Annotated in this window: 224 protein-coding genes, 2 tRNA genes and 3 pseudogenes (2 of these 229 only partly in view); 151 read left to right on the plus strand and 78 right to left on the minus strand. The window is 70.0% G+C overall.

All coding sequences use genetic code 11. From position 1 onward, the window contains the following. The 3 genes from HNR15_RS05400 to HNR15_RS05410 form a co-directional block, all read left to right on the plus strand. Positions 1–611, plus strand: the 3' portion of a protein-coding gene (locus HNR15_RS05400) for an amidohydrolase family protein (RefSeq protein WP_179479763.1). It extends 484 nt beyond the left edge of the window; the window shows 611 of its 1,095 coding nt (coding positions 485–1,095); its start codon lies off the left edge, out of view; its stop codon occupies positions 609–611. Continuing rightward, positions 608–1,588 (plus strand): GNAT family N-acetyltransferase, encoded by a 981-nt coding sequence (locus tag HNR15_RS17910; RefSeq protein WP_218883561.1) that lies wholly within the window; start codon positions 608–610, stop codon positions 1,586–1,588. Before HNR15_RS05400 ends, HNR15_RS17910 begins: the two co-directional genes overlap by 4 nt. A gap of 90 nt (positions 1,589–1,678) precedes the next feature. Further along, a complete protein-coding gene (locus HNR15_RS05410) occupies positions 1,679–5,017 on the plus strand; it encodes a glucodextranase DOMON-like domain-containing protein (protein ID WP_179479765.1) in 3,339 nt (1,112 codons plus the stop codon). A gap of 127 nt (positions 5,018–5,144) precedes the next feature. On the opposite strand, the gene aceB (HNR15_RS05415) is transcribed toward HNR15_RS05410, so the two are convergent. Together aceB (HNR15_RS05415) and aceA are read right to left on the minus strand one after the other, a co-directional pair. After that, positions 5,145–6,818 carry a malate synthase A gene (gene aceB / locus HNR15_RS05415; RefSeq protein WP_179479767.1) on the minus strand — a complete coding sequence of 558 codons (1,674 nt, stop codon included), beginning with the start codon at positions 6,816–6,818 and terminating at the stop codon, positions 5,145–5,147. A 249-nt stretch (positions 6,819–7,067) separates the two neighbouring features. Continuing rightward, positions 7,068–8,402: an isocitrate lyase gene (gene aceA / locus HNR15_RS05420; protein ID WP_179479769.1), complete on the minus strand. Its 1,335-nt coding sequence runs from the start codon at positions 8,400–8,402 to the stop codon at positions 7,068–7,070. 197 nt (positions 8,403–8,599) lie between these two features. Here aceA and HNR15_RS05425 point away from each other — a divergent pair, with 197 nt between their 5' ends. The 7 genes from HNR15_RS05425 (at position 8,600) to HNR15_RS05455 (ending at position 15,053) form a co-directional block, all read left to right on the plus strand. Continuing rightward, a complete protein-coding gene (locus HNR15_RS05425; RefSeq protein WP_179483602.1) occupies positions 8,600–10,138 on the plus strand; it encodes a helix-turn-helix domain-containing protein in 1,539 nt (512 codons plus the stop codon). A gap of 176 nt (positions 10,139–10,314) precedes the next feature. Next, on the plus strand, positions 10,315–11,379 hold the full coding sequence (locus HNR15_RS05430) for a CapA family protein (RefSeq protein WP_179479771.1): 1,065 nt from the start codon (positions 10,315–10,317) through the stop codon (positions 11,377–11,379). After that, a complete protein-coding gene (locus HNR15_RS05435) occupies positions 11,376–12,362 on the plus strand; it encodes a 2-dehydropantoate 2-reductase (RefSeq protein WP_179479773.1) in 987 nt (328 codons plus the stop codon). Before HNR15_RS05430 ends, HNR15_RS05435 begins: the two co-directional genes overlap by 4 nt. Positions 12,363–12,521: 159 nt before the next feature. Next, complete coding sequence (gene rpsP / locus HNR15_RS05440; RefSeq protein WP_179479775.1) at positions 12,522–13,022, plus strand: 30S ribosomal protein S16; 501 nt, start codon at positions 12,522–12,524, stop codon at positions 13,020–13,022. A gap of 5 nt (positions 13,023–13,027) precedes the next feature. Then, a complete protein-coding gene (locus HNR15_RS05445; RefSeq protein ID WP_179479777.1) occupies positions 13,028–13,270 on the plus strand; it encodes an RNA-binding protein in 243 nt (80 codons plus the stop codon). Positions 13,271–13,361: 91 nt separating this feature from the next. Beyond that, entirely contained in the window at positions 13,362–14,567 is a 1,206-nt protein-coding gene (locus tag HNR15_RS05450) for an MFS transporter (protein ID WP_179479779.1), read from the plus strand. Between the two features lie 12 nt (positions 14,568–14,579). Continuing rightward, the gene (locus HNR15_RS05455; protein ID WP_179479781.1) at positions 14,580–15,053 is read left to right on the plus strand and encodes a DUF2752 domain-containing protein; all 474 of its coding nucleotides are present in this window, start codon (positions 14,580–14,582) and stop codon (positions 15,051–15,053) included. Between the two features lie 84 nt (positions 15,054–15,137). Here the strand turns inward: HNR15_RS05455 and HNR15_RS05460 are convergent, their stop codons facing one another. After that, a complete protein-coding gene (locus tag HNR15_RS05460) occupies positions 15,138–15,464 on the minus strand; it encodes a DUF4190 domain-containing protein (protein WP_179479783.1) in 327 nt (108 codons plus the stop codon). A gap of 133 nt (positions 15,465–15,597) precedes the next feature. Here HNR15_RS05460 and rimM point away from each other — a divergent pair, with 133 nt between their 5' ends. From rimM to HNR15_RS05495, 7 genes are all read left to right on the plus strand, one after another. Beyond that, on the plus strand, positions 15,598–16,104 hold the full coding sequence (rimM, locus tag HNR15_RS05465) for a ribosome maturation factor RimM (protein WP_179479785.1): 507 nt from the start codon (positions 15,598–15,600) through the stop codon (positions 16,102–16,104). Positions 16,105–16,107: 3 nt separating this feature from the next. Next, a complete protein-coding gene (gene trmD, locus HNR15_RS05470) occupies positions 16,108–17,268 on the plus strand; it encodes a tRNA (guanosine(37)-N1)-methyltransferase TrmD (protein ID WP_179479787.1) in 1,161 nt (386 codons plus the stop codon). A gap of 201 nt (positions 17,269–17,469) precedes the next feature. Beyond that, positions 17,470–17,841, plus strand: a complete 372-nt coding sequence (rplS, locus tag HNR15_RS05475; RefSeq protein WP_179479789.1) for a 50S ribosomal protein L19 — start codon at positions 17,470–17,472, stop codon at positions 17,839–17,841. A 146-nt stretch (positions 17,842–17,987) separates the two neighbouring features. After that, entirely contained in the window at positions 17,988–19,082 is a 1,095-nt protein-coding gene (lepB, locus tag HNR15_RS05480) for a signal peptidase I (RefSeq protein ID WP_343048430.1), read from the plus strand. 7 nt (positions 19,083–19,089) lie between these two features. Continuing rightward, entirely contained in the window at positions 19,090–19,905 is an 816-nt protein-coding gene (gene lepB, locus HNR15_RS05485) for a signal peptidase I (protein ID WP_179479791.1), read from the plus strand. A 4-nt stretch (positions 19,906–19,909) separates the two neighbouring features. Continuing rightward, the gene (locus HNR15_RS05490; RefSeq protein WP_179479792.1) at positions 19,910–20,716 is read left to right on the plus strand and encodes a ribonuclease HII; all 807 of its coding nucleotides are present in this window, start codon (positions 19,910–19,912) and stop codon (positions 20,714–20,716) included. Continuing rightward, a complete protein-coding gene (locus HNR15_RS05495; RefSeq protein ID WP_179479794.1) occupies positions 20,713–21,018 on the plus strand; it encodes a DUF2469 domain-containing protein in 306 nt (101 codons plus the stop codon). The genes HNR15_RS05490 and HNR15_RS05495 overlap by 4 nt, the downstream gene beginning before the upstream one ends. 144 nt (positions 21,019–21,162) lie before the next feature. Here the strand turns inward: HNR15_RS05495 and HNR15_RS17915 are convergent, their stop codons facing one another. Together HNR15_RS17915 and HNR15_RS18970 are read right to left on the minus strand one after the other, a co-directional pair. Continuing rightward, positions 21,163–21,783: an esterase-like activity of phytase family protein gene (locus HNR15_RS17915; protein WP_218883563.1), complete on the minus strand. Its 621-nt coding sequence runs from the start codon at positions 21,781–21,783 to the stop codon at positions 21,163–21,165. A 23-nt stretch (positions 21,784–21,806) separates the two neighbouring features. Beyond that, positions 21,807–22,013, minus strand: a pseudogene (locus HNR15_RS18970) (esterase-like activity of phytase family protein); the annotation flags it as partial. On the opposite strand from HNR15_RS18970, the gene HNR15_RS17920 reads away from it, so the two are divergent. The 6 genes and pseudogenes from HNR15_RS17920 (at position 21,937) to HNR15_RS05520 (ending at position 26,421) form a co-directional block, all read left to right on the plus strand. Beyond that, the gene (locus HNR15_RS17920; RefSeq protein WP_218884445.1) at positions 21,937–22,110 is read left to right on the plus strand and encodes a hypothetical protein; all 174 of its coding nucleotides are present in this window, start codon (positions 21,937–21,939) and stop codon (positions 22,108–22,110) included. The pseudogene HNR15_RS18970 and the gene HNR15_RS17920 overlap by 77 nt on opposite strands. A gap of 357 nt (positions 22,111–22,467) precedes the next feature. After that, a complete protein-coding gene (locus HNR15_RS05505; RefSeq protein WP_179479796.1) occupies positions 22,468–22,857 on the plus strand; it encodes a YraN family protein in 390 nt (129 codons plus the stop codon). Then, positions 22,854–24,373: pseudogene (locus tag HNR15_RS05510) on the plus strand (YifB family Mg chelatase-like AAA ATPase). The gene HNR15_RS05505 and the pseudogene HNR15_RS05510 overlap by 4 nt, the downstream one beginning before the upstream one ends. 65 nt (positions 24,374–24,438) lie before the next feature. Next, positions 24,439–25,221, plus strand: a pseudogene (gene dprA / locus HNR15_RS05515) (DNA-processing protein DprA); the annotation flags it as partial. Positions 25,222–25,335: 114 nt separating this feature from the next. After that, the gene (locus tag HNR15_RS18975; RefSeq protein WP_370639713.1) at positions 25,336–25,473 is read left to right on the plus strand and encodes a DprA-like winged helix domain-containing protein; all 138 of its coding nucleotides are present in this window, start codon (positions 25,336–25,338) and stop codon (positions 25,471–25,473) included. A gap of 9 nt (positions 25,474–25,482) precedes the next feature. Then, positions 25,483–26,421 (plus strand): tyrosine recombinase, encoded by a 939-nt coding sequence (locus tag HNR15_RS05520; protein WP_179479798.1) that lies wholly within the window; start codon positions 25,483–25,485, stop codon positions 26,419–26,421. Between the two features lie 4 nt (positions 26,422–26,425). On the opposite strand, the gene HNR15_RS18780 is transcribed toward HNR15_RS05520, so the two are convergent. Then, the gene (locus tag HNR15_RS18780) at positions 26,426–27,403 is read right to left on the minus strand and encodes an NBR1-Ig-like domain-containing protein (protein WP_179479800.1); all 978 of its coding nucleotides are present in this window, start codon (positions 27,401–27,403) and stop codon (positions 26,426–26,428) included. 194 nt (positions 27,404–27,597) lie between these two features. Between HNR15_RS18780 and HNR15_RS05530 the strand changes: the two genes are divergently transcribed. Together HNR15_RS05530 and HNR15_RS05535 are read left to right on the plus strand one after the other, a co-directional pair. Beyond that, a complete protein-coding gene (locus HNR15_RS05530; protein WP_179479802.1) occupies positions 27,598–28,455 on the plus strand; it encodes a C40 family peptidase in 858 nt (285 codons plus the stop codon). A 74-nt stretch (positions 28,456–28,529) separates the two neighbouring features. Beyond that, positions 28,530–29,315: an SH3 domain-containing protein gene (locus HNR15_RS05535; protein WP_179479804.1), complete on the plus strand. Its 786-nt coding sequence runs from the start codon at positions 28,530–28,532 to the stop codon at positions 29,313–29,315. 72 nt (positions 29,316–29,387) lie between these two features. Here the strand turns inward: HNR15_RS05535 and HNR15_RS05540 are convergent, their stop codons facing one another. The 3 genes from HNR15_RS05540 to HNR15_RS05550 all read right to left on the minus strand — a co-directional run bounded on the left by HNR15_RS05540 (position 29,388) and on the right by HNR15_RS05550 (position 32,068). Beyond that, entirely contained in the window at positions 29,388–29,876 is a 489-nt protein-coding gene (locus HNR15_RS05540; protein ID WP_179479806.1) for a M23 family metallopeptidase, read from the minus strand. Positions 29,877–29,961: 85 nt separating this feature from the next. Beyond that, positions 29,962–30,858: an SMP-30/gluconolactonase/LRE family protein gene (locus HNR15_RS05545; RefSeq protein WP_179479808.1), complete on the minus strand. Its 897-nt coding sequence runs from the start codon at positions 30,856–30,858 to the stop codon at positions 29,962–29,964. Positions 30,859–30,877: 19 nt separating this feature from the next. After that, entirely contained in the window at positions 30,878–32,068 is a 1,191-nt protein-coding gene (locus tag HNR15_RS05550) for a pyridoxal phosphate-dependent aminotransferase (RefSeq protein ID WP_246305888.1), read from the minus strand. A 281-nt stretch (positions 32,069–32,349) separates the two neighbouring features. Here HNR15_RS05550 and rpsB point away from each other — a divergent pair, with 281 nt between their 5' ends. From rpsB to rlmN, 6 genes are all read left to right on the plus strand, one after another. Beyond that, on the plus strand, positions 32,350–33,330 hold the full coding sequence (gene rpsB / locus HNR15_RS05555) for a 30S ribosomal protein S2 (protein ID WP_179479810.1): 981 nt from the start codon (positions 32,350–32,352) through the stop codon (positions 33,328–33,330). Between the two features lie 57 nt (positions 33,331–33,387). Then, positions 33,388–34,215 (plus strand): translation elongation factor Ts, encoded by an 828-nt coding sequence (gene tsf / locus HNR15_RS05560; protein ID WP_179479811.1) that lies wholly within the window; start codon positions 33,388–33,390, stop codon positions 34,213–34,215. Between the two features lie 458 nt (positions 34,216–34,673). Continuing rightward, positions 34,674–35,405, plus strand: coding sequence for a UMP kinase (gene pyrH / locus HNR15_RS05565; protein ID WP_343048433.1), 732 nt, complete (start codon positions 34,674–34,676; stop codon positions 35,403–35,405). Between the two features lie 57 nt (positions 35,406–35,462). After that, positions 35,463–36,029 carry a ribosome recycling factor gene (frr, locus tag HNR15_RS05570; RefSeq protein WP_179479812.1) on the plus strand — a complete coding sequence of 189 codons (567 nt, stop codon included), beginning with the start codon at positions 35,463–35,465 and terminating at the stop codon, positions 36,027–36,029. Positions 36,030–36,052: 23 nt separating this feature from the next. Next, the gene (locus tag HNR15_RS05575) at positions 36,053–36,964 is read left to right on the plus strand and encodes a phosphatidate cytidylyltransferase (protein ID WP_179479813.1); all 912 of its coding nucleotides are present in this window, start codon (positions 36,053–36,055) and stop codon (positions 36,962–36,964) included. A 54-nt stretch (positions 36,965–37,018) separates the two neighbouring features. Beyond that, on the plus strand, positions 37,019–38,185 hold the full coding sequence (gene rlmN, locus HNR15_RS05580) for a 23S rRNA (adenine(2503)-C(2))-methyltransferase RlmN (protein ID WP_179479814.1): 1,167 nt from the start codon (positions 37,019–37,021) through the stop codon (positions 38,183–38,185). Positions 38,186–38,194: 9 nt separating this feature from the next. On the opposite strand, the gene HNR15_RS05585 is transcribed toward rlmN, so the two are convergent. Then, positions 38,195–39,313 (minus strand): LOG family protein, encoded by a 1,119-nt coding sequence (locus HNR15_RS05585; protein ID WP_343048434.1) that lies wholly within the window; start codon positions 39,311–39,313, stop codon positions 38,195–38,197. 268 nt (positions 39,314–39,581) lie between these two features. Here HNR15_RS05585 and HNR15_RS05590 point away from each other — a divergent pair, with 268 nt between their 5' ends. Then, complete coding sequence (locus HNR15_RS05590) at positions 39,582–39,932, plus strand: hypothetical protein (RefSeq protein WP_179479816.1); 351 nt, start codon at positions 39,582–39,584, stop codon at positions 39,930–39,932. Positions 39,933–39,987: 55 nt separating this feature from the next. Continuing rightward, complete coding sequence (locus HNR15_RS05595; protein ID WP_179479818.1) at positions 39,988–41,886, plus strand: acetate--CoA ligase; 1,899 nt, start codon at positions 39,988–39,990, stop codon at positions 41,884–41,886. An 84-nt stretch (positions 41,887–41,970) separates the two neighbouring features. Here HNR15_RS05595 and HNR15_RS05600 read toward each other — a convergent pair whose 3' ends face one another. The 4 genes from HNR15_RS05600 to HNR15_RS05615 form a co-directional block, all read right to left on the minus strand. Then, positions 41,971–43,218: a saccharopine dehydrogenase family protein gene (locus tag HNR15_RS05600; RefSeq protein ID WP_179479820.1), complete on the minus strand. Its 1,248-nt coding sequence runs from the start codon at positions 43,216–43,218 to the stop codon at positions 41,971–41,973. 46 nt (positions 43,219–43,264) lie between these two features. Next, positions 43,265–44,317, minus strand: coding sequence for a winged helix DNA-binding domain-containing protein (locus HNR15_RS05605; RefSeq protein ID WP_179479822.1), 1,053 nt, complete (start codon positions 44,315–44,317; stop codon positions 43,265–43,267). Positions 44,318–44,410: 93 nt separating this feature from the next. Next, positions 44,411–45,862, minus strand: a complete 1,452-nt coding sequence (locus tag HNR15_RS05610) for an aspartate aminotransferase family protein (RefSeq protein ID WP_425484517.1) — start codon at positions 45,860–45,862, stop codon at positions 44,411–44,413. After that, on the minus strand, positions 45,859–46,302 hold the full coding sequence (locus HNR15_RS05615; RefSeq protein ID WP_179483608.1) for an Lrp/AsnC family transcriptional regulator: 444 nt from the start codon (positions 46,300–46,302) through the stop codon (positions 45,859–45,861). The genes HNR15_RS05610 and HNR15_RS05615 overlap by 4 nt, the downstream gene beginning before the upstream one ends. Before the next feature lie 177 nt (positions 46,303–46,479). Here HNR15_RS05615 and HNR15_RS05620 point away from each other — a divergent pair, with 177 nt between their 5' ends. From HNR15_RS05620 to HNR15_RS05630, 3 genes are read left to right on the plus strand one after another with little or no spacing between them, the layout of a single operon-like run. Further along, a complete protein-coding gene (locus HNR15_RS05620) occupies positions 46,480–47,850 on the plus strand; it encodes an L-serine ammonia-lyase (protein WP_179479824.1) in 1,371 nt (456 codons plus the stop codon). Between the two features lie 46 nt (positions 47,851–47,896). Next, entirely contained in the window at positions 47,897–49,345 is a 1,449-nt protein-coding gene (locus HNR15_RS05625) for a gamma-aminobutyraldehyde dehydrogenase (RefSeq protein ID WP_179479826.1), read from the plus strand. A 33-nt stretch (positions 49,346–49,378) separates the two neighbouring features. Then, positions 49,379–50,827: an NAD-dependent succinate-semialdehyde dehydrogenase gene (locus HNR15_RS05630; RefSeq protein WP_179479828.1), complete on the plus strand. Its 1,449-nt coding sequence runs from the start codon at positions 49,379–49,381 to the stop codon at positions 50,825–50,827. Positions 50,828–50,924: 97 nt separating this feature from the next. Here the strand turns inward: HNR15_RS05630 and HNR15_RS05635 are convergent, their stop codons facing one another. Beyond that, positions 50,925–52,322: an HNH endonuclease signature motif containing protein gene (locus HNR15_RS05635; protein ID WP_179479830.1), complete on the minus strand. Its 1,398-nt coding sequence runs from the start codon at positions 52,320–52,322 to the stop codon at positions 50,925–50,927. Positions 52,323–52,640: 318 nt separating this feature from the next. On the opposite strand from HNR15_RS05635, the gene HNR15_RS05640 reads away from it, so the two are divergent. Genes HNR15_RS05640 through ispG form a run of 6 tightly spaced genes read left to right on the plus strand, consistent with a single transcriptional unit; the run spans position 52,641 to position 57,998 of the window. Continuing rightward, on the plus strand, positions 52,641–52,940 hold the full coding sequence (locus HNR15_RS05640) for a hypothetical protein (RefSeq protein ID WP_179479832.1): 300 nt from the start codon (positions 52,641–52,643) through the stop codon (positions 52,938–52,940). Continuing rightward, on the plus strand, positions 52,937–53,551 hold the full coding sequence (locus HNR15_RS05645; RefSeq protein ID WP_179479834.1) for a WXG100 family type VII secretion target: 615 nt from the start codon (positions 52,937–52,939) through the stop codon (positions 53,549–53,551). Before HNR15_RS05640 ends, HNR15_RS05645 begins: the two co-directional genes overlap by 4 nt. Next, positions 53,548–54,213 (plus strand): hypothetical protein, encoded by a 666-nt coding sequence (locus HNR15_RS18160; protein WP_246305889.1) that lies wholly within the window; start codon positions 53,548–53,550, stop codon positions 54,211–54,213. The genes HNR15_RS05645 and HNR15_RS18160 overlap by 4 nt, the downstream gene beginning before the upstream one ends. A 41-nt stretch (positions 54,214–54,254) precedes the next feature. Next, positions 54,255–55,448 carry a 1-deoxy-D-xylulose-5-phosphate reductoisomerase gene (gene dxr, locus HNR15_RS05650; protein WP_343048435.1) on the plus strand — a complete coding sequence of 398 codons (1,194 nt, stop codon included), beginning with the start codon at positions 54,255–54,257 and terminating at the stop codon, positions 55,446–55,448. 40 nt (positions 55,449–55,488) lie between these two features. After that, the gene (locus tag HNR15_RS05655) at positions 55,489–56,811 is read left to right on the plus strand and encodes a M50 family metallopeptidase (RefSeq protein WP_179483609.1); all 1,323 of its coding nucleotides are present in this window, start codon (positions 55,489–55,491) and stop codon (positions 56,809–56,811) included. A gap of 29 nt (positions 56,812–56,840) precedes the next feature. After that, positions 56,841–57,998 carry a flavodoxin-dependent (E)-4-hydroxy-3-methylbut-2-enyl-diphosphate synthase gene (ispG, locus tag HNR15_RS05660; protein WP_179479838.1) on the plus strand — a complete coding sequence of 386 codons (1,158 nt, stop codon included), beginning with the start codon at positions 56,841–56,843 and terminating at the stop codon, positions 57,996–57,998. A gap of 16 nt (positions 57,999–58,014) precedes the next feature. Here ispG and HNR15_RS05665 read toward each other — a convergent pair whose 3' ends face one another. Then, the gene (locus HNR15_RS05665; protein WP_179479840.1) at positions 58,015–58,554 is read right to left on the minus strand and encodes a DUF402 domain-containing protein; all 540 of its coding nucleotides are present in this window, start codon (positions 58,552–58,554) and stop codon (positions 58,015–58,017) included. A gap of 76 nt (positions 58,555–58,630) precedes the next feature. Between HNR15_RS05665 and HNR15_RS05670 the strand changes: the two genes are divergently transcribed. Then, complete coding sequence (locus tag HNR15_RS05670) at positions 58,631–59,470, plus strand: GNAT family N-acetyltransferase (RefSeq protein ID WP_233762839.1); 840 nt, start codon at positions 58,631–58,633, stop codon at positions 59,468–59,470. Between the two features lie 35 nt (positions 59,471–59,505). Continuing rightward, a complete protein-coding gene (locus HNR15_RS05675; RefSeq protein WP_179479842.1) occupies positions 59,506–59,898 on the plus strand; it encodes a DoxX family protein in 393 nt (130 codons plus the stop codon). 19 nt (positions 59,899–59,917) lie between these two features. Here the strand turns inward: HNR15_RS05675 and folP are convergent, their stop codons facing one another. Both folP and HNR15_RS05685 read right to left on the minus strand, forming a co-directional pair. Beyond that, complete coding sequence (folP, locus tag HNR15_RS05680) at positions 59,918–60,877, minus strand: dihydropteroate synthase (protein WP_246306090.1); 960 nt, start codon at positions 60,875–60,877, stop codon at positions 59,918–59,920. Further along, the gene (locus tag HNR15_RS05685) at positions 60,874–61,641 is read right to left on the minus strand and encodes a maleylpyruvate isomerase family mycothiol-dependent enzyme (protein WP_179479844.1); all 768 of its coding nucleotides are present in this window, start codon (positions 61,639–61,641) and stop codon (positions 60,874–60,876) included. The genes folP and HNR15_RS05685 overlap by 4 nt, the downstream gene beginning before the upstream one ends. A gap of 40 nt (positions 61,642–61,681) precedes the next feature. Here HNR15_RS05685 and HNR15_RS05690 point away from each other — a divergent pair, with 40 nt between their 5' ends. The 3 genes from HNR15_RS05690 to HNR15_RS05700 all read left to right on the plus strand — a co-directional run bounded on the left by HNR15_RS05690 (position 61,682) and on the right by HNR15_RS05700 (position 65,940). Further along, positions 61,682–63,349 (plus strand): acyl-CoA dehydrogenase family protein, encoded by a 1,668-nt coding sequence (locus HNR15_RS05690; protein WP_179479845.1) that lies wholly within the window; start codon positions 61,682–61,684, stop codon positions 63,347–63,349. Positions 63,350–63,460: 111 nt separating this feature from the next. Then, a complete protein-coding gene (locus tag HNR15_RS05695; protein WP_343048437.1) occupies positions 63,461–65,227 on the plus strand; it encodes a proline--tRNA ligase in 1,767 nt (588 codons plus the stop codon). Continuing rightward, complete coding sequence (locus HNR15_RS05700; RefSeq protein ID WP_179479846.1) at positions 65,224–65,940, plus strand: HAD-IA family hydrolase; 717 nt, start codon at positions 65,224–65,226, stop codon at positions 65,938–65,940. Before HNR15_RS05695 ends, HNR15_RS05700 begins: the two co-directional genes overlap by 4 nt. 3 nt (positions 65,941–65,943) lie before the next feature. Here HNR15_RS05700 and HNR15_RS05705 read toward each other — a convergent pair whose 3' ends face one another. The 4 genes from HNR15_RS05705 to HNR15_RS05720 form a co-directional block, all read right to left on the minus strand. Then, on the minus strand, positions 65,944–66,465 hold the full coding sequence (locus HNR15_RS05705) for a vitamin K epoxide reductase family protein (protein WP_179479847.1): 522 nt from the start codon (positions 66,463–66,465) through the stop codon (positions 65,944–65,946). A gap of 3 nt (positions 66,466–66,468) precedes the next feature. Beyond that, on the minus strand, positions 66,469–67,335 hold the full coding sequence (locus HNR15_RS05710) for a DUF929 family protein (RefSeq protein WP_179479848.1): 867 nt from the start codon (positions 67,333–67,335) through the stop codon (positions 66,469–66,471). Between the two features lie 64 nt (positions 67,336–67,399). After that, complete coding sequence (locus tag HNR15_RS05715; RefSeq protein ID WP_179479849.1) at positions 67,400–68,323, minus strand: aminoglycoside phosphotransferase family protein; 924 nt, start codon at positions 68,321–68,323, stop codon at positions 67,400–67,402. Further along, the gene (locus HNR15_RS05720) at positions 68,320–69,234 is read right to left on the minus strand and encodes a hypothetical protein (protein WP_179479850.1); all 915 of its coding nucleotides are present in this window, start codon (positions 69,232–69,234) and stop codon (positions 68,320–68,322) included. The genes HNR15_RS05715 and HNR15_RS05720 overlap by 4 nt, the downstream gene beginning before the upstream one ends. Before the next feature lie 92 nt (positions 69,235–69,326). Between HNR15_RS05720 and HNR15_RS05725 the strand changes: the two genes are divergently transcribed. The 31 genes from HNR15_RS05725 (at position 69,327) to HNR15_RS05870 (ending at position 103,396) form a co-directional block, all read left to right on the plus strand. Further along, entirely contained in the window at positions 69,327–70,976 is a 1,650-nt protein-coding gene (locus HNR15_RS05725) for a nitrite/sulfite reductase (RefSeq protein WP_246305890.1), read from the plus strand. Then, on the plus strand, positions 70,973–71,131 hold the full coding sequence (locus HNR15_RS05730) for an Insertion element protein (protein ID WP_179479853.1): 159 nt from the start codon (positions 70,973–70,975) through the stop codon (positions 71,129–71,131). Before HNR15_RS05725 ends, HNR15_RS05730 begins: the two co-directional genes overlap by 4 nt. Beyond that, positions 71,128–71,820 carry a phosphoadenylyl-sulfate reductase gene (locus HNR15_RS17925; protein WP_343048438.1) on the plus strand — a complete coding sequence of 231 codons (693 nt, stop codon included), beginning with the start codon at positions 71,128–71,130 and terminating at the stop codon, positions 71,818–71,820. The genes HNR15_RS05730 and HNR15_RS17925 overlap by 4 nt, the downstream gene beginning before the upstream one ends. Beyond that, positions 71,817–72,353, plus strand: a complete 537-nt coding sequence (gene cysC / locus HNR15_RS05735) for an adenylyl-sulfate kinase (RefSeq protein WP_343048439.1) — start codon at positions 71,817–71,819, stop codon at positions 72,351–72,353. The genes HNR15_RS17925 and cysC overlap by 4 nt, the downstream gene beginning before the upstream one ends. After that, positions 72,350–73,273, plus strand: a complete 924-nt coding sequence (gene cysD, locus HNR15_RS05740; protein ID WP_179479855.1) for a sulfate adenylyltransferase subunit CysD — start codon at positions 72,350–72,352, stop codon at positions 73,271–73,273. Before cysC ends, cysD begins: the two co-directional genes overlap by 4 nt. Further along, positions 73,273–74,562 carry a sulfate adenylyltransferase subunit 1 gene (locus HNR15_RS05745; protein ID WP_179479856.1) on the plus strand — a complete coding sequence of 430 codons (1,290 nt, stop codon included), beginning with the start codon at positions 73,273–73,275 and terminating at the stop codon, positions 74,560–74,562. Before cysD ends, HNR15_RS05745 begins: the two co-directional genes overlap by 1 nt. Positions 74,563–74,611: 49 nt before the next feature. Beyond that, on the plus strand, positions 74,612–75,718 hold the full coding sequence (locus HNR15_RS05750; RefSeq protein ID WP_179479857.1) for an ABC transporter substrate-binding protein: 1,107 nt from the start codon (positions 74,612–74,614) through the stop codon (positions 75,716–75,718). Beyond that, positions 75,718–76,497: an ABC transporter ATP-binding protein gene (locus HNR15_RS05755; RefSeq protein WP_179479858.1), complete on the plus strand. Its 780-nt coding sequence runs from the start codon at positions 75,718–75,720 to the stop codon at positions 76,495–76,497. Before HNR15_RS05750 ends, HNR15_RS05755 begins: the two co-directional genes overlap by 1 nt. Then, positions 76,484–77,392, plus strand: a complete 909-nt coding sequence (locus HNR15_RS05760) for an ABC transporter permease (protein WP_179479859.1) — start codon at positions 76,484–76,486, stop codon at positions 77,390–77,392. The genes HNR15_RS05755 and HNR15_RS05760 overlap by 14 nt, the downstream gene beginning before the upstream one ends. A 123-nt stretch (positions 77,393–77,515) precedes the next feature. Continuing rightward, positions 77,516–78,058, plus strand: a complete 543-nt coding sequence (rimP, locus tag HNR15_RS05765) for a ribosome maturation factor RimP (protein ID WP_179479860.1) — start codon at positions 77,516–77,518, stop codon at positions 78,056–78,058. Then, on the plus strand, positions 78,058–79,131 hold the full coding sequence (gene nusA, locus HNR15_RS05770; RefSeq protein ID WP_179479862.1) for a transcription termination factor NusA: 1,074 nt from the start codon (positions 78,058–78,060) through the stop codon (positions 79,129–79,131). The genes rimP and nusA overlap by 1 nt, the downstream gene beginning before the upstream one ends. Before the next feature lie 8 nt (positions 79,132–79,139). Then, positions 79,140–79,457: a YlxR family protein gene (locus HNR15_RS05775; RefSeq protein WP_179483613.1), complete on the plus strand. Its 318-nt coding sequence runs from the start codon at positions 79,140–79,142 to the stop codon at positions 79,455–79,457. Between the two features lie 180 nt (positions 79,458–79,637). After that, a complete protein-coding gene (gene infB / locus HNR15_RS05780) occupies positions 79,638–82,517 on the plus strand; it encodes a translation initiation factor IF-2 (protein ID WP_179479864.1) in 2,880 nt (959 codons plus the stop codon). A gap of 339 nt (positions 82,518–82,856) precedes the next feature. Then, the gene (locus HNR15_RS05785) at positions 82,857–83,882 is read left to right on the plus strand and encodes a TRM11 family methyltransferase (protein ID WP_218883567.1); all 1,026 of its coding nucleotides are present in this window, start codon (positions 82,857–82,859) and stop codon (positions 83,880–83,882) included. A 43-nt stretch (positions 83,883–83,925) separates the two neighbouring features. Continuing rightward, the gene (rbfA, locus tag HNR15_RS05790; protein WP_179479866.1) at positions 83,926–84,345 is read left to right on the plus strand and encodes a 30S ribosome-binding factor RbfA; all 420 of its coding nucleotides are present in this window, start codon (positions 83,926–83,928) and stop codon (positions 84,343–84,345) included. A 4-nt stretch (positions 84,346–84,349) separates the two neighbouring features. Beyond that, positions 84,350–85,258, plus strand: coding sequence for a tRNA pseudouridine(55) synthase TruB (gene truB, locus HNR15_RS05795; protein ID WP_179483615.1), 909 nt, complete (start codon positions 84,350–84,352; stop codon positions 85,256–85,258). Positions 85,259–85,332: 74 nt separating this feature from the next. Further along, on the plus strand, positions 85,333–86,454 hold the full coding sequence (gene nicT, locus HNR15_RS05800; RefSeq protein WP_343048440.1) for a Nickel transporter NicT: 1,122 nt from the start codon (positions 85,333–85,335) through the stop codon (positions 86,452–86,454). A 9-nt stretch (positions 86,455–86,463) separates the two neighbouring features. Next, a complete protein-coding gene (locus tag HNR15_RS05805; RefSeq protein WP_179479868.1) occupies positions 86,464–87,402 on the plus strand; it encodes a bifunctional riboflavin kinase/FAD synthetase in 939 nt (312 codons plus the stop codon). Positions 87,403–87,456: 54 nt separating this feature from the next. Further along, positions 87,457–89,286, plus strand: a complete 1,830-nt coding sequence (locus HNR15_RS05810) for an AMP-dependent synthetase/ligase (protein WP_179479870.1) — start codon at positions 87,457–87,459, stop codon at positions 89,284–89,286. Positions 89,287–89,335: 49 nt separating this feature from the next. Next, a complete protein-coding gene (locus HNR15_RS05815; RefSeq protein ID WP_179479872.1) occupies positions 89,336–91,291 on the plus strand; it encodes a TIGR03960 family B12-binding radical SAM protein in 1,956 nt (651 codons plus the stop codon). An 89-nt stretch (positions 91,292–91,380) separates the two neighbouring features. After that, the gene (locus tag HNR15_RS05820) at positions 91,381–91,665 is read left to right on the plus strand and encodes an excalibur calcium-binding domain-containing protein (protein WP_179479874.1); all 285 of its coding nucleotides are present in this window, start codon (positions 91,381–91,383) and stop codon (positions 91,663–91,665) included. 140 nt (positions 91,666–91,805) lie between these two features. Beyond that, positions 91,806–92,567, plus strand: a complete 762-nt coding sequence (locus tag HNR15_RS05825) for a TIGR03936 family radical SAM-associated protein (RefSeq protein WP_179479876.1) — start codon at positions 91,806–91,808, stop codon at positions 92,565–92,567. Positions 92,568–92,631: 64 nt separating this feature from the next. Further along, positions 92,632–93,600 (plus strand): glycosyltransferase, encoded by a 969-nt coding sequence (locus HNR15_RS05830; protein WP_179479878.1) that lies wholly within the window; start codon positions 92,632–92,634, stop codon positions 93,598–93,600. Positions 93,601–93,701: 101 nt separating this feature from the next. Beyond that, positions 93,702–94,964 carry a glycosyltransferase family 2 protein gene (locus HNR15_RS05835; RefSeq protein WP_179479880.1) on the plus strand — a complete coding sequence of 421 codons (1,263 nt, stop codon included), beginning with the start codon at positions 93,702–93,704 and terminating at the stop codon, positions 94,962–94,964. 327 nt (positions 94,965–95,291) lie between these two features. Then, positions 95,292–97,748: an Rne/Rng family ribonuclease gene (locus HNR15_RS05840; RefSeq protein WP_179479882.1), complete on the plus strand. Its 2,457-nt coding sequence runs from the start codon at positions 95,292–95,294 to the stop codon at positions 97,746–97,748. Between the two features lie 103 nt (positions 97,749–97,851). Continuing rightward, positions 97,852–98,160 (plus strand): 50S ribosomal protein L21, encoded by a 309-nt coding sequence (gene rplU, locus HNR15_RS05845; RefSeq protein ID WP_179479884.1) that lies wholly within the window; start codon positions 97,852–97,854, stop codon positions 98,158–98,160. 52 nt (positions 98,161–98,212) lie between these two features. Beyond that, on the plus strand, positions 98,213–98,485 hold the full coding sequence (rpmA, locus tag HNR15_RS05850; RefSeq protein WP_179479886.1) for a 50S ribosomal protein L27: 273 nt from the start codon (positions 98,213–98,215) through the stop codon (positions 98,483–98,485). 75 nt (positions 98,486–98,560) lie between these two features. Then, complete coding sequence (gene obgE, locus HNR15_RS05855; RefSeq protein WP_179479887.1) at positions 98,561–100,111, plus strand: GTPase ObgE; 1,551 nt, start codon at positions 98,561–98,563, stop codon at positions 100,109–100,111. Continuing rightward, positions 100,101–101,246 (plus strand): glutamate 5-kinase, encoded by a 1,146-nt coding sequence (proB, locus tag HNR15_RS05860; protein ID WP_179479888.1) that lies wholly within the window; start codon positions 100,101–100,103, stop codon positions 101,244–101,246. Before obgE ends, proB begins: the two co-directional genes overlap by 11 nt. Next, complete coding sequence (locus tag HNR15_RS05865) at positions 101,243–102,070, plus strand: DedA family protein (protein WP_179479889.1); 828 nt, start codon at positions 101,243–101,245, stop codon at positions 102,068–102,070. Before proB ends, HNR15_RS05865 begins: the two co-directional genes overlap by 4 nt. 42 nt (positions 102,071–102,112) lie before the next feature. Next, a complete protein-coding gene (locus HNR15_RS05870; RefSeq protein WP_179479890.1) occupies positions 102,113–103,396 on the plus strand; it encodes a glutamate-5-semialdehyde dehydrogenase in 1,284 nt (427 codons plus the stop codon). Here the strand turns inward: HNR15_RS05870 and HNR15_RS05875 are convergent. Continuing rightward, on the minus strand, positions 103,393–104,409 hold the full coding sequence (locus HNR15_RS05875; protein ID WP_179479891.1) for a glycosyltransferase family 2 protein: 1,017 nt from the start codon (positions 104,407–104,409) through the stop codon (positions 103,393–103,395). The two genes, HNR15_RS05870 and HNR15_RS05875, sit on opposite strands and share 4 nt — an antisense overlap. 62 nt (positions 104,410–104,471) lie before the next feature. Between HNR15_RS05875 and HNR15_RS05880 the strand changes: the two genes are divergently transcribed. The 6 genes from HNR15_RS05880 (at position 104,472) to HNR15_RS05905 (ending at position 106,944) form a co-directional block, all read left to right on the plus strand. After that, a complete protein-coding gene (locus HNR15_RS05880) occupies positions 104,472–104,666 on the plus strand; it encodes a hypothetical protein (protein ID WP_179479892.1) in 195 nt (64 codons plus the stop codon). A gap of 2 nt (positions 104,667–104,668) precedes the next feature. Beyond that, positions 104,669–105,271 carry a nicotinate-nucleotide adenylyltransferase gene (gene nadD, locus HNR15_RS05885; protein ID WP_343048601.1) on the plus strand — a complete coding sequence of 201 codons (603 nt, stop codon included), beginning with the start codon at positions 104,669–104,671 and terminating at the stop codon, positions 105,269–105,271. Continuing rightward, entirely contained in the window at positions 105,272–105,628 is a 357-nt protein-coding gene (gene rsfS / locus HNR15_RS05890; RefSeq protein WP_179479895.1) for a ribosome silencing factor, read from the plus strand. Then, positions 105,625–106,287, plus strand: a complete 663-nt coding sequence (locus HNR15_RS05895) for a histidine phosphatase family protein (RefSeq protein WP_179479897.1) — start codon at positions 105,625–105,627, stop codon at positions 106,285–106,287. Before rsfS ends, HNR15_RS05895 begins: the two co-directional genes overlap by 4 nt. Continuing rightward, complete coding sequence (locus tag HNR15_RS05900) at positions 106,284–106,802, plus strand: DUF4442 domain-containing protein (protein ID WP_179479899.1); 519 nt, start codon at positions 106,284–106,286, stop codon at positions 106,800–106,802. Before HNR15_RS05895 ends, HNR15_RS05900 begins: the two co-directional genes overlap by 4 nt. Before the next feature lie 69 nt (positions 106,803–106,871). Beyond that, positions 106,872–106,944, plus strand: a tRNA-Ala gene (locus HNR15_RS05905). A 56-nt stretch (positions 106,945–107,000) separates the two neighbouring features. Here the strand turns inward: HNR15_RS05905 and HNR15_RS05910 are convergent. Together HNR15_RS05910 and HNR15_RS05915 are read right to left on the minus strand one after the other, a co-directional pair. Then, the gene (locus tag HNR15_RS05910) at positions 107,001–107,252 is read right to left on the minus strand and encodes a DUF4242 domain-containing protein (protein WP_179479901.1); all 252 of its coding nucleotides are present in this window, start codon (positions 107,250–107,252) and stop codon (positions 107,001–107,003) included. A gap of 108 nt (positions 107,253–107,360) precedes the next feature. Then, positions 107,361–108,392, minus strand: coding sequence for an aldo/keto reductase (locus HNR15_RS05915; protein ID WP_179479903.1), 1,032 nt, complete (start codon positions 108,390–108,392; stop codon positions 107,361–107,363). A gap of 112 nt (positions 108,393–108,504) precedes the next feature. Here HNR15_RS05915 and HNR15_RS05920 point away from each other — a divergent pair, with 112 nt between their 5' ends. Beyond that, the gene (locus tag HNR15_RS05920) at positions 108,505–109,086 is read left to right on the plus strand and encodes an SbtR family transcriptional regulator (protein WP_179479905.1); all 582 of its coding nucleotides are present in this window, start codon (positions 108,505–108,507) and stop codon (positions 109,084–109,086) included. Between the two features lie 15 nt (positions 109,087–109,101). Here the strand turns inward: HNR15_RS05920 and HNR15_RS05925 are convergent, their stop codons facing one another. After that, positions 109,102–109,836 carry an NADPH-dependent F420 reductase gene (locus tag HNR15_RS05925; RefSeq protein WP_179479907.1) on the minus strand — a complete coding sequence of 245 codons (735 nt, stop codon included), beginning with the start codon at positions 109,834–109,836 and terminating at the stop codon, positions 109,102–109,104. A gap of 53 nt (positions 109,837–109,889) precedes the next feature. Here HNR15_RS05925 and HNR15_RS05930 point away from each other — a divergent pair, with 53 nt between their 5' ends. Then, a complete protein-coding gene (locus HNR15_RS05930; RefSeq protein WP_179479910.1) occupies positions 109,890–110,231 on the plus strand; it encodes an ArsR/SmtB family transcription factor in 342 nt (113 codons plus the stop codon). 63 nt (positions 110,232–110,294) lie between these two features. Here HNR15_RS05930 and HNR15_RS05935 read toward each other — a convergent pair whose 3' ends face one another. After that, the gene (locus HNR15_RS05935) at positions 110,295–111,437 is read right to left on the minus strand and encodes an acyl-CoA dehydrogenase family protein (RefSeq protein ID WP_179479912.1); all 1,143 of its coding nucleotides are present in this window, start codon (positions 111,435–111,437) and stop codon (positions 110,295–110,297) included. 49 nt (positions 111,438–111,486) lie between these two features. Next, positions 111,487–112,680 carry an acyl-CoA dehydrogenase family protein gene (locus HNR15_RS05940; protein ID WP_179479914.1) on the minus strand — a complete coding sequence of 398 codons (1,194 nt, stop codon included), beginning with the start codon at positions 112,678–112,680 and terminating at the stop codon, positions 111,487–111,489. A gap of 101 nt (positions 112,681–112,781) precedes the next feature. On the opposite strand from HNR15_RS05940, the gene HNR15_RS05945 reads away from it, so the two are divergent. Then, positions 112,782–113,279 (plus strand): DUF427 domain-containing protein, encoded by a 498-nt coding sequence (locus tag HNR15_RS05945; RefSeq protein WP_179479916.1) that lies wholly within the window; start codon positions 112,782–112,784, stop codon positions 113,277–113,279. After that, positions 113,276–113,650, plus strand: a complete 375-nt coding sequence (locus tag HNR15_RS05950) for a GntR family transcriptional regulator (RefSeq protein WP_343048441.1) — start codon at positions 113,276–113,278, stop codon at positions 113,648–113,650. The genes HNR15_RS05945 and HNR15_RS05950 overlap by 4 nt, the downstream gene beginning before the upstream one ends. Positions 113,651–113,655: 5 nt before the next feature. Here the strand turns inward: HNR15_RS05950 and HNR15_RS05955 are convergent, their stop codons facing one another. From HNR15_RS05955 to HNR15_RS05995, 9 genes are all read right to left on the minus strand, one after another. Continuing rightward, positions 113,656–114,909, minus strand: a complete 1,254-nt coding sequence (locus HNR15_RS05955; protein ID WP_179479919.1) for an acyl-CoA dehydrogenase family protein — start codon at positions 114,907–114,909, stop codon at positions 113,656–113,658. Between the two features lie 29 nt (positions 114,910–114,938). Beyond that, complete coding sequence (locus tag HNR15_RS05960) at positions 114,939–116,267, minus strand: acyl-CoA dehydrogenase family protein (protein WP_343048442.1); 1,329 nt, start codon at positions 116,265–116,267, stop codon at positions 114,939–114,941. Between the two features lie 180 nt (positions 116,268–116,447). Then, a complete protein-coding gene (gene aceB / locus HNR15_RS05965; protein ID WP_179479922.1) occupies positions 116,448–118,052 on the minus strand; it encodes a malate synthase A in 1,605 nt (534 codons plus the stop codon). Between the two features lie 176 nt (positions 118,053–118,228). Beyond that, positions 118,229–119,176, minus strand: coding sequence for a glycine betaine ABC transporter substrate-binding protein (locus HNR15_RS18585; RefSeq protein WP_179479924.1), 948 nt, complete (start codon positions 119,174–119,176; stop codon positions 118,229–118,231). A 2-nt stretch (positions 119,177–119,178) separates the two neighbouring features. After that, positions 119,179–120,123: a glycine betaine ABC transporter substrate-binding protein gene (locus HNR15_RS18590; protein WP_179479926.1), complete on the minus strand. Its 945-nt coding sequence runs from the start codon at positions 120,121–120,123 to the stop codon at positions 119,179–119,181. Positions 120,124–120,191: 68 nt separating this feature from the next. Further along, a complete protein-coding gene (locus HNR15_RS05980) occupies positions 120,192–120,971 on the minus strand; it encodes an ABC transporter permease (RefSeq protein ID WP_179479927.1) in 780 nt (259 codons plus the stop codon). Then, entirely contained in the window at positions 120,968–121,669 is a 702-nt protein-coding gene (locus tag HNR15_RS05985) for an ABC transporter permease (RefSeq protein ID WP_233762757.1), read from the minus strand. The genes HNR15_RS05980 and HNR15_RS05985 overlap by 4 nt, the downstream gene beginning before the upstream one ends. Then, the gene (locus HNR15_RS05990) at positions 121,666–122,856 is read right to left on the minus strand and encodes an ABC transporter ATP-binding protein (protein ID WP_179479929.1); all 1,191 of its coding nucleotides are present in this window, start codon (positions 122,854–122,856) and stop codon (positions 121,666–121,668) included. The genes HNR15_RS05985 and HNR15_RS05990 overlap by 4 nt, the downstream gene beginning before the upstream one ends. Positions 122,857–122,868: 12 nt before the next feature. Next, the gene (locus tag HNR15_RS05995; protein WP_255696412.1) at positions 122,869–123,561 is read right to left on the minus strand and encodes an IclR family transcriptional regulator; all 693 of its coding nucleotides are present in this window, start codon (positions 123,559–123,561) and stop codon (positions 122,869–122,871) included. Between the two features lie 103 nt (positions 123,562–123,664). Between HNR15_RS05995 and HNR15_RS06000 the strand changes: the two genes are divergently transcribed. Next, positions 123,665–125,065 (plus strand): aromatic amino acid lyase, encoded by a 1,401-nt coding sequence (locus HNR15_RS06000; RefSeq protein ID WP_179479933.1) that lies wholly within the window; start codon positions 123,665–123,667, stop codon positions 125,063–125,065. 1 nt (position 125,066) lies between these two features. On the opposite strand, the gene HNR15_RS06005 is transcribed toward HNR15_RS06000, so the two are convergent. Then, positions 125,067–125,981, minus strand: a complete 915-nt coding sequence (locus HNR15_RS06005; RefSeq protein WP_179479935.1) for an amidohydrolase family protein — start codon at positions 125,979–125,981, stop codon at positions 125,067–125,069. Positions 125,982–126,040: 59 nt separating this feature from the next. Between HNR15_RS06005 and HNR15_RS06010 the strand changes: the two genes are divergently transcribed. Next, positions 126,041–127,324, plus strand: a complete 1,284-nt coding sequence (locus HNR15_RS06010; RefSeq protein WP_179479937.1) for an MFS transporter — start codon at positions 126,041–126,043, stop codon at positions 127,322–127,324. Positions 127,325–127,328: 4 nt separating this feature from the next. Here HNR15_RS06010 and HNR15_RS06015 read toward each other — a convergent pair whose 3' ends face one another. After that, positions 127,329–127,931 carry a hypothetical protein gene (locus HNR15_RS06015; protein WP_179479939.1) on the minus strand — a complete coding sequence of 201 codons (603 nt, stop codon included), beginning with the start codon at positions 127,929–127,931 and terminating at the stop codon, positions 127,329–127,331. Positions 127,932–128,104: 173 nt separating this feature from the next. Between HNR15_RS06015 and lepA the strand changes: the two genes are divergently transcribed. The 4 genes from lepA to hemW all read left to right on the plus strand — a co-directional run bounded on the left by lepA (position 128,105) and on the right by hemW (position 132,497). Next, positions 128,105–129,952 carry a translation elongation factor 4 gene (lepA, locus tag HNR15_RS06020; protein WP_179479941.1) on the plus strand — a complete coding sequence of 616 codons (1,848 nt, stop codon included), beginning with the start codon at positions 128,105–128,107 and terminating at the stop codon, positions 129,950–129,952. Continuing rightward, positions 129,953–130,702, plus strand: a complete 750-nt coding sequence (trmB, locus tag HNR15_RS06025) for a tRNA (guanosine(46)-N7)-methyltransferase TrmB (RefSeq protein WP_179479943.1) — start codon at positions 129,953–129,955, stop codon at positions 130,700–130,702. It begins immediately after the preceding gene. Positions 130,703–130,711: 9 nt separating this feature from the next. Continuing rightward, a complete protein-coding gene (locus tag HNR15_RS06030) occupies positions 130,712–131,191 on the plus strand; it encodes a hotdog fold domain-containing protein (protein ID WP_179479945.1) in 480 nt (159 codons plus the stop codon). A 61-nt stretch (positions 131,192–131,252) separates the two neighbouring features. Continuing rightward, positions 131,253–132,497: a radical SAM family heme chaperone HemW gene (gene hemW / locus HNR15_RS06035; protein WP_179479947.1), complete on the plus strand. Its 1,245-nt coding sequence runs from the start codon at positions 131,253–131,255 to the stop codon at positions 132,495–132,497. A 66-nt stretch (positions 132,498–132,563) separates the two neighbouring features. Here the strand turns inward: hemW and nadC are convergent, their stop codons facing one another. The 5 genes from nadC to HNR15_RS06060 form a co-directional block, all read right to left on the minus strand. Beyond that, positions 132,564–133,448: a carboxylating nicotinate-nucleotide diphosphorylase gene (nadC, locus tag HNR15_RS06040; RefSeq protein WP_179479949.1), complete on the minus strand. Its 885-nt coding sequence runs from the start codon at positions 133,446–133,448 to the stop codon at positions 132,564–132,566. Beyond that, on the minus strand, positions 133,445–134,887 hold the full coding sequence (locus HNR15_RS06045; RefSeq protein ID WP_179479950.1) for an L-aspartate oxidase: 1,443 nt from the start codon (positions 134,885–134,887) through the stop codon (positions 133,445–133,447). Before HNR15_RS06045 ends, nadC begins: the two co-directional genes overlap by 4 nt. Next, positions 134,887–135,867 (minus strand): quinolinate synthase NadA, encoded by a 981-nt coding sequence (nadA, locus tag HNR15_RS06050; RefSeq protein WP_343048443.1) that lies wholly within the window; start codon positions 135,865–135,867, stop codon positions 134,887–134,889. The genes HNR15_RS06045 and nadA overlap by 1 nt, the downstream gene beginning before the upstream one ends. Before the next feature lie 81 nt (positions 135,868–135,948). Continuing rightward, a complete protein-coding gene (locus tag HNR15_RS06055; protein ID WP_179479952.1) occupies positions 135,949–136,857 on the minus strand; it encodes an NUDIX hydrolase in 909 nt (302 codons plus the stop codon). Beyond that, on the minus strand, positions 136,854–137,729 hold the full coding sequence (locus HNR15_RS06060; protein WP_179479954.1) for a DUF3097 family protein: 876 nt from the start codon (positions 137,727–137,729) through the stop codon (positions 136,854–136,856). The genes HNR15_RS06055 and HNR15_RS06060 overlap by 4 nt, the downstream gene beginning before the upstream one ends. 120 nt (positions 137,730–137,849) lie before the next feature. Between HNR15_RS06060 and hrcA the strand changes: the two genes are divergently transcribed. The 8 genes from hrcA to HNR15_RS06100 are packed head-to-tail and all read left to right on the plus strand — an operon-like array spanning position 137,850 to position 145,403. Beyond that, complete coding sequence (gene hrcA, locus HNR15_RS06065; protein ID WP_179479956.1) at positions 137,850–138,890, plus strand: heat-inducible transcriptional repressor HrcA; 1,041 nt, start codon at positions 137,850–137,852, stop codon at positions 138,888–138,890. 58 nt (positions 138,891–138,948) lie between these two features. After that, on the plus strand, positions 138,949–140,073 hold the full coding sequence (dnaJ, locus tag HNR15_RS06070; RefSeq protein ID WP_179479958.1) for a molecular chaperone DnaJ: 1,125 nt from the start codon (positions 138,949–138,951) through the stop codon (positions 140,071–140,073). Between the two features lie 4 nt (positions 140,074–140,077). Next, positions 140,078–140,824 carry a 16S rRNA (uracil(1498)-N(3))-methyltransferase gene (locus HNR15_RS06075; RefSeq protein ID WP_179479960.1) on the plus strand — a complete coding sequence of 249 codons (747 nt, stop codon included), beginning with the start codon at positions 140,078–140,080 and terminating at the stop codon, positions 140,822–140,824. A gap of 49 nt (positions 140,825–140,873) precedes the next feature. Further along, positions 140,874–141,917, plus strand: coding sequence for a PhoH family protein (locus HNR15_RS06080; protein WP_179479962.1), 1,044 nt, complete (start codon positions 140,874–140,876; stop codon positions 141,915–141,917). Beyond that, positions 141,914–142,405, plus strand: a complete 492-nt coding sequence (ybeY, locus tag HNR15_RS06085) for an rRNA maturation RNase YbeY (protein WP_179479964.1) — start codon at positions 141,914–141,916, stop codon at positions 142,403–142,405. The genes HNR15_RS06080 and ybeY overlap by 4 nt, the downstream gene beginning before the upstream one ends. A gap of 7 nt (positions 142,406–142,412) precedes the next feature. Continuing rightward, positions 142,413–143,738: a CNNM domain-containing protein gene (locus HNR15_RS06090; protein ID WP_179479966.1), complete on the plus strand. Its 1,326-nt coding sequence runs from the start codon at positions 142,413–142,415 to the stop codon at positions 143,736–143,738. After that, a complete protein-coding gene (gene era, locus HNR15_RS06095) occupies positions 143,735–144,646 on the plus strand; it encodes a GTPase Era (RefSeq protein WP_179479968.1) in 912 nt (303 codons plus the stop codon). Before HNR15_RS06090 ends, era begins: the two co-directional genes overlap by 4 nt. 4 nt (positions 144,647–144,650) lie before the next feature. Further along, positions 144,651–145,403 carry a class I SAM-dependent methyltransferase gene (locus HNR15_RS06100; RefSeq protein WP_179479970.1) on the plus strand — a complete coding sequence of 251 codons (753 nt, stop codon included), beginning with the start codon at positions 144,651–144,653 and terminating at the stop codon, positions 145,401–145,403. Here the strand turns inward: HNR15_RS06100 and HNR15_RS06105 are convergent. After that, a complete protein-coding gene (locus tag HNR15_RS06105; protein ID WP_179479972.1) occupies positions 145,393–146,292 on the minus strand; it encodes an SDR family oxidoreductase in 900 nt (299 codons plus the stop codon). The two genes, HNR15_RS06100 and HNR15_RS06105, sit on opposite strands and share 11 nt — an antisense overlap. A gap of 110 nt (positions 146,293–146,402) precedes the next feature. Here HNR15_RS06105 and HNR15_RS06110 point away from each other — a divergent pair, with 110 nt between their 5' ends. Continuing rightward, on the plus strand, positions 146,403–146,969 hold the full coding sequence (locus HNR15_RS06110; RefSeq protein WP_179479974.1) for a TetR/AcrR family transcriptional regulator: 567 nt from the start codon (positions 146,403–146,405) through the stop codon (positions 146,967–146,969). 266 nt (positions 146,970–147,235) lie between these two features. After that, positions 147,236–148,459 carry an outer membrane protein assembly factor BamB family protein gene (locus HNR15_RS06115; RefSeq protein WP_179479976.1) on the plus strand — a complete coding sequence of 408 codons (1,224 nt, stop codon included), beginning with the start codon at positions 147,236–147,238 and terminating at the stop codon, positions 148,457–148,459. Positions 148,460–148,543: 84 nt separating this feature from the next. Here HNR15_RS06115 and HNR15_RS06120 read toward each other — a convergent pair whose 3' ends face one another. The 3 genes from HNR15_RS06120 to HNR15_RS06125 form a co-directional block, all read right to left on the minus strand. Then, positions 148,544–149,449: an alpha/beta fold hydrolase gene (locus HNR15_RS06120; RefSeq protein WP_218884446.1), complete on the minus strand. Its 906-nt coding sequence runs from the start codon at positions 149,447–149,449 to the stop codon at positions 148,544–148,546. A gap of 23 nt (positions 149,450–149,472) precedes the next feature. Further along, entirely contained in the window at positions 149,473–150,831 is a 1,359-nt protein-coding gene (locus HNR15_RS17930; protein WP_246305895.1) for an HNH endonuclease signature motif containing protein, read from the minus strand. 68 nt (positions 150,832–150,899) lie between these two features. Beyond that, the gene (locus HNR15_RS06125) at positions 150,900–152,405 is read right to left on the minus strand and encodes a sulfatase family protein (protein WP_218883572.1); all 1,506 of its coding nucleotides are present in this window, start codon (positions 152,403–152,405) and stop codon (positions 150,900–150,902) included. 344 nt (positions 152,406–152,749) lie between these two features. Between HNR15_RS06125 and leuA the strand changes: the two genes are divergently transcribed. The 3 genes from leuA (at position 152,750) to HNR15_RS06140 (ending at position 157,110) form a co-directional block, all read left to right on the plus strand. Continuing rightward, positions 152,750–154,492 carry a 2-isopropylmalate synthase gene (gene leuA / locus HNR15_RS06130; protein ID WP_179479980.1) on the plus strand — a complete coding sequence of 581 codons (1,743 nt, stop codon included), beginning with the start codon at positions 152,750–152,752 and terminating at the stop codon, positions 154,490–154,492. Positions 154,493–154,576: 84 nt separating this feature from the next. Further along, positions 154,577–155,809, plus strand: coding sequence for an aminotransferase family protein (locus tag HNR15_RS06135; RefSeq protein WP_179479982.1), 1,233 nt, complete (start codon positions 154,577–154,579; stop codon positions 155,807–155,809). Positions 155,810–155,850: 41 nt separating this feature from the next. Beyond that, the gene (locus HNR15_RS06140) at positions 155,851–157,110 is read left to right on the plus strand and encodes a cytochrome P450 (protein ID WP_179479984.1); all 1,260 of its coding nucleotides are present in this window, start codon (positions 155,851–155,853) and stop codon (positions 157,108–157,110) included. A 10-nt stretch (positions 157,111–157,120) separates the two neighbouring features. Here the strand turns inward: HNR15_RS06140 and HNR15_RS06145 are convergent, their stop codons facing one another. Further along, positions 157,121–157,768 carry an alpha-ketoglutarate-dependent dioxygenase AlkB gene (locus HNR15_RS06145; RefSeq protein ID WP_179479986.1) on the minus strand — a complete coding sequence of 216 codons (648 nt, stop codon included), beginning with the start codon at positions 157,766–157,768 and terminating at the stop codon, positions 157,121–157,123. A gap of 99 nt (positions 157,769–157,867) precedes the next feature. Here HNR15_RS06145 and HNR15_RS06150 point away from each other — a divergent pair, with 99 nt between their 5' ends. Both HNR15_RS06150 and HNR15_RS06155 read left to right on the plus strand, forming a co-directional pair. Then, on the plus strand, positions 157,868–159,079 hold the full coding sequence (locus HNR15_RS06150; RefSeq protein ID WP_179479988.1) for a CaiB/BaiF CoA transferase family protein: 1,212 nt from the start codon (positions 157,868–157,870) through the stop codon (positions 159,077–159,079). Further along, positions 159,076–160,287, plus strand: coding sequence for an acyl-CoA dehydrogenase family protein (locus tag HNR15_RS06155; RefSeq protein WP_179479990.1), 1,212 nt, complete (start codon positions 159,076–159,078; stop codon positions 160,285–160,287). Before HNR15_RS06150 ends, HNR15_RS06155 begins: the two co-directional genes overlap by 4 nt. 1 nt (position 160,288) lies before the next feature. Here the strand turns inward: HNR15_RS06155 and HNR15_RS06160 are convergent, their stop codons facing one another. Further along, complete coding sequence (locus HNR15_RS06160) at positions 160,289–161,860, minus strand: phytoene desaturase family protein (protein ID WP_179479993.1); 1,572 nt, start codon at positions 161,858–161,860, stop codon at positions 160,289–160,291. Positions 161,861–161,923: 63 nt separating this feature from the next. On the opposite strand from HNR15_RS06160, the gene recO reads away from it, so the two are divergent. Genes recO through HNR15_RS06175 form a run of 3 tightly spaced genes read left to right on the plus strand, consistent with a single transcriptional unit; the run spans position 161,924 to position 164,017 of the window. After that, complete coding sequence (recO, locus tag HNR15_RS06165; RefSeq protein WP_179479995.1) at positions 161,924–162,697, plus strand: DNA repair protein RecO; 774 nt, start codon at positions 161,924–161,926, stop codon at positions 162,695–162,697. After that, entirely contained in the window at positions 162,694–163,470 is a 777-nt protein-coding gene (locus tag HNR15_RS06170) for an isoprenyl transferase (RefSeq protein ID WP_179479997.1), read from the plus strand. Before recO ends, HNR15_RS06170 begins: the two co-directional genes overlap by 4 nt. A 19-nt stretch (positions 163,471–163,489) precedes the next feature. Beyond that, positions 163,490–164,017: a GNAT family N-acetyltransferase gene (locus HNR15_RS06175; protein WP_343048444.1), complete on the plus strand. Its 528-nt coding sequence runs from the start codon at positions 163,490–163,492 to the stop codon at positions 164,015–164,017. Positions 164,018–164,035: 18 nt separating this feature from the next. Here HNR15_RS06175 and HNR15_RS06180 read toward each other — a convergent pair whose 3' ends face one another. Then, positions 164,036–164,434 carry a Fur family transcriptional regulator gene (locus tag HNR15_RS06180; RefSeq protein ID WP_179480001.1) on the minus strand — a complete coding sequence of 133 codons (399 nt, stop codon included), beginning with the start codon at positions 164,432–164,434 and terminating at the stop codon, positions 164,036–164,038. A gap of 61 nt (positions 164,435–164,495) precedes the next feature. Further along, a complete protein-coding gene (locus HNR15_RS06185) occupies positions 164,496–164,825 on the minus strand; it encodes a DUF6703 family protein (protein ID WP_179480003.1) in 330 nt (109 codons plus the stop codon). Between the two features lie 101 nt (positions 164,826–164,926). On the opposite strand from HNR15_RS06185, the gene HNR15_RS06190 reads away from it, so the two are divergent. The 7 genes from HNR15_RS06190 (at position 164,927) to dusB (ending at position 171,773) form a co-directional block, all read left to right on the plus strand. Beyond that, positions 164,927–165,868, plus strand: a complete 942-nt coding sequence (locus tag HNR15_RS06190; RefSeq protein WP_179483622.1) for an ABC transporter ATP-binding protein — start codon at positions 164,927–164,929, stop codon at positions 165,866–165,868. Continuing rightward, entirely contained in the window at positions 165,865–166,659 is a 795-nt protein-coding gene (locus HNR15_RS06195; protein ID WP_179480005.1) for an ABC transporter permease, read from the plus strand. The genes HNR15_RS06190 and HNR15_RS06195 overlap by 4 nt, the downstream gene beginning before the upstream one ends. Before the next feature lie 12 nt (positions 166,660–166,671). Next, complete coding sequence (locus HNR15_RS06200) at positions 166,672–167,871, plus strand: sensor histidine kinase (protein ID WP_343048445.1); 1,200 nt, start codon at positions 166,672–166,674, stop codon at positions 167,869–167,871. Continuing rightward, positions 167,868–168,476 carry a response regulator transcription factor gene (locus tag HNR15_RS06205; protein ID WP_179480007.1) on the plus strand — a complete coding sequence of 203 codons (609 nt, stop codon included), beginning with the start codon at positions 167,868–167,870 and terminating at the stop codon, positions 168,474–168,476. Before HNR15_RS06200 ends, HNR15_RS06205 begins: the two co-directional genes overlap by 4 nt. Positions 168,477–168,709: 233 nt before the next feature. Beyond that, on the plus strand, positions 168,710–169,870 hold the full coding sequence (locus HNR15_RS06210) for an LLM class flavin-dependent oxidoreductase (RefSeq protein WP_179480009.1): 1,161 nt from the start codon (positions 168,710–168,712) through the stop codon (positions 169,868–169,870). 1 nt (position 169,871) lies between these two features. Beyond that, positions 169,872–170,531 (plus strand): CE1759 family FMN reductase, encoded by a 660-nt coding sequence (locus HNR15_RS06215; RefSeq protein ID WP_179480012.1) that lies wholly within the window; start codon positions 169,872–169,874, stop codon positions 170,529–170,531. Between the two features lie 63 nt (positions 170,532–170,594). Then, a complete protein-coding gene (dusB, locus tag HNR15_RS06220) occupies positions 170,595–171,773 on the plus strand; it encodes a tRNA dihydrouridine synthase DusB (protein ID WP_179480014.1) in 1,179 nt (392 codons plus the stop codon). A gap of 117 nt (positions 171,774–171,890) precedes the next feature. On the opposite strand, the gene HNR15_RS06225 is transcribed toward dusB, so the two are convergent. Further along, positions 171,891–172,763 carry a sulfurtransferase gene (locus HNR15_RS06225; protein WP_179480016.1) on the minus strand — a complete coding sequence of 291 codons (873 nt, stop codon included), beginning with the start codon at positions 172,761–172,763 and terminating at the stop codon, positions 171,891–171,893. A gap of 54 nt (positions 172,764–172,817) precedes the next feature. On the opposite strand from HNR15_RS06225, the gene HNR15_RS06230 reads away from it, so the two are divergent. The 11 genes from HNR15_RS06230 (at position 172,818) to HNR15_RS06280 (ending at position 181,359) form a co-directional block, all read left to right on the plus strand. Beyond that, positions 172,818–173,099 (plus strand): DUF2277 domain-containing protein, encoded by a 282-nt coding sequence (locus tag HNR15_RS06230; protein ID WP_179480018.1) that lies wholly within the window; start codon positions 172,818–172,820, stop codon positions 173,097–173,099. Then, positions 173,096–173,518 (plus strand): DUF3806 domain-containing protein, encoded by a 423-nt coding sequence (locus tag HNR15_RS06235; RefSeq protein WP_179480020.1) that lies wholly within the window; start codon positions 173,096–173,098, stop codon positions 173,516–173,518. The genes HNR15_RS06230 and HNR15_RS06235 overlap by 4 nt, the downstream gene beginning before the upstream one ends. After that, positions 173,515–174,783 (plus strand): deoxyguanosinetriphosphate triphosphohydrolase, encoded by a 1,269-nt coding sequence (locus HNR15_RS06240; protein ID WP_179480022.1) that lies wholly within the window; start codon positions 173,515–173,517, stop codon positions 174,781–174,783. The genes HNR15_RS06235 and HNR15_RS06240 overlap by 4 nt, the downstream gene beginning before the upstream one ends. Next, positions 174,780–175,811 (plus strand): NAD(P)H-dependent flavin oxidoreductase, encoded by a 1,032-nt coding sequence (locus HNR15_RS06245; RefSeq protein WP_179480024.1) that lies wholly within the window; start codon positions 174,780–174,782, stop codon positions 175,809–175,811. The genes HNR15_RS06240 and HNR15_RS06245 overlap by 4 nt, the downstream gene beginning before the upstream one ends. A 113-nt stretch (positions 175,812–175,924) precedes the next feature. Beyond that, positions 175,925–177,829: a DNA primase gene (gene dnaG, locus HNR15_RS06250; protein WP_179480027.1), complete on the plus strand. Its 1,905-nt coding sequence runs from the start codon at positions 175,925–175,927 to the stop codon at positions 177,827–177,829. 115 nt (positions 177,830–177,944) lie between these two features. After that, positions 177,945–178,217, plus strand: a complete 273-nt coding sequence (locus tag HNR15_RS06255) for a GlsB/YeaQ/YmgE family stress response membrane protein (protein ID WP_179480029.1) — start codon at positions 177,945–177,947, stop codon at positions 178,215–178,217. A gap of 3 nt (positions 178,218–178,220) precedes the next feature. Further along, positions 178,221–178,754: a hypothetical protein gene (locus HNR15_RS06260; protein WP_179480031.1), complete on the plus strand. Its 534-nt coding sequence runs from the start codon at positions 178,221–178,223 to the stop codon at positions 178,752–178,754. A gap of 97 nt (positions 178,755–178,851) precedes the next feature. Then, positions 178,852–178,924: transfer RNA gene (locus HNR15_RS06265), tRNA-Asn, on the plus strand. 518 nt (positions 178,925–179,442) lie between these two features. Next, positions 179,443–179,952 (plus strand): S8/S53 family peptidase, encoded by a 510-nt coding sequence (locus HNR15_RS06270; RefSeq protein ID WP_179480033.1) that lies wholly within the window; start codon positions 179,443–179,445, stop codon positions 179,950–179,952. Next, positions 179,952–180,119, plus strand: coding sequence for a sigma factor-like helix-turn-helix DNA-binding protein (locus tag HNR15_RS06275; protein WP_179480035.1), 168 nt, complete (start codon positions 179,952–179,954; stop codon positions 180,117–180,119). The genes HNR15_RS06270 and HNR15_RS06275 overlap by 1 nt, the downstream gene beginning before the upstream one ends. 505 nt (positions 180,120–180,624) lie before the next feature. Then, a complete protein-coding gene (locus tag HNR15_RS06280) occupies positions 180,625–181,359 on the plus strand; it encodes an SDR family oxidoreductase (RefSeq protein ID WP_179480037.1) in 735 nt (244 codons plus the stop codon). Between the two features lie 168 nt (positions 181,360–181,527). On the opposite strand, the gene HNR15_RS06285 is transcribed toward HNR15_RS06280, so the two are convergent. Both HNR15_RS06285 and HNR15_RS06290 read right to left on the minus strand, forming a co-directional pair. After that, the gene (locus HNR15_RS06285; protein WP_179480039.1) at positions 181,528–181,938 is read right to left on the minus strand and encodes an ester cyclase; all 411 of its coding nucleotides are present in this window, start codon (positions 181,936–181,938) and stop codon (positions 181,528–181,530) included. A 123-nt stretch (positions 181,939–182,061) separates the two neighbouring features. Further along, entirely contained in the window at positions 182,062–182,670 is a 609-nt protein-coding gene (locus HNR15_RS06290) for a flavodoxin family protein (protein ID WP_179480042.1), read from the minus strand. Between the two features lie 84 nt (positions 182,671–182,754). Between HNR15_RS06290 and HNR15_RS06295 the strand changes: the two genes are divergently transcribed. The 3 genes from HNR15_RS06295 to HNR15_RS06305 all read left to right on the plus strand — a co-directional run bounded on the left by HNR15_RS06295 (position 182,755) and on the right by HNR15_RS06305 (position 184,914). Next, positions 182,755–183,204, plus strand: coding sequence for a MarR family winged helix-turn-helix transcriptional regulator (locus tag HNR15_RS06295; RefSeq protein ID WP_179480044.1), 450 nt, complete (start codon positions 182,755–182,757; stop codon positions 183,202–183,204). A gap of 116 nt (positions 183,205–183,320) precedes the next feature. Further along, the gene (locus tag HNR15_RS06300) at positions 183,321–183,665 is read left to right on the plus strand and encodes an RNA polymerase sigma factor (RefSeq protein ID WP_179480046.1); all 345 of its coding nucleotides are present in this window, start codon (positions 183,321–183,323) and stop codon (positions 183,663–183,665) included. Between the two features lie 466 nt (positions 183,666–184,131). Further along, on the plus strand, positions 184,132–184,914 hold the full coding sequence (locus tag HNR15_RS06305) for an alpha/beta hydrolase family protein (RefSeq protein ID WP_179480048.1): 783 nt from the start codon (positions 184,132–184,134) through the stop codon (positions 184,912–184,914). Positions 184,915–185,542: 628 nt separating this feature from the next. Here HNR15_RS06305 and HNR15_RS06310 read toward each other — a convergent pair. Both HNR15_RS06310 and HNR15_RS06315 read right to left on the minus strand, forming a co-directional pair. Beyond that, positions 185,543–186,439: a trypsin-like peptidase domain-containing protein gene (locus HNR15_RS06310; RefSeq protein ID WP_179480050.1), complete on the minus strand. Its 897-nt coding sequence runs from the start codon at positions 186,437–186,439 to the stop codon at positions 185,543–185,545. A 637-nt stretch (positions 186,440–187,076) separates the two neighbouring features. Continuing rightward, positions 187,077–187,706 carry a TetR/AcrR family transcriptional regulator gene (locus HNR15_RS06315; RefSeq protein ID WP_179480052.1) on the minus strand — a complete coding sequence of 210 codons (630 nt, stop codon included), beginning with the start codon at positions 187,704–187,706 and terminating at the stop codon, positions 187,077–187,079. A 437-nt stretch (positions 187,707–188,143) separates the two neighbouring features. Between HNR15_RS06315 and HNR15_RS06320 the strand changes: the two genes are divergently transcribed. From HNR15_RS06320 to HNR15_RS06360, 9 genes are all read left to right on the plus strand, one after another. Continuing rightward, positions 188,144–188,350 carry a Flp family type IVb pilin gene (locus tag HNR15_RS06320; protein ID WP_179480054.1) on the plus strand — a complete coding sequence of 69 codons (207 nt, stop codon included), beginning with the start codon at positions 188,144–188,146 and terminating at the stop codon, positions 188,348–188,350. A gap of 92 nt (positions 188,351–188,442) precedes the next feature. After that, positions 188,443–188,847 carry a TadE/TadG family type IV pilus assembly protein gene (locus tag HNR15_RS06325; RefSeq protein ID WP_179480056.1) on the plus strand — a complete coding sequence of 135 codons (405 nt, stop codon included), beginning with the start codon at positions 188,443–188,445 and terminating at the stop codon, positions 188,845–188,847. After that, entirely contained in the window at positions 188,835–189,779 is a 945-nt protein-coding gene (locus HNR15_RS06330) for a pilus assembly protein TadG-related protein (protein ID WP_179480058.1), read from the plus strand. The genes HNR15_RS06325 and HNR15_RS06330 overlap by 13 nt, the downstream gene beginning before the upstream one ends. A 14-nt stretch (positions 189,780–189,793) precedes the next feature. Continuing rightward, the gene (gene cpaB / locus HNR15_RS06335) at positions 189,794–190,531 is read left to right on the plus strand and encodes a Flp pilus assembly protein CpaB (protein WP_179480061.1); all 738 of its coding nucleotides are present in this window, start codon (positions 189,794–189,796) and stop codon (positions 190,529–190,531) included. After that, a complete protein-coding gene (locus tag HNR15_RS06340) occupies positions 190,528–191,904 on the plus strand; it encodes an AAA family ATPase (RefSeq protein WP_179480063.1) in 1,377 nt (458 codons plus the stop codon). The genes cpaB and HNR15_RS06340 overlap by 4 nt, the downstream gene beginning before the upstream one ends. Beyond that, a complete protein-coding gene (locus tag HNR15_RS06345; RefSeq protein WP_179480065.1) occupies positions 191,901–193,430 on the plus strand; it encodes a TadA family conjugal transfer-associated ATPase in 1,530 nt (509 codons plus the stop codon). Before HNR15_RS06340 ends, HNR15_RS06345 begins: the two co-directional genes overlap by 4 nt. Continuing rightward, positions 193,427–194,380 (plus strand): type II secretion system F family protein, encoded by a 954-nt coding sequence (locus tag HNR15_RS06350; RefSeq protein ID WP_179480067.1) that lies wholly within the window; start codon positions 193,427–193,429, stop codon positions 194,378–194,380. Before HNR15_RS06345 ends, HNR15_RS06350 begins: the two co-directional genes overlap by 4 nt. Before the next feature lie 47 nt (positions 194,381–194,427). Beyond that, positions 194,428–195,318: a type II secretion system F family protein gene (locus tag HNR15_RS06355; RefSeq protein ID WP_246306107.1), complete on the plus strand. Its 891-nt coding sequence runs from the start codon at positions 194,428–194,430 to the stop codon at positions 195,316–195,318. A 52-nt stretch (positions 195,319–195,370) separates the two neighbouring features. Next, positions 195,371–196,012, plus strand: coding sequence for a prepilin peptidase (locus HNR15_RS06360; protein ID WP_179480072.1), 642 nt, complete (start codon positions 195,371–195,373; stop codon positions 196,010–196,012). A gap of 25 nt (positions 196,013–196,037) precedes the next feature. Here the strand turns inward: HNR15_RS06360 and HNR15_RS06365 are convergent, their stop codons facing one another. From HNR15_RS06365 to pcaH, 5 genes are read right to left on the minus strand one after another with little or no spacing between them, the layout of a single operon-like run. Next, positions 196,038–197,222 carry a 4-hydroxybenzoate 3-monooxygenase gene (locus HNR15_RS06365; RefSeq protein ID WP_179480074.1) on the minus strand — a complete coding sequence of 395 codons (1,185 nt, stop codon included), beginning with the start codon at positions 197,220–197,222 and terminating at the stop codon, positions 196,038–196,040. Between the two features lie 13 nt (positions 197,223–197,235). Next, complete coding sequence (gene pcaC / locus HNR15_RS06370; RefSeq protein WP_179480076.1) at positions 197,236–197,613, minus strand: 4-carboxymuconolactone decarboxylase; 378 nt, start codon at positions 197,611–197,613, stop codon at positions 197,236–197,238. Between the two features lie 24 nt (positions 197,614–197,637). Continuing rightward, positions 197,638–198,849 (minus strand): lyase family protein, encoded by a 1,212-nt coding sequence (locus HNR15_RS06375; protein ID WP_179480078.1) that lies wholly within the window; start codon positions 198,847–198,849, stop codon positions 197,638–197,640. Beyond that, positions 198,846–199,394 carry a protocatechuate 3,4-dioxygenase subunit alpha gene (gene pcaG / locus HNR15_RS06380; protein WP_179480080.1) on the minus strand — a complete coding sequence of 183 codons (549 nt, stop codon included), beginning with the start codon at positions 199,392–199,394 and terminating at the stop codon, positions 198,846–198,848. The genes HNR15_RS06375 and pcaG overlap by 4 nt, the downstream gene beginning before the upstream one ends. Further along, positions 199,387–200,169, minus strand: a complete 783-nt coding sequence (gene pcaH / locus HNR15_RS06385; RefSeq protein WP_179480082.1) for a protocatechuate 3,4-dioxygenase subunit beta — start codon at positions 200,167–200,169, stop codon at positions 199,387–199,389. The genes pcaG and pcaH overlap by 8 nt, the downstream gene beginning before the upstream one ends. A 70-nt stretch (positions 200,170–200,239) precedes the next feature. On the opposite strand from pcaH, the gene HNR15_RS06390 reads away from it, so the two are divergent. After that, positions 200,240–201,022 carry an IclR family transcriptional regulator gene (locus HNR15_RS06390; RefSeq protein ID WP_179480084.1) on the plus strand — a complete coding sequence of 261 codons (783 nt, stop codon included), beginning with the start codon at positions 200,240–200,242 and terminating at the stop codon, positions 201,020–201,022. Positions 201,023–201,025: 3 nt separating this feature from the next. On the opposite strand, the gene HNR15_RS06395 is transcribed toward HNR15_RS06390, so the two are convergent. Next, positions 201,026–201,802 carry an IclR family transcriptional regulator gene (locus HNR15_RS06395; protein ID WP_179480086.1) on the minus strand — a complete coding sequence of 259 codons (777 nt, stop codon included), beginning with the start codon at positions 201,800–201,802 and terminating at the stop codon, positions 201,026–201,028. A gap of 108 nt (positions 201,803–201,910) precedes the next feature. Here HNR15_RS06395 and HNR15_RS06400 point away from each other — a divergent pair, with 108 nt between their 5' ends. From HNR15_RS06400 to HNR15_RS06410, 3 genes are read left to right on the plus strand one after another with little or no spacing between them, the layout of a single operon-like run. Continuing rightward, complete coding sequence (locus HNR15_RS06400; RefSeq protein ID WP_179480088.1) at positions 201,911–202,957, plus strand: aromatic ring-hydroxylating oxygenase subunit alpha; 1,047 nt, start codon at positions 201,911–201,913, stop codon at positions 202,955–202,957. After that, a complete protein-coding gene (locus HNR15_RS06405) occupies positions 202,954–203,193 on the plus strand; it encodes a hypothetical protein (RefSeq protein WP_218883575.1) in 240 nt (79 codons plus the stop codon). Before HNR15_RS06400 ends, HNR15_RS06405 begins: the two co-directional genes overlap by 4 nt. After that, positions 203,190–204,152 (plus strand): PDR/VanB family oxidoreductase, encoded by a 963-nt coding sequence (locus HNR15_RS06410; protein ID WP_179480090.1) that lies wholly within the window; start codon positions 203,190–203,192, stop codon positions 204,150–204,152. Before HNR15_RS06405 ends, HNR15_RS06410 begins: the two co-directional genes overlap by 4 nt. Positions 204,153–204,158: 6 nt before the next feature. On the opposite strand, the gene HNR15_RS06415 is transcribed toward HNR15_RS06410, so the two are convergent. The 7 genes from HNR15_RS06415 to HNR15_RS06445 form a co-directional block, all read right to left on the minus strand. Next, entirely contained in the window at positions 204,159–205,793 is a 1,635-nt protein-coding gene (locus HNR15_RS06415) for an MFS transporter (protein ID WP_179480092.1), read from the minus strand. A gap of 83 nt (positions 205,794–205,876) precedes the next feature. Further along, on the minus strand, positions 205,877–206,362 hold the full coding sequence (locus HNR15_RS06420; RefSeq protein ID WP_179480094.1) for a MarR family winged helix-turn-helix transcriptional regulator: 486 nt from the start codon (positions 206,360–206,362) through the stop codon (positions 205,877–205,879). Between the two features lie 20 nt (positions 206,363–206,382). Further along, on the minus strand, positions 206,383–207,270 hold the full coding sequence (locus HNR15_RS06425; RefSeq protein WP_179480096.1) for an amidohydrolase family protein: 888 nt from the start codon (positions 207,268–207,270) through the stop codon (positions 206,383–206,385). Further along, entirely contained in the window at positions 207,267–208,769 is a 1,503-nt protein-coding gene (locus HNR15_RS06430) for an acyl-CoA synthetase (protein ID WP_179480098.1), read from the minus strand. The genes HNR15_RS06425 and HNR15_RS06430 overlap by 4 nt, the downstream gene beginning before the upstream one ends. Further along, complete coding sequence (locus HNR15_RS06435) at positions 208,766–209,710, minus strand: 3-hydroxyacyl-CoA dehydrogenase NAD-binding domain-containing protein (RefSeq protein WP_179480100.1); 945 nt, start codon at positions 209,708–209,710, stop codon at positions 208,766–208,768. Before HNR15_RS06435 ends, HNR15_RS06430 begins: the two co-directional genes overlap by 4 nt. Next, the gene (locus HNR15_RS06440) at positions 209,707–211,671 is read right to left on the minus strand and encodes an acetoacetate--CoA ligase (RefSeq protein WP_179480102.1); all 1,965 of its coding nucleotides are present in this window, start codon (positions 211,669–211,671) and stop codon (positions 209,707–209,709) included. The genes HNR15_RS06435 and HNR15_RS06440 overlap by 4 nt, the downstream gene beginning before the upstream one ends. Continuing rightward, positions 211,668–212,462, minus strand: coding sequence for a crotonase/enoyl-CoA hydratase family protein (locus HNR15_RS06445; protein WP_218883577.1), 795 nt, complete (start codon positions 212,460–212,462; stop codon positions 211,668–211,670). Before HNR15_RS06445 ends, HNR15_RS06440 begins: the two co-directional genes overlap by 4 nt. Before the next feature lie 211 nt (positions 212,463–212,673). Between HNR15_RS06445 and HNR15_RS06450 the strand changes: the two genes are divergently transcribed. Next, positions 212,674–213,969, plus strand: a complete 1,296-nt coding sequence (locus HNR15_RS06450; protein WP_218883579.1) for a chloride channel protein — start codon at positions 212,674–212,676, stop codon at positions 213,967–213,969. 261 nt (positions 213,970–214,230) lie between these two features. On the opposite strand, the gene HNR15_RS06455 is transcribed toward HNR15_RS06450, so the two are convergent. Next, the gene (locus tag HNR15_RS06455) at positions 214,231–214,608 is read right to left on the minus strand and encodes a large conductance mechanosensitive channel protein MscL (RefSeq protein ID WP_179480107.1); all 378 of its coding nucleotides are present in this window, start codon (positions 214,606–214,608) and stop codon (positions 214,231–214,233) included. A 240-nt stretch (positions 214,609–214,848) separates the two neighbouring features. Here HNR15_RS06455 and HNR15_RS06460 point away from each other — a divergent pair, with 240 nt between their 5' ends. Then, entirely contained in the window at positions 214,849–216,684 is a 1,836-nt protein-coding gene (locus HNR15_RS06460; RefSeq protein ID WP_179480109.1) for an exo-alpha-sialidase, read from the plus strand. A 134-nt stretch (positions 216,685–216,818) separates the two neighbouring features. Here the strand turns inward: HNR15_RS06460 and HNR15_RS06465 are convergent, their stop codons facing one another. Genes HNR15_RS06465 through HNR15_RS06495 form a run of 7 tightly spaced genes read right to left on the minus strand, consistent with a single transcriptional unit; the run spans position 216,819 to position 225,112 of the window. After that, positions 216,819–217,517 (minus strand): N-acetylmannosamine-6-phosphate 2-epimerase, encoded by a 699-nt coding sequence (locus HNR15_RS06465; protein WP_179480111.1) that lies wholly within the window; start codon positions 217,515–217,517, stop codon positions 216,819–216,821. Then, on the minus strand, positions 217,510–218,445 hold the full coding sequence (locus HNR15_RS06470; protein WP_179480113.1) for an ROK family protein: 936 nt from the start codon (positions 218,443–218,445) through the stop codon (positions 217,510–217,512). Before HNR15_RS06470 ends, HNR15_RS06465 begins: the two co-directional genes overlap by 8 nt. After that, complete coding sequence (locus tag HNR15_RS06475) at positions 218,442–219,383, minus strand: dihydrodipicolinate synthase family protein (protein WP_179480115.1); 942 nt, start codon at positions 219,381–219,383, stop codon at positions 218,442–218,444. The genes HNR15_RS06470 and HNR15_RS06475 overlap by 4 nt, the downstream gene beginning before the upstream one ends. A 6-nt stretch (positions 219,384–219,389) precedes the next feature. Continuing rightward, positions 219,390–220,475, minus strand: coding sequence for an oligopeptide/dipeptide ABC transporter ATP-binding protein (locus tag HNR15_RS06480; RefSeq protein WP_179480117.1), 1,086 nt, complete (start codon positions 220,473–220,475; stop codon positions 219,390–219,392). Continuing rightward, positions 220,472–222,478, minus strand: a complete 2,007-nt coding sequence (locus tag HNR15_RS06485; protein WP_179480119.1) for a dipeptide/oligopeptide/nickel ABC transporter permease/ATP-binding protein — start codon at positions 222,476–222,478, stop codon at positions 220,472–220,474. Before HNR15_RS06485 ends, HNR15_RS06480 begins: the two co-directional genes overlap by 4 nt. Further along, a complete protein-coding gene (locus HNR15_RS06490; protein WP_179480121.1) occupies positions 222,478–223,434 on the minus strand; it encodes an ABC transporter permease in 957 nt (318 codons plus the stop codon). Before HNR15_RS06490 ends, HNR15_RS06485 begins: the two co-directional genes overlap by 1 nt. A 43-nt stretch (positions 223,435–223,477) precedes the next feature. Then, entirely contained in the window at positions 223,478–225,112 is a 1,635-nt protein-coding gene (locus tag HNR15_RS06495; RefSeq protein ID WP_179480123.1) for an ABC transporter substrate-binding protein, read from the minus strand. A 116-nt stretch (positions 225,113–225,228) separates the two neighbouring features. Between HNR15_RS06495 and HNR15_RS06500 the strand changes: the two genes are divergently transcribed. The 3 genes in view from HNR15_RS06500 to nagA are tightly spaced (each overlapping or abutting the next) and all read left to right on the plus strand, a layout consistent with a single transcriptional unit that may run on beyond the window. After that, a complete protein-coding gene (locus HNR15_RS06500) occupies positions 225,229–225,936 on the plus strand; it encodes a FadR/GntR family transcriptional regulator (RefSeq protein ID WP_179480125.1) in 708 nt (235 codons plus the stop codon). Next, a complete protein-coding gene (locus tag HNR15_RS06505) occupies positions 225,933–226,994 on the plus strand; it encodes an SIS domain-containing protein (RefSeq protein ID WP_179480127.1) in 1,062 nt (353 codons plus the stop codon). Before HNR15_RS06500 ends, HNR15_RS06505 begins: the two co-directional genes overlap by 4 nt. Further along, on the plus strand, positions 226,994–227,294 hold the start of the coding sequence (gene nagA / locus HNR15_RS06510; RefSeq protein WP_179480130.1) for an N-acetylglucosamine-6-phosphate deacetylase. Its footprint extends 869 nt past the window's final position; only the first 301 of its 1,170 coding nucleotides appear in the window; it begins with the start codon at positions 226,994–226,996; its stop codon lies beyond the right edge, outside the window. The genes HNR15_RS06505 and nagA overlap by 1 nt, the downstream gene beginning before the upstream one ends.

The following is a 227,294-nucleotide window of genomic DNA, read 5'->3' on the forward strand; positions in this document are numbered from 1 at the left end:
GCGGCGACCTCGCGCCGTGCTGGCCGCGTGAGGCTCTCGCCGCCGCGATCGCGGCCGCTCACGAGGAGGATGCGCGGGTGACCGCTCACTGCTTCGGTGAGGAGTCGTTGCTCGACTTCGCGGCCGCCGGCACCGACTGCATCGAGCACGCGTCCGGGCTGCAGCCGGACAGCATCGACCTCTTCGCCCGGCAGGGCATCGCGATCGTGCCGACGCTCATCAACATCGAGAACTTCCCGAAGTTCGCCGAGGCGGGTGAAGCCAAGTTCCCGGCGTACGGCACGCACATGCGCGACCTCTACGCTCGCCGGCACGCCACGATCGCCGCGGCGCACGAGGCGGGCATCGCGGTCTACGTCGGCACCGACGCCGGCGGGCAGCTGCCGCACGGGCTCGTGGCGCGCGAGGTGGCCGAGCTGGTCACGGTGGGGATGACCGAGCTGGAGGCACTGGACGCGGCGACGTGGGGTGCCCGCGCCTGGCTCGGTCGCCCGGGTCTCGACGAGGGTGAGAGCGCGGACTTCGTTGTCTACCAGGAGGATCCACGAATCGATGTGCGAGTGCTGAGCGCGCCCCAGCACGTCGTCCTGCGCGGAAGGGCGATGCTGTGAGCCGCGAACGTCCCCCGGGCCCGCTGCTCGCACGGGGGGAACGGGTGTGGGTCCGCACCGTCGTGCACGACGACCTCGCCCCCTACCAGCAGGCCGTGCGCAGTTCGTGGGACCGCATCGGGGCCTGGAACCCGGTCTCCGCAGGTGATCTGGAGTGGCACCTGGGTCGTCAGAGCACCGAGCACCGCACCTTCCTCATCCACGCCACCGAACCGACGGGTGAGCACGACATCGTCGGAAAGGTCAACGTCAGCAACGTCGTTCGTGGCAGGTTCCAGAACGGCACCATGGGGTACGACGCCTACGACCCCTACGCCGGGCGAGGCATGTTCGCCGAAGGGTTGCGCCTGGTGGTGGGTCTGGCGTTCGCCGGAGCGGGACAGGGGATGGATCTGCACCGCGTCGAGGCCAACGTGCGCCCCGGCAACACCCGGTCGGCGGGGGTGCTGCGGTCGCTCGGTTTCCGCCGGGAGGGCCATATCCGCTCGATGCTCCTGCTGGAGTCCGGTGGTGAACCCGCGCAGTGGCGTGATCACGACGCGTACGCCGTGCACCGCGGGGAGTGGCCCGCGACGCCGTACGCCGCTCACCGACCTGCCCGAATGGCGTTGCTCGTCAGTGACTTCGGCGCACCCGACCGCTCCGGGTCGTCCGGGCTGGCTCCCGCCCTGGCCGCAGAACTGGGCCTGCCGCTCTTCCCGCGTGCCGTGGTGCCCGACGATGCTCTCTGGGAGCTGCTCGCCGCATCGCCGGTGGGGGGAGTCGTCGAGGGCGTCTGGCCACGGGAGGCGGAGGCGTTCGTGCGCGAAGGTCTGCAGCGCGCGGGGTTCGATCCCGCGGTCGTGCCCCGACTGCGGGGCGACGGACGGTTCGCGGACGACCCGCCCGACGGTCCGGCGCCCATCGGGGTGTCCGCAGCGCTGCGTCCCTCCGACGTGAGCCGGGTGGCCCTGCGCGTGCGCGCGGCGTTCGCCTGAGGCGTGTCGCGGCGGTCTGTCGCCGGCAGGGTCTACCTTGGGCGTCGTACGTGATCCACGTCACACACGTCCCATCACATGGAGTCAGCCATGTCCGCACTGCCTTCCGCACGCACTCGTCTCTCCCGCCGCGTCGCCGTCGCCCTCACCTCCAGCGCCCTCGCGCTCGGCACCGGCTACGTGAGCGCCCCGGCGCGCGCCGCCACACCGGGTGCGGCGACCGACGGTCCGGGCGCCGCGAGCTACCAGGCGCAGTCGCGCAAGGACTGTGTCGGCACGGCACGCAACCGGACCTCGAAGGTCTGGTACACCGTCGCGAACGGCGTGCTGTCCGACGTCTTCGCGCCCACGGTCGACGCCACCAACGTCAAGACGATGCAGTACATCGTGAGCGACGGCAGCTCCTTCACCGACCTGCAGACGCGCGACATGACCTACACGGTGCGCGCCGACGCGAGCGGGATGGCGTGCACCGTCACGTCGACCGCGAAGAGCGGCCGGTATCGGCTGGTGACGACGTACATCACCGACCCTGAACGTGATTCGGTCGTGACGCACACCCAGTACCAACCGCTCACCACTGCGGCCGCGGCCTACAAGATCTACGTCCGTCTCGACGCGAACGCCGGCGGCAACGGCGGCGGCGGCACCTCGAACGCCGGCGCCGACACCGCGGTGGTCGACACCTCCGGCGGACACCCGGTGCCGGTCAGCTACGACACGAGCACCAAGAGCCAGGCGACGGGCCGCTCGTACGCCGTGCCGTCCTTCCTCGCCCTCACCGGCGACCGGCCGTTCACGCAGGTGAGCAGTGGGTTCGTCGGCGCGGGCAGCGACGGGCTGACCCAGCTCGACGCCACCCACACGCTCAGCCCGACGTACGCCACCGCGGCCGACGGCAACGTCGAGCAGACCGCCCAGGTCGCGCCGGACGCGCAGCGGTCCTTCACCCTGGCGCTCGGGTTCGGCACCACGCAGGCGTCCGCGGTCTCCACGGCGTCGGCATCGGCGCGCGGGTCCTTCGCGGCGACCGCCGCGAGCTACACCGCCGGGTGGACCGCATACGACCGCGGTCTGCGCAGGGTCGACCGGCTGCGTGGCGGGTGGCACAGCGACCCGACCGCCGTCCGGGACTACTACCAGTCGGCCAATGTGGTGAAGGCCTCGGAGGACAAGACCTACCCCGGCGCGATCGTCGCCGGCATCGACAAGCCGTGGGGCCAGTCGACGCCCGCCAACGACCCGGACAACCTCTTCACCACCAGCTACTGGGAGGTCTTCCCGCGCGACCTCTACGAGGCGTTCACGGCGCTGTTGGTCGACGGTGACCGCGCGACCGCCCAGGACACCGCGCGTTTCCTGCTCACCAAGAGCCAGCTGGCCGACGGGTCGCAGCCGCGCAACTCACTGCTCAACGGTGTCAAGGCCCCCGACTCGTTCAACACCCAGCCGGACGAGACCGCGTACCCGCTGCTGATGGCCTGGCAGTCCGGCCTCGCGGGTGACAAGACGCTCTACCCGCACGTGCGCGCCGAAGCGAACTATCTGGTGGCCAACGGACCGAGCTACGGCGTCGAGCGCTGGGAGGAGCAGACCGGCTACTCACCCTCGACGATCGCCGCCGAGATCGCAGGTCTGGTCGCCGCCGCGTCCATCGCTCGCACCCAGGGCGACGCGGCCGACGCGCGGATCTGGCTCGCGACCGCCGACTCCTGGCAGCGCAGCATCAAGAAGTGGGGCGTGACGACGACCGGGGCACTCTCGTCGTCCCCCTACTTCATCCGACTGTCCAAGACCGGCGACCCCAACGCCGCGATCAGCTACAACGTGGGCAATGGCGGCCCGACGCTGGACCAGCGCAGTGTGATGGACCTGGGGTTCCTGGAGTATGTGCGGCTCGGCATGCTGCCCGCGAACGACCCCACCATCGCCAACAGCCTCACCGTCGCGGACAAGGCGCTGCGCAAGGACACCGCATCGGGTCCGGGCTGGCTGCGGTACAACGGCGACGGGTACGGCGACTGCGCCGTCCCGTCGTCCAGCAGCTGCACGGTCGCGGGGGCGCCCTGGACCAACGGCAACATCGGCACGGGGCACCCGTGGCCGGTCCTCGGCGTCGAACGCGCTCAGCAGGATCTCGCCACCGGTGACCGTTCCGGTGCTCTCAAACTGCTATCGACCGTCAACGCGATGAACTCCGGACCGGGGCTGGTGCCCGAACAGGTCTGGGACTACCCGTCACTCGCGGCCTCGCCGTACGGCAGCAACCCAGCGACCGCGTCCATCGGCTTCGTCAACGGCAAGCCCGACGGGTCGGCCTCGCCGCTGACCTGGGGCGCCGGCGCCCAAGTGCGGCTGACCGCCGATCTGGCCGCGGGCAGGAGCCTGGAGCAGCCGAGCATCACGGTCGACCGCTACGTCACCCACCACCAGCAGACGACGCCGTTGACGGTCACCGCCCCGGCGGACGGCTCGTCGGTGGGCAAGACCGTCACCGTGAGCGGCCGGGCGGCGCCCGGGGCGACCGTCGACATCTCGGTGTCGGCGACGGACGCCTCCAACGCGACGACCGTGCGCACGCTGCGGGTGAGCGCGTGGGGCGGGTTCACGACGACCGTCCCCGTGAGCGGCGGCACCGACGTGATCGCGGTGAGCAGCACCGCGCGGGGTGGCGGCACCGCCCAGGTCGTGCGCCGGGTGGTCAGCGACGTGGTCGACGGGAAACTTCTGTACTCCGTGACCGACCCCACCGGCGACGACAACGGGCCGGGCCACTACGCCTACCCGACCGATCCGGCGTTCCATGCCGGTGCGTTCGACCTCACCCGGTTCGAGGTCTACGACACCGGGTCGACCATCACCTTCCGGGTGCAGACGCGCGACCTGACCGCCACCTTCGGTCAGCCCAACGGCGCCCAGCTCGTCGACGTCTACGTTCACAACCCCACCGCCTCCGGGACATCGACGAGTTCGTCGTACCCCGGCATGAACTACCGGATCGCCGATTCCGCCAGGTGGAGCCGCCTAATCGAGGTGCAAGGGTTCGCCGGCAGCAAGTTCGTCGATCCCGACGGCACGTCCGCGGGTCCCCTGACCACCTCCGCGAACTCCGTCTCGCGGTACATCACCTTCTCGGTCCAGAAGGACTCGCTGGCTGGGACGCCCTCCGCCGGTTGGGGATTCACGGTCGCGCTGACCGGTCAGGACGGCACACACGGCACCGACCAGACACGCGCGTTCGCTGCGACACCGCAGCCGTACGCGTTCGGGGTGTGCGCGACCGCGTCCACCTCACCGGCGTGCAGCGCCGACCCGGCGTCGGTGCCGAAGGTGCTCGACACCATCACCCCCGCCGGCACCACGCAGGCGGACGAGCTGGACTACACGGTCCACAACCCGGTCACCCTCACCGACGTCGTCATCCCGTAGGGCGCGCTCCGGTCTAGCCGCGCCGCCGGCCGCCTCCGTCCAGTGGCATGGAAATGTTTCGAGTGGCGCACCGACAGGTGCGCCACTCGAAACATAGGTCTGCCACTCGGCGGTGGGAGGGACCAGGTCAGGCGGGGGCGTGCACCCGCTCGGACTGGTGCAGATCCGCCTCGTCGACACCGGGCTGCATCCGCAGCGACGTCTCGGTGAGGAAGCGCACGTAGCCGTAGTTGGTGAAGAAGCCCGGCAGGTGCGGCTGCAGCGCCACCCGCTCGAGGATCTCGCGGGCGCCGTCGTAACGGGCCACGATCTCCTCGTCCTGGCCGCGGGTGAGGATGGCGAGTTCCTCCTCGACCACGCGGTCGAGCAGCTCACGGGTCACCTGCGGTCCCTCGGCCAGCTGGGAGTTGTGGAAGAGCCACTGCCACAACTGGACCCGCGCCATCTCGACGGTGGCCGCGTCCTCCATCAGGTTGTCGATCGCGACAGCACCCCGTCCGCCGATCCACGACGCGAGGTACTGCAGCGCGACCGAGACGTTGGTGCGCACGCCCTGCAGGCTGATCGTCTGCTGGATCCCGACGAGCGAGACCAGGTCACGCGCGGTGGTGCGGCTCGGCCGCTGGATGTCGCGCTGGTCGTGCTTGGTGCCGAGCACGGCGGCGTACGCCGAGCGGCACACCTCCACCAGCGCGGGGTGGGCCACCCAGGAGCCGTCGAAGCCCTCGGCGGCCTCGCGCTCCTTCTCCGAACGCACCTGGGCGAGAGCGCGCACCCGCGCGTCCTCGTCCTGGCGGGTCGGGTTGACCGCGGCCGGGCCGGCGATGGCGAACGCCCCACGTCGGTGACACGTGGACACCAACAGCTCGACGTACGCGCGCAGGAACGGCGTGGCCATCGTGATGTGGTCGCGGTCGGGCAGCACGAACTCGACGCCGCGGTGGGCGAAGGTGCGCACGTAGCTGAAGAGGTAGTCCCAGCGGCCGTCGGCCAGACCCGCGCAGTGCTCGCGCAGTTCGTAGAGGATCTCGTCCATCTCGAACGCCGCGGTGAGGGTCTCGATCAGGACGGTCGCCCGCACCGTGCCCTGCGGGATGCCGAGCGCGTCCTGGGCGAAGCGGAAGACGTCGTTCCAGAGCCGCGCCTCTTCGTGCGACTCGATCTTCGGCAGGTAGAAGTACGGGCCGGCACCGCGTTCGATGAGCGCCTGGGCGTTGTGGAAGAAGTACAGGCCGAAGTCCACCAGGGTCGCGGAGACCGGGCGGCCGTCGATGCTGATGTGCTTCTCGCACAGGTGCCAGCCGCGCGGGCGGAGCACGATCGTCGGGGTGTGCTCGGGCTGGCGGCGCACCTGCCCGTCCTCCCGGCGCAGGTTGAGCTCGCCGCGTGCCGCGTCGTACAAGGTGACCTGGCCCTGGATGAGGTTGGACCAGCTCGGGGCCATCGCGTCCTCGAGGTCGGCGACCCAGACGGCGGCACCGGACTCCAGCGCGTGCATGGCCGTGTTGCGGTAGACCGGCGCGATCAGCTCGCAGCGTCGGTCCTCGAGCCCGGGGCCGGGGGTCGCGACCTGCCAGCTGCTGTCGGCGCGCACCGGCGCCGTGTCGGCCTGGAACTCCAGGTCCTCGCCGGCGTTGATGGCGCGGGCGCGCTCCCGGCGGCGGGCGAGCAGCTCGGCGCGACGCCCGGCGAACTCCCCGTCGAGTGCGGAGACGAACGCCAACGCGTCCTGGGTGAGGATCTCGTCGTAGCGATCGCCGAACGCGCCGCGGATCTTCGGTGAGCCGTAGGTGTCGCGCATGATCTGACCTTCCCTGCTGCGGGTGCTGATGTGGTGGGCGGGAGATGGAGGGGGAGACTCAGGGCCCCCACGGCCGGAGCCAGGTGGCCGTGGGGGCCCTGAGCGGTACTAGGTGGAGACGGAGAACGTCGCCGGATGACGTGTCGGGGTCCCCGCGAAGTATCGGAGCGAAGCGGAGAACTTCGTGGGGTGACTTGTCGGGGTCCCCGCGAAGTATCGGAGCGAAGCGGAGAACTTCGTGGGGTGAACTCAGTGGAACTGGGCGTTCTCCGTGCTGTCCTTCAGGGCGGTGGTGGAGCTGTCGGGGTTCAGCGCGGTGGAGACCGCGTCGAAGTAGCCGGTGCCGACCTCGCGCTGGTGCTTGGTCGCGGTGTAGCCGCGGGCCTCGGAGGCGAACTCCTTCTCCTGCAGCTCGACGTACGCCTTCATCTGCTCGCGGGCGTAGCCGTGGGCGAGGTCGAACATCGAGTAGTTCAGGGCGTGGAAGCCGGCGAGGGTGATGAACTGGAACTTGAAGCCCATCGCGCCGAGTTCACGCTGGAACTTGGCGATCGTCTCGTCGTCCAGGTGCTTCTTCCAGTTGAACGACGGGCTGCAGTTGTAGGCCAGCATCTGGTCGGGGAACTTGGACTTGATGCCCTCGGCGAACTTCTTGGCGTGCTCCAGATCCGGGGTGCCGGTCTCCATCCAGAGCAGGTCGGCGTACTCAGCGTAGGCGAGGCCGCGCGCGATGCACGGCTCGATGCCGTTGGTGACCTTGTAGAAGCCCTCCGCGGTGCGCTCACCGGTGATGAACGGCTGGTCGCGCTCGTCCACGTCGGTGGTGAGCAGCGTCGCGGCCTCCGCGTCGGTGCGGGCGATGACGATCGACGGCACGTTGCTCACGTCGGCGGCCAGGCGCGCGGCGTTCAGGGTGCGCACGTGCTGCTGGGTCGGGATGAGCACCTTGCCACCGAGGTGGCCGCACTTCTTCTCCGAGGCCAGCTGGTCCTCCCAGTGCACACCGGCGGCGCCGGAGGCGATCATCGACTTCATCAGCTCGAACGCGTTCAGCGGGCCACCGAAACCGGCCTCGGCGTCGGCGACGATCGGCACGATCCACTCGTCGACGGTCTTGATGCCCTCGGCGTACTCGATCTGGTCCGAGCGCATCAGCGCGTTGTTGATGCGACGCACCACCTGCGGCACCGAGTTGGCGGGGTAGAGCGACTGGTCGGGGTAGGTCTGGCCGGCCGCGTTGGCGTCACCGGCGACCTGCCAACCGGACAGGTAGATGGCCTTCAGTCCGGCCTTGACCTGCTGGACGGCCTGGTTGCCCGTGAGCGCGCCGAGCGCGTTCACGTAGTCCTCGGTGTGCAGCTTCTCCCACAGCTGCTCCGAGCCACGGCGGGCCAGGGTGAACTCCTCCTGCACCGAGCCTTGGAGCGTGACGACGTCGGCGGCCGTGTAGTCGCGAGCGACGCCGGTCCAGCGGGGGTTGGCATCCCACTCCTGCTGCAGGGCGGCTGCAGCCTCGGCCTTGCGGTCGGCGGCAGCGGTGCTGGGGGCCTGGTTGATCTCATTGTCGGGAATCGTGGAGGTCATGGCTCCGGGCAGTCCTTTCGGGGTGCTCAGTGGGCCGCTTCGGATACGGCGTTGTGTCGATCCTGCGGGACGTAACCGGCAAGTACGAAGAAATTTGCAGTCAAAAAATGCGCAAATTGCGCTAAGGTGCGCTGATGCCAGGTCTTGACCGCCGCAACGCCCCTCGCACGGGCGTCAAGAAGCGCAACTCTGTCCAGATGACCACCACCGGTCCCATCCCTCCCGAGGTCGACGGCGTCCCCGATGCGCCGACGGGTCGCCTGACCTCACCGCACCCCGCCCCGAGCACCAGCGTCGGCGGCGGTGACGTCCCCGATCCGCTCACGGTGGGCCGGCGTGTGCGCCACGTGCGCCAGGAGAGCGGTCGCACCCTCGGCGACGTCGCCGCGGAGATCGGGATGTCGGCGTCGGCGTTGTCGCTCATCGAGAACGGCAAGCGCGAACCGCGACTGTCCGTGCTCAACGCGCTCGCCCAGGCACTCGGCACCCAGCTGTCGGAGTTGCTGACGACGGCCCCGCCCTCGCGGCGCGCGGCTCTGGAGATCCGCCTCGAACGCGCCCAGCGCGGGGAGGGGTACGACGCGCTCGGTCTGCCCCGGGTCAAGATCGGTCCTCGTCTGCCGACCGAGGCGCTGGAGGCACTGGTCGGCCTGCACGAGGCGATGGCGGCCTCGTCGGCCGAACGCGCGGCGACGCCGGAGCACGCGCGACGCGCCAACCTGGGGTTGCGCGAGCGGATGCGGGCCGCGGACAACTACTTCGGCGAGATCGAGGACGAGGCGGCCCAGCTGCTGGGTGCCATCAACTACACCGGCGGTCCGGTGGGTCGGGTCTCGGTGGACCGGATGGCCGCGCACCTCGGCTTCTCCCTGGTGCACACCGGAGACCTGCCCGGCTCCACGCGCACCGTCACCGACCTGCAGCACAAGCGCATCTACCTGCCGCAACCCGAGGCGGGACAACACGATTCGCGCTCGCTCGCGCTCCAGGCATTGGGACATCTGGTGCTCGGGCACGACGTGCCGGTCGACTACGCCGAGTTCCTCACCCAGCGGGTGGAGATCAACTACTTCGCGGCGTCCGTGCTGATGCCGCAGGAGGGCGCGGTCCAGCTGCTGCGGCAGGCCATGGACGCCAAGGACATCGCGATCGAGGACCTGCGCGACGCGTTCGCCGTCTCGTACGAGACTGCCGCCCACCGCTTCACCAACCTCGCCACCCGTCACCTCGGCATCCCGGTGCACTTCATGCGCATCGGGCAGGACGGCGTCATCTACAAGGCGTACGAGAACGACGGGGTGATCTTCCCCAGCGACGCGACGGGCGCGATCGAGGGCCAGCGGGTCTGTCGCGCGTGGACGGCACGCCGGGTCTTCGAGCAGCCGGATCTGTCGCAGGCGTTCTGCGCGTACACCGACACCCGGTCCGGCACCTACTGGTGCACCGCAGCGATCGACCGGACGCCGGCGGGGGTGTTCTCGGTCAACGTCGGGGTGCGCTACCAGGACGTGAAGTGGATGCGCGGCCGCGAGACCACCCACCGGGCGACGTCCCGCTGCCCGGACCCGACCTGCTGCAACCTGCCGCCCGCCGACCTGGCCGACCGGTGGAGCGGCAATGCATGGCCGAGCGCCCGGGCGCACTCCCACCTGCTGGCGGCCATGCCGCCGGGTGTGTTCCCCGGAGTGGATGACACCGAGGTCTACCGCTTCCTCGACCGACACGCTCCGGCGTGACCGGGAAGATCGCGCGGCCGATGCAATAGCGTGCCGGGATGGGACGAGGCCGGGGGACCTGGGGCAGCGCGGTGGTCGCCGCGACGGCGATGGTCGCTCTGTGCGGCTGCAGCCCATCGCCCCACGCGCGTCCGTCATCGACCCCGTCCTCCGGTACGAGCGCCGGCGGTTCGAGCGTGAGCGCCTCGAGCGCCCGCTCTCGCACGCCGAGCGTCACGGTGAGCGGGAGCGGCGACATCCTGCTGCACTCGCCGCTGTGGCGGGAGGCCGCGGCGTACGCGAATGCCGCGGGTCGCACCGGCTACGACTTCGATCCCATGTTCGCGCAGGTCAAGAGCGCCATCAGCGCCGCGGACATCGCGATCTGCCATCAGGAGACCCCGATCTCCTCCACCGATGCGGATCTGAGCGCCCCGGGTTCGACGTCCTTCAACGTGCCGCGGGAGATCGCCGGCACCTTGAAGCGGGCCGGGTACGACGGGTGTGACGCGGCGTCCAACCACACCATGGACAGGGGAGTGGCGGGTATCGTGTCGACCCGTCGGCAACTGCAGGCGGCGGGGCTGAAGGTCGCGGGGCCGACGGGCGCGCCGGGGCCGCTGGGCATTCCGGCGATGTACGAGGCGAAGGGCGTCAAGGTCGCCGATCTGGCGTTCACCTACACGCTGCCCAACTCCGCGACGCCCACCACGCACGTGCCGTCCGACGCGCCCTGGCTGAAGGCCTATCTGTGGCCGGCCATCGGAGCCTCCGCGATCATCGCCGACGCCCGGGCCGCCAAGAAGGCGGGCGCCGACATCGTGATCGTCAACATCCACTGGGGCAAGGAGGGGGTGCAGCACCCCACGCCGGCCCAGACCACGCTGGCGGGCCAGCTGCTCGCGTCGCCGTACGTGGACGCGATCTTCGGCACCCATGCGCACGTCGTGCAGCCGTGCACCACGATCCACGGCAAGTACGTCTTCTACGGTCTCGGCAATTTCATCTCCAACCAGGGTCCGACCCGCGGCGGGGGCCAGACGGACTCCAACCAGGACGGCGTGCTCGCGCAGATCACCTTCACCGAGACCGCCTCGGGCACCTGGAGCCAGCGGGCGCGCTACCAGCCGACCCATGTCGACGACGCGGACAAGCACACCGTCCGGCTGTCGACGCCGCAGTCGGACCCCGCGTCGTGGGGCCGCACCAGGCAGGCGATGAACGCGCTGGGCTCCTGCCCCGCGGTCGCGGCGGGCTCATGAGGGTGTGCGTCGTCGGTGCCGGCGCCATCGGCGGCACCCTCGCTGCGGCGTTCGCCCGCGGCGGCGCGCAGGTCTCCCTGCTCGCGCGTGGCGTCACGCTCGCTGCCCTCGCCCGTGACGGTCTGGTGCTCGATCACGACGGCGCCACCGAACGCCATCCCCTCCCGGTGAGTTCGGACCCGGCCGACCTCGGCCCCCAGGATCTGGTGGTCCTGGCGGTCAAGGCGCCCTCCCTGCCGGCCGTCGCCACCTCGGTCGCCGCCCTGCTCGGCGACCACACCAGGGTGCTGACCGCGATGAACGGACTGCCCTGGTGGTTCCTGGACGGGGGATTCGGCGGCCCGGTCTCCGGCCGCACCCTGCGCAGTGTGGACCCCGAAGGTGCGCTCACCCGCGCGTTCCCGAGCGAGCGCGTCATCGGCTCCGTCGTGCACCTCGGCGCCAGTACGCCGGCGCCGGGGGTGGTGCGGTGGGAGACCGGTGACGGCCTCGTGCTGGGCGATCCTGCGGGCGGCGCCGATGAAGTGACGCAGAGCGTGGCGGGCGTGCTGGGCAGCGGTGGCCTGTCGGTGACGACGTCACAGCAGATCCAACGCGACGTCTGGTGGAAGCTGTGGGGCAACATGACCATGAACCCGGTCAGCCTGCTCACGACCGGCACGATGGACACGATCCTCGACGACGATCTGGTGATGGAGCTGGTCGACGCCGTCATGTTCGAGGCCAAGGCCCTCGGTGCGACGCTCGGGATCCCGATGGACCAGGACCCTGCTGACCGGCACCGGATCACCCGGCGGCTCGGAGCGTTCCGCACCTCGATGCTGCAGGACCTGGACGCCGGACGACCGGTGGAGCTCGATGCGCTGCTCGGCGCCGTCGTCGAGCTGGGGGAGCTGACCGGTGCGCCGCTGCCGACCGCCCGCATGCTCTTCGGGCTGGCGCGCAGCAGAGCGCGCGTGTCGGGGCTCTATCCGGCGTCGTGACGATTTCGGCGCGGCGCGGCGTTCTGGCAGACTGATCGGCGTACCCGCGTGCGGCCGGCCCTCCCTGTGCCCGCGCGCCTACCCCGAGCATCGGCTCCCCGTGTGTTCCCCACCCGGTCTCGCCGCGCTCACCAATGAGATACAGGAGACACCACCAACGTGGCCGTCAAGATTCGTTTGAAGCGACTCGGCAAGATTCGCACCCCCCAGTACCGCGTCGTCGTCATGGACTCGCGCACCAAGCGCGATGGCCGGGCGATCGAGGAGATCGGGAAGTACCACCCCAAGGAAGACCCCAGCCTGATCGAGATCGACTCCGAGCGCGCGCAGTACTGGCTCGGAGTCGGCGCGCAGCCCACCGAGCAAGTGCGTGCGCTCCTCGGCGTGACCGGTGACTGGCAGAAGTTCAAGGGCGAGCCGGGTGCCGAGGGCACGCTGCGCGTCAAGGAAGCCCCGCGCGACAAGAAGGCCGCGTACGAGGCCGCCTTGGCCGCCGCCCAGAACGCGTCCGACGACGCGGGCAAGGGCAGCGCGACCACCACCCGTAAGAAGGCCGCCGCGGCTCCCGCCGACGACGCGCCCGCCGCGGAGAAGTCGGACAAGGCGGAGAAGGCTGACGCCAAGGCCGCGGACGACACCGCCGCCCCCTCGGAGAGCTGAGCACCTTGCTCGAAGAGGCGCTGGAACACCTGGTCAAGGGCATCGTCGACCACGATGACGACGTCGTGGTCCAGCACAAGGACGGCCGCCGGGGCGAGATGCTCGAGGTGCGCGTGCACCCCGACGATCTCGGCCGGGTGATCGGACGCTCCGGTCGCACCGCGTCCGCGCTGCGCACCGTCGTGGGCGCTCTCGCGAGCGGCCGCAACATCCGCGTGGACATCGTCGACACCGACCAGGTGCGCTGACCGGCTCGACAGCACTCCAGCGACGCCAGGTGGCCCGGGAACATCCCGGACACCTGGCGTCGTCGTTTTCCCACCTCGAAGGAACCCGCTCATGCACTCCGTACGCCGCCCGGCTCTCGGGAGCTCCTCCGCTCTGGCAGGAGTGCTCGTGGCCTTCGTCGCCAACGGATTCGGGTACGGCGCCGTCGGCGCGCTGACCCCGGCGCTGCGCGAGCAGCTGCACACCGACGCGCTCAGCATCGGCGTGCTGCTGATGGTGCTGGGGCTCGCCGCGATCGTCGGTATCAACCTGGGCGGGCGTCTGTCCGACGCGCACGGCGCGCTGCGCCCGATGCAGGCCGGCACCCTGGCGATGGCCCTCGGCCTGCTGCTGCTCCCGTGGGCGGGATCGGTGTGGACCGCCTGCGTGGCCGGGGTCCTGCTCGGCGTGGGCAACGGAGCGCTCGACGTGTCGATGAACGCGCTCGCGGTGCAGGTCGAGCAGCACCGCGAGCGTCCCGTCATGAGCCGGTTGCACGCCTTCTTCTCCGTCGGCACGCTCGCGGTGTCACTGCTCGTACTGCTGCTCGGTCGCGCGCACTTGTCGGGTGGCCACCTGGTGCTGGCCGCGATGACGGTCGTGGGCATCACGTTGCTGGTCAGCCTGGTCTTCCAGGAGCGACTCTCCGCGCAGTCCCAGATCGTCGGACACGCCGACGCGCACGGTGCGCGCTCCGCCATCCCGCGCGCCGCCTGGCTGCTTGGCCTCATGGCGATCTGCTTCGCGGTCGCTGAGGGCACGGCCATGGACTGGTCGGCGTACGACGTGAAATCGATTGCCAGCGTGTCTGATTCAACCGCAGCACTCGGCGTGGTCGCGGTCTCGGCGACCATGGTCACCATCCGGCTGTGCGGTGACGCGGCCGTGCACCTGATCGGACGACGTGCCGTCGTGCGGTTCGGCGCCGCCGTCGCCGCGGCGGGATACCTGATCGCCGTCATCGCGTCGCCGCTGTGGCTGCTGCTGCTCGGGTGGGCCGTGGTCGGCCTGGGCATGGGTCTGGTCGCCCCGCAGGTCTACGGATCCGCGGGCAACCTGGCGGGCGGTCGCGGGCTGTCCGTCGTGGTGTCGATGGGATACGCCGCGGGGCTGCTCGGCCCCGGGGTCATCGGCAGCCTGGTGCACGCGTTCGGCATCGCCGACGCGTTGATCGTCCCGCTCGTGCTCGCGGCCGCGCTGTCCGCGCTGAGTGTCGTGATGCCCGACGTGCGCCGAGATGCCGAGCCCGAACCGGCTCCGGTGGCGAGCGGCACCTGAGACACTGACGGCATGACCCAGCTCGGAGCAGCGCCCGCGCAGTCGTCGACGACCTACGACGCCGCATCGCGCGATGCCACGTCGCCATGGCGTCGGGTGCGTCCGCTCGCGGTCGGCGGACTGCTCGTGGGCGTCGCCACCGTGGCACTGCACTTCCGGGATCCGCACCAGCACGGGTCGTGGGGGATGTGCCCGCTCTATGCGCTCACGGGCATCTACTGCCCGGGGTGCGGGGGTCTGCGCGCCGTCAACGACCTCACCAACGGCAACCTGCGGGCCGCGCTCTCCAGCAATGTCTTCGTGGTGCTGCTCATGCCCGTCGTCGTGGGGTGGTGGCTCACCGCGCTGCGCAACCGCTGGCGCGGTGTGCCCGGCGCGCCGTTCGCACGGCAGCACGCCACGGTCCTGACCTACGTGATCGGCGCCGTCGCGGTGATCTTCATGATCGTGCGCAACACGCCCTGGGGCTCGGCACTGGCTCCCTGACAACCGCACCGGGTTTCGCATGAAGCACAGGAACGGCGGGCACCGGGAGAACCCGGTGCCCGCCGTTCGGGAAAGATCGTGTGCTCAGTGCGCGAATCGCACGATGGCGATGACGACGCCGAGAATCAGGGAGATGATGCCGACGATGATGGCGGCGGTTGCCATCCCCTCGCCCTCCTGGCGGCCGCCGGAGGCCCTGATCTCGTTCCGAGCCAGGACCCCAAGCACGATGCCTACGATGGAGAGAACGCCGCAGCAGAGGAAGCCGACGATGCTGCAGATCAGGCCGATCAGGGCCTTCTGATTACGCTGAGGCTGCACCGGGCCGCCGCCGAGGTCGCCCTGCTGGAAACCGCCGCCCTGGCCGTAGTCGCCGGGCGGGGGCGGTGGCGCTGACTGGTCGTAACTCATGCTTCCTCCGAAAGAAGTGACGGTTGCCGGATGGCCGATCGTGCGCCGATCCAACCATGTACCAGACCGCTTGGGGCCGATAGCGGCAGACGGGTCGAGGCGGCGTCGAGCGGTAGCTGGGAGACTTCCCGGCATGGACGAGGTGATGGTGGCCCGCATCGGCCGCGCGAACGGGCTGAAGGGCGAGGTGACGGTCCAGCTGCACACCGACCGGCCGCAGGAGCGGTTCACCCCCGGTGCACGCTTTCGCACCGAGCCGTCGATCGGGGAGCTGACGGTGCGCTCGGCGCGCGTGCAGGGCACGACGTGGGTCCTCGGTTTCGAGCAGGTGCGTGATCGCACGGGCGCCGAAGGACTGCGTGACACCCGGCTCATGGCCGCGCCGGACGAGGACGAGGACGACGGCTGGTACGAGGACGATCTGGTCGACCTGATCGTCTACGACGTCGACGGCACTCTCGTGGGGGCGGTCGTCGCGCTGCTGCAGCGCCCGGCACAGGACCTGCTGCAGATCGCGTTGGAGGGCGGCGGCATTGCGTACGTGCCGTTCGTCGAGCAGATCGTGCCCGTCGTCGACATCGAGGCCGGTCGGATCGAGATCGACCCGCCGCCCGGCCTGCTCGACCTCGGGCGGGACTGACCGGTGCGCATCGACGTCGTCTCGATCTTCCCCGACTATCTCGCCCCGCTGGACCTGTCGCTGATCGGCAAGGCGCGGCGCGACGGCCTGCTCGACATCCGGGTGCACGACCTGCGCGTTTTCACCCACGACCGGCACCGCACCGTCGACGACACGCCGTACGGCGGCGGCGCCGGCATGGTGATGAAGCCCGAGCCGTGGGGTGAGGCGTTGGACGCGCTGGCGACACAGGGTGATCCTCGGCCCGTCCTGATCGTGCCGGGGCCGGGTGGCGAGCCCCTCACCCAGCGCACCGCCCGTGAGCTCGCGGACCGGGAGTGGCTGGTCTTCGCGTGTGGTCGCTACGAGGGCATCGACGAGCGGGTCTACGAGCACGCCGCCGACCGGATGGACGTGCGCGTCGTCTCGCTCGGCGACTACGTGCTGAACGGCGGCGAGGTCGCCGCGCTCGCCATCATCGAAGCGGTCGCGCGGCTGCTGCCGGGCGTGATCGGCAACGCCGCGTCGCTCGATGAGGAGTCGCACGAGGACGGATTGCTCGAATACCCCGTCTACACCAAGCCCGCGCAGTGGCAGGGCCGTGCCGTGCCGGACGTCCTGCTCTCCGGCGACCACGGCGCGATCGCACGCTGGCGCCGCGAACAGCAGCTGCATCGCACCGCCCGTCGGCGCCCCGACCTGCTGCACGCCTCCGCTGCGGCGGATCCCGACGACCTGGCACTCGTGCCGGCCGGCCCGGGCGACGTGGGGGAGCTGCTCACCCTGACGCACGCCTGCTGGCTCACGACCGGCATCGAGAACGACACCCTGCAGATCCCCGCCCAGCACGAGACCTACGAGTCGCTGGCCGCCTCGCTGCAGATCACGTCGACCTACGTCGTGCGCTCCCACGGCCGGCTCGTCGCGTCGGCGAGGGGCAGGCTCGACGGTGACGCGTGGGAGATCGAGCGGGTCATGGTGGCGCCCGACCTGCGCGGACGGGGCCTCGGGCAATGGCTGCTGGAGCAGATCGAGGCGCAGGCGCCCGCCGAGGCGACGGCGTACAGCCTCTTCACCGGCGAACGCAGCCTCGGTCCGCTGCGGATGTACCGCAGGGCGGGATACCGGCGCGCCGGCCAGGGTCCGTTCGGGCGGACCGTGCGGCTGCGTAAGCCGCGCGCCTGATCCGCGCCGGTCCGGTGTGCTCGATTTCAGCCCTGGCGCCCCGGTCTGGCAGACTGTGCAGTCGCGTCGTGCACGCAAGCGGACCCCCGCCACAGGGGGACGTGACCCCGAGAACCTTCGGGGCATGTGGTCCGAGCAGCTCGACGCACTCCCCGTTCATCAACGGTGGCGACCTGTGGCGCCACGAGGAAGTAGCTCGTCATGCATAAGTTCGACGCGATCGACGCCCCCAGCCTCCGCAGCGACATCCCCGACTTCCGCGCCGGTGACAACGTCAAGGTGCACGTGAAGGTCATCGAGGGCACGCGCAGCCGCGTGCAGATCTTCCAGGGTGTCGTCATCGGCCGTCACGGCGGCGGCATCGGCGAGACCTTCACCGTCCGCAAGGTCAGCTTCGGCGTCGGCGTGGAGCGCAAGTTCCCGCTGCACACCCCGGTGATCGACCACATCGAGGTCGCTTCCCGCGGTGACGTGCGCCGCGCGAAGCTGTACTACCTGCGCGACCTGCGCGGCAAGGCCGCCAAGATCAAGGAGAAGCGCGACGTTCCTTCGGTCAAGCCCGTCAAGGCCTGAACCGCCCGAGTCATCGACTCAGCACGCACCGATGATGGCGCGATCCCCGCGGGGGTCGCGCCATCGTCGCGTTCGCCGCGACGCGCCGCCCCGCTGAGGTCGTCCCTGCACGGCCCCGTCCCATCTTCGTGGGGCACACTCTCGTGGTGACATCCGATCCCGGGGGCAGAGGACGCGGACCCAGACGGTGGTTGCGTCCGGGTACCCACGCCTGGAAGCTGCCGGCCGGCGCCACCCGCCCACAGAAGGTGCTGGGCCCGTTGCCGAGCCCCGCGCAGCGCTCCACCGACGGCTCCGACACGACGGACGCGACGCGGGTCGGTCCCGCCCAGGACCCCGCCGACAGCCCCACCCTTCCCCAGCGCAGGCTCGGGCCGCTCCCGAAGTCTGCGTCTCCCGTCGCCGCCGACCCGGCCGACGAGCCCACCATCGGTCTGCGGCTGCACCGGCCTCCCCAGCCCGGCCCGGAACCGACCGCTGACGCCACCGCGACGCAGGCTCCGCGAAGGGACGTCCCGGTCCCAGCGGCGACGGAGGAGCCGGTGCAGGAACCGGCCCCCGCCGCGCCGCCGCGTCGTACGCAGCGCTGGCTCGTCGCGATCCGCGAACTCGTGCTGGTCGTGGTCATCGCCATGCTGCTGTCGTTCGTCATCAAGACCTTCCTGCTGCAGCCCTTCTGGATCCCTTCGGAGTCGATGGAGCCGGCGCTGGTGCCCGGGGACCGTGTCGTGGTCAGCAAGCTCACACCGGGACCGTTCGACCTGCACCGCGGAGACGTCGTGGTCTTCGACGATCCCGACAACTGGCTCGGCGACGAGGGGAGCGCTCCCAATCCCGGCCCGGTGCAGAAGCTGCTCGAATTCGTCGGTCTCTACCCCGCGGGGGACAACCACCTCATCAAGCGGGTGATCGGGATGCCCGGTGACCATGTGACGTGCTGCGACAGCGCCGGCAAGATCACCATCAACGGCGTCGCGATCACCGAGCCGTACCTGGCGGCGGGCACCAAGCCCAGCCTCACCCGATTCGACATCACCGTCCCGGCGGGCAGGATCTGGGTGATGGGTGACAACCGCGGCGACTCGGGGGACTCGCGCTATCACGACGACGGGTCGGGCGCGACCGGGTCGGTGCCGATCAAAGACGTCACCGGGCGGGCCGATGCAGTGGTCTGGCCCCTCGACCGCATAACCTGGCTCGGCAACTACTCCGCGACCTTCGCGAAGGTTCCTTCCCATTGACGGACGTATGACTGACGACTCCCGCAACCGCCCCCCATCGGGCGCCTCCTCCGACGCATCGGCGCACCGCGCCGCATCGGACACCCCCGACGACCGCCCGGCACCGGGCGAGGTACCAGCCACCGCCGAGCACCCCCGACCTCATCACCGGTGGGTGTTCCTGCGCGAACTGGCCATCGTCGTCGTCATCGCGCTCGCCCTGTCCTTCCTGGTGAAGACCTTCCTGGTGCAGCCGTTCTCGATCCCGTCGCCCTCGATGGAGAACACCCTCATCACCGGCGACCGGATCCTGGTCAGCAAGTTCACCCCGCAGCACTCGGCGCTGCACCGCGGCGACGTGGTGGTCTTCTCCAAACCGAACACCTGGGGTCCGGACGAGTCGAATCCCGGCCCGGTCAAGCGGATCGTCAAGGACGCCCTGATCGGCGTCGGGGTGCTGCCCGGGGGGCCGGACCACCTGGTCAAGCGGGTCATCGGACTGCCCGGGGACCACATCGTGTGCTGCAACTCCAAGGACCAGATCACCATCAACGGGTACGCGATCACCGAGAAGTACCTGCCGCCGGGTGAGAAGTCCGACGACGGGCCCGACGCCCGGTTCGACATCACGGTGCCCGCCGGGAAGGTGTGGGTGCTCGGCGACAACCGGGCCGACTCCGCCGACTCGCGTGTGCACAATCTGGACGGCAAGGGCGTCGACGGGACGGTGCCGGTCTCCGACATCACCGGTCAGGTCGTCGCCATCGCCTGGCCGATCAGCCGTATCGGCGGATTGCCGACGTACGGCTCGGTCTTCGCCGATGTGCCCAAGCCGAGACCATGACGCCATGACACCCGCTCGACCGAGCCTGCGCGTGGAACGTGCGTTGCAGCGCGAGGGCCACCGGTTGCTCTGCGGCATGGATGAGGTCGGTCGCGGTGCCCTCGCCGGGCCGGTCTCGGTGGGCGCGGTCGTCATCGACGAGCACTGCCCGACCGCGCCCCAAGGGGTGCGCGACTCAAAGCTGCTCACTCCCGCTGCGCGCGAACGGCTGGTGCCCCGGCTGCGTCGGTGGGCGGTGGCGTACGCCGTCGGCCACGCCAGTGCCGCCGAGATCGACCGCATCGGCATCATGGCCGCGCTGCGCCTCGCCGGCCGACGTGCCCTGGCGATGCTCGACGTGCAGCCCGACCTGGTGATCCTGGACGGCAACCACGACTGGCTGTCGGACCGCGAGGCGGCACCGGTGCTGCTGTCCGTCGAGCAGGTGGCCGGGGCCCAGCCGGATCTGACGGCGGCCGGAGCGGACGGTGTCGGCCGCCCGATCCCGCCGGTCACCACGATGATCAAGGCCGATATGAAGTGCTCGTCGGTGGCTGCGGCCAGCGTGCTGGCGAAGGTCGAGCGTGATGCGATGCTGCGCGACTTCCACGAGGCGTATCCGCATTTCAACTGGGCCGGCAACAAGGGATATTCGGCGCCCGACCATCTGGCAGCCATCGAGTTGCACGGGCCGTGCGAGCTGCATCGGCGCAGCTGGCGACCGTTCGGCGGTATGGGCGAGGGCGCCGATGGCGCAATCGTCCGCGCGTCCGCCGGCGCCGCGGATACGGTCGAAGAGGGTGCACCGGACGCGATGAAGGAGTGGGCGTGAGCGCGGAGGACCTGGAGAAGTACGAGACGGAGCAGGAGCTCGCGCTCTACCGCGAATACCGTGACGTGGTGGGCTTGTTCAGCCATGTCGTGGAGACCGAGCGCCGGTTCTACCTGTGCAACGAGGTCGACGTCCTCGTCCGCGGTGAGGGCGCCGAGGTGTTCTTCGACGTGCGGATGAGCGACGCCTGGGTCTGGGACGTCTACCGCCCCGCCCGGTTCGTCAAACAGGTGCGCGTCATCACCTTCAAGGACGTGAACGTGGAAGAGCTGCCGGCCCGCGAGATGGAGCTGCCCGACTGAGCGAAGCGAGGTCGGGCAGGTTCGGCTCGCCGGAGAGCGATACCGAGATGGAGCTGCCCGACTGAGCGAAGCGAGGTCGGGCAGGTTCGGCTCGCCGGAGAGCGATACCGAGATGGAGCTGCCCGACTGAGCTGCCGAACTGCGTCAGTGTGGGGGAAGGGCGGCCTGCAGGCGCAGCAGCCGGGTGGTCTGGGTGGCGCTGAAGTTGTCGTCGGAGATGAGCAGCACCTGCGCATCGCGACCGTGCCGCGCCTCGATCGTCATGCCCTCGTAGTTGTCCATCAGCGGGTTGGTCTGGGGCTCCTTCGCGGTGGCCCCGAGGCTCGGGCACGCGGTCACGTTCGACACCAGTGTCTTGGGCAGCACCGCGTGCGGAGAGTTCCCGAGGTCGCCGATCGCGCTGACGTCGCGGGCGTGGCGGGTGTGCACGGCGTACAGCTCGATCGCGTTGCCGGTCGCGGGCTCGTACGCGGCCTCCATCACCAGCAGCCCGTCGCGACCGTAGGCGGCGACCTCGGAGATCCGCATTCCCGGATCGACGTGGTAACCGAGCTGCCGCGTGAGTGCGTAGCCGTGACGGCCCTTCGTGTAGACCAGGATCCGGCGGTAACCGGCATCGCCTGTGGATGAGACGTCGCCGCTGAGGGTGCCTTCCATCGCGGCGTAGATCGTGGCCCCGTCGGGGGAGATCGACAGGCCTTCGAGGGTGGCGTTCGGCGTCGCCTCGCCGATCGGCGGCACGTGCAGGCGCGCGGGGACGGGCAATTGCGCACCTCGCGGCCCGAACGGTCGAAGACGCGGATCGACGGCTCCACCTCGGAGCTGACGAGGTAGTCGCCGTTCGGCAGCACCGCGAGCCCCTCGGCGTCGAAGTCGGCACCGGTGTACGGCGTCCCGTCGGCCTGCGTCAGGGTGAGGGTGCCGGTCACCTGGGGGTGCGCGGCATCGCGGAAGAACCACATCCGGGACGCCTGGTCACCGGAGTGGTCCTCGATCGCGGCGTACGCGTGGCGGCGGGCGTCGTACGTCAGCGCCGACAGCCCGCCCACCTCGGCGCCCAGGGTGTTCAACTTGTCGAGGGCGTCGCTGTAGCCGACCGCGCGGGCGCGCGGCGGGCAGTCGTAGACCGGCCGGTGCCCGTGGCCGTGTCGCTCCGCGCTCGCGGCCTGTGCGGTGGACGCGAGGGGGCCGGTGACGAAGGCGGCGGCCAGGGTGGCGGTGCAGATGGTGGCGGCATGAGTGATGCGACGAGCGTTCATCGGGGGTCCTCGCGACTCGGGAACGGTCCGGTCCAGTCCGTCCGACGGTAGCGGCGCGACGGCATGTCGTCACGGGAGCCCGTGCTCGTCCACATCCCCCTCCGCTGTCGCAGCCCGTCCACAGCCGCGATGACGGCGGCTGCCGACCCTGGCGCTCCCACGCCAGGGTCGGTGGCGGAGGTGATGAGGGATGAAGAGTTCGGGACCAGCACATCGGGTCGATCCGCGTCATGCGCTCGGGCGCGCGGGTGAGGACTACGCCGTGGACTATCTGCGGTCGCAGGGCATGGTGGTGGTCGAGCGCAACTGGCGGTGCCGCGAAGGTGAGTTGGATGTGATCGCCTTCGACGAGGCGCACGACACTCTCGTCATCGTCGAGGTGAAGACCCGCCGCACCACGACGTTCGGATCACCGGTCGAGGCGGTCACCCGGCTGAAGGCCGCGCGACTGCGGCATCTCGCGCACGCCTGGTTGCGCGAGCACCCGGTCGGTGTGGCAGCGGTGCGCATCGACGTCGTCGGCATTCTGGTCCGGCCGCACAGTGCACCGGTCGTCGAGCACGTCCGGGACGTCTGGTGAGCCTCGGGCGGACCCGCAGCGTCACGCTGCGAGGGATCGACGGGACGGTGGTCGACGTGGAGGCCAACGCGTCGCAGGGCCTGCCCGCGTTCACGATCACCGGGATGCCGGACGCCGCCTGCCGGCAGTCGCCGGAGCGCATTCGCGCGGCCTGCGGCAACAGCGAGCTGGAGCTGCCCTCGGGCCGCATCACGGTCAACCTCTCGCCGGCCGCCCTGCCGAAACACGGATCCGGCTTCGACCTGGCGATCGCCGTGGCCGCGCTCGCGGCCACCGGCGCCGTCGACGGCGAGGTCGTGCGCGACATCGTCCACCTGGGCGAGCTCGCGCTCGACGGGTCGATCCGCCCGGTGCACGGTGTCCTGCCCGCGGTGCTCGCCGCGGTGGCGGCAGGGGTGACGCACGTCGTCGTCCCTGCGGCGAACGCCGCGGAGGCCGCCCTCGTGCCGGGTGTGCTCGTGACGCCGATGCGCACGCTTCCGGAGCTGGTCGCCCGCTACGACCTGGTCCGGAAGCGACGCCCGCTGCCCGACCTGCCGATCCACCTGCCGGCGGCCGCGGCCGCCCGAGCGCTTCCCGACCTGTGCGACGTCTCCGGGCAGGAGGAGGCGCGGCATGCGTTGGAGGTCGCGGCCGCCGGTGGGCACCACATGGCGATGATCGGCCCGCCCGGTGCGGGTAAGACGATGATCGCCGAGCGGCTGCCGGGCATCCTGCCGCCCCTCGAGCGTGCCGAGGCTCTGGAGGTCACCGCCATCCATTCGGTGCTCGGGGCGCTCGGCGCAGAGGTGCTGATCGAGCGGGCGCCGTTCGTCGCACCGCACCACGGTGCGTCGATGGCCGCGGTGATCGGCGGCGGGAGCGGCCCGATCAGGCCGGGCGCGGTCAGCCGCGCCCACCGCGGGGTGCTCTTCCTCGACGAGTCGCCCGAGTTCCGGCGCGACGTCCTCGACGCACTGCGGCAGCCGCTGGAAGCCGGGCGGGTGACGATCGCCCGCGCCGACCGGGTCGCCACCTACCCGGCACGGTTCCAACTCGTGCTGGCCGCGAACCCGTGCCCGTGCGGCAAGAACTTCGGCAAGGGCGGTGCGTGCAGCTGCTCGGTGCTGATGCGTCGCGGTTACCTGAACAAGCTGTCCGGTCCGTTGATGGACCGCGTCGACGTGCATCTGCAGGTCGCGCCGGTGACCCGCGCGAGCCTCGCCGGACCAGGTGGCGAGCCGAGCGCCGCCGCGTCGTACGTGCTCGCCAGCGGCAGGCACGTCGCTGGCACGGCTGCGGGTGGCTCATCAACGGAACGGCACCGGGGCCGGCGCTGCGGGGTCGTTGGCGCCTGCCGCGGGAGACCACCGCGGTGCTCGACCGCGCCCTGGAGAGCGGCACGCTGACCATGCGCGGCTACGACAGGTGCCTGCGTGTCGGGTGGACCCTGGCAGACCTGCAGGAGTCGGACGCGCCCGGCCCGGAGCATCTGCTGCGGGCCCTGGCCCTGCGCACCAGTGCGGCGGCGGCGTGAAGACCGCGAAGACACAGCCGGACGACCGGGCGGCCCGGGTGGCCCTGTGCAAGGTGGGGGAGCCGATGGACCCGACGATCGCCACCCTGGTCCAGGAGAGGGGGACGGTCGGCGCCTGGCGGGCGATCGCCACCAACGCCGACGGGGCCTACGACCGATTCGCCGCCCGCGTGTCCGACCTCGATCTGGCCCGGGTCCTGCACGCGGCCGACCGCCTCGGCATCAGGGTGCTGGTGCCCGGCGACCCGGGGTGGCCGCGCGGGCTGGATGATCTGGAGTTGGCGCCGCTGTGCCTGTGGGTGCGCGGCTGCGTCGATCTGGCCGCCGTCCTCGCGCGCAGCGTCTCGGTGGTCGGTGCGCGGCTCGCGACGGCATACGGCGAGTCGGTCGCCGGCGAGATCGCTCACGATCTGGCCGTGCGCCGCTTCGCCGTCGTGTCCGGCGGCGCGTACGGCATCGACACCGCCGCCCACCGCGGCGCACTGGCCGGTGACGGCGTGACGATCGCGGCCATGGCGGGCGGCGTGGACCGGCTCTATCCGGCCGGCAATCACGATCTCCTCGAGGAGATCGCCCGCACCGGTGCCGTGGTGTCCGAGTGCCCGCCGGGCGCGTCACCGCAGCGTCACCGCTTCCTGGCACGCAACCGCCTGATCGCGGCGATGACGCCGGGCACCGTGGTGGTCGAGGCGGGCATCCGGTCCGGCTCGCTCAACACGGCGCGGAACGCCGAGCGGCTGCACCGGGTCGTGGCCGCGGTGCCGGGACCGGTGACCTCGACGGCGAGCGTCGGCACGAACGAACTCATCCGGCAGGGGATCGCGTCGCTGGTGACCGACGCGGCCGAGTGTGCGGAACTCTTCGGAGAGCTCGGCGCGGACCTCGCGCCACGGGTCGAGGGGGCGCCGGCGGTCGGAGACGACCTGCCCGAGGTGCCACGTCGCGTGCTGGAGGCGTTGCCGGTGCGCAGATCCTCGACGGTCGACCAGTTGACGCGATCCGCCGGGTTGTCCGTGGGTGACGTGCTCGGCGGACTGGGGGCACTGGAGATGCGCGGGCTGGCGGCGCGCTCCCCGGACGGGTGGCGACGCGCGGGCTAGCGTGGCCGGGTGACGAGCGACGCATCGGACGTGAGCACGGCACCCAGCGAGGTGCTGGAATCCCTGCCGGCCTTCGAGCGCCACCTGCGGTTCGAGAAGGGCCGCTCGGAACACACCGTCCGCGCCTACCTGACCGATCTGCACGGCCTGGCCGACTTCCTCTCGAACGCCGGCGTCACGGCGCTCGCCGACATCGGGTTGGCGGATCTGCGGTCCTGGCTCGCCGAGCAGGACCGGGCGGGCGCGGCGCGCACGAGCATCGCCCGCCGCGCCGCCGCGGCGCGGGGCTTCTTCCGCTGGGCCCGGCGCACGGGCCGGATCGAGGTGGATCCGGCGCTGCGCCTCGTCTCACCCGCCCGCGGCCATCATCTACCGGCCGTCCTGCGTCGCCAGGAGGCGGACGAGCTCCTGACGCTGGCCGGTACGGCGGCCGATGACAGCGACCCGGTGCGGGTGCGTGACCACGCGATGCTCGAGTTGCTCTACGCCAGCGGGATCCGGGTCGGCGAGCTGGTCGGGCTCGACGTCGACGACGTCGACCTGTCGACGGGGGTGGTCCGCGTGATTGGTAAGGGAGACAAGGAGCGCACGGTCCCGTTCGGGGTGCCGGCGGCCGACGCGATGCACCGGTGGATCTCCCACCGGCCCACGCTGGTGACCCCGGCTTCCGGGGCCGCGATGTTCCTCGGCCGCCGCGGCGGTCGGGTCGACCCGCGCACCGTGCGCACCAGCCTCACCGCCCTGGTGCGGGAGATGCCGCAGGCCCCGGCGCTCGGACCGCACGGCCTGCGGCACAGCGCCGCCACACACCTGCTCGAAGGCGGCGCCGACCTGAGGATGGTGCAGGAGCTGCTGGGTCACGCCAGCCTGTCGACCACCCAGATCTACACCCACGTGTCCGTGGAACGGTTGCGGGCGTCGTACACCCAGGCCCACCCGAGGGCCTGAGAGGTCAGTTCACGACGTACACGTAGAAGTAGACGGGACGATTGCCCGGGAACGTACGTCGTCCCTGAGCGTCCAGCATCTCGAACTTCACGTAACAGGTCCGAGCCGTCGACGGTGCGGTCACCGCGATGGAGACGACGGCGGAGTGTCCGGGTGCGGTGGAGGGGACCACGGCGCGCTTCGGTGTCCGACAGTCCGTGGCGCCCTGGGGCGGACCCATCCGCGAGAGCGAGCGACCGGTCCACGTGACCGACCCGACGTTGTCCAGGCGCCACTCCTTGGTGAACTTCTGCCCCACCTTCACCGTTGCGCAGTCCGGATAGGAGATGTCCGCACCGAACGTCGAGGAGTCCCCGGGGGTGACCGGCGACATCGGCGACGCTGCTGCCTTCGAGACCACGCATCCGGACGAGCTCCCGCCCGACTGGCCGGGGCCCGTCTGCCCCGCGGCCACCTGCGGAGCGGCCGTGAACGACGTTGTGGACGGGCTCGCGGAAGAGGAGCGCCTGCTCAGGGCGAGGAAGAGGCCGGCGACGGCGATCGCCGCCACCAGCACGATCGCGACGGGCACCCAGGTCGGCTCCCACCAGCGGTGGCGGGGGCGGTCCCCCGAGACCGCGGTGCCGGTCGTGTCGTCAGCCGGGGGTGCGCCCGCGGAGGCCGCAGACGTGGCGACGGGCTCGGAGGCGACGGGGGAGGTGCTCGGTGTGGCGGGCTCCGTCGACGGGTCGACCTGGCGCGCGGCCGCGTGCCAGCGTTCCTGCCACGGCGCGGGGTCGGCACCACACGCGAGAACGAACTGCTTGGTGGTGTCCCACGACGGGAATCGGTTGCCCGAGGCCGCCTCGTGCAACGTCGTATGCGAGATGCACCCGGAGGTCTCGGCCATCTTGCGGAACGAGGGACTGCCGACGGACTCCCGCAGCGCGGACAGCTCGTCGGCGAATCGTTGCACCGTCTGCTGACGGTCGTTGGTCGGCACGCTCGTGCTCCTCGGTCGTCGCGTCGTCCAACCGTCCCCCAACGGTTGCTCCCGCCGCAATGTAACGGCAGAACGTGTCTGTAAGACGGTGTCAGGTGTCGTCAGGTTCCGTCCACGGGTGCCGAACAGCCCGTCCTGCCTGCGAACTTCGTTGCCATGCCGCGCATCCGGCGCAGCGACGAAGGAGGCATCGCATGTCCATCCGCACCAGCACCAGAACACCGCTTCGGATCCTCACGGTGGCCGGCCTGACCGCCGCCATCGGGGTCACCACAGTCGGCCACGGGATGAGCGCCGACGCGGCCACCCGATCGTTCCCGGCGAAGGTGACGCTCAACGGGCGCCAGCACATCGGGGACAGCGCCAACGCCAAGGGCGCCGTCGTCGACAAGTACAAGGCCGGCCGCCAGGTGCCCGTCACCTGTCAGGCCGCTCACAAGGGAACGCTGTGGGACAGGACGACCGACAAGCTCTGGGTGCCGGACAAGTACCTCACCACCGGCACCGACGGCTACGTGTCCGGGATGTCCAAGTGCGCCCAGGACGACGGTTCGCTGGCGTCCAAGCGCTACGGCCGGATCGACGGCCCGCGCGGGCCGCAGGGCGGCACCCACGCACAGAAGGTCGACCGGGTCATCGCGGCCGCCACGTCCCAGACCGGCAAGGGCCTCACCTACTCCTGGGGTGCGGGCGGCAAGGGCGGCCCCGCGTACGGCGTCGGCACCTCCCCGAGCGGTTACCACGACTCGAACCGGTTCGGTTTCGACTGCTCCGGCTTCACCCTCTACGCGTTCTGGAAGGGCGCGGGCGTGGACGTCGGCTCCAACACCACGGCGCAGTACGCGCACGCGCACCGGGTCAAGCGATCCCAGATGCAGCGGGGCGACCTCGTCTTCTGGGGCAGCGGATCGAGCACCCACCACGTCGCCATCTACCTCGGCAAGGGACGGATTCTCGAGGCCGATGTGCCTCGCGACAGCCACAGCGTCCGCGAGGCCTCGCTGAGCGCACCGGGCTCGGACCTCATGCCGTACGTCGTCCGACCTGTGTGAAACCTGAACGCGACTCGCTGCGTCACATCACAACGTCAACCCCGAGAACCCAACCGTCACGAAGGAGCACGATCATGAGCACCACCATCACGAAGTACGCCACCCGAGCCGGAGCCGTCGCGGGCATCGGCGCCGCCGGCCTGCTGGCCCTCAGCGGAGCTGCCTCCGCCGCGGGTCACGCGGGGACCGTCCACACCCACGGGTCTGCGTTGACGGCACGCGCGTCGGCGTCGACCTCGGCGCGCAGCACCGGCAGCTACGCCAACGGTGCCAAGGTGACGATCTCCTGCCAGACCAACGGATCGAAGGTCACGGGGATCTACGGCACCAGCACGCTGTGGGACAAGGTCGGCAAGGGCTATGTCTCCGACACGTACGTCAAGACCGGTAGCGACGGCCGGGTCGCGCCGCAGTGCGGCAAGACCCCCGCCCCGCCGACGTCCACCAAGGGCTGCTCGACCAAGGGTCTCAACGACCCGCACTCGTGTGGTGCCGCGGTGGCGTGGGCCAAGGCCCACCTCGGCCGGAGCAGCTCGGACTACGCCCACCGGTGCGACCACGTCGTGGCCCTCGCCTACGGATTCGGCGCGAGCGGCTCGCAGTCCGCCAACTCGCACTGGGCGGCCATCCCGGGCAAGTACAAGCACAGCGGTGACACCACGGTCCCCGCGGGCGGCCTGGCGTTCTTCCACAGCAGCAGCTTCGGGCACGTGATGATCTCGCTCGGCGGCGGCAAGTTCGCCTCGAACGACATCCACGGCAACGGCACCTACACCACGACGACGATCGCCGAGATCAAGAGCAAGTGGGGCGAGCACTACGTCGGGTGGGCGCAGCCCTGGTTCCAGGCGAACCACTGACAGATCGAACGGCAGCAGCGGGCCGGCACTCGTCCGACGACGGGTGCCGGTCCCGCGCGTGCGCGGGAATCGTCACGGTGTCAGCGGGACCAGGATCGGGACGAGAGCCCGCAGCAGGGTGAGCGGATCTCGGTAGACGTCCGGCGCGACGAGCAGCCCCCAGTGCAGACAGGCCCGCGGCGCGCAGTGGCTCTGCACCGCGGTGAGGGTGGCGATCTGCTGACCGGCACGCACCTGCGTCCCGACCGCGAGACCGCCGGTGACCGGCTCGTACGTCGTGTGCCACCCGTTCGGGTGCGCGACCGTGAGGACCCCGCGTCCGGCGACCGCCCCGCGGAAGAGCACCACTCCGTCACCGGCGGCGAGCACCGGCTGACCGGGGCGACCCAGCAGATCCACCCCGCGGTGCCCGGCCGCCCAGGGCTGCGGTGGCGCGTCGTACCCGCGCACGAGGCTCGGTCGCGGGTCGAGCGGCCAGACGTAGCCGGTGGTGGGAGCGGGCACCGCGGCGGGGCCGGCCAACAGTGACCACACGGTGGCGAGCACCAGCATCAGATCCATGGGCAGCAGCGTGGATGCGGAGCGCCTGAACGGTCATGGGCGACGCGGGCGCCTGTGGATCGCCAAGGGGATGTGGACGAGCCGACTAGGGGCGGCCGGCACGCGGCACCGACACGGTGACCGACTTGATCTGTGCCTCGCGGGCCGCGCTTCGGGCGTGTTCGTCGAAGTCCGGTGCGCACGACATGAAGAGCGTGGTGCCGTCGGACCCGCCCAGCATGCACGCGAACACCCCCGTGCCCGGGCGCACCTCGTCGAGGATCTCGCCGCCCTCGCGCACCCGGACGACGCGTCCGTGGCTGGCGTCCGCGATCCAGAGGCAGCCCTCGGCGTCGAGCCCGCACCCGTCGGGGACCACGACGCCCTGGGGTACGGCGGTCGCCAGGTCGCGCGCCGTCGGCAGTTCGCCGAACTTCGCCCAGTCCATGCGGGGCCCGAGCGACCCGTCGGCGGCGATGTCGAAGGCGGACACCCGGTTGCCGAAGGTCTCATCCACCAGCAGGAGGCCGTCGTCGGTGATGACGCTGCCGTTGGGAAACCACAGATCGTCGGCGACCTTCGTCACGGAGCCGTCCGGGTCGACCCGCAGCAGGGGAGCCGTCTCGATGTCGTCGCCGGACATCAGGTCGAAGCCGAAGTTGCCGACGTACGCCCGGCCCTGCCCGTCGACGACCATGTCGTTGGGGAGCCCGGCCACATGGCGCGCCAGGTCGGCGTGCTCCACGAGCGACCCGTCCCCGGTCCGGCGCAGGATCTTGGCGTCCTTCATCGAGACCACCAGCAGATCGCCGCCCGGCAGCCAGCCGAGCCCCGAGGGCTGGGCCGGCACGTCCGCCTCGACCCGCAGGTCGGAACCGTCCTCGGCGACCGAATACACCTGGTGCAGATAGAAGTCCACGAACCACAGCCGACCCTGGTGCCACCGCGGGCACTCGGTGTAGGACATCCCGGACAGCACCGTTCGCACCGCGTGATCGCTCATCGCTCGAACGTAGACCCGCTCAGTCCGCCAGGTGGGCCAGTCGCCGTACGCCCTCGGCCAGGACGTCGTCCTGCTTGCAGAACGCGAACCGCACGAGCGACGCAGCAGCGACCTCGGCGGCCGGGTCGGCGGGTCTGTCCATGAACGCGCTCACCGGCACGCCTGCCACCCCGACCTGCGTCGGCATGGCCCGGCACAACCGCAGCGCGTCGGGGTCGAAGCGGGCGAGGTCGGCGATGACGAAGTAGCCGCCCGCGGGCACGCTGACCGGCACGTCCAGCCGCCGCAGCCCCTCGACGAGCAGGTCGCGTCGACGTCGCATGGTGTCGCTCAGCTCGGCGAAGAAGCGGTCGGGCAGCCCGAGGCCGACGGCGATCGCCGGCTGGAACGGTCCACTGGCCACGAACGTGAGGAACTGCTTCACCGTGCGGACGGCCTGTACGAGTTGCGCCGGCCCGAGCACCCAACCGACCTTCCAGCCCGTGGTGGCGAAGGTCTTGCCGCCCGAGCCGATGGTGAGGGTGCGCTCGGCCATGCCCGGCAGCGTCGCGACCGGGATGTGCTCGCCGTCGTAGACCAGGTGCTCGTAGACCTCGTCGGTCACGACCACGGCGTCGTGCTCGCGGGCCAGAGACGCGATCAACTCCAGCTCGGAGCGGCTGAAGACCTTGCCCGTGGGGTTGTGCGGGGTGTTGAGCAGCACGAGCCGCGTCCGGTCCGAGAACGCCGCGCGCAACGCGTCCTCGTCGACCGCGAAGTCGGGGAAGGCGAGCGACGTCGTACGGCGTACGGCGCCCGCCAGAGCGATCGAGGCGGCGTAGGAGTCGTAGTAGGGCTCGAAGGTGACGACCTCGTCACCCGGCTCGCAGAGCGCGAGGATGGTGGCGGCGATGGCCTCCGTGGCCCCCGCGGTGACCAGGACCTCGGTGTCCGGGTCGACGTGCAGGTCGTAGAACCGTCGCTGGTGGGCGCTGATCGCCTGCCGCAGCACCGGCACACCGATGCCCGGCGGGTACTGGTTCTGGCCGGAGTCGATGGCACCCTTCGCCGCGTCCAGCACCTCCTGGGGGCCGTCCGCGTCGGGGAACCCCTGGCCGAGGTTCACCGCCGCCGCCGCGGCCGCGCGTTGGGTCATCTCGGCGAAGACGGTCTCGCCGAAACCGCGCATCCGGGCGACCAGGGGCGCGAGCGGCACCGGGGGAGCAGTCATCCCGCCATGCTAGGCGGGCCGATTCGCTCCACGGCCCGCGTGCGCCATACACTGGATCCACGGCCTTGGCGAGATCACCTCGGGTGATGTGGCGAGGGTCGAATTCGCGTGTCCACGTCCGGCGCCGCGCTTCCTCCGGGAGGTGCATACCGGGGCGCACCCGTCAGTCCGTCCGCACAGCACTTGCTGGGCGAGCGGTCCGGGTCGTCTGGACACCAGGTTCACCGGCGCACCCGTGTCGGTGGAAGACAACTGGAAACATACGACGAAAGGACTTCGGCATGGCCGTCGTCACAATGCGCCAGCTCCTCGAGAGCGGCGTCCACTTCGGGCACCAGACCCGCCGTTGGAACCCGAAGATGAAGCGCTTCATCATGACCGAGCGCAACGGCATCTACATCATCGACCTGCAGCAGTCGCTGACCTACCTCAACGAGGCTTACGACTTCGTCAAGCAGACCGTGGCGCACGGCGGCACGATCCTGTTCGTCGGCACCAAGAAGCAGGCCCAGGAGTCGGTCGCCGAGCAGGCCACCCGCGTGGGCATGCCCTACGTCAACCACCGCTGGCTGGGCGGCATGCTCACCAACTTCGGCACCGTCAGCAAGCGCCTCGCGCGGCTGAAGGAGCTCGAGGAGATCGACTACGACGACGTCGCCGGCTCCGGTCGCACCAAGAAGGAACTTCTGGTGATGAACCGCGAGAAGGTCAAGTTGGAGCGCACCCTCGGCGGTATCCGCGACATGGCCAAGGTCCCCTCGGCCGTCTGGATCGTGGACACCAAGAAGGAGCACCTGGCCGTCACCGAGGCCCGGAAGCTGAACATCCCGGTCATCGCGATCCTCGACACCAACTGCGACCCCGACGAGGTCGACTACAAGATCCCGGGCAACGACGACGCGATCCGCTCCGTCACGCTGCTGACCCGCGTGGTCGCCGACGCCGTCGCCGACGGTCTCATCACCCGTTCGCAGGGTCGCTCCGGCGAGGGCGAGGCTGCCGAGCCGATGGCCGAGTGGGAGCAGGAACTGCTGAACTCCCAGACCGCTGCCGCCGACACCGACACCGCTGCCGGTCCGTCGCAGACGGCCAAGGCCGCCGTGGAGACCGCCGACGCAGATGTCACCACCGGTGACGCCGCGGGTGTCGAGGCCGCCACGGCAGCTGCCGCTGCCGAGACCACCGCTGCGGCCGCTGCCGAGGCTCCGGCTGCCGAGGCCGCGTCCACCGAGGCACCGGCCGACGACACCGCGGGCGCCTGAGCGTTCGCTCGTCGTACCCACTTTTCATGACTCTTCGCGAAGGAGCGAGGCATAGCTATGGCGAATTACACCGCCGCTGACATCAAGGCGCTGCGCGAGTCGACCGGCGCCGGAATGCTCGACGTCAAGAAGGCGCTCGACGAGGCCGACGGCGACCAGGCCAAGGCGACCGACATCCTGCGGGTCAAGGGCCAGAAGGGCGTCTCCAAGCGTGAGGGCCGCACGACGGAGAACGGCCTCGTGGCCGCCTCCGCCGGTGACGGCGTCGGCACGCTCGTGGAACTGCTCTGCGAGACCGACTTCGTGGCCAAGAGCGCGAAGTTCGGCGACCTCGCGGACGCCGTGCTGAAGGTCGCGGTCTCCTCGGGCGCCGCGGACGCGGAGAGCCTGCTGGTGGCGACCGGCGAGGACGGCAAGACCGTCAAGGAGTTGCTGGACGACGCCAACGCCACCATCGGCGAGAAGATCGAGATCAAGCGGGTGGCCCGTGTCGAGGCCCCCGTCGTGGCCGCGTACCTGCACAAGACCAGCCCCGACCTGCCTGCGCAGATCGGTGTCCTGGTCGGTGCGAGCGGTAGCGAGCAGACCGCCCGCGACGTCGCGATGCACGTCGCGGCGTTCAGCCCGACGGTGCTGCACCGCGACGACGTCGACGAGGAGACCGTGGCCAACGAGCGCCGCGTCGCCGAGGCGACGGCCCGCGAGGAGGGCAAGCCCGAGCAGGCCCTGCAGCGGATCATCGAGGGACGGGTCAACGGCTATTTCAAGGAGAACGTGCTGCACGACCAGCCGTTCGCCAAGGAGCCGAAGAAGACCGTCGCGAAGGTAGCCGACGAGGCGGGCGTGCAGATCGTCAACTTCGTCCGCTTCAAGGTCGGGGTCTGACGAAACACGCAGCGCAGCGTGTGCCGAGCGTAGCGAGGCGCGCCCGCAGCGAAGTGTGAGGAAGACGCCGAGAAGGCTCGTGGTCTTCCTCACCGCACCTGATGCGTGAAACCGCGCGGGACACGAGGGTCAACCCTCGTGTCCCGCGCGGTTTCTGCGTCCCAGGGCCTTGGAATCGGCAGTTCGGTCACTTCTCCGCGCGGGTGGCCGTTCTCAGGCAGCCTCGAAGAGGAGTGCTGCGCGGCGGGTGGGCCTGCTGGGTCGCCGGGCGTCGGGAGTCGGCAGCGCGGTCACTTTCCGGCACCGGCGTACGCGGTCGGGGTGGGTAGTTGGCGCTGCGGTCATTCTCCTGCACCGGCGCCGCCCGGCGCCTGCCACAGAGGTCGGCGTGGCAGCACTTCGAGAATCTGTGGAAGTATCTACCGACCCCTGGACGCCGATCACTCGGGAGTAACCACGTGACCACCCAGACCCCCATCGACCGCCCGGCTCGGGTACTGCTCAAGCTGTCCGGCGAGGTCTTCGGCGGGGGAGCCGTCGGGGTCGACCCCGACGTCGTCAAGGACATCGCCGAGCAGATCGCCGTCGCTGCGCGCTCCGGCGTGCAGATCGCCGTCGTGATCGGCGGCGGCAACTTCTTCCGCGGCGCCCAGTTGCAGCAGAAGGGCATGGACCGGGTCCGCGCCGACTACATGGGCATGCTCGGCATCGTGATGAACTGCCTGGCCCTGCAGGACTTCCTCGAGAAGGAGGACGTCGACACCCGGGTGCAGACGGCCATCGCCATGGGCCAGGTCGCCGAGCCGTACATCCCGCGCCGCGCGATCCGCCACATGGAGAAGGGCCGCGTCGTGATCTTCGGTGCGGGGATGGGCATGCCCTTCTTCTCCACGGACACCGTCGCCGTGCAGCGTGCCCTGGAGAGCCGCTGCGACGTGGTGCTGGTGGCCAAGAGCGGCGTGGACGGGGTCTACACGGCCGATCCGAAGCTGGACCCCGCTGCGACCCGGATCGACGAGCTCACCTACGCCGAAGCCGTCGAGCGGGACCTGAAGGTGCTGGACCAGACCGCATTCGCGCTGTGCGCGGAGAACAAGCTGCCGATGGTCGTGTTCGGCATGGAGGGTCAGGGCAACATCGCCCGCGCGCTGCAGGGTGAGAGGATCGGCACGCTGGTGTCGCCGGCCTGACCCCTCGGTCGTACGACGCCCACCCTCAACCACGCAGTATCGAAGGAGTTCCCCACCATGGACGGCAGCATCGACGAGAGTCTCTTCGACGCCGAGGAGAAGATGGAGAAGGCCGTCGAGGTCGCCAAGGAGGACTTCTCCGGCATCCGCACCGGCCGTGCGAACGCGGGGATGTTCAACAAGCTGCTGGTCGACTACTACGGCGCCCCGACTCCGCTGCAGCAGCTCGCGTCGTTCCAGACGCCCGAGGCGCGCACCGTGCTCATCCAGCCCTTCGACAAGGGCTCGATGGCCGCGATCGAGAAGGCGCTGCGCGAGTCCGATCTGGGCGTCAACCCCGGCAACGACGGCAACCTGATCCGGATCCAGCTGCCCCAGCTGACCGAGGAACGGCGCCGCGACTACATCAAGCTGGCCCGGAACAAGGGCGAGGACGCCAAGGTGTCCATCCGCAACATCCGCCGGCGTGCCAAGGAAGAGATCGACAAGCACGTCAAGGACGGCGACGTCGGCGAGGACGAGGGCTCCCGCGCCGAGAAGGAGCTGGAGAGCACCACCAAGAAGTACGTCGACGTGGTCGACGAGATGATGAAGAGCAAGGAGTCGGAGCTGCTCTCGGTCTGAGCGCGCTCCACCCCACCCTGCCCATGCCCGATCAGTCGCCGCCTCCCGGACCGCTGACCCGACGGGACGCACGAGCGGGCCGCTCCGACGCGGCGCCCGTCGGCGCCACCGCCGACAAGAGCAACCCCACTCCGCGGGCGGGTCGCAACCTCTACGCCGCGGTCGGTGTCGGAGTCCTCCTCGGCGTCCTGGTGCTCGCCTCCCTCTTCATCCGCAAGGAGTTCTTCGTCGCACTGGCGACGCTCGCCTCGGTCGTCGGGGTGTGGGAGCTGCTGCGCGCGATGCAGCACGGTCGGATCTACCCGCCGGCCGTTCCGACGCTCGTCGCGGCGGCCGCCGTACCGGTGATCGCCTATCAGTGGGGACCGGTCGCGCTCGCCTCGTCGGTCGTGCTCGCCGTGCTGGTGGTCGTGGTCTGGAGGTCCTTCGGCGACGAGGAGTCGGCCGTCCAGGACGCCGCGGGCGGGACCTTCGTGGTGCTCTACGTGCCCGCCCTGGTCGGTTTCGCGATGCTGCTGCTCGACGAGCACGACGGGCCGCTGCGCATCGTCACCTTCGTGCTGGTCACCATCGCCAGCGACGTCGGTGGCTACGCGGTCGGCGTCGTCTTCGGCAAGCACCCGATGGCCCCCAGCGTCTCGCCGAAGAAGTCGTGGGAGGGCTTCGGCGGGTCGGTCGCCTGCTGCATCCTGGCCGGAGCTCTGTCGGTCGCCCTGCTGCTCGACGGGCGCTGGTGGATCGGCGCGCTGCTCGGGGCGCTGGCTGTCGTGACCGCGACGGTCGGCGACCTGTGCGAGTCGATGATCAAGCGCGACCTCGGCATCAAGGACATGAGCAACCTGATTCCGGGCCACGGCGGCCTGATGGACCGACTGGACTCGCTGCTGATCACGGTGCCGGTCGTGTGGGCGATCCTCACCCCGTTCGTCTCCTGACCCGCGAGGGCTGGGAGTTTTCGCGGCTCGGCCCGCACCTGGGACGATGGTCGTATGCCGACCGTCGATCTGCCCGCCCCGACCCCGCGTCCCACGCCGGGGCAGCTGACCTTCACCGCGCCCCGGCGCTCCAAGCCGCCGACGCACCTGGCCGATCTGGACCCGGCCGGTCGCAAGGCGGCCGTCGAGGAGCTGGGGCACAAGGGTTTCCGGGCAGCCCAGTTGTCGACCCACTACTTCGAGCACTTCGTGGACGACCCGGCGCAGATGACCGACCTGCCGAAGGCGGAGCGGGCGAGCCTGGTGCAGGAGCTGATGCCGCCGTTGCTGACGCCGGTGCGCACGCTGGAGGCCGATGACGGCCAGACGATCAAGAGCGTCTGGCGCCTCTTCGACGGTGCTCTGGTCGAGTCGGTGCTGATGCGCTACCCGGGTCGGGTGACCATGTGCATCTCCAGCCAGGCCGGGTGCGGGATGAACTGCCCGTTCTGCGCCACCGGCCAGGAGGGGCTGACCCGCAACCTGTCGACCGCCGAGATCGTCGAGCAGGTCGTCGCGGGCGCCCGGATAATGCGGTCGGGCCAACTGCCCGGGGGCGTCGACGAGGACCGGGAGTCGCCGTTGCGGGTGTCGAACGTGGTGTTCATGGGCATGGGCGAGGCGCTGGCGAACTACCGGCGCGCCATCGACGCGATCCGTCGGCTGGTCGAGCCGCCGCCCTCGGGCCTCGGGATGAGTGCCCGCGGCATCACCATGTCGACCGTCGGGCTGGTGCCCGCCATCGACAAGCTCGCCGCCGAGGGCATCCCGGTCACGCTGGCCCTGTCGCTGCACGCCCCCGACGACGAGCTGCGCAACGAGCTGGTGCCGATCAACAACCGGTGGTCGGTCGACGAGGCCCTCGACGCGGCGTACCGCTACTACGAGAAGACCGGACGTCGGGTGTCGATCGAGTACGCGCTGATCCGCGACATCAACGACCACGCCTGGCGCGCGGACCTGCTGGGGGAGAAGCTCGCCGCCCGCGGCAGCGGCTGGGTGCACGTCAACCCGATCCCCCTCAACCCGACGCCGGGCTCGAAGTGGACCGCGTCGCGGCACGGAGTCGAGCAGCAGTTCGTCGAGCGGCTGCGCGCCCGCGGCATCCCGACCACCGTGCGCGACACCCGCGGCTCGGACATCGACGGCGCCTGCGGGCAGCTGGCGGCCTCTACCGCCTGACCCAGAGCTTCAGCGTCGGCCGCTTCGTCGCAGGATCAGCTCGGCCGCATCCTGCGTGGAGTCCACCAGGTGCACGGCAGCGGACATCGGGCGGTCGGCGGCGAGGGTCTTCAGCAGCTCCCAGACCGGCACGTCGCGGGTCCACTGCCGCTCGCCGACGAGCACCAGCGGTGGCAGGGGATCGGTGGCGTCGGAGGGCGTGGCGTAGTACATCCGGGTGGCCGCCTGGAAGATCTCCTGGACGGTGCCGGCCGCGCCGGGCAGGACGACGATGCCGGCGTCGCAGCGCGCGAGGAGGGTGTCCTCTCGCAGCGCGTTGCTGAAGAACTTGGCGATGCCCGCGCAGAAGACGTGCGGCGGTTCGTGGCCGTAGTACCAGGTGGGGACAGCGATCACCCGGGCCCGGTGCACCGCGTCGGTGTGGCGCTCGCGCACCGCCAGGGCGGTCGACGCCCACCGCCCGATGTCCGGCCGGTACGACGGCACGCTCGCCAGCTCCTGCAGGGCCGACCGCAGGGCGGCCTCATCGGTCACGCAGCCGCCGAGGCTCGCCGCCTCCATGGCACCGGGGCCGCCTCCGGTCAGCACCAGGCACCCCGACTGGGCGAGGGTGCGCCCGAGACCGGCGGCGTCCGCGTACGCCGGGCTGGTGCGCAGTTCGTCGTGCCCGCCCATCACGCCCACCACGTGCCGTCGCTCGAGCCGTTCGTCCAGGGCATCGTCGATCGAGTTGTCGTGGACCGCCCGGATCACCATGGCGTAGGCGTCGTGCGCGGTGGCTGCATCGAGCAGCCAGTCGTACGCACGCCGGTCCGGCGTCCCGGCGTACCCGTGGGCGGTCAGCCCTGCGTAGAGCTCGCGTGGCTCGTACAACCGCGAGCGGTAGGGGTTGACCGGCAGCGACGGGTCGGGCGGGAAGACCAGTGCGCCCGCCGCGCGCAGATGCACCACCAGCGCATCGGGGACCACGCCGCCCAGCACGACCAGACCCGTCAGGTCGGACATGGCCAGCAGATCGGACATGGCCTCGCGCAGGTCCACGTCCTGCAACCGCAGCCCCTTCAATGAGTCTCCGCGGGCGATCCTGCTCCGCAGCGCCCGACTGCTGGTGATCTCCCCGGTGGCCACGCCCTCATCCTGCCCGCTGGTGTCACGGTTCGGTCTCGAACCCGCGGGCGAGACAACCTCTTCGGGGGTTCGTGCGTCTGACCATGTGCCGGCGGACATCGCCGGCGTACTCGGGGAAGCGGCCCTTCGGTCGCAGAGCAAGGGAGTAGGACAGCAGATGAAGCGTGCGATGTGTGTGGTTCCGGTGGCTGTGGCGATCGCTGCGGCGGGGGCGGTCTCGGTGGCTCAGGCGACCCCGGCGGCACATCCGGTGAAGCACACGACAAGCGTGACCAGTGTGACGAAGGCCGTCGTTCACCGCACGTCGCCCGCCGTCGTGACCCATCGGGGGATCACGACGAGCGCTGCGATCACGTCGGCCATCGACCACAGCGCCCTGCTCGGGGACGTGCCGGCGTCCGACGTCTCGGTGCGCTCGATCCGGGTCGCCTCGGCCAACACGTCGTGGGCCTCGGCCGTGGTGCACCCGATCGACCAGCGCACCGACGACGCGTTCGTCGCGCTGCACCGGGTCGACGGTCGGTGGACCGTCGTCACGCTCGGCACGGCTGGGGTCGGCTGCGCCGTGCCCGCCTCGCTGCGGTCCAACCTGCACCTGGTCTGCGAGGCCGGTTACTGACCGGGCCGCGTCATACCGGGGGTGGTCGGCCGCCTCCGCGTGGAGAATGACGGGCATGAGCAGCGGCGCGTACGAAGCGGCATACGAAGCGAGCATGCAGGACCCGGAGGCGTTCTGGGCGGAGGCCGCTCGAGGCATCGACTGGATCAACTTCCCGAAGACCGTTCTGGACGAGTCGAATCCGCCGTTGTACCGATGGTTCCCCGACGGCCGGATGAACACCTGCTTCAACGCGCTCGACCGGCACGTGATCGCGGGGCGGGCCGACCAGCCCGCGGTCGTCTGGGACAGCCCGGTGACGCAGGACAGCCGGACCTACACGTACGCGCAGCTGCTCGACCTGGTCGGGCGGGCCGCCGGGATGCTCACCGCACTGGGGGTGCAGAAGGGCGACCGCGTCGTCATCTACCTGCCGATGATCCCGGAAGCGGTCGTCAGCATGCTGGCCTGCGCGCGCATCGGTGCGGTGCACGCGGTCGTCTTCGGCGGGTTCGCACCCGCGGAGCTGGCCGCGCGCATCGACGACGCACGCCCCAAGGTGCTCATCACCGCGTCCTGCGGAGTCGAGCGCACCCGGGTGGTGGAGTACAAGCCGATGGTCGATGCGGCGATCGATCGCTCGCAGCACCCGCCGGAGAGCGTCGTCGTGCTGCAGCGGCCGCAGGCCGAGGCCGCGATGGGTGAGCGGGACATCGACTGGCGTACGGCGATGCGTCCCGATGGTGTCGGCGCCGCGGGCTGCGTGCCGATGCTGGGATCGGACCCGCTCTACATCCTGCACACCTCCGGCACCACCGGTCGGCCGAAGGGGATCGTGCGCGACAACGGCGGGCACGCGGTCGCGCTGCACTGGTCGATGACGCACATCTTCGGGATGCAGCCGGGCGACGTGTGGTTCACCGCGTCCGACGTCGGCTGGGTGGTCGGGCACTCCTACATCGTCTACGCGCCGCTGCTCGCCGGCTGCACGACGGTGCTCCTGGAGGGCAAGCCGGTCGGCACACCCGACGCGTCGACGTTCTGGCGGATGATCGAAGAGCACAAGATCGCAGGCCTTTTCACCGCTCCCACCGGCATCCGGGCCATCAAGAAGGAGGACCCGGAGGGCACGTTGATCGCCGGTCGCGACCTGTCGAGCCTGCGCACCCTCTTCCTCGCGGGCGAGCGCACCGACCCCGACACCTGGCAATGGGCGACGGACCGCCTGCAGGTGCCGGTCATCGACAACTGGTGGCAGACCGAGACGGGCTGGCCGATCTGCGCCAACCCGATCGGCACGCAGCTCTTCCCGATCAAGCCCGGCTCGGCGACGATGCCGAGCCCGGGGTACGACGTGCAGGTGCTCGACGCGGAGGGCGAGCGGTGCGCACCGGGCCAGGAGGGCGCGCTGTGCATCAAGCTGCCGATGCCGCCCGGCACGCTGGAGACGCTGTGGGGTGACGACGACCGCTACGTCGAGTCCTACCTGTCGGCGTACGACGGCTACTACCTGTCCGGCGACGGCGGATACATCGACGACGACGGGTACGTCTGGGTGATGGGCCGCACCGACGACGTGCTCAACGTCGCAGGGCACCGCCTGTCGACCGGCGGCCTCGAGGCCGTCGTGGCCGGCCACCCGGCTGTCGCCGAGTGCGCCGTCATCGGAGTCGCTGACGAGCTCAAGGGTCAGGTGCCGCGAGCACTGGTGGTGCTGAAGGGCGCTGAGGAGCCCACCGAGGAGGAGCAGGAGCGCATCCGCGCCGAGCTCACCCAACTGGTCCGTGAGCAGGTCGGCGCCATCGCCGGTCTGCAGCGGGTCGACATCGTGGCGGCGCTGCCGAAGACCCGGTCGGGCAAGATCCTGCGGCGCACGATGCGTCAGCTCGCCGACGGCGACGAACCGCAGGTGCCCGGCACCATCGAGGACGCAGCGGTGCTCGACGCGCTGGCCCCGGTGTTGCGCCGCCGGTGAGGGACGCCGCGGCGACCGTGTGAGCGGTTTGCGTTCGTGGTCAGGGCTGCAGCACTGGCCGCAGACGCAGAACCCCCAACCTCGTCAGACGCGCTCGGCCTGCACGGTGAAACCGCGGTCGCGCAGTCGTGCGGCATAGACGTCGCCGAGCGCCGTGGCGGGGGTCAGCACGCCGCCGGTGAGACCGTCCGGCAGCGGGCACTGCTCGCGCTGGGTCGCCAGCGCGAGCGCGGCCTCCCCGAGCATCACGCACGTCGCGGCGTAGCCCGGATCTCCCTGTGCCGCAACGACACTGCGGTACGCGCTGCCATCCGTGGTCGTCGTGCGGGCATCGACCTTGAAGAAGCCCTTGGCGCGTGCTTCGGCGCTCGGGCCCTCACCGGCCTTGGGCAGCGCCCGGTTGACCAGCGGCCGCAGCGGCGACAGGCTCAGCGCACCGACGGCGACCGCGAGTCCGCCGGCCAGCGCGTACGCCGTGGCGCGTCCCGCGATGCCCGCTCCAGTCTTCTGCAACTCGCGGTAACGGAACGCGCTGCCGTAATCGTGACCGCGAAGCGCGTTGCTGCGCCGCACGATCCGGGTATTGAAGGTCGACATGACGAACGGTCCCGTCCACGCCTTCACCTCGGGCGCGTACCGCACGGAGACGCTGTCGCGCCATTCGCCCTTCGGCTCCGCCGAGCGGTCGGGGGACAGCGCGAACTTGTCGACGGCGACCGCGCGCTTGGCCTTGTCGGAGCGCACCTCGTCGATCTGGCCCTTCATCGAGTCCAGGGTCCCGCCGCTGGCACCGCCCTTCATCGTGACGAAGAGGGTGGTGTCGGTGAGCTCGCCGGCGGCGTCCTGCGCGATGCGCTCGGCCAGGGTCAGCACGGCCAGGTCGGAGGGCACCGAGTCGAACCCGCAGGAGTGCACGATGCGGGCTCCGGAGGCGGCCGCGGCGTCGTGGTAGCGATCGATCGACTCGCGCACGAAGAGCACCTCGCCGGTCAGGTCGACGTAGTCCGTGCCGGCCTCGGCGCATGCCTTCACCAGGGGCAGGCCGTACTTCGCGTAGGGGCCGACGGTGGTGATGACCACGCGGGTGCGCTCGGCGAGCGCCGCCAGAGCGGCGTCGTCATTCGAATCCGCGGTGATCAGAGGCCAATCCGAAGCCGAGGGGCCCAGCGACCTACGGACGTCCTCCAGCTTGGCGGTGTTGCGCCCGGCGAGGCCGATGCGCACGCCCTCGGGTGCGTAGGCCGCGAGGTGCTCGGCGGTGAGCTTGCCGACGAAGCCGGTGGCGCCGAAGAGGACGATGTCGAGCTCGCGTTGGTCACGGGGAGTTGCCATGGACCGAAGGCTATCGATCCCGCGCTCCGGCACCGACCGGTGACCGTCAGCGGGCGGGCATGCTGAGTCGGGCTGCTGCCAGGCGCCTGCTCGGCGGGCCCTCGAAGAGCTCGACCCGCGGCGGCGCTCCCGGCTTCATCGGCGCCGACCAGGTGCCGACGGCACGCGCGCCGTCCAGGACGACGGGCCGGAACATCCCGTTCCCGCCCGGCACGATGTGGTCGGCGAACCGCGCGGGAAGGGTCGCGGACCGGTCGGCGTACCCGAGCAGGATCTCGTCGAACGCCGCGGTCAGCAGTGGAGTGAGGGTCGCGCGGGACATCCCGGCCTCGACGACCTCTGGTGCCGCGTAGAGGCTCACCCCGTCCAGGGTGAGCTCGTCCAGGCCGTCGACGATCTGCTCCCAGGCGGGCGCGACCTCGCGTACCAGCAGCTTGGTCCACCACAGGAAGTCGGCACGGGCGGCCGGACCGTGGGACAGCAGGTACCGCCGTGCCCAGGCCGTGACCGGGTCGGGAGGCGGCTGCGCCTTCGGCAGCCAGTCGTCGCAGAGAACGAACTGCTGGACCCCGTCGCGGATCGGTCCGAGGCAGACGACCGTGTCGATCGACAGGTCGACCAGCAGGTGGGCGCCCCGCTGGCCGCTGACGTCGAGGCCCGCGGCGGTCCAGGCGTCCAGCAGCTCACGGCGGGTCAGCGCCGCACCGCCGTGCAGGAGCTCGCGGGTCAGGTCACGCACCCCGTCGAGCTGCGCGGCGTCGACCCCGAGGCCCGCGAGACGCGTGGCGTACTGCGCGCGGATGCGGTCGGACGTCAGCGCCAGCATCCACCTCAGATCGGTGGCGAGCACGGTGTGCAGCGTCCCGCGGACGGGCCAGGAGCGCACGATGCGGCCGGCGTCGTACGCCGCGTCGACGGCCTGCACCGAACGCTCAGTCGTGCGCGCCGCGAGGGCGATGCGGCAGGCGCGCCAATCTTGAGACTGGGTGCAGGTCAGATGCCGCACGACGTCCTCGGGCGTCGGCAGCGATCGCCCGGCGAGGCACTGCGCGGCCAGCCGCATCCGCGCGACCTGCTGGTGGGTGACCGCGCGGGACATGCGCCGAACGTTAGGGGCAGTCACCGACAGACGAACAGGGTCGCCGCGCGCCCGATAGAGCGCGCGACGACCCTGATCGGTCGTGCGTGAGGCCTAGAGCATGTCCCAGGCACGGGTCAGCACGTCGCGCAGCATGCCCTCGATCGCGTCGAACTCGGTGGGCCCGATGATGAGCGGCGGGGACAGCTGCACCACGGGGTCGCCACGGTCGTCGGCGCGGCAGTAGAGGCCGGCGTCGAAGAGCGCCTTGGAGAGGAATCCGCGCAGCATCCGCTCGGACTCGTCCTCGTTGAACGTCTCCCTGGTGGCCTTGTCCTTCACCAGCTCGATGCCGTAGAAGAACCCTTCACCGCGGACGTCGCCGACGATGGGCAGGTCCTTCAGCTTCTCCAGTGTCGCGCGGAACGCCGGGGCGTTCTGGTGCACGTGGTCGGTCAGGCCCTCGCGCTCGAAGATGTCGAGGTTGGCCATCGCCACCGCGGCCGAGACCGGGTGACCGCCGAAGGTGTAGCCGTGCGGGAACGCCGTCGTGCCGTGCTTGTAGGGCTCGAACAGCTTGTCGCTGGCGATCATCGCACCGATGGGGGAGTACCCGGAGGTCATGCCCTTGGCGCAGGTGATGATGTCGGGCTGGTAGTCGAAGTCGCGGCAGGCGAAGATCTCGCCGATCCGGCCGAACGCGCAGATCGTCTCGTCCGAGACCAGCAGCACGTCGTACTCGTCGCAGATCTCCCGGACCCGCTCGAAGTACCCGGGCGGCGGCGGGAAGCAGCCGCCGGCGTTCTGCACCGGCTCGAGGAAGACGGCGGCCACGGTGTCGGGGCCCTCGAACTCGATGGCCTCACCGATCCGGTCGGCGGCCCAGCGGCCGAACTTCTTCGGGTCGTCGCGCAGGTCGTCGTGAGCGCGGTAGATGTTCGTGTTCGGCACCCGGAACGCGCCGGGCACCAGCGGCTCGAACATCTCCTTCAGCTCCGGGATGCCGGTGATCGACAGGGCGCCCTGCGGGGTGCCGTGGTAGGCGATCGCGCGGCTGATGACCTTGTGCTTGCCGGGCTTGCCCTGCAGCTTGAAGTAGTGCTTGGCGAGCTTCCACGCCGACTCCACGGCCTCGCCGCCGCCGGTGGTGAAGAAGACCCGGTTCAGGTCGCCGGGCGCGTACGCCGCGAGCCGCTCGGCCAGGTCGATCGCCGAGGGGTGCGCGTAGGACCAGATCGGGAAGAACGCGAGCTCCTTGGCCTGCTTGGCCGCGGCCTGCGCGAGCTCCTCGCGGCCGTGGCCCACCTGCACGGTGAAGAGGCCGGCGAGGCCGTCGAGGTACTTGCGGCCCTCGGCGTCCCAGATGTACGCGCCGTCGCCCTTGACGATCACGGGCACGTTGGCGCCCTGGCCGCCGGAGGACGTCGGCTCGTAGACCGACTGGCGGGTGAAGTGTCCCCAGAGATGGTCGCGGGCCGCCTCGTAGCGCGGCGTGCCGGCAGGCGTGGTGCCCGCACCGGTCATGGATGCGGTCCGGGCGGTGGTCTCTTGCGGAGTCGTGGTCATCTCGTGCCCCAGTCGTAGCGTTGTTTGTGCAATTTCAGGTAGACGAGCGTCTCGGTGTCGGTGACGCCCGGCATCGTGCGGACCGTGTCGGTAAGAAGCTCCAGCAGGTGCTCGTCGTCCTCGCAGACGACCTCGATGAGCAGGTCGAAGCGGCCGGCAGTCATCACGACGTACGCGATCTCGGGCAGCTCGCCGAGGCGCTGGGCGACGTCGCCCAGATCGCCGGTGACGCGCAACCCGATCATCGCCTGCCGACGGAAACCCACCTGGGCGGGATCGGTGACGGCGACGATCTGCAGCACCTCGGAGTCCAGCAGCCGCTGCACCCGTCCGCGGACGGCGGCCTCGGACAGGCCGATCTCGCGGGCGATCGAGGAGTAGGCCGCCCGACCGTCCTGCTGCAGGCGCGCGATGATGGCCTTCGACGTGTCGTCGAGCATCACCGGCGAGGTACGAATAGCATCGTTCACACCGGTAGGTTTTCACGAAATTCGGAGGTAGGCAAGGCGTATGAGACCGATTTCGTTGTCGGATAGCCTACTCAGCGGTACTTTGCGAAGGTCGGCGCGACGTCGGCCGGGACACGGCTCGACCCGACCTGCAGGAGGTGGCACGTCATGGCTCTGAGTGCATTCGATCTCTACTCCATCGGGATCGGCCCCTCGTCCTCCCACACGGTCGGCCCGATGCGCGCGGCCGGCACATTCGTCGCGGGGCTGCGCCGCACCGAGATCCTCGACCGGGTCACCCGGGTGCGCGCGCAGCTGTTCGGGTCCCTCGGCGCGACCGGTCACGGGCACGGCTCGGACAAGGCGGTCGTCCTCGGCCTGATGGGCGCGGTGCCCGAGACGGTCGACACGGACACTGCCGACGAGCAGGTCGGCGCCGTCCGCGAGGCCGGTGAGCTGCTGCTCGGCGGTGAACGACCCATCCGCTTCGACCCCGCGGACGACGTGGTGATGCACCGGCGCAAGTCGCTGCCGGCGCACCCCAACGGCATGACCTTCGAGGCCTACGACGGCGATCACCTGCTGCTCGAGCGCACCTACTACTCGGTCGGCGGCGGGTTCGTGGTCGACGGCGCGGCGACCGGCGCGGACCGCGTCGTCCTGGACGACACGCAGGTGCGGTTCCCCTTCACCACCGGTGGGCAGCTGCTGGCGATCTGCGAGCGGGAGGGGATGAGCGTCAGCGAGGTGATGCTGCACAACGAGCTCAGCTGGCGTACCGAGCCGGAGATCCGCGCCGGACTGCTGCATCTGTGGCAGGTCATGCGCGAGTGCGTGCAGGCCGGACTGCGGCACGGCGGCTGCCTGCCCGGCGGCCTCAAGGTGCCGCGCAGGGCGCCTGACCTCTATGCCGCGCTCACGGTCGGTGAGCTGCGCGACGACCCGCTGCGAGTCATGGACTGGGTCAACCTGTGGGCGCTCGCGGTCAACGAGGAGAACGCCTCCGGTGGCCGGGTCGTCACCGCGCCCACCAACGGTGCGGCCGGGATCATCCCCGCGGTGCTGCACTACTACGCGACCTACGTCGAGGGCGCGGACGACGACGGCATCGTCCGGTTCCTGTTGACGGCAGCCGCGATCGGCATCCTCTTCAAGGAGGGCGCCTCGATCTCCGGCGCCGAGGTGGGCTGCCAGGGCGAGGTCGGCTCGGCCTGTGCAATGGCCTCCGGTGCCCTCTGCGAGGTCATGGGCGGCACGCCGTCCCAGGTGGAGAACGCCGCCGAGATCGGCATCGAGCACAACCTCGGGCTCACCTGCGACCCCGTCGGCGGGCTGGTGCAGATCCCCTGCATCGAGCGCAATGCGATCGCCAGCGTGAAGGCCATCAACGCGGCACGCCTGTCCCGCAACGGCACCGGGATTCACACGGTGAGCCTGGACAAGGCCATCAAGACCATGCGCGAGACCGGTCGTGACATGTCCGTGAAATACAAGGAGACCGCCCGAGGCGGGCTCGCGGTGAACGTCATCGAGTGCTAGTACGAACACGACGCCCATGATTCGCAGCCACAAGGAGAGCAGCACCATGACCGATTCCCCCCGCCAGTTGCGCAACTTCATCGGCGGCGAGTACGTCGACGGTCGAGGCGAGGAGCGCCTCGACCTGGTCAGCCCCGTGACCGCGAAGGTCGTCGCGCAGGCGCCGATCTCCGGCCAGGCCGACGTCGACGCGGCGTACGCGGCGGCCGAGAAGGGCTTCGCCGAGTGGGGCCAGGTCACCCCGAGCGAGCGCCAGCAGGCGCTGCTGAAGTTCGCCGACGCCATCGAGGAGCGTGCCGACGACTTCGTGAAGCTGGAGGCGCAGAACACCGGAAAGCCGTTCGCGCTCACGGCATCCGAGGAAGTGCCGCCCATGGTGGACCAGCTGCGCTTCTTCGCCGGCGCCGCGCGGGTGCTGGAGGGTGTGTCGGCAGGGGAGTACCTCGCCGGGCACACCTCGTGGATCCGCCGCGAGCCGATCGGTGTGGTCGGCCAGGTCACCCCGTGGAACTACCCGATGATGATGGCGATGTGGAAGATCGCGCCGGCGCTCGCCGCGGGCAACGCGATCGTCCTCAAGCCCAGCGACACCACCCCCGAGACCACGCTGCTGCTTGCCGAGCTGGCGGCGCCGTTCCTGCCCGCGGGCACGTTCAATGTCATCACCGGTGACCGCGAGACCGGTGCGAAGGTCGTGGAGCACCCGACCCCGCAGCTCGTGGCCATCACCGGTTCGGTGCGGGCGGGCATGCAGGTCGCCGAGGCCGCATCGCGCGACCTGAAGCGGGTGCATCTGGAGCTGGGCGGCAAGGCTCCGGTGATCGTCTTCGACGACGCCGACATCGAGGCCGCCGTCGAGGGCATCGCCACCGCCGGCTACTTCAACGCCGGCCAGGACTGCACCGCAGCCACCCGGGTGCTGGTCTCGCCCAAGATCCACGACGACTTCGTGGCGGCGCTCGCGGCGTACGCGAAGAACGAGGCCAAGGTGGGCCTGCCGGACGACGAGGACGCACTCTTCGGCCCGGTCAACAACGCCAACCAGCTCGCGCATGTGACCGGGATGCTGGACCGGCTGCCCGACCACGCGAACATCGCGGCCGGCGGGCACCGGATGAGCGGTCTCGGCGACGGCTACTTCCTGGAGCCGACCGTCGTCTCCGGGCTCACCCAGGACGACGAGATGAGCCAGCACGAGATCTTCGGGCCGGTCATCTCGGTGCAGCGCATCGAGGACGAGCAGGCCGCGATCCGGGCGGCGAACGGTGTGGAGTACGGCCTCGCGTCGTCGGTGTGGACGCGTGACCTCGGTCGCGCGCTTCGGGTCAGCAAGGCACTCGACTTCGGCTGTGTCTGGATCAACACGCACATCCCGCTCGTCGCCGAGATGCCGCACGGTGGTTTCAAGCACAGCGGCTACGGCAAGGACCTCAGCCGCTACGGGTTCGAGGACTACACGCGCATCAAGCACGTGATGGCCAACATCAACAGCTGAGCGATTCATCACGGCGTTCGACGAGGAGACGACATGACCGGAGCGGTCGAGCAGGTCACAACGCAGTTGTTCATCGGTGGGAAGTGGCGTGACGCCGAGGGCGGCAAGACCCTCACGGTCGACAACCCGGCCAGCGGGAAGGCACTCGCGACCGTCGCGGACGCGTCCCCGGCCGACGGTGTCGCGGCGCTCGCGGCCGCCGCTGCGGCACAGGCGGATTGGGCGCGTACGCCGCCGCGCGACCGCGGAGAGATCCTGCGGTCGGCGTTCGAGCTCATCACCCAGCGTGCCGATCACTTCGCCGAGCTGATGACGCTGGAGATGGGCAAGCCCCTGGCCGAGTCCAAGGGCGAGGTGACCTACGGCGCGGAGTTCTTCCGCTGGTTCTCCGAGGAGGCGGTGCGCATCTCCGGTCGCTGGTCGACGGCACCGAACGGCGCGACCCGGCTGGTGACGATGAAGGCTCCGGTCGGTCCCACGTTGATGATCACGCCGTGGAACTTCCCGCTGGCGATGGGCACCCGCAAGATCGGGCCGGCCATCGCGGCCGGCTGCACGATGGTGGTCAAGCCCGCCGCCGAGACGCCGCTGACGATGCTGGCGCTGGCGCAGCTGCTGGAGGAGGTCGGGCTGCCTGCCGGCGTGCTGAACGTCGTCACCACCAGCGACTCCGGCGGCGTCATGGAGCCGCTCATCCGCGACCCGCGCACCCGCAAGCTGACCTTCACCGGCTCCACCGCGGTGGGCCGCAAGCTGGTCGAGCAGTCCGCCGACCAGCTGCTGCGGCTGTCGATGGAGCTGGGCGGCAACGCGCCGTTCATCGTGTTCCACGACGCCGACGTCGACGCGGCCGTGGACGGGGCGATGCTCGCCAAGATGCGCAACATCGGCGAGGCATGCACGGCGGCCAACCGGTTCCTCGTGCACGCTGACGTGGCGCAGGAGTTCGGCGACAAGCTCGCCCAGCGGATGGGCGCGATGGTCGTCGGTAACGGCCTGGACGACGGGGTCACCGTCGGACCGTTGATCAACGCCAAGGCGGTCGACAAGGTCGCCGCCCTGGTGCGTGATGCGGCGGAGCGCGGCTCCAAGGTCGTCTGCGGCGGGGAGCCCGGCGACGGTGAGGGGTTCTTCTACCCGCCGACCGTGCTGACCGGCGTACCGGCTGACGCCGACCTGGTCCGGGAGGAGATCTTCGGACCGGTCGCGGCCATCCAGACCTTCACCGACGAGCAGGACGCGATCGACCGCGCCAACTCCACCGAGTACGGCCTCGCGTCGTACTTCTACACCCGCGACCTCTCCCGCACGATCCGGGTGAGCGAGGGCCTGGAGTACGGAATGGTCGGGGTCAACCAGGGGATCATCTCCAACCCGGCTGCACCGTTCGGCGGCGTCAAGGCGAGCGGCTACGGCCGTGAAGGCGGCTTCGAGGGCATCGAGGAGTACCTCGAGACCAAGTACGTCGGTCTGGCTCTCTAGCGTTCGTCCGCACCGCCAGCCCCACGTTGCACGCTGACGGTGTTCGCGTTCGTTGACGGTGTTGCAACGCCGTCAACGAACGTGAACAGCGTCAGCGTCAGGCTGCTGGGTTCTGGCCGGGTCGGGTGGGCATCAGGCCTGGTGTGAGGTCCCAGGTGACGCCGGATGCGGCGACGGTGGCGGTGAGCAGGTCGCGGTGCACGATGGTGTGGTGGCGGGCGCAGAGCAGTGCCGCGTTGCCGAGGTTCGTTTCGCCGCCGGCCCACCAGGGCCTCATATGGTGGGCATCGCACAAGTCCGGTGGCCGATCACAGCCGGGGAAGGTGCAGTGCTGGTCGCGGTGGATGATCGCGGTGCGTAGTCCGCCGGTGAAGAGGCGTTTGGCGCGGCCGACATCCAATGGTTCGGAGTCGGTGCCGAGGACTGCGGGGATGAGGTCGGCGTCGCACGCCATCCGTCGTAGAGTCCCGGCGTCGAGATGCTCACCGTCGGTGGTGCGCCCGATGCCCGGCAGGTACGTCGGCAGCGATCTGGTTTCGTGCGAACCGTTTTCGCTGAGATCGTCGAGCCGGCCTGCGTTGCGAAGGCCCTCGTAGAGGGTGTTGTAGTCCAGGGTGACCAGGATCTTGGCGGTCCCGCCGAACTCCCCGACCGGCCGAGGGGCGGTGCCGTCGAGGACGCCTGCGGCGGTGTCGATCAGTCGCACCAGGGCGTCCGCACGCCGTTTGGCCGGAGTGCGGGTGTCCCGCTCGGCCACGCTGGTGCCGGCCTGGGTTTCCACTGGCGCGGGCGCGGACAGGGCGCGCAGGGCGTGCTTGACCACCGCGGCGTGCCCGCTCGAGAGTTCGGCCACGAACCGGGTCAGGCCACTGGGCAGGTCGGCCCAGAACACCGACTCGCACTCCTGCTGACGCTCCTCGTCGCGGACCAGGCGTTCGGGGGCGTACTCACCCAAGATGCGGGTGCTGAGCTCCCGCAACGTGCGAGACCCGTGGTCGGACAACGACAGATAGCGACCGAGCAGCCCGTCGCGGTCGGCGGCCGGGAGCTGCGGCAGGATCCGCGGCACCTCCCGTAAGGCCACGTCGGCGACCGGCACGCTCGCCGACCCGTCGGCCAGCGCGTCGACCACGACCTGGTTGCGAGGATCGGCGCAGTCCACCCCCACCCTCCCGACCCGTCGTACGACGGTCGGCTCCACACCGGTCGCCTGCCGGGCGACCCACGCCGGTGCCCCGGTCGCGGTGGAGTTCGCGACCGTGCCGCGGCTCAGCGCATCCGCGGTGGCCAGCGCCGCGACGTTCTCCATCCGGCTGCCCATCCGCAGCATGCTCCCGACGACCTCGCCCAGCGCCGCTTCGTCCAACTGCCACAACGCGGTCGGCCATTCGTCCAGAGCGTCAGTGAACTCGACGAGCAGGGCCACCAACCTCGCGCCCGTCCCTGGAATGGCAGGCGCAGCGGGCTGAGGTGTCTCGCCGATCGACTGCGCCATGGCCCCTCCTGGACTGCTCGCCCCTGCCCCTTACCTACATTCTGGATCATACGCGTGTTCGATAGCTGTAGCAAGGGTTTGTCCTTCGAAAACTACTGCGATTATTGATGATTCGAGAGCTCTTATCCACATCCCCCGCTGTCGAGGTGGACATTTCAGGGTTGTCCACAGTTCAGCCGGCCGCGCTTCCGCGTCCGGGCACCGAACTGGTGCTGCCGTGTGCCGGGTGGCTGGCCCTGGCCCTGTGGACAACTTCTGCGGGCTCCGGCGGTCTGCTCCTAACGTGCAACCAGTCGCACGCGGTGGAGGGAGACGGCGGTGGATCGACGAGGTCGATGGCAGGTGTCGCCGGACGCTCTGGAGCATGAGGCGGGGGCGCTGGGCGCGATCTCGCACCCAGCGGAGTACGGCGCCGCGCGGACTGTCCTGGCTCTGGCTGCGGCGGTGTCGGGAGCCGAGTCGCTCACTGCTGCCGTGAGATTCGGTCAGCGGTCGGCAACAGCATTCTCAGGGCTGGACGAGCAGCGCGCGGGTCTGACCCGCGCACTGCGGCGAGCCGCGGCGGCCTACGCCGGTCAGGAGGCCGAGGTCGAGGCCGGGATGCGGCCGGGGCCATGAACGGCCGGCGGCCCGACCCCGTCGCGATCCGCGCCGCGGCACGTCAGATCATGCGCGCGGCTGAAGATCTGGAGCACGATGCGTCGGTCGCGGCCGCCTGCATCTGCCGTCTCGAAGGGCGTTGGACGGGGAGCGCCGCGTTGGTGCACGCGGGTGCCATCGGCGACTACGCCCGGGGCCTGCGGGCCACCGCAACCCTGTTGGGGCAGGTCGCCGGAGAGGCGACCGCGGTGGCTCTGCACCTGGACCGGGATCTGGTCGACCTCGGCCGACTCGAAGCGCAACGCGCCAGCGCGAGCGTCCCGGCCGCGTCCCATCTCGACGTGCGGATCGCGGAGGTGTGGTCCTCGATCCGCTGCCATCAGGCGCGATTCGCGCTCTCGCTGGACAGCGTGGACCTGCAGCGCGCCGCCCCGGTTCCCGGGGGCCGCATGCGCACGGGCCCGGTGCGGATGCCCGAACTGGGTGTCGTCGATCCAGGGCGTATGCGCACCGGACCGGTGCGGCCCATCGGCGCCGAGCCGCGCGCTGATCTCTGGGGTCCCGGCCACATGCGCACCGGACCGGTTCGACGGCTCCTGGCGGTCCACCGGCCGGTGGTGCTCCCGTGACGGCCCCGCTGTTCCGGCTCACCGACGAGGAGCTGCAGCTGTTCGGCGCCGCGGGCGATGTCGACACGCCGTACCTTGACCGGTTGGGCACGGCACAGCGATCGGTCGCGGTGGACGTCGCCTACCGAGCCCTGTGCGCGCACGGTGTCGCGCTCGAGGCAGGTGAAGGTCTGCTGATGCCGGACGAGCTGGTGCACCTCCTTCAGGTGCGTGCGAATCCCGAGCGTTCGTACCGGATCGAGGTATGCGCGGAGGGTGCGCGGTCGCTGCGCCACGTGTACGACGCAGGCGGGACCACGGTGTGCGAGGACATCTCGAACGACGGGTTGCACGACTTCGACGTGCTCCCGGCGGGTCGCTCCGTGCAGCTGGTGCTCGCCGCGCTGACACCGGAGCTGCAGTCCGAGCCCGACGGAGTCTCCGTGCGTGGGCGGGTCGTCGTCAGCCCCTGGTCGACGTCCGAACCGGCGCCCTGGGGCCGCGCTCTGGCGACGGCCGACGTGACCGTGCGCGCACCGGGACAAGCGGCCACCACGGTGTGCGTCGTCTGGGGCGACTCCGGCACCTACGTGGTGAGCCCAGCCGCCGATCTCACAGCGCCAGACGCCCGCGGGCTGTGCCGGATGATCGCCGCGCACCTCGGCATCGAGCAGGCGAGCTGAGCGACGCCACCCCACCAGAGGTTCCCGGGCACAATGGCGCAGTGAGCACCGACGCCCGTCCCCGCACCATCGCCCTGCTCGGTTCGACCGGGTCGATCGGCACCCAGGCCGTCCAGATCGTGCGTCAGCACCCCGAGGCGTTCGATGTCGTCGCGATCGCGGCGGGCGGGCGGGATCTGGGGCTGGTAGCCCGCCAGGCGGTCGAGTTGGACGCCGAACTGGTCGCCGTAGCGGCCGGTGCCGAAGCAGATCTACGCCGGATGATCGACGACGTGGCGCGCTCGGCGGGTCGACCGTCGTACGCACCACGGATCGTGGTCGGGTCGGACGCGGCGACGCAGGCGGCGCAGTGCGGAGCCGACGTCGTCCTCAACGGCATCACCGGATCGATCGGACTGCGCCCTACGCTGGCGGCGCTGCGCGCGGGTTCGACGCTGGCTCTGGCCAACAAGGAGTCGCTCATCGTCGGCGGACCGATCGTGAAGGCCCTCGCCGCCCCAGGGCAGATCGTGCCGGTCGACAGCGAGCACAGCGCCATCGCGCAGTGCCTCAAAGCCGGCGACCACGACGAGGTACGCCGGCTGCTGGTCACGGCGAGCGGCGGACCGTTCCGTGGTCGGCCGCGAGAGGAGCTGCACGACGTCACCCCGCAGCAGGCGCTCGCGCACCCCAACTTCTCGATGGGCCGGGTGATCACCACCAACTCCGCGACCCTGGTCAACAAGGGTCTGGAGGTCATCGAGGCCCACCTGCTCTTCGACATCCCGCTGGAGCGGATCGACGTGGTCGTGCACCCGCAGCAGATGATCCACTCCATGGTCGAGTTCGTCGACGGCTCCACCATCGCCCAATGCGGGCCGCCGAGCATGCTGGTGCCGATCGCGCTCGGCCTCGGGTGGCCGCGTCACGTGCCGGACGCCGGGCCCCGCATCGACTGGACCACGGCCTCCAGCTGGGACTTCGAACCGCTGGACGACGAGGCGTTCCCCTCCGTCGGGCTCGCGCGGCAGGTCGGTTCGGCCGGAGCGACGTACCCCGCCGTCTACAACGCCGCCAACGAGGAGTGCGTCGACGCCTTCCACGACGGGCGACTGCGCTTCACGGCCATCGTCGACACGGTGGCGAAGGTGGTCGGCGACCATCAGGCGCAGGCGGGGGAGTTGACCGTCGAGCAGGTGCTGCAGGCCGAGGACTGGGCGCGCGGCCGCGCACAGGAACTTCTCGCGGCGCAGTGAGCGAGGCGGGTTTCGCCGCGCATGAGAACCTAGTCGGGTGATGTTCCTGCTCGGTGTCGTGCTGATGGTGATCGGCGTCGCCATCTCGATCGCGCTGCACGAACTCGGCCACATGGTGCCCGCCAAGAAATTCGGCGTGAAGGTCACCCAGTACATGATCGGTTTCGGGCCGACCGTGTTCTCCCGTCGCCGCGGTGAGACCGAGTACGGCGTGAAGGCGATCCCCCTCGGCGGCTACATCCGGATGGTCGGCATGTTCCCGCCCGCGCCGGGCGAGGACCCCAACCGGGTACGCGCGTCCTCGACCGGCCGCTGGAGCCAGCTGGTCGACCAGGCCCGCGACGCGGCGTTCGAGGAGATCGAGCCGCACGAGGCTCATCGGGTCTTCTACAAGCTGCCGACCCACCGCAAGGTCATCATCATGTTCGGTGGCCCGTTCATGAACCTGGTCATCGCCGCGGTGCTGCTGATCATCATCGCCTGCGGCATCGGCCTGCCCACCCAGGTCACGGCCGACGTCGGCTCGGTGATGCCGTGCCTGGCCAGCAGCTCCGGCAGCGCCCCGAAGACCTGCCCCACCCCTTCGCCAGCGGCCGCAGCCGGCCTGCGGACCGGTGACCGCATCGAGTCCGTCGACGGCGTCAAGGTGAGCACTACGACGGGCGCGACGAAGGTCATCCGGGCTCACCCGCAGCAGCAGATCCCGATCGTCGTCCTGCGCGACGGCGTCCGCCGCACCCTGCACATCACGCCCGCGCTGCGGACCCTGCCCAAGACCGACGCTCAGGGCAACCCGGTCCTCAACTGGTCCGGGCGCACCGAGACCATCCGCGGCGGCCTGATCGGCGCGGGCATCGGCGGCACGAGCGTCGTACGTCGTCAGCCGCTCACCGACGCGCCCTCCATCGTCGGCGACGGGGTGCGGCAGACCGCATCGGTCTTCGTGAAGATCCCGCAGAAGATGGTCGGGGTCTTCAATGCGGCGTTCGGAAGCGGCCAGCGCGACCCGAACGGCCCGATGTCCGTGGTGGGCGTGGGCCGCGTCGCCGGTGACGTCACGGAGAGCCACCAGGTCTCGATCGTGGACAAGGTGGAGCTGCTGCTCGGACTCCTGGCATCCCTCAACCTGGCCCTCTTCGTCTTCAACCTCGTCCCGCTGCTGCCGCTCGACGGCGGTCACATCGCCGGTGCGCTGTGGGAGGCCGTCAAACGCCCGATCGCGCGGGCCCGCGGTCTCAAGGGTCCGATCTACGTCGACGTCGCCAAGGCGCTGCCGGTCGCGTACGGCGTCTCGATGGTGCTGCTCGTGATGTTCGGGCTGCTCTTCTATGCCGACATCGTCAACCCCGTCAAACTCAACTGACCTCCTTTCGAAGGAATGCTGGCCAACAGATGACCGTCTCGCTCGGTATGCCGTCCGCCCCCGCACCCGTCCTGGCACCGCGCCGCCCCACCCGCAAGATCAAGGTGGGCAAGGTGTTCGTCGGCGGTGACGCGCCGATCTCCGTGCAGTCCATGTGTACGACCCCGACCACCGACATCAACGCCACGCTGCAGCAGATCGCCGAGCTGACCGCGTCCGGGTGCGACATCGTGCGCGTCGCCTGCCCCAGCCAGGACGACGCCGACGCGCTGCCCGCGATCGCCCGCAAGAGCCAGATCCCGGTCATCGCGGACATCCACTTCCAGCCCAAGTACGTCTTCGCGGCGATCGACGCAGGCTGCGCGGCGGTCCGGGTCAACCCGGGCAACATCCGCAAGTTCGACGACCAGGTCAAGCAGATCGCCCAGGCCGCCAAGGACGCCGGCGTCTCGATCCGGATCGGCGTGAACGCCGGGTCGCTCGACAAGCGGATCATGGACAAGTACGGCAAGGCCACGCCCGAGGCGCTGGTCGAGTCGGCCGTCTGGGAGGCCTCGCTCTTCGAGGAGCACGGCTTCCACGACTTCAAGATCTCGGTCAAGCACAACGACCCGGTGATCATGGTGGCCGCGTACGAGATGCTCTCCGAGCGCGGCGACTGGCCGCTGCACCTGGGCGTGACCGAGGCCGGACCGGCGTTCCAGGGCACCATCAAGTCCGCGACCGCGTTCGGTGCGCTGCTGTCCAAGGGCATCGGCGACACGATCCGGGTCTCCCTGTCGGCGCCGCCGGTCGAGGAGGTCAAGGTCGGCAACCAGATCCTGCAGTCGCTCAACCTCAAGCCGCGCAAGCTGGAGATCGTGTCCTGCCCGTCCTGCGGGCGCGCTCAGGTCGACGTCTACAAGCTCGCGGACGAGGTCACTGCGGGTCTCGAGGGCCTGACGGTGCCGCTGCGGGTGGCTGTCATGGGCTGCGTCGTCAATGGCCCGGGGGAGGCCCGCGAGGCCGACCTGGGTGTCGCGTCCGGCAACGGCAAGGGCCAGATCTTCGTCAAGGGCGAGGTCGTGCGGACGGTCCCGGAGAGCCAGATCGTCGAGACCCTGATCGACGAGGCCATGCGCATCGCCGAGGAGATGGGCGAGCCGGTCGACGGCGAGGGCGGCGCCCCGAGCGTCACGATCAGCTGAAGCCCTCGGCGCGGGATCAGACGTCGGCGAGCAGCTGAGTCATCCAGTCGTCGGGGCGCCCCGAGAAGGGTTCCGCGCGGGCACCGACCGCGTCGAAGACGTAGGCGCAGTCGCGTTCGGCCGCCTGAATCACGTCGTCCGGGTACCCGAACAGCTTCTGATGATCGGCGAACTCGTCCTCGTCGTCGATGAAGACCCGGCCGTCGTGCTCCCGCACGATGTCGAGGTCGAGGTCGACGAGGGTGAAGACGAAACCGTCGGCGGACCGGGACCAGTCGCCGATGGTGGTGATGTCGACGTAGGTTTGGATCTGGTGGCCGGGTCCGTTGAACGTCGCGAACCAGCCGCCGTGCGACGCCAGCTTCACCGAGTCGGCCTGGGAGACCACCTCGTACCCGGGGCGGTGGAACGTCGTACCGCGTCGCATGCCGAGCCACACTCCGTGCTCGTCTGTGCCGAGATAGGTCGTCGGCTCCTGCCAGTGCTCGCGCCCGTCCCACTTGCGGAAATTCACGAGGACGGGCGTGCCGGGCACGGTCGGAGTCTCGTCGGGCATGGCGGCGACGCTATCAACCGCAGGGATACTGGTCGTTTGCACCATCTCTCCATCCGATCCGAGGCAGGCTGACACCGTGTTGCGTACCTCCAGTCCCGCGCGGACCCTCGGGTCGAGCGATTACGACGCCGCGCTCGCGCTGTGTCGTCAGGACGCGATGGGCAACGTCTTCGTGGGTGCGCGCCTGGTGGAGGGCGGTCCGGCGTTCGCCAGCTCGCTGCTCGGCCTGGGAGGCGCGGAGCTGACTGCGATGTGCTGGGTCTCGGCCAACGTCGTGCCCATCTCGTGCAACGACGCCGCACTCGACGTCTTCGCCGCGAAGCTGCGCCGCTACCGGCGCCGGTGCTCCTCGATCTTCGGCGAGGCGGAGCAGGTGCTCGGCCTGTGGGAGCGGCTCGAGCCGATGTGGGGCACCGCGCGATCCATCAGGCCGGAGCAGCCGATGATGGCGGTGACGACGTCGCCGCGCGCGGTCGGACGGCCGATGGACCCGCGGGTACGGCTCGCGCGGGAGGACGAGCTGGACCTGGTGATGCCCGCCTCGGCGCACATGTTCACCGCCGAGATCGGCTACCCGCCGTACGTGGGATCGGACCAGGACTACCGGCGGATGGTGCGCGGACTGATCCGCGCCGGCCATACCTACGTGATCAGCGAGGGCGGCCGCATCATCTTCAAGGCCGACGTCGGGTCGCTGGCCTTCGGCGTCGCGCAGATCCAGGGGGTGTGGGTCGCGCCGCAGGCCCGCGGGCACGGCATCGCCGAGCCGGCCATGAACGCCGTCGTGCAGCACGTCCAGGATCACCTCGCCCCCGACGTCACCCTCTACGTCAACTCCTACAACGAGCCGGCGCTGCGCACCTACCAGGCCACCGGTTTCGAGGAGATCGAGACCTTCGCCACCGTCATCCTCTGACGGCGCGCGGCGCCGCGTCTGCAAGGGTGGGCCGCATGCCACCGCTCACCAACGGGACCAAGGTCGTCGCTGCCCTCTTCGCGGGGTCCAGCGTGATCCACACGTTCCGCCCGCAGGTCTTCGAGGACACCGTCCCGCACTTCCTGCCCTACCACCGCGAACTGGTCTACCTGTCCGGCGCCGCCGAGATCCTGTGCGCTGCGGGACTGATGGTGCCGCGCACGCGGCAATACGCCGCGATCGCGTCCGCGGCGCTGCTCGTGGCGGTCCTCCCGGCGAACGTGCAGATGGTCGTGGACGCCGGTGAGGACCTGGTCCGCAACGGCGCCACCACGGCGCGAGGCGTGACGCTCGGGGTGCTGCTCGTGCGTCTGCCGCTGCAGTGGCCGCTGGTCCGCTGGGCATGGAAGGCACGGCGGGCTCGGTAACGCACGACCGGCGCGTCGTTCACCCTTCGGCTGCGCCCGGTTCGGCTGATCGGTCCGGTTCGCCGCGTACCGCGCGCTGCGGCTCCCGGTCACCGCGGATCACCGCCACCATGTCGAGGACGCGTCGGGTCGCCAGTACGTCGTGGGTGCGGAAGACCGTGGCGCCCTGCCAGGCCGCCACGGCGGTGGCAGCGAGCCCGGCCTCCAACCGCTGATCGGTCGGCAGGTCGAGGGTCTCGCCCAGGAAGTCCTTTCGTGAGATCGCCTGCAGCACAGGGAAACCCAGGGCAACCACGTCCGACGTACGCCGCAGCAGGCTCAGGGAGTGCCGTGTCGTCTTGCCGAAGTCGAGGGTCGGGTCGATGAGGATCCGCTCTCGGGGGATGCCCGCGTCCATGGCGACGCGAGCGGCCCCGGTGAGCTGAGAGCGGACGTCGCGCAGCAGGGCCTCCTCCTCATCGGCGTCGCTGACGTCGCCGCCGTCGGTCCGGGCGTAGCGCACCGCGACCGGATCGGTGCGCGGCGGCAGTCCACCGGTGTGCGAGCACACGATGCCGGCGCCCATCCGCGCGGCCACATCTACCAGCAGCTGGTCGTGGCCGGCCCACGTGTCGTTGATCAGGTCGACCACACCCTCGGCCGCCTGTGCCACCTCGCTGCGCCAGGTGTCCAGGCTCAGCACGAGGTGCGGGTACGCCGTGCGCGCAGCCTCGAGGAACGGCAGCACCCTGCGGCGTTCCAGTGCTGCGTCGACCGCCGGGCCCTCCTGGCCGGCCCGCACTCCGCCAACGTCGATGATGTCGGCACCGTCGGCGACCGCCAGGTGCAGCGCATCGATGGCCGCGGACAGGTCGTGGTGGCGGTTGCCCTCCCAGAACGAGTCCGGCGTGCGGTTGACGATCGCCATCACGGCGGGGTTCGCGGCGTCGTAGGTGCGGCCGCGCAGCACCAGCGCCGCGGGCGGCGGGGTCGCGCTCAGTCCCACGTCACCTTCATCCGGTCGCGCCAGAGGGAGAGCACATCGCGCCCCTCCCAGCGGATCTGCGCACCACGGTTCCACAGCGCCAGATAGAGCTCCACGGCCGTGCCCTCGATCGCGGCGTCGGGGTGATCCGCGGTCCGGTCGCGCTGCGCCACCGGCAGCTCGTCTCCGAAGGAGAGAAGCCACGAGTCGCCGGTGTCCGTGCTGTGCACCGTGACGGTCACGGGGCTACTGGAGCGCAGATCGAACCTGCGCCGAGGCATGAAGGAACACAACAGCTCATCCACGCCGTCCGCCGCGAAGCCCGGTGACAGGTCCACCTCGTCGGCATCCGCCCGCTGGCCGAGCCGCGCGGCGAGGGCGTCGATCGAGTGGATGGTGGTCTCGTGACACTGTCGTCGCGCCCAGCTGTCGCGGCCGCCCATCGGGCTCTCCATGAAGAACGCGACATCCGCGTCGGCGGGAACGGCCCGCAGGCAGCCGACGAGCTCATCGCACCCGTCCTGCAGCCAGACGCCGGGATCGATGGTCTCCAGACCCTCCCGTTCCACCTCCTCGGTGTCGGTCTCGGGGCCACCCGCCAGCACGCCCGCGGCCCACCGGTGCACCATGCCCTGATGGGCGACGAGGTGGCCCACGTTCCACTGGGGACAGGTGGGGACGGTCGCGAGCGACCCGGCCTGCCAGGCCTCTTCGCGCAGACGGGCGGTCGCCTCGTGGATGCCGTCGAGGTAGGTCTCGAAGCTCAGGGTCGACGCCATGGCGACGACGCTACCTCCGCTCCCGGCTAATCTCCGCCAGATGAGCCATGCGGACCCGTTCGAGCGCAGCCCCGACAATCAACCGCCACCCCTGGAGGGCTACGACGCGATCGCCTCGGACGCCGCGCTGCTGGATGCGATCCGGGCCCAGGCGCCCGAGGGTGGGGGCGCTGAGATCCTCGCGTCGTTGCGGGAGCTCGGCACCGCCGCCGGCTCGGCGGAAGCGCGCGAACACGGTCGGCTCGCCAATGCCCACCCGCCCGTGCTGCGTACGGCGGACCGGTTCGGCCTCCGCATCGACGAGGTGGAGTTCCACCCCAGCTGGCACTGGATGCTGCGCACGGGTGTCGGTCTGGGGCTCGCCGGAGCCGCGTGGACCTCGGACGAGCCGGACGCCCACCTGAGGCGCGCTGCCGGTTTCGTCGCGTGGACCGGGATCGAGCCCGGCCACGCCTGCCCCATGACGATGACCTACGCCGCCGTGCCCGCGCTCGCGGCCGACCCCGCCCAGGCCGCCCGGTGGACCGCGCTGCTGGCCTCTGCGACGTACGACCCAGGACTGCGCGAGCCCACCGGCAAGGCGGGACTGCTCGCCGGCATGGGCATGACCGAGAAGCAGGGCGGATCCGACGTCCGCACGAACAGCACTGTGGCCACGGCTCGTTCGTCAGGTGACTACACGCTGCGCGGGCACAAGTGGTTCACCTCCGCGCCGATGAACGACCTGTTCTTCGTGCTCGCGCAGGCACCCGGCGGGCTCAGCTGCTTCGTCGTGCCGCGGGTGCGCCCCGACGGCTCGCGCAACGCGGTGCGCATCGTCCGGCTCAAGGACAAGCTCGGTAACCGGTCGAACGCGTCGGCCGAGCTGGAGTTCGAGGACGCGCACGCCGTACGGCTAGGAGAGGAGGGCCGCGGGGTGCGCACCATCATCGAGATGGTGGCCGCCACCCGGCTGGACTGCGTCCTCGGGTCGGCGGCCTTGATGCGGCGAGCGGTCGCGGAGGCGAGCTGGCACGCGGCGCACCGGTCGGCGTTCGGTTCGGTGCTCATCGAGAAGCCCGCGATGTCAGGTGTGATCGCCGATCTGGCGCTGGAATCGGAGGGGGCGACCATGCTGGCGTTGCGCCTCGCGCACTCGGTCGACAGGCGCACGGATCCGCACGAGATCGCGCTACGGCGGATCGCACTGCCGCTCGCGAAGTTCTGGGTCTGCAAGCGCACGCCGCCGGTGTGCGTCGAGGCGATGGAGTGCCTGGGTGGCAACGGGTACGTCGAGGAGTCGGGCATGCCGCTGCTGGTGCGCGAGTCGCCGCTCAACTCGATCTGGGAGGGCAGCGGAAACGTCAACGCGCTGGACGTGCTCCGTGCGGCGACCCGTTCGCCCGATGCGGTGCAGGCGTGGCGTGACGAGGTGGCACTCGCTGGAGCGGCAGCTCTGGATGCCGCTGCGGAATCGGTGGTCGACGAACTGCGCGCTGCAGCAGCGGATCCCGTGACGGGAGAGGGACGGGCGCGGCGGATCGCCGCACGGATGGCGGTCGTGCTGCAGGGCTCGTTGCTGGCGCGGCACAGCCCGTCGTACGTCGCCGACGCGTTCCTCGCGTCCCGGGTCGAGGGCGGCGACCGCGGGGTATTCGGGGCGCTGCCGCCGAGCGTGGGTCCTACGGACACCGCGGCCATCGTGCGTCGCGCCCTCCCGCACCCCTGACCCTTCCGCTCGACGGGGAGGGGGTGGGCGGAAACTCGGGAGAGGGACGCCTCGCCGGGCGGATATCCTCGTGGCGACCCGTTCACCGCACCGATCAAGGAGTGCCCACCCGTGGCCCTGCGCATGTCGACCCTGTTCCTGCGAACCCTGCGCGAGGACCCGGCCGACGCGGAGCTGCCCGGGCACAAGCTGCTCGTGCGCGCCGGGTACGTACGCCGTGTCGCCCCCGGCATCTACACCTGGCTGCCCCTTGGCATGAAGGTGCTGGCCAAGGTTGAGGGGATCATCCGCGAGGAGATGGAGCAGATCGGGTCGCAGGAGGTGCGCTTCCCGGCCCTGCTCCCGCGCGAGCCGTACGACCTCACCGGGCGGTGGAACGAGTACGGACCCAATCTGTTCCGGCTGCAGGACCGCAAGGACGCCGACCTGCTGCTCGGCCCCACCCACGAGGAGATGTTCGCGCTCGCCGTCCGGGACGCCTACTCCTCCTACAAGGACCTGCCGCTCAGCCTCTTCCAGATCCAGAACAAGTACCGTGACGAGGCGCGCCCGCGCGCCGGCATCCTGCGCGGCCGCGAGTTCATCATGAAGGACTCCTACTCCTTCGACATCGACCAGGCCGGGCTGCAGAAGTCCTACGACTCGCACCGCGAGGCCTACATCAGGATCTTCCAGCGCCTCGGCTTCGAGTACGTCATCGTGCAGGCCGACTCCGGCGCGATGGGAGGTTCGGCGTCCGAGGAGTTCCTCGCGGTCAGTCCGCACGGCGAGGACACCTTCGTGCGCGACGAATCCGGGTACGCCGCCAACGTCGAGGCCGTCGTCGTGCCCCAGGCCGCCGAGGTCGAGGTGACCGCCGGCCCGGCGCATGTCGAGGACACCCCCGACACGCCCACCATCGAGACCCTCGTGGCCGCGCTCAACGCGAAGCACCCCCGCGACGACGGCCGGGCATGGACGGCGGCCGACACCCTGAAGAACGTCATCGTGATGCTCGAGCACCCCGACGGCGTGCGCGAGCCGCTCGCGATCGGTCTGCCCGGCGACCGCGACGTCGACCCCAAGCGACTCGAGGTCAAGGTCCAGCCCGCCGAGGTCGTCCCGTTCGAGGAGAAGGACTTCGCCGCCAACCCGAGCCTCGCCAAGGGCTACATCGGTCCGGGCGTGCTCGGCGCGGACAACGCCAGCGGCATCCGCTACCTGCTCGACCCGTCGGTCGCGCGCGGGTCGGCGTGGGTGACCGGCGCCGACGAGCACGGTCGGCACGTCATCGACCTGGTCCACGGGCGCGACTTCGAGGCCGACGGCACCATCCAGGCCGCGAATATCCGCGAGGGCGACCTCAGCCCGTCCGGCCACGGCACCCTGTCGCTCGCCCGCGGCATCGAGATGGGCCACATCTTCCAGCTCGGCACCAAGTACGCCGAGGCGCTCGGCCTGAAGGTCCTCGACGAGAACGGCAAGCTCGTCACGGTGACGATGGGCTCGTACGGCGTCGGCGTCACCCGCGCCGTCGGCGTGATCGCCGAGGACAACGTCGACGACATCGGCCTGATCTGGCCCCGCGAGGTCGCGCCGGCCGACGTGCACGTCGTGGCGACCGGTAAGGACGAGTCCGTCTTCCTGCAGGCCGACGAGATCGTCCACGGGCTGGAGGCGCAGGGCCTCGAGGTCCTCTACGACGACCGGCGCAAGGTGTCGCCCGGTGTGAAGTTCAAGGATTCCGAGCTCATCGGCGTACCGACCATCCTGGTGCTCGGCCGGGGCCTGGCCGACGGCGTCGTGGAGCTGAAGGACCGCCGTAGCGGCGAACGCCGGGAGGTGGCCGTGGGCGACGCGGTCGCCGAGGTGCTCGCCGAGGTGCGGCCCACGGCGTGAGCCGCGTCGACGCGGTCATCTTCGACTGGGGCGGCACCCTCACCCCGTGGCACGAGGTCGACCTGGAGCAGCAGTGGCAGGTCTTCGCGCGCGCCGTGCACCAGGAGGAGGACCGGGCCCGCGCGCTGGCGTCGGAGTTGCAGCGCGCCGAGGGGGAGGCGTGGGGCCGGGCGAGGGAGTCCCAGAGCAGCGCCGCGATGGACCAGATCCTGGCGGACGCCGGACTCGGCGGGATCGAGCACGCTGCCGCGCGGGCTGCGTACGAGAAGTTCTGGGAGCCGCACACCTTCACCGACCCGCAGGTCGAACCGCTGTGGACGGCGTTGCGGGACAGCGGCATCCGTGTCGGCGTGCTGTCCAACACGATCTGGTCGAGTGACTACCACCGCGCCATCTTCGAGCGGGACGGCGTCGCACACCTCATCGACGCGGACGTCTACTCCAGCGAGATCGCCTGGACCAAGCCGCACCCCGAGGCGTTCCGCGCTGCGGCTGCCGCGGTCGGTGTGCCTCCCGAGCGGTGCGTCTACGTCGGCGACCGCCTGTTCGAGGATGTGCACGGACCGCAGCAGGTGGGGATGCGCGCGGTCTGGATCCCGCACTCGATCATCCCCGCCGCGCAACGCGTGCAGGTCGACGCCACACCCGACGCCACCGCCCAGGAACTGATGGACGTGCTGGCGATCGTGCAGGAGTGGAACGCCGGCAGCTGAGCCTCAGTCGGACCGGCGGCTGGTCGCGGAGTCGTGATCGACGACGTCCGAGTCGTCGTCCTGGGCCACCAGCTCGGGCGGGTCGGTGAACAGCAGCCCGAAGACGAGCACGAAGAACAGCACGAAGGTGATCACGTGCACCCCGGTGCACCACAGGCAGATCGCGTGGATCCGGAAGAACTCCGCCCAGATCAGGTAGAACACCATCACCAGGCCGACCCCGGTCGCCGCGATGCGCGCCAGGTCAACCCACCGCGGGGCACGGCGCCACACGGGCGGCAGACACACCGCCGTCATCGCCACGAAGAAGAGCAGCCCGAGCATGGCGACCGGGATGCCGAAGAGCTTGGACCACTGGCTCGTGGTCACCTTCAGGCAGTCGACCTGCCCCGATCCGGAGCACGCGAGGGTCGAGGACCCCGTGAAGTGCTCATAGGTGAGGTAGATCGACACCGCGAGCCCGAGCACGCTCAGGGCGAGGCTGACCGGTGGCAGCCACCGAGGGCGACGGGGAAGGTCGCGCATGACTCAGCTGGCGAGTTTGGCGGAGGCCGCCTTGACGCCGGCGGAGGAGCACACGTTCGCCGGGGCACCCTTCGTGAGCACGCAGATCTGCGCGGAGATCACGTTGCTCGCGCCGAGGATGCCCTTGCTGATGGCCGTGGTGGGCGACAGCATCTGCTGGGTGACGGCTGCGCTGCTCATGTTCTGCAGCGCCGTCCCGTCGTACGTCGCGCCGGAGCTGGTGTAGAGACCGCCGTAGAGCAGGAACGGGATGCTGCCCTGCGAGTCGTACTTGTTCTGCAGGGCTGCGTCGGCCGCGGAGACCTTCTGCAGCGGCTGCTCGTCGCGAGTCTCCGTCTCGTAGCTCTTGAACGCGATGTACTGCGAGGTGTACGACGCGTTCAAGTAGGTCATCGTGGGGATGTTGGCGACGGTGTCGGTGGGCGAGGACACCGCGCTCGCGACGCCCTTGAAGGTGCCGAAGCGGGACAGCGCCGAGGTGAGGGCCCAGCGCTCCATGCCGCAGTAGGGGCAGTATTCGGCACCGATGTAGAGGATCCGCGGTTTTCCGTCGACGGTGTCCGCCGATCCGTTCGTGGCCTTCGGCGCCTGCGACGCGGTCCCGGCACCCACGGTGTCGAACGTGGCGGCGGGGACGTTCTCCACCTTGCTGATGAACGCCGAGTCGCGGGCGTTGGCCTTGGCCTTGGCGTCGTTGTCCTTCTGCTGCTGACGCGACACGAGGTAGAAGCCGCCGACGACCACGAGCACCACCACGACCACCGCGGCCGTGATGGCCGCCATGATCTTGCGTTGCCGCTCGCGCTTCTGCTCGGCCTGCAGGCGAGCCAGCTTGGCCTTGCCGGTCTCTCGGGCGTTCGAGGTGCTCACAGATGTCCCTACGTGTCGGTCTCGATGGCGGCGCCAGAGTAACCCAGGCCCCTGTCAGACCGGCTCACTCCTGCATGGCCTTCGCCGCCGTGAGGTAGCACGACAGCGCGCTCTGGTCCGGCGCACCGGACAGCCACTCGCCGAGCGCGTTCAGCACGAGCCGTACGAAGGACCAGTGTCGTGCGAGGTCCTCGTCCAGGCCGGCGCTCTCGCAGAGCACGCCGAGGCGGGCGCGCAGGTGGGCGCGCACGCTGGTCGCCCGCAGCGCCTCGTCCCAGCGGTTCCAGATGACGGGGGCGACCGCGAACTCCCACCGTGCGTTGATCGGCTTCGGGTCGATGGCGAGCCACGGCTCACGATCGCCGGCGAGCACGTTGGCGAAATGCAGGTCCTGGTGGACCAGATCGGCGCGGCTTCCCTCGGCGAGATCGCCCAGCAGCGATGCGGCCTGCTGGGTCATCCGGCGCGGCACCTGCGGCGACCCTGCGCGGCACAGCTCGCGCCACCTCCCGCACTCGTCGGGCAGGTTCGTGACCCGTGCCATGGGTGGGGCGTCGAGACGACGGAAGAGCCCTCCGATCACCTCGCACGCGTCCAGGATCGGGACGGTCTCGAGGCTGGTGTCGCCGTGCAGCCGTTCGAGCACCATCGCCCAGCGGCCCGGGTCTGCCGCGAGGAGTCGTACGGCGCCCGTGCCGTCCCAGGTGCGCAGGGCCAGGTGCTCGTACTTCGCCTCCGGGTGCGGCCAGGTGACCTTCAGCACCGCGGGCTCGCCGTCGCGCCGGCACGGTACGACGAGTGCGCACTCCCCGTGCCGGGTCGCCGACGGGTCGTCGTCCAGCTCCAGCTGCCACAGGTCCGCACTCTCCTCGACGAGCCGGGGCAGGCTGGCCAGCCAGGTGGTGCCATCGGGTCCACCACCCTCGGCCGGTCGCCCGTCGACCTTCGCGAAGAACGCCGGCGGGATCGTGACGGGCAGGCCGCTCACCCGATCAGACCGGGGAACGGTTCGGGCGGCAGCCCCCACCGCCAGCCGAGGGCGGTGGCGTCGCTCCACAGGTGCACGAGCGCAAGGAGGTCCCCACGGGTGCCGCGCGCCGACCCGACCTGGGCGGCGCAGGCCGTGACCACGTCGCTGAGCAGATCGCGCGCCAGCGTCGTGCGGGCGTCCTCCGTCGTGGGCTGTACGGCGAGTGGGTAGACCAGTCGGGCGGGCGGGCCCTTCGGCCCGGCGGCAGGTTCGAGCCGGGACCGTGCGGCGTCCATCGTGACGACGGCGGCGGAGGGCAGCGTGCGGGCGCGCGCGGGCGTCCTCGCCGCGATGATCTCCAGGCCGTAGACGGCGGTGCGGACCGACGGCAGCAGCGCGGCGGCGGTCGCCCCGGACACCTGCTCGCCGCCCCAGGCCGGCGCGGCCCCCTGCACCGTCGCACCTGCAGCGTCGAACGCCAGCAGCGCCGCGAGCATGGCCGTGTTCGCGGAGTTGGCGTGCACGGCGTCGTCGTACGCGGTGGGTGACAGTCCCGCCCGGATCGCCGCACCGAGCTGCGCGGCGCTGAGGGCAGCGGCCGGGGGAGTGGTGGAGGCGGTCGGCACTCTGATCCCGTCGGATGCCATCACCTCGGTGAGGCGGTTCGCCGCTGCGCCGTACGCCGCATCCAGTTTGGGCGCCCACAGGCCATCGGCGCGGGTCGCCGCGACCTGGAGCCCTCGCACCGAGGCGAGCGCACGCAGCAGAGCGGCCTGGTCGGGCGGCGGCGCCTGATGGGCGATCCCGGGAACCGCGGGTGACCCCTTCTGGAGCCGGATCCCGCAGCCCGTCAGGCTCGACGCGGCGCCCAGAGCGAGAGCCCCGAGCACGGTGCGCCGACCCGGGCGGACGGTCTGCGGACGGGTCACGCTGCCGATCGTAGGTGAGACCGCGGTCTCGACGTCTGAGACACATCAGGCATCATTTGACCTTGGATCAACCAAAAGGAAAGGTTATGAGCATGTCGACCGTCACGCGCAGCAACGGCCAGTGGGCCCTCGGAGAGCGCGAGCCCTTGAACCCGAACGAGGTGTTCAAGCAGGAGGACGACGGACTCAACGTACGTGCCCGCATCGAGGAGGTCTACTCCCGCGAGGGATTCGCCTCGATCGACCCCTCCGACCTGCGCGGCCGGATGCGCTGGTGGGGTCTCTACACCCAGCGCCGCCCGGGGATCGAGGGCGGTCGCACGGCCTCCATCGCCCCCGAGGAGCTGGACGACGAGTACTTCATGCTCCGGGTCCGCATCGACGGCGGCACCCTCACCGCCGAGCAGTTGCAGGTCATCGGCGAGGTGTCTACGCAATACGGCCGGGACACCGCCGACCTCACCGACCGGCAGAACATCCAGCTGCACTGGATCCGCATCGAGGACGTCCCGGCGATCTGGGAGCTGCTCGAGGGTGCCGGTCTGACCACGGCCGAGGCCTGCGGCGACACCCCGCGCGTCATCCTCGGCTCCCCGGTCGCGGGCGTCAGCGCCGACGAGGTCATCGACGCCACTCCCGCCATCGACGCGATCCGGGAGCGCTTCATCGGCGACCCGGAGCTGTCGAACCTGCCGCGCAAGTTCAAGACCGCCATCTCCTGGCTGCCCGACACCGCGCCCGAGATCAACGACGTGTCCTTCGTGGGCGTCGTGCACCCGGAGCTCGGCCCGGGCTTCGACCTGCTCGTCGGTGGCGGCCTGTCGACCAACCCCAAACTGGCCACCCGGCTCGGTGCCTTCGTCCGGTTGGAGGAGATCCCGGAGGTGTGGCACGGGGTCATCCGCATCTTCCGCGACTACGGCTACCGCCGGCTGCGGCACCGCGCCCGCCTGAAGTTCCTGGTCGCCGACTGGGGCGCCGAGAAGTTCCGCGAGCTGCTCGAGACCGAGTACCTGCAGCGTGCCCTGCCGGACGGCCCGGCGGCGCCGCTGCCCGAGCAGCCGCTGGACCACGTGGGTGTGCACGAACAGCGCGACGGACGCGCGTACGTCGGGTTCGCGCCGATCGCCGGACGGGTGTCCGGCACGGTGCTCACCGAGATCGCCGCCGCCGCGCAGGCGTCCGGCTCGGACCGGGTGCGGCTCACCACCCATCAGAAGCTCGTGGTGCTGGACGTCGATCCCGCGCGGACCGACGCGCTGATCGATCGCATGGCGACGTCCGGGTTGCACGCGAAGCCGTCGCCCTGGCGCCGTTCGGTGATGGCCTGCACGGGCATCGAGTTCTGCAAGCTGGCGATCGTCGAGACCAAGGCCCGCGCGCAGACACTGGTCGACGAGCTCGAGCAGCGCCTGGACGACCTGCACCTGGAGCAGCCGCTCGCGATCCACCTCAACGGCTGTCCCAACTCGTGCGCCCGCATCCAGGTCGCCGACATCGGGCTCAAGGGTCAGATCGTCACCGACGCGGCCGGCAAGCAGGTCGAGGGCTTCCAGGTGCACCTCGGCGGCGGCCTCGGGCTCGACGCCGGATTCGGCCGCAAGCTGCGGGCCCTCAAGGTCACGTCGGCGGAGCTGGGCGACTACATCGAGCGAATCGCCCGCCGCTTCGACGAACAGCGCACTCCCGGAGAACGATTCGCGCAATGGGCTGTGCGTGCCGACGAGGAGTCGCTGCGATGAGCGCCAACAACCGGGTCGTGCCGTTCCACTGCCCGTACTGCGCCGAAGAGGATCTGCGTCCGGAGGTCGAACCCCGCGGTGCGTGGAGCTGCGGCAGCTGCCTGCGGGTGTTCACCGTCCAGTTCCACGGGCTGCGCGGGCAGGCGGCGTCGTGAGCGTCGCCACGGATCTGCGTGGGGTGGCGGCGAATGCCGCACGCGAGTTGGAGGGTGCCTCGGCGTCCGACGTCATCGGCTGGGCCGGCACGACGTTCGGCGATCGGTTCGCCGTCGCCGCGTCGATGCAGGACACGGTGCTGCTGCACCTGGCGAGCAGCATCCTGCCCGGCGTCGACGCGCTCTTCCTCGACACCGGGTACCACTTCGCCGAGACCCTGCAGGTGCGCGACCGGGTCGCTCGCGACTACCCGGTCAACGTGGTGTCGCTGACGCCCGCGCAGACGGTGGCCGAACAGGATGACACGTACGGCGCACGCCTCTACGAGCGCGACCCCGACCTGTGCTGCGCGCTGCGCAAGACCCACCCGCTGGACGACGCCCTCGACGGCTACGACGCCTGGGCCACCGGACTGCGCAGGGTGGAGAGCGCGTCGCGGGCGAACACGCCCGTCGTCTCCTTCGACGAGCGCCGTGAGCGGATCAAGATCGCGCCGCTGGCCGCATGGAGCGACCAGGACATCGACGACTACGTGCGCGAACACGGCGTGATCATGAATCCGCTGCTGTTGCAGGGGTACCCATCGATCGGGTGCGAGACCTGCACGGCCCGCGTGGCGCCGGGTGCCGACCCGCGGTCCGGTCGCTGGTCGGGCACCGACAAGGTCGAGTGCGGTATCCACCTGTGAGCGGGCAGACGATCTGGCTGACCGGGCTGTCCGGCGCCGGCAAGACCACCGTGGCCCGCGCGTTCGCCGCGCAGCTCGCGGCCGACGGCGTGTCGGTCGAGATCCTCGACGGCGACGAGCTGCGGACCAACCTGTCCGCGGGGCTCGGCTTCAGCCGGGAGGACCGGGACACCCACGTGCGGCGGGTCGGATTCGTCGCGGAGCTGCTCGCTCGGCACGGCGTGACGGTCGTCGTCCCGGTGATAGCGCCCTACGCCGACGCACGCGCCGCAGTCCGCGCCCACCACCGCGACCGCGGGACGTCGTACCGCGAGGTCTACGTCTCCACCCCGCTGACCGTGTGCCAGGAGCGGGACGTCAAGGGCCTGTACGCGCGCTCCGCGGCGGGCGGACTGAGCGCGATGACCGGCGTCGACGACCCCTACGAGCCGCCCACCGATCCCGATCTGACCATCGACACCAGCCGCGTGCCGCTCGACGACGCCGTCGACGCGCTGCACGGTCTGGTCCGCGCCGAGAGCGAGGTCGCATGACCATCGAAGCCGCACCACCACTCGCCACCGACGTCGCCGCCCTGCGCGACCTGGAGTCGGAGGCCATCGAGATCATCCGCGAGGTGGTGGCCGAATTCGACCGTCCCGCAATGCTGTTCAGCGGCGGCAAGGACTCGGCGATCGTGCTGCACCTGGCACGCAAGGCCCTGTGGCCGGCTCCACTCCCGATCACGCTGCTGCACGTGGACACCGGGCACAACCTGCCGGAGGTCATCGAGTTCCGTGACCGGGTCGTGGCCGAGGCCGGCGTCAACCTCGTGGTCGCCCGGGTGGAAGAGTGGATCGCCGACGGTCGGCTGCAGGAGCGGCCCGATGGCACCCGTAATCCGCTGCAGACCGTTCCCCTGCTCGACACGATCGCCGAGCACCGCTTCGACGCGCTGCTCGGGGGAGCCCGCCGCGACGAGGACAGGGCGCGGGCCAAGGAGCGCATCTTCTCGATCCGCGACGCGTTCGGCGGCTGGGACCCTCGCCGCCAGCGCCCCGAGCTGTGGCACATCTACAACGGACGGCACGCCGCGGGCGAGCACACCCGGGTCTTCCCGATCTCGAACTGGACCGAGCTGGACGTCTGGCGCTACATCGAGGCGGAGGACGTCCCGCTGCCCAGCATCTACTTCGCGCACGAGCGCCCGGTCTTCGAGCGCGACGGGATGTTGCTGACGCCCGGACCGTGGGGCGGACCGCGCGCTGCGGAGACGCTCTCGACCCGCTCGGTGCGCTACCGCACCGTGGGCGACGGATCCTGCACCGGTGCCGTCGAGAGCGAGGCCTCCACGGTCGCCCAGGTGATCGAGGAGGTCACCGTCAGCAGGCTCACCGAACGCGGTGCCACCCGTGCCGACGACCGACTGTCCGAGGCCGCCATGGAAGACCGCAAGCGCGAGGGATATTTCTGATGAGCACCACCACGCTGTCCACCGTGTCCCAGCACGCACCGCTGCGCCTGGTCGTGGCCGGTTCGGTCGACGACGGCAAGAGCACCCTCGTGGGTCGGTTGCTGCACGACAGCAAGTCGATCCTCGCCGACCAGTACGACGCCGTCGAGAGCGCCAGCCGCAGCCGCGGCGCCACCGAGTTCGACCTGGCGCTGCTGACCGACGGCCTGCGCGCGGAGCGCGAGCAGGGCATCACCATCGACGTGGCCTACCGGTACTTCAAGACCGACCGGCGAAGCTTCATCCTGGCTGACACACCGGGACATGTTCAGTACACCCGTAACACCGTCACCGGTGCCTCGACGGCCGATGCCGCCGTCGTGCTGGTCGACGTCCGGAACGGTGCGTCGGCCCAGACCCGGCGGCACTCCGCCCTGCTCTCCCTGCTGCGGGTGCGGCACGTCGTGTTCGCCGTCAACAAGATGGACGCGGTCGACTGGTCGCAGGACCGCTTCGAGCAGTTGCAGGCCGAACTGCACGAGATCGCCAGGGGAGTGGGCCTCGGTGACGTGGTCGCGGTCCCGGTGAGCGCGCTCACCGGTGAGGGCGTCGTACGCGCCGCGCCGGACTGGTACCTCGGCCGCCCGCTGCTCGCCCTCCTGGAGGAGCTGGACACCGAGCTGGAGGACACCGCCGAGCCGTTCCGGATGCCCGTCCAGCTGGTCATCCGGCCCCGCACCGCGCAGTACCCCGACTACCGCGGGCTCGCCGGGCGGGTGGCCTCGGGTCGGGTGCAGGTGGGCGACGTCGTGCACGCCAGCCCGTCCGGCACCGCCTCGACGGTCATCGCGATCGACACCCCGACGGGGCCGGCCGAGGTGGCCGTCGCGGGTCAGTCCGTGACCATCCGCTTGGCGGAGGAGCTGGACATCGCGCGCGGCGAGGTGCTCACCACCGACGACCCGATCGCCGTCACCCGGGTGCTGGACGCGGTCGTCACCTGGATGGGCGACGCGCCGTCGGCAGCCCGGCAACGCGTGCTGGTCAAGGCAGGCACCAAGACCGTCCGGGCGATGCTCGGGCCGGTCACCGACATCTGGGACGTCAGCGAACTGCGCTGGACGCCGAGCTCGGCACCGTTGCAGCTCAACGACATCGGGCGATGCACCGTCCAGCTTGCCGAAGACGTCGCCATCGACGAATACCGGCGACTGCGAGGCACCGGAGCCTTCGTCGTCGTCGACCCGGCCACCGGCGCGACGCTTGCGGCCTGTATGTCGGGCGCCGACCTCGGCGCCCTCGTCCCCTGAACCTGCCTGGCCCTTCGCCACCCCTCCTCTTGTCCCCGATAGGAACCCGATGTCTGCTCGTTCTCGCATCCGACCTCTCGCGACGACCGGTGCGGTCGTCGCCCTCGCAGCCGCCGCCGGCATGAGCCTGACCGCCTGCGGCTCGTCGGCCGCTGCCGGCGCCCCGAAGGGCGCGCCCTCAGGCACCGCCAGCACGCTCAAGCTCGGCTACTTCGCCAACGTGACGCACGCCGTCCCGGTCGTGGGGGTCGGCGACGGCAGCTACGCCAAGGCCCTCGGCTCGACCAAGCTGAGCACCACGATCTACAACGCGGGGCCCACGGCAGTCCAGGCCCTGTTGTCCGGTGCCATCGACGCGGCGTACGTCGGCCCGAACCCGGCCATCAACGCCTTCATCAAGAGCCATGGCACGGCGGTGCGGCTGATCGCGGGCGGTGCGTCCGGGGGTGCGGCGCTGGTCGCGAAGCCGTCGATCACCGACGTCTCGCAGCTCGCGGGCAAGACCGTCGCCGATCCGCAACGCGGGGGCACCCAGGACATAGCGCTGAAGTACTACCTCAAGAACCACGGGCTCGGGTTCACCGGCAGCGGTGGCAAGAACGTCAACGTCGTGTCCCAGGACAACGCCCAGACGCTCACGCTCTTCAAGCAGGGCCGCATCGACGCCGCCTGGCTGCCTGAGCCCTGGGTGTCGCGTCTGCAGCAGCAGGCCGGCGCCAAGGTGCTGGTCGACGAGAAGTCGCAGTGGCCCGGTGGCAACTTCGTGACGACCAACCTGCTGGTGTCCACCAGCTACCTGAAGAAGAACCCCAGGACCGTGTCAGCGCTGCTCGGCGCACAGGTGGCGACGGCGCAGTCCATCACCGCCGACCCCACCAAGGCAGCGACCGAGCTCGACGCCGACCTCGGCAAGCTGACCGGCAAGAAGCTGCCCGAGGCGGTCGTGGTCGCCGCCTTGAAGAACGTCAAGGTCGGGTGGGACCCCTACGCCTCCTCGCTGAAGGAGCTCGCCTCGCACGCCGCGGCCGTCGACCTGCTCAGCAAGGACGCCGACCTACAGGGGATCTACGACCTCGGCCCGCTCAACGCAGTGCTGCAGAACAAGAAGCTGGCCGTCGTCTCCGACGGCGGTCTGGGTGCCAAAGGGAGTTCGTGATGACGGTAGTCACCAAGCAACCGGGACCGCGGGTGGACGAACGCCGTACGCCGGCCGTGCGAGTGCACGGGCTGCGCAAGGCCTTCGGGAGCGCGCGTGAACCCGTGCTCGCGCTCGACGGGCTGGATCTGGACGTCGCGGCGGGCGAGTTCGTCACCGTGCTCGGCGCCTCCGGGTGCGGGAAGAGCACCCTGCTGCGGCTGCTCGCCGGGCTGGAGCAGCCGACCGGCGGCGAGGTGGACGTGCAGGGCGGTCAGCCCGCGCTGATGTTCCAGGAATCCGCCCTCATGCCGTGGCTGACCGCGGAGGGCAACCTGCAGCTCGCGCTGCGCCTCGCGGGAGTGCCGCGCCAGGAGCGGGCGGGCCGGTGCAACGAGCTGCTGAACACGGTCCGTCTCGGCAACGTGGCGGGCCGTCGGGTGCACGAGTTGTCAGGAGGGCAACGCCAGCGGGTTGCCTTGGCGCGCAGCCTTGCCCAGGGTTCGCGGGTGCTGCTGATGGACGAGCCGTTCGCGGCCCTCGACGCCATCACCCGCGACCTGCTGCACCAGGAGCTGCTGAACGTGTGGCGGGCCGACGAGCTGTCGATCGTCTTCGTGACCCACAACGTGCGGGAGGCCGTGCTGCTCGGCCAGCGCATCGTGCTGCTGTCCTCGCGGCCAGGCCGCGTGCTACGTACCTGGGACACCCGCGACCTGCCGCCGGACGACGTGCCCGCGCTCACCGACGAGATCACCCACGCCCTGCGAGAGGAGATCGGTCGTCATGCCCACGCGTGAGCAGAGCTCGACCCGGCACACCGAGGGGGACGGGAGCGACGTGGACCTGGCCCAGCTGGCCGGCGGGCTGGACGCCCTCGACGCCGCACCGGACGGTCGCCGCCGCCACCGGTTCGACGTCACCGGGGTGCTCGCGCCCCTGGCCGTCGTCGTCGGCCTGATCCTGCTGTGGCAGTTCGCGTGCTGGGCGCACCTCAAACCGACGTACATCGTCCCGACACCCGCGTCGGTGGCCTCGAACCTGTGGAGCCTCATCACCCACGGCACCGCCTGGGAGGCGATCTGGGTCAGCGTGCACCGCGGCCTCATCGGCTTCCTCGCCTCCATCGTGATCGGCACGGTGCTGGGCGCGCTGGTGAGTCAGGTCGCCCTGCTGCGCAAGGGATTCCGGCCGTTGTTGTCGGCGATGCAGTCGCTGCCGTCGGTGGCCTGGGTGCCTTTCGCGCTGGTCATCTTCCAGGGCGGCCCGGCCCTCATCTACGCCGTCGTGCTCCTGGGTTCGGTCCCGTCCATCGCCAACGGCCTCATCGGCGGCGTCGACCAGACGCCACCGCTGCTGCGCGAGGCCGGCACGGTGCTCGGCGCCGGACGCTTCGAACTGATGCGCTCGGTGCTCCTGCCCGCCGCCCTGCCCACCTACCTGACCGGACTCAAGCAGGGCTGGTCCTTCGCCTGGCGCTCCCTGATGGCCGCCGAGCTGGTCGCCACGTCCGCGCAGCTGGGCACGGGGCTCGGGGGACTGCTGAGCAACGGCTCTCAGGACTCCGACATGCCGACCGTCCTCAGCGCGATCATCCTGATCCTGCTGGTGGGAGTCGTGGTCGAGCTGGCGGTCTTCGACCCGATCGAGCGCCGCGTGCTGCGTCGACGGGGGCTGACCTCCTCCGGTCTCTGAATCCCTCGGTCTCTTTCGGGTGTCTCTGTGGCTCTCTGAGCCTCTCTGAGGCGGAGGCACCCCCCTGCGGCGAGTAGTGTGTCCCGTCGTACGGCACACAACAGAACACAGGAGGTCGCTGGGATGGATCCGTCCAAGGGCAGCACCGAACGCTCCCGGCACATCGTGGCTGTCCTCTCTCCTGTGGTCGCCCGCAGCGGCATGACCATCGAGGACATCACCGTCACGCCCGCCGGCAAACGACGCCTGGTCCGGGTCCTGGTCGACCGGGACGTGACCGTCGACGACGCCGACCGCGAATCTCCTGTCGAACCTCTCAGCCTCGACGAGGTGGGCGAGGTCACCCGTGCCGTGAGCGATGCACTGGACGAGTCCGATGCCATGGGGGAGGCGGCGTACGTGCTCGAGGTCAGCTCGCCCGGCACGGACCGGCCGCTGCACGCCCCCCAGCACTTCCGCCGCAACGTCGGGCGTCTGATCGCCCTGACCACGACCGGCGAGGAGCAACTGACCGGCCGGCTCACCGCCGCCGGCACCGACTCGTTCGACCTCGCCGACGACACCGGCGCGACCCGCACCTTCGGGTACGCCGAGTCCTCGCGCGCCCGCGTCGAGCTGGAATTCAACCGGCCCACCACAGCCGACGTCACCAAGGAGCAGGACTGATGGACATCGACATGGCCGCACTACGCGCGCTGGAGCGCGAGCGGGAGATCCCGATGGACGTCATCGTGCCCGCCATCGAGCAGGCGCTGCTGGCGGCCTACCACCGCATCGACGGCAGCTACCGCGACGCCCGGGTCGAGTTGGACCGCGCCAGCGGTCGGGTCACCGTCCTCGCCCGCGAAGAGCCCGCCGCGTCGCCGGACGGCGAGGACGGCCCCGTCGTCCCCGAGCGTGGGCCCGAGTTCGACGACACCCCCACCGACTTCGGCCGGATCGCCGCCGCCACCGCACGTCAGGTCATCGTCCAGCGGATGCGCGACGTCGAGGACGAGGCGATCCTGGGTGACTTCCGCGGCCGTGAAGGAGACATCGTCGCCGGCGTCATCCAGCAGTCCGGCGACCCGCGCAACGTGCACGTCGACTTCGGCACCATCGAGGGTGTGCTGCCCCTCGCGGAGCAGGTGCCCGGTGAGCGCTACGTGCACGGTGAGCGGCTGCGCTGCTACGTCGTGGCCGTGAAGCGCGGGTTCAAGGGCCCGTCCATCAACCTCTCGCGCACCCACCCCAACCTGGTGCGCAAGCTCTTCGCGCTCGAGGTGCCCGAGATCGCCGACGGCAGCGTCGAGATCGCGGCGCTCGCCCGTGAGGCCGGGCACCGCAGCAAGATCGCGGTGCACTCCACGGTGCCGGGTCTGAACGCCAAGGGTGCCTGCATCGGCCCGATGGGTTCGCGGGTGCGTGCGGTGATGACCGAACTGCACGGGGAGAAGATCGACATCGTCGACTTCGCCCGTGACCCGCGTGACTTCATCGCCTCGGCCCTGTCGCCCTCGCGGGTGCAGTCGGTGCAGATCGTGGATGAGAAGGCGCGCGCGGCCCGGGTCATCGTGCCCGACTTCCAGCTCAGCCTCGCGATCGGCAAGGAAGGGCAGAACGCCCGCCTGGCCGCGAAGCTGACCGGCTGGCGGATCGACATCCGGTCCGACACCGCAGCCGCCGAGCCCGAGGCCACCGCCGCACCGGGCGGGCCGGAGAGCAGCGGCGCGGACGGCCCTGCCGGTCGGCTGCGCTAGACTTGGTGATGGTCGAGCGGAGACGCGACCGTCGTTCCACACCCCCGCCAGTCGCTCATCGCGGCTTGCGCACGTGCGTGGGATGTCGGCAACGCGCCGATCGGTCGCAGTTGTTGCGGATTGCCGCGATCGCAGTGGACGGCGCTTGGTGCGCCGTACCCAACGGGCGCGGTTGGCATCCAGGCCGTGGGGCCTGGCTGCATCCGCGCGCGGACTGTCTCGAACAGGCAGTGCGCCGTCGTGCGTTGCAGCGGGCTCTCCCGGTGCCACGCGACGGTGTCCTGGATGTCGAGGCGCTGCGCGACGACTGTGTGCCTGCCACTTGACCACGTTGAAGATGTAGCGACCTGCCGCACCGTGCGGCACGACAAGACCGGAAGCGGGTTTATCGCTATGAGCACCCGATGAGTCCTCACTAATGAGCATTCACTGAAAGACGGTCTGTGCTGCCCCGGATGACCTCCGGACCGCCGCTCGGACCGTCACATTTCCCGAACAGGAGAAGCGTGGCAAAGGTCCGAGTGCATGAGCTCGCCAAAGAGCTCGGAATGCAGAGCAAGGAACTACTGAACTACCTCAAGGAGCAGGGCGAGTTCGTCAAGACCGCCAGCTCCACGATCGAAGCGCCCGTCGTGCGCAAGATCAAGGAGAACCCGCCTCCGGGTGCCGGCACCGCCGCGCCCTCCAAGGAGGCGGCTCCCTCCGCACCCAAGCCCGGCGGTCGTCCGTCCGCAGCCGCGCCGGCAGCTCCGAGCGCGCCCGCAGCGGCCGCGACCGGGGCGACCCAGCCGTCGGCGCGCCCGAGCGCCGTTCCCGGTGGCACGTCGGCCCGGCCCGGCCCGGCGGCCCCCGTGGCGCCCGCGGCTCGGCAGACCCCCGCCCCCAGCCCGAAGCCGGCCACCTCGGCGCCCGAGGTGCCCGCAGCGCGTACGTCGCAGCCGGCACCCGCGCAGGAGTCGGCAGCAGCTGCTCCCGCTCCCGCTCGCCCGGCCGCTGAGGCCCCTGCCGCGAGCAGTGGCACCGGTGGCGGTGCTGCCCGACCGGCGGCCCCCCGTCCGGCCGGTCCGCGCCCGGGCAACAACCCGTTCGCTCCCAGTCAGGGCATGCGCACCGGTGGTCAGGGCGGCGCCAACGCGCGCCCCGGCAACAACCCGTTCGCTCCCAGTCAGGGCATGCCCCGTCCCGCCGCAGCCCGCGGCGCCGGTGGCGCGGCAGGCCCGCGTCCCGGCGGCGCTCCGCGCCCCGCGGCAGCTCGCGCCGGTTCGCCCGGCGGCGGTCCGGGTGGGGCACGTCCGAACCCGGGCATGATGCCCGATCGTGCGGCGGCAGCTCGTCCGGGCGACCGCCCGGCACGCGGCGGCGGTCGTGGTGCGCCCGGTGCCGGTGGCGGTCCCGCACGCACCGGCGGTTTCGCCGGTCGTCCGGGCGGCGGCCGTGGACCGGCCCGCGGCGCTGCGCCCGGTGCCTTCGGACGCGGTAGCGGGAAGGTGCGCGGGCGCAAGTCCAAGCGTGCCAAGCGCCAGGAGTTCGAGCAGATGCAGGCGCCCACCATCGGTGGCGTCAGCGTGCCGCACGGCGACGGCAACACCGTCGTGCGCGTGCGACGCGGTGCGTCCCTGAGCGACTTCGGCGACCGCATCAACGCCAACCCGGCGAGCCTGGTCACCGTGCTGTTCCACCTCGGTGAGATGGCCACGGCGACCCAGTCGCTCGACGAGGACACCTTCATGGCGCTCGGTGCCGAGCTGGGCTACCAGATCCAGGTCGTCTCGCCCGAGGACGAGGAGAAGGAGCTGTTCGGCGCCTTCAACATCGACCTGGAGGCCGAGGCCGAGGCCGAGACCGACGAGGAGCTGCAGGCTCGTCCGCCGGTCGTGACCGTCATGGGTCACGTCGACCACGGTAAAACGCGACTGCTGGACGCCATCCGCAACGCGGAGGTGGCCGAGGGCGAGGCCGGTGGCATCACCCAGCACATCGGTGCCTACCAGGTGCACGCCGAGCACGAGGGCGTGGACCGCGCGATCACCTTCATCGACACCCCCGGTCACGAGGCCTTCACGGCCATGCGTGCCCGCGGTGCCAAGGTGACCGACATCGCCATCCTGGTCGTCGCGGCCGACGACGGCGTCATGCCGCAGACGATCGAGGCGCTCAACCACGCCCAGGCGGCCGACGTACCGATCGTCGTCGCGGTCAACAAGATCGACGTCGACGGCGCCAACCCGGACAAGGTGCGTCAGCAGCTCACCGAGTACAACCTGATCGCCGAGGAGTACGGCGGCGACACGATGTTCGTCAACGTCTCGGCCAAGCAGGGGCAGAACATCGACGGTCTGCTCGAAGCGGTCCTGTTGACCGCCGACGCGGCGCTCGATCTGCGCGCCAACCCGGACAAGGAAGCTCGCGGTGTCGCGATCGAGGCCAACCTGGACCGCGGTCGCGGTGCGGTGGCCACGGTGCTGGTGCAGTCCGGCACGCTGCGCGTGGGTGACTCGATCGTCGCCGGCGTGGCACACGGCCGCGTCCGCGCCATGCTCGACGAACACGGTGACAACGTGCAGGAGGCGGGTCCGTCCCGTCCCGTGCTCGTCACCGGTCTGGCAGCGGTGCCCCGCGCCGGCGACACGTTCATCGTGGTGCCGGACGACCGCACGGCGCGTCAGATCGCCGAGCAGCGCGAAGCCGACGACCGTCGCGCCTCGCTGATCAGGGCTCGCAAGCTGATCAGCCTGGAGGACCTGGACCAGACGCTCGCACAGGGCAAGGTCGAGACCCTCAACCTGATCCTCAAGGGTGACGGTTCCGGTTCGGTCGAGGCTCTGGAAGACGCCTTGATGCAGATCGACGTCGGCGAAGAGGTCGAGATCCGCATCATCGACCGCGGTGTCGGCGCGATCACGATGAACAACATCAACCTCGCTGTGGCCGCGACCGCGGTCATCATCGGCTTCAACGTCCGGGCCGAGGGCCAGAACGCCGCGTTCGCCGAGAAGGAAGGCGTGGAGATCCGGTACTACTCGGTGATCTACCAGGCCATCGAGGAGATCGAGGCGGCCCTCAAGGGCATGCTCAAGCCGGAGTTCGAAGAGGTCGAGCTGGGCACGGCGGAGATCCGCGAGATCTTCCGCAGTTCCAAGTTCGGCAACATCGCCGGTTCGCTGGTGCGCTCGGGGCTCATCCGACGCGGTTCGAAGGCGCGGATCACGCGAAACGGCGTGGTCATCACCGAGAACCTGGAGATCGCCGGTCTGCGGCGCTTCAAGGACGACGTGACCGAGGTCCGCGACGGATACGAGTGCGGTATCAACCTCGGGTCGTTCAACGACCTGCAGGATGGTGACCTGATCACGACGTACGAGATGCGCGAGAAGCCGCGCAGCTGACGAACACGCAGCGGAGGTTGTCGACGAGGCGCTAGCCGAGTCGGCGGCCGAAGCGGAGTGTGAGGAAGCGGAGCGGAGAAGGCACCGCGCAGCTGACGAACACGCAGCGGAGGTTGTCGACGAGGCGCTAGCCGAGTCGGCGGCCGAAGCGGAGTGTGAGTAAGCGGAGCGGAGAAGGCTCAGTTCGTCCTGTGAAGGACGAGTGCATGCACGAACGGCCCGACACCCGCGAGGGTGTTGGGCCGTTCGTCGTCTCGGGGCCTCGAGCCCTCATCGGCGGTCGCCGCCCGCCGATGCGTGCAACGTGGCCCCGCCCTGTGGCAGATAGCGTGTGCTCCCGTGACGGAGCTGCTGTTGATGATCGCCCCCAGCGCCAACCGGGTGTACGCCGGCGCCGCCCGTGCTCTGGTCGCCGCGGAGGCGCGCGTCCTCACCGGGGTGCTGTGCGACCGTCCGGTCGAGGTGGAGCCCGCCGACCTGGCCGGCGTGGAGTATCTGGCGGTGAGCGCCGATGGCGACGCCGGCGAGCTGGTCGACGTGCTCTCCAACCTCTCGGCCAGCGCAGCCCTCTTCGAACGGGAGGGCGAGCTGCTGCGGCCGGTGCCGTTGCGGCGCAGGGAGATCTATCCCAGCGACCTGGTGACCATCCCGAAGTACTCCGGCAAGACCAACGAGCAGTGGACCCGTCTGGTGCTCGGCGTCACGGCCGCCGCGACGGCCCGGCCGCAGCGCTGGACGGACGGTTCGTTGGATGTGCTCGATCCGATGTGCGGGCGCGGCACCACGCTCAACCTGGCGTTGTCCCTCGGCTACGACGTGACGGGCGTCGAGATCGACCGCAAGGACCACGAGGCGTACGCGGCGTTCATCAAGACCTGGATGCGGACCCATCGTTACAAGCACACCGTGCAGGAGAGCGCGCTGCGCACCGACGGGCGGATGCGCGGGCGACGCCTGCAGATCGAGATCGCGGCGAGCAAGGAGAGCTTCCGAGCCGGTGAGGTGCAGCACGTGGAGTACCTCAACACCGACACCCGCGACCTGGACGGGCTCCTGCGGGCTCGCAGTGTCGATGTGGTGGTGGCCGACGCGCCGTACGGCGTGCAGCACGGCTCGCAGGCCGACGAGCTGGCCCGCAGCCCCCTCGAGCTGCTCGATCAGGCGCTCCCCGGGTGGGTGCGGGTGCTGCGTGGCGGGGGAGCGGTCGGCCTGTCCTACAACCGGCATGTCGCGCCGCGGGACGCGCTGGACCAGTTGCTCACCGAGCACGGCCTGCAGGTCCGCACCGGCCCCGGGTACGACGACCTGCGGCACCGCGTGGACGCCTCGATCGACCGCGACCTGATCGTCGCTACCAAGCCGTAGGCCGGTTTGGTGCTGGACCGTGTCGCGGTGCGAGAATCGCGCCATGGCCGACCCCGCACGCGCACGCAAGATCGCCGAACGCATCAAGTTCCTGGTGGCCGACTATCTCGAGCACCGGCTGAAGGACGAGCGTCTCGGCTTCCTCACCATCACCGACGTGCGGGTCACCGGTGACCTGCAGCACGCCTCGGTCTTCTACACCTTCCTGGGCACGGACCAGGAGCGCGCCGACAGCGAGGCGGCGTTGGAGGACAACCGTGGACGGATCCGCTCGCACGTCGGCAAGGGCCTGGGCATCCGGCTGACGCCTGCCCTGGAGTTCGTGCCCGACGCCATCCCCGAGGGTGTGGCGCAGATCGAGGACGCCCTGCGGGCAGCGCGTACCCGCGACGAGGAGCTGGCCGAGAAGAAGCGGCAGGCGAGCTTCGCCGGCGAGGCCGACCCGTACAAGAAGTCGGAGTAGTCGGATCGACGGACTGCTGCTCGTCGACAAGCCCGCCGGCTGGACCAGTCACGACGTCGTCGCGCGCTGCCGGCGCCTGGCGGGCACCCGGCGAGTGGGTCACGCGGGCACCCTCGACCCGATGGCCACCGGGCTGCTGCTCATCGGCATCGGACGGGCCACGAAGCTGCTGACCTTCCTCGTCGGCTGCGACAAGACGTACACGGCGACGGTCCGACTCGGCCAGAGCACGGTGACCGACGATGCCGAGGGCGACGTGGTCGAGTCGCTCGGTGCGCGGAACGTCGACCCGGCCGAGCTGGAGCGGGCCGTCGCGTCCTTGTCCGGCGACATCGAGCAGGTGCCGAGCAGTGTCAGCGCCATCAAGATCGACGGGGTGCGCTCGTACGCGCGGGTGCGCGGCGGCGAGGAGGTTGCGCTCAAGGCCCGTCCGGTGCGCGTGGCGCGGTTCGACGTCCGCGCGCAACGCGCCTCTGCCGTGGACGGTCTGCCGGTGCTCGACCTGGACATCGAGGTGCAGGTGAGTTCCGGCACGTATGTGCGCGCGCTGGCACGTGACCTCGGCGCGGATCTGGGGGTGGGCGGCCACCTGACCGCGCTGCGCCGCACCGGGGTCGGGCGCTTCGACGTCACCGCCGCGGACACGCTGCAGGACCTCACGACCCTGCGGGACGAGGGCGCCGCGCTTCCCGTCCTGCCGCTCGCGCAGGCCGCGCGAGGGCAGTTCGCGGTGCGGGAGCTGACGGCGGACCAGGAACGCGACCTTCGGCACGGGAAGCGCATCGCGCACGACGGCGTACGGCAGGACCCGGTCGCGGGCATCGGCCCGGCCGGGGACCTGGTGGCCATCCTCGACGAGTCCGGAGACTCGACGAGATCCCAGGTCGTCTTCCCTCCTTTCGAACAGGTTTGACGACGCACGTGCGACTCAGTCGCATCTGAGCTGTAGGGTCGCCGGAGTCGATAAATCACTCCGGGAGGCATCACGTGGTCCAGTCCGTCGCAGACCTCACCACGGGCGGTCGGCCGGGCCGGTTGCGTTCCTTCGCAGCCGAATTCACGCCGGCGGACCGCCGGTCGGTGGCCGGGATGGCGCTGGCCGTCCTCGCGCTGCACGTGATCGGCTTCGTCACTCTCTTCGCGGTCGTCGCCCCGCACCACTACCCGGTGGGCAGCCAGGGCGTCTTCGGCGTCGGCCTCGGCATCACGGCGTACACCCTCGGCATGCGGCACGCCTTCGACGCCGACCACATCGCCGCGATCGACAACACCACCCGCAAACTCCTGACCGACGGCAAGCGCCCGCTGAGCGTCGGCTTCTGGTTCTCCCTCGGTCACTCCTCGGTCGTCTTCGGCCTGTGCGTGCTGCTGTCCTTCGGGGTGCGCGCCCTCGCCTCGTCGGTCAAGAACGGCGGATCCACGCTGCACACGGCGACCGCGGTCGTCGGCACCTCGGTGTCCGGCCTGTTCCTCTGGCTCATCGCGCTGCTCAACCTGGTGGCGCTGGTCGGCATCGTGCGCGTCTGGCGGCGGGCGCGCGGCGGCGAGTTGGACGAGGAGGCCTTGGAGGAGCACCTGCGCAACCGCGGCTTCTTCAACCGCTTCCTCGGCCGGCTCACCCGCTCGGTCACCCGACCGACGCAGATGTACCCCATCGGACTGCTCTTCGGTCTCGGCTTCGACACCGCCACCGAGATCAGCCTGCTCGTCATCGCGGGCGGCGCGGCCGCGGTTGCGCTGCCCTGGTACGCCATCCTCACCCTGCCGGTCCTGTTCACCGCGGGCATGAGCCTGCTGGACGCCGCTGACGGGATCTTCATGGGCAAGGCCTACAAGTGGGCGTTCGCCAAGCCGCTGCGCCGGCTGTACTACAACGCCACCGTCACCGGGCTGTCGATCTTCGTCGCAGTCGTCATCGGCAGCATCGAGCTGTGCTCGATCTTCGCCGACCAGCTGCGCATCACCCGTGGCCCGATCGCCGCGGTCGGGTCGATCAACCTCGACGGCATCGGCTTCGTGATCGTCGGCGTGTTCGTCCTGACCTGGCTCCTGGCCGTCGGCGCCTGGTACGCGTTCGGCCTGAACAAGAGGGAACTGACCGCCAGCTAGAGTTGCGGCGTGCTGCGCCTGACCGAAACCGCCGACCTGCCGTCGGGATTCGGTCCCAGCGTGGTCACCATCGGCAACTTCGACGGCGTACACCTCGGGCACCGCACGCTCCTGGCGGCCGTGGTGCAACGAGCGCGGCGCGAGGGGCTCGCCAGCGTCGCGGTCACCTTCGAGCCGCACCCACTGGCGGTGCTGCATCCCGACCACGCCCCGGTGCTCGTGAGCTCGCTGAAGGACAGGCTGGCCACGATGGAGCAGATCGGGCTCGACGCGGTGCTGGTGATGCCGTTCACCCTGGAGCTGGCCGCGATGTCACCCCGCGACTTCGTGCGAGAGGTCTTCGTCGACGGACTGCGTGCCCACGCGGTCGTCGTCGGCCGTGACACCCGGTTCGGCGCCCGCAACGAGGGCGACGTCGACACGCTGCGCGAGCTCGGAGCGGAGTTCGGCTTCGAGGTGCAGGTGCAGGAGGACGTCGGCGAGGGAGGCCGTTACTCCTCGACCGAGGTCCGCTCGGACCTGGTGGCGGGCGACGTCGCTGCCGCGTCCCGCATCCTGGGCCGCCCGCACGCCGTGACCGGCATGGTCGTTCGCGGTGCGCAGCGTGGACGCGAACTTGGTTACCCCACAGCGAATCTCGCCCAAGACGCGACCGGCTTCGTGCCCGCCGACGGCGTCTATGCGGGGTGGCTCGTGCGCATCCAGCACGGCGGTGAGCGGCTCCCCGCGGCCATCTCGGTCGGTACGAACCCGACGTTCGACGGCACCCAGCGCACGGTCGAGGCGTACGTGCTCGACCGCACCGACCTGGACCTGTACGACGAGGTGGTCGCCGTGGAGTTCACCGACCGGTTGCGCAGCAACGTCCGGTTCGACTCGATCGAGCCCCTGATCGAGCAGATGGGTCATGACGTCGATCGGGCGCGGGCGTTGTTGACTGGGCAGTAGGGTGGCCCACGCCGTTACGGCACCCCCTCGAACCCACCGTGGAGCAGCCAGCACATGATCAGCGCGCAGGACGAGAAGTACGACCAGTCCGCCATCGACGGGCGGGCACCGTCGGTCGCCCGACTCTTCCTCGACCGGGTCAAGCAGACCCCGTCGGCGCACGCCTACAGCTATCCGTCCGGCGAGGACTGGAAGCAGCTGACGTGGGCGCAGGCCGAGGAACGGGTGCGCGCCATCGCAGGCGGCCTGGTCGCCGTGGGAGTCCAGCCGGGTGACCGCGTCGCGATCGCCTCCGCCACCCGTGTGGAGTGGGCGCTGGCCGACCTCGGCGTGATGCTCGCCGCTGCTGCGACCACCACGATCTACCCGACCTCGACCCCGGACGACGTCCTCTACATCGTCTCCGACTCCGGCAGCACCGTCGTGATCGCCGAGGACGAGGCCAAGGTCGCCCTGCTCAAGCAGGGCCGCGACGCCATCCCGGACGTTGCCAGGGTGGTCGTGATCGACGGCGAGAGTGACGGCGACTGGGTGCTGTCCCTGGCAGATCTGGAGAAGCTCGGCACGGACTACGTCGGCGACCACGAGGGCGTCCTCGAGGAGCGGGTCGACCAGCTCGGGCCGCAGGACCTGGCCACCCTCATCTACACCTCGGGCACGACCGGCAAGCCGAAGGGCGTGCGGCTGCCCCACGACGCGTGGATGTACGAGGTCGCGGCGACCGGCTCGACGGGTCTGCTCACCCCCGATGACCTGCAGTACCTCTGGCTTCCGCTCTCGCACGTCTTCGGCAAGCTGCTGCTGACCCTGCCGATCCAGGTCGGCTTCCCGACCGCGATCGACGGTCGTGTCGACAAGATCGTGGAGAACCTCGCCGTCGTTCGCCCCACCTGGATGGGCGCGGCACCGCGGATCTTCGAGAAGGTCTACGGCCGCATCACCACGATGATGGACGACGAGGGCGGGGTGAAGGCCAAGCTCTTCCACTGGGCCAGCGCCAACGGCAAGCAGGTCGCCGAGCGCCGCTCGGAGGAGAAGCCGGTCGGCGCGCTCCTCGGCGCGCAGCACCGGATCGGCGACAAGATTGTGCTGGCCAAGATCCGCGAGCGCTTCGGCGGGCGCGTGCGCTTCTTCATCTCCGGGTCGGCCGCCCTCAACTCCGAGGTCGCCAAGTGGTTCGACGCCATGGGCATGCCGGTCCTGGAGGGCTACGGCATGACCGAGACGAGCGCCGCGACCTGCGTGAACCGCCCGTACGCCAACAAGATCGGCACGGTCGGGTGGCCGCTGCCGGGCACTGAGCTGAAGCTCGCCGACGACGGAGAGCTGCTGGTCAAGGGCCCTGGTGTGATGCAGGGCTACCGCGGGTTGGACGAGGCCACGGCCGAGACCCTGACCGACGGCTGGCTGCACACCGGCGACATCGCCGAGATCCTCCCCAGCGGCCACGTGCGCATCACCGACCGCAAGAAGGACCTCTTCAAGACCTCCAACGGCAAGTACGTCGCGCCGGGTCAGATCGAGGCCACCTTCAAGGGGCTGTGCCCCTACGCCTCCCAGCTGGTGGTGGAGGGTGAGAGCCGCACGTTCGTCTCGGCCCTCATCACCCTCGACGAAGAGGCCATCACGGACTGGGCGAAGAGCCACGGGATGGCGGGCCAGGACTACCGCACGATCGTGACCTCCGACGCCGCGCGCGAGATGGTGCAGGGCTACGTCGACAAGCTCAACGACGGCCTGAACCGGTGGGAGCAGATCAAGCGCTTCCTCATCCTGGACCACGACCTCACCGTCGAGGACGGCGAGATCACCCCGAGTCTGAAGCTGAAGCGCAAGGTCGTCATCACCAAGTACGGCGACGACCTGGACGCGCTCTACGCCTGAGCCGCGGACGCGTCGCGGCGCGGCCCCCGGACGGCTCTACCCTGGTGACATGCCGGGCGCGTCGATCTTCTACGACCTCGAACCACTGCTGGAGCAGGTGAGCAAGCCGATCCAGTACGTGGGCGGGGAGCTCAACTCCACCGTCAAGGACTGGCAGTGCGGCGGGTACGACGCCGACGGTCACGAGTTGACCGTGCGGTGGGCGCTGATGTACCCCGACGCGTACGAGGTCGGTGTGCCCAACCAGGGCGTGATGATCCTGTACGAGGTCCTCAACGAGCGGGCGGACACCCTCGCCGAGCGCACCTACTCGGTGTGGCCCGACATGGAGGCGGCCATGCGTGCCGCCGAGCTGCCGCAGTTCACCGTCGACGCGCACCGCCCGGTCGGCGAGTTCGACGTCTTCGGACTCTCCTTCTCCACCGAGCTCGGCTACACCAACATGCTCACCGCGCTGGATCTGGCCGGGATCCCGTTGCACGCGGCGGACCGCGGCGAGGGCGACCCGATCGTCCTGGCCGGTGGCCACGCGGCGTTCAACCCCGAGCCGGTGTCGGACTTCATCGACGCCGCGGTCGTCGGCGACGGTGAAGAGGCCGTCCTCGCCATCACCGACCACATCTCCGCCTGGAAGCGGCAGGGCCGACCTGGTGGCCGTCGGGAACTGCTGCTGCGCCTCGCGCGCACCGGTGGTGTCTACGTGCCGGCGTTCTACGACGTGGACTACCTGCCCGACGGCCGCATTCAGCGCGTCGCGCCGGCCGCGGACACGGTCGGCGTGCCGTGGCGGGTCTCCAAGCACACCGTGATGGACCTGGACGCCTGGCCCTACCCCAAGCAGCCGCTGGTGCCGCTGGCGGAGTCCGTGCACGAGCGCATGTCGGTGGAGATCTTCCGCGGGTGCACCCGAGGCTGCCGCTTCTGCCAGGCCGGGATGATCACCCGGCCGGTGCGCGAGCGGTCCATCACCGGTATCGGCGAGATGGTCAAGAAGGGCCTGGAGGCCACCGGTTTCGAAGAGGTCGGGCTGCTGTCGCTGTCCTCGGCCGACCACTCCGAGATCGCCGACATCGCCAAGGGTCTCGCCGACCGCTACGAAGGCACCCAGACCGGGCTCTCCCTGCCGTCCACCCGGGTCGACGCGTTCAACATCGACCTGGCGAACGAGCTGACGCGCGGCGGGCGCCGTTCCGGCCTGACCTTCGCACCCGAGGGAGGCTCGGAGCGGATCCGCAAGGTCATCAACAAGATGGTGAGCGAAGAGGACCTGATCAAGACCGTCGCCGCGGCCTACGGCGCGGGCTGGCGGCAGGTCAAGCTCTACTTCATGTGCGGTCTGCCCACCGAGACCGACGAGGACGTGCTGCAGATCGCCGACCTGGCCAAGCGGGTGATCGACGTCGGCCGAGAGGTCAGCGGTCGCCGCGACATCCGCTGCACCGTCTCGATCGGCGGTTTCGTGCCGAAGCCGCACACCCCCTTCCAGTGGTGCGCGCAGCTGGACCCCGAACAGACCGATGCTCGCCTGGCCAAGCTGCGGGAGGCGATCCGCTCCGACAAGCGCTACGGCGCGGCGATCGGGATGCGCTACCACGACGGCGAGCCGGGCCTGGTCGAAGGACTGCTCTCCCGCGGCGACCGCCGGGTCGGGCGGGTCATCGAAGCCGTCTGGCGCGATGGCGGCCGGTTCGACGGCTGGAGCGAGCACTTCTCCTACGAGCGCTGGATGCGGTGCGCGACGGCTGCCTTCGAGGGCACGGACGTCGACGTGGCCTGGTACACCACCCGGGAGCGCAGCGAGCATGAAGTGCTGCCGTGGGACCACCTGGACTCGGGGCTGGACAAGGACTGGCTCTGGGCCGACTGGCAGGACGCGCTGGATGAGACCGAGGTCGACGACTGCCGCTGGACACCGTGCTTCGACTGCGGCGTCTGCCCGCAGATGAACACCGACATCCAGGTCGGGCCGACCGGCAAGAAGCTGCTTCCCCTGAGTGTCGTCTGATCGGGGCCTGAAAGCCCCACGCACGCTTCGCGGTCGATATTCTTCGGCGGCGGCATCTGGGCCGCCCTCCACGAAACGAGTTCACAGCGATGCCCCGTGCCCTGCCCGTCGTCCTGACGGTGTGCGCCTCCCTCGTCCCCGCCGCCACGATCGTCGCGCCCGCGCATGCCGCGCCGGCCATCGTGGACTTCCACGGCTGCAAGAACCTGACCAAGAAGTACCCGCACGGGGTCGGCCGCAAGGGCGCACGTGACACCGGTCCGCACGGTGCGCGCAAGAAGCACCCGGTGACCAACTTCTACGTCAACACCGCGCTCTACAACGCCAACAAGCACTCGGACGCGGACAAGGACGGCATCGCCTGCGAGCGCTGAACCCCTAGCGGGACGACGCCGGCCGGCGACCCGACGCGTGACGCTGACGGTGTTCGTCACGATCGACGGCGTTCGAACGCCGTCGATGAACGCGAACGCCGTCAGCGTGCGACGCCGGGCGACGGCTACCGTGGCCTCCCGTGCCACCCCGTCAACGCGTCCCGGAAGGGCCCGCCCCCGACCCGGCCGTCCAGAAGCTGCGCATCCAGTACGCCAAGCGCGGACGGCTGCGGTTCTCCTCCACGCGTGACTTCCAGCGCGCGTTGGAGCGTGCGTTGCGGCGGGCGTCGGTGCCGATGGCGTTCTCGGCCGGCTTCCACCCCCACCCCAGGATCAGCTACGCGAACGCCGCCCCGACGGGTACGGCGAGCGAGGCGGAGTACTTCGAGATACAGCTGCGCGAGCACCGCGACCCGGCGGTGCTGCACCGCGACCTGGACGAGGCGCTCCCGGACGGCCTGGACGTGGTCGTCGTACGGGAGGCGGCGACCGGCGCACTCGCGGACCTGCTGGAGGCGAGCGACTGGGTGCTGGACTTCGCCGACGTGGACCTCGCGACCCTCACCGCGGCCACCGCCCGACTCCTGGCGAGCGACCGCATCGAGGTGACCCGGATGATGAAGCGCGGTCCACGCACCTTCGACGTCCGCGAGGCGGTGCTGCACGCGCAGGCCGGACCGGCCGACGGCCCGCCCTACGCCTCCCGACTGGGTCTGCGGCTGCGCCACCTGACCCCCGCGGTGCGCCCGGACGACGTCCTCAGCGCGCTCGTGGAGGTCGCCGACCTTCGCCCGGCACGCCCCCCGTTGGTCACCCGGTCCCGTCAGGGACCGCTGCGCCCGGATGGGACCGTCGCGGATCCGCTCGCGGCCACGCCGGACGAGGTCCGCGCGCCGGACTGATGTTGCCGCGGAATCGGATGTGCACAACCGGACCCGGTAGGGAGTTGGCCGGGTTTAGGGTCGGGTGGATTCAGAGGCGTTCCAGAGCCACCGGCGGCTCTCGCACGAGCGGACCAGCACGGTCTCCGGCCCGCAGGACGGTCACGAGGGGATGGGCACCGACGAACCTTCGGCTGGGGAGCGGGAATGCGGCGAGGCGCCGCTGATCTCGATCTGCATACCCACCTACCAGGGTGAGCGGTTCCTCGCCGAGACCGTCCGCTCCGCGCTCGCCCAGGACAGCGACGACTTCGAGGTCGTGGTCCTCGACAACGCGAGCACCGATCGGACCCCTGAGATCCTGGACGGCTTCGACGATCCGCGACTCGTCGTGCAGCGCAATGACGAGACCGTCGACCTGCCGACCAACTGGCGGCGCGTCATCGAGGTGTCCCGCGGGCGGTACGTGAAGCTGCTCTGCGCCGACGACCTGATCCATCGCTCGGCCACCCGCCTGCAGGCTGCGGTGCTCGCGGAACACCCCGAGGTCAGCGTGGTCGCGAGCAGGCGCGCCCTGATCAACGAGGACGGGCGGGTACTCGCCCACGCCATGGGACTGTATGGCCTGCTCGGACCGCAGACCGGTCGGCGCATCGCGCGACGAACGGTGCTCGGTGGCGGCGTGAATCCGGTGGGGGAGCCGGCCGCCGTGACGTTCCGCCGGCGGGACTACGACGCCGTCGGCGGATGGGACGGCTCGCTGGTGCACCCGATGGACCTGGACCTGTGGGTGCGGCTGTTGAGCAGGGGAAGCTTCATCGGGCAGCCGGACGAGCTCGCGGCCTTCCGGGTCAGCCCGCAGGCGCTCTCAGCCGCCCACTCGCCCGAGCAGTACCAGGAGTTGGGCGAGTTGGTCAGGCGGATCGCCGCCGATCCGGCCTGGGGCCTCACCCGGCGCGACCGACTCCTGGCGGACGTGAGCCGCAAGCTCACCTGGACGGTGCTGCCGGTGCGTCAGCGGTGGATGCGCGCCGGGGCTGTCTGGCCGACATGACCATGCCCGAGGGCGGCGTTGGACGTTGCCCGGCGGATCGCGCTGACACTCGGTTAGGGTCCGAGACATTCATCAACTCGACGGGAAGAGGTCGCCTCGGCATGCGCATCAAGGGGCCGATCTTCGCTGCGCCGAGCGTGCCCGTCTGGGCCGGCGCCACGTGGGTGGGTGAGGTGTTTCTCGACGATGTGCCCTCGCAGGGGGCTCCTGTCGACTTGGTCCTGGACGGTGCCGACGGATTCGCCCGGGCGCGTCTGCTCGTGCGGGATCGGCGGCAGGTGTGGGGTTTCGTGACGGTCGACCTGTCGGACGGGAGGGTCGATGCCGATCGGGTGGCGGCCGAGATCGCGCGACTGCCGGAGGCCACCGCGCCGCAGACTGACCAGCTACTTGCCAGGCCCGAGCCGATCAGCGTGGTGCTCTGCACGCGCGAGCGACCGACCGACGTACGCACCGCACTGCGGTCCCTGCTCCATCAGGAGTACGACGGCGAGTACGAGATCGTCGTGGTGGACAACGCACCGGTCACCGACGCCACCCGCGAGGTGGTCCGTGCGCTCGGCGACGAGCGGATCCGGCTCGTCACCGAGCCGGCGCCCGGTGTCTCGCGGGCCCGGAACGCGGGGGTGGCGGCAGCGCGCCACGAGCTCATCGCGTTCACCGATGACGACGTCGTGACCGATCCGCTGTGGCTGACCGGGCTCGCGCGTGCCTTCGCTCGCGAAGGAGACAACGCGTGGTGCGTGAGCGGTCTGGTCCCCACCGGCGAACTGCGGACCCCGCCGCAGGCCTGGTTCGACCAGCGCGTCGGATGGAGCCGGGATCTGCGGCCGCGGACGTACATGTTGCGCGAACCGCCGGAGGATGTTCCGTACTTCCCCTTCGAGGTGGGCCGCTACGGCACCGGCGCCAACTTCGCGGTGCGCCGCTCGGCGGTGCTGCGGCTCGGCGGTTTCGACCCCGACCTCGGTGCGGGCACCCGCAGCAAGGGAGGGGAGGACATCGATTTCTTCTACCGCGTGATCGCCCGAGGCGGTTCCCTCGTCTACGAACCGTCGGCGCTGGTCTGGCACCGGCATCGCGACACCCAGGAGGCGTTGGAGTCGCAGATCGACGGGTACGGCTGTGGGCTGTCGGCGTGGGCGACCAAGCTGTTGCTCAGTCCTCAGGACCTGATGCGTGGGGTGCGGGTGCTCGCCCGTCGGGAGGCCCGCGCACGCGGGAGGTTGCGTGCACACCGCCCCCTGCTCGCACGCACGCCCCAGCCGCAGGCGACCGGCGTCGTCGACGTGTCGTCGATCGAACACCGCGCTCTGCTGTCCGGGCCCTGGGCCTACATCGGATCGCGGTTCTTCGGTCGTTGAGATCTTCCGGCGCGTGGTGTCGTCCTCCAGGTTCGCGATCGGCACCCGCGCGTGTGAGACAATCGGATCGGTCGTTCGGCGCAGCACAACGTGTCGGATGCCCCGTCCTCCCCGCACTCAGCGGCGGCGCTGACTTCGCCGCTCCTGAAGCCGGGTCCAAGGACGACGGTCACCTCGGTGCCGCGCTCCGCGCGAGCCAGGCAGACCGCAACAGCCGACTTTTCGGTCGCGACATCCCGCGACCGGCCATACCCGCACCACGCGGGCGTGCGGGCCTTCGGGCCCCCTTGTTGTGGACGCACCGCGTGCTGACGCGAAGGAGGGGCCATGGGCCCCGAGAACGACCAGACCAGCACGAACACCACCGACGACACCGCGAACGCGCCGTCCGCCTCGGTGGTGCCCCCGGCGTTCGGGTTGCTGTTCCAAGCACCCGACACCACCGCACGGGCGCCGCGCATCCCCGCCTCGCCCCCGCCGGAGGACACCTCCGACGAGCGCTCGCGGGCGTCGGAGGACAGCCGCGACCGCTCCAACGGGTCCAACTCTGACGCCGACCCGGACGCGGGCGACGGTGCCCGACCCCGTCGCCGCGGTGGACGCGGACGCAAGAGCAAGAGCGAGGGTGCGCCGTCGGCTGACACCGAGCAGGGTGAGGGCACTCAGGACGAGGGCGGGCGCAAGAACCCGCCGCGTGCGTCGAAGAAGCAGTCCGGCGGGGATGACTCCGACGCCGGCGACGCCTCGGTCGACGAGACCGGCCCCGACGAAGCCACCGACTCCGAGGGCCGCGCCGAGGGTGACGGCCGCCGCCGCACCCGCCGCCGTCGGCGCAGCGGCTCCGGGGGAGGGGACAGCGAGGACCCGCCCGGCACCGTGACCAAGGTGCGCGAGCCGCGCGCCGGCCGCGACGAGGTCACCGCGATCAAGGGCTCCACCCGGTTGGAGGCCAAGAAGCAGCGCCGCCGCGAGGGCCGCGAGGCCGGTCGCCGCCGGACCGTCATCACCGAGGCCGAGTTCCTCGCCCGTCGCGAGAGCGTCGACCGGGTGATGGTCGTGCGTGAGCGCGACGGCCGCACCCAGATCGGCGTCCTCGAGGACGGCGTCCTCGTCGAGCACTACGTCTCCCGCGACTCCCAGCAGTCCTCGATGGCCGGCAACATCTACCTCGGCCGCGTGCAGAACGTGTTGCCCAGCATGGAGGCGGCGTTCGTCGACGTCGGTCGCGGTCGCAACGCCGTGCTCTACGCCGGCGAGGTCAACTGGGATGCCGCCGGCCTGGAGAACGGGCAGGCCAAGCGCATCGAGAACGCCCTGAAGTCGGGCGAGACGGTGCTGGCCCAGGTCACCAAGGACCCCATCGGTCACAAGGGCGCCCGCCTCACCTCGCAGATCTCCCTGCCAGGCCGTTTCCTGGTCTACGTGCCGGGTCACGCCATGACCGGCATCTCCCGCAAGCTGCCCGACACCGAGCGTGCCCGGCTGAAGAAGATCCTGAAGGAGGTCGTGCCCGCGGACGCCGGTGTGATCGTCCGTACGGCGGCCGAGGGCGCCAGCGAAGAGGACCTCAAGGCCGACGTCGAGCGACTGCAGGGCACCTGGGACAAGATCCAGTCCGACGCCAAGACCGGACACGCCCCCTCGCTGCTGCACGGTGAGCCGGACCTGGCGCTGCGGGTCATCCGGGACGTCTTCAACGAGGACTTCACCAAGCTCGTCATCTCCGGTGACCGGGCCTGGGACCAGGTGCAGGGCTACCTGCAGGCCGTCGCCCCCGACCTCGCCGGACGCCTGGAGAAGTGGACCGGTGAGCAGGACCTGTTCACCGTGCACCGCGTCGACGAGCAGCTCGCCAAGGCCATGGACCGCAAGGTCTGGCTGCCCTCCGGCGGATCGCTCGTCATCGACCGCACCGAGGCGATGACCGTCGTCGACGTCAACACCGGCAAGTTCGTCGGCTCCGGCGGCAACCTGGAGGAGACGGTCACCAAGAACAACATCGAGGCTGCCGAGGAGATCGTGCGCCAGTTGCGGCTGCGCGACATCGGCGGGATCATCGTGGTCGACTTCATCGACATGGTGCTGGAGTCCAACCGGGATCTGGTCGTACGCCGCCTGCTGGAGTGCCTGGGTCGCGACCGCACCAAGCACCAGGTCGCCGAGGTCACCTCGCTGGGGCTGGTGCAGATGACCCGCAAGCGGGTCGGATCCGGTCTGATCGAGGTCTTCTCCGAGGAGTGCACCGCCTGCGGTGGACGCGGGATCATCGTGCACGACCACCCGGTCGACAAGGGTGGGGACACCTCGGGCACCACCAGCGGCTCGGGCAGCAGCAACGGCAATGGCAACAACAGCGGCAACGGCGGTCGCGGCCGGCGCGGCAAGAACCGCTCCGAGGCCCCTGCGGCACCGCAGCAGCAGCCCGCACCCACCGGCCCGTCGGCGGCGCAGATCGCCGCGGCCGCGCACGCCGCCGCGCTGAGCGCGGGGGAGAAGGCCGGCGACGCGGCGCAGGAATCGATCGAGGCCGTGCACGACGACGTACGCCGGGTCGAGGCCGCGGCCGGTCCCGCCCCCCAGGCGGAGCCCGCCCCCGAGCAGCCCGCTACCGTGCTGGCCTCCGAGGCCCCGGCACCCGCCGTGGCGGAGCCGGCACCCGTGGTGGCGACCGCCCCCGCGACGGCCCCGCCGGCGCGTCGCAAGCGCAAGCGGGTCGTGGCGCCCGCCGGACCCCCCGTCGCCGGGGATGCGGCGAATTTGGAAGCCGCCATCACCGACCAGTAGAATCGAACGCTGGCGCGCCCACCGTCCCGACGTCCTGCACCGCAGGGTCGCTGTCGGGCGGTCTTACCAGAGCGAGTGCGCCTCAACGAAAGGCAGTTTCGACGTGTACGCGATTGTTCGCGCAGGCGGTCGCCAGGAGAAGGTCTCCGTGGGCGACGTCCTCATCATCGACAAGGTCTCCGTGGAGGCCGGTCAGAGCATCGACCTCAAGCCGCTGCTCCTGGTGGACGGCGAGACCGTCACCAGTGACGCCGCCAAGCTGGCGAAGGTCACCGTGAAGGCTGAGGTGGTGAAGGCGGCCAAGGGCCCCAAGATCACCATCATCAAGTACAAGAACAAGACCGGTTACCGCAAGCGCCAGGGCCACCGTCAGCCGCTGACGCAGGTCAAGGTCACCGAGATCAATTCTTGAGTTCGGTCTGACCGACTGATCGTCTCTCCCCTCCACACGTAAGGCTTCAGACATGGCACACAAGAAGGGCGCGTCGTCCTCTAAGAACGGCCGCGATTCCAATGCGCAGCGACTCGGCGTGAAGCGCTTCGGCGGTCAGGTCGTCAGCGCCGGCGAGATCATCGTCCGCCAGCGCGGCACCCACTTCCACCCCGGTGTGAACGTCGGCCGCGGCAAGGACGACACCTTGTTCGCGCTCGTTCCCGGCGCTGTGAAGTTCGGGCAGAAGGGCGGTCGCAAGACCGTCAACATCGTCGATGCACAGCTGGCGGACGTCTCCGTCTGAGACGTTCAGCCACGTTGTGACGGGGGCGGGTCCGGGTCGGACCCGCCCCCGATTTTTCTTTGAAGGAGTACCTCCGTGGCCACTAATTTCGTCGATCGCGTGCAGCTGCACGTGGGTGCGGGCAGTGGTGGTCACGGCGTCGCGTCCGTGAAACGCGAGAAGTTCAAGCCGCTCGGTGGACCGGACGGCGGCAACGGCGGCCGTGGCGGGGACGTCGTCCTCGAGGTCGACCCGCAGTCGACCACCCTGCTGGAGTACCACCGCAGTCCGCACCGCGTCGCCGGCAACGGCCGTCCCGGCGCCGGTGACGAGCGCAACGGCGCCGACGGGGAAGATCTGGTGCTGCCGGTCCCGGAGGGCACGGTCGTGACCGACGGTCAGGGCACGGTGCTGGCCGATCTGGTCGGCATGGGCACCCGCTACATCGTCGCCCGCGGCGGTCGCGGCGGCCTGGGCAACAAGTCGCTGGCCTCGCCGCGTCGTAAGGCGCCCGGGTTCGCGCTGCTCGGGGAGCCGGGCGACGCGCTCGACATCGTGCTGGAGCTGAAGACGCTCGCCGATGTGGCGCTGATCGGATTCCCGTCCGCCGGCAAGTCCAGCCTGGTGTCGGTGATGTCGGCGGCCAAGCCGAAGATCGCCGACTACCCCTTCACCACGTTGGTGCCGAACCTCGGCGTCGTGACCGCCGGGTCCCTGAGGTACACGATCGCCGACGTCCCGGGTCTGATCCCCGGCGCGAGCCAGGGCAAGGGCCTCGGGCTGGAGTTCCTGCGGCACGTGGAGCGCTGCTCGGTGCTCGCCCACGTCGTCGACTGCGCCACGCTGGAACCGGACCGCGATCCGATGTCGGATCTGGACGCCATCGAGCACGAGCTGTCGGAGTACGTCGCGGACGACTCCCTCGGCGGCCGGCCGCTGTCCGAGCGCACCCGCATCGTGATCCTGAACAAGGCCGACGTACCGGACGCCCAGGAGCTGGCCGAGATGGTGCGACCGGACCTGGAGGCCCGCGGACTGCAGGTGTTCATCGTCTCGGCCGCCTCGCACGTGGGGCTGCGGGAGTTGAGCTTCGCGCTCGCCGCGCACGTACAGGAGGCCCGCACCGAGGCCGCCGAGATCGTGCCCCAGCGGATCGTGTTGCGCCCCCGGGCCGTGGACGACTCCGGCTTCGAGGTGCGCCGCGAGAACACGCCGGACGGCGAGCTCTTCCGGATCGTGGGCGACAGGCCCACCCGGTGGGTGCGTCAGACGGACTTCGCCAACGACGAGGCGGTCGGCTACCTCGCCGACCGCCTGGCACGGCTCGGCGTGGAGGACGCGCTCTTCAAGGCCGGCGCCGTGCCCGGGTCGACCGTGCTCATCGGGCCGGTCGAGAACTCCGTGGTCTTCGACTGGGAGCCGACGATGGCCGCCGGCGCGGAACTGCTCGGCGCGCGCGGCAGTGATCTGCGGCTCGACGAGCCGGCCCGCCCGACGCGCGCCGAGCGGCGTGAACAGTTCCACGCCCGCAAGGACGGCCAGCGCGAGGCCCGCGAGGATCTTGCCGCCGAACGACGCGCCGAGGTCTGGACCCACCGCGACCCCGTCGAGGTGACCGAGTCGGCGGATTCCGACGATGACGGCTGAGGACGAGCAGGGGCTGCGGCAGCGACTCGCCGCTGCCTCGCCCCTGGTGGTCAAGGTCGGTTCCAGCTCGCTGACCGATGCCCGCGGGCGCCTCGACCTCGCCGCGCTCACCGCGCTGGTGGACACCCTGGCAGCGCACCGCGCCGCGGGACATTCGGTCGTGCTGGTCTCCTCCGGCGCCATCGCGGCCGGGATGGCGCCCCTGGACCTGCCGAGGCGGCCCAGCGACCTGCCGACCCAGCAGGCCGCGGCGAGCGTCGGGCAGGGAGTGCTGCTCGCGGCGTACACCGCGGCGTTCGCGGCGCGCGGCCTGGTCGTCGGGCAGGTGCTACTGACCGCCGACGACGTGACCCGGCGCGGTCACTACCTGAACGCGAGGCGCACCCTCGAGCGACTGCTGGCGATGGGCGTGGTGCCGGTCGTCAACGAGAACGACACGGTCGCCACGCAGGAGATCCGCTTCGGTGACAACGACCGGCTCGCCGCGCTGGTCGCGCAGCTCATCGACGCGCACGGCCTGCTGCTGCTCTCCGACGTCGACGCGCTCTACGACGGTCCGCCGTCGCTGCCTGGGAGCGTGCGCGTGCCGTTCGTCCCGACGGTCGACGCGCTGCAGGACGTGCGGATCGGCGGGTCGGAGTCGGGAGTCGGCACCGGCGGCATGGTGACCAAGGTGGAAGCGGCTGCGATCGCGACCTCGGCCGGTGTGCCCACGCTGCTCACCTCCGCCACCCAGGCCCGTGCCGCCCTGTCGGCGGCCGACGTGGGCACGGTCTTCGCGCCGACCCGCGGCCGTGGCCGTGCCCGAAGGATCTGGCTCGAGCACGCGACCGCTCCCCAGGGCCGGCTGGTGCTCGACGACGGAGCGGTCGCTGCGGTCACGGAGCGGCGTAAGTCGTTGCTGCCCGCCGGGATCCGTGCCGTGGAGGGAACCTTCAGCACCGGTGACGCCGTTGACGTCGTGGACCCCTCCGGTGGGGTGGTGGCACGGGGGCTGGTGAACTACGACTCCCGCGAGCTGCCCGCTCTGCTGGGGCGGGGCACCAAGGAGCTCGCCCGGGAGCTCGGGCCCGCGTACGAACGTGAAGTGATCCATCGCGACGATCTCGTGGTGCTGAGCAGGAGGCGTCGATGAGTGGCACCGATCCGTGGTCGGCACGCCCCGATCTGCCGCCGGGGCAGAAGCCGCCGGCCGCGGTGGACCTGACCAAGCCCGTGCGCCAGAGGGTCCGCTCCGAGCCCGGCGAACTTCCGCCCGTCGAGGAGGACGCGCCCCGGGAATGGTGGGACGACCCGCGGATGCCATGGACCGGCAAACCCGGACGCAAGGACCTCTGGTGCTGGGGGTGCATCGCGGTCCTCGGCATCTACGGCCTGGCCACGCTGCCCCTGCGCGCCTTCCTGCTCGGCCTCAACACCTACGCCCTCGCGGCATTCAGCGGCTCCAACATCGCGATGGTCGACATCGGCGCCCGGTTGCGCACCGGGCACGAGCCGTACTGGTGGGTCGGCCTGCTGATGGCCGCTCTCACGTCGATCAAGTTCGACTGGATCTTCTGGTGGGCCGGGCGCCTGTGGGGGCACGGCATCATCGAGGTGGTCGCAGGGCGATCGCGCTGGGCTGCCCGGACGGCGGCCATCGCCGAACGACTGGCGAAGCGGTTCGGCGGTCCGGCGGTGTTCCTGGTCTGGTTCGTGCCCTTCCTGCCCTCCGCCATCGTCAACGCGTTCGTCGGCGACGTGGGCATGCGGCTGCGCAGGTTCCTGCTGATCGACTTCGCGGCCGCCATCGTCTACCGGGGGATCTGGATGTACGCCGGTTATCGGATCGGCGCTCCCGCCAAGGACTTCGTGCACACCCTGTCCCGCTACAGCACCTACCTCACGTACGCCACGATCGCGATCGTGGTGGTCGGCACCATCGTGCGCAGCCGTCGGCAGCCGGTCCGCCGCACCTGAGATGCACCCGTGGGGTGGACAGACCCGCCCTAGAATCGCGCCATGACGACCACGCACACGAGCACCGCGGACGCCCGCGTACGCGCCGCGGGGGAGCGCGCCCACGCGGCGAGCCGCCGGCTCGCGCTGCTGTCGCGAGCCGAGAAGGACGCGGCGCTCATGGCGCTGGCCGACGCGGTCGTGGCGGCGAGCGACGACATCGTGCGCGCCAACGCCTCCGACCTGCGCCGCGGTGCCGAGGCCGACATGCCCCAGAGCCTGCAGGACCGCCTGCGGCTGACCTCCGGACGGGTGGAGGCCATCGCGGCCGCCCTGCGTGACCTGGCCGGACTCGCCGACCCGGTCGGCGAGGTCGTCCGCGGCTCGACCCTGCCCAACGGTCTGCAGATCCGTCAGGTCCGGGTGCCGATGGGCGTCGTCGGGATGATCTACGAGGCCCGCCCCAACGTCACCGTCGATGCGGCCGGCCTCGGCCTGAAGAGCGGCAACGCGATGATCCTGCGCGGCGGCTCCGCGGCCGCCGACAGCAATGCCGTCCTGGTGGCGACGATGCGGCGCGCCCTGGAGGAACGCGACCTCCCGGCGGATGCGGTGCAGTTGCTCTCCGGCGGCCGCGACGAGGTCACCGCGCTGATCACAGCACGCGGGCTGGTCGATCTGGTCATCCCGCGTGGTGGCGCGGACCTGATCCGGACGGTGGTCCTCGGCGCGACGGTGCCGGTGATCGAGACGGGCATCGGCAACTGCCACGTGTACGTCGATGCCGGCGCCGACGCGGTGATGGCCCGCGACATCGCCTTCAACGCCAAGACCCAGCGGCCCAGCGTCTGCAACGCCGCCGAGTCGCTGCTCGTGCACCGCGACGCGGCGGGCGCTGTACTCCCAGGGCTCCTGGCGGACCTGCACGACGCGGGGGTGGTCCTGGACCTCGACGCGCGCGCTGCGGCGTACGCCGACCGGTCCGGCACGCCGTACCGCGCGGTGACCGAGCAGGCCTGGGCGGCGGAGTTCCACGGGCTGGAGATGAGTGTGGGAGTGCTCGACTCGCTCGAGGACGCGATCGCGCACATCGACCGCTACGGCACCGGTCACACCGAGGTCATCGTCACCGAGGACCGGGCGAGGGCCCGGCAGTTCGTCGCACAGGTGGACGCCGCGGTGGTCATGGTGAACGCGTCGAGCCGTTTCACCGACGGCGGGGAGTTCGGCTTCGGCGCCGAGATCGGCATCTCCACCCAGAAGCTGCACGCCCGCGGCCCGATGGCGCTGCAGGAGCTGACCAGCACCAAATGGGTCGTCGAGGGCGACGGACAGATCCGGCGCTAGAACTCCGCGGACGGGTGACGCGTCGCCGTCTCCGAGGGGAGCAGCGCCTCCCCGGACGTCGGCCCGGAGCGGCCGCCCTGGTCCGCGATGAGCGAGTCGTACGCGACGTAGTACGTCGGCCGGCCCTGCAGGCTCGCGTGGATGCGTCCGACGTACTCCCCGAGGATGCCCAGGCACAGCAGCTGCAGGCCGGCGAAACCGGCCACGATGACCACGGTCGAGGGCCACCCCGAGACGGCGTCACCCTCCAGCTTGCGGACCACGGCGAGCACCAGCATCGCGAAGGCGAGCACGAAGCCGCTCAACCCGAACCAGGTGGCGAAGCGCAGGGGGGCCTGGGAGAAGCCGGTGATGGAGTCGAGCGTCAATCGGAGCATCTTGCCGAGCGGGTACTTCGAGCTGCCCGCCGCGCGCTCGTCGCGCCGGTAGCCGACCGATGCGGAGGGGAAGCCCAGCGTCGGCACGACGAGGCGGATGACCCGGCCGTGGGAGGGCAGCGCGTTCACCGCGTCGACCGTGGCGCGCGACATCATCCGGAAGTCGCCGGCGTCCACGGGAGCATCGACACCGGAGATGCGGCGCATGGTGCGGTAGAAGAGTTTGGCGGTGCCGCGCTTGAAGGCGGTGTCGGTGCTGCGGTCGGTGCGCACGCCGTAGATGACGTCGACCCGTTCACGACGTCCTACGTCGAGCATCTCGGCGATGACCTCGGGCGGATCCTGCAGATCGGCATCGATGGTGACCATCCAGTCGCCCCGCGCGGCGACCAGCCCGGCCGAGATCGCCGCCTGGTGCCCGGAGTTGGTGCGTAGGCGCAGCACCCGCAGCTCCGGCCAGGTCCGCTTCATCCTCTGCAGCGTCGCGGCGGTGAGGTCACCAGACCCGTCGTCCACGGCGACCACCTCGTACGTCGCGCCGATCCGGTCGAGCACCGGCCGCAGCCTCTCGACGAACAGCGGGAGGACCGCCTCCTCATTGAACATCGGGACGACGACGGACAGCTCGACTCTCATGGCAGGGTCAGAGTATCCGGCGCGGCTGCGGGATTGCTGAGCTAACCGGCTACGCTGCGGCTATGAAATCCTCGCTCGTCTCCTTCGCGACGGACGACTCGGTGCCCGCGCTCAAAGAGCACGAACTGCCGATGGCGCACCTGGCCTACGGGGCCATCGCGTTCTGTGTCTTCCTGGCGCTCCTCGCGGTGCTGTGGTCCTTCCGCAACACCGCCGGCAAGCCGCGCTCGCAGGCCGGTCGGAAGATCGACCACTGACCATCCGGCTCGGGGTGATGGGCGGCACGTTCGACCCCATCCACCACGGCCACCTGGTCGCCGCCAGCGAGGTCCAGACCCTTCTCGGACTGGACGAGGTGGTCTTCGTGCCCACCGGTCAGCCCTGGCAGAAGGCCAACCAGCGGGTGACGCCTGCTGAGCACCGGTACCTCATGACGGTGATCGCGACAGCGTCCAACCCCAGGTTCAGTGTCAGCCGGGTCGACATCGACCGGGAGGGCCCGACGTACACCCTGGACACGCTGAAGGACCTGCAGCGCCAGCGCCCGGACGCCGAGCTCTTCTTCATCACCGGCGCCGACGCGTTGTCGCAGATCCTGTCCTGGCGCGGGGTCGATCAGATGTGGGACATGGCCCAGTTCATCGGGGTCACCCGGCCGGGGCACCTGCTCTCGGACGCGGGGCTTCCGCGGGAACGGGTGATCCTGAAGGAGATCCCGGCCATGGCCATCAGCTCCACCGACTGCCGGCGACGGGTCCAGTCGGGTCAACCCGTCTGGTACCTCGTGCCGGACGGCGTCGTGCAGTACATCGGGAAGTACAACCTCTACCGGCCAGGTGCCGGTGAGATCAGGGAGGACTGAGTGGCTGCCACGCAGCAGGCCGTCGATCTGGCTAAGGCCGCCGCCGCGGCCGCGGACGACAAACTTGCGACCTCGGTCATCGCGATCGACGTGAGCGACCAACTGGCCCTCACCGACGTCTTCGTCGTGGCCGCGGCCGGGAACGAACGGCAGATCGCCGCCATCGTCGACGGAGTGCTCGAACGCCTGCACACCCTCGGCGTCAAGCCGATCCGGCGTGAGGGTCAGCGCGAGGACCGCTGGGTGCTGCTGGACTTCGGCGACATCGTCGTGCACGTGCAGCACGAGGAGGAGCGCGACTTCTACGCGCTCGACCGACTGTGGCGTGACTGTCCGGTGATCGAGCTCGGGGCATGAGCACCACCGCCGGTGGGGAGTCCACGGACTCCCGGGCGGCGGAGGCGGTCCCACCCCGCCGCATCATCGTGCTGCGGCACGGGCAGACCACCTTCAACGCCGCCGGCATCTGGCAGGGACGGCTGGATGCGCCGCTGTCCGACCTCGGCCGGCAGCAGGCGCAGGAGGCAGCGGCAGCGCTCACGGCGTACGGCATCGACGTGATCTACACCTCCGACCTCTCGCGGGCCCTCGACACCGCTCGGGCCCTCGGCGCGGCCGTCGGGATCGACCCGGTCTGCGACGCGCGGCTGCGCGAGATCGATGTCGGGGAGTGGGCCGGCATGACGACCACCGAGGTCACCGAGCAGTTCCCCGACGAGCAGGCGGCCATCACGGCCGGTGACGACCTGCGACGCGGCCGCACCGGCGAGTCGGTCGCCCACGTGGCGACGCGTGTCGACGCCTTCATCGAGGATGTCGTCTCGACGCTCCCACCCGGCGCGACCATGGCCGTCGTCTCGCACGGTGTCACCGGCCGCGCGCTGGCCGCGCAGCTGGTCGGCATGCAGCAGGGCGTCGCGTGGCACTGCCTGGGCGGCCTGTTCAACTGCCACTGGGCGCAACTCGTCGAGCACCGCTCCGGGTGGCGCATCGAAGGCTGGAACGCCGACCGATGAGCGATCAGCCGACGAAGTCGCGCAGACACTTCACCCCGCAACGGCTGAACCGGCTGCTCAACCTGTGGCCGCCGATGCTCGGCGCGGGGATCCGGGTGCAGGAGATCAACGACGATTGGACCCGGGCGCGGGTCAAGCTCGTGCTCACCCGGATCAACCGCAACCAGCACGGGACGGCCTTCGGCGGCTCCATCGGCGCGATGACCGACGCGTTCTACGCGCTGCTGCTCATGCACCAGCTCGGCAAGGACTACAAGGTCTGGGACCAGGCCGCGCAGCTGGAGTACGTCTCACCGGGCACCGGGACGGTCTACGGAGTGTTCGAGGTGCCGACCTCGGTCGCCGCACAGATCCGTGAGCGCTGTGACGCGGGGGAGAAGGTGCTGCACTGGTTCGAGGTCGACCTGACCCTCGCCGACGGCACCGTCGTCGCCCGTGCGCGCCGTCAGGTCTACGCGCGCAAGAAGCGCGAGGCGATGGAGCGGGACACGCCAGAAGGGGTTGGATCGGCTTGATACGACGCCGATTTGGCTCGCGCTGAGGCGCCGGATAGAGTGTGCCGGTCGTCCACCGCGGTGGACCACGGGGCTGTGGCGCAGTTGGTAGCGCACTTCCATGGCATGGAAGGGGTCAGGGGTTCGAATCCCCTCAGCTCCACTTCACACACGAGAAGTCCCGGACCACGTGGTCCGGGACTTCTCTCGTGCGGGAGGCTATTCGCCCTCGTGCACCTCGTACACGTCGTCGGCGACCAGGCCATGAGCCTCGCGGTGCACCGTCGATGCGGCCTCCGCCGACGGCGCGTCGACGAGGCAGAAGATCTTGCCCTGCTTCTCATCGACCCAGTAGCGCAGGTACTTCACGTCGTGCTCGTCCTGGGCCGCGAGGTCGGCGGCGTGGGCCTTCGCCACGTCCTCGACGCTCACGCCGCCGTCGATCGAGTGGACATCCATGAATCGAGGCATCGGTGACTCCTTGAGATGGTTCCGGAGCATCCAACGTACGACGGCGTGGCGCACCATCGACCCCTCCATCAGCACAGGTCCGGCCAGGCGGTGGTCAGTGACCTGCACTCAGGCGGCGGTGCGTTCCTCGATGGGGCGTCGGCGCAGCCTCGGGTCCACGAGGGCAGGTGGGTTGAAGCTCATCTGCAGGTGGCCGACATCGGTGCCGGGCGGGACGATCTCGTCGATGCGGTCGAGGATGTCGTCGCCCAGCCCGATCTCGGCGCCGGCGAGGGAGTCATCCAAGTGCTCGATCGTGCGTGGTCCGAGCAGGGCGGACGTCACGCCCGGGTGGGCGATCGCGAACGCCATCGCCAAATGCGTCAGCGACATACCGAATTCGTCGGCGAGCGGGATGAGCCGCTCGACGATGTCGATGCGCCGCTCGTCGCGGAGGTGCGCGTAGTAGGTGCCGCTGCGGGTGAGCTCAGATTCTCGGCCCTTGCGAACGCGGCCGGTCAGTAATCCCTGCGCAAGAGGGCTGTAGACGATGGTGCCGATGCCGTAACGGCCCGCGACCGGAAGGACGTCGCGCTCGACCGCCCGGTTCAGGATCGAGTACGTCGGTTGTTCGCTGCGAAACCGTTGCAATCCCCGGCGTTCGGAGATCCACTGCGCTTCGACGATCTCGGCGGCAGGGAACTTGGACGTGCCGATCGCGCGTACCTTCCCGGCCTGCACAAGGTCCGTGAGCGCGGCCAGCGTCTCCTCGAGGTCGGACGCGGCGTCGAGGTAGTGGTACTGGTAGAGGTCGATGTAGTCGGTCTGCAGTCTGCGCAGCGAGTTCTCGACGGCGGCAAGGATCCAGCGGCGCGACCCGCCTCGGCGGTTCGGGTCGTCCCCGCCCATGGGGTTGGAGAATTTGGTGGCGAGCACGACGTTGTCGCGCCGCGCCTTGATCGCCTTACCGACGATCTCCTCGGACTCACCGAGGGAGTACACGTCGGCTGTATCGATGAGGTTGATGCCGGCATCGAGGGCAGCGTGGACGATTCGGATCGAGTCGTCATGGTCGGCGTTGCTCATCGCGCCGAAGTTCATGGCGCCAAGGGCGTACGGGCTGACCTTGATACCGGTCCTTCCGAGTGAGCGGTAATGCATGGCCCATCTCCTTCCGGCACCGTAAAGTGCTAGAGACAACCTAAATGGGACATCGTCCCGGATAGGATCCGAACATACGGGACAATGTCCCGTTTACGCAAGGAGTTCACCCGTGCCGCGTGCCGATGCGCAGCGAAACGCCGATGCATTGCTCGCTGCCGCCGAGGAGGAGTTCGCCTCCCACGGCGTCGATGTCAACGTACGCGCCATCGCCGCTCGAGCCGGCGTGGGTACGGCCACCCTGTACCGGCACTACCCGCGGCGCTCGGACCTGATCAGTGCGGTGTTCCAGCGCGAGGTGGACGTCTGCGTGAGCCAGGCGTCGCACCTTGCCGCGGCACACGACCCGGGTACGGCGGTCAGGCTCTGGATCGAGCACTACGCGCGGTTCATCGTGACCAAGCCCGGCCTTGCGGCCGCCCTGCATTTCGGCGACCCCGCCTTTCGGGAGCTGTCCGGGTACTTCCAGCGTCACCTCGGCCCGGTCCTGCAGATCCTCCTCGACGCGGCCGCTGCGGCCGGGGCCATTCGAGATGGTGTCGACCCACTGGACCTGCTGGGCGCGGTTGCGAAGCTCTGCATCCCGCCCATCGGCACACACGACGACTCCCGCTCGGAGCGGATGGTCGCCATGCTCCTGGACGGCCTGCAATGCAGGGCAAACCCGGATCGGGCTCGGGGCCCTGCAACCTGAACCTCGCTCGCAGTCCTATCGAGGGTCTGAGTAGCTGCCGGGGCTGTCCGGGGTCGCGGTGAAGGCCTCCGGGCGCTCGCGGGGCGCGTCGGCGAGGGCGGCGCGGACGCCGGCGACGTCGAGGTCGGTCGTGTAGACCGGGGTGCCCGGCTGCTGGCGCCACGAGTCGGCGATCGTGCCCGCGTCGACCGGGTCGAAACCGAGGGCGTCGACCAGTTCGTGCACGACCTTCTTGGCGTCCGCGTCGTCACCCGCGATCGGCAGAGCGATGCGCCCGTCGGCGCCCTGCGGCTGGCCCTTGTCCTGCAGGTGCGCGGCGAAGATGTTGTTGAACGCCTTGATCACCTGGTGCCCGATCCGGTCCTGCACCCAGGCGCTCTCGACCGCCCCGTCCTCGATCGCGGCGATGCGCCCGTCGCGTTCGCGCGGGTAGTAGTTGCCGGTGTCGACGACCACGACGTCCGCCGGGACGTCGGCGAAGAGGCCGGCGGGCAGCGACTCGACCTTGGCCTGGGGGATGGTGACGACGATCAGGTCCTTGTCCCGTACGGCGTCCTGCACGGTGACGGCGCTCGCGCCGGTCTCCGAGGCCAGCTCCTGCAGCGTCTGCGGTCCGCGCGAGTTCGCGACCTGCACGTCGTGCCCGAGGGGCACGAGCCCGCGCACGAGGGCCCCGCCGATGTTGCCGGCTCCGATGATCCCGATCCGCATGATGCGACCTTCCGTAGATGTTCGGTGTGCTGCGAACATAGCACCGCCGTCAGGAACAGTCGACGGTCGTCGAACATGAGATGCTGAGGCGCATGGCGAGCAGGAGATCCGGGCCCCTCACGCACCCCGACCAGCAGGACATCGACCTGTCGCGGGTGATGGCGGCGTTGAGCGACCCCGTGCGGCTGGGCATCGTCTCGGCGCTGGACGGCATCGACCGCGGGGTGCCCTGCTGCTCGCTGGAACTGCCCGTCGGCAAGTCGACCGCCAGCCACCACTTCCGCGTGCTGCGTGAGGCCGGCGTGCTCCTGCAGTCCGACGAGGGCACCCGCAGGATGAACCAGGTACGCCGCGCCGATCTGGACGCCCGCTTCCCCGGACTGCTCGACCTGGCGCTCGCGCACGGCCGGGAGGCGCCGGTGCAGGTGCGCTGAAAACGCCTCGGGCACACAGCGATCGCTGTGTGCCCGAGGCGTCGTCGATGTGCTCTGCCGAGGTCAGCTCCGCACGACGGTCGGCGCGGTGAGCGGCGAACCGGACTTCAGGACCCGCCGGCGGGCGGCGGCGACCCCGCCGTACGACTGCTCGATGGAGGTCAGGCGTGCCGCGTAATGGCTGATCGGGGTCTCGAAGGTCATCCCGATACCGCCGTGCAACTGCACGACCTCCTCGGCGACCACACGGGCGGCCTGGGCGATGTAGACGAACGCGTCATCCGCCGTGGCGTCCACATCGGTGTCGTCGGTCTGCGCGTCCCGCTCGAGGCTGGCGGTCGCCCACAGCGCGACCGAGCGGGCGAGTTCCACCTCGGCGTAGAGGTCGGCGGCGCGGTGCACCAGGGCCTGGAACGTCGACAGCGTCACGCCGAACTGCTTGCGCGACTTCAGGTAGTCGACCGTCACCTTGCTCGCGCGGTCCATCAGGCCCACGGCCTCGGCGAGCACCGCGATGCGGGCGCGGGCGACGGCGGCGTCGAAGGCGCGGCGACCCTGATCACCGGCGGAGCCCAGGAGAGTGGCGGGCGTCCCCTCGAAGGTGACCCGTGAGACCCGGGTCCAATCGGCGGTGCGGCCGTCCGTGCGGGTGATCCCCTCGGCGTCGCCGTTCACCAGGTAGACACCGAAGCCGGCGTCACCGGATGCGGTCACGAGCAGCCACTTGGCCTGATCGGCGTGTGCGACAGCGGTCTTCGTGCCCGACAGGGTGACCTTGCTACCATCGCCGGTCGCGGTGGTGGCGGGTGCGGCGTCCCAGACGCGGCCGGGCTCGGAGTGCGCGACGGCGGCGATCGCCTCGCCGGCGGCCAGCGCGCTCAGGACCTCGTCCGGCGCGGAGCCGCTCGCGGACAGCAGCCACGACGGCAGGTAGACGCCGTCGAGGAAGGGCTCGATGGCGGCGTTCTGGCCGAGCGCGTAGAGCGCGGCGTAGACCTCGCCCGCGCCGGCGTCCAGGCCGTCGTGCTCCTCGTCGATGGTGAGCGCGCTCGCGCCGATCTCCGCCAGGGTCGAGAAGAGCTTCTCGTCCCAGCCGACATCGCTGGCCGCGGCCTTGCCGCGGAACTCGGCGGTGTACTTACGTGCCAGGGCGTCGTCGATGCTCTCGGCGAAGGCTTCCTGGTCTTCGTTCAGTGTCAGGTCCATCAGATGCTCTCGTTCGTCGTGTCGAAGGGGTCTGCCGGCGTCCTGCGGGTCACAGACCCAGGACCGCCTTGGCGATGACGCCACGCTGGATCTCGTTGGAACCACCGAAGATCGACAGCTTGCGCATGTTGAGGTACTGCAGGGCGGCCGTGCTCGCGGCGTGCTCGCTGCTCAGGCCGACCGGTGTGCCGTCGGTGCCCTCGGTGTCCCCGACGAGCACGGAGTCGGTGCCGCCGGCATCCAGTCGCAGCGCGGTGAGGCTCTGCAGCAGTCGGGTGCCCTCGAGCTTCAGCAGGGAGGACGCCGGGTCCGGCTTGCCGTCGGCCGAGGCGCCCGCGACCCGCAGCTGGGTCGCCTCCAGAGCGAGCAGCCGCATCTTGGCGGTGTGCAGCCGGGAACGGAAGTCCGGGTCGTCGGCGAGGGTGCCCTCTTCGACGTCGGTCTCCTTGGCGGCGTCGACCAGCTCGGCGAAGACCCGCTGGCTCGTGCCCACCTGGGCGATGCCGTTGCGCTCGTTGCCGAGCAGGAACTTGGCGTAGGTCCAGCCCTTGTTCTCCTCGCCCACCAGGTTGGAGACCGGCACGCGGACGTCGTCGAAGAAGAACTCGTTGACCTCGACGCTGCCGTCGATCAGCTTGATCGGGCGGCGCTCGATGCCCGGGGTCTTCATGTCGACCAGGATGAAGGAGATGCCCTGCTGCTTGCGCTCGGCACCGGGGTTGGTGCGGGCGAGCAGGAACATCCAGTCGCCGTACTGGCCCAGCGTGGTCCAGGTCTTCTGGCCGTTGATGACGTACTCGTCACCGTCGCGGATCGCGGTGGTCTTGAGGCCGGCGAGGTCCGAGCCGGCTTCCGGCTCCGAGAAGCCCTGTGACCACCAGATGTCCAGGTTGGCCGTGGCCGGGAGGAACTTCTCCTTCTGCTCCTGGCTTCCGAACTCGGCGATGATCGGCCCGACCATGCTCACGTTGAAGGCCAGGGGAGTGGGCACCGCGGCCCGCTGAAGTTCGGAGGCGTAGATGTTCTGCTGCGTCGCGGTCCACTTCTTGCCACCCCACTGGGTCGGCCAGTGCGGCACGGCCAGCCCGTGCTCGTGCAGGATCCGCTGGCTCGCCACGATGTCCTCGCGGCTGATCTGCCCCCGCACCACCCGTTCGCGGATCTCGGCCGGCACCTTCTCGTAGAAGACGGTGCGCAGTTCGTCGCGGAACCGCTGCTCCTCGGGCGTGTATTCCAGATCCATCGGGGTCCTTCCAGGGTTGGTCCGGCGTGGCGATCTCTCCAGGCAGCATCTCACTTCCCGTACGCGCCGGTAGCATCACCCGGGGCAGGACGGAGCGTCGGATGAGCACAGCACGCAGGATCGCGCCGGATCCCGGCCAGGAGTCGGTGTGGGACTACCCGCGCCCGCCCCGGGTCGAGGACACCGCGGAGCTGGTCGAGGTGGACCTGGGAGGGCGCACGGTCGCGAGCAGTCGCGGCGCCGTACGGGTGCTGGAGACGAGTCACCCGCCGACCTACTACCTGCCGGTCGCCGATTTCGCCGAGGGGGCGTTGCGCCCGACCGCGGGATCCTCCTACTGCGAGTTCAAGGGCGTCGCTGCGTACTTCGACGTGGTGGGCGGTTCGGCGACGGCGCGGAAGGCGGCGTGGACCTATCCGGAGCCCAGCCCCGGGTTCGAGCGACTGCGCGGCTACATCGCCGTCATGCCGGGCCTGGTCGAGGAGTGCCGGGTGGACGGCGAGCGGGTCCAGCCACAGGCCGGGGGTTTCTACGGCGGGTGGATCACGGGGCGTGTGGTGGGCCCGTTCAAAGGTGAACCGGGGACGCTCGGGTGGTGAGCGCGCCACTGCGGATCGACCCGGACGACGCGACGCCTCCGTACGAACAGATCTGCCGGCAGATCGCGGCCGGGTCCAATGACGGCTCGCTCGCGGTCGGCACCAAGCTGCCGACCGTGCGAGGGCTCGCCGAGCAGCTCGGCGTCGCGCCGGGCACCGTCGCGAAGGCCTACACCCGGTTGGAGCAGTCCGGTCTCATCGAGACCCGCGGCCGGGCCGGCACCTTCGTGAGTTCGTCCGGTGACCGTTCGCAGGCCGAGGCGGCCGCGGCCGCTGCCGATTTCGCACAGCGGACGCGCCACCTCGGCCTCGACGAGGAATCGCTGATCTCGGTCGTACGCGCGGCCGTCACCAACGTGCGCTCGCGCTGAGGGCGTTACTTCAACTGGCTGGAGGACAGGCCGAGCAGCCGGCGGGCCACGATCAGCAGCTGGATCTGCTGGGTGCCCTCGAAGATGTCCAGGATCTTGGAGTCGCGGGCCCACTTCTCCAGCAGCTCGGTCTCGGCGTACCCGCTCGCGCCCGCCAGCTCGACGCACGCGAGTGAGACGTTGACGCAGGTGCGCCCGGCCTTGGCCTTGGCCATCGACGCCTGCATCGAGTTGGGCTTGCCGTTGTCGGCCATCCACGCGGCGCGCAGCGCCAGCAGGTACGCCGCCTCGTAGTCGGCCTCCATCTGGATCAGCCGGGTCGCGGCGTACGGCTGGGTCGTGAGCGGTGCGTCGACGTCGGGGACGACGCCCTCCTTCGCCAGCAGCTCGGTCGTCAGGTCCAGGCATGCCCGGGTGAGGCCGCACGCCATCGCGGCCACCAGCGGACGGGTGTTGTCGAAGGTCTGCATGACCCCGCCGAAGCCAGCTTCGGTACGGATCTCCGGATCTCCCAGCAGGTCGCGGGCGGGCACCCGGCAGTCCTGCAGCAGGAACGCTGCCGTGTCCGAGGCGCGGATACCGAGCTTGTGCTCCAGCCGCACGAGCTGCATACCGGGATTGCTGGTCTCGACCACGAACGACTTGATGGCCTGCTTGCCGAGCGACCGGTCGAGCGTCGCCCACACCACGACCAGGTCCGCACGCGAACCCGCCGTGACATAGATCTTCTCGCCGTTGAGGATGTAGTCGTCGCCGTCCTTGACGGCGGTGGTGCGAATCGCGCCGGAGTCCGAACCGGCCTCCGGCTCGGTGATGGCCATCGCGGCCCACCGGTTGCCGTAACGCTCCTTCTGCTCGTCACTGGCGACGGCGGCGATCGCAGCGTTGCCCAGACCCTGGCGAGGAATGGACAGGGTCAGACCGACGTCGCCGCGACAGGTCTGCATGATCGACAGCACCGAGGACAGGTTGGCGCCGTTCTTGTTGGGCTTGCCCAAGCGGTCGTTGCGACCGGACCCGACGCCCGCCGGGGCGGTGCCGGGATCCTTGACCTGCGCCGATCCGCTGGCGCCCGCGCCCTGGGTGGCGCCGGAGTCGGACATCCCGTCCAGCACCGCGGACAGCAGGTCGAGTTCGGTCGGGTACTCGTGCTCGGCCAGGTCGTACTTGCGGCTGATCGGTCGGAACATGTCGTCGGCCAGCGATGCCGCCTGGGTGAGCAGCGGGCGGAACTTCTTCGGGACTTCCAGATCAATCATGTCGAATTCCTGTCGTCGGTCGGGCCGGCTCAGACCAGCAGGGTGCCCTCGAGCACCCCGGCGCCGCGCAGGTCGCGGTACCAGCGTTCGTTGTCGTACTCCTTGACGAATCCGTGTCCGCCGAGCAGTTGCACGCCGTCGGAGCCGACCCGGGTCAGGTAGGTGGAGGTGAGGCTGCGCGCGTGTGCGACGGACGCGCCCGCGTCACGCCCCGCGTCGAGCTGCGCCGCTGCCCGCCACACGACCAGCCGCAGCGCGTCGACCTCGATCGCGGCGTCGGCCACCGTGAAGGCCACGGCCTGACGCTGGGCGATCGGCTCGCCGAAGGCGGTGCGTTCGACGGTGTACGTCGTGAGGTGGTCGACCACGGCCTGCCCGGTGCCCACCGCGGCTGCGGCCCAGGCCAGCCGGGCCCGGCGCACGGCGTCGAGCACGTCGGCGGACGTGCCGAGCACGTTGCCCGCCGGGACGCGTACGCCATCCAGGTGCAGTCGGCCGGTGGCCGCCGCGCGCAGCCCCATGGCCGGGTCGTCGGTGGTGGTGAGGCCGGCGGTGCCGGGCTGCACCACGATCAGCCGGGGTTCGTCGTCGAGCAGCGCCGACACGACGAAGAGGTCCGCGCTCGCCGCGGCGACCACCAGCGACTTCTGTCCATCGATCACCACGTCGTCGCCATCGGTGCGGGCGAGCGTCCGGGGCTTCAGCGGGTCGAACAGCGGCTGCGGTTCGGTCATGGCCAGGGCGCCGGTCGCGGGATCGTCCTCATCGGTGAACGGCGGCAGGAAGGTCGCCTGCTGGGCCGAGTCCCCGTAATTCACAAGGGCGTTGGCGACGGCGGCCGAGGACATGATGGCGACTGCCAGCCCCATGTCGCCACGGGCAAGCTCTTCGATGACCAGAGCGCTGGTGACCGCTGACGCCTCTTCGGCGACGCCGCCCAGATCGGTCGGGACACCGACGAGCGTGAGACCCATCGACGCCGCCTGTCGGCGGACCTCGTCCGGCATCGCGCGGTCGGTGTCGGCCTGCCCACCGGCCGGTCGGATGACCTCGTCGGCCAACTCGCGAGCGGCCTCCTGGATCATCGCCTGGTCCTCGGACGGCGTGAGGTCGAACTCGCGGCGTGCCGTGCTGCGCTCGGGGCGGGTGGCGGACCCGGACCCGCTCTTGCGGGCGAAGGCCTTGCCGGCGGCGGTCTGGGCCTTGAAGCCCTGCTGCGCGCTCTTGTAAAGGATGCGCTCGACCTTCGAGCGCAGGACGGGGTTCTTCATGGCCTCGAGGCCGCCGGCACGGGCGATCAGGCGCAACCCGAACGCCTGGCCCTTGTCGGCTAGGCTCGGTTTGGAGTGCGTACTCACGGCGCGACGCTCCTTCGGGACGAGATGTCGTTAGTTTCCGGTCAGTAAAGTTAGCCTACTCGATAACTGGTACGCGCGGTACCGGTAACACGCGACACGGCCCTTTCGGTCGGTACGCAAACGCGAGACCGCCCGACCGGGTGGCGGTCGGGCGGTCTCGCGAGAGTTGTGCGGGCGGTGTCAGGCCATCCGCTCGTACGCGGGCAGGGTCAGGAAGTCGGCGTACTCATCGGCCACCGCGACCTGCAGGAAGGTCTCTTTGGCGTCCTCGTAGTCGGCCGGCTCGCCGGGCAGGTCCGCGATGACCTCGTCGGCCAGCTGCAGCACCCACTCCCGCGTGATGAGCGTGCCCGTGTCGGCCGTCGTGACGTCGTTCTGGATCTGCTGCCAGATCTGCGAGCGGGAGATCTCGGCGGTCGCGGCGTCCTCCATCAGGTTGTGGATGGCCACGGCGCCGCGGCCGGTCAGCCAGCTGCGCAGGTACTGCAGGGCGATGTCGATGTTGGCGCGCAGCCCGGCCTCGGTGACGTCACCGGGCGTGGAGCGCACGTCCAGCAGCGCGGCGGCATCGACGTGCACGTCGTCGCGGGTCTTCTCCAGCTGGTTCGGCTTGCCGCCGAGCATCTCCTCGAAGACCTCGAAGCACGTCTTGACCATAGCGGGGTGGGCCACCCACGACCCGTCGAAGCCGTCGTTCGCCTCGCGCGTCTTGTCGGCGGTGACCTTCTCGTACGCCGCGGCGTTGGTCTGCTCGTCCTTGGTCGGGATCTGAGCGGCCATCCCGCCCATGGCGGACGCGCCGCGCTTGTGGCAGGTGCGCACGAGCAGCTCGGTGTACGCCCGCATGAACGGCACCGTCATCGTCACGGTGTTGCGGTCGGGGACGATGTAGTCCGCGCCGCGGGTGCGGTAGGTCTTGATGACCGAGAAGAGGTAGTCCCAGCGGCCGGCGTTGAGCCCCGAGGAGTGGTCGCGCAGCTCGTAGAGGATCTCCTCCATCTCGAATGCCGCGGGCAGCGTCTCGATCAGGCAGGTCGCCCGGATCGTGCCCTGGGGGATGCCGAGGAAGTCCTGGCCGAGCACGAAGGCGCGGTTCCAGAGCCGGGCCTCCTTGTGGCTCTCCATCTTGGGCAGATAGAAGTACGGTCCGTGGCCGCGGTCGATCTGCTTCTGACCGCAGGCGGTGAGGTAGAGCGCGAAGTCGACGAGGGAGCCCGAGGTCTGCTCACCGTCCACCAGGATGTGCTTCTCCGGCAGGTGCCAGCCGCGCGGCCGCACGATGATCGTCGGCTGCTGCTCGAACGGCGCGACCTTGTACTCCTTGCCCTCGGCGCTGGTGAAGTCGAGCGTGCCGTCGATGGAGTCCATCAGGTTGAGCGGACCCTGCACGACGTTGCCCCACATCGGGGTGTTGGCGTCCTCCTGGTCTGCGAGCCAGGCGCGGGCGCCGGAGTTGAGGGCGTTGATCGTCATCTTGGCGTCGGTCGGGCCGGTCATCTCCACCCGGCGGTCCTCCAGGCCCGGCGCCAGCGGCGCCACCTTCCAGCTGTCGTCCTCGCGCACTGCGCGGGTCTCCTCGAGGAAGTCCAGGTCGGTCCCATCGGCCACCTGCTTGATGCGGGCCGCTCGCGCCTGCAGCGCGGTGAGGCGGTCGGCGTTCAACTCACGGTGCAGGCGGGCGATGAGTTCCAGCGCCTTCGGCGACAGGATGACTTCATAGCGCTCCTGCAGAGGTCCCGTCACCTGCACGCCGTCGGGCAGCTGAAGAGTGGGTGCGTCGGACATCGATCCTCCTGAGAAGGCACGGAATCGGCGCGCTGGAGCGCCGCGGGCGTTGATCCGTCGATGTTACCAGCCGGTAACATCGACGCAGCCCTTCTGGGACAGTCTGCCCGACACGCCGTGTGCCGCCCCGTCGATGACGGAGCGGCACACGGTCGGATGTGACGATGGGTTGAAAATCAGTCCTTCTTCGCCAGGTCGGCGATCGAGACCAGGTGGTACTTCTCGGCCGTGGCCTTGGTCACCATGACCGAGTCGTTGTCCTGTGCCTGCGCCGGGGTCAACGCGACGATGCTGGAGGGCAGCGCCTTCTCCAGTGCCGCCATCACCTCTGCAGTGCTGGAGGCACTGGTCGAGTTGTCCAGGTAGCTCGCCAGGGCGCCGTTGTACTCCGGGAACATGTTGATCGATCCGGCCTTCAGCGCCGGGTAGTACTTCTCGCGGCTGCCGATGTTGAACTTGTCGGTGACCTTCGCTCCGGCGCTCTTCAGGGCCTGGGAGTAGAGGTTGCCGAGTACGACGCTCTCGGGGAAGTTCGAGGAACCGACGCTGAGCGACACGCCGCTGGCCTTGCCCGGCATGTTGATCGGGTTCTTGGCCAGGAAGGCCTTCGCGACCGCCGCGGGATCCTCCTTGTCGGTGATGGCCTGGGAGACCATGTCGACCAATGCCTGCTGCGACAGCTTGGCCGACACCGCGTTGAGCACCGCCTCGACTCCCGGTGTCGCCTTGCTCTTGGTCACCAGCGGGGTGATGTTCTGGGCCGCGAAGTTGTTCTTCGGATCCTTGAGGGAGACGAACCCGTACTTCTTGATCGACGGGTCCGTGCTGAAGATGTCGGCCGCATCGATCTGACCGTTCACCAGCGCACCGACGGTGACCGGGCCGCCGGTGTCGGTGACGGTGTACTTGCCGAAGACGACGCCGTAGTTCTTCTTCAGCCCGGGGAGACCGTTGGCGCGGGTCTTGAACTCGGCCGAGCCTCCCATGATGAGCTTCGAGGCGACGGTGCTGCTGCCCGATGTCGCGCCGTTGCTTCCCCCGGTCTTCGAGCTGTCCTTGCCGCACGCGGCCAGGCCGAGGCCCAGGCCGATCACTGCGACGATGCCGATGCTGCTTCTGATCATGGTCAGCCCTTCTTCGCAAGGTCCGCGATGGACACGAGCTTGTACTTGTCGGCGGTGGCCTTGGTCACCACGATGGCGTCGCTGTCCTGGGCCTCGGCGGGCTTGAGCGCGACGATGCTGGACGGCAGGGCCTTGGACAGCGCGGTGTCGACGGCGGTCGTGCTCGCCTCGGTGGCCCCCTGCTGCAGGTAGCTGAGCACGGCGCCGTTGTATTCGGGGAAGACGTTGATCGAGCCGGATTTCAGTGCCGGGAAGTACTTCTCACGGCTGCCGATGTTCAGCTTCGTCGACACCTTCGCGCCCGCGCTCTTGAGGGCCTCCGCGTAGATCTCGGCAAGGACGACGTTCTCCGGGAAGTTCGCCGACCCGACGGTGAGCGAGGCTCCGCTCGCCTTGCCCGACATGTTGACGGGGTGCGCCGAGAGGAAGCTCTTGGCGACAGCGTCGGGGTCCTTCTTGTCGGTGACCGCCTGGGTGACCAGGTCGCGCAGGGACGCGGTGGACAACGTGGCGGAGACCGCGTTCAGCACCGCCTGCACACCAGGAGTGGCCTTGGACTTGCTGACCAGCGGGATGATGTTCTGAGCCGCGAAGTTGTGCTTGGGGTCGGTGAGCACCACGAAGTTGTCGGCCTTGATCGACGGGTCGGTGGTGAAGATGTCGGCCGCGTCCACCTGGCCGTTCTTCAGGGCGCCGATGGTCACCGGGCCGCCGGTGTCGGTGACGGTGTACTTGCCGAAGGCGACGCCGTAGTTCTTCTTGAGCCCGGGCAGCCCGTCGGCCCGGGTCTGGAACTCGGCCGGTCCGCCCATGATCAGTTTCGAGGCGACGGTGCCGGCGGCAGCGCTGCCGCTACCGCTGCCGGATTTCGAACTGTCCTTACCGCACGCGGCGAGGCCGAGGCCGAGGCCGGCGACCGCGACGATGCTGATGGTGCGCTTGATCATCTGTGCTCCTGTGGTGAAGTGCTTGCTGGTGAACTGGTCTGTTGTGGACGGGGCCGGTCCGTGGGCCCTCAGGCGGCTACCTCCGCCTCATCGAGGGCGGCCACCCGGGAGTCGGCCTCCCCAGCGGCGCCGCGGCGCCGGTCCGCGCGCTTGGAGAACCGTCCGCTCACCCCGGGCGAGACCAGGATGCGCTGGATGGCGGCCAGCAGCAGGTCGACGAGCAGGGCGAGCAACGCGACGAGCACGCCGCCGCCGATCATCTGCGGGAAGTCGCGCTGGGCGAGTCCGTCGTAGATGAACCGGCCGAGGCCGCCGAGCGGCACGAACGACGCGATGGTGGCCGTGGCGATGAGCTGCAGCGCCGCGGAGCGCACCCCGGAGATGACGAGGGGCAGAGAGTTGGGCAGTTCCACCTGCAGCAGCACCTGACCTCCCTTCATCCCCATCCCGTAGGCCGCGTCCCGCACAGCCGGATCGACGTTCTCCACACCCGCGTAGGTGCCGGCGAGGATCGGCGGGACGGCGAGCAGCATGAGGACAATCTCGGTCGGAATGATGAATCCAGCCTGGGTGCGCCCGTGGAAGTGCGGGGAGATGATCACCACCAGCAGGATCAGCAGCCCGATGCTCGGGATCGACCTGATGGCGTTGGCGACGGAGACCGCCGAACCGCCCCTGCCCGTGTGGCCGATGAGCAGGCCCAACGGCACGGCGATCAGCATCGCGATGAGGAGCGCGATGCCGACGTAGGAGATGTGGCGTTCCAGCTGCGTGACGATGCCGTCGGTCGTCCCCGTCCCGCGCCAGTGCGACGGGTCGTTGAGCCAGGTGATGACGTTGCCGATCATGCTCGTACCGCCCGTCGCCACGGTGTGAGCCCTCGACCGGCCAGGATCACCAGCGCGTCCAGCGCGAGCGCGAGGATCACGCAGAGGATCAGGCCCAGCACGATGGGCGGGTAATAGGGGCTGGTCCCGGAGGACAGCTGGTAGCCCGTCGTGAAGAGGTTGCCGAGGTTCTGGAAGCCGATGGTGCCGGCGATCGCCACGATGCTGACGTTGGAGACCACGGCTACCCGCAGGCCTGCGGTGATCACGGGCACGGCGATCGGCAGGTCGACCTTGAAGAAGCGGGCCAGCGGGGTGAAGCCGATGGCGGTGGCCGCCTGGCGGGTGTCCTCGCTGACCGAGCCAAGGCCGTCGGCGACGACCCGCACCAGCAGCGCCACCGAATAGACCGTGAGGGCGATCGGCACCTGCAGTTCCGAGAGCTGGTCCAGGTGCAGCAGCGGCGGGATCAGCACGAAGAGCGCGATCGAGGGGATCGTGTAGAGCAAGCCCGAGACGGTCATGATCGGCGGATAGCTCCACGAGAACCGGTTCGAGAGCCACCCGAGCGGCAGCGCGATGATCAGTCCCAGGACGACTGGTACGACCGAGAGCCAGGTGTGGGACCAGAGCAGCTGCAGGTCCGTGCTGCGGTGGTCCATGAAGTAGCTCCAGAAGCTGAGCGGTGAGGAACTCACCTCGCTCGCGAGGCCGCTCATGCCGGACCCTTCTGCAGCGTGGCCGGCGTGGCACCGGAGACCCGGTGGTCGGCGCCGTCCTGGTCGGCCTGCCCGGTCTGGTCCGTGGGGTCGGCGAGGGACGGGCGGGGCTCGGTCTTGATGAGCTGCACGACCTCGTCGAGCTGGGCGCTGCCGAGCAGCCGGTGGTCCTCGTCGACGACCACGCCGCGCCCGGACGGCGAGGACAGGCAGGCGTCGAGGGCCGCACGCAGCGATCCGCCCTGGGTGGCGAGGGTGCCGCCGCGGTAGAGGAGCTCCTCGGTGACCTCGCGTCCGGCGGTCTGCTCCACGTTGATCCAGCCCTGCGGGTGCAGGTCACCGTCGACCGCGAGCAGCCACTCCGCGGCCTCGGACGCGGCCGGGACCGTCTCGCCCATCCGCACGGTGGGCTCCTCGTGGTGCGGCAGCTCCTGCCCCTCGCTGAACCCGAGCGCGCGATAGCCGCGGTCGCGCCCGACGAACCCGGCCACGAACGCGTCGGCCGGGCGGGCGAGCAGGTCGGCGGGGGTGGCGAGCTGGGCCAGGTGGCCGCCGACGCGCAGGACGGCGATCTGGTCGCCGAGCTTGATGGCCTCGTCGATGTCGTGGGTGACGAACACGATGGTCTTGCCGAGGTCGTCCTGCAGGCGCAGGAACTCGTCCTGCAGTTGCTCGCGCACCACCGGGTCGACCGCCGAGAACGGCTCGTCCATCAGCATCACCGGCGGGTCGGCCGCAAGCGCGCGGGCGACGCCGACGCGCTGCTGCTGGCCACCGGACAGCTGGGCGGGGTAGCGCTTGGCGAAGCCCCGATCCAGACCGACCCGCTCGAGCAGATCCATCGCGTCGCTGCGCGCCTTCTTCTTGTCGGTGCCGAGCAGCAGCGGCACGGTGGCGACGTTGTCGACGATCGTGCGATGGGGGAAGAGGCCGGCGTGCTGGATGACGTAGCCGATCCGGCGCCGCAGCTCGTGCGTGGCGATCGTGGAGGTGTCGCGGTCGTCCAGCCAGATGGAGCCGGCGGAGGGCTCGATCATCCGGTTGATCATCCGCAGGCTCGTGGTCTTGCCGCAGCCTGACGGACCGACGAGGACGGTGATCTTGCCGGTCTGCGCGGTCAGGTCGAGGGAGTCCACGGCGACGGTCCCGTCGGGATATCGCTTGGTGACGTTGTCGAAACGGATCATGCGCAATCTCTCCTAGGTGCCGAGCTGGACTTCGAGACGGTGCGCCGCTGCTGCAATCACAGCACCGCAGTGTGACAACGCGTTTCCGGTGAGTCGGTAGGTCGGGCCGAGGATCGTGACCGCGGCGACGATCCTGTCCTGCGATCGGACCGGAGCGGAGACCGCCGTGATGTCGGGCTCTAGCTGCCCGCGGGTGGCGAGATACCCCTGCGGCGTCGCCTCTCCGGCCAGGGCGGCGCGCACGGCGTACGCGTCCAGGCCGACCTCCCGGCCGATCCACGAACTGTGCCGGATGGGCCAGGTGCCTTCGTGCGTCGCGGCGTACACGGCGGTCCGACCCGGTCCGGGCAGGGCGAGGTAGGCCGACTCGCCGGTCGCGTCGACCACGTCCGCGAGCAGCGGGCGGCTGAGAGCGACGAGGCGGTGACTGCTGAGGGCGCGGGTCCCGATCTGCACCATCCGCGGACCGGCGCCGAAGCTGCCGTCGGGATCGCGGGTGACGAATCCGGAGTTCTCCAGTGTGCGCAGGAGACGCAGCGCGGTGCTCGCGGGCAGCGCGGTACGGCGTGCGCATTCGGTCAAGGTCAACGACTGTTCGCCGCACACTTCCGAGAGCAGGGCCATGGCCCGGTCGACGGCACGGGTCGACGACGCGGGGGCCTCAGAGGCTGTCCTGCCGGGAGCTGTCAACGGTTTCCATTCCATAGCAACGGGTTTTCGCTAGGCGGTAGCCTGGCACTCTTTTCCCGTCTGTGGAACCACTCAGGGATCTCTCGCCCGGCGACGCTCGGTAGGGGAGGGTGTGGGGGTGGAACTGACGTCTGCAGGACTGCGCATCGGCGACATCGCTCGCATCGCGCTGAGTCGCGAAATGCTCACTGTGACAACGGAAGTCGGCGAGCGAGTGGCCTTCGGCGCCGCCATCGCGGAACGCCTGTCAACGCAGCGGCCGGTCTACGGTCGTTCCACCGGGGTCGGCGGCAACCGATCGGTGCCCGTCCAGGATCCGGACGGTCAGCTGGCCCGGGTGCTGCGCTCGCACGCCACTTCGCTCGGCACGCCCCGTGACGCGACCCGGGTGCGGGCGATGGTCGCCGTGCGGATCGGTCAGCTCGCGGCCGGCGGCAGCGGGCTCAGTCGGACGGCGTTCGACGGCCTGCTCGAGCTGCTCAACACCGACACCCTGCCTCCCGTGCTCGAGCGCGGGAGCATCGGCACCGGCGATCTCAGCGCCCTGGCCACGGTGGGGGTCGCGTTGCTGGACCACCCCGACGGCCCCCGTGTCCGACCGGGTGACGCGCTGGCGCTGATCTCCAGCAACGCCGCTGCGATCGGGGACGCGGCGCTCGCGATCCACCGGCTGGAAACACTCACCAGGGCGGCTGTGCCGATCGCGTCGCTCACACTGCGTGCGGTGCACGGCAACGTCGAGCCGTTCGGGCCGGCCGTCGAGCGTGCCACTCCGTTCCGGGGTGCGCACCGGGTGTGCGCCGGGATGAGGCAGGTGCTGGACGACGACGGGTACGCCGATCCGCCGGCCCGGATCCAGGATCCGTTCGGGCTGCGCGCCATGCCCCAGGGTCACGGGGTCCTGCTCGACGCGCTCGACCGGGCCGCGGGCACCGTCCACGCGATGGCGAACGCGCCGAGCGAGAACCCGGTCTTCGACGAGCACAGCGGGATCACCCATCACGGCGCGTTCCATGCCGCCTACCTCGCGAACGCGGTGGAGGGGCTGCTCGGCGCGCTCGTGCAGGCCGCCCAGCTCGGCCTCGGCCGCACGACGATGCTGGCGAGCCCCGGGCTCACCGGTGCCTCGGCGTTCCTCGCCGACGGCACTCCCGGCGCGTCCGGCACGATGCTGGTGGAACTGGTCGCGGCATCGGCCATGGCGGCGCTGCGCTCCCTCGCCGCCCCGGCCAGCGCCGGGACCGTCACGCTGTCGCGGGGACTGGAGGACGACGCGTCCTTCGCGTCGGTGTCGGCGCGGGGCGCGCTCGATGCCGAGCAGGCCTACCGCGACCTGCTCGCCGCCGAACTCCTCACTGCCGCCAGAGCCCTCACCCTCACCGGGCGAATGCCTCGGTGGTCCCAGCTCGCACCCTTGCAGGCAGGTCTCGCTCGGTTGGAGGATCGCGACCTGACGGCCGATCTGCAGGCGGCACGGCACGTGGTGCCGGAGCTGGCCCACCGGCTGCGGGTCCGCTGAGTCAGTTCGGTGCCACCCCGAGCAGCCGCGCGGGATTGTCGTGGCAGTACGCCTGTAGTTCGGCGTCGCTCAGGTGCGGATCGGCGATCAGGTCGAACGGCTCGGCATACGGACGGTCGCTGCCGAGGACGATCGTGCGCGCGCCGAGCGCCGTACGCAGCGCGTCCACACCGAGGCGCCCGTACGAGGAGGTGTCTACGAAGAGGTCGTCGTCGGCGCGCGCGACGGCGCGGGCGCGCACCGCGAACCGCTCGATGGACAACGGCGCGAGACCTGCGCCTGCCACGAAGCAGATGCGCAGATCCGGCAGGAGCGAGCGGCCGACCGTCTGCCAGGACCACCACGCCGCCTGCTGGGCCGCGGGGTACTGCACCACGGCCGGCCACCAGTCGGGTCCGGGATGCGGATCCACGGGACCGGGATGCACCAGGACGGGTCGATCGGCGAGCTCGGCGCGGCGCAGCAGGGGGGCCAGGGCCTCCAGGGACGCAGGCGTATCCATCGAGTGGGACCCCACCTGCAGCCCCACGATCCCAGGGGTGCGCAGCAGCCGGTCGAGGTGAGCCGGATCCGGCTCGCGGGTCGATGCGACGGCCCAGCCGACGAACGGGTCGCCGAGACCAGCGACGCCGGTGTGCCACGCGGCGAGCAGCGGCTCCGCGTCGTCGGGCGGCAGCGCCTCCACCCCGAGCGGTGTCGACATGGCGAGAGCGACGAGGGTCCGGTCGATGTCGGAGGCGCGCCGCAGCTCGACGTCGTGGGCCGCGGCGTCGACGTCGTACGGCGCCTCGTACGCCGTGTGCAGCGTCCAGCCGCGCAGCATCGGGGGAGTGGCACGCCGGCGCAGTCGCTCGATGAACTCCGGCGGCCACAGGTGCTGGTGGACGTCGATGGCCCCCGGTGGCCGCTGCGTCATGGAGTCCATCCTGCAGGTGCGCCCGCCGCGATTTCGGCTGCGCCCCGCGAGGTAGCACCATGGTGACAGTGACAGACACCGTCCCCGGCCCCGCCGCGCTCGACGCGACGCGCCCCTCCGAGCGCCCCGCGACCAAGCCGCCCACCGGGACGCTGCACGGGTTCGCGCTGCACGCGGCGCTGGCGTCGATGGCGCTCGGCGGCTTCGCGATCGGCACCACCGAGTTCGTCACGATGGGCCTGCTGCCGCAGATCGCGCACGGCGTGCACGTTGGCATCCCGCAGGCCGGCCACGTCGTCTCGGCGTACGCGCTCGGCGTCGTGGTCGGAGCACCGACCATCGCCACGTTGGCCGCGAAACTGCCGCGCAAGGGTCTGCTCATCGCGCTGATGATCGCGTTCGCCGTCTTCAACGCGGCATCCGCGCTCGCACCGAATTTCGGCACGCTGCTCGTTGCGCGCTTCCTGTCCGGGCTCCCGCACGGAGCCTTCTTCGGCATCGCCTCGGTGCTGGCCGCCGGCCTGGTCGACAAGGAACGGCGCACCTGGGCCGTGGCCATGATCCTGTCGGGGCTGACGGTCGCGAACATCGTCGGCGTCCCCGCGTCGACCCTCATCGGTCAGGATCTCGGCTGGCAGTGGCCCTACGCCGGCGTCGGCGTGATCGCAGCACTCACCGCGCTCGCCGTGTGGCGCTGGGTGCCGCATCAGCACACGGACACCGCAGCGAACGCCGGGTCGGAGCTGGCGGCCCTGCGCCTGCCGCAGGTGTGGCTGGCGCTCGGGATCGGCACTGTCGGATTCGGTGGGATGTTCGCGACCTTCTCCTACATCGCGCCGACCCTGACCCATCTCACGGGCGTGCACGACGGCGTCGTCCCGTTGTTCCTGGTCTGTTACGGCGTGGGCATGACGACCGGCGCCTTCGCCAGCGGCCGGGTCGCCCGGATCGGGCTGCTGCGCGGGATCCTGCTCTCGCTCGTCCTCATCACCGGGCTCCTGTTCGCCTTCGGCCCGATGGTGCACACGATGCCGGGCGCGGTGGCCGCGGTCTTCCTGCTGGGTTTCGTCGGCACCCTGCTGGTGCCGATGCTGCAGACCCGGCTGATGGACGTCGCGCACGACGGCCAGGCGCTGGCCGCCGCGCTCAACCACTCCACGCTCAACCTGGCCAACGCGCTCGGCGCCTGGGTCGGGGGACTGGTGCTCTCGCAGGGTCTGGGGTACGAGTGGCCGAGCCGGGTCGGGGCGTTCCTCGCGGTCGGCGGCATCGCCATCACCGCGGTCTCGGCGGTGGCCGGGCGGCGTACGGCGCGCAACGCCGTGGCCGCCCGACCCGCCTGAGTCCCTACTTGGGGACGACGTAGTCCACCTTCACGGTGTTGCCGTCGCCACTGGTCAGCGCGCTGACGGCCGGAGTCGCCAGCCCGCAGCCCGCGAACTTCGGGATGGAGAACGTGCCCGAGAGGCTGAACGGGTCGAACAGCCCGGTGACCTTGCCGGTGAGGTTGAGCGTCACCGGCGTCGAGGTCTTGCAGTCGTTGCCGACCAGGTTCACCGGCAGACCCAGCGGGTTGAGGCTGGTGATGTGCAGGTTGACCCGCTGGGTGACCGACACCTTGTTCTGATAGTTGATCGTCCCTGTGGCCTTGCCGACGTTCTCGATCGCGATCGTCGCCTTGGCGAGCGGCAGACCGGCCAGCTTGATGTCCGTGCTCGTGGGGGCCAGGTTCAGTACGGCGGTGAGCTTGCGGTTGGTCAGGTCGAACTGCGCCGTCTGCGTGCCGGTGGTCGTGACCGACTTGTTCATCGCCTTGATGTACGTCGTCGCGGTGGCGTTGTGCCGCAGGGTCCACACGGTGTCGGCCGAGGCGCCCGGCGCGGAGGTGAGCAGCAGTCCCGCGCTGCTCGCGACCGCTGCGCAGCCCAATAGTGTCGTTCGCGTCCTCATGGGTGATCCCTTCGCTACTGATCGGTAACTTGCGGCACCACCATAGGGACTCAATGTGACGCCGCCCGCTCGGGGGGCGCGTCGGGCACGACCGGCGTGTCCGCGGGCCGTGGGAGAATGGGCCCTTCGCCGCACTTCTCCGCTATCCCCTGAGGACCTCACACGTGTCACCCATGGCCCGCACCGCGCTGCAGCCTGCCGCGACGCCGCCGGACCTGATCCGCAACTTCTGCATCATCGCCCACATCGACCACGGCAAGTCGACCCTGGCCGACCGGATGCTGCAGATCACCGGCGTCGTCGACGACCGGGCGATGCGCGCGCAGTACCTGGACCGGATGGACATCGAGCGCGAGCGCGGCATCACGATCAAGAGCCAGGCCGTGCGGATGCCCTGGGAGGTCGACGGGACGACGTACTGCCTGAACATGATCGACACGCCGGGCCACGTCGACTTCACCTACGAGGTGTCCCGTTCGCTCGCAGCGTGCGAGGGTGCGGTGCTGCTGGTCGACGCGGCGCAGGGCATCGAGGCGCAGACCCTGGCCAACCTCTACCTGGCCATGGAGAACGACCTCACCATCATCCCGGTCCTCAACAAGATCGACCTGCCGGCCGCGCAGCCGGAGAAGTACGCGGAGGAGCTCGCCGGGCTCATCGGCTGTGAGCCCTCGGACTGCCTGCAGGTCTCGGGCAAGACCGGTGCCGGCGTCGAACCGCTGCTGGACCAGATCGTGCACCAGCTGCCCGCGCCCACGGGCAACGCCGACGGCCCCGCCCGCGCGATGATCTTCGACTCGGTCTACGACACCTACCGCGGCGTCGTGACCTACGTGCGCGTCATTGACGGCAACCTCGCACCGCGCGAGCGCATCACGATGATGTCCACGAAGGCGACCCACGAACTGCTCGAGATCGGTGTCATCTCACCGGAGCCCAAGCCCGCCCAGGGCCTCGGCGTGGGCGAGGTGGGCTATCTCATCACCGGTGTGAAGGACGTGCGGCAGTCGCGCGTCGGCGACACGGTGACCAGCTCGCGCAACGGCTCGGTGCAGGCTCTCGGCGGGTACCGCGACCCCAAGCCGATGGTGTTCTCGGGGCTCTACCCGATCGACGGATCGGACTACCCGATCCTGCGCGACGCCCTGGACCGCCTGAAGCTGAACGACGCCGCGCTGGTCTACGAGCCGGAGACCTCGGTCGCGCTCGGTTTCGGCTTCCGGATCGGCTTCCTCGGCATGCTGCACCTGGAGATCGTCCGGGAGCGCCTGGAGCGGGAGTTCGACCTCGACCTGATCTCGACGCTGCCCAGCGTGGTCTACGACGTCACCCTGGACGACGGGCGGGTCGAGGTGGTCACCAACCCGAGCGAGTTCCCCGAGGGCAAGGTCGCCTCGATCACCGAACCGATCGTGCGCGCGACGATCCTCGCTCCGAGCGAGTTCATCGGCGCGATCATGGAGCTGTGCCAGACCCGGCGCGGCACGTTGCGCGGGATGGACTACCTCTCACCCGAGCGGGTCGAGATGCGCTACACGCTTCCGCTCGCCGAGATCGTCTTCGACTTCTTCGACGCGCTGAAGTCAAAGACCCGTGGATACGCCTCTCTGGATTACGAACCCGACGGTGAGCAGGTCGCCGACCTGGTCAAGGTCGACGTACTGCTGCAGGGCGACATGGTCGACGCGTTCAGCACGATCGTGCACCGGGACAAGGCCTACGCGTACGGCGTGATGATGGCCGGCAAGCTCAAGGACCTCATCCCGCGCCAGCAGTTCGAGGTGCCGATCCAGGCCGCGATCGGCGCGCGGGTCATCGCGCGCGAGACCATCCGCGCCATCCGCAAGGACGTGCTCGCCAAGTGCTACGGCGGCGACATCAGCCGCAAGCGCAAGCTGCTGGAGAAGCAGAAGGAGGGCAAGAAGCGGATGAAGATGGTGGGCTCCGTCGAGGTGCCGCAGGAGGCCTTCATCGCCGCGCTCTCCCAAGACTCATCCGCCGCGGAGAAAGCGAAGAAGTAGGTGCCGCAGGGAGATTCGCCGCAGACCTATGTGGACGATGACCGCAGGGCGGCGGCGACCAACCGGTCGTTCACCCGTCGCGGCGGTCGGATGCCGCCTCGCCACCACCGCGCGCTGGAGGTGCACGGCCCGGCATACCTGTTGTCCCCGCCGATCGAGGGCACCAGCGTGGCCGCAGGCTTCGTGCTCGACCTGCCGGCGGCCTTCGGGCGTACCGCGCCGCTGGTCGTCGAGATCGGCTCCGGCTCGGGTGACTGCGTGGTCGCGGCCGCGGCCGAGCACCCGGAGTGGGACTTCCTGGCGGTCGAGGTCTGGCGTCCGGGGATCGCGCAGACCCTCGCCAAGGCCGCCCAGGCGCAGGTGGGCAACCTGCGGGTGCTGCGCGTCGACGCCGCGGGCGTGGTCGCGACGGCGCTGCCGGCCGCGAGCGTGGACCAGCTGTGGACCTTCTTCCCCGACCCGTGGCCCAAGGCCAAGCACCACAAGCGCCGGCTGGTCGACCCGATGTTCGCCGTCGACGTGGCGCGGGTGCTGCGGCCCGGCGGGCTGTGGCGTCTCGCGACCGACTGGGAGGACTACGCCGAGCAGATGCGGGACGTGTTGCGCGAGGCTCCCGGCTTCGAGCCGGGTGCGGAGTACGGCGACCGTTTCGACGGGCGGGTGATGACCCGGTTCGAGCGCAAGGGCATCGAGGCGGCTCGCGCGGTGCGGGACATCGTCGTCCGACGTGCGGACGCTACCGACCAGTAACATCTGGTCATGGCCTCGACCTACCACCTCTACCAGCGGCTCACCGGGCGACCGTTCGGTCGGCGGGTCTTCTCGACCGCCTACGCGTTCAAGGCGCCGTACTTCGCCAGCGTGCGGCCGTTCGTGACGCAGATGGCGCCGAACCACGCCTCGGTGCGCATCCGCAAGCGTCGAGCCGTGCAGAACCACATCGGCACGGTGCACGCGATCGCGGTGGCGAACGGGCTCGAGGCGGCGCTCGGTCTGCTCTGCGAGGCGAGCGTGCCGCCGGGGATGCGCTGGATTCCCAAGGGCATCGAATTGCACTACCTGGCCAAGGTGCCCACCGACGTCCGCTGCGAGGCGCGGACCGAGCCGTCCGACTGGGCCGGCGAGCCGCCGTTCCAGGTGGACGTGCGCTGCAGTGCCTTCGTCGACGACGGCACCGAGGTCGTCCGCGGCGTCATCCCTGTCTGGGTCACTGCCAGACCCCACGAAGTTCTCCGCTGACGCTCCGCTACTTCGCGGGGACCCCGGAAGCGCCACAGCTCGGCGCTGAGACAATTGCGGGGTGCCCAGTGCCCTGCCCGACGGCGAACCCGTCCCCACCGACGGATCCCTGCCCGGCTCGGCCCTCGCCGGGATAGGAAGCCGACAGTTCGGCGTCTACCTGCACGTGCCGTTCTGCCGGGTGCGTTGCGGCTACTGCGATTTCAACACCTACACGCTGACCGAGCTGGGTGTGCCCGGGGAGGGCGCCGGGGTGAGTTCGTACGCCGACGCGGCACTGTCCGAGCTCGACCTCGCCGACCGCGTCCTGCGCGCAGGCGGCGAAACCGCTCCGGTGACAACGATTTTCGTCGGTGGTGGTACCCCCACGATGCTCGCCGCAGATGACCTCGTGCGGATGGTCGAGGGGGTGCGCGACCGCTTCGGGCTGGCGCCGGACGCCGAGGTGACGACCGAGGCCAACCCGGACACGGTCACGCCCGAGGTGGCCCGCACGCTGGCCGCGGGCGGCTTCACCCGCATCAGCCTGGGGATGCAGTCCGCGGTGCCGCACGTGCTGGCGACCCTGGACCGCACCCACGATCCGGCCAACGTCGAGCGTGCGGTGGCCTACGCGAGGGATGCCAGGCTGCAGGTGAGCCTGGACCTGATCTACGGGACTCCGGGGGAGTCGCTGCAGGACTGGCGACGCAGCCTCGACACGGTGGTGGCCCTGGCGCCGGACCACGTGAGCGCGTACGCCCTCGTGGTGGAGCAGGGCACCAAACTCGCCGCGCAGGTGCGCCGCGGCGTCGTCCCCATGCCGGCCGACGACGATGAGGCGCTCAAGTACGAGCTGGCCGACGAGGTGCTCGGTGCAGCCGGCTACGGGTGGTACGAGATCAGCAACTGGGCGGCCCGCCCGGACGCACGCTGCCGACACAACGAGAGCTACTGGCGCGGTGACGACTGGTGGGGCATCGGACCCGGCGCGCACAGCCACGTCGGCGGAGTGCGCTGGTGGAACGTCAAGCACCCCACGGCGTACGCCGGTCGGCTGGCCGACGGCATCTCACCGGGGGCGGGCCGCGAGGTGCTCACGCAGGAGCAGCGTTACGACGAGACCGTGCTGCTGGGCGTCAGGCTGGTCGACGGACTGCCGCTGGATTCGCTCGCCCCCCAGGGCCGTACGGCGATGGCGGGGTTGATCGCTGACGGGCTGGTCGAGCCGGCGGCGGCGGTGCGACCGATCGACCGGCGCGTGGTGCTCACGCTGCAGGGTCGGCTGCTCGCCGACACCGTCGTACGCCGGCTGCTCGGCTTCTGAGGGCTCGTCCCGTCCGATTGTCAGCGTCTTCGTGGCTGCCTCGCCCCGAAAGTGCTGACAACCGATCTATGACTCGTGCAGGTCGAGCCCGAAGTCCAGCTCCGTGACGCTGTGCGTCAGTGCCCCGACGGAGATGACGTCGGCACCCGCCTGCGCGAGCGCGCGCACCGACTCCTCGGTCACGCCGCCAGAGACCTCGACCGTCACCGGAGCGGGGTGGTCCCTGATCAGGGCGGCCCCCTCGGCGATCAGGTCCGGGCCCATGTTGTCCAGCAGCACGGCGTGCACCACGGGTGCGCGACCGGATCGCAACCGGGCCGCGTCGAAGGCCAGCACCTGGCGCAACTGGTCGAGGTCGTCGACCTCGATCTCCACGCGGGTGAGGTGACCGGCGTGCTCGGCCAGCCGCCGCAGCACCTGTGTCAGGCCACCGCCTAGTCCGATGTGGTTGTCCTTGACCAGGATCGCGTCGAAGAGCCCGAACCGGTGGTTGATGCCGCCGCCGTCGCGCACCGCCTGCTTCTGCAGTGCCCGCAGACCGGGCGTCGTCTTGCGGGTGTCGGCGATCCGCGCCCCGGTGCCGTCGAGCAGGCGCACCAGGCCGGCCGTGCGGGTGGCGATGCCGCTCAGATGGGACAGCAGGTTGAGTCCGACGCGCTCGCCGGTCAGGATCGAGCAGGCGCTGCCGCGCACCGTGGCGACGACCTGTCCCGGTGCGACCTCCGCGCCGTCCTTCGCGCTCCACTCGACCTGCAGCTGGGGATCGACGAGATCGAATGCCGTGTCGACGCACCGTGATCCGGACAGCAAGCCCCGTTGGCGTGCGACGACGTACGCCGTGCCGACGGCGTCCACCGGCACCGTTGCCTGCGTGGTGATGTCGCCGACCCCGCCGAGGTCCTCCTGGAGCGCGCGCCGGATCAGCTCGACGAGGGCGAGGTCGGTGCTCACGCTGCGCTCCCTGCGGCGGTGGTGTCGACCCGTCGGTGGGCGCCGACGCTGCGCGGGTCGGCCAGCGCGGAGCGGGCGATGAGCCACCCGACGTACGCCGCGTCGTCCTGGGTCCACGCGTCGAGCCGGTCGACGGCCTCGCGCAGGTCGTGCGCGGTGCGCAGCACCCCGCAGCTGCTCTCCAGCACCTGCCGCACCTCGTCCAGCGCGGGGCCGGGAGCCTCGCCCGCTGCGCGCAGGCTCTCACGATCGGCGGCGGGCACGTCGCCACCGGCGCGCCAGGTGTCACCGATCAGATCGGCGGCAGCGGCTTCACCGCTCACGACCGCTTCGAGCAGCGAGTTGGATGCCAGCCGGTTGCCGCCGTGCAGACCGGTGCGCGCCACTTCACCGACCGCCCAGAGGCCGGGGACGCTGGTGCGCGACCGTGCGTCGACGGTGACCCCGCCCATCGCGTAGTGCACCGCGGGTGCGACGGGCAGGAGGTCGGAGGCAAGGTCCAGGCCCGCTGCGGACACCAGGTCCGCCACCGCCGGGAAGCGCGTCAGCACGTCGGGCACGTCGCGCGCGTCCAGCACCACACGCCGACCGGACTGGGCCTGCGCCCAGACCGCGGCCGCGACCACGTCGCGCGGCTGCAGCTCGTCGACGAAGCGGGAACCGTCGGCGAGCAGCGCGGCGCCTGCGCCCCGCAGCGCCTCGGTCAGCAGCGGCATGGGGTCGAGTCCGACGTCGAGGGCTGTCGGGTGGAACTGCACGAAGTGCAGATCGTCGGTGCGGGCGCCGACCCGGGACGCCATCGCGATGCCCTGGCCGAGTGCCGTCCGCGGATTGGTCGTGTGCGCGAAGAGCCCGCCGAGACCGCCGGTCGCGAGGACGATCCGGTCCGTGTCGATCGTCACCTCGGCGCCGGAGGCCGACCTGAGCACGAGACCGGCGATCTTTCCGGCGCTGTCGGTCAGCAGTCGGCGGGCGTGCAGTCCGGTGTGGATCTCGACGCTGTCGAGAGTGGCCACGTGGCCGGCCACCGTGCGGGTGATCGCGGCGCCGCTGCGGTCGCCGGCATGCGCGATGCGCCGCCGCGAGTGGCCACCCTCGAGCGCGAGGTCCAGTGCCTGGTCGGCGGCGAGGTCGAACGGCACTCCCAGCGCGTGCAGGCGGCGTACGACGTCCGGCGCGGCTGCCGTGATCCGGGCGATCGTGCCCGCGTCGCCGAGGTCGGCCCCGGCGCGCCGGGTGTCGACGGCGTGCAGCTCGGGGGAGTCGTCCTCGCCGATGGCTGCCGCGATCCCGCCCTGCGCCCACATGCTCGCCGCGCCGGCGGTGAGGTCGTCCGGCGTCACCAGGATGCAGCGCTCCGGTGCGAGCGCCCGGGCAACCGTGAGTCCGGCCAGCCCGGAACCGACGACGACCGGTGTGCTGTCTGTCGATGTGCCCATCACGACACCGCGAGCATGCGCTCGATCGAGAGCCGCGCGGCGTCCGCCAGTGACGGCTCGACGGTGATCTCGTGGCGGCCGTGCTCCAGGGACGCGCGGATGGCGCCCAGGGTGTTGCGCTTCATGTGCGGGCACAGGTTGCACGGACGCACGAAGTCGATGTCCGGGTGGCCCGCAGCGACGTTGTCCGACATCGAACACTCGGTGATGAGAGCGACTTTCGCCGGACGGTGCTGCTCGACGTACGCCTGCATGTCGGCTGTCGAGCCGGCGTAGTCCGCGGCCTGCACCACGTCGGGCGGGCATTCGGGGTGGGCGAGGACGACGACGTCCTCGTTGCCCTGTCGGATCTCGGCGATGTCCAGCGGCGTGAACCGCTCGTGCACCTCGCACGCTCCGGGGTGGGTGATGACCTCGACGCCGGTGCGCGCGGCGATGTTCCGCGCGAGGTACTGGTCCGGGATCATGATCACCTTGTCGACCCCGAGCGACTCGATGACCCGCACGGCGTTGCCGGAGGTGCAGCAGATATCGCTCTCGGCCTTGATCGCGGCCGAGGTGTTGACGTAGGTGACCACGGGGACGCCGGGGTGCTCCGCCCGCAGCGCGCGCACCTGCTCGGGCGTGATGCTCTCCGCCAGCGAGCACCCGGATCGCAGGTCCGGGAGCAGCACCCGCTTGGCCGGGTTCAGCAGCTTCGCGGTCTCGGCCATGAAGTGCACGCCCGCCAGCACGATGGTGCCCGCGCGTACGTGCTGTGCCTCGCGCGCCAGGGCCAGGGAGTCGCCGACGATGTCCGCGACACCGTGGTAGATCTCCGGCGTCATGTAGTTGTGCGCCAGGATCACCGCGTCGTGCTCGACCTTGAGGCGCTCGATCGCCTCGATGTCGGGCTCGAACGTCGCCCACTCGACCTCGGGGATGACGTGCCGCACCTTCTCGTACGTCGCTGTGGTCATCTCGGTGCCTTTCGCAGTCACGATGCGGGAGTAATGCTCCCAGTGAGTAAATGCTGAGAGTGAGCATAACACTCGAACTCGACAACCTCCGCTGAGCGCCTCTTACCGCCCGCGGGGGATCGGCAGCTTCGTCCCCACCTGCGCCCGCTCCGCGAACACCTCGCGCCGGAAGCGGTAGCGGCGCGCGGGCCGCCCGCCTGTCCCGTGGCTGAGGTCGCCGGTGGGCTCGACCAGCTGGTGCTGCTGTTCGACCAGCCGGCGGAAGTTCTGCTTGTGCACGTCCTGCCCGGCGATGGCCTCCACGACGTCCTGCAGCTGCCCGAGGGTGAACGTCGGCGGCATCAGCTCGAAAACCACCGGCCGGTACTGCAGGGCCGATCGCAATCGGGACAGCCCCGTCGCGACGATGCGGCGGTGATCGTGCAGCATCGCGACACCGGATTGCGCCCGCACCTGCTTCGCGCGCGGCGACTCGGCCACGATGCCTGCCTCCCAGAGCAGTTCGTACCGCTGCAGCGCCAGCTCGGGACGCCACGGCATCGAGCCGGTCCCGAAGAGGTGCTCGCGGCGTTCCTCGCGCGCCTCCCGCGCGGCACCTCGCACACCGCGCACCCACCGCGCCAGGTCGTCGACGAGCGCCTGGTCGGTGCCGACCGAGCGACGGTCCTCCCAGGGCAGCAACGTGTAGGCGCCCGCCCACTCGGCGGCGGTGGTGTCGGCGCGGGTCAGGCCGAGATAGGAGATCGAGATGACCCGCCCGGTGCCGTCACCGCGTCCGAGGTCCGCGAACGTGTACAGCTGCTCGACGTAGCCCAGCGTGTGCCCGGTCTGCTCGGCGGCGAAGACGCGCACGCCCTCCTGCAGAGAGTCGTGGTCGGCCCGCAGCTCCCCGGCGGGCAGTTGCAGCGGGTCGCCGGAGGCGAGCACCGCCGGCCCGTCCTCGCCCACGGAGGCCACGACGGCGACCAGCTCCGCGCGGAACCCCACGGCAGGGCGACCAGAGGAGCTCATGGCGACGGCACGGTGACGAAGTCGATGAGTTCCTCGACCCGGCCGAGCAGCTCCGGCTGGAGGTCGGCGTAGGTGCGCACGGTCGCGAGGATCTGCTTCCACCCGCGCGCGACGTCGGCCTGGGATTCGTGCGGCCAGCCGAGCTCGGCGAGGATCCCGTGCTTCCAGGACCGGCCGCGGGGGATCACCGGCCACTGCTGCCAGCCCAGCCGCTCGGGACGCACCGACTGCCACACGTCGATGTACGGGTGGCCGACGACGAGGACGTGCTCTCCGGCGTACGGCGACGCCATCGCCCCCGCGACGATCCGGGCCTCCTTGGTGCCGGGGACCAGATGATCGACGAGCACGCCCATCCGGCGCCGAGCGGTCGGCTTGAAGTCGCGGATCACCGACGTCAGGTCGTCGACGCCCTCGAGCAGATCGACCACGACCCCCTCGATCCGCAGGTCGTCGCCCCAGACCTTCTCCACCAGCTCCGCGTCGTGGCGGCCCTCGACGAAGATGCGCGATCCGGCGGCGACGCGAGCCGTGACGCCGGCCACCGCACGGGAGCCGCTGGCGGTCCTGGTGGTGGCCTTGCGGGCGGCGTCGATCGCGGTGGTGTCCTTCACCGCCACCAGCTCCACGGGTCTGCCGTCCAGCAGGAACCCCGGACCGAGCGGGAACGCCTTGCTGCGTCCGCGCCGGTCCTCCAGGTGCACGACGTGCATCCCGCCGGCCTTCTCCACGCGGGTGATGGCCCCGCACCAGCCGGTCTCGACGTCCTCGACGACGACGCCGACCTCGGCCGGGAGGGATACCGACCGACCGCGGCGGGGCGCGCGCCAGTCACCGGAGAGCACGTCGGCGCCGTAGCGGTCTGGGGTCACGGCACGAGGGTAGGGGCCCCTGGCCGAGGCCGGGAGGGAGGACAGGCGCAGCGCCGTGGAGCACGTAGACTTGGCACTCGACGAAGTGGAGTGCCAGCCGACACCGACTCGGGAGGTGACATGAGCGAAGAACGCCGTCAGCACGTCCTGCGCGCGATCGTGCAGGACTACGTCGCGACGTCCGAACCCGTGGGTTCCAAGGCGCTGCTCGACCGTCACCGCCTCGGGGTGAGCGCCGCCACCGTCCGCAACGACATGGCCGTCCTGGAGGAAGAGGGGCTGATCACCGCCCCGCACACCTCCGCCGGCCGGGTGCCCACCGACGCCGGCTACCGCGCGTTCGTCGACCGACTGAACGAGATCAAGCCGATGTCCCGGGCGGAGCGCGCCGCAGTGCAGACCTTTCTCGCACAGGCCGTCGATCTCGACGACGTGGTGGATCGCACGGTACGACTGATGTCGTCACTGACCAACCAGGTCGCCGTGATGCAGTACCCCTCGCTCAACCCCGCGACGATCCGGCACACCGAGCTGGTCTCCCTCGACGGCGACCGCCTGATGGCCGTGGTGATCCTGTCCAACGGGCGGGTCGAGCAGCGCATCGTGCAGGTGGACGTCGACCTGGTCACCGAGGCCCGTCAGCAGTTGCTGCGGACCCTGCGCGATCGGGTCAACGAGGCCGTCGCCGGCGCGACCTGGTCCGAGGGCATTCGTCTGTTGCCGGCGGTCATCGACCGCATCGCCCCCGAGCACCGCGAGACCGCGGGTCTGGTGATCGCCGTTCTGGCCGACGCCCTGGCCCAGCAGCGGGAGGAGCGGGTCGCGCTGGCGGGCACCGCTCACCTGGCCCGCTCCGTCAGCGACTTCCCGATGACGATCGGCCCCGTGCTCGAAGCGCTGGAAGAACATGTGGTCCTGCTGCGTTTACTCGGACAGATGAGTCAGACGAGCAGCGCGTCCGGCGATTCGGTGGCCGTGCGCATCGGCGCCGAGAACACCGTCGACGGACTGCGCGGCGCTTCGGTGGTCAGTTCCACCTACGGAGCGGATTCGACCGCCGGGCTCGGCGTCCTCGGTCCGACCCGGATGGACTACCCCAGCACGATGGCGGCCGTTCGAGCGGTCGCGCGCTACGTGTCCGAGATTCTCGACCAACGCTGACCGCCGGTTCGCTACCGGTCATGTACTGCTTGAAGACGACCAGCTGACAAGGATTTTCGTGAACGACTACTACTCCGTCCTCGGCGTCTCACGGGACGCCAGCCCGGAAGAGATCAAGCGCGCCTACCGCCGCCTCGCCCGCAAGCTCCACCCGGACGTCAACCCCGGTGACGAGGCGTCCGAGGAGTTCAAGGCCGTCTCCCAGGCGTACGACGTGCTGTCGGACCCCGCGAAGAAGTCGTCGTACGACATGGGTCAGGACCCGTACGGCGGCCAGGGTGCTGCCGGCTTCGGCCAGGGATTCTCCTTCAGCGACATCATGGACGCGTTCTTCGGCGGCACGGCTGCCGGCGGTGGCGGCCCGCGCTCGCGCGCCCAACGCGGCCAGGACGCGCTCATCCCCGTCGACGTGGACCTGCGGACCGCGGTCTTCGGCAGCGAGGAGGACATCACCTTCGACACGGCGGCGGTCTGTCACACGTGTGAGGGAAGCGGCGCCCGCGCCGGCACCGGCAAGCGCACCTGCGACGTGTGCCACGGCGCCGGCCAGGTGCAGCAGGTGCAGCGCTCCTTCCTCGGTCAGGTCATGACGACCCGCCCCTGCGCCGCGTGCCGCGGTTTCGGTGAGGTCATCACCGACCCGTGCTTCGAGTGCTCCGGCGAGGGCCGGGTGCGCGACCGTCGCACCATCACGATCAAGGTGCCCGCGGGCGTCGACACCGGCACCCGCATCCAGCTCACCGGCGAGGGCGAGGTCGGCCCCGGCGGCGGCCCGGCCGGCGACCTCTACATCGAGGTCCGGGTGCGCAAGCACGCGACCTTCCAGCGACAGGGCGATGACCTGCATTGCTCGGTCGAGCTGCCGATGACCGCGGCGGCGCTGGGCACCGAGCTGCCCCTGGAGACCTTCGACGGAGTCCGCGAGGTGGGCATCCGCGTGGGCACCCAGCCCGGCGACGTCATCACGCTGAAGGGGCTCGGCGTCACCCGGTTGCGCTCGGGGGTGCGCGGTGACCTGCTCGTGCACGCCAACGTGCGGACGCCGACCCGCCTGGACACCCAGCAGGAGGAATTGCTGCGGCTGCTGGCCAAGGAGCGTGGCGAGGAGTCGCCCGAGGCCAACTTCCAGCCGGTCGGCCAGGGCCTGCTGGGCAAGCTGCGCGACGCGTTCAAGCAGAAGTGACGCCGTGACCGCGCCGATGTTCTACGCCGAGCCCGGGTCGCTGGCACAGGCGAGCGCGGGCGCGGTCATCACGCTCACGGGACCGGAGGGTCGCCACGCCGTGCGGGTTCGCCGGATGGCGCCGGGTGAGCCGGTGCAGCTGTCCGACGGGTCCGGAGTGGTCGCCGTAGGTCGGGTCGACGCGGCCGAGGACGACATGCTGGCGGTCCTCATCGACGCGCTGGAGCGGCCCGATTCCCGCGGACCCCGGTTCGTGCTGGTGCAGGCGCTGGCCAAGGGCGGCCGGGACGAGCTGGCGATCGAGGCGGCCACCGAGCTGGGAGTCGACGCGGTCGTGCCGTGGGCCGCCGAACGCTGCGTCGTGCAGTGGCGGGGGGACCGCGCCGTCCGCTCGCACCGCAAGTGGGAGAGCGTGGTGTCGGCCGCCGCGAAACAGGCGCGTCGGGCCACGCTTCCGGTGGTCGAGCCGCTGGCTACCAGCGCTCAGCTGGCAGATCGCCTGGCCGGTGCGCGGGTGGTGTTGCTCCACGAGGAGGCGACGAGCGCCATCGGCGCGCTGGACCTCGACGGTCTGGGCGACGGCGACCGGGTCGCGCTGGTGGTGGGCCCGGAGGGCGGGGTGAGCGACCAGGAGCGGGCGAGCCTCGTCGCGGCCGGCGCCGACGTCGTACGCCTCGGTCCGTCCGTCCTGCGCAGCTCGACAGCGGGTCCTGCCGCGCTCGCGGTGCTGTCCGCGTGGTTGCGCTGGTGAGCAATTCGGGTCGATCCAGGCCGGATCACGCCCGTAGAATGGCCACACGATGACAGAACAGGACCGCCCCGCCGAGCAGATCGGTCAGCCCGTGACGGCCGGCCACACCGTGCAGATCCCGCCCGACGTGGCCATGGTCACCCTCCTCGGCCCGCGGGACGAGTTGCTGCGCACCATCGAGCGCTCCTTTCCCAACCTGCTGATCCACGTCCGCGGCAACGAGTTCCACCTCGAGGGACTCCCGGCCGACATGGCGCTGGTCGAGGAGCTGATCGACGAGCTGCTCGTCGTCATCGACAACGGTCAGCCGCTCAACCGGGACGCCGTGGAGCGCTCGATCGGAATGCTGCGCTCCAACGCCAACGAACGGCCCGCCGACGTGCTGACGATGAACATCGTGAGCAACCGCGGCCGCACCATCCGGCCCAAGACCCTGGGGCAGAAGCAGTACGTCGACGCCATCGACACCAACACCATCGTCTTCGGCATTGGACCCGCCGGCACCGGCAAGACCTACCTGGCGATGGCCAAGGCGGTCGCGGCGCTGCAGGCCAAGGAGGTCAACCGGATCATCCTGACCCGGCCCGCGGTCGAGGCCGGTGAGCGGCTCGGCTTCCTGCCCGGCACGCTCACCGACAAGATCGACCCCTACCTGCGCCCGCTCTACGACGCGCTGCACGACATGGTCGACCCCGACTCGATGGCCCGCCTGATGGCATCCGGCACCATCGAGGTGGCGCCGCTGGCCTACATGCGCGGACGCACCCTCAACGACGCGTTCATCATCCTGGACGAGGCGCAGAACACCTCTGCCGAGCAGATGAAGATGTTCCTCACCCGGCTCGGTTTCGGCTCCAAGATGGTCGTCACCGGCGACGTCACCCAGGTCGACCTGCCCGGCGGCACGAGCTCCGGTCTGCGGGTCGTGCAGGGCATCCTCGACGGGGTCGACGACGTGCACTTCTCCTACCTGAGCGCGCACGACGTCGTGCGCCACCGGCTGGTCAGCGCGATCGTGCAGGCCTACGACGAGCACGACGCCCATCCCGGCGGGATCCGACGATCGCCCGGTGGGTCCAAGGGCCGTCCGTGAGCATCGACCTGCTCAACGAGACCGAGAGCGACATCGATCTCGATGAGCTGCACGCCTGCGCGACGTACGTGATGGGGGAGCTCGGCGTGCATCCGCAGGCCGATCTGTGCGTGCGGGTCGTCGACGAGCAGGCCATGGAAGTGCTGCACGTGCAGTGGATGGACCTCCCAGGGCCGACCGACGTGATGAGCTTCCCGATGGATGAGTTGCGGCCGAATCGGAGCGGGGACGAACCCGTCGAGGGCGTGCTTGGCGATCTCGTGCTGTGCCCCACCGTCGCGGCGAAACAGGCGGCCGAGGCCGGACACACGACCGAGGAGGAGCTGCTGCTCCTCACGGTGCACGGGCTGCTGCACCTGCTCGGCTACGACCACGCGGAGCCGGACGAGCGACGCGAGATGTTCGAGCTGCAGCGCGTGCTGCTGCTGACGTTCCTCGCCTCGCGGGACCGCCCCGCGGCCAGCATCTCCCCGCCGTCCGGGGAGTGACCGCGCCGTGACCCTGCTGCTGGTCTGCGCGCTGCTCTCGGTGTCGGCGGGATTCGTGTTCGCCGCGACCGAGTCGGCCGTGAGCCGGATGGGGGTGCATCACGTCGAGACCCTCGTGGAGGAGCACCGCCGCGGGGCCCCGGCGCTGCTCGAGCTGGTCAAGGACAGCGGCGCCGTCGCGATGGTGCTCGCCCTGCTGCGTGTGCTCGCCGAGGCGACGGCCGCCGTGCTGGTGACGATCGCGGTCAGCGACGTCGTGAGTTCCTTGTGGGCGCGGCTGGTGGTCGCCATCGGCCTGATGGCCGTGATGTCGTTCGTGCTCGTGGGCGTGTCACCGCGCACGCTGGGCCGTCAGCACGGTGAGGCGATCTCGCTGGCCGTCGCTCCGGTCGTGCTGCGGCTGCGCACCCTGATGGGTCCGGTGGCGCACCTGCTCGTGTCGCTCGGCAACGCCGTGACTCCCGGACGCGGGTTCCGCGACGGGCCCTTCGACTCCGAGGCCGAGCTGCGCGAATACGTCGACCTGGCGACGGATTCAGAGCTCATCGAGGCCGACGAGCGCAAGATGATCCACTCGGTCTTCGAGCTGGGGGACACGCTGGCACGCGAGCTGATGGTGCCGCGTACGGACATGATCACCATCGACCGGGCCAAGACGATGCGTCAGGCGATGTCGCTCTTCCAGCGCTCCGGTTTCTCGCGCATCCCGGTGGTCGACGGGAGCCCGGACGAGATCGAGGGCGTCCTCTACTTCAAGGACGTCGCGGGACGTCTGATCGACGGGCGGGTCGACGCACAGGCGCCGTGCGCGTCGGTGATGCGCGAGGTCGCCTTCGTCCCCGACAGCAAACCGGTCGATGACCTGCTGCGCGAGATGCAGGTGGCCCGCCGGCACTTCGCCATCGTCATCGACGAGTACGGCGGCACGGCCGGGCTGGTCACCCTCGAGGACATCGTCGAAGAGGTCGTCGGCGAGATCGACGACGAATACGACCGTGCGACACCGGGACTGGAGAATCTGGACGACGGCCGGATTCGCGTGCCGGCCCGCATGTCGGTCGACGACTTCGCTGAGCACTTCGACATCACGATCGAGGAGGACGACGTCGACACGGTGGGCGGCCTGCTCACCAAACTGGTCGGCCGGGTGCCGATCCCCGGCGCGACCGCCGACCTGGGCGACCTGCGGATGACCGCCGAACGGATGGCCGGGCGACGTCATCAGCTGGCCACCCTGGTGGTGGAGCGGCTGGCCGCGTCCGATCGTGACGACGCCGGTGCGACACAATCAGCCGACGGCGGGGCGCACCGAGTGGAAGAGAGAGCATCGTGACGGCATACCGGGCGGGATTCGCCGCCCTGGTGGGGCGGCCGAACGCGGGCAAATCGACCCTCACCAATGCACTGGTCGGCAGCAAGGTGGCCATCACCTCGAGCAAGCCGCAGACGACGCGCCACCCGATCCGAGGGATATCGAACACCGAGTCGGCGCAGCTGATCCTGGTCGACACGCCGGGGCTGCACAAGCCCCGCACGCTGCTCGGCAAGCGGCTGAACGACGTGGTGCGCGAGACGTTGCTCGACGTCGACGTGATCGGCTTCTGCCTGCCCGCAGACGAGCGCATCGGACCGGGCGACCAGTTCATCGCCCGCGAGCTCGCCGAGATCCGACGCGGTCGGCGCCGGCCGATCGTGGCCATCGCGACCAAGATCGACACCGTCAATCGGGACCGGGTGGCGCAGCACCTGATGGCGATCGATGCGCTGGGGGAGTGGGACGACATCGTGCCGTGCTCGGCGACCAAGGACGAGCAGGTCGACGTGGTGCGCGAGGTGCTGATGAAGCACCTGCCGGAGTCCCCGCAGCTCTACCCCGACGACGTCATCACCGACGAGCCGCAGCTGGTCATGATCGCCGAGCTGGTGCGCGAGGCCGCCCTGGAGGGTGTCCGCGACGAGATGCCGCACAGCCTCGCCGTCGTGGTCGAGGAGATGGTGCCCCGCGAGGGGCGCGCTCCCGGCAAGGAGCTGCTCGACGTACGCGTCAACGTCTACGTCGAGCGGGACAGCCAGAAGGCGATCATCATCGGACGCGCTGGCGCGCGGTTGCGCGAGGTCGGCACGAACGCCCGCGTCGAGATCGAGCGGGTGCTCGGCCAACGGGTCTACCTCGACCTGCACGTGAAGATCGCCAAGGACTGGCAGCGCGACCCCAACCAGCTGTCGAAGCTGGGCTTCTGACGGGATGGCCGACGACGACAACGCCGCCTGGGCGGAGTTCGGCGACACCCTGCGGCTGCCCATCGACGAGGAGTCGGACTACCTCTTCGGGATCCCTTGGAAGCAGGCGGCGTTCATCGGCGACCGGCCGCTGATCGACATCGGTTGCGGCAGCGGACTCACGACCGTCGCGCTGGCCGATCGTTTCCCGAGCGCCGAGATCCTCGCCGTCGAACCCGATCCGCTGACCCGATCGCTGCTGATGCTGCGGGTTGCCGAGCGCGCCGAGATGCGTTCGCGCACCACGGTGCTCGCGGAGTCGATCCTCGACGTGTGGCTCCCTCCGAACTGCGGCGGGGCGCTGCTCTTCAACGTCATCTACTTCCTCGGTGGACGGGCGCGCGACGCGTTCTGGACCCGGATGGCCGACGTCCTGGCTCCCGGCGCGCCCATCCTGATGAGCCGCTCGTACGGCGGCGTGCCCAACGAGCCGGTCGAGCGGCATCTGGTGAAGTCGGCCACGATGGGCCACCACGAGTACCAGCGCTGGTTCGAGGCGCACCCCGCCGGCGACGGCCGAGTGGAGATCACCAACACGTACCTGGTGCTGCGGGACGGTGAGCAGGTGCGTTCGGTGCGCACGCGCGACACGGCGTTCGGGCTGGACGAGGAACTGATCCTGTCCGAGATCCCGATCGGGAAGTTCTCGATCGAGGAGATCGACGAGAAGTACATCGCGGTCCGCCGCCAGCAGGACCTGGGCCGCGTCAGGCGCTGAAGTAGTGACCCTCGTCCAGGTCGGCGATCAGACCCTGATGGGTGGGTGTCCACGCGACCAGGTCGCGGGTGATGGCCGACGAGGCCGGTGAATCCATGCCGAACAGGGCGCCGATCCATCCGAAGTGGCGCTCGGCGTCGTCGGGGGCGATGGACCTGACCGGCAGTCCGAGGCCGCGGCTGATGGCCTCGGCGATCGCCCGCGTGGTCACGCCCTCCTCGCTCACGCCGTGCAGCGCGGATCCGGCTGGGGCCTTCTCCAGTGCGAGTCGGAACAGGTGCGCGGCATCGAGCCGATGCACGGCCGGCCAGCGGTTGGCGCCATCGCCGAGGTAGGCGGAGAATCCCCGGTCTCGAGCGATCTGCACCAGGGTGGACATGAAGCCGTGGTCGCCGTCGCCGTGCACGGTCGGCGAGAGGCGCACGGCCGATGAGCGGACCCCCTGCGACGCCAGCGCCAGTGTCCGCTGCTCCGTGCCCATCCGGGGCGAGCTATTCGGGTCCGGCGAGAAGTCCTCTGTCGCAACGGCTCCCGGCCGCAGCCCGAGAAGTCCTGAGGCGATCACGAGGGGGCGGTCCGAACCTTTGAGCGCCTCGCCCATGGCCTCGATCGCACGCTGGTCGGCGTCGGCCGCGCCCTGGAAGTCGCCGGTGAAGGCGATGTCGTGCTTGAACGCCGTGTGGACCACCCCGTCGGATCCGGCAGCGGCCTGGTGCAGGGCGTCCAGGTCATCGAGGCCGCCACGATGCACCTGTGCGCCCGCGGCGGTGACGGCGGCTGCCGACGTGTCCGACCGTGCCAACCCGACCACGTCGTGACCTGCGGCGAGCAGCTCGGCGACGAGGGCGGAACCGATCCATCCGGATGCACCGGTGACGAATACGCGCATAGGGGAGAACCTCCGGTCGAACCCGCGGCGCACCGCGGAAAGTTGATGTCAGTTGCTGTCATCAACGGTAGCACTGCATGTCAGCAACTGTCATCACCTAGGATCCCGTCATGGGTCGATGGGAGCCGGGGGCGCGCGAGCGGCTCGAACAGGCCGCGATGGAGCTCTTCCTGGAGCGCGGTTTCGAGCAGACGACCGTCGCCGAGATCGCGTCCCGGGCGGGGCTGACCGAGCGCACCTTCTTCCGGTACTTCGCCGACAAGCGGGAGGTGCTCTTCTCCGGAGCGGGTGAGCTGCAGGAGTTGTTCGTCAGCGCGGTGTCGGCCACCCCGGCGGCCACCGCACCGATGGATGCCGTGGCCGCTGCCCTGGCCGTGGTGGCGCCGTTCCTGCAGGAGCGTGGGGCCTTCGCAAGCCGCCGCCAGGACGTCATCACCGCGCACGACGACCTGCGCGAGCGTGAGCTGGTGAAACTGGCCTCGCTCGCGTCGGCCATCGCGGCGACGCTGCGCGAGAGGGGCGTGGCCGAGCCGGCAGCCAGCCTCGCGGCGGAGGCGGGGATCGCGGTCTTCAAGGTCGCCTTCGAACGCTGGCAGGAAGCCCCCACGGACCTGGACTTCGCTCGCGTGATCGAGGAGTGTCTGGGCGAGCTGAAGGTCGTGACCGCAACCTCCTGACGGGGCGGGCGACGCCGTGAGTGAATGAGTGCGTGAGGGGATCCCGTAGCACCGGTGCGAGGGCGAGATCCGTCGTCCTCGGTGCGGCGATGACCGCCGCCGCATTGGCAGCGTGCAGCACGCAGGGTCCGGGTGGTCACGAGACCACCTCGGGAGCGATTGCCCCCACGTCAGCGCCGACGTCGACGTCGACGACCGGCTCGTCGTCCGCTACGAGGAGCAGCACCTGGCTGAGCTACCACGCGAGCGGATCGCGGAAGGCAGCCGTGGCGTACGGCGTGCCGCGCCGATCGCCGCACAAGGCCTGGTCCGCCGACCTCGGCGGCGCCGTACGCGGTCAGGCGCTCGTCTTCGGCGGCCACGTGCTCGCTGCCACCGAGAAGAACATGGTGGTCGCGCTGGATCCGTCGACCGGCCGTGTGGTGTGGTCGCAGACTCTCGGTCGACCGCTCACCGACGTCGCAGGTCGTTCGGGGTGCGGCAACATCGACCCGCTCGGCATCACGAGCACGCCCGTGATCGATGCCGCGACCGGCACGATGTACGTCGTCGCCGAGATCGACGACGGCAACGGTTCGGTGCACCACCAGCTCTTCGGTCTCGACGCTGCGAGCGGCGCGGTGCGGGTCGACGTACCAGCCGATCCTCCAATCACCGGTGGCCAGCAGGCGATCCACCTCCTGCAGCGGGCCGGGCTGGCATTCAGCGGGGGCCGGGTGATCGTGTCCTACGGCGGCAACTCTGGCGACTGCGGGAACTATCACGGGTGGGTCGTGTCGATCGACGCGCAACACCCCGGTGACCTGACGTCGTTCGAGGTGGCTTCCGACGGGGAGGGCGGAGCGATCTGGCAGTCCGGAGGCGCCCCCGCCATCGATGCGGGCGGCAACATCTTCGTCACCTCCGGGAACGCCAATCCCGATCCGCCGCAAGGGGGTCCGGATCCGAAGAAGTACACCGAGAGCGTCATCAAGCTCGACGCCGCGTTGAAGCCCCTCGCGTCGTACAAGGACGTCGTGGCGGGCGGGGACGAGGACCTGTCCACAGCGAACCCGGTGCTGCTCCCGGGTGGCTTGGTGTTCGCGGTCGGCAAGACCGACATCGGCTTCCTGCTGCGCGCGAGTGACCTCACGGTGGTCGCGAAGGTCCCGCATATCTGCGGCAGCGATCCCGACGGTGGACCGGCATACGACGCGCACACTCAGAAGCTCTTCGTGCCCTGTCGGGGTGGCGGCATCCAGGTCGTCGACATCGCGCAGCGGTCCCGGGGCCGGTTGCTCTCCGGCGCGGACAGTTCGCCGGTCGTGTTGGCCGGCACCGTCTGGGCGCTGAACTCCGACGAGGGCAAGGTGGTCGGTTACGACCCGTCCACGGGGGTGAGGGTGGGAACGGCCGACGTCGGCGCCGATCTCCCGGTCTTCGAGTCGCCCAGCGCGCTCCCGGGGATGATGCTCGTGCCGACGGCGACCGGCGTCACGGCGTTCGACTGAGCGCGTCACTCGTGGGGCTGCACCTGGGGTCTCCGCGGCCGCTGGGATCCGAACGCCCCCTGACCCGGGCGTCCGTCCTCGCTCTCAGGTCGAGCCTGGCGCCGACTTCGAGGATCCGACACCCGCGATGAATGCCTCGAGCGCGCTGGCAAGTGCTTCGGGAGCTTCCAGCGCCGGGTGGTGACCGACTGAGTCGAGGTGGACGACGGTGACGTCGGTCGACACGGCTCGCCGCATCGTCTCGGCCGTGGAGGGGTGGCTCATGGCGCCCACTGCCAGCACCGGGACCCGGAGGGAGTTGCTCTCGGCCAGAGCCTTGATGTCATCGCCCTCGGAGAGCGCGGAGGCGTAGAGCCCGTGGATGCCGCGCCAGCCATCGGGCCGCTCGTAGGTGCGGGTGAATTCGTCGAGGTCGGTGTCGGTGACGGCGCCGGGCACGAGCGTGAGGTGCGGATACCAGAGCCGGGCGGCGTACTCACGGAATCGACCGGTGAAGACGAATTCAGCGATGCCGGGGGTGGCCAGCGCGCCGACGTGCCAGGCGCCACCGTGGGCAACGTCGGCGAAGCGTTCCCATCCGAAGCCGCTGAGGCCCGTTTCGATGGCGGTGAGGCTGAGGACGTCGTCGGGGTAGGTGGCCGCGACACGGAAGACGGTGTTACCGGCGATGTCCTGGCCGGTGAGATGAACCGGACCCCAGCCGAGTTGAGCGATCAGCTCGTGCAGCGCCCTGGCGGCGAGCATGCTGCCGAAGTCGGAGTCGTCGGCGGCGGAGTCGCCGACGCCCGGCAGGTCGACAGCTATGACCCGGTGCTCGGTCGCCAGCAGGGGCAGCAGTTTGTGGAACGCCCACCAAGTCTCGGGGAAGCCGTGCACGAGCAGAACCGGCTCGCCGCTCGTGCCGGCCGTGACGTAGTGGATCTCGGTGCCGGCGACGGCAGCCGTGTGGTGCTCGGCCCCGGGCACGGCGGGGGACAGGCTCTGGGTCACGGCGAACCTTTCGTTGTGATGAGTCAGCTCGATGTGCCGCCATTGTCCGTCGGCTCGGGACGACCTCGGCGGTGGAATCTGACCTGGTCCAGGTGGAGGATCTCGTTGGTGGGTCCGGTGTAGCGCGGTGGTGCTGGCCGTACCGGGGGTGGTGCTGGCCGTACCGGGGGTGGTGTTGCGTCGGGTGGGGCGGTGCCGACGGCGGGTTCGATCGGGTGGCCGTGGCGGGTGGCGAATCGGAACCGTCCGGGGCGACCGCCGCTTGGTCGGATGGTGAAGTCGCCTGCGTGGTGGCGGTCGTGGTGGTGGGGGCACAGGCTGATCAGGTTGGCGATGTTGGTGGGTCCGCCGTCGGCCCAGTGGGTGATGTGGTGGCATTCCAGGTGGTGGATGGCTGCGCAGCCGGGGTAGGTGCAGCCGCGGTCGCGGTCTTCGACTAGGCGGCGGGTGCGGCGCGGGACGATGCGGTGGGCGCGTCCGACGTTGACGGGGGTGCCGCCGGTTTCCCAGACGGGTTGGAGCACCCCGTCGCAGGTCCATTTGCGTAGCAGGTGCGGGGGTAGGGCGCCGCGTGTGGTCAGCCAGCCTTGGCCGGTGGTGTCCAGGTGCAGGTAGATCCGGAATTTGTCGGCCCGGCCGGCGACGTCGGTGGTGCCGACGTGCAGGGAGCGGGTCGCCAGGTGGGCCATCGCGTCGGCCATCCGCACCCGCCGGCCCGGTGGGTCCTCGGTGGGTGCCGAGGTGCCCGCAGCCGCTAGGAACAGGGCGTCCTTGGCCTCGATCAGGGCTTGTTGGACCAGGGCGCCGATGTCGGCGGGTGCGGAGTAGGTCAGGTGGAACCGGTCGTGGTCGCACCACATCGACAGTTCCGCCGGTTGCGCCGCGACCGAGAACGGGTCTGGTGGGGCCGGCGGGGTGTCCGCCTCGTCGGTGGGGGTGGCGAAGTCGTACTTGACCAGCGCCCGGCGCAACTGCGGGACGGTGGCGTGCACCGCCAGGTCCACCACGGTTTCGTCGCACCCGACCGGGGTGTGCGCGGCGACCACGGCGGCCTGACCCAACGAGAGCCGCCCGGCGTGCACCTCCCGGGACAGGGCCGGTAGCTCGGCGGACCGGGTCGCGATCCGGACCAGGTCGCGAGCGGTGGCGGGGGAGACCCCGGCGAAGCAGGTCAACCAGTGCTCGGGGGACCGGATCCCACCGATCGCCCACGACTCGTGCTCGATCAGGCCGGCCACCAGGTCGATCAGGTCGGCATGCGCGGCGTTCAACCGCCCACAGATCGCCCCGACCTCATCCAACGGGTCCGTTGCCGAAAGAGCAGCAGGCACAGCACCGCCCGCGCTGTCACTGACAGCTGCGAGACCCTGTGTCGAACTCATGTATGAATTCAATCACCGACCACCGACAGGCCCTCAACACTTCGCGAGAGGACCAGCGGCCGTTGAAATCAGACCCGCGCAGCGGCCTGGCAGGCAGCTGCTCCCTTGCACTTCTCCAGTGCGGCAAGCGCTGTCCGCAGGCTGGCGGGCACCGCCTTCGAGCCCAGGTTGTGCAGCTCGTACGGATCCTTCGCGGTGTCGTAGAACTCCTCCTCGCCGCTCGCGTAGCGCACATAGAGCGCGTCGGGTGTCCGCACCGCCTCGTACGACGGTGGGTCGGCCGCCTTCTTTCCCTGTCGGTCCGGGTCGCCGGGGGTGTTGTCCGGCCCGTGATGCTCGATGAGCACCGCCTGTGGCGCATCGGCCGGGGGCTTGCCGTGCCACGCATCGACCATGCTGACCCCGTCCACCGTGGACGGGACGGTCGCGCCGGCCAACGACTCGAACGTCGGGGCGAGGTCGACATTCGACATCGGCTGGGTGACGGTGCGATCAGCCGGCACCCCGGGACCCGACACGATCATCGGCACGTGGATGTCGGTGTCGAACGCGGTCTGCTTTCCTGCGGTCAGGCGGTATTCGCCCATGTGGTAGCCGTTGTCGGAGCTGAAGACGATGTACGTGTTGTCCGCGATGCCCTTGGCCTGCAGTGTCTTCCGGACGTTGCCGATCAGGTCGTTCACAGCGAGGTCGGCCTCGACGCGTTTGCGGTAGCCGTTGAGGAGCTTCTTCTCCTGCCCCGCCTTGAGGGTCGGCCGGCCCTTGAGCCAGGACGGCGGATTGCTCGGCAGCGCGTCGTACGCCGGGGTCTTCGGGTACGCCAGGCCCTGAGCGGCGGACGCGTACCGCGGTGCTGGGGTGTACGGCGCATGCGGGGCGAAGGTCGCGACCTGGAGCATGAACGGCTTCCCGCTGCTGGCCGAGGCGCTGATGAACGAATCAGCCTTCCCCGACAGCACATCCACCATGTAGTCGTTGGCCGAGTGCCCGTACTTCACCTGCTTGCCGTTCTCGTTGAGCGTGTAGTTGAACTCGGGGTATCCGTTTCCCGCGACGTCCCACTCGTCCCAGCCCGCGGGCTTCGGATCGGTGGGCTGGTAGCCGTTCAGGTACTTGCCCATGAACCCGGTCGTGTACCCCGCTTTCTGCATCGACAACGCGTAGCTCTTCTGCGCGTCGCCGTTCTTGTTGTACGCGTCGTACCCGCCGTCGCTGCCGGAGTTGGTGAACACCCCGTCGTTGTGCGGATATTCGCCGGTGAAGATCGCCGACCGCGAGGGGCAGCACAACGAATCGACCACCCGGTAGTTCGACATCGTCGTGCCGGCCTTCTGCAGAGCCTGCACCTGCGGCATGTGGCTGATCAGGTTCATCGACAGGTCGTCGGTCAGCACGAAGACCACGTTCGGCTTGCCCGAGGTCGAGCCTGAACCCGAGCCCGAGCCCGAGGTCGAGCCGCTGGTCGCCGCCGTCGTCGTCGGTGCGCCGCCGGTGGAGCAGCACGCGAGCACGGTGGCGAATGCCACGGCCACCGCGCATGCCATCACTTGCCGGACCAGTCGTTGCCGCGTCATGTCGTCCTCTTCCCGCTGGAATGTCCGCCTGTCGCGAACGTAGGAAGGCACCCTGGGTGCAGGGAGCGACTTCCTGTGCCGTGCCTGTGCGAGTGCCCGCAATGACGGGTGTGAGAGGAGCTCGACGGCGACGGGTCTTCACAGCCTGCGACGCCATGCGTCCCGGTATGTGGACTCGCTTCCCACCCTGTGGACGCCGTCGCGGAGCGCCGCCTACAGTGTCAGACGTGCGTGCGGCATACGGACTCCTTCTTCGCTGCCGCGGCGGGGCCTGACTTTCGGCCTTCCTCGCCGCGGAGGTCGTGCTGCCCGGGCCGAGCCCAACCGCAACCAAAGGCGAGTCCATGATCCACCCCCAGCAGCCCTCGGGGATGCCGACCGGCAAGTACGCACCCTTCGACCAGCAGATCACCGTCGACCTGCCCGACCGCACCTGGCCGGACAAGACGGTCACCGAGGCCCCGCGCTGGTGCGCGGTCGACCTGCGCGACGGCAACCAGGCACTCATCGACCCGATGAACGCCGAGCGCAAGATGCGCATGTTCAAGCTCCTGGTGCGGATGGGGTACAAGGAGATCGAGGTCGGCTTCCCCAGCGCGAGCCAGACGGATTTCGACTTCGTCCGCGAGCTGATCGACGGCGGCCACATCCCGGACGACGTGACCATCCAGGTGCTGACGCAGTGCCGGGACGCGTTGGTGGAGCGCACCTTCGACGCCATCCGCGGGTCGAAGACGGCGATCGTGCATTTCTACAACTCCACGTCCGTGCTGCAGCGGCGCGTCGTCTTCGGGATGGACCAGGACGGCATCGTCGACATCGCGCTGCAGGGCGCGCGGCTGTGCCGCAAGCTGGAGGAGACGGTCGCCGACACCGACGTCTACTACGAGTACTCGCCGGAGTCCTACACGGGCACCGAGCTGGAGTTCGCACTGCGGATCTGCAACGAGGTCATCGACGTCATCGACCCGACGCCGGACCACAAGATGATCATCAACCTGCCCGCGACCGTGGAGATGGCGACGCCGAACGTCTACGCCGACTCGATCGAGTGGATGTCGCGGCGCATCAACCGTCGCGAGAGCGTGATGCTGTCGCTGCACCCGCACAACGACCGCGGTGAGGGCGTCGCGGCCGCCGAGCTGGGCTACCTCGCCGGCGCGGATCGCATCGAAGGCTGCCTCTTCGGCAACGGCGAGCGCACCGGCAACGTGTGCCTGGTGACACTGGGCATGAATCTGTTCAGTCAGGGCGTCGACCCGCAGATCGACTTCTCCGATATGGACGACATCCGCCGCACCGTGGAGCACTGCAATCAGCTGGACGTCGACGAGCGTCACCCCTGGGGCGGCGACCTGGTCTACACCGCCTTCTCCGGATCGCACCAGGACGCCATCAAGAAGGGCTTCGAGGCCATGGAGCGGGACGCCGCGGCGGCAGGCAAGAGCGTCGACGACATCTTCTGGGGTGTGCCCTACCTGCCCATCGACCCGCACGACATCGGCCGCACGTACGAGGCCGTCGTACGCGTGAACTCGCAGTCGGGCAAGGGCGGTTCGGCGTACATCCTCAAGGCCGAGCACGGTCTGGACCTGCCGAAGCGCCTGCAGATCGAGTTCAGCGGGGTGGTGCAGCGACGCACCGACACCGAGGGTGGCGAGGTCAGCTCCGCCCAGCTGTGGCAGCTCTTCAGCGACGAGTACCTGCCCGGCACCGGCGAGGGCGAGAGCGCATGGGGTCGCTTCGCGCCGATCGGTTACCAGGTCGACAGCGTCGGAGGCCAGGACCACGTCGTGGTGCAGCTGACCGACCGCTCCGAGCCCGTCACGGTCGAGGGCTGGGGCAACGGGCCGATCGCGGCGTTCGTCGACGCTCTCGCGAAGGTGGGATCCGACGTCCGGGTCCTGGACTACGCCGAGCACGCGATGACCGCCGGTGGCGATGCGCGGGCCGCGGCGTACCTGGAGTGCGCCATCGGCGACCGGGTGATCTGGGGCGTCGGGGTGCACAGCTCGATCGTGCGCGCCTCGATGACCGCGATCCTGTCGGCGGTCAACCGCGCCGAGCGGGAGTCCGCCCTGGTCTGAACACCCTCGCGGCCGCACCCGGTGGTCCCGATACGGTCTCACCGGGTGCGGACACGCCGCGCCGGGAGTTGTAGGGAGGCGTCGATGGGCGCGTTGTGGCATCCGTTCAGCGATATGGGCGCGGTCGAGCGCGACGGCGAGTTCGTCATCACCCGCGGTGAGGGCGCCTACGTCTTCGACGACTACGGCCAGCGCTACCTCGACGCCACGGCGGGCCTGTGGTTCGCGAACGTCGGGCACGGGCGCAGTGAACTCGCCGACGCCGCGGCCGAGCAGATGCGCACCATCGCGGCGTACTCCACCTTCGGTGACTTCACCACGGACGTCACCGTGCAGCTGGCCGAGCGTCTGGCCGGGATCGCCCCGGTGCCCGGCTCGAAGGTCTTCTTCACCTCGGGCGGGTCCGACTCGATCGAGACCGCCGCCAAGATCGCCCGCCGCTACTGGGTCGAGCGCGGCGAACCGACCCGCCGCATCCTCGTCGGGCGTGACAAGGCCTACCACGGCATGCACTACGCCGGTACGTCGCTCGCCGGCATCCCGGGCAACCACGACGGGTACGGCGAGCTGGTCGCCGACCAGGCGCATGTCGCCTGGGACGACCCGGAGGACCTGCGCGCCACCATCGAGCGGCTCGGGCCGCAGAACGTCGCGGCGTTCTTCTGCGAGCCGGTGATGGGCGCGGGCGGGGTCTACCCGCCGCCGGAGGACTACCTGCTCGCGGTCCGCAAGATCTGTGGTGAGTACGAGGTGCTCTTCGTCGCCGACGAGGTGGTCACCGGCTTCGGTCGGATCGGCGGATCCTGGTTCGCCTCATCGCGCTTCGGCCTCGAGCCGGACTTCGTGACGACCGCCAAGGGCCTCACCTCGGGGTACGTGCCGATGGGCGCGGTCTTCGTGGCGCCCAAGGTGGCGGCGCCGTTCTTCGAGACCGACGCAGGGCGTTGGCTGCGGCACGGTTACACCTACTCGGGCCACGCCGTCGCGGCGGCCGTCGCTCTGGCCAACCTCGACATCATCGAGCAGGAGGGGCTGCTCGACGAGGCACTGCGGCTGCAGGAGACGCTCACCGAGCAGCTGAGCCCGCTGGCGCACCACGCTGCGGTGACCGAAGTGCGTTGCGGGACAGGTGCACTCGCCGCGGTTCAGCTCGCGGATGCCCCCAGCGCGATGGCCTTGGCGAAGGCGCTGCGGCTGCGCGGTGTGTCGACCCGGCCGGTCGGTGCCGGTGGCATCCAGATCTCGCCCGCGTTGATCATGACCGATGACCAGGTGACGGAGATGGCCGAGGCCATCGGGGCCGCGCTCGACGACTGAGCGGGCGCGGGCAGGTCGCACGACGAGGCAGAGTGGTGGTCATGGCCGACGCGACGCAGCTGAAGCAGACCGTGAGGTTCGCGACGAGCCTCTACGCGGACAAGGGAGCCCGCGCCTACCACGCCTTCGTCCGGCGCGAACCCCTGTCGCAGCTCGCCTACGGTCACCGTCTGCGCGACCCCTACCCCAACTACGAGGTGGTACGTGCGCGAGGGCCGTTCGTACGCAACAGGTTCGGACACCCCACCTCGGTCGATCACGCGATATGCAACGAGATCCTGCGTAGTCGCCGCTTCGGCCCCCGGGCCGAGCACGAAGCGTCCGGGCCCGGCGGCGAGGAGGGGGACCTGTCCTTCCTCACCTACAACCCACCCGACCACACCCGGTTGCGGCGGCTGGTCGCTCCCGCGTTCGGTCCGCGCCAGATGCGGGGCTACCGCGGCCTGATCGAGCAGACGGTCGACGACCTGCTGGACGACGTCGAAGAGCGGGGGAGTTTCGACCTCGTGTCGGGCTTCGCCTCACCGCTGCCCATCGCGGTGATCAGCCGGATGATGGGCATCCCCGACTCCGAGACCGAGGGATTCGCGACGTACGGCGCCGCCATCGGCACGGCACTGTCCGGGGTGACTTCCCTGCGCCATGCCGCCCGACTGATGCAGGCGAGCCGCGCGCTGACAGACGTCTTCACGCGGCTGTTCGAGCTGCGTCGTCGTGAACCGCACGACGACGTGATCTCGCATCTGGTGGCGGCGCAGGGCGAGTCCATCACCCCTGAGGAGATGGTGCCGCTGTGCACGCTGCTGCTCCTGGCGGGTTTCGAGACCACCGTCAACGCGATCGGCAACGGCGTGCTGGCCCTCATGGAGCACCGGGACCAGTGGGAGCGACTGGTCGCCGACCCGGGCCTCGCGGGCGGCGCGGTCGAGGAGGTGCTGCGCTTCGACGCGCCGGTGCAGGGCACGTCGCGGGTCTCCTTCGACGACACCGTCATCCGTGGCACGCCGATCGGACGGGATGAGTTGGTGCAGCTGCGGATCGGCGGAGCGAACCGCGATCCGACGGTGTTCGATCAGCCGGACCGGTTCGACATCACCCGGCCGAACGCCGCCGAGCATCTGGCCTTCTCCGGCGGCATCCACTACTGCCTGGGCGCACCGCTGGCCCGCCTCGAGCTGGCGGTCGTCTTCGGCGCCCTCGCCCGGCGTCTGCCGCAACTACGCCGCGCAGACAGGCCCGTGCGGTATCGCCGTTCGCTGGTCATCCACGGACCGGCCGCGCTGCCGATGCGCGTGCGCTGACCCCGTGACCTCAGCGGATGTCGTGCGGGCGGAACTGGATGCTGATGCGCGGTCCGACCGGTGTGCTCGTCTTGGGCACGGCATGCTCCCAGGTGCGCTGGCACGAGCCGCCCATCACCAGCAGGTCGCCGTGGCCGAGCACGTGCCGCACGGTCCGCCCGGCCCCGCCTCCCACCGGGCGCAGCACCAGTGCCCGCGGCGCGCCGATCGAGACGATCGCGACCATGGTGTCCTGCCGGGAGGCGCGCCCCTCCCGGTCGCCGTGCCACGTGACCGAGTCGCGCCCGTCGCGGTAGAGGCACATGCCGACCGTGGTGAACGGTTCGCCCAGCTCCTCGCGGTAGTGCGCCGACAACATCGAACGCGCTTGCGCCAGCACCGGATCGGGCCACGGTTCGCTTTCGCCGTAGAACCGCAGCAGCCGGGGAGTGGCGACCTCCTTGTCCCACATCACCCGCCGCTCGCTGCGCCAGTCGACTCCCGCCGCGCCGCCCAGCGTGAGGCGGGTGAACAGCTCGTCGGCGCCCGTCAGCCATCCTGGCCGCACGTCGATCCATGCGCCGTGGGAGAGCGGCGTACGACGGACACCGGTGTCGAGGGTGCGCAGCCCGACGTCCTCGACCTGATCGAGCAGCGATCCTTGGAGCACGAAGGTCATGATCACGACGATAGACGTATGTTCGAATCGATGCCAGGGGTGTGCAGAATCACGCTTCAAGCGTCGCGTCCGCAACAAGAGCATAGGTAGGCTATAGAGATGTCCGAATCTGTTGAATCCACCAGCCCGAAGACTCCGACCGACGCCCATCCCGGGCCACTCGCCGGCGTGCGTGTGATCGATCTGGCCACCGTCGTGATGGGCCCCTACGCCTGTCAGATCCTCGGCGACCTCGGGGCCGACGTGATCAAAGTGGAGTCACCGCACGGCGACCTGGCCCGCATCTCGGTGCCGAGTCGGCACCCCCAGATGGGGGCGCTGGCACTCAACGTGAACCGCAACAAGCGCAGCGTGGTGCTCGACCTCAAGACCGACGAAGGCAAGGCCGACCTGCACGGGCTGCTGGAGGACACGGACGTCCTCGTCACCAACATGCGCCCCGGCGCGCTGACCCGCCTGGGCTTCGACTACGCCTCGCTCGACGAGCGCTATCCCGCGCTCATCTACTGCAGCGCCCAGGGTTTCCGCTCGGACTCCCCGCTGGCCGACCGTGCGGCGTACGACGAGATCGTCCAGGCCGCGAGCGGTCTCACCGACCTGATGCTGCGCGCGACCGGCACCGCCAACTACGTGCCGACGATCCTGGCCGACAAGGTGTGCGCGCTCACCATCGTCTACTCGGTGCTGGCCGCGGTCATCAGTCAGCGCGCGACCGGCCTCGGACAGCACGTCGAGATCCCGATGACGGACACGATGCTCGCGTTCAACCTTGTCGAGCACCTGGGCGGGCACACCTTCGAGCCGCCGGTCGGGCCGACCGGTTTCTACCGCTCGCTCGGCACCGGCCACGCGGCCGTCGAGACCAAGGACGGCTGGGCGTGCATCCTGCCCTACAGCGAGAAGAACGTCCGTGACTTCTTCGTCGCGTCGGGGCACGGTGACCTCAACGAGGACCCGCGCTTCGTCTCGTGGGCGAAGGTGCGCGAGGACATGTCCGTCCTCTACACCGAGCTGGAGCGCATCGCCCGCGAACGCACGACCGCCGAGTGGGAGACCCTGTGCGCCGAGCACAGCATCCCGATGGCGCCGGTCCTGCAGATCGAGGACGCCACGGAGTCGGATTACGTACGCGACGGTCACCTGCTCGACGTCGCCGAGCACCCCACGGAGGGCGGCTACCGCTCCATCGGCATCCCGATCCGCTTCAGCCGCACCCCGGCTGCCGTGACCCGACCGACGCCCACCCTCGGGCAGCACAACGAGGAGATCCTCGGTGACCGGGCACGACGCACCCAGGAAGACGACGCATGAGCGACCACGAGCACCAGCCCGTCGCGCCGCTGCGCGAGGACTTCCTGGCAGCCGATCTGTACGGGTATCAGGAGCTCCTGACCGACCGCGAGAACGACGTCGTACGCCGGGTGCGTGCGTTCCTGGAGGCCGAGGTGCGCCCGCGCGCCAACGAGTTCTGGGAGGCCGCGGAATCGCCGCGGCACCTGCTGCCCCGACTCGCCGAGCTCGACGTCGTAGGCCTCGGCTACGACTTCGAGGACCGCCCCGCGATGAGCAAGGTGCTCACCGGCTGGCTCGGGATGGAGTTCGCGCGCGTCGACCCGTCCACCGGGACGATGTTCGGCGTGCACAGCGGGCTGGCGATGGGCAGCATCTCGATCCTGGGGTCGCAGGAGCAGAAGGCGCGCTGGCTGCCGGCGATGCGGCGGATGGAGAAGGTCGGCGCGTTCGCGCTGTCCGAGCCGCACGGCGGATCCGACGTGTCCGGCGGTCTGGAGACGACCGCGCGCCGGGACGGCGACGACTGGATCATCAACGGCGGCAAGCGCTGGATCGGCAACGGCACCTTCGCCGACGTGATCGTCGTCTACGCGAAGGACGAGGCCGACGATCAGGTGAAGGGCTTCTTGGTCGAGAAGGAGTTCGAGGGGTTCTCAGCCAGCAAGATCGAGGGCAAGTACGCCCTGCGTGCCGTGCAGAACGCCGACCTGACCTTCGAGAACTGCAGAGTGCCGGCGGCCAACAAGCTGGAGCACGCCAACTCCTTCGCCGACACGGCCAAGGTGCTGCGCCTCACGCGCGGCGGTGTCGCGTGGAGCGCGGTCGGGCTGATGCTCGGCGCGTTCGAGCGGGCCGTGGCCTACTCGCAGGAACGGGTGCAGTTCGGCAAGCCGATCGGCTCCTTCCAGCTCATCTCCGACCTGATCGCCCGGTCGGCGGCCGACATCACCGCCAGTCTGGGGATGGCCGTGCGGGTCGCGCAGCTGCAGGACGCGGGCGTCTTCCACGACGAGCAGGCCGCGATGTGCAAGTCGTTCACCACCACCCGCGCTCGCGAGGTCGTGGCCCGGTCGCGCGAGATCCTCGGCGGCAACGGGATCCTGCTGGAGAACGACGCCGTGCGCTACTTCGCCGACGCCGAGGCGCTCTACTCCTACGAGGGCACCAGTCAGATGAACAACCTGATCGTCGGTCGCGCCTGCACCGGTCTGTCGGCGTTCGTCTAGGTCACCCGGCGTGGCCGGACCGGGCCTCCAGCACCGCACGTGCCGCGTGGTATCCGCCGAGCCCGCTGACCCCGCCACCGCGGCGCGATCCGGCACCGGCGAGCAGCACTCCGTCGTACGCCGACCGCACGCCCCACCGTGCAGACGCGTCGTCGAGCGCCTCGTCGTCCTCGGCGAACGGCCAGGACAGCGGCCCGTGGAAGATGTTGCCGCCGGGCATCGTCAGGGCGTCCTGCAGGTCTCGGGTCGTCTTCGTCTCGATGCAGGGCCGCCCGTCGGGCGTCCTGAGGACGACGTCCTCGATCGGTTCGGCGAGCACGCTGGACAGCGAATCGAGCACCGACCGCTCGTACGTCGTGCGTGCGGCGTCGAGGTCGGCCCCGTCGAGCAACCGGTCGGGCGTCTGCAGAGCGAAGACGGTCAGGGTGTGTGCTCCCGACTGCTGCAGACCGGGCGACAGGATGCTCGGGTCGGTGATCGAGTGGCAGTAGATCTCGGCGGGCACCGGTTGCGGCAGGGCGCCCGAAAGCGCTGTGCGGTAGGCGGATTCGAGCTGCGTGTAGGTCTCGTTGATGTGGAATGTGCCGCCGAACGCGGCGGCGGACGGCACCGCGGCGTCGCGTAACCGCGGCAGCCGCGAGAGCAGCAGGTTGACCTTCACCTGAGCACCCTCGGCCCGCTCGGCCGGCTCGGCGCCCATCAGCTGGTCCAGCACGGCCGGAGCGGCCGCCCACAGCACGTGGCGGGCCACGACCCTCGACTCGTCCCCGGCGGCGCTGCGCCAGGCGACGGTGCCGTCGCCCACCGACAGCACCTCGGCATCGGTGCGCAGCTCCGCGCCACCACGCCGCGCGGCCCCCTCGAGCGCCCCGCTCACCGCGCCCATGCCACCGACGGGCACGTCCCAGTCGCCGGTGCCCCCGCCGATCACGTGGTAGAGGAAGCAGATGTTCTGCTGCAGGTCCTCGTCGTGGGCCGACGCGTAGGTCGAGATGAGCCCGTCGGTGAGCACCACCCCACGGACCAGGTCGTCGGTCACCGACGACTCGATGACCTCACCGAGCGGTCGCTCCAGGAAGTCCCGCGTGATCGAGGGATCGCCGACCAGCGCGGCCACGTCGCTGCGAAGGGGGAGCGGCCCGGTGACCGTGGGCCAGAGGGCCTGCGCCAGGTGTGAGGTACGCGCGTACAAGCGGTCCCAGCCCTCGACATCGTCGCCGGCTCCGAGCGCCTCGAACGACGCCCGCGTCGCCAGGGGGTCGCCATGGTCGATCAGCAGGCCTCGGTCGGTGCCCGGCTGTGGTGTGTAGGAGGAGTAACGGCGTCGGAGCAGGGTGATCCGCAGGTCGAGGTCGTCGATGATCTGCCGAGGAAGCAGGCTGACGAGGTAGGAGTAGCGGCTGAGCCGGGCGCCCATGCCCGGGAACGCCTCTGCCGACACCGAGGCCCCGCCCAGATGGTCAGATCGTTCGAGCAGCAGCACCGACAGGCCCGCCCGGGAGAGGTAGGCGGCGGCGGTGAGGCCGTTGTGGCCCCCACCGACGATCACGACGTCGTAGGTCTGCTGCGGCATCCGCTCAGAGTAGGCGCGTGTCCACCGTGGCTCCGCGCGGTCATCAGCGACAATGGAGTCACCATGCCCACCTACAAGGACGTCGCGATCGTCGTGCGCACCCACAAGTTGGGTGAGACGGACCGGATCGTGACGATGCTGACCCGCGGACGGGGCAAGGTGCGCGCGGTGGCCAAGGGGGTGCGGCGTACCAAGTCCCGTTTCGGCGCGCGCCTCGAGCCGGGCATGGTCGTGGAGTTGCAGTGCTACGAGGGGCGTTCGCTCGACACGGTCACCCAGGCCGAGATGATCGCGTCGTACGGCGACCACATCTCGCGTGACTACCCGGCCTTCACCGCTGCCACGGCGATGCTGGAGACCGCCGACCGGTTGAGCGAGGAGCACGAGCCGGTGGTCCAGCAGTTCAACCTGCTCGCCGGCGGGCTGGCGGCGCTCGCCGGCCGGACCCATCCGACCGACCTGGTCCTGGACTCCTACCTGCTGCGTGCGGTCTCGATCGCCGGCTGGGCGCCCACCTTCGTCAACTGCGCGGGCTGCGGCGCGATCGGACCGCACCGGGCGTTCAACCTGGCCGCCGGTGGGGCCGTGTGTCATTCGTGCCGTACGCCGGGATCGTCGGCCCCCGATCCACGCACCTTCGAGCTGCTCGCCGCCCTGTTGTCGGGCGACTGGGAACAGGCCGAACGCTCCGACGAGCGCGCCCGGCGCGAGGCCGACGGGCTGGTCGCGGCCTACCTGCAGTGGCACCTGGAGCGCGGGGTGCGCTCCCTGCGACTGGTCGACCACCCCGTCTACGTCGAGCCGTTGCCGCCCGCCGTGGGGGTCGCGCTGTCGTGACGCCACCAATTTCGCCGCCCGCGCACGCGACCGGCGCACGACCGCCTGCGATCCCCAAGGGGCTTGTCCCGCAACACATCGCGATGGTGATGGACGGCAACGGCCGGTGGGCCAACGCACGCGGACTGCCTCGCACGAAGGGGCACGAGGCAGGCGAGGCGCAACTCATCGACGTCATCGCCGGCGCCATCGAGGCGGGCGTGCCCAACCTGTCGGCGTACATGTTCAGCACCGAGAACTGGCGCCGATCGCCGGACGAGGTGCGCTTCCTGATGGGCTTCAACCGCGACGTGATCCGCCGCCGGGTCGACCTGCTGCACTCCTGGGGGGTGCGCTGCCGGTGGTCCGGACAGCGGCCGAGGCTGTGGCGCTCGGTCATCAAGGAGTTGCAGCGCGCCGAGGAGATGACCGCCGGCAACACCGTGATGACACTGCAGATGTGCGTCAACTACGGCGGCCGCGCCGAGATCGCCGCAGCCACCCGCCGGATCGCCGAACAGGTGCAGGCGGGGAGATTGAAGCCGTCGAGCATCGACGAGCGCACCATCGCGCGCAATCTGGACTGGCCCGACATGCCGGACGTCGACCTCTTCGTGCGCTCCTCGGGCGAGCAGCGCACGAGCAACTTCCTGCTCTGGCAGTCCGCGTACGCCGAGCTGGTCTTCCTCGACACGCTCTGGCCGGACTTCGACCGGCTCGACCTGTGGCGCGCGATCCAGATCTTCGTGGACCGCGACCGTCGTTTCGGCGGCGCGGTCGACGCCGCACGGTGACCCGCCGGTGCCGCCCGGAGTGACGATACGTCCGGAGCGGCCCGCCGACTTCGACGCGATCCACGACGTGGTGCGAGCCGCTTTCGAGTCCGACCTGCAGCCCGATCTGGTGCGCGCGATCAGGAACGACGCCTGCTACCGGCCCCCGATGTCGTTCGTGGCGATCGACGGATCGCAGGTGGTCGGGCACGTCATGCTCGACGGCTGCTGGGTGCGCAGCACCACGGGACTGCGGCCCATCGTGATGCTCTCCCCGCTCGCGGTCGCTCCCGACCACCAGGGCCACGGCATCGGCACGGCGCTCATCGACACGGCCGTCGCTGCCGCGGAGGCGGCACACGAGCCCCTCATCGTCCTCGAGGGCAGCCCGGCGTACTACGGGTCACGAGGTTTCGGCTTCGCGGGCGACCACGGGCTCACGCTCCCGCTCCCGGATTGGGCTCCGGCGCGGGCCGCCCAGGTGCGGCTGCTCACGACGTACGAGGCGCGCGATCAGACCCTGCGCGGCGCCGTCGTCTACCCGGAGCCGTTCTCCGCGCTGGAATGAGGCCCGAGGCGATTCCGGTCAGGCGGGGCAGTCGGCGCAGACGCCGACGATCTCCACCGTGTGCTCGATCTCGCGGAATCCGTTGTCAGCGCTGACCTTCGCGGCCCATCGCTCGACAGCGGGCCCCTCGACCTCGACGGTACGTCCGCACTCCCGGCACACGAGGTGGTGGTGATGTCCCGTGGAGCAGCGGCGGTAGACCGCCTCGCCGTCCTTGGTGCGCAGGACGTCGACCTCGGCGTCCGCGGTCATGGCCTGCAGGGTGCGGTAGACGGTGGCGAGCCCGATGCCGGCACCTGAATCACGCAACCGCGCGTGCAGGTCCTGTGCGGAGACGAAGTCGTCGAGCCGGTCGAGGGCTCCCTCGACGGCGGCACGCTGGGGGGTGACGCGGCGACCGGAGTTGGTGGTCGTCATACCCGGGCCTCCTGCAGGAGTCGATGAGGATCGTTCTCAGGTAGCCATCGTACGGCGACGCTCAACGGAAGGCGGAGATGAGGCACACCACGGCGAGCGCGACCGCGAGCAGCAGTACAGCCAAGCGCATCTGACGCTCCAGTCCCGTCAGTCGCGGCCAGGCCAGGTAGATGCCCCAGCCGTGGGCCACGGCGACGACGCCGATGAGGACCGCGCCGACCCACCCGCGCACGACCAGGCCGGCGACCAGCAGGACCAGCAGCACGATGACGACCGTGTTGGACGGTAGACGTGAGAGGCGTTGCAGCACAGGGTCGCTGGCGTGCTCGATGCGGACGCGGAGGGCTGAGCTGTGGACACTGGGGCGCGGGTCGGCGGAGGTGGGTGACACGGACCCGAAGAATACGTGGCCGCCGCGTGACAGTTGTCATGGCGCTCTCGTGACGGCGCCCCCATGGCCGCCGGCGTCGTGGCCGACAGTCTGAACGCATGATGACGAGAACTCATACGAAGACCGACGGGACGCGGCTCGCAGGGGGAGCCGCGATCCAGTTGGACGGGGTGCACAAGTCCTTCGGGGACCTGCACGCCGTCCGCGGCATCGACCTGCAGATCGAGCAGGGCGAGATCGTGGCCTTCCTCGGCCCGAACGGCGCTGGGAAGACCACCACCATCGACATGATCCTGGGGCTGAGCCGGCCGGACGAGGGCGCCGTGCACACGCTCGGGATGTCGCCGCGGGACGCTGTCTCGCGCGGTCTGGTCGCGGCGGTCATGCAGACCGGGGGTCTGCTGCGCGACGTGAGCGTCGAGGAGACGGTGCACCTGACCGCGAGCCTGTTCGTGCAGACCCGCGACGTGCAGGAGTGTTTGGAGCGGGCGGGCATCTGGGGCATCCGCGATCAGCGTGTGGGCAAGTGCTCGGGCGGCGAGCAGCAGCGGCTGCGGTTCGCGATGGCCCTGGTGAGCGACCCGGCGCTCCTCGTGCTCGACGAGCCCACCACGGGGATGGACGTCACGGGCCGGCGCGACTTCTGGTCGGCGATCCGCAGCGACGCCGGCCGGGGCCGCACGGTGCTCTTCGCCACGCACTACCTCGAAGAGGCCGACCAGTACGCCGACCGGATCGTCTTGGTGCGGCACGGAGAGGTCGTCGCCGACGGCACCGGCGCGCAGATCAAGGCGCGCACGAGCGGGCGCACGATCCGGGCGACGCTGGATCGTCCGGACCGCGCCGCGTTGCTGGCGATCGACGGCGTCGAGGCGTTGGACATCCGGGGCGAGTCCGTCACCATCGGCGCGCGCGACAGCGACGCAGTGGCCCGCGTGCTGCTCACGTCGATGGGAGCGCGCGATCTCGAGATCACCGCACAGGGGCTGGAGGAGGCGTTCATGACGCTGACCTCCGACGACAACGAAGGAGAACGAGCATGAGTACGACCACCCAGGGACCGGTCGGCGGGAACATCTCCCTCGACCGCACCGCACCGGCGTACGGCGGGTTCAACCGCACGCTGTTGCGGATCGAGTTGATGCGCATCCTGCGCAACAAACGCACGATGTTCTTCACCGTGGTGCTGCCGGTCATCTTCTTCTTCGTCTTCCGCGCGAACAGCTTCAACGCGGGTGCCGGCAACGCGTCCGCGTGGTTGATGATCTCGCTCGCTCTCTACGGCGCCTTCGTCGCGAACGCGTCGACGTCGGCCGGTGTCGCCGTGGAGCGCGCGCAGGGCTGGTCGCGGCAGCTGCGGCTCACCCCGTTGCGCGGCTCGGCGTACATCATCACCAAGGTGCTGGTCTCCTCGGCCGTGTCCGTGATCCCGCTGGTGGTGGTCTACGGACTGGGTCTGGCGTTCGGGGCCCACGCGCCGGTCGGCGATCTGGTGCTCGCGTTCGTGGTCAGTTGGATCGGCTCGATGCTGATGGCCGCCTTCGGCCTCGCGGTCGGTTTCCTGCTGCCATCGGAGAACGCCATGCAGGTACTGGGCATGGCGATGACGGTGCTGGCGTTCGGAGGCGGGGTCTTCATCCCGCAGCCGGTCTTCGGGCACTCCTTCGACCTGTTCGCCCGATGGACCCCGATGTACGGCGTGACGTCGATGGCGCACGCAGGCCTGGCCGGGTGGTCGGGGTCGTGGATGTGGGTGCTCAACATCGTCGGGTGGGCGGTCGTTCTCGGTGGCGCGGCGGTCTGGTTGTTCCGCCGCGACACCGGTCGGGTCTGAGAAACTGGCTCCGTGGACCGTCGTGAGCAACTGACCGCCACCCTGCGGCGACGCGCCTGGGGCAGCGATGAGGAGGGCGATGCCCCCCTCATCGGGCTGTTCTGGGCCGGGATCTGGCTGTTCTGGCTGATCAGCCCGCTCTGGGACGCCCTCCGGAACCTCGACCGACCCGGAGGGTGGGTCGGCGTAGTGGCGGTACTCGCCTTCGCCGCGGTCTACCTGCGGCACTGGATGATGCGCTGGCAGCTCTTCGGCAGCTCCACGGTCCGGGAGCTGCCGACGCGCGACCCCCGGTCGCTGGCACGCTACGGCGTCCTGGCCGCGCTATCGCTGATCGCGATGGTGGCCGTCGGTCAGAGCGCCGCGGCGACGCTGGTCTTCGTGGGCGTCTCGGCGATGTGGACGTTCTCCATCCGGGCAGCCGTCGTCACCTCGATCGCGATCGGGGTGGGCTACGCCTGGGCGTCGGTGCAGATACCCGGGTGGAAGTTCGACTCCGGATCCCTGATCGGGCTCACCTTCGCCACGGTCGCCTGTTTCGCCGGGCGGATCGCCGGCGGTCGGGCCAACCAGCTCGAAGCGAGCCGGCGGGAGAACTCTCGGCTGGCCGTGGACGAGGAGCGCAACCGGATGGCGCGCGACCTGCACGACATCCTCGGCCACTCCCTCACGGTGATCACGGTCAAGGCCGAGTTGGCCGGCAAGCTCATCGACGTCGATCCGGAGCGGGCCCGCGCCGAGGTCGCCGACCTGGAGCGCCTGTCGCGGGACGCGCTCGCCGACGTACGCCGCACCGTCACCGGATTCCGCGAGGTCACCCTGTCGGGGGAGCTGGCCCGCGCTCGGGAAGCGTTGCGAGCAGCCGGTATCCGCGCCGATCTGCCGACGGCGACCGACGGCGTGCCGTCCGATCTACGCGAGGTCTTCGCGTGGACGGTGCGCGAGGGCGTCACCAACGTCATTCGGCACAGCGGCGCGCGGTCGTGCACCATCGAGGTCGGCGACCGCGCCGTCACGGTCCGCGACGACGGAGTCGGCACTGCCGCGGCCGGCTGCTCCGGTCACGGGATCATCGGGCTGCGGGAGCGCGCGCTGGCCGCCGGCACCCGCCTGGTCACCGAGAGCGTCCAGCCGCACGGGTTCGCCCTCACGATGGCCGCGCCGGACGATGCCGCATCCGACCGACTGCCCGAGAAGGCCTCCACCGCATGACGATCCGCGTGATGCTCGCCGACGACCAGGCTCTGGTGCGTGGCGCACTAGCGGCCCTGTTGGAGCTGGAGTCCGACCTCACGGTGGTCGCGCAGGTGGGCTCCGGTGACGTGGTCGCCGCCGCTGCGCGCGAGCACCGTCCCGACGTCATCCTGATGGACGTCGAGATGCCCGGGATGGACGGCATCGCCGCCACGACCGCGGCGCGCGAGGCCCTGCCCGGGGTGCGGGTGCTGATCGTGACGACCTTCGGCCGGCCGGGGTTCCTGCGGCGCGGGTTGCGAGCCGGCGCGTCCGGTTTCGTGGTGAAGGACACGCCCGCGACCGAGCTCGCCGACGCCGTACGCCGGGTGCATCAGGGCCTGCGGGTGGTCGACCCCCAGCTCGCCACCGACAGCCTCGTCGCCGGCGAGTCGCCTCTCACCCGGCGCGAGTCGGAGGTGCTGCTCGCCGCGCGCGAGGGCGGCACCGTCGCCGATGTCGCCAAACGCGTCTTCCTGTCCGAAGGCACCGTGCGCAACCATCTGTCGGCCGCGATCGGGAAGACCGGCGCCCGCAACCGCGCCGAAGCGGTCCAGATCGCCGACGGCAACGGCTGGCTGTAAGTCACCCCACGAAGTTCTCCGCTGCGCTCCGATACTTCGCGGGGACCCCGACGCGTCGCCCCACGAAGTTCTCCGCTGCGCATTCGCGCGGTTGTCAGCGTTTTCGTGGTGCCGACGTCACGGATCCGCTGACAACCAACAGGTGGTTCTCCTCGAAGCCGGGAATGGTTCGCGATGCGCTACGGTTGAGGTAGTTGACACGTCACCAACACTGCACTCGACCAGGAGTCTTCATGGAGTTCGGAATCTTCACCGTCGGCGACGTCACGCCCGATCCGACCACAGGTCGCACCCCGACGGAGGCCGAGCGCATCCAGGCGATGGTGACCATCGCCAAGAAGGCGGAAGAGGTCGGACTGGACGTCTTCGCGACCGGGGAGCACCACAACCCGCCGTTCGTGCCGTCCTCGCCGACCACGATGCTCGGCTTCCTGGCCGCGCAGACGAGCACGCTCAAGCTGTCGACGTCCACCACGCTGATCACCACCAACGACCCGGTGAAGATCGCGGAGGACTTCGCGATGCTGCAGCACCTCGCCGGCGGCCGCGTCGACCTGATGATGGGTCGCGGCAACACCGGTCCGGTCTACCCGTGGTTCGGTCAGGACATCCGCGAGGGCGTCAACCTGGCGGTCGAGAACTACCACCTGCTGCGTCGCCTCTGGCGCGAGGACGTCGTGGACTGGTCGGGCAGGTTCCGTACGCCGCTGCAGGGCTTCACCTCGACGCCCCGCCCGCTGGACGGCGTACCGCCGTTCGTCTGGCACGGCTCGATCCGCAGCACCGAGATCGCCGAGCAGGCCGCGTTCTACGGCGACGGCTTCTTCCACAACAACATCTTCTGGCCGCTGCGTCACACGCGTCAGATGGTGCAGCTCTACCGCGAGCGCTACGAGCACCACGGCCACGGTCGCGCCGACCAGGCCATCGTCGGCCTCGGCGGTCAGGTCTTCATGCGCGAGAACAGCCAGGACGCGGTGCGCGAGTTCCGTCCGTACTTCGACGAGGCGCCGGTCTACGGCCACGGGCCGAGCATGGAGGACTTCACGGCACAGACGCCGCTCACCGTCGGATCTCCGCAGCAGGTCATCGAGCGCTACCTGACGATGCGCGAAGCGGTCGGCGACTACCAGCGGCAGCTCTTCCTGATGGACCACGCGGGACTTCCGCTGAAGACGGTCCTGGAGCAGCTGGACATGCTCGGGGAACAGGTCGTGCCCGTCCTGCGCAAGGAGCTCGACGCCCTGCGTCCCGCTGACGTGCCGGCTCACGCGCCCACCCACGCCGAGCTCGTCGCGGCCGGCGCCGACTCGGCCAACGCCCACGTCCTGCCGTCGGTGACCGTCCAGCAGGATTCCGTCGTGGACGACGCGCTGCAGATCAAGGGGGCCTGACATGGTCCAGCGCATCGTCGCCGTCACGGCCGGCCTGTCTGTCCCTTCGTCGACCCGGTTGCTGACCGACCGCATCGTGGCCGCCACCCGCGAACTGGCGAAGGCCCGTGGTGACCAGGTGCAGGTCGGTCGCGGACAGGAGCTGCAGATCGACGTCGTCGAGCTGCGGGATCTGGCCCAGGACATCGCCGCGCACCTGGTGACACGGTTCCCGAGCGAGCGACTCGCACAGGTCCTGGAGGGCGTGAGCACGGCCGACGGCCTGATCGTCGTCACGCCCACGTTCGCGGGCTCCTACAGCGGCCTGTTCAAGTCGTTCTTCGACCTGCTCGAGCCGACGGCACTCGCGGGCACTCCGGTACTGCTGGGCGCCACCGGTGGCACGGCGCGGCACTCGTTGATGCTGGACCACGCGATGCGCCCGCTCTTCGCCTATCTGCAGGCCGAACCGGTCGCCACCGGGATCTTCGCCGCGACCGACGACTTCGCCGACGCGGGCCTGGCACGCAGGATCGACCGTGCCGCCGGCCAGCTCGTCGCGGCGGTCGGCGCGAACGCTTGCACGACGTACGCGGCGGCCGCCGAGGACGTCCCCGCCCCCGCGCAGAGCGAGCTGAGCGCGGTGCCGGACTTCCGGGATCTGCTGTTCGGCAAGCGCTGAGCCGGCTGCCCCTGCACCTGGCGCCGCTGCCCGACGCGCCCGTTTGAGACACTTGCGCACGCTATGACTGCTCTTCTGCCTCCGCTGCGCATCGGCCGCCACACCATCGAGACCCCGGTGGTGCTGGCGCCGATGGCGGGCATCACCAACCGCGCGTTCCGTCGACTGTGCCGTGAGTACGGCGACGCCGGCTCCGCCGCGACGGGCGCGCACAGCCTCTACGTCAGCGAGATGATCACCTCCCGGGCACTGGTCGAGCGGACGCCGCTCACCATGCGCCTGATCAAGCACGATCCCGACGAGTCGCCACGCTCGATCCAGCTCTACAGCGTCGATCCCGTCACGACCGCACAGGCCGTGCACCTCCTCGTGAGTGAGGACCGCTGCGACCACATCGATCTCAACTTCGGCTGCCCGGTCCCGAAAGTCACCCGCAAGGGCGGCGGGTCCGCGCTGCCGTGGAAGACCGAGCTCTTCCGGGCGATCGTGTCGGCAGCGGTGCGCGAGGCGTCGGCGTACGACGTGCCGGTGACCGTGAAGATGCGCAAGGGCATCGACCCGGACCACCTGACCTTCCTGGAGGCGGGCAGGATCGCCGAGGGCGAGGGTGCCGCAGCGGTGGCGTTGCACGCGCGTACGGCCTCGCAGGCGTACTCGGGCACCGCCGACTGGTCGGCCATCGCCCGGTTGAAGGAGGTCGTCACCACGGTGCCGGTGCTCGGCAACGGTGACATCTGGTCGGCGGAGGACGCGATCTCGATGGTCCGCGCCACGGGGTGCGACGGCGTGGTCGTCGGGCGCGGTTGCCTGGGCCGACCCTGGCTCTTCGCCGACCTCGCGGCCGCGTTCGCCGGGAGCGATGTGCAGGTGGTCCCGACCTTGCGTGAGGTGACCGACACCCTGCGCCGGCACGCGGAGTACCTCTGCGAGTTCTACGAGTCGCAGGAGAAGGGCTGCCGCGACATCCGCAAGCACATCGCCTGGTACCTCAAGGGCTTCCGGGTCGGCGGCGAGCTGCGCTCGAGCCTTGCGCTCGTCGACTCGCTCGACGCCCTGGACGCCCTGATCGACTCCCTCGACCTCGATCAGCCCTGGCCGGGGGAGCCGGCCGAGGGTCAGCGCGGCCGGGCCGGCTCCGAGCGCCGCGTCGTGCTCCCGGACGGCTGGCTGACGTCACGATCGATCGACGATCGTCAGCACGCGGAGATCGCGCTCGCCGAACTGGCCGTCTCCGGCGGCTGAGCGGCGCGGCACGACGGTGACGGCGTTCGCCACCGTTGACGGCGTTCGAAGACCGTCAACGAACGTGAACGCCGTCAGTGTGGCGCGGACGTCGTCCGGGCGAAGGCGACGCTGCGGTCAGCGAGCGGTCTGGTCTGTCGAGGCGTCGGACCCCGCATCGATCGGGCGGTCGGGGTCGGTGATCCAGTGCGACCAGGAGCCGATGTAGACCGCCGTGTGCGGGTGGATGCCGGAGGCCTCGAGAGCGAGCGCCAGGTGAGTCGCCTGCACGCCGGACCCGCAGTAGGTGCCGACGTCGGTCTCCGGGCGCACCCCGTGGGCGGTGAACCGCATGGCCAGATCGTCCGGCGGCAGGAATCTGCCGTCGTCCTGGACGTTCTCCAGGGCGGGGGAGCTGAGCGCGCCGGGGATGTGCCCGGCGACCGGATCGATGGTCTCCTCCCGGCCGGCGTAGCGAGCGGCGGGTCGCGCGTCCAGCAGCACCCCACGCTCGACGTACTCCGCCGCGCCGTCCGCGTCGAGCAGCGCGACGTGACCTGTCGTGGCGACGAAGTCTCCATCGGTGGAGGGGGCGTCGGTGGTGATCTCGAGGCCGGCGCCGGTCCAGGCCGCGTAGCCGCCGTCGAGCACCTGCACATCCTCCTTGCCGAAGTAGCGCAGCAGCCACCAACATCGGCTGGCGGCAAGAGAATTGGCCTGGTCGTAGATGACGACCGGTCGATCGTTGTCGACCCCGGCGGCTCGCATCGCTGCCTCGAACACCTCGATCTGCGGCATCGGGTGTCGCCCGCCTGCTCCCGGCTCGCCGGAGCAGACCTGCTCGAACTCCACCCAGGAGGCCCCCGGCAGATGACCCGCGTCGTACGCCGGTCGCTCGCTCGGTGCACCCAGGACCCACCGCGCATCGAGCACGGTCGGAGACGGGCGCTCGCCGGTCAACCAGTCGTGCAGGGCGGCGGCGCCGATGAGCGGACGGAGAGCGCGCTGCATGCCTGCAGACTAGGCGCTCCCGGTGGGGTGGCAACATGTGCGAGCCTGGACGGCATGTGCCGCAACATCCGCCCTCTCAACAACTTCGCTCCACCTGCCACCGACGACGAAGTCCATGCCGCAGCCGTGCAGTACGTGCGCAAGATCGCGGGCACGACCAAGCCGTCCGCCGCCAACCAGGAGGCGTTCGATCGCGCCGTACGACGGGTCACCGAGGCCAGCCGTGAGCTGATCGACTCCCTCGTCACGACCGCCCCTCCGAAGAAGCGCGAGGAAGAAGCGGCCAAGGCCCGCGCGCGAGCACAGGTGCGCTACGACTCTGTGGGGACACGTTGAGCGACAACGACATCCGCATCCAACCGCTGGACCGGGCGGCGCATCGCGCTCTGACGGGATGGATCGCTGACGCCGAGCGGGCCGGTATCGACATCGATGACGCGTCCTCGATGGAGAAGGCCTACGAGGACTACTTCACCTCGGTGCAGGAGACCCCGGCTGCGGAGCGCACGGACCCCACCCAGGTGCTCACGATGATCGGCATCGCGATGGGTGAGCACGTGCAGCGGCGGACCGAGGTGTCCTGGCGCGTGGCGACCGACGCGGACGGTCCCGACCTGGCCCTGGTCGGCGCCGACGAGACCGGGGTCTTCTTCCCGGTCGACCCCGTGGCCGACAACTGGAACGCGGGGCAGCGCGGATGGCTCGCGGAGTTCACCGAGCAGGTGGTCGCTTCCCTGGGCGCCCCGCCCGCATGAGCGGATCCGTCGGCGCCGATCTCGAGTCCACCCACGCGCCGGGTTACACCTCTGCCGACACCGAGCGCTTCCTGCGCGAGGACCCCGCCCTCAAGCGTGCCGACCGCGACGACTTCGCCCGTGACCGGGGCCGCGTGCTGCACTCCGGTGCGCTGCGCCGGCTTGCGACCAAGACGCAGGTCCTGCCGCCCGACACCGACGAGCTGATCCGCAACCGCCTCACGCACTCCCTGGAGGTCGCGCAGATCGGCCGGGAGTTCGGCGCCGACCTGGGATGCAACGCCGACGTGGTCGACATGGCGTGCCTGGCGCACGACCTGGGACACCCGCCGTTCGGCCACAACGGCGAGAACGCGCTGGCCCGCATCGCGCAGGACGCCGGCGGCTTCGAGGGCAACGCCCAGACCTTCCGGGTGCTCACCCGCCTGGAGGCCAAGCGCGCGCGGGACGACGGACGGTCGGTGGGCCTCAATCTCACGCGCGCGTGCCTGGACGCTGCGACCAAGTATCCCTGGCGGCGCGGCGAAAGCTCCTTCGAGACAACGAAGTTCGGCTGTTACGCGGATGATGCGGAGATCTTCGACTGGGTCCGCGCCGGAGCCCCGACGGGCGAGCCGTGCCTCGAGGCGCAGGTCATGGACTGGGCTGACGACGTGGCCTACTCGGTGCACGACGTGGAGGATGGCATCACCTCCGGGCTGGTGCCGCTGCACGCGCTCTGGTCGAGCGAGGAACGCTCTGCCCTGGCGCAGCTCGCGCAGTCGACGTACGCGCCGCAGCTGGACGTCGACCTGCTCGCCGCCTCGCTGGCCGACCTGGTCGGCAGCGGGGTCATACCCCGCTCACACGATCGTTCGCGCGCCGACGTCGCCGCGCTGAAGGACATGACCAGCCGGCTGATCGGTCACTTCGTCAGCGCCGCGACCGGTGCCACGCGCGACCGGTACGGCGTGGGTCCGGCGACCCGGTACGCCGCCCGGGTGGTCATTCCGCAGACGGTGCTGGCCGAGTGCGTCATGCTCAAGGCGATCAACGCTCGGTTCGTACGGCTCACCGAGACCCGGGTGCGGCTGCTGGCCATGCAGCAGGAGGTCATCGCCCAACTCGCCGATGCCTACCTGCAGGACCCGACGCGGCTCGATCCGCTCTTCGCCGAGGATCTGCGACGGGCCGACGACGACGACGCGCGGTTGCGGGTCGTGATCGATCAAGTCGCGTCCCTGACCGACCCGCGCGCCCTCGAATTGGCCAGACTGTGGTCATGATCCCGTTCCCGGCGCTGCAGCGCCCCGTGGTCGCGGCCCCCATGGCCGGCGGTCCGTCCACTCCGGAGTTGGTTGCGGCCGTGTGTGCAGCTGGGGGCACCGGCTTCCTCGCGGCCGGATACCGCTCGCCGGAGGACGTGACGCGCCAGATCGAACGCACCCGCGAGCTCACCGACCGCCCGTTCGGGGTCAACGTCTTCGTCCCGGCGCCGCCCGACGAGCAACCGGGCTCATCCGCGCAGCAGGCCGTGCTGCGGTACGGCGACCGCCTCGCGCCGCTTGCACGACAGCTGCAGGTCGAGTTGCCGCGCGTCGACTGGGCCGACGACGACGCCTACGAGGACAAGATCACCGCACTCGTGCAGGCGCGAGTGCCCCTGGCGTCGTTCACCTTCGGAGTCCCGGACGGTGAGGTCGTCGAGCGGTTGCACGGCGTGGGCAGCTGCGTGGTGGTCACCGTGACCGATCCCGACGAAGCGACCCGCGCCGCGCGAGGAGGCGCCGACGCCTTGGTCGTGCAGGGATATGCAGCCGGCGGCCACCGCGGCACCCACGCGGTCCAGACCATCCCCTTCGACCGGGAATGGGCCGAGATCCTCCGCGAGACGCGCACCGTCACCAGCCTCCCGGTGCTCGTCGCCGGGGGAGTGATGGGCAACCGGGAGGCTCGGCTCGCGCTCGACGCCGGCGCGATCGGCGTGCAGTGCGGCACGGCGTTCCTGCTCACCGACGAAGCGGGCACCAGCGCGGCCCATCGGGCGGGGCTGACCGAGCCCTCGCTGGACCAGTCGGTCGTGACCCGCGCCTTCAGCGGCCGACCGGCGCGCGGCCTGCGAAACGAGTTCGTGGACCGCTACGGCGATGCCGCACCCGCCGTCTATCCGGGGGTGAATCAGCTGACCGCGCCACTGCGAGCTGCGGCTGCCCGACTGGAGGACCCGCAAGGGGTGGCCCTGTGGGCGGGCAGCGGATGGGCATCAGCCCGCACCGGGCCTGCCGTGGACGTCGTCGCCCGCATCGCCGGCTGACCGGTGGGTCCAGGCTGCTCACGGCGGCGCGAGGTCCCCTGTGGACGAGCGCACCGGTGCGCGAGGCGCACCCGTAGAATCACCGCGACGACGAGGCGCACGAGAGGTAGCTGGTGGCGGGGCTGATCAAGGCGGAGGACGTCACCCTCGTCAAGGAGCGTTCCTCGCTCGAGGACGTGGTGCGCGAGCACGTGACATTGAAGTCCGCCGGACCGCGCTCCCTGAAGGGCCTGTGCCCCTTCCACGACGAGAAGACGCCCTCGTTCACCGTCAGCCCGGACAACGGCACCTACCACTGCTTCGGGTGCGACAAGGGCGGCGACGTCATCTCCTTCATGATGGAGGTGGAGCACCTCACCTTCTCCGAGACCGTGGAGCGGCTTGCCGGTCGCGCCGGGATCGAGCTGCACTACGAGGACGGCGCCCGCCCGCGCGAGGAGGGGGCAGGTCGGCGTACCCGGCTCGTCGAAGCACATCGCGTCGCCAGCGAGTTCTACGCAGAGGCGCTCATCTCCGCGCCCGACGCGCGCACCGCGCGCGACTTCCTGCGCGAGCGCGGATTCAACCGGTCGGTGGCCGAGCACTTCGGGCTGGGCTTCGCTCCCCGTGGCGGTGAAGTGCTAGCACAACACCTGCGGGACAAGGGTTTTCGCGATGACGAGGTCGTCCTGGCGGGTCTGGTAGGTCGGGGCCGTGGGCTCTACGACCGATTCCGCGGGCGGCTGGTCTGGCCGATCCACGACATCACCGGCGACCCGGTGGGCTTCGGCGCGCGGCGCATCTTCGACGATGACCGCATCGAGGCGAAGTACCTCAATACCGCCGAGACGCCGATCTACAAGAAGACCCAGGTGCTCTACGGGCTCGACCTGGCCAAGAAGGCGATCGCCCGCGACCGCAAGGCCGTGATCGTCGAGGGCTACACCGACGTGATGGCTGCTCACCTGGCCGGTGTCGAGCAGGCCGTCGCCACCTGCGGCACAGCGTTCGGCGCCGATCACGTGCGCACGCTGCGCCGACTGCTGCGCGACGCACCCGATCAGCAGCCGGCCAAGGTGATCTACACCTTCGACGGTGACGCCGCCGGGCAGAAGGCCGCGATGCGCGCCTTCGAACTCGACGGGCAGTGGGACGCACGCTCGTTCGTGGCGGTCGCCGCCGACGGGCAGGATCCGTGCGAGCTGCGGTTGTCCGGCGGGGACGGCGCCGTGCGTGCGCTCGTTGACGACGCGACACCGATGTTCGAGTTCGCAGTGCGTACGACGCTGCGGCGCTTCGACCTGGACTCGCCGGAGGGACGCGTGCTGGGCGCGCGCGCCATCGCACCGATCATCGCCGCGGTGCGCGACCAGGCGATGCGGGCCGAGTACCTGCGGACGGCGCCCGGCTGGGTCGGCCTGTCCGAGGACCATCTGCGTGCCGAGGTCACCCGCGCGGGCAGCGGTGCGGGGCGCACGGGCAGCCCCCAGGACCGCCGGCGCACGCCGGACGGCGACGACGCTCCCCACGACGACGCACCACCGGCCGATCCCAGCATGCCGGCCCCCGATGATCGCGACCCGATCGTGCGTGCCGAGTCCCAGCTGCTGGAGTGCCTCCTGCAGTTCCCCGCGAGCGTGCCGGCGCGGGAGCTGGCCGCCGTGCGCGACACCGACTTCACCGCGCCCGCCCACCGATCGCTCTTCGCGGCGGTGATGGCAGCCGGTCCGCCGGGGGAGCGGACGCCGGCCGCGTGGCTGGACGACGTACGCGGGAACGCACCGCAGGTGGTGCACCAGCTGCTCTTCCGGTACGCCGTCGCGACGCTGCCGACCCGGCTCGACCCGGTCACGGGCGCACCGCAGCAGCGGTACGCGCGCTCGCTGCTCGTCCGGGTGCGCGAGGTCGCCCTGCAGGGCGACATCAACACGGCGATGAGCGAGTTGCGCCGATCCGATCCGGCATCGTCCCGCGAGGTCGCGCAGCGGCTCACCCAGTTGCAGAAGGACCTCACGCTGTTGCGCGCGAGCCTGGACTGACCTCTTTCCTGCACACAGGGTTTGCACGAGCCCGGCCGTGCGTGCACAGTCAGGGCAGGACATTCCCCGACGGCAACGACCGCCGGGTTCACCGCAGGGACAAGGAGCCACACCCATGATCGGAACAGTGATCGGCGCGATCGTCGTCGGATTCATCGTCGGCGCGCTCGCACGACTGGTGATGCCGGGTAAGCAGAACCTCGGCTGCATCATGACCACGATCCTCGGCATCCTCGGCTCGGCCATCGGGTCGTGGGTCTGCTACCGCCTGGGCTACGACAACAACAACGGTGGCTTCAAGATCATCCCGTTCCTGGTCGGTATCGTGGTCGCGGTCATCCTGATCGCGATCTACCTGGGCGCCACCGGTCGCAGGATCCGGTCCTGACCGGTGTTCGGATCGGGTGAACGCCTGGGCCCACGACGCGGCCCGAAGTTGCCCGACGACGTACGGGACGCGCTCGACCTCGCACGGGGCGAGCGCGTCCTCACCTTCGCCCGGGACGACAACACCGGTGCGCAGGTGGTCGCCACGACGTACCGGTTCGTGGTCGCGACTGCGGACACCGTTGTGATGCAACGCGACTGGTACGACGTCGACGCCGGTCAGTGGGACCCGGACACCTGGACGCTGACCGTCACCTGGGTCGACGGCCGGCACGCCGGCCAGTACACCTTCCGCGGGCAGGACACCCGCCTGCCGGAGACCTTCCACGAGCGGGTGCAGGCGAGCGTCGTGCTGGCGTCGCCATTGGACCTGCCAGGCCCGCGCCGGTCCGGGCGGGTCGTCATCCGCAAGGATCTGCGCGACGGCCGGCTCTTCGAGCAGACGGTGCTCGGTCGCCAGACTCCCGCCGACGACCCGGCAGTGCTCGCACGGATCGACCAGCTGACCGCGCAACTGCGCGATCAGGTCGGTCTCTGACGCACGCTCTCATCGGCCCGGCGCAGCTCACCGGCGCGCTGCTTTTGTGTGCGCCGCCCGGCGTTGCTAAAGTTCACCTCGCGCCGAAGGGCGTCGGTCCCCTGTAGCTCAATTGGCAGAGCATTCGGCTGTTAACCGGAGGGTTGTTGGTTCGAGTCCAACCGGGGGAGCTGGTACGTAAGGCCCCTGAACTGCGAAAACGCAGTTCAGGGGCCTTATTCATTCTCGTTCGCATCGGCCATGCATCGGTGAGGTTCCGGAGGCGCGGTCGCTTCGTGGGACTGACGCATCGACCGAACGTGGGCCCGCGGCGGACCGAGCCGGCCCACTGTGCGGTGCCGTCAATCCAAACTCGGGCTGGCCAGGTGTGGTCTCCGGCGAGAGTCATGCCTACTAGCGGGAGTCCGGTCAGCTGCCATTTGGCCGCGCGCGGGTGGCTGTGGAGCAGTGTTGCCCCGTGCCCGGCGCGTGCTGCTCTGTGGCGACGCGGAGCACGTATGCGCCGGTGATCGTGGCGTTGCCGTGCACCTGCCGTTCCCCGTCGCGCGGCAGTTCCACCGCCGCAAGGATTCGGGTGGTCCTTTGGGATCCTGTCCCAAGGAGACCCTCGCGTCCATGACACAGCCCAGGGGCTCCATGCGAAATCGGGTATGGCGAGGATCAGGACTGCCTCGACCATGGCATTGGAGTGACGGGCACGGTCCTGTACGGCCTCGTCGCACCCGGCCAGCGGGCACCGCAGCCGCCCCTGCCGGTTGAGGGCTTCCGCGTCCCAGCACCCACCGACGATCGGGACCTCGAGGGTTACCGGGTCCTGGACCAGATCAAGGCCGCGATAGAGAGTGGCGGCCACAAGCTGGTCAATCTCAGCCTCGGCCCCGAGGTCGCAGTGGAGGACCACCTCGAACCGAACCGATGGACCAGTGAGCTCGATCAGCTCGCCTGGGAGAACGAACCCTGCAGGTGCAACATCAGCTTGGTTGCGGCATCGCTGAACGACCAGGCCTCGGTCGACGCATCCGGGGGTAGGTGTCCCGGCCGGTCGCGTTACAACGTCAAGACCCCCAGTCGTATCGCGCCGACCTGCAACGGGAACGCGAAGACCGTCTCGACCCCAACGATCAGCGCCCCCTGCCCGAACCCTGACCACCGCGCCATCGCGGTAGCTCTGACGTGCGGTTCAAGGACTGGACGGTGATGGCTCGAGGCATGATGCTGCACCTGCGATTCGCCGAGGACCTGACCCAGCAGCAGATCGGTGTGCGCCTGGGAATCAGCCGGATGCAGGTCTCCCGTCGACTGTCCTCGGTCATTGCCCGGTTGTGCGCCATCTTGACGAACGGCGCGGCGGAAGCGGCCACGTGACGTGAGGCCCCGAGGCACTACTGACCGACCCCGACTACCCGGTGCGCAGCGCCGGTCACGCAGAGACCGGCGCCGATGCAGCCGCCGAGGGCCACGCGTTCCTCCTGCGCGAGTACGGCTCAGAAGAAGCCCTCGTTGAAGAGATGCGCCCCGGCCGCCCCCAGGTCGGCGACACGAAGCGCGGAGCCTCGCCCACGGTTCGTGGCCGAAGCTCGTCAGCTGACAAGCCACAGCGAGCCATCAATGGAAGGTCAGGACGCCCGGTCAGGGCAGGGCAGCAGCCCAGTTCAACCTTGACATCGTGGCTCATCGACACCCTGCTGACCCACTTGGGGAGAGCACTCCATGGCCCCAGTCCACGTCGACCGTCGCCGGTCGAAAGGGCGCTCACGACCGACCGCTCCGGTGTCGAAACGGCGTCCGCATCACTGCCATCGACGTCAGCGACGTCATCCTCGAGAATGACCTGGACCCGCTGTGCCACGACCACCGGACTGAAGAGCTAATGAGTGAAGCGAAGGCGGCCCTGGTGACCGGGGCATCTCACGGAATCGGCGCGGCGATTGCCGTTCGGCTGGCCGCGGACGGCTTCGGCGTGCTGGTGAACTACCGCAGTGACCGAGCGGCTGCCAACAGCGTTGTTGCCTCGATCATCGACGGCGGGGGACGGGCTACAGCGGTTCAGGCCGATGTTGGCGATCCGGATCAAGTACGCCGTCTGTTTGATGCCGCGGAACAGTCTTTCGGCCGAGTGGATGTCGTGGTCAGCAATGCGGGGGTAGGACACACAGCGATGATCGCGGATGTCACCGACGCTGAGTTCGAGACCGTGTTTGCGGTGAACACCCGGGCCACGTTCGCGGCGTTACGCGAGTCAGCTCGCCGGTTGACCGCAGGCGGCCGAATCATTGTCATTTCTCGCTCTCGTCTGGCGCCGCGCCCAGGCGGGGGCTTATATGCGGCGAGCAAGGCGGCCGGCGACCAGCTGGTACGCGCCGCAGCTCACGAGCTCGGCCCGCGCCACATCACCGTCAATAGTGTGCTGCCGGGCGCGACCCGCACGGCCATGTGGACCGACAGGGCCGATAGCACCGGCGAGGCCCAGAAGACCATCGCCGCGACGGCACTGGGTCGCCTGGGCGAACCCCAAGACATTGCCGATGTGGTTGCCTTCCTTGCATCCGACGCCGCTCGGTGGATCACCGGAGAAATGATCGCCGTTGACGGCGGGTTGGCATGACGCCACCGACAGGTGCATTGGTTCAACTGGTGGGTGCCATCCGAATGGTGTACGTGTGCACCAGAGCACGCCGGGACTTGAGCTACTGGTGAGGATCGGTTCCGGACCGCTGACTGATGCTTCCACTTCCACTATGCAAGTGGTCGCACCAGTCAGCGGTCGAGTCGGTCAGACCAGGCCGAGCTGGGTCATGATGCCGAGTTCGTCGCTGCTGCCCCATCGTTCGACGAGCTTGCCGTCGGCGAATTTGCTGATCTGGACTCCGCGTACCTGGAAGGCTTTGCCGGTGGCGTCGTGGCCCTGGAACGGGCCGTTGTGGGTGCCGGTCAGGGTGTAGGCGAACGCGACCTGGTCGTCGTCGGCGACCAGGGTCTCGACCTCGACATGCAGATCGGGGAACGCGGTCCGCATGTCGGTGAACATCGCCTTGAAGCCCTCGGGGCCGGTGCCCTGGCCGGGTGCGGGGTCATGGTCGACGGCATCGGGCGCGACGAGCTGGTCGAACGCGTCCAGGTTGCCGGTGTTGACCGCCTCGCCGAAGGCTTCCTGCGAGGCGATGTTGGTCTTTTTATCGAACACGTTGGTGTCTCCTTGATGGTTGGTGTCGTGTAGTTCGAACCGGTCCAGGGCAGCGGATGGGATCGCAACCGGATTGGGGTGAAGTGCTGACGAATCCGCGACTCCGCGGGCTAGGCAGGGGTGTCAGCTGGTAGCGGGGTAGGCGTTCGCCTGCAGGAGGTGTGCCAGGTGGACGGCGTTGGCTGCGGCGATCTTGGTGGTGCTCGCGGTCTTCTCGGGGGTGGCGTCGAGGTCTTTGTAGTCGGTGGCGTGCATGGCTTCGCCGTTCCAGTAGCTCACTCCTTGCGCGGGGATGCTGAACCCGACGTCGTTGAGGCATTGGAAGACGATGGCGCTGATGTGGTGGGCGCCGTCCTCGTTGCCGACGACGGCCGCGACGGCCACCTTGCCGAACGTCAGGGGACGACCCTGCTCGTCGGTCTCGGACAGTTCTGCGTCCAGGCGTTCCAGGACGCGTTGGCAGATGCTGCTGGGCTGGCCCATCCAGGTGGGGGTGGCCAGGATCACGATGTCGGATGCGATCAGCTGGGCCCGGATCTGCGGCCACTGGTCGCCGTCACCCATGTCGGCCTCGACGCCGGCCTTGACGTCATGGTCGGCGACCCGAACGACGGTGGCCTCCACGTCGGGCATCTGCTCGATGAGCTGGCGGGCCAGCAGATCACTGCTGGAATCGGACGAACTGTCGCGCAGGCTGCACACCAACGCCAGCACACGAAGGGACTGCGTCATCACGTTCTCCCCATCACTTGAAATCTGACCTTGCATGCAAGATACTTGCACACAAGTTTTCCTATCGCCGACAGACTGGATCAAATGACCACGATCACCCCAGCCCCGGACCCTTCGTTGGAGTCGATGGTCTGCTTCGACCTGTACGCGGCTTCTCGTGCTGTGACCGCGGTGTACCGGCGGCTGCTGTCGCAGTTCCACCTGACATACCCGCAGTACCTAGTTCTAATCGTTTTGTGGCGCACACCGCAGCCGACCATCGGGGAGTTGGCCGAGGCGGTGCGCTTGGACTACGGCACGCTGACCCCGCTGCTGCGGCGGATGGAACGAGCCGGTCTGGTGACGCGCTCTCGCCGTAGCCGGGACGAACGGGTCGTGACCGTCTCCGCCACCGAGGCCGGCGCGGCGCTGCAAGAGCAGGAGCCCCACATCAGGGCCGTCATCACCGAAGCCACCGGTCTGGCCCCCGAGGAAATGGCCGCACTACAGCAGACCCTGCGCACCATCGCCGCCACGAGCCGCAGGTTCCAGTGACGTCGCCGCTGCGCAGATGTCAGGTCGGACTTACTTCCTGGAACGCGCCCATCAAGCGGCCGCTACCGCGTCATGGCTGGCAGACCGTGCCGATAGAGCGCCGGTGGGGCACACAGGTGGCTGCTGCCGCCGGGGGAGACCGGGCCGCGTTCGCGCAGATCTACGACATGACGACCGGCCTGGTCTATGCCCACCTGGTCGCTATGCATGGTGATCGCCTTGAGGACCGCTTGCAGGAGGCGTACTTGCAGTACTGGACGCAGCTACCCAGCCTGGTGCAGCAGCGATCGATGTCCAGCGTCGTCGCGTGGCTTGTACAGGCTGCCGAGAACATCGATCACGCCATTGCGCCCCCCACTGTGCTCACGAGGAAACCCGCGCTCAGGATCCTGCCCGAAATGACGGGCCAGCCGGCGGTGCCCGCGGCTGTGGTGCGGGCGACCCCGAAGACCGACGTATGACGGACCCGCTGAGACGCGTACACCGTGGTGTTCGGGGTGCGGCGTGACACCGCGCGTACCCATCGAGGGGCTCAGGGCTCTCCTGGAGAAGGCCGCCCGTCTTGATCGTGAACTCGGACCGGACAGTGACATCGAGTGGGCCGTGGTCGAGATGGTCACCCGCCCCGAGTCTGCGACCCCCACCAGGGGATCGGCTCACCCAGAAGGCACCGTCGGTGACACCACCGTTCTGAGACCAGCTGCGACACGGAACGTACCGACCGCGGGTGACTCCCCACTTTTTGCAGGACGCCGCTGACCGTGCCGCTGGACAGGCCGTTGGCCTCGACGAGCTGGGTCGGGGTCATGGGCCCGTGGACAGTCAGCAGGCTGAGGAACCGAGAGTCGCCGGCGCCGAGTCTGAGTCGCTGTGCGACTCCGCGCCTCGGTAGCGCACAGGGGGTCGGCTCATCCAGAATCAGTGGGCATGCGCGTAATTGAGGATGTCGTCGATGACATCCCCGTGGTGTTGTTGATTCCTGAGACCCTGTCCGCGGACCGGGAGCTCGTGCTGTGGCTCAGCCACCTTGGTGGGTCGGCCGAGAAGGAACGGCCCACGATGACTCGGCTGGCGGAGCGGGGGCACCCGGTTGTGAGCTTCGATCCGCCGGAGCACGGCCGACGCGCCACGGCGACGGACGCGCGGGTCTTCGCCGCCGAGGTGTTGGCGGCGTTCCGGTTGCGGATGTGGCCGCTGTTGGGCCGGACCACCCTGGAATCCATGCGCGTGCTGACGTGGGCACAGCACCGGCTCGACCGCGTAGGTCCAGTGCTCGCCGGTGGCGTCTCGATGGGCGGCGACGTGGCAATTGCACTTGCCGGAGTAGACAATCGGATCCGCCGAGTCGCGGCCGTCGGGTCCACCCCGAGTTGGGAGCGACCCGGCATGCGCAGCCTTACCGATCCAGCCGACCTTCTTGACCAGGGCGAAGCTGATCCCTATTCCGCGTGGTTCGCCGCACAACTCGATCCAGTCCGGCACCTCGACCATTATCTGCGGGACGTCGGCATCGCCTTTGAGCTCGGCGGCGAGGACCATCACATCCCAGCGGGTAACGCGCAGGACTTCCGACGGGCACTCGTCGATCGTGATCCGGCCGCTGGTGATCGCGTTCGGATTACCGTCCGTGACGGTTTGGATCACTTCGGTGTCACCACCGACCAGGACGCCTTGGAAGCAGCGGCCGAATGGTTGATGACGCCCGCCTGACTCGGTCGCACCGTGAGAGGCCCCCGAGCGGCAACGGTGGTGCGGTCCGGACGTCCTGGCCGGTCGGGTCGGGCAGCGGAGCATGCCTGGACATGTCGGCGTCAGGTCGAGGCGGTCGAGGTGACGAGCAGTAGCCGCTTCAGCGGACCCCTGACCAGCACGTGAGGATCGCGCTTGGCGAGAACGGCAAGGCGCCGGCGCGGCAAGGATGACCCAGGTAAATCAACCGACGTACGGTAAGGCCGGCCCTGCACGCCAGCGCTGCGGCGTGGGCGCATGGCGACCCGAGCGCATGACACTCTCGCGTGGTCTTTGCTGTGGCGTGCGGCAGCTCCGTCTCGTACCAGACCAGAAAAACACTTGGTGTCAATTTGCCAACCTGGCAAGTGCAAGTGGTCCAAGAGTGGGGAGCAGGTACTTGCGTAACCAGATGCGGTGAGCGCGGCGGGTTGAGTCTTGCAGCGGTCCGCTCCTAGTTCGGCGCATTCGTAGCCAAGTCGCAGCGAACCGAAAGGCCCCTGATCTGCGCAGACGCAGGTCAGGGGCCTTTCAATGCCCGGTGCACGGGTCGGACCCTGAGGTCAGCCCGAGCACGGCGATCGCCGGCGGTGATCTGGGCCGGTGTTCGTCAGTTGGCAGGGCCCGCGCTCAGGACGACGGTGGCGGACTGTGATTGTCCTTCTTGGTCGGTCCAGGTGATCTTGACGTGTTGGCCAGGTCGATAGGTCGCCAGGATGGATTGCAGGCTGGTGGGGTCGGTGACCTGGTGGGCGCCGATGGCGGTGATGACGTCGCCGGCACTGAGACCGACGTGAGCGGCGCCGGTGTTGGTGAGTACCTGCTCGACTATGGCCCCGGTCGTCGAGTAGGTGGGATCGCTGGACAGCGAGATTCCAAGAAATGCCGGATAGCCCTGATGCACGGTGCTGCTCGTGGTTCCGCTCTCGATCTGAGCCGCAATGCGCAACGCAGATCCGATAGGGATGGCGTAGCCCTTGGTCGTGCTCTCGACAGTGGTGACCTGGACCGCCGTGTCGATCCCGATGACCCGCCCGGCGGCGTCGTAGAGCGGGCCCCCGGAGTCGCCGGCCTGGATGTCGGCGTTGATCTGGATGAGCCCGTGCAGCGTCTCTGCGCTCGACCCGTCCTCATCGGACGCGGTGATGGTCGCGTTCGTGGTCGTCACCTGACCGGTGGAGGCGCTGGGTGTGCCACCGGCGCCGCCGGCATTCCCGACTCCGACCACCTGTTCCGAGGTGCCGACCGTGGCCGAACTGGTCTTCACCGTCTTGAGGCCGGCTGCGCCCTGCAGCTGCAGGACAGCCACGTCCTGGGTGGGATCGGTCCCGACGACCTTGGCGGTGTAGCTGGCCCCGGTGCTGACCACGGTCACCTTGATGCTGGTCGCTCCGTCGACGACGTGATTGTTGGTCAGCACCTCCCCGGTCGAGGTCAGCACCATTCCAGTGCCTGCGGCGGACGCGTCCTGATAGCCCAGCACCGTGTCGATGTCGACGACACCCACCTCTTCGGCAGCCGTGGCCCGCGGAAGCGTTGAGGAAGCAGCGGTGGCGCTGGGGCCATTGAGCTGACCGCGCGGTCCAGGTGCGGACCCGGAGCCACCTGACGGGGCGCCACCGGACCCTGCACCGCTCGAGACCTGGGGAACTACTGCCGACGGTGCCGTCGGGCTGTGTTCAGCCCATACGGCGCCGCCGGCACCGATGGCGATCGCCGCCGCGATCCCCGCCGCAGCCAGTCCTCGCCCCCTGCGGTGCCCCGCGTGTCTGCGATCGTGCCGGGTCTGGACCAGTGCGGAATCGCTGAAGTGCGCCCGGTAGGGACCGTCATCATGCGGGAACTGGGTCATTGCGGCCTCCTGCGGCTGCTAGGCAGTGTCTCGACCCGCCGAGAGAGCGTCCGTGACAACATCCAGTAAGAGTCATCGACCCACTCATGGCATGTGGAAAGTGAGTGCGTCCGCTGTGAGGGCTGCCGCTCGGCAAGTACGCCGATCGGCCTACCCGAGACCATGACACTCCTGAGTGGTGCCTCGTCGTGCGGAAGCTGAGATTCGTGGCGATTCAGAACGACCGCAGGAGTCGATCTGTCAGTTGAAACGATGTCGGGACGCCTCGGAAAGGGGGAGCGCCGGCCGTACGTCAGTCGGTCGCGGGGGTGTTCGGCGGCGCTGGGAGTCCGGCGCTGAACTGGTCGAAGGCTTCCTCGATGAGTTGGCGCAGGCCGAGCGTGGAGGTCGTCGCAGCCGCCCATATCTGCATGGCGGACTTGACGGCGGCGATGGCGGCGGCGGCGGCGAGCCACGGGTACAGGTCCGTGGTGACGCTGGTGCCGGTGCGTGTCGCGATCGCGTCCCGCAGGGATTCCTCGAGCTCATCGAACCGGGCCGTCTCGAATGGCCGCAACGAGGGGTACTGCAGGCTGAGGTCCATCTTGCGCAGGCTGAGCTCGAGCTCTTCGGGGCTGTGACCCACGACGAAATCGCTCAGCAGGGCGCGCAAGGAGAGCAACGGGTGCTCACCCGCGGGCCGTTCCTCGAACTCGCCCAGCAGTGTCTTCGACGGCTGGGTGCCCGCGGCCACGATGGCCTCCTCCTTGCAGAGGAAGTAGTTGGAGACCGTACGGGGCGAGACGAACGCGACTTTCGCGATCTCCTCGATGGTGACGTTCTCCAAGCCCTTCTCCAGCGTCAGGTCGAGTGCAGCGTCTGCGATCGACTCGCGAGTTTGCTGTTTCTTTAACTCGCGCAGACCAGGAGTTTCCGTACCCATGACGGTCACTATAGATCCTCTCGAGCGTAGTGTGCAGATATTGCAACGTTACGCGTCGCGCATCATTGCGCCTAGGAGGATCGCCGCTGTCATCTCAGATGTCGCAGATCGATACCAGGAGTTCCTGCTCGTCCTGGTAGCGACCGCCCCGCTCATCGCGCGATGCGATCGGCCATGCGTCGAGCGGGGACATGGAGTCGAATCAATCTGTTAGAGAACATGATTCGGTCCCGCGCGCCGTGATCTTCCGCAGTCAGCCGGCCCGTCTCGGGAGACGCTGAGCCGTCGTCTGTGCAGTCGGAGCAAAGATGCCTAGAACTAAACCTTGCGCAGACAGCAAACTTATGGAACGCTCACCGCCGACGCAGATTCGCCAGAGTCGGCGCCTACTCACGAAAGATCCGGCGACGACCGGTTCACAACCTAGGAGATCCGAAATGAACGCTGCTGCCGCGTACTTCTTCACCACCCTGGTCGGTCTTCAGGACCGCCTGCAGACCCGCAAGGAGCGCGGCGCGACGGCCGTGGAGTACGGCCTGCTGGTCGGCCTCATCGCGGTCGCCATCATCGCGTCCATCGGTCTCCTCAGCACCCAGATCCAGAACATGTTCTCCTCCGCCGCGACCAGCCTCACTGGAAAGTGACGCGTAGCTCCTAGCAGCAGTCGATGGGTGATCCAGGCGCCGCGGTCCCGCTGGGACCGCGGCGCTTGGCGCGTAACCGAGGGAGGTTGGACATGAAGGGACGAAGGCGTCGGCTTCGCGAGCGCGGCGCGGCTGCGGTGGAGTTCGCCCTGGTGGCCCCCCTCCTGATCCTGCTCGCCGGGGGGATCATGGAGTTCGGCCGCGCCTACGAGGCGCAGACCACGCTGTCGGGTGCAGCGCGGGCAAGCGTGCGCGTGATGGCGCTGAGCAACGATCCGACGGCTGCCCGCACCGCCGCCAAAAGTGTGGCGTCGTCATCTTCGATCACTCTGTCGGACAGTCAGATCGCGGTATCTCCGGCGAGTTGCGCGACCAGCGGTGCGACGCCGCCCGCGACAGCCACGGTCACCATCTCCTACCCACTCCACTTCTTCACGAATCTGTTCGGTACCGGCGTCACGCTGACCGGCAGGGGAAGCATGCGATGCAACGGCTGACGCAGGAGCGAGGAGCGGTATCGGTCGTCGTGGCGCTGCTGATGGTCCCACTGCTGGGATTCGCGGCACTCTCCATCGACATCGCGGGTATGTGGTCCGAGCAGCAGCAGCTGCAGAGCGGCGCGGATGCCGGCGCGCTGGCCGTCGCCCAGGACTGCGCCCGCAACAACTGCCAGACCCCCTCGCAGACGGTGCAGACGATGGCGACGGCCAATGTGAACGACGGCCTGGCAACGGCCACCGTGACGCCCGGGGTCACCCCGACCAGCGGTCAGGTGACGGTGTCGAACGCCGGCGTCCGTCACTATCTCTTCGCCGAGGTGCTCGGGCACTCGCAGGCCACGATCACCACGACCGCCACCGCGGGGTGGGGGTCGCCCACCGGCGGGACGGCGGCCCTGCCGCTCACCTTCTCGATCTGCGAGTTCAATGCCCAGACCGGGGGCGGCCTGCCCTCCGGCACCACGACCAGGGTGATCTACTTCACGAAGTCGTCCGGCACCAACTGCACGGGCCCTTCGCACAACGCCGTTCCCGGCGGGTTCGGCTGGGTCACACCGGACTCCGGGACGTGCAGCGCTACCAGCTCCACCAGCTCCATGCTGTCGTCCTCGACGGGATCATCGGTGCCGGGTGGCTGCACTGCGGCGAACATCGCGGCACAGCAGGGCCAGGTGGTGCTGCTGCCGATCTTCGACCAGGCGTCCGGCAACGGTGCGAACGCCTCGTACCACGTCTACGGCTACGCCGCCTTCCGCTTGGTCGGGTACAACTTCAAATCCAAGTACACCTTCAACGCCAGCGAGTGCCTCAAGCCGAACGTCGACTGCATCAAGGGCTACTTCCTGCAGTTCGTGGACATGAACTCCGCCTTCCACTACGGCAGCGGGGCGCCCAATCTCGGCGCCTCCGTAGTCACCCTTACGAAGTAGAAAGACACCTGCTCGTGAGACGTCGCATCATCGCCGCTGTAGCGGCCGTCCTGCTGGCCCTGGTGGGGGCCGTCCTGCTCTTGTCCTACGTCGCCGGTGCAGACCGGCGCGCCGCCGCGGGGATGCAGACCACTCCGGTTCTGGTCGCCACTTCGGCCATCCCCAAGGGCACGGCAGTTGCGAAAGTGCGGGATATGGCGGTCCTGAAGTCGCTTCCGAGGACAGCGGTGGCCGCCGGCACGCTATCCAGCCTCGCCTCGGTCAGCGGTCAGGTCACCACCACCGACATTCAACCGGGCGAGCAAGTGTTCGCAAGCAACTTCGCGGATCGCAAAACCCTCCTCGCCCCTGGCCAGGTCACTGTCCCCAACGGGATGCAGCAGATCTCGGTGATGCTTGAGTCGGAGCGGGTGCTCGGAGGCCACCTCAGTGCGGGCAGCACTGTCGGGGTGTTCATCTCGTTGAAAGACAAGACGCAGACGGGGTACACCCATCTGACCTTGCAGAAGGTGCTCGTCACCGCCGTCCAAGGCACCGCGCCCACCGCCTCGCCCACGACCGACGGTTCGCCCACCCCGTCAGCCCAACCGGCGTACACCGGCAACGTGATGGTGACGCTCGCCCTCATGGCACCGGACGCGGAGAAGGTCGTGTACGCCGCCGAGTACGGCACCATCTGGCTCTCGCTCGAACCTTCGAGCGCGAAGGAAGGCGGCACCCGCATCGTGGCCCCGGGGAACGTGTACAAGTGAACGACATCGTCCTGGCGACCGCCTCAGCCGACCTCGAGGAGCGGGTGCGCCGCGCCACCGGGGGTAGGGCCCGCTGCCTGCCACCCGGCCCTCTCCCGGTCGATCCGGCCCACCTGTTCCGGCAACTCGCCGACGGCCCGAGGCCGGAGGTCGTCATGCTCGACGACACCGCCGCCGCTCCCGGCCAGGCGTTGGCGCTGGCGGATCTCTTGCAGCGGCAGTGCCCCGACATCGCCGTCGTGTTGGTCAGCGATGCAGGCGACGAGATCGCCCTGCCGGCCATGCGCGCCGGCGTGCGTGACGTCCTCGATCCCGGCGCGGAGGAGCCGCACATCCGGTGGGTGCTCGAACGCGCCGGCCACTTGGCCCGTCAGCCCCACGCGTTCGCTGCAGCCGGTCCCGCCACCGCAGTTACGCAGGCAGGCCGTCGAGACGGACGGGTGATCGGTGTCGTGTCCCCGAAGGGTGGCGTCGGCAAGACCACGGTCGCGACCAACCTGGCTATCGGACTGGCACAGAAGACGTCTCTGCCCACCGTTCTGGTGGACTTGGATGTCCAGTTCGGCGACGTGGCCAGCGCGTTGAACCTGGACCCGGAACACTCTCTGGTCGAGACCGTCGATGGGCCCGCCACCCGCGACACGATGGTGCTGAAGACCTTCCTGACCCAGCATGCCAGCGGCCTGTACGTGATCTGCGGGCCGCCGACGCCGGCCGCCGCCGACAACGTCACCGGGCAGGACGTGAGTCGGCTGCTGGAGATGCTGGCTTCGGAGTTCGCGTACGTGGTGGTGGACACCGCCCCTGGTTTGTCCGAGCACACCCTGGCCGCACTGGACCGCAGTACCGACCTCGTCCTGATGACCAGCATGGACGTGCCCGGTGTCCGCGGCCTGCGCAAGGAACTGGACATTCTCGGTGAGCTGGAGATGATCCCGGAGCGACACACGGTGCTGCTCAACATGGCCGATCGCCGCAGCGGCCTCTCGACCGCTGACGTCGAGGCCACGATCCGTACAGGCGTGGATTTCGTCCTCCCCCGATCCAAGGCGGTCCCGACCTCGGTGAACCAGGGCATCCCGCTGCTGCAGAGCGGCGTACGTGACCCGATGACCAAGCAGCTGCGACGACTGGTCGAACAGTTCGTCGACTTGGCCGCACCGGCTGTAAAGGCTGTGCCGACCGAGGTGCGCGCCCCGAGGCAGGCTCCTGCCGTCGTGGCACCTCGGCCCGTGCCCATTGCGGCCATGTCGAAGGGGCCCGAGCCGGCTCCGGCTGTACCGCGGAAACCCTCGCCGAAGAGGCCCGCGCTCAAGCGAACCTCGGTGATCGGCCGGCACCGGGCGAGGGCACGGGCGCGGTGGGCGCGATGAGCCTGTCCGAACGGCTCGACGCTGCCCGCGCGCAGAAGGGCGACCCGGGGAGTCGACCGGTGCCCGAGGGTGGTGACCGGTCGGTTCCGGCTGCCGTCGCGCCGCAGGTGTCCCCGCCGGCCGCGACCCCGGGGGAGCGGACGGCCCCCCTCGAGCGAACTACGTTCCACGGGCACACGCCCAACCTGACGGTGAAGCCGAAACTGACGCCCGCGCACGTCGCTGCAGCTCCGCCGATCGACGCGCTGGCGAAGCTGAAGGACCGCGCGAACACCGCGCTGTTCGAACGGATGGGCGCGCGGCTCAACGACCCCAACCTCACCCAGGACCAGCTCCACGCGCTCGTCCATAGCGAACTCAACCGGGTGGTGGACGAGGAGAAGGTCCCGCTGACCAAGGGCGAGCGGCGTCGACTCGTCGACGAACTGCAGGACGACGCCACCGGGCACGGCCCGTTGCAGCGACTGCTGGACGACCCCACGATCACCGAGATCATGGTGAACGGTCCGGACAACGTGTACGTCGAGCAGGCGGGAAAGCTGACGCGTAGCAGTGCGCACTTCACCTCTGAGGAGCAGCTGCGCAGGATCATCGAGCGCATCGTCTCCCGGGTCGGGCGCCGCATCGACGAGTCGTCACCGTTGGTGGATGCCCGGCTCGCCGACGGCTCCCGCGTCAATGCGGTGATCCCGCCGCTGGCCTTCAGCGGCTCGTCACTGACGATCCGCAAGTTCTCCAAGGACCCGTTCCAGGTCGATGACCTCATCAGCTTCGGGACGATGTCGCCGGAGATGGCCGAACTGCTGCACGCCTGCGTCGAGGCGCGGCTGAACATCATCGTCTCCGGTGGTACCGGCACCGGTAAGACCACCTTGCTGAACGTGCTGTCGTCCTTCATCCCCGAGGGCGATCGGATCATCACGATCGAGGACGCAGCGGAACTGCAGTTGCAGCAGGAGCACGTCGTCCGCCTGGAGAGCCGTCCACCGAACATCGAGGGCAAGGGCGAGATCAGTATCCGCGAGTTGGTGCGCAACTCCCTGCGGATGCGTCCCGATCGGATCGTGGTCGGCGAGGTGCGTGGCGGGGAGAGCCTGGACATGCTGCAAGCCATGAACACCGGCCACGACGGGTCGCTGTCCACCGTGCACGCCAACTCACCGCGTGACGCCATCGCGCGCCTGGAAACCCTGGTGCTCATGGCCGGGATGGACCTGCCATTGCGGGCGATCCGCGAGCAGATCGCCTCCGCAGTCGACGTCATCGTGCAGTTGACCCGCATGCGGGACGGGACCCGTCGGGTCACCGCGGTCACGGAGGTGCAGGGCATGGAGGGCCAGATCGTCACCCTGCAGGACGCCTTCCTCTTCGACTACTCCGCGGGCGTCGACGCCAGTGGCCATTTCCTGGGCAAGTCGCGCCCGACCGGGGTCCGCCCGCGTTTCACCGATCGCTTCACCGAGCTGGGCATCACGATCTCCCCGCGCGTGTTCGGTGTCCCGACCACTGCGCGACCGGCGCGATGAATTCGCCGTTGGCGTCCGGCGCCGCCGCCGCTGGTGTGGGGGCGTGCACCCTTGCGCTGCTCGTTGGGCTGTACGTGATGCTGGCTCCCGGTCCCGTCCGCCTGCCGAGGGAGCGTCGGCGTCCGGGTACGGATGCCGGTCCCAGTGCCCTGACCAGCGCGACCGCCGCGGCCACCAGTTTCATCGATAATCTGCTGCGTCGGCATGGTGGCGGCCGTTCCGCGGCGGCAGCCCTGGAACGCGCGGGGCTGAGAGTCGGCGTCCAGGACTTCATCCTGATGGTGTGCGCCGCCGCTTTGGCCTCGGCGGCGCTCGGATTGCTCCTGCTCGGACCGCTGCTCGGGATCGGCCTGGCGCTGGTGGTGGCTCTGATGGCCAAGCTCTGGCTGGGACGGCTGGCCGCACGCCGTCAGGGCAAGTTCGCCGACCAGCTCGAGGACTCCCTCCAATTGCTGGCCAGCGGTCTGCGCGCCGGGCACAGTCTGCTCCAGGCGCTGGATTCTGTGTCGCGCGAGGCCGACGAGCCGACAGCGGGGGAGTTCTCCCGCATCATCAACGAGACTCGCATGGGCCGTGACCTGAGCCTTGCACTGGATGAGACCGGTAAACGTCTGCAGAGTGAGGACTTCGTCTGGGTGACACAGGCGATCGCGATCAACCGGGAGGTGGGCGGGAACCTCGCGGAGGTGCTCGACGGCGTCGGTCGTACGATCCGTGAGCGCAACCAGATCCGTCGACAGGTCAAGGCGCTCAGCGCCGAAGGCAAACTGTCCGCATACGTGCTCATAGCGTTGCCTTTCGGGATCGTGGCGTTTCTCGCCGTGTCCAATCCTGCCTACATCGCCAAGTTCACTCAGAGCGCGATCGGCTACGCCCTCTTGGGCGTCGCGGGTCTGCTGTTGGTCGTCGGAACCCTGTGGCTGCGCAAGGTGGTCAGCTTCAAATTCTGAGTTCGTGCATCGCCGTGCGTTCAATGAAGGGAGTACCCGTGTCGCCCATGGTCGTTGCCGGCATCAGCGCCTGCAGTCTGTCGTTGGGGCTGCTGTGCTGGGCTGTGCTTGCTCGCTCGGACGGCACGCACCAACGTGCCGTGTCGAACCTGGCGCGAGGCTTCACCGCTGCCGAGGGCGGACTTGCTGAAGGGACTGTCAGTTCTCTGGCTCCTGTCCCAGCGGGTCACCTCGTCCGGCGTCTGACGCCGCCCGGTTCGATCCGTCGGCTCGAGCGGCTGCTGGCCCGGGCGGGCCGACCGCCCGCCTGGCCCGTGGATCGACTGCTCGGCGCGAAGCTCCTCCTCGCACCGCTCACTGCGATCCTGAGTGTTCTCTACATCAGTTCGAACTCGGGTGCGATGCCACTGATGATCGGGATGGTGTGCACGATCGTCGTGTACTTCCTGCCCGAACTGCTGCTGCACAGCAGGGGCCAGGAGCGGTCCAAGGCGATCGCTCTCGAACTAGCCGACACCCTCGACCAGATGACCATCGCCGTCGAAGCCGGTCTCGGCTTCGACTCGGCCATGGCCAGGGCGGCCAGCAACGGCAAGGGACCGCTGGGACAGGAACTGGTCCGCACCCTGCAGGACATTCAGGTGGGCATGTCCCGTAAGGAAGCTTACGAGGGACTCGCGGAGCGCGCCGCCGTCTCGGATCTGCGCAAGTTCGTCCGCGCCGTCGTTCAGGCCGACAAGTACGGTGTCGCCGTCGCCGACGTGCTGCGGACCCAGGCCGCCGAGATGCGGATGAAACGACGCCAGCGCGCCGAGGAGAAGGCGATGCAGATCCCTGTCAAAGTGCTCTTTCCGCTGATGATGTGCATCCTGCCGGTGCTCTTCATCGTGCTGCTCGGCCCGGCGGCCATGGACATGATGAAGGCCTTCAGCCACTGATCGTGCACGAATCGATGCGAAAGGGGCGAGAGTGCCCGTAAGTAGTGCTGTCGTGCTCGTATTCGTTGCGGGGGCAGCGGTGGGCGCGTTGCTGCGGGCATGGTTGCGCCTCGGCGGCTACCGTTTGTCGGCCGAACGTGACCTGCCGGCCCGACGCACCTGGTGGGTCATCCCAGCGACTGCGGCGGTGGGAGCGCTGCTCTGGGCGGCAGTGAGCCCGCACCAGCCGATCCTGATCACGGTGGTCTTCGTCGTCGCCGGCTGGGTCATGATCGCGTTGGGGTTCGTCGACCTCGACGTGCACCGCCTGCCCGACGCCATTCAGCTGCCCAGCTATCCGATCCTGTTACTACTGCTGGCGGTCGGCGCAGCCAGCAGCGGGAACTGGGCTGCGTTCACGCGGGCCATCGTCGCCGGAGTGGTGCTCTTCGTCTTCTACTTCGTCCTGATGCTGTTGCCGTCGGGCTACGGCTTCGGTGACGTGAAACTCGCCGGTCTGCTCGGCCTGCTGCTCGGCTGGCTGGGGTGGTCACCTGTGATTCGCGCATCGTTCGCAGCCTTCGTCATCGGCGGCATCGTCGCGGCCGCGTTGATGATGAGCCGACGCACGGATCGGCGAGCCGAATTCGCCTACGGTCCGAGCATGTTGGCGGGCGCGGTGGTCGCGATCGCCATGTCGGCGCTGTCGAGCTAGCCCAGTAGAGCTGGACGGTGTTCGGCTACGCGCGTGGCCAGCCGGTATACGCCTCGGCGAGGTACGCGGCGCCGTGCGCGGACCCGGTGACTGCCTCCAACTCGCCCAGCTGGCGTCGTACGTCGAATTCACTGGCATCGCCGGACGCGTGCAGCATGGTGGTCATCCAGTAGGAGAAGTGCTGCGCCTTCCAGACTCGGGCCAGGGCGCGGGGCGTGTAGTCGTCCAGGGCCTCGCGCTTCCCCCGCACGATGACCTGCTCGAGCACCTCGGCGAGCACGCGCACGTCTGCGAGAGCGAGGTTGAGGCCCTTCGCGCCGGTCGGCGGCACCGTGTGAGCGGCGTCCCCGGCCAGCAGCAGGTTGCCGTACCGCATCGGCTCGCAGACGAACGAGCGGAACGGCAGCACCGATTTCTCGAGGATGCGGCCCTCCTTCAGGCTGAAGCCGTCCTCGCCGGCGAGGCGGGTCTGCAGCTCCCCCCAGATGCGGTCCGAGGACCAGTCGTCGACCTTCTCGTCGGGGGGACACTGGAAGTACATCCGCTGGATGGCATCGGTGCGCTGGGAGATCAGAGCGAAGCCGCGGTCGGAGCGGGTGTAGATGAGCTCGGGTGCCGACGGCGGTGCCTCGCAGAGGATCCCGAACCACGCGAACGGATACTCGCGGTGGTACTGCCGCCGGTCGGTGACCTCGTGCCGAGTCATGCTCCGGGAGCCGTCCGCGCCCACCAGGATGTCGCAGCGGATCTCCTGCTCGACCCCGTCGGCGTCGGTGCAGAGGATGCCGGGACGGTCGCTGGTCGTGTCGACCACCCGGGTGTCGCCGACCCCGAACCGGACGTCGCCCCCGTCGCGGTCCCGCGCGTTGGCCAGGTCCACGAAGACGTCCGTCTGCGGGTAGAGCCAGACCGAGGCGCCCACCAGATCCTGGAAGTCGATCCGGTGGCTCACTCCGTTGAACCGCAGGGCGATCCCCTCGTGCTGATAGCCCTCGCGCAGGACCCGATCTGACACATCGGTGTCCACGAGCATTCGCACGCTGTCCCGTTCGAGGATCCCGGCGCGGTGGGTGTGCTCGATCTCCTCGCGGGACCGGGAGTCGACCGCGACGCTGTCGATCCCCGCTCGGTGCAGCAGGTGAGCGAGCATGAGCCCGGCCGGCCCGGCCCCCACGATGCCGACCTGGGTGCGGGTCGCCGGACGCGTCATCGCAATGCCGCGCTCACTGATCGGTCTCCTGCAGCACCGTGGAGGCGAGCGCGAACCCGTGGTTGGCCGCCGGCACACCGCAGTAGATCGCGGACTGCAGGATCACCTCGCCGATCTCCTTGACGCTGAGCCCGTTGGTGCGCGCGGCCCGCACGTGCATCTCGAACTCGTCCCAGTGGCCGCGGGCGATGAGCGCGGTGAGGGTGGCGATGCTGCGGGAACGGCGATCCAGTCCAGGGCGGGTCCACACGCTGCCCCACGCGTAGCGGGTGATCAGATCCTGGAAGTCCTGCGTGAAGTCGTCCTTGCGGGCTTCGGCCCGGTCGACGTGCGCGTCGCCGAGCACGCTGCGCCGCACCGCCATTCCGGCGTCGTAAGGGTCGTCGCTCATCGGTGTGCTCCTGCGGTGTCGGGGTCAGGCATGTTCGGGTCCGCCGGTGGAGAGCCGGGCCAGGACGGTGTCGATGAACGCGTCCGTGGCTCCGAGGTACGACGCGGGGTCACCGGCGCCGTCGTCGCCCCGCTCTGCGAGGAGGTCCGCCGCAGCGTCGGTGGCCCGCTGCAGCATCCGGTCGGCATCCACCTCCAAGCCGGCGGCGAGCTCGGCGGCCTGCGAGGCCGCCGTCACGGTGAGTTCGAGCAGCCGGCGCAGTGCGGGCCACTCGCTGTGCCAGGCGCCGTCGGGTCGCTCGTCGACGGCGAGGGCGGCCGCCAGGTGCAGTTGAGCTCCGAGCTGGGGCGACTGCATCGCGGCCGACCGGATGACCACGCTGAGGATCGGGTTGTGCTTGTGCGGCATGGTCGACGAGCCGCCCCGACCGGCTGCTGCGGCCTCGTGCAGCTCGCCGATCTCCGGGCGGGACAGAGTGGCCACATCGGCGCCGAGGTGCCCGAGCGCGTCGCACGTCGCCACCAGGGTGTCGCCGATACGGGTGACCGCCCGCCGGCGGGTGTGCCACGGGAGGCCCGGCCAGACGAGTCCGAGCTCGCCCGCGAACGCCGCGGCCAGCGCCACGGGGTCGGCTGTGAGCTCGCCCGAGAGCGCGAGCGTCCCTGCGGCCCCGCCGCACTGGACCGGGAGGCCGGCCAGCGTCGCGGCCACGTCGTCGGCGGCCTCGATCAGTCCGGCCAGCCAATGGGCTGCCTTGAGCCCGAACGTGATCGGCACCGCGTACTGCGTCAGCGTGCGACCGGCCATCACGCTGGCGCGGTGCGCATCGGCCAGCCGCGCGAGCGCCTGGGAGGCCGCGCCGAGGTCGGCGCGCACCCGTGTGAGGCAGTCGGCGCCGAGCAGGACCAGGGCGGTGTCGAGCACGTCCTGGCTGGTCAGCCCCCGGTGGACGACGGCGGCATCGGCCGGTTGCAGCCGCTCCCGCAGCTGGTGCAGCATCGGCACGACCGGGTTGCCGACAGCCTCGGTCGCGGCGCCGATGACCGCGAGGTCAGGGGTCCAGTCGGCAGCGGCAGCCGCGATCCGCTCGGCCCGATCTCGGTCGATCGCTCCGACGGCGGCCAGTGCGCTCACCCAGCCCAGCTCCACGCGCACCATCGCGTCCGCGACCGCGCGGTCATCGACCACACCCGCGGCACGGAACGACCCCGGAGTGAGCAGCCCGTATTCGCTCATACCTCACCGGGGAAAGTCAGGAACGGCGTCTCGAGGTCTCCCTGCAGGTGCACGTCGAACCGCAGGCTGCTGTCGTCCTCGCGGACGGCGATGAGGCGCTCGTGGATCTGCGGATCCAGCGACGCGAGAAGGGGACTGGAGGACGCGTTCGCCCCGGGGAGGTAGGCACGGGTGAAGAGCCGGTGCAGCAGCCCTCGCGCGAAGACGACGACGGCGACGAACGGCGCGCCGGAGCCGCCGGGCTCGATCGTGGTGAACGAGTACCGCCCGACCGCATCGGTCTGACAGCGGCCCCAGCCGGTGAACGCCGTGCCGTCGCGCCGGATCGATCCCTCGAGAGTCGGCACCCTCCCGGCGCCGTCGGCCTGACGGATCTCCAGCAGGGCGTCGGGCACCGGCACGCCCGCGCCGTCGTACACCGTGCCGTGCAGCCGCAGTGCACCATCCACCGTCGGCCGGACGAGCTCGTGGTCGCGCTCGTACGGGAGGGCGTATGCGAAGAACGGGCCGATCGTCTGGCCGGGCGTGGGGTCGGGCTCAGGCATCGTGCTCCTCCGGGCGCTCCATCGGCGTCGAATGCGATCCGGTCAGCACGATGTCCCACCGGTAGCCCAGCTGCCACTCGTGCTCGGACAGGTCGTGGTCGTAGTGCGCGAGCAGGCGCTCGCGCGCGGCCGGGTCGGTGATCGACTGGTAGATCGGATCCAGGCCGAAGAGCGGATCGCCAGGGAAGTACATCTGGGTGATCAGCCGCTGGGTGAAGTCGGTGCCGAAGAGCGAGAAGTGGATGTGCGCCGGGCGCCAGGCGTTGTGGTGGTTGCGCCAGGGGTAGGGGCCCGGCTTGATCGTCACGAACCGGTAGACACCCTCGGCGTCGGTCAGACAACGTCCGGTGCCGGTGAAATGCGGGTCGAGCGGTGCCTGGTGCTGATCGCGCTGGTGCACGTAGCGGCCAGCGGCGTTGGCCTGCCAGATCTCCACCAACTGATGGCGCACCGGGCGCCCCTCGCCGTCGAGCACCCGGCCGGTGACCAGGATCCGCTCACCGATCGGTTCACCGCGGTCCTGGATCGTCAGATCCGCCTCGAGCGGGGCGACGTCGGAGTGGCCGAAGACCGGCGCGACCAGCTCGGCCGCCTCGGGATCGGCGGGGTGCAGGGCTTTCGTCGGATGGCGCAGCACGGAGCTGCGGTACGGCGGGTAGTCGATCCGCGGTTGCGCGTCACCGGCGGTCCATGCCGTCCGGAGTTGCTCGATCTCGGAGGAGATGGTCCGTTGGCTCGCCAACTCTCCGGGCGGGGATGCGGCTGCAGTGCTCACCTTGAGGACGCTAGGGGAGTGGCCCGCATCACGTCGAGGCTAAGCTTCCGCTGAGTGAAAGGAATTCTCGATGGCCGGCAACACCGCGACGCCCGGGGCGTCGGTCGTGTCCCGTGCGCTCGCCGTGCTGTCCGCGTTCGACGAGGATCACCGCAGCCTCGCGCTGACCCCGCTCGCTCGGCGCGCACACCTTCCGGTGCCCACGGCGTACCGGATCGCCTCCGAGTTGGTCGCAGGCGGTGCGCTGACCCGGCGTGCGTCGGGGGAGTACGTCGTCGGCCGGCGACTCTGGGACATCGGGCTGCTCGCCCCGGTGCAGACCGGGCTGCGGCAGATCGCCTCGCCGTTCCTCACCGACCTGCACGCGGCCACCCGCGCCACCGTGCACCTGGCGATCAGGGACCGGGCCCAGGTGCTCTATCTGGAACGCATCTCCGGCAACGCGTCGGTGCCGGTCGTGAGCACCGTCGGCTCCCGCCTGCCGCTGCACTCCACCGGCGTGGGCAAGGTGCTCTTCGCCTACGCACCCGCCGCGGTGCAGGAGGAGGTGTTGGCATCATTGTCGAGGGTCACGCCGTACACCGTCACGTCGGCGGCTCGGATGCGCCGGCAACTGGACCGCGTACGCCGCGACGGCTACGCCACCACGACCGAGGAGATGACCCTCGGCGCCTGCTCGGCCGCCGTGCCGATCCGCGCCGCCGACGGCGAGCAGGTCGTCGCCGCGCTCGGAGTGGTGGTCGCCGACCTGCGCCGTGACCGGCCGCGCCTGGTGACGGCCCTGCGGGTCGCCGCGCAGGGCATCGGCCGCTCGCTGCAGCCGACGGCGGGCGATCGGTCGGGGCCCGGCTGAGACTCAGGCGTCCGGTGGCCGGGCGTCCGACCGGCGGGCTCTCGGCGACCCCAGCGCGCGGGAGATGCTGCGGCTGGCCGCGCGCAGGGCGGGCAGCAGTCCGCGCGGGTCGGTGTCGATCTGCACGACCACCGAGACAGCGGCCACGACCTCGTCGTCGGATCCGCGGACGGGGCAGGCGAGGGAGAGCGCGTCCAGGGTCACCTGACCGCGGCTGACGGCGTGGTCGCTGCGTCGCACGTCCGCCAGGGTGGCGCGCAGCGTCGCCGGGTCGCTGATCGTCTGCGTCGTCCAGGTCGTCAACGGTTCACTCAGCACCCGCTCCTGGATCTCCCGCGGCGCGAAGGCCAGAAGCACCAACCCCACCCCGGTGGCGTGCAGAGCGAACCGGCCACCGACCCGGGTCAGCACCGGCACCGCATCGCGACCGGCGATGCGCTCGATGTAGACCACCTCCAGTCCCTCCCGGACCGCGAGCTGCACGTTCTCGTGGGTGGCCTCGTACAAGTCCTCCAGATAGGGCAGCGCGATCTCCCGCAGCGCCGGCCCGCGCTGGGCGAGCGCCGCGGTCTCGAAGAGCCGCAGGCCCACGTCGTACCGCCCGTCGGGGCCTCGTTCGAGGGCTCCCCACCCAGCGAGGTCGGCGACGATGCGATGGGTCGTGGTGAGGGACAACCCGGCGCGGCGACTGATGTCGGACAGCGAGAGGTGGGGGTTGTCCGCCGTGAACGCCGCCAGCACATCCATGGTCCGGGTGCTCAGTGACCGCTGCTGCGGCATGCGTCCACCCCCGTTCGGTCTTCCGGCTGGCGGAAACGCTACAGCGTCCGCGGTGTGACCCACGTCATGGTGAACGCAGTTCACTGTTCTCGAGCTCCGGAGGTTCCCATGTCCAGTTGGCCCCGCAACCAGTGGTACGTCGCGGCGTACTCGGCGGAGGTGACCGAAGAGCTCATGGCGCGCACGATCTGCGGCGAGCCGATGGTCTTCTACCGCACCTCCGACGGGGAGGTCGTCGCCCTGGCCGACCGCTGCGTGCACCGCCGCTTCCCGCTGTCCAAGAGCCACCTGGTGGACGACAACGTCATCTGCGGCTACCACGGCTTCACCTACGACCGGACCGGCACCTGCCTCGCCGCGCCGGGCCAGAAGCGCATTCCGCGGACAGCGCGGGTGCCTGCCTTCCACCTCTTAGAGCAGGACTCATTGGTGTGGGTCTGGATCGGCGAGACGGACCGTGCCGACGAGTCGACCGTCCCCCGCGCACCCTGGCTGGATTCGCCGGACTACACGACGGTGCGTGGGCTGGAACCGCTGAAGGCGCGTTACGGGCTCCTCGTCGACAACCTCATGGACCTGTCGCACGAGACCTATCTGCACGGCGGCTACATCGGCACGCCCGAGGTCGCCGAGACGCCGATCACGACGGAGGTGGACGACGAGGCGCAGGTGATCTACGTCAGTCGCCACATGGACGACGCCGCGTGCCCGCCGTTCTACGCGACGTCGACCGGCATCGAGGGTCGGATCACCCGGTGGCAGGACATCGAGTACCACCCGCCGTGCCTCTATCTGCTGCACAGCCGGGTCGCTCCGGTGGGCACGCCGGATCCGGCCGAGGACGGGCGGGACGAGCCGGCGTTCCACGTCGAGGTGGTCTATGCGATCACGCCTGAGACGGAGCACTCGACGCACGACTTCTGGATGGTGGCGCGCGATTTCGCGCTCGAGGACCAGGGTGTCTCGGACTTCCTGGCCGAGAGCAACCGCACGGTGGTCCTGCAGGACGTCGAGGCACTCGACGTGCTCGAGGTCGTGGTCGAAGGGGAGAAGGAGAACTACCAGGAGCTGTCGATCAACATCGACACCGGCGGTCTCGCTGCCCGGCGCATCATCGCGAGGCAGCTCACGAAGGGGGAGGCTGTGACGGCATGACAGCGGACGTCGATCTGACTCCCGCTCGCATGTTGCGCGGCGAGCACGTCTTCCGGGTGGTGTCCAAGCTCAACACCGACATCCTCGTGGGTTACTGCTGGTGCGGTGAGGCACAGGAGTCCGAGGACCCGATCGCGCTGTGGACGTGGCTGCTGGAGCATCCGGACGGTCATTCCTCCGGCAGGGGCGGCGAGAGCCCGTCGGCCGGCCGGCCCCAGGTCCTGGAGCCGGCATGACCGGCCGGGACGAGCAGGAGACGACCCTCGACCTGGTGGTGGAACGCGTCGCGACTCCGGCCACCGGGGTGCTCGAGGTGGTCCTGCGTCAGGCGAACGGCGCCGAACTGCCTCCGTGGAGCGCAGGTGCGCACATCGACGTGGTCACGACCGACCACGTACGGCAGTACTCGCTGTGCGGCGACCCGACCGACGCCACCTCGTGGACGATCGCCGTGCTGCGCGAGCCGGACGGGCGCGGCGGATCGGCGTACCTGCACGACACCCTCACCGCCGACATGACGGTGCAGGTCCGCGGCCCGCGCAACCACTTCGAGCTGGCACCCGCGGCGCGCTACGTGTTCGTCGCCGGCGGGATCGGCATCACCCCGATCATCCCGATGCTCGCCGCCGCGCAGAGTGCCGGCGCGGAGTGGACCCTCACCTACGGTGGCCGCACCCGGGATTCGATGGCGTACGCCGGCACGCTCGTCGAGCAGTACGGCGACCGGGTCCGTCTCGTGCCGCAGGACGAGGTCGGGTTGATCGACCTCGACGCCCTGTTGGGCGACCCCGGGATCGCGGACGCGCTCGTCTACTGCTGTGGTCCCGAGCCGCTGCTAGCCGCTGTCGAGCAACGCTGTGCCGATCGCCCCCAGATGCTGCGGACGGAGCGCTTCGCTCCGAAGGCGCTCGAACTGCAGGGCGATGCCAGCGAATTCGAGGTCGAGCTCGCGGAGTCCGGCACGGTGCTCAGCGTCCCCGCCGACAAGTCGATCCTCCAGGTGCTGGAAGAGGCCGACGTGCCGATCCTGTCGTCGTGCACCGAGGGGACCTGCGGCACGTGTGAGACCGGTGTGCTTGACGGCGTCGTCGACCACCGTGACTCGTTGCTCAGCCAGCAGGAGCAGGACGCGAACGATGTGATGTTCGTGTGCGTCTCGCGCGCCAAGTCCGCGCGGCTCGTGCTGGAGCTCTGAACTCGCTCAGTCCACGACCAGCTCGGGCTCCGGCGCCGCGACGAACGCGTGCTCGTGCTGACGTCCGCCGATCATCACCGCGGCGATCGCTGCCGCGACGAGCGCCGCGATGCCACACACCAGGTACCCGATCGAGTAGGCATGGGACAACGCGTGGAAGGCGGTGTCCTTCAGCGGATTCGGCGGATTCGGGATGGCGTTCGCGCCCAGTGGGCCGGAGTTCACCGCCCCCTTCACCGGCGGCGGCACCTTGGACGATGCGTTGAACTGCTGCAGCGCGCTGCCGAGGGACGGGGAGGACGCGACCTTCGACGCGATCGCGTCTGCGGCGTTCGTCAGGGCGATGGCCCCGATGATCGCCGGGCCGAGGGTCAGTCCGAAGTCGCGCAGCATGCTGGTCGCGCCGCTGGCCATCCCGGCCTTCTGGGTGGGCACGCTGTTGACGGCCACGACGGTGATGGCGGTGACCGCCGTCTTGAAGCCCGCACCGACGACCAGCAGGGGCACCGCGACCGCGGCGATGGACAGGTTGGTGGCCGGGATCGCCGCCAGCACCAGGTCGCCGATACCGATGAGCGCCATACCGCCGGCGAGCACCCAGCCGGGGTTGAACCGCTGCAGCATGCGGCTGCTCACCGGGAAGAGGATCACGCCCATGATGTTGAGCAGCACGAAGCCGATCGAGGTCTTCAGCGGCGTGTACTCCTGGATCGCCGACAGCCGGATGCTGGTGTCGTACGCCGTGCCGAGGTAGGCGAACATGCCGAGCACCGTCACGACGGCGGAGATGGTGAACATCCGGTTGGCGAAGAGGTCGAGCTGCAGCAACGGCTTGTCGACCCGCTGCTCAACGAGCACGAAGAGCACGAGGAACACCACGGCGATCACGAACCCGCCGATGACCGTGAGGCTCCCCCAGCCGTCCTCGGCGCCCTGGATCACGGCGTACAACAACGCGAACAGCGCGACCGCGATGGTGATCTGGCCGGGCCAGTCCAGCGACCGACCCTGCGGGGCCGACGAGTTCTGGGCGAGTGTCACGGTGGTCGCGAGACTGAGCGCGGCGAGGATCGCCATCGCGAGGAACGCGTAACGCCAGCTGGCCTCAGGACTGCCGGAATGGTGAATCCGGGCGAGCACGCCGCCGATCACGGGGGACATGAACCCACCGGCGGTCAGGGCGGCGGCCCAGATCGAGATGGAGTGCGCGCGTTCGCGCACGGTGTGCGTCCCGGCCGCGATCATGGCCACCGATGTGGGGAAGATCGCTGCAGCGCCGACGCCGGCGATGACCTGGCCGGTGAGCAGCACGCCGACGCCACCGGACGGGGTCAAGAACGCGATGAGCCCACCGACAACCACCAGGCCCGCGCCCGTGGCGAGCAGCCGCTTGCGGCCGAAGAGGTCACCGACCACGCCGAAGGTCAGCTCGAAGAGGGTCACCGGCACCAGGAAGGCGTCGGAGACCCAGGTCAGCTGGGTGGACGTTGTGCCCAGGTCCTTGTTGATGTAGCCGTTGATGACCGCGGGGATGCTGAGCCCGATCTGAGCGACGAAGCAGGCGAAGACCGAGGCGAGCAGCGTGCCGCTCGTCAACCTCGGAAGGCCGCCGCGCGGCTCCGATGCTGCGGATGTAGTCATCGGCCGAGCAAAGCACAGGGCCGACCAATATGTACAGGTTTCCTGATCAATTAGTCACGGCGCGGCGGACGTCGTACGCGGGCTCAGTCGGCGGAGGGGTCCTCGTGCAGGGCCCGGCGGCACAGCTCCAGGGTCTGCCGCAGCGCGGCCGACTGCGCGGTGCTGGCGCGGGCGAGCATGCGCTCCTCGAGCGCGGTGACCTGCGGCCGCATCCGATCCAGCACCCGCCCGCCCTCGGGAGTGAGGGCGATCACCAGGCGACGACGGTCGCGGGGGTCGCGGTGCCGCTCGATCAGGTTCCGGTCGAGCAGGGCGCCCACCATGTCGGCCGTGCTCTGCGCGGTCACGAACGACAGGCGCGCCAGGTGTGCGGCGGTGAGATCGGGATGGCGTTCGAGCACGGTGAGCGCGGTGTACTGCAGGGCGGTCAGACCCTCGGGACGGGCGAGGTCGTCCAGTGCGGCGCGCACCGACAGCTCGACCTGCTTCATCAGGTAGAGCAGCGTCGGGGGCGCCGTCCGCGCGATCGGCGGCGCGACGTCGTCGTCCCGCGCCCGCTCGCTCTTCATGGGCGCCATGCTAGGCAGCGTCAGCGCAGCCCCAGGACGTGGGCGGCGTTCTGCTTGAGGATGCCGGGCCGATGCGCGGTGTCGATCCCGAGGTCGTCGAAGTCGGCCAACCACCGCTCGGGCGCGATCAGCGGATAGTCGCTGCCGAAGAGCACCTTGCGGCGCAGCAGCCCGCCGGCGGCGCGCACCAGCTCGGGCGGGAAGTACTTCGGCCGCCACCCCGAGAGGTCGATATAGACATTTGCCTTGTGGGTCGCCATCGAGATGGCCTCGGCCTGCCACGGCACCGATGGGTGCGCCAGGATCACCGTCAGCCCCGGGAAATCGGCGGCCACGTCGTCGAGCAGCAGCGGGTTGGAGTAGCGCAGCTTGATCCCTCGTCCTCCCGGCAGGCCGGCGCCGATGCCGTTCTGTCCGGTGTGGAAGAGCGCGGGCACGCCGAGCTCCTCCAGCGCCGCCCACAGGGGCTGGAAGGCCGGGTCGTCGGGGGAGAAGGCCTGCAGGCTGGGGTGGAACTTGAACCCGCGGACGCCGTACTCCTGCACCAGGTGACGTGCGCGCTGCACGGCCGCCGCACCCTGGTGCGGATCGACGGAGCCGAACGGGATGAGCACGTCCGCGTGTTCGGCCGCGGCCTGCGCGATCTCCTCGCTCGAGATCGCGGGGTGACCCGTCGCGGTGGTGGCGTCGACCGTGAAGACGACGGCCGCCATCCCGGCGTCGCGGTAACGCCGGGCCAGGTCCTGCACGGACGGGGTGCGGTTCTCGCTGCCCTTGAAGTACGCGGCGGACGCGTCCAGCAGCTCCTCGTCCAGGGCGAAGTGGCCGTGGTCGTCGGACTCGACGTGCACGTGGACGTCGAGCGCGGTGATCGCGTTCAGGTCGACGGCGGGCTCGTAGCGGGTCATCGGGTGGTCTCTCTGAGTCGGGACTTGATGAGTTTTCCGGAGGCGTTGTGGGGGAGTTCGGGCAGGAAGACGACGCTCGCGGGCCGCTTGTACCGGGCGAGCCGTTCGTCCAGATGAGCGAGTACGTCGGACTCCGACAGGTGCGCTCCAGGCCGGGTGACCACGAACACGCGCCCGACCTCGCCCCACCTCTCGTCCGGCACTCCGATCACCGCGCACTCGGCGATCTGCGGGTGCTCGTGCAGCGCCTGCTCGACCTCGGCCGGATAGACGTTCTCACCGCCGGAGATGTACATGTCCTTGATGCGGTCCACGATCCGCAGATAGCCCTCGCCGTCCGCGGTGGCGACGTCTCCGGTGTGCAGCCATTCGTCGGTGAACGCCGCCTCGGTGGCGCGCGGGTCCTGCCAGTAGCCGGGGCTGACGTTCGGCCCGCTGACGAGCACCTCGCCGGGTTCGCCCGCAGGCACGTCCTCGTCACCGGCGGCCACCCGCACGTCGGCGAAGAAGCACGCGGTGCCCGCGGTACCGAGCTTGCGGACGCCGTCCGCCGCCCGCAGCATCGTCGCGCCCGGCGAGGCCTCCGTCAGGCCGTACCCCTGCACGATCATCAGCCCGCGGTCCAGCCACGTGTGCAGCAGCGACTCCGGGATCGGCGCCCCGCCGCTGAGCGCCAGGTGCAGGCTGGCCAGGTCCGCCGCGTGGAAGCGCGGTGCCGCCGCGAGCGCGAGGTACATCGAGGTCACCCCGAAGAGCAGCGTCACGCGCTCGCGTTCGATGATGTCGACCGCGGCGACCGGGTCGAAGCGGGCCTCCAGCAGCGCCGTCCCGCCCTTGAGGATCGTCGGGAAGAGCACCTGGTTGAGCGCCGCCGTGTGGAAGAGCGGGGCGGTCACCAGCGCCACCTCGTCACTGCCGAGGTCGATGTCGACCAGCAGGTTGTAGACGTTCCACACCACGTTCGCGTGGGTGAGCATCACACCCTTCGGGCGACCACTGGTGCCCGACGTGTACTGGATCATGAAGAGGTCGTCGAGGGCGATGAGCTCGTCGACCTCCCCGTCGTCCGGGGCGTGCAGTGCGTCGAGGCCGGCGCCCGCGTCGCGCGTGAACGTCACGATGTCCAGGGCGAGTTCGTCGACCTCCGGGGTCGACGCCGACGCGGCGAGCGCGTCCTCGATCAGCAGCAGCCGCGCGCCGCTGTGGCCCAGCACGTAGGCCAGCTCGGGCGGGGCCAGTCGCGTGTTCACCGGCACGAAGACGCCGCCGAGCTTCGCGGTGGCGAACATCGAGAGGACCATCTCCACGCCGTTGAGGCCGAGGAACGCGACCCGGTCACCGCGGGTGATGCCGCGCTCCCGCAGGCCGTGCGCGAGGCGGGTGCTCGCCCGGTGCAGGTCGGCGTAGGTCGTAGCGCGGCCGTCCTGGACCAGCGCGGGCCGGTCCGGGGTCATCCGGGCGCGCCGCCGGGTCCAGGAGCCCAGCCCCTGGTCCCTCATGGCGTCTCCTCGCCGACGGTGTCGAGGCCGAGACGCTCCTTCGTGGTGAGCAGCTCTCGCAGCCCGCGATCGCGCCGGGCGCGCACCTCGGGCTCTCGCCCGCCGAGCTCCTCGGTGACGCCGGAGACCAGTTGCATGGTCAGCTCCGGCGTCAGTTCGGGATCGCCGAGGTCGGCCCACCAGTCGACCATCGGCGGTCCGAGATGCTCCAGCACGTGCGCCAGCCCGTCCGGGCCGCCGGACAGGTGCTGGGTGGCGATGGGACCGAGCAGCGCCCACCGCAGACCCGGACCGGAGGCCACCGCACGGTCCAGGTCCGCGACCGAGATCGCGCCACGGCGGACGAGGTCGTAGGCCTCTCGCCAGAGCGCTGCCTGCAGGCGGTTCACGACGTGCCCAGGCAGCTCGGCCCGGACATGGACCGGGCTGCGCCCCAATGCGCGCATCGCCGCCATCGTGGTGTCCACGGTCTGCGCGGAGGTGAGACGCCCACCGACCACCTCCACGAGCGGCACCAGGTGGGGCGGGTTGAACGGGTGCGCGACGAGCACGCGATCGGGGTGCCGGCAGGCGTCCTGGAAGGCGGATGGGCCGATGCCTGACGAGCTGCTCGCAAGGACGACGCCCGGGTCGGTGACCTCGTCGAGCGCAGCGAAGAGCTCACGCTTCACCTTCACCCGCTCCGGGCCGCACTCGATGACGAACGCCGCGCCGGTGGCCGCGGCGGCGGGGTCGGCGTGGAAATGCAGCCTTTCGAGCGGCTGCGATGTGCAGTCGAGCTCCGTCAGATGGTCGGCCACCGCCGCGCGCAGTGCGTCCTGGGCGCCCGGTGCGGGGTCGGCGGCGTGCACCTCGAGCCCGCGGGACAGCGCGAGCGCGACCCAGCTGCCGCCGATCGAGCCGGCCCCGATGACGGCGACGGGGGAGAGGTCGGCGCTCATGCGCTCGCCTCCGCCGCCAGCGCGATGAACGGGTCCAGGGATGCCGGGTCCGCGAGCGCGTCCCGGCTGACCACGTCGTGCGGTGTCGCGCCCTGCAGGATCCGCTTCACCGGGAGCTCCAGCTTCTTGCCGGTGAGGTTGCGCGGGACGGCGCGCACCCCTACGACGCGGTCGGGTACGTGCCGGGGGGACAGCGACGTACGCAGCGCGGCGCGCAGGGTGTCGACCAGGGCGTCGTCCACCTCGACGCCGGAGGTCGTGGTGACGAAGAGGATCAGTTCGCCGTTGCCGCCCGCGGGATCCTCGAGGTGCACGACCAGGCTGTCGGCGATGCCGGGCAGCTCCTCGACGACGCGGTAGAACTCCGCTGTGCCGAGCCGTACGCCGCCGCGGTTGAGCGTGGCGTCACTGCGACCGGTGACGACGCAGCTGCCGTCGGACTCGAAGACGATCCAGTCCCCGTGCTGCCACACACCGGGGAAGCGTTCGAAATACGTTGCCCGGAGCAGCGATGCGTCTGCGTCGCCCCACAGCCCCACGGGCATCGACGGCATCGGCGAGGTCACCACGAGCTCGCCCGGCTCGCCGATCACCTCCAGGCCCGCGTCGTCGTACGCGTGGACGTCGACACCCAGTGCCCGACCGGAGATCACCCCCGCGCGCACGGGCAGCAGCGGGTTGTTCTGCACCAGCCCGCTGCACACGTCGGTGCCTCCGCTGCCGACGTTGAGCTGCACCCGCGGCCCGAGCTGCTCGCCGATCCAGGCGTAGCCCTCGGGAGGCAGCGGCGAACCCGCGGAGCCGACGACCCGGATCCGCAGGTCCAGTCCGCTCAGGTCCACCCCGGCCGAGCGGCAGGCCATGATGAATCCGGGGCTCGCGCCCATCAGCGTGGCCCCGGTCTCCTGCGCCAGACGCCACTGCCACGTCAGGTCGGGGTATGCCGGGTCGCCGTCGATCGTCACGATGCCCGCTCCGACGAGCAGCCCGGACACCAGCGCGTTCCACATCATCCAGGCGGTGGTGGAGTACCACGCGATGACGTCACCGCGACGCAGGTCCCAGGACAGCGCGTGGTTCTTCAGGTGCTCGACCAGGACCCCTCCGTGCCCGTGCACGATGGCCTTGGGTCGGCCGGTGGTGCCGGAGGAGAAGAGGACCACCAGCGGGTGGTCGAAGGGCACCGGTGTCGTCCGGTCGAGCGGTTCGGCCCCCGCGAGTGCTGCCGACCAGGAGGTCGCGCCGTCGACCCGCCATGCGCCGTACTCGATGTCGACCACATGGCGCAGCGTGGGCAGGCCCGCGGTGATGGCCGTGACCTGGTCACCGCGGTCGACGTCCTTGGTGCCGTAGCGATAGCCGCCCGCGACGACCAGGACGACGGGTTCGATCTGTCCGAACCGGTCGATCACGCTGCGCGGGCCGAACTCGATCGCACAACTGGACCACACCGCGCCCAGGGCCGCGGTCGCCAGAAAGGCGACCACGGCTTCCGGGCAGTTCGGCAGGTACCCCGCCACCCGGTCGCCGGGACCGACGCCCAGGTCGGTGAGGGCGCGAGCGGCGCGTGCGACCGCGTCGCGCAGCTCGCCCCAGGTGAGGTCACGGTCGGCGCGGCTCTGGGACCGAGCGTGAATCGCCACGGCGGAGTCCTGGGCCCCGGCGCCGCGCAGCGCGTGCTCGGCGTAGTTGAGCAGCGACCCGGTGAACCACTGCGAGCCGGGCATCACCCGTTCCGCGAGGACGGACGTGCGCGTGCCGCGGTCGTGGATCTCGAAGAACTCCCAGATCGCGGACCAGAAACCGTCGAGGTCCTCGACGGACCACTGCCACAGCGCGTCGTGGTCGCTCAGGTCGAGTGCGCGCTGCGTATGCAGCCACGTTAGAAAGCGGCCGACCTCGCTGGTGTCGAGGACGTCGTCCGGCGGGCGCCACAGCACGTCGCCGGTGTGCACGCTCATCGGTCGGTCACCTTCGGCCCGCGGCCATGCAGGAACTCTTGCATGCGACCCTTCGCATCGTCGGTGCCCTGGGCGATGGCGGCCATCATGGCCTCCATGAGATAGCCCTCATGCCGGCCGGATTCGGCGATGCGGGGGAGTGCCTGGATGACGGCGTAGTTGCTCTGCGGTGCGTTGTCGGCGATCCGGGTGGCCAGGCGCAGCGCCTCGTCGAGGCCGGCACCGTCGTCGACGACGTACTGGGACAGTCCGGCCGCGGCACCCTCCTCGGCGTCGTACCGACGGCCGGTGAGCATCAGATCGGCCATCCGGGCCACGCCGATGAGCCGCGGCAGTCGCACCGATGCTCCGCCGCCGACGAACAGGCCGCGCATCCCCTCGGGCAGGGCGTAGAACGTCGAGCGTTCGGCGACGCGCAGGTGGGCGGCCGCGGCGAGTTCGAGGCCTCCGCCCACGACCGCTCCCTTCAGGGCGCACACCACCGGCACGGGGCCGAACTCGATGAGCTCGAACGCGCGATGCCACATCCGCGAGTGCCGCACGCCGGAGATGGTGTCCCGCTCTGCCATCTCCGACAGGTCCAGGCCCGCGCTGAAGTGGTCGCCCTCGGCGGCGATGACCACGCTCGCGACGTCATCGGGAAGATCGGTGAAGAACCGTTCGATGCCGAGCACCGTCGCGTCGTCCAGGGCGTTGCGCTTCTCCGGGCGGTTGAGGGTCAGCACGGCGACCTTCCCGTGCCGGGTGACGGCCAGCGAGGACGGCAGATCGGGCAGCGACTGATCCGGCACGGGCGCCTCCGGGAGTGAGCTGAGATAACGAGCAGGATTCCTGATGATTAGATCAGATGTGCGGCCCCGAGACAATGCCGTCGACCAGAGCCTCGGCCGTCGCCTCCTGGCCCGTTCGCCTGGCTAGGGTGAGTGGGCGATGAGGACGGGTGAACGCGAGCGGGTACCGCCGCCACTGTTGAAGAGGCGGCTGCCGTCGGGCCGCGGAGCGATGATGCAGCCGAACGTCACCCACGACGGCGACGCGGCCCTGACCCTGCGCTTCTGGGGTGCGATCGTCCTCACCGGTGTGCTGACCGGCCTGATCGGTGATCTGCTCATGGGCCTGCTGCGGCTCGTGTCGCGCATCGCGTTCGGTGCCAGAGGGTTCGGGGACTTCGCGGACAAGGTCGCCGCCGCAGGCCCCTGGCATCGACTCACGCCGCTGCTGGTCGCCGGTGTCATCGGCGGGGTCGGGTGGTATCTGCTGCGCCGGTTCACCCCCGGACGCAAATCCGAGGTGGACGACGTCCTCTGGACGGGTGAAGGACGCCTGTCGGTACGCCGCAGCGCCGGCACGTCCGTGCTGTCCGAGATCGTCGTGGGCCTCGGCGCGTCGCTCGGCCGCGAGGCCGCGCCCAAGCTGATGGGCGCGGTGTCGGGCAACGTGGTCGCCGGGTGGCTGAGGCTGACCCCGGCGCAGCTGCGCCTGCTGGTGGCATGCGGCGCCGGTGCCGGTTTGGCCTGCGTCTACAACGTGCCGCTCGGCGGTGCACTCTTCACGGCGGAGGTGCTGGTCGGCGCGGTCAACCTGCCCATCGTGCTGCCGGCGCTGGCGTGCGCGGGCGTGGCGACCGTCACGGCATGGGTCGGTCTGTCGGACCACGCGACGTACGTGGGCATCCCACAGTTCTCCTACGACCCGCGGCTGCTGGTCTGGGCCCTCCTGCTCGGGCCCGTCGTGGGCGTGCTGGCCGCAGGGTACGTGCGGCTGATCGGGATCGTGTCCCACTACCGCGTCACCGGGCGATGGATGCTGATCGCACCGCTCGTGGCGTTCGCCGTGCTCGGTGTGCTGGCGCTGCGCTATCCGCTGCTCTACGGGAACGGGTCGGACATCGCCCGCCTCGGCCTCATCGGCGGCGGATCACTGGCGCTCTTCGTTGCGTTGGCCGTGCTGAAACCGTTCGTGACGTTGCTCTGTCTGGGCAGTGGCGCCTCGGGTGGTCTGTTCACTCCGGTGCTCAGCACGGGGGCCGCCCTGGGCGCCGCCCTCGGCATCCTCTGGAGCGACGTGTGGCCGGGGTCGCCCGTCGGCGCGTACGCGCTGATCGGTGCGGCCGCGATGGTCGGCGCCGGGATGCAGGCCCCCCTTGCGGCGCTGGCGCTGCTGCTCGAACTCACGCACGGCGGGTTCGGGCTGATGGTGCCGATGATCGTCGCCGCGGTGATCGCGACGGCGATCACGCGCTGGATCGACGGATATTCGATCTACTCGGCACGCCTCTCCGCGCCGGCGAGGGTGTAGGAATCTCGCTTTCGCTTCGGGGCGACGCCGTACGGGCGGATTCGCGTCCGAACGTCGTACGCGGGCATTGATCTGCTCAATGCGGAGCGGGAGCGGAATACCGCGGGGCGGCGGAATTCCTGCAACCGCATTGCGGTGCAGGAAATCCTTGCGCCGGCGCCGTGCAACAAGGAGTGGGACCCGTCGCATCGGACGTGTCCCACTCCCGATGCACTCGAGCAAAGTCGGGCGGGCCTCAGGAGCGCATTCGCCCGTCGAGGATCAGGCGCGCGGTCCTGCCCGCAGCTCGTCGCGGATCTGCACCAGCAGGTCGAGCTCGGTCGGGACGTCTTCGATTTCGACATCGCCCTTACGGCGGCGCAGGGCCAGCTCGGTCGCCTTGTTGTAGGGCACGACCACGAAGAAGTAGACGACTGCCGCCAGGAGCAGGAATCCGATGAGCGCGGTGATGAAGTCGCCGACGTGGATCCCACTCGGTTGGTAGCTGGAGAAACTCGGCGACCCGCCGATCTTGCCGACGATGTCCATGATGACGACGACCAATGCCTGAACGACTCTGGCGAAAGCCGTCGCGATGACGAATGCGACGGCGAGTTCGACGAGATTTCCGCGCATGATGAAGTCTTTGAAACCCTGCATGTCAAGTCCCCTTTTGCTATGGACGATTCCTGCATGAATCCGCATTCGACGATATCGCCACACCAGTCACGGCGGCAACACGCATTTTCCCGTGCGCTATTCACAGCCGGCGCCACTCGAGCACGACCTGGTTGGGGCCGCACGGGCCGGTGGGGCGGCCGCGGTCCTGGACGGACCATTGACGTCCTCCGCAGCGTGGTGCAGAGTTCTGACGTCAGACGTCTGATGTCAGGAGACCCGATGAACTCTCGTACCCACGCCCTTGCCGGACCCCTCGCCGCCGCCGTCATGCTCGGCGCCGGCTTCGTCAGTGCCGGACCCGCATATGCGGGCGGGCCCGCGCCCGGGCCGGCGGCCGAGGCTCCGGCCCTGCACCTGACCGATCTGGCGGTCCGGGGCGAGGGCGGCTATCCGCAGTACCGGATCCCGGCCCTTACCTCGACGACGAAGGGCACGCTGCTGGCTGCGTACGACGGACGGCCAACGATCAGCGACCTGCCCAATCACATCACGATCCTGCTGCGGCGCAGCACCGACCAGGGCCGCACCTGGAGCCAGCAGCAGATCGTCCGACAAGCGCCCGCTCCCGCAGGCTTCGGTGACCCCAGCCTGCTCGTGGATCATCGCACCGGACGCATCTTCCTGTTCTACGCCGCTGGCATGAACCAGGGGTTCGGCGGAAGCGGCACCGGCAACAGCGAGACGGATCCGAACATCCTGCAGACCGACTACAGCTACTCCGACGACGACGGTCGCACCTGGACGTCGCGACGGATCACCTCACAGATCAAGAACCCGTCGTGGTCCGGTCTCTTCGCGGCGTCCGGGCAGGGCATCCAGCTCGTCCACGGCCCGTACGCAGGACGCCTCATCCAGCAGTACCTCATTCGCATCTCCGGGCAGAATTACGCTGCCAGCGCCTACAGCGACGACGACGGCGCGACATGGAAGATGGGTCGACCGGTGGGGCCCGGCATGGACGAGAACAAGACGGTCGAGCTCGCAGACGGCAGCGTGATGCTGAACTCGCGTGCCACGCCGCATCGCCTGGTCGCGATCTCCCGCGACGGCGGCGTGACCTACTCCACCCCGCAGGCCGACCCGGCGCTGGTCGACCCGGCCGACAACGGGTCGATCATCCGGGTGGCCCCGGACGCCCCTCGCAGCGACCCGCGGTCCCGACAGCTGCTCTTCGTCAACAACGACGACCCCCTGCTCCGTCGCAACCTGACGGTGCGGATGTCCTGCGACAGCGGCCGCACCTGGCCGATCTCACGCGTGGTCGACTCCGGCAGTGCCGAGTACTCGACCCTGACCCGCCAGAGCAACGGCCGATTCGGTCTGCTCTACGAGCGCAACGGTGTGCAGGAGGTCACCTACACCTCGTTCGGTCTCGACTGGTTGAAGGGAGCGTGCGCCCCGGTCTCGGTGACGGCGCCGGACGGCGTCCGGGCGGGCAGGTCGGCGACGGTGACCGCGACCGTCACCGACCAGGAGGCGCATGCCCTGGCGAAGGGCACACTGCAGGTGAGCGGTCCCGCCGGCTGGGAGGTGTCACGGGTGACCGTGCCACGCGTGCAGCCGGGCCGCAGTGTGAGGGTCAGGATCGGCGTCCAGGTGCCCAGGACCGCATTCGGTGACCAGGACCTGACGTTCGCCTACACCAGTGTCGGCCGTCGTTCCGGCACGATCGCGACACTGCACGTGCAGGCAGCGCCGTGGGCACCGGCACGGCCGCAACTCGAGGGCACCGCTGTGCTGGACCACCTGGACGCAGCGGGCGCGGCGGGCCTGCCGGGCGACGTCGTCACCTACGCGATGAAAGTGCAGAACACCGGCAACACCACGGTGAACGACGTCACGCTCACCGGCGGTCTGGACGGGCTCGGCGTCTGCCACTATTCCGCGCTCGTCCCCGGCCAGAGCTACAAATGCTCGGCCACCCACACCCTCACGACCGCGGAGGTCGCCAACGGGTTCGCACCCGAGGTGCGGTTGACCGGCACCACGCCCGACGGGTCCTCCACGTCGACGCGGGTGAGGGTCGAACCCTGGTCGGATCCGACCCAGGGCTGAGGCTCCCTCCACGCGAGGTCGCCCCGGGCGGTCCGGCCGCCCGGGGCGACCTCGATCACTCTCTACGGCTAGCGGCGGCCGGGTAGTCGCCGGCACGTGACCGCGGCGCCGACACACCACGCAGAGCGTGGGCGCTACTCGCGACCGCCCGCACCAGCCGCGCCGCGGACGGCGTGCTCGAACCAGCCGGTGATGGTGCTCGGGTGGGTGATGGCCGTGCCCACGACGACAGCGAACGCGCCGGCGTCGATGGCCTGTGCCGCCTGCGCGGGGGAGTGCACGCGCCCCTCGCAGATGACCGGCACGTCGAGGGCGTCGACGAGCGCCGTGACGAGCGCGAGGTCCGGACCGGACGTCTTCGCCGTGTACGACGTGTATCCGGCGAGCGTGGTCCCCACCAGGTCCGCGCCGTACGAGGCGGCGGCCACTCCCTCCTCGAGAGTGGAGCAGTCGGTCATGACGAGCGCCGTCGACTGCTGGTGCAGGGCCTCGATCGTCTGCTCGAGGGTGCGGCCGTCCGGCCGGGCCTGACCGGTCCCGTCGATCGCCACGATGTGCGCCCCGGTCGCGGCGACCGCGAGTGCGTGCTCCAGCGTCGGGGTGATGTAGACGTCGGCGTCGCCGTCCTTCCACAGACCGATGACCGGCACGTCCACCGCGGCCACGATCGAGGTGAGGTCCTCGATGCCCTGCGCCCGGATCGCCGCGGCACCACCGTCGACAGCGGCCTGCGCGACCCGGGTCATGGTGTGCGGATCGCGCATCGGCTCACCGGGGTAGGCCTGACAGGAGACGATGAGCCGCCCGCGCAGGCTCTCCAGCAGATCAGGCATCGACGATCCTCTCGAAGGCGAGTCGGGCGGCTCCGAGGAGAGCGGCATCGGCGCCGAGTTCACTGTCGAGCACGGCGACGTCGGCGGTCGCCGGCAGGAGCTCGTCGCGCAGCGCCTGGTCCATCGCGGACCACCATGAGGGACCGGCGGCGGCGACGCCCCCGGTGATGACGACCAGCTGCGGATCGAGCAGGTTCACCACGCCCCCCACGGCGACGCCGAGGGCCAGTGCGCCCTGGCGCAGGGCGTCGGTCTCGACACCCGAGCCGCCGGCGGCAGCGCGGACGACGTCCTGCAGGCGGGCCACCGGTTCGCCGGTCCGGCGGGCGACCTCGGCGCAGATCGCGGGCCCGGCAGCGACCGACTCCAGATGTCCCCACCCGCCGCAGACGCACTCTCGCCCGTCCGCGTACGGCGATGCGATGTGGCCGAGGTGACCGGCGACATGGCGGGCGCCGTGCCAGACCTGCCCGTCGAGGACGAGCGAGGCGCCGACGCCGGTGCCCACGGCGACCAGCAGCATGCTGTGCGCCTCGCGGCCACGACCGCGCCAGATCTCCCCCAGGGCATGGGCGTGCACGTCGTTGTCGACGGCCACCGGCAGACCGGTCCACTGCTCCAGCACCCGTCGGATCGGTGTGCCCGCCCAGTCGCGCAGGACGCTGGTGGCGGAGACGACCTCACCGCGCACCTGGTCGATGACACCCGCGCTGCCGACACCGAGGGCCAGCGGGTGGGCGTCGGCGCCGACCTCCTCCACGAGGTGGCCGACGGTCCGGACGATCTCTTCCGGACCCCGTTGTCCCGGGGTGGCCGCGGTGGCCCGGCGCAGGACGCGCCCGTCGCGGTCGATCAGCGCGGCGTTGGTCTTGGTGCCTCCGAGGTCCACCCCGATGACGGCGGTCTGCGCCAGGGGAGGGCGGGTCATCGGCGGACGGACAGACCCGCGCGTTCGAGCTGGTTGCGTACCCGGCCGGTCTCGTCGGCGTCGTACCGGCGCATCGGCAGCGACACGGCGGGGGAGTCGATGACGCCCAGCAGGTGCAGTGCGGCCTTGAACGCGCCGATCCCACGGGTCGCCCCGGCTGCGGTCGCGGGGTCGGCGGAGTCGACGATGCGGAAGAGGCGCACCAGACGCTCCTGCTCCTTGTGTGCGGTGTCCCAGTCGCTGTCAGCAGCGCCGCGGTGCAGACGCACATAGCCGTGCGGGTCGACGTTGCCGAGGCCCGGCACCGAGCCGGTGGCGCCGGCCAGGAGCATCGCGTCGACGACGACCTCGTGGCCGGTCAGCATCGCGAAGTCCTCGATCTGCTCGTCCTGGAGCCCCACTACGAGCTGCCGGAACGCGACGTCGTCGCCGCTGGAGTCCTTCACCCCGGCGACCACTCCGTCCGAAGCCAGCTGCAGCAGCAGGTCGTTCGGCAGCTTGCGTCCGACACACACCGGGATGTCGTAGGCGAGCAGGGGCAGGCTCGACGCGGCGCCGACGGCGCGCAGGTGACGCTCGGTCTCGTGCGGTCCGACGATCGCGTAGAACGGCGCGGTCGCGACGATCGCGTCGACGCCGAGCCGTTCGGCTGCGCGGACCCGCTGCAGCACCCGGGGCGTCGTCGGCTCGATGCAGCCGGCGATGACCGGTACGGCGCCCGCCGTCGACCTCACGATGACCTCCAACACCTGGTCGCGCTGCGGGTCGGTGAGGAACACCGTCTCACCGGAGCTGCCCAGCGCGAAGAGGCCGCTGACACCGCCGTCGAGCAGGTGGTGCACGAGTCGCTCCAGTGAGGCGACGTCCACCTCCCCGTCGTCGGTCAGAGGGGTGACGACGGGTGGGATGACACCGGTGAGGGTCAGAGGGTCGGTCACGGGGCTTCAGGCTCCTTGGTCGGCGTCGACGGAGGCGACGGGGTGTGCATGGTGCGCAGGGTCTGCATGGTGTGCGGAGTGGGCGTCGCGCAGGAGATCCTGCGCCGACGTCCCTTCGGGAATCGGGTGATGGCAACGGAACTGGTGACCGCCCGCCGCCGAGGTCACCGGCGGCATGTCCTGAGCGCAGACGTCGTCCGCCCGCCAGCACCGGGTCCTGAACGGGCATCCGCTGGGTGGCGCCGTGGCCGAGGGCACCGGACCGATGAGCGGGATGGGCTCGACGGCGTCGAGCAGGCTGGGTGTCGCGGAGAAGAGCGCGCGCGTGTAGGGATGCCGGCTGCCGTCAGGCAGCAGTGCCGCGGGTGTCTCCTCCACGACCCTGCCGAGGTACATCGTGATGATGCGGTCGCTGATCCGTTTCACGGTCTGGATGTCGTGCGACACGAAGACCATGGCCAGCCCCAGATCGTTCTTGAGGTCCATCAGCAGATTGAGGATCTGTGCGCGCACCGAGACGTCGAGCGCGCTGGTCGGCTCGTCGGCCACGATCAGCGAGGGCTCCATGGCGAGGGCCCGGGCGATCGAGACGCGTTGGCGCTGACCGCCGGACAGTTGGCCGGGGAGGGCGCCGGCGAGCGACTGCGGCAGCCCGACCAGCTCCATGAGGCTGCGGACCCGCGCGCTGCGGTCCCGGGCGGACTTCCAGTGGTGCACGTCGAGGGGGTCGCGGATGATCTGCGAGACCGGCATCCGGCGGTTCAGCGACCCCGCCGGGTCCTGGAAGATCATGCCGACACCGCGGCCGAGGGTGGCGCGACGGCGTCCGGCGGACATCGCCCAGACGTCCTCGCCCGACCACAGCAGCCGCCCGGACGTCGGCGCCTGCAGGCCGACCATGGCCTTGGCCAGGGTCGACTTGCCGCACCCGGACTCGCCGACGATCCCGACGGTCTCGCCGGGGTGGATCGCCACGTCGGCGCGGGTCAGCGCGTGCACCGTGGTCCTGTCGAACATGCTGCCGCCGCGCGCGCGGTGCACGACGCTCAGGTCCTCGGTCGCGAGCACGGGTGCATCCGATGTGCCGGTCATGAGTGGGCCTCCTCGAGTGCGGCGCGGTGGCCGGCGGGGTGGTGGCAGGCCGCGAGGTGATGGTCGTCGTCACCGGTGAGCCGGGGTACGTCGTCCAGACAGACCTGGGTGGCCAGCGGGCAGCGGTCCGCGAAGCGGCAGCCCTGCGGGAAGTCGGCCGGCGACGGCACCGTTCCCCTGATCTGGGTGAGCCGGGCGGCGCCCGCCTCCAGCGACAGGACGGAGCCCAGCAGCCCTCGGCTGTAGTGGTGGCGGGGTTCGGCGACGACGTCGGCGCTGACGCCGGTCTCGACGATCCGCCCGCCGTACATGACGGCGACGCGGTCGCACACCTCGCTGACCAGGGCCAGGTCGTGGCTCACCAGGATGAGGGCGAAGCCGAGCTCCTCGCGCAGCCGCAGCAGCAGCTGCACGACCTGGGCCTGCACCGTCACGTCGAGTGCCGTGGTCGGCTCGTCGGCGATGATCAGCTTCGGGTCACGCGAGAGCGCCATGGCGATGACCACGCGCTGACGCTGGCCGCCGGACAGCTCGTGCGGGTAGGACGACAGGGTGCGCTGCGGATCGAGCCCGACGAGGTCCATCAGGTCGGCAGCGGTGCGGGTGCCGCCGCGTTTGATGACCTGGGCCAGCTGCGACTTGATCGTCATCGCGGGGTTGAGCGCCGACAGCGCGTCCTGGTAGACCATCGCTATCTGCCGGCCCATGAGCGCGCGGCGTCGGCCCGCGCTCATCCCGACCAACTCCTGGCCGTCGAAGACCATCGAGCCGCTCACTTGCGCGCCGGTCGGCTGCAGGCCCATCACCGTGAGGGAGGTGAGGGATTTGCCGCTGCCGGACTCGCCGACGAGACCGAGGACCTCTCCGGGTCGCACCTCCAGGTCCACGCCGTCGACGATGTCCACACCGTGGTGACGGTCGGCGAAGCGGATGTGCAGGTCGCGCACGGTGAGGACGGGGTCGCCCTGCGGGAGCGGGCGGGCGGTGCTGCGCAGCCGGGCGGCGGCCCGGGTCAGTCCCGGCAGCTCGGGTGCGGTGTGCTCCTGCTCCTGCGCCTGCTCGAATCGGGCGGTCTGCGGCTCGGGTTCGGCGCCGCCCTCCTTTCCGCCGCCGGCGGCCGGAGCGGCCCAGGCGTCGGAGATCCCCTCACTCAGGATGTTGAGGGCGAGCACGGTGAGCAGGATGAGCAGGCCGGGGAAGAACGTCGCCCACCAGGAGCCGGCCGTCAGGATCTGCTGGCCGTAGGCGATGACCGATCCCCACGACGACTGCGCGGCCTGGCCCGGCAGACCGCCGCCGATGAAGGACAGCGACGCCTCGAAGATGATCGAGTCGGCGACCATCACCGTCGCGAAGACCAGGACCGGTGCCGCGCAGTTGCGCAGCACGTGACGGCGCAGGATGTGCACCCGGCGCGCGCCGATGACCTGCTCGGCGGCGACGTAGTCCTCGCCGTACTGCGAGAGCACGTTGGCGCGTACGACACGGGCGATGGAGGGTGCGAAGACGAAGCCGATCGCGATGATCAGCACGCTCAGCTTGTCCTTGCCGTAGGCCACGATCAGCACTGCGGCCAGCGCGATCGCCGGGAAGGCCATGACGATGTCGAGCAGTCGCATGATGACCTCGTCGACCACCTTGCGGCTGGTGGCGGCGAGCGCGCCCAGTGCGGTGCCGACGATCAGCGCCAGCGCGGCGGCGCCGAAGCCCACCTCGAGCGACCGGCGCGTGCCGGCGACCAGCCGGGAGAAGATGTCCCGCCCCGAGGCGTCCACGCCGAACCAGTACGAGCCGCTCGGGCCGGTGCCCACGGGTGCGAGCCCGGGGCGCGTCGGGTCGTGCGGTGTCAGCCAGGTGCTGAAGAGGGCGACCAGGACGAGCAGGGCCACGAATCCCAGTGCGATCCGGGCCGGTACACCGAAGCGGCGCAGGCTGAACGACGGTCGGCTCCCGGTGCGGGCGGAGGACAGGGTGGCGGCGAGGCCGCCGCGGTAGCCGGGCATCAGTGGCTCCCTCGCAGTCGGGGGTTGGCGACCATGTAGAGGACGTCGACCACCAGGTTGATCACGACGAAGCATCCGGCGATGACCAGGATGGTGCCCTGCGCGAGGGCCGTGTCGTTGGTGGTGACGGCCTGCATGACCAGGGTGCCCATCCCGGGCATCTGGAAGATCGCCTCGATGATGATGGTGCCGCCGAGCAGGTAACCCACCCGCAGACCGAGCACGGTGAGCGGGTTGACCAGTGCGTTGCGCAGCACGTTGCGTCCGACCACGACGCGGGGCGGCAACCCCAGGCCGTACGCCGTGCGGACGTAGTCCTTGTCGAGCTCCTCGACCATCGCGGTCCGCACGATGCGCGCCAGCGAGCAGCCGACGGGCACCGCCAGGGCGACGGCGGGCATGGCCATCGCCTTGAGGAAGCCGGTGAAGGAGTCCGAGGGGTTGATGTAGCCGGCGTTCGGCAGCCAGCCCCACGTGATCGACAGCTGCTGGATGAGCAGCAGCGCGAGCCAGAACGACGGCACCGAGATGCCCATCATCGAGATCACCCGGATGAGCTGGTCCGGCCACCGGTCGCGGAACAGCGCGGCGACGATGCCGAGCACCACGGCCAGCACCAGGGCGAGCAGCGCACCGATGAGCGTCAGCTCCAGGGTGACCGGCAGCGCCTCGCTGACCAGCGATCCGACCGACTTGTTCAGCGACTGGGTGGTGCCGAGGTCACCGGTCAGCAGGTCCTTGACGAACGTCACGAACTGCACCGGCGCCGGTTTGTCCAGCCCGTGTGCCTGGTTGTACGCCGCGATCTGAGCCGGGGAGGCGTTGTCGCCCAGCGCCGAGACGGCGGAGTTGACCGGCGACAGTCGCATGATGACGAAGACGAACAACGCGATGCCGAGCATCAGCGGGATCAGCGTGAGCAGTCGGCGTACGACCATGCCCAGGACGTTGGTCATGGGGGCTCCTTCTAGAAGGTGACCGGCAGGGGAGGGATCGTCGTCACGAGCGGGAGGCGCCGAGGAAGTACAGGCCTGTCGTGGGCGCGGCCTCGAAGCCGGTGAGCTTCTTCTTGTCCCAGCCGGTGACGATCTTGGTGTGGAGCACCGGGTAGAGCGGCGCCTCCTCCGCCACGAAGTCCAGCACCTGCTTCCACAGGGCCTTCTGCGCGGACTTGTCCGACTCCTTGGATGCCTGATCGAGCAGGCCGGCGACCTTCTTCTGCGACGCGGCGTCCCAGTGGTAGCGGTCCTGCGGCCAGGTCTCACCAAAGTAGAACCAGCGCAGCAGCAGGTCGGTGTCGGTCCCGAAGACCGACGGGTCACCGGACGCCAGCAGTGCCCGGAACGTCGGCTTGGAGACCAGGCCGTCCGGCGCCGGTGCGTAGACCGACGACGACGGAGCGGTGTTGAGGGTGGCGCGTACGCCGATCTGCTTCCACGCGTCGATGATCAGCGGGGCGGTGTCGGTCACCGCTGCGGCGTCGGTGGTCACCAGCTCGATCGACAGGCCGGACACCCCGGCCGCGGCGAGGAGCGCCTTGGCTTTCGCCTTGTCGTAGGAGTAGACGGTGGATGCCTTCTGGTAGTCGGCGTTCGCCGGGTCGAGGTAGCTGTCGGCAGCCGAGGCGAACCCTTGGAACGCGGTCCGGATCAGCGAGTCGGTGTCGACGGCGTAGTGCAGCGCCTGCCGGACCCGCTTGTCGTCGAACGGTTTCGCCGAGCAGTTGAACATCAGGAAGATCTGGTTGAACGCCTGCTTGGCCTCGACGTCCTTCTTGCCCTGCAGTTGCTTGACGTTGATGTAGGGGACGGCCTCGATCGCCTGCGACCGGCCGCTCTGCAGGTCGGCCACCCGGGTCGCCGCCTGCGTGGTGGTGTGCCAGGTCATCCGGGTCGCCCTGGCCTTGCGCGAGCCGTTGTAGCCGGTGTTCGCCGCGAAGGTCAGGCCGTTGTTCGCATCCGCGGTGAGCAGCTTCCACGGACCGCTGCCGACGGGCGCGGTGTCGAAGGTCTTGCTCGCGGCGGCGTTCAGGGTCTTGGCCTTCGGCACGATCTTGATCACCGAGATGCGGCTGGGGAACAAGGTGAAGGGCTGTTTGAGGGTGAACTCGACGGTCGTGGCGTCCTTGGCCTTCACCGAGGAGATGAAGGTGATGAACTGCGACATCAGCGTCGTCGCATCCTGGGCGCGCGTAAAGGACCAGGCGACATCGGTGGCGGTCACAGGGCTGCCGTCGGAGAACGTCGCGCCGTCGCGCAGCGTGACCGTCCACGTCGTGCCGTCGGCGCTCGCGGTCGGCTGCGATTTGGCCAGCGCGAGGTAGGGCGCCCGGGTGATGGGGTCGAGGTCGACCAGGCCCTCGAAGACGTGCTGGTTGGCGGCCGTGGCCACCGCACTGGATGCGTTGACCGGGTCCAAGCCGCTGGAGAGTGTGAAGGCGAGGGTGGCGTCGATCTCGCCGGACCCGGAGGTGCCGGCGCCGCCCGCTCCGTTGCTGGTGCCCGAGTCGGGGCCGCACGCGCTCACCGCGGCGGTGATGGCGGCGGCGGCACTCAGCGTGCCGGTATAGCGCAGGAAGGTGCGGCGCGTCGTACCGGTCAGGCCGGCAGGGTCGAGGGCAAGCTTGCGGGTCATGGTGCCTCCATGGCAGGGCGGCTGAGCTCGGAATGTGAAGCAGCATACATCAGACGTCTGACATCGGACATCATCTTGTATGCTCTCGTTATCCACCCCACACCTCAGGAGGACCCATGACCACGGCGGTCGCCCGGCCACAGTCAGCACAGCTGCAGGCCGTCGAACGGATCAAGTCCTACATCCTCGATCACCGGCTGCGCGCCGGTGATCCGCTCCCCACCGAGGCGGAGCTGACGGCGGCGATCGGCGCGAGTCGCTCGAGCGTGCGGGAGGCGATCCGCACCCTGACGGCGCTGGACATCGTCGAGGTGCGGCACGGGCACGGCACCTTCGTGGGCCGCCTGTCGCTGAGCGCCATGATCGAGAGCCTGGCGTTCCGCTCGATGCTGAGCAGCGGCACGGACTACGCCGTGCTTGCCGACCTGGTCTCGATCCGCCAGCTGATGGAGCAGGGCTTCGCCCGGCCGATCATCGACAGCTTCACCGCCGAGCAGGAGAAGGGTCTCGGCGATCTGGCCCGGCAGATGAAGACCCTGGCCAAGCAGGGCAAGCCGTACATCGAGGAGGACCGGCACTTCCACCTCCTGCTGCTGGAGCCCCTCGGCAACCACCTCGTCGTGCAGCTGACCGGCGCCTTCTGGGAGGTGCAGGCCAGGGTCGCGCCGAGCCTGGACGTCGCGCCGGCCGACTGGCTGCGCACGGCCAACGCGCACATGGAGATCGTCGATGCGGCCGCGGCCGGCGACCTGGAGCGACTGCGCAGTGCCATCGAGGAGCACTACGCACCGATCCGCAACCACATCCGGAACCTGCACGCATGAGCACCTCACTCCAGGCCGCTGTCGACGCGCCGGGGCGGTTGATGGCTGCCGAGATCGCCGAGCAGCCGCGCGTGCTCGAGCGCATCCTTGCGTCGTACGCCGATCACCTGGCACCCGTCGTGGCGCGGCTGCGATCGCACGACACCCGCGCGGTGCTGCTGGTGGCGCGCGGCACCTCCGACCACGCGGCGCTCTACGCGAAGTACCTCATCGAGACCCGGCTCGGTCTGCCCACCGGGCTGGTCTCCACCTCCACCTACACCGGTTACGACGCGCGCCCGGATCTGCGAGGGGTGGTGTGGATAGCGGTCAGCCAGTCCGGCGGTTCGCCGGATCTGGTGGCCTCGACGCGGGTCGCCCGGGAACAGGGAGCGCTCACGATCTCCCTGACCAATGTGGAGGACAACCCGCTGACCGACGCGGCCGAGCTGCGCCTGCCCCTGCTCGCCGGCACGGAGGAGTCGGTCGCGGCGACCAAGACCTACTCGGCCAGCCTGCTGTGGCTGTGGCTCCTGGTGCAGTCCTGGTCCGGTGGCGACACCGCTGCGGCCGCGAGGGTGCCCGAGTGGGTGGCCGGCGCACTGGACCGTCCCGAGGTGGCACAGGTCGCGTCGCGGTACCGGTTCGTCGACCGGCTGGTCACGACGTCCCGCGGGTTCGGCTACCCGACCGCCCGCGAGGGCGCGCTGAAGCTGATGGAGACGTGCTATCTGTCGGCGCACGCGTTCTCCGGCGCAGACCTGCTGCACGGGCCCCTGGCGATGGTCGACGAGGACCGGCCCGTGATCGTGATCAGCCCGGCCGGGCAGGGTGCCCGGATGCTCCAGCCGGTGCTGGACCAGCTCGCAGAGCGCGGCGCGGACGTGTGTCTCATCGCACCGCAGGAGACGGCCGCCGGCGCACCGGTCCGAATCCTGCTGCCGTCGGGCATGGACGAGCAGCTGGCGCCCATCGCGCAGATCGTGCCGCTGCAGCAGCTCGCGCTGCAGTTGGCGCTCTCGCGGCACTACGACCCGGACCGTCCGCGCGGCTTGAACAAGGTCACCAGGACGACCTAGTGCTGATCCATGCGGCGCGTCTTCTCGGCGCGGGCGACGCGGTGCCCGACGGGGCCGAGGGCTGGGTGCGGATCGAAGACGCTCGCGTACGCGCGGTCGGTGCCGGCACGCCGTCGGGACGCGCCGATCTCGAGTTCGCGGACGGCTGGGTGGCACCCGGCTTCGTCGACATCCACTGCCACGGCGGGGGCGGCGGAGACGTCGCGTCCGCCGACCCGGAGTCGATCCGCCACGCGGCGCGCTACCACGCGCGACACGGCACCGGGGCGATGCTCGCCTCCCTGGTCACCGCATCCCTGG

Origin of the sequence: Allobranchiibius huperziae (assembly GCF_013410455.1) — a bacterium.
Classification (GTDB): domain Bacteria; phylum Actinomycetota; class Actinomycetes; order Actinomycetales; family Dermatophilaceae; genus Allobranchiibius; species Allobranchiibius huperziae.

Coding starts and splice junctions, on each gene's coding strand:
- HNR15_RS05410 (WP_179479765.1), top strand. CDS start 1,679: ATGTCCGCACTGCCTTCCGCACGCACTCGTCTCTCCCGCCGCGTCGCC.
- aceB (WP_179479767.1), bottom strand. CDS start 6,818: ATGCGCGACACCTACGGCTCACCGAAGATCCGCGGCGCGTTCGGCGAT.
- aceA (WP_179479769.1), bottom strand. CDS start 8,402: ATGACCTCCACGATTCCCGACAATGAGATCAACCAGGCCCCCAGCACC.
- HNR15_RS05425 (WP_179483602.1), top strand. CDS start 8,600: ATGACCACCACCGGTCCCATCCCTCCCGAGGTCGACGGCGTCCCCGAT.
- HNR15_RS05435 (WP_179479773.1), top strand. CDS start 11,376: ATGAGGGTGTGCGTCGTCGGTGCCGGCGCCATCGGCGGCACCCTCGCT.
- HNR15_RS05450 (WP_179479779.1), top strand. CDS start 13,362: ATGCACTCCGTACGCCGCCCGGCTCTCGGGAGCTCCTCCGCTCTGGCA.
- HNR15_RS05455 (WP_179479781.1), top strand. CDS start 14,580: ATGACCCAGCTCGGAGCAGCGCCCGCGCAGTCGTCGACGACCTACGAC.
- HNR15_RS05460 (WP_179479783.1), bottom strand. CDS start 15,464: ATGAGTTACGACCAGTCAGCGCCACCGCCCCCGCCCGGCGACTACGGC.
- rimM (WP_179479785.1), top strand. CDS start 15,598: ATGGACGAGGTGATGGTGGCCCGCATCGGCCGCGCGAACGGGCTGAAG.
- rplS (WP_179479789.1), top strand. CDS start 17,470: ATGCATAAGTTCGACGCGATCGACGCCCCCAGCCTCCGCAGCGACATC.
- lepB (WP_179479791.1), top strand. CDS start 19,090: ATGACTGACGACTCCCGCAACCGCCCCCCATCGGGCGCCTCCTCCGAC.
- HNR15_RS05490 (WP_179479792.1), top strand. CDS start 19,910: ATGACACCCGCTCGACCGAGCCTGCGCGTGGAACGTGCGTTGCAGCGC.
- HNR15_RS05505 (WP_179479796.1), top strand. CDS start 22,468: ATGAAGAGTTCGGGACCAGCACATCGGGTCGATCCGCGTCATGCGCTC.
- HNR15_RS05530 (WP_179479802.1), top strand. CDS start 27,598: ATGTCCATCCGCACCAGCACCAGAACACCGCTTCGGATCCTCACGGTG.
- HNR15_RS05535 (WP_179479804.1), top strand. CDS start 28,530: ATGAGCACCACCATCACGAAGTACGCCACCCGAGCCGGAGCCGTCGCG.
- HNR15_RS05540 (WP_179479806.1), bottom strand. CDS start 29,876: ATGGATCTGATGCTGGTGCTCGCCACCGTGTGGTCACTGTTGGCCGGC.
- HNR15_RS05545 (WP_179479808.1), bottom strand. CDS start 30,858: ATGAGCGATCACGCGGTGCGAACGGTGCTGTCCGGGATGTCCTACACC.
- HNR15_RS05550 (WP_246305888.1), bottom strand. CDS start 32,068: ATGACTGCTCCCCCGGTGCCGCTCGCGCCCCTGGTCGCCCGGATGCGC.
- rpsB (WP_179479810.1), top strand. CDS start 32,350: ATGGCCGTCGTCACAATGCGCCAGCTCCTCGAGAGCGGCGTCCACTTC.
- tsf (WP_179479811.1), top strand. CDS start 33,388: ATGGCGAATTACACCGCCGCTGACATCAAGGCGCTGCGCGAGTCGACC.
- frr (WP_179479812.1), top strand. CDS start 35,463: ATGGACGGCAGCATCGACGAGAGTCTCTTCGACGCCGAGGAGAAGATG.
- HNR15_RS05575 (WP_179479813.1), top strand. CDS start 36,053: ATGCCCGATCAGTCGCCGCCTCCCGGACCGCTGACCCGACGGGACGCA.
- rlmN (WP_179479814.1), top strand. CDS start 37,019: ATGCCGACCGTCGATCTGCCCGCCCCGACCCCGCGTCCCACGCCGGGG.
- HNR15_RS05595 (WP_179479818.1), top strand. CDS start 39,988: ATGAGCAGCGGCGCGTACGAAGCGGCATACGAAGCGAGCATGCAGGAC.
- HNR15_RS05600 (WP_179479820.1), bottom strand. CDS start 43,218: ATGGCAACTCCCCGTGACCAACGCGAGCTCGACATCGTCCTCTTCGGC.
- HNR15_RS05605 (WP_179479822.1), bottom strand. CDS start 44,317: ATGTCCCGCGCGGTCACCCACCAGCAGGTCGCGCGGATGCGGCTGGCC.
- HNR15_RS05610 (WP_425484517.1), bottom strand. CDS start 45,862: ATGACCACGACTCCGCAAGAGACCACCGCCCGGACCGCATCCATGACC.
- HNR15_RS05615 (WP_179483608.1), bottom strand. CDS start 46,302: ATGCTCGACGACACGTCGAAGGCCATCATCGCGCGCCTGCAGCAGGAC.
- HNR15_RS05620 (WP_179479824.1), top strand. CDS start 46,480: ATGGCTCTGAGTGCATTCGATCTCTACTCCATCGGGATCGGCCCCTCG.
- HNR15_RS05625 (WP_179479826.1), top strand. CDS start 47,897: ATGACCGATTCCCCCCGCCAGTTGCGCAACTTCATCGGCGGCGAGTAC.
- HNR15_RS05630 (WP_179479828.1), top strand. CDS start 49,379: ATGACCGGAGCGGTCGAGCAGGTCACAACGCAGTTGTTCATCGGTGGG.
- HNR15_RS05635 (WP_179479830.1), bottom strand. CDS start 52,322: ATGGCGCAGTCGATCGGCGAGACACCTCAGCCCGCTGCGCCTGCCATT.
- HNR15_RS05645 (WP_179479834.1), top strand. CDS start 52,937: ATGAACGGCCGGCGGCCCGACCCCGTCGCGATCCGCGCCGCGGCACGT.
- HNR15_RS05655 (WP_179483609.1), top strand. CDS start 55,489: ATGTTCCTGCTCGGTGTCGTGCTGATGGTGATCGGCGTCGCCATCTCG.
- ispG (WP_179479838.1), top strand. CDS start 56,841: ATGACCGTCTCGCTCGGTATGCCGTCCGCCCCCGCACCCGTCCTGGCA.
- HNR15_RS05665 (WP_179479840.1), bottom strand. CDS start 58,554: ATGCCCGACGAGACTCCGACCGTGCCCGGCACGCCCGTCCTCGTGAAT.
- HNR15_RS05675 (WP_179479842.1), top strand. CDS start 59,506: ATGCCACCGCTCACCAACGGGACCAAGGTCGTCGCTGCCCTCTTCGCG.
- HNR15_RS05685 (WP_179479844.1), bottom strand. CDS start 61,641: ATGGCGTCGACCCTGAGCTTCGAGACCTACCTCGACGGCATCCACGAG.
- HNR15_RS05690 (WP_179479845.1), top strand. CDS start 61,682: ATGAGCCATGCGGACCCGTTCGAGCGCAGCCCCGACAATCAACCGCCA.
- HNR15_RS05705 (WP_179479847.1), bottom strand. CDS start 66,465: ATGCGCGACCTTCCCCGTCGCCCTCGGTGGCTGCCACCGGTCAGCCTC.
- HNR15_RS05725 (WP_246305890.1), top strand. CDS start 69,327: ATGTCGACCGTCACGCGCAGCAACGGCCAGTGGGCCCTCGGAGAGCGC.
- HNR15_RS05730 (WP_179479853.1), top strand. CDS start 70,973: ATGAGCGCCAACAACCGGGTCGTGCCGTTCCACTGCCCGTACTGCGCC.
- cysD (WP_179479855.1), top strand. CDS start 72,350: ATGACCATCGAAGCCGCACCACCACTCGCCACCGACGTCGCCGCCCTG.
- HNR15_RS05745 (WP_179479856.1), top strand. CDS start 73,273: ATGAGCACCACCACGCTGTCCACCGTGTCCCAGCACGCACCGCTGCGC.
- HNR15_RS05750 (WP_179479857.1), top strand. CDS start 74,612: ATGTCTGCTCGTTCTCGCATCCGACCTCTCGCGACGACCGGTGCGGTC.
- HNR15_RS05755 (WP_179479858.1), top strand. CDS start 75,718: ATGACGGTAGTCACCAAGCAACCGGGACCGCGGGTGGACGAACGCCGT.
- HNR15_RS05760 (WP_179479859.1), top strand. CDS start 76,484: ATGCCCACGCGTGAGCAGAGCTCGACCCGGCACACCGAGGGGGACGGG.
- rimP (WP_179479860.1), top strand. CDS start 77,516: ATGGATCCGTCCAAGGGCAGCACCGAACGCTCCCGGCACATCGTGGCT.
- nusA (WP_179479862.1), top strand. CDS start 78,058: ATGGACATCGACATGGCCGCACTACGCGCGCTGGAGCGCGAGCGGGAG.
- HNR15_RS05775 (WP_179483613.1), top strand. CDS start 79,140: ATGGTCGAGCGGAGACGCGACCGTCGTTCCACACCCCCGCCAGTCGCT.
- rbfA (WP_179479866.1), top strand. CDS start 83,926: ATGGCCGACCCCGCACGCGCACGCAAGATCGCCGAACGCATCAAGTTC.
- HNR15_RS05810 (WP_179479870.1), top strand. CDS start 87,457: ATGATCAGCGCGCAGGACGAGAAGTACGACCAGTCCGCCATCGACGGG.
- HNR15_RS05815 (WP_179479872.1), top strand. CDS start 89,336: ATGCCGGGCGCGTCGATCTTCTACGACCTCGAACCACTGCTGGAGCAG.
- HNR15_RS05820 (WP_179479874.1), top strand. CDS start 91,381: ATGCCCCGTGCCCTGCCCGTCGTCCTGACGGTGTGCGCCTCCCTCGTC.
- HNR15_RS05835 (WP_179479880.1), top strand. CDS start 93,702: ATGCGCATCAAGGGGCCGATCTTCGCTGCGCCGAGCGTGCCCGTCTGG.
- HNR15_RS05840 (WP_179479882.1), top strand. CDS start 95,292: ATGGGCCCCGAGAACGACCAGACCAGCACGAACACCACCGACGACACC.
- rpmA (WP_179479886.1), top strand. CDS start 98,213: ATGGCACACAAGAAGGGCGCGTCGTCCTCTAAGAACGGCCGCGATTCC.
- proB (WP_179479888.1), top strand. CDS start 100,101: ATGACGGCTGAGGACGAGCAGGGGCTGCGGCAGCGACTCGCCGCTGCC.
- HNR15_RS05865 (WP_179479889.1), top strand. CDS start 101,243: ATGAGTGGCACCGATCCGTGGTCGGCACGCCCCGATCTGCCGCCGGGG.
- HNR15_RS05870 (WP_179479890.1), top strand. CDS start 102,113: ATGACGACCACGCACACGAGCACCGCGGACGCCCGCGTACGCGCCGCG.
- HNR15_RS05875 (WP_179479891.1), bottom strand. CDS start 104,409: ATGAGAGTCGAGCTGTCCGTCGTCGTCCCGATGTTCAATGAGGAGGCG.
- HNR15_RS05880 (WP_179479892.1), top strand. CDS start 104,472: ATGAAATCCTCGCTCGTCTCCTTCGCGACGGACGACTCGGTGCCCGCG.
- HNR15_RS05895 (WP_179479897.1), top strand. CDS start 105,625: ATGAGCACCACCGCCGGTGGGGAGTCCACGGACTCCCGGGCGGCGGAG.
- HNR15_RS05900 (WP_179479899.1), top strand. CDS start 106,284: ATGAGCGATCAGCCGACGAAGTCGCGCAGACACTTCACCCCGCAACGG.
- HNR15_RS05910 (WP_179479901.1), bottom strand. CDS start 107,252: ATGCCTCGATTCATGGATGTCCACTCGATCGACGGCGGCGTGAGCGTC.
- HNR15_RS05915 (WP_179479903.1), bottom strand. CDS start 108,392: ATGCATTACCGCTCACTCGGAAGGACCGGTATCAAGGTCAGCCCGTAC.
- HNR15_RS05925 (WP_179479907.1), bottom strand. CDS start 109,836: ATGTTCGCAGCACACCGAACATCTACGGAAGGTCGCATCATGCGGATC.
- HNR15_RS05930 (WP_179479910.1), top strand. CDS start 109,890: ATGGCGAGCAGGAGATCCGGGCCCCTCACGCACCCCGACCAGCAGGAC.
- HNR15_RS05935 (WP_179479912.1), bottom strand. CDS start 111,437: ATGGACCTGACACTGAACGAAGACCAGGAAGCCTTCGCCGAGAGCATC.
- HNR15_RS05940 (WP_179479914.1), bottom strand. CDS start 112,680: ATGGATCTGGAATACACGCCCGAGGAGCAGCGGTTCCGCGACGAACTG.
- HNR15_RS05945 (WP_179479916.1), top strand. CDS start 112,782: ATGAGCACAGCACGCAGGATCGCGCCGGATCCCGGCCAGGAGTCGGTG.
- HNR15_RS05955 (WP_179479919.1), bottom strand. CDS start 114,909: ATGATTGATCTGGAAGTCCCGAAGAAGTTCCGCCCGCTGCTCACCCAG.
- aceB (WP_179479922.1), bottom strand. CDS start 118,052: ATGTCCGACGCACCCACTCTTCAGCTGCCCGACGGCGTGCAGGTGACG.
- HNR15_RS18585 (WP_179479924.1), bottom strand. CDS start 119,176: ATGATCAGAAGCAGCATCGGCATCGTCGCAGTGATCGGCCTGGGCCTC.
- HNR15_RS18590 (WP_179479926.1), bottom strand. CDS start 120,123: ATGATCAAGCGCACCATCAGCATCGTCGCGGTCGCCGGCCTCGGCCTC.
- HNR15_RS05980 (WP_179479927.1), bottom strand. CDS start 120,971: ATGATCGGCAACGTCATCACCTGGCTCAACGACCCGTCGCACTGGCGC.
- HNR15_RS05985 (WP_233762757.1), bottom strand. CDS start 121,669: ATGAGCGGCCTCGCGAGCGAGGTGAGTTCCTCACCGCTCAGCTTCTGG.
- HNR15_RS05990 (WP_179479929.1), bottom strand. CDS start 122,856: ATGATCCGTTTCGACAACGTCACCAAGCGATATCCCGACGGGACCGTC.
- HNR15_RS05995 (WP_255696412.1), bottom strand. CDS start 123,561: ATGGAATGGAAACCGTTGACAGCTCCCGGCAGGACAGCCTCTGAGGCC.
- HNR15_RS06005 (WP_179479935.1), bottom strand. CDS start 125,981: ATGACGCAGCGGCCACCGGGGGCCATCGACGTCCACCAGCACCTGTGG.
- HNR15_RS06010 (WP_179479937.1), top strand. CDS start 126,041: ATGGTGACAGTGACAGACACCGTCCCCGGCCCCGCCGCGCTCGACGCG.
- HNR15_RS06015 (WP_179479939.1), bottom strand. CDS start 127,931: ATGAGGACGCGAACGACACTATTGGGCTGCGCAGCGGTCGCGAGCAGC.
- lepA (WP_179479941.1), top strand. CDS start 128,105: ATGGCCCGCACCGCGCTGCAGCCTGCCGCGACGCCGCCGGACCTGATC.
- HNR15_RS06030 (WP_179479945.1), top strand. CDS start 130,712: ATGGCCTCGACCTACCACCTCTACCAGCGGCTCACCGGGCGACCGTTC.
- HNR15_RS06045 (WP_179479950.1), bottom strand. CDS start 134,887: ATGGGCACATCGACAGACAGCACACCGGTCGTCGTCGGTTCCGGGCTG.
- HNR15_RS06055 (WP_179479952.1), bottom strand. CDS start 136,857: ATGAGCTCCTCTGGTCGCCCTGCCGTGGGGTTCCGCGCGGAGCTGGTC.
- hrcA (WP_179479956.1), top strand. CDS start 137,850: ATGAGCGAAGAACGCCGTCAGCACGTCCTGCGCGCGATCGTGCAGGAC.
- HNR15_RS06080 (WP_179479962.1), top strand. CDS start 140,874: ATGACAGAACAGGACCGCCCCGCCGAGCAGATCGGTCAGCCCGTGACG.
- HNR15_RS06100 (WP_179479970.1), top strand. CDS start 144,651: ATGGCCGACGACGACAACGCCGCCTGGGCGGAGTTCGGCGACACCCTG.
- HNR15_RS06105 (WP_179479972.1), bottom strand. CDS start 146,292: ATGCGCGTATTCGTCACCGGTGCATCCGGATGGATCGGTTCCGCCCTC.
- HNR15_RS06110 (WP_179479974.1), top strand. CDS start 146,403: ATGGGTCGATGGGAGCCGGGGGCGCGCGAGCGGCTCGAACAGGCCGCG.
- HNR15_RS17930 (WP_246305895.1), bottom strand. CDS start 150,831: ATGAGTTCGACACAGGGTCTCGCAGCTGTCAGTGACAGCGCGGGCGGT.
- HNR15_RS06125 (WP_218883572.1), bottom strand. CDS start 152,405: ATGACGCGGCAACGACTGGTCCGGCAAGTGATGGCATGCGCGGTGGCC.
- leuA (WP_179479980.1), top strand. CDS start 152,750: ATGATCCACCCCCAGCAGCCCTCGGGGATGCCGACCGGCAAGTACGCA.
- HNR15_RS06135 (WP_179479982.1), top strand. CDS start 154,577: ATGGGCGCGTTGTGGCATCCGTTCAGCGATATGGGCGCGGTCGAGCGC.
- HNR15_RS06140 (WP_179479984.1), top strand. CDS start 155,851: ATGGCCGACGCGACGCAGCTGAAGCAGACCGTGAGGTTCGCGACGAGC.
- HNR15_RS06145 (WP_179479986.1), bottom strand. CDS start 157,768: ATGACCTTCGTGCTCCAAGGATCGCTGCTCGATCAGGTCGAGGACGTC.
- HNR15_RS06150 (WP_179479988.1), top strand. CDS start 157,868: ATGTCCGAATCTGTTGAATCCACCAGCCCGAAGACTCCGACCGACGCC.
- HNR15_RS06155 (WP_179479990.1), top strand. CDS start 159,076: ATGAGCGACCACGAGCACCAGCCCGTCGCGCCGCTGCGCGAGGACTTC.
- HNR15_RS06160 (WP_179479993.1), bottom strand. CDS start 161,860: ATGCCGCAGCAGACCTACGACGTCGTGATCGTCGGTGGGGGCCACAAC.
- recO (WP_179479995.1), top strand. CDS start 161,924: ATGCCCACCTACAAGGACGTCGCGATCGTCGTGCGCACCCACAAGTTG.
- HNR15_RS06180 (WP_179480001.1), bottom strand. CDS start 164,434: ATGACGACCACCAACTCCGGTCGCCGCGTCACCCCCCAGCGTGCCGCC.
- HNR15_RS06190 (WP_179483622.1), top strand. CDS start 164,927: ATGACGAGAACTCATACGAAGACCGACGGGACGCGGCTCGCAGGGGGA.
- HNR15_RS06195 (WP_179480005.1), top strand. CDS start 165,865: ATGAGTACGACCACCCAGGGACCGGTCGGCGGGAACATCTCCCTCGAC.
- HNR15_RS06205 (WP_179480007.1), top strand. CDS start 167,868: ATGACGATCCGCGTGATGCTCGCCGACGACCAGGCTCTGGTGCGTGGC.
- HNR15_RS06210 (WP_179480009.1), top strand. CDS start 168,710: ATGGAGTTCGGAATCTTCACCGTCGGCGACGTCACGCCCGATCCGACC.
- HNR15_RS06215 (WP_179480012.1), top strand. CDS start 169,872: ATGGTCCAGCGCATCGTCGCCGTCACGGCCGGCCTGTCTGTCCCTTCG.
- dusB (WP_179480014.1), top strand. CDS start 170,595: ATGACTGCTCTTCTGCCTCCGCTGCGCATCGGCCGCCACACCATCGAG.
- HNR15_RS06225 (WP_179480016.1), bottom strand. CDS start 172,763: ATGCAGCGCGCTCTCCGTCCGCTCATCGGCGCCGCCGCCCTGCACGAC.
- HNR15_RS06230 (WP_179480018.1), top strand. CDS start 172,818: ATGTGCCGCAACATCCGCCCTCTCAACAACTTCGCTCCACCTGCCACC.
- HNR15_RS06240 (WP_179480022.1), top strand. CDS start 173,515: ATGAGCGGATCCGTCGGCGCCGATCTCGAGTCCACCCACGCGCCGGGT.
- HNR15_RS06245 (WP_179480024.1), top strand. CDS start 174,780: ATGATCCCGTTCCCGGCGCTGCAGCGCCCCGTGGTCGCGGCCCCCATG.
- HNR15_RS06255 (WP_179480029.1), top strand. CDS start 177,945: ATGATCGGAACAGTGATCGGCGCGATCGTCGTCGGATTCATCGTCGGC.
- HNR15_RS06275 (WP_179480035.1), top strand. CDS start 179,952: ATGGCTCGAGGCATGATGCTGCACCTGCGATTCGCCGAGGACCTGACC.
- HNR15_RS06280 (WP_179480037.1), top strand. CDS start 180,625: ATGAGTGAAGCGAAGGCGGCCCTGGTGACCGGGGCATCTCACGGAATC.
- HNR15_RS06290 (WP_179480042.1), bottom strand. CDS start 182,670: ATGACGCAGTCCCTTCGTGTGCTGGCGTTGGTGTGCAGCCTGCGCGAC.
- HNR15_RS06295 (WP_179480044.1), top strand. CDS start 182,755: ATGACCACGATCACCCCAGCCCCGGACCCTTCGTTGGAGTCGATGGTC.
- HNR15_RS06305 (WP_179480048.1), top strand. CDS start 184,132: ATGCGCGTAATTGAGGATGTCGTCGATGACATCCCCGTGGTGTTGTTG.
- HNR15_RS06315 (WP_179480052.1), bottom strand. CDS start 187,706: ATGGGTACGGAAACTCCTGGTCTGCGCGAGTTAAAGAAACAGCAAACT.
- HNR15_RS06320 (WP_179480054.1), top strand. CDS start 188,144: ATGAACGCTGCTGCCGCGTACTTCTTCACCACCCTGGTCGGTCTTCAG.
- HNR15_RS06325 (WP_179480056.1), top strand. CDS start 188,443: ATGAAGGGACGAAGGCGTCGGCTTCGCGAGCGCGGCGCGGCTGCGGTG.
- HNR15_RS06330 (WP_179480058.1), top strand. CDS start 188,835: ATGCAACGGCTGACGCAGGAGCGAGGAGCGGTATCGGTCGTCGTGGCG.
- HNR15_RS06345 (WP_179480065.1), top strand. CDS start 191,901: ATGAGCCTGTCCGAACGGCTCGACGCTGCCCGCGCGCAGAAGGGCGAC.
- HNR15_RS06350 (WP_179480067.1), top strand. CDS start 193,427: ATGAATTCGCCGTTGGCGTCCGGCGCCGCCGCCGCTGGTGTGGGGGCG.
- HNR15_RS06355 (WP_246306107.1), top strand. CDS start 194,428: ATGGTCGTTGCCGGCATCAGCGCCTGCAGTCTGTCGTTGGGGCTGCTG.
- HNR15_RS06365 (WP_179480074.1), bottom strand. CDS start 197,222: ATGACGCGTCCGGCGACCCGCACCCAGGTCGGCATCGTGGGGGCCGGG.
- pcaC (WP_179480076.1), bottom strand. CDS start 197,613: ATGAGCGACGACCCTTACGACGCCGGAATGGCGGTGCGGCGCAGCGTG.
- HNR15_RS06375 (WP_179480078.1), bottom strand. CDS start 198,849: ATGAGCGAATACGGGCTGCTCACTCCGGGGTCGTTCCGTGCCGCGGGT.
- pcaG (WP_179480080.1), bottom strand. CDS start 199,394: ATGCCTGAGCCCGACCCCACGCCCGGCCAGACGATCGGCCCGTTCTTC.
- HNR15_RS06390 (WP_179480084.1), top strand. CDS start 200,240: ATGGCCGGCAACACCGCGACGCCCGGGGCGTCGGTCGTGTCCCGTGCG.
- HNR15_RS06395 (WP_179480086.1), bottom strand. CDS start 201,802: ATGCCGCAGCAGCGGTCACTGAGCACCCGGACCATGGATGTGCTGGCG.
- HNR15_RS06400 (WP_179480088.1), top strand. CDS start 201,911: ATGTCCAGTTGGCCCCGCAACCAGTGGTACGTCGCGGCGTACTCGGCG.
- HNR15_RS06405 (WP_218883575.1), top strand. CDS start 202,954: ATGACAGCGGACGTCGATCTGACTCCCGCTCGCATGTTGCGCGGCGAG.
- HNR15_RS06410 (WP_179480090.1), top strand. CDS start 203,190: ATGACCGGCCGGGACGAGCAGGAGACGACCCTCGACCTGGTGGTGGAA.
- HNR15_RS06415 (WP_179480092.1), bottom strand. CDS start 205,793: ATGACTACATCCGCAGCATCGGAGCCGCGCGGCGGCCTTCCGAGGTTG.
- HNR15_RS06420 (WP_179480094.1), bottom strand. CDS start 206,362: ATGAAGAGCGAGCGGGCGCGGGACGACGACGTCGCGCCGCCGATCGCG.
- HNR15_RS06425 (WP_179480096.1), bottom strand. CDS start 207,270: ATGACCCGCTACGAGCCCGCCGTCGACCTGAACGCGATCACCGCGCTC.
- HNR15_RS06430 (WP_179480098.1), bottom strand. CDS start 208,769: ATGAGGGACCAGGGGCTGGGCTCCTGGACCCGGCGGCGCGCCCGGATG.
- HNR15_RS06435 (WP_179480100.1), bottom strand. CDS start 209,710: ATGAGCGCCGACCTCTCCCCCGTCGCCGTCATCGGGGCCGGCTCGATC.
- HNR15_RS06440 (WP_179480102.1), bottom strand. CDS start 211,671: ATGAGCGTGCACACCGGCGACGTGCTGTGGCGCCCGCCGGACGACGTC.
- HNR15_RS06450 (WP_218883579.1), top strand. CDS start 212,674: ATGATGCAGCCGAACGTCACCCACGACGGCGACGCGGCCCTGACCCTG.
- HNR15_RS06455 (WP_179480107.1), bottom strand. CDS start 214,608: ATGCAGGGTTTCAAAGACTTCATCATGCGCGGAAATCTCGTCGAACTC.
- HNR15_RS06460 (WP_179480109.1), top strand. CDS start 214,849: ATGAACTCTCGTACCCACGCCCTTGCCGGACCCCTCGCCGCCGCCGTC.
- HNR15_RS06465 (WP_179480111.1), bottom strand. CDS start 217,517: ATGCCTGATCTGCTGGAGAGCCTGCGCGGGCGGCTCATCGTCTCCTGT.
- HNR15_RS06470 (WP_179480113.1), bottom strand. CDS start 218,445: ATGACCCGCCCTCCCCTGGCGCAGACCGCCGTCATCGGGGTGGACCTC.
- HNR15_RS06480 (WP_179480117.1), bottom strand. CDS start 220,475: ATGACCGGCACATCGGATGCACCCGTGCTCGCGACCGAGGACCTGAGC.
- HNR15_RS06485 (WP_179480119.1), bottom strand. CDS start 222,478: ATGCCCGGCTACCGCGGCGGCCTCGCCGCCACCCTGTCCTCCGCCCGC.
- HNR15_RS06490 (WP_179480121.1), bottom strand. CDS start 223,434: ATGACCAACGTCCTGGGCATGGTCGTACGCCGACTGCTCACGCTGATC.
- HNR15_RS06495 (WP_179480123.1), bottom strand. CDS start 225,112: ATGACCCGCAAGCTTGCCCTCGACCCTGCCGGCCTGACCGGTACGACG.
- HNR15_RS06500 (WP_179480125.1), top strand. CDS start 225,229: ATGACCACGGCGGTCGCCCGGCCACAGTCAGCACAGCTGCAGGCCGTC.
- HNR15_RS06505 (WP_179480127.1), top strand. CDS start 225,933: ATGAGCACCTCACTCCAGGCCGCTGTCGACGCGCCGGGGCGGTTGATG.